The organism is Maridesulfovibrio pacificus (SeqCode), from assembly GCF_048612815.1.
Classification (GTDB): domain Bacteria; phylum Desulfobacterota; class Desulfovibrionia; order Desulfovibrionales; family Desulfovibrionaceae; genus Maridesulfovibrio; species Maridesulfovibrio pacificus.
Window position 1 is genome coordinate 511751 of record NZ_JBLZNE010000001.1, and the last position, 230686, is coordinate 742436.

A 230686-nucleotide genomic window follows, 5' to 3' on the forward strand; every position below is an offset into this window, starting at 1 on the left:
GTCATGGCTTCGTAGGCAGATAGGAGTTGTTCTTCAGGAGAGCATTTTGTTTAACCGATCAATTAGGGATAATATAGCACTGACAGATCCTTCATTATCCATTGAGAAGGTTGAATATGCTGCTAGGCTTGCTGGAGCTGATGAGTTTATTCGTGCGCTGCCCCAAGCTTATGATACTATTGTGGGGGAACGTGGCGCCACTCTATCCGCCGGGCAACGGCAACGTATTGCCCTAGCGCGCGCTTTGGTAGGTAATCCTCGCATTCTTATCTTTGACGAGGCGACCAGTGCTTTGGATTATGAATCCGAACGTATTATTCAACATAATATGCGGAAAATATGTCAAGGCAGGACTGTTTTTATAGTTGCTCACCGTTTGAGCACTGTACGAATCGCGGATCGAATTCTTACGGTAGAAAAAGGTCGAATAGTTGAAGACGGACCTCATAAAGTGTTGCTTGCTTCCAATGGGCGTTTTGCCCAGCTTCATGCGATGCAGGAGGGGCAGGTTTGATGAACGAATCTAATAAAGAGATCATGCCGTTGCCTCAGCGTATAAAAAAAATGATTCAATTCACTAAAGCCGGTTTGAACCAATGTTTTGGTTTTATGAGGTTGGCTCCGAAATCAGTTTGTGATGGAATTCACTGTTATAAAAATAGGTACAGATCTAAGGAGGCTGAATACCTTTCCGGCATTGATGCTGTTGTGAATGCGCCGCTTCCTACGATTGCCTGGCTTCTTCCTGTAGCCATTATGGGACTTATTTCAGTAGCTATATTATGGGCCACGTTTTCTCAAATTGACATTATTTCTCCAGCAACAGGGAAAACAATTCCTTCCGGGCGGGTCAAAGTGATCCAGGCCCCAGAGCTTTGTGTAATCAAAGAGGTTTTGGTTCAAGAGGGGCAATCAGTAGAGGCCGGACAGACTCTTATTGCATTTGATCAGACTGAGGTTGAGGGAGATGCTCTCGATATTAGTAATCAGCTTGACCGTCAGTATGCAAGGCGCGCTAGGCTTGCGGTTCTTTCCGAGTCTGATGATAGCGTCGGTGATTTTATGGAACCAGCAGGGGTGCCGCAGTTTTTAGTCGAAGCAGAAAGGCGGATCATGTATTCTCAATGGGATTCATTTTGCGCCGAGATGGCTACTCTGGATCAGGAGATTGCAGGAAAGGAAGCAGAGTATGAAGAGACTCTTGCTCAGTTGGAAAAGATTAGAAGTATGGTCGGATTTGCTGAGAGGCGGGTTGAACGTCTTGAAAAGCTTTTTCAAGAAAAGGCGGTATCAAGATCTGGTCTTGAAGAGATGGAAGAACAATTGGTTGAGAGGAGACAGTCTGAGTCGGTCCTGACACAGACGGCGAAGAAGATCGAGACTGAGATTGGTTACGCAGTTGAACAACGCAGGACAGCTGCTGAAAAATTTCATCATTCAATACTTACGGAACTTTCAGAATGTGAACAGCAGATAGTGACTCTGGAGCAGGATCTTCACGCAGTACAGCGCCGTCTAGCAATGAGGACATTGAAATCTCCCATTAAAGGTACAGTTCTCGACCTTGCCGTCCATACCAAGGAAGGCGTAGTTGAGCCAGCATCTGTACTCATGCGTATTGTACCTAATGAGAGTCACCTTGAGGTTGAAGCTAAGATTTTAAACCGCGATATTGGCTTTGTGAGTCCTGGACAAAAAGTTAAGGTAAAGGTCGAAACTTTTGAGTTTACAAAATATGGAGCCATTAATGGTATAATCCGTAAAATTGCTAACGACGTAACAATGGATGAGCAATTAGGACCGGTATATCGGGCTCTTATTGAGATGGAACGCGATACTATAAAGGTGGGAGATAAACCTATCAGACTTATTCCGGGGATGTCAGTCACAGTTGATGTTAATCTTGGATCAAGACGTTTAATCGAATATCTTTTGACACCTGTTTTGCGGTATAAAAATGAAGCCTTGAGAGAACGCTGATTGGATAAGTCGGAACTAATAAATTTTAATTTTATTTCAAGTGTTTATGTGATGTTTTCGATTCCTGCCGGGGTCACCATATAGTACGAAAATAGTACAATATTAAAGGGTTAACTCATTTTCAGAGTTAACCCTTTTTGTTTTTGGGGGAGTGTTAGCCAGAAGTGCGACACTCAATGCCAATGCTATTAGATTTTATTTTATGATTTTTGTTTCGTTTGATGTGGTGAGCTCTGTTTACCGAAGATTTCTGTGGAGTGGTAAACCAAGCAATAGATCCCGTAGGGGAGTACGAGATCTATTGGTGAACTTGGTGAGTGGGGGAGAGCTAAGTTTAAAGAAAATTATATTGTCTTTTTTAGCGCATATTTGTTATAGTTAATGCGTTATTTTGTAAGTGCAGGCAAAAATAAGTCAAATAGTTTAGAATTTTATCACATATAATTGAATGTGGTAGGCTTTAATGGCTAATTCAGGATGTAAGTGTGTGGGGTTTGTCTGTTGCGATAAACGCTTTTATGAATGTGAGGTGGCGGTAATGATATCTTCTGGTAAACTGAGCTTAAAAATCAAATTTTTGGTTTTAACTATTGTAACTATATTTCTTTTTGTAGGACTTGGTTTACTAGGTCATTTAGGTGATAAAAATATCATTTGGCCTGTTGTTCTCGGTGCAAGTGTTATTTCTCTGTTTTTTTATTTTTTGCAGATTAAGATGCTAATTCGTCCGTTGGCTGAAATTGAAGAGGTTGTTAATCTCGTAAAGCAGGGGGATTTTGAAGCCCGTCTTGATGTTGATTCTAGTGATGGGATTGGTGGTCTAGGTGCTAATTTGAACCTTGGTTTGGATAAGGTAATGGACAAGATTTATTGGTACGAAAGTCTGCTTGATGCAATCCCGTGGGCTATTTCGGTTACTGACATGGATATGAATTGGACATTTATAAATAAAGCAGCAGAAGATATAACTTCTTCTACTCGAGAAGAGGTTCTTGGTAAGCAATGCAGTAATTGGGGAGCAGATATTTGCAAGACAGAACGATGCGGAGTTGAATGCTTGAGACGAGGAGAGGATGTATCCTTTTTTACTCAACCTGGACTTAATATGGATTTTCAAGTTAATACCGCATATTTGACTGATAAAGAAGGAAATAACGTAGGTCATATTGAGATTGTTCAGGATATTACTGAAGCAAACGAGATGAAACGTAAAACAGAGCGGGCATTGAAGGATGGTATGCTCATGGCTGCTGATAAATTAGGGACTATTGTCGAAAATATTACTTCTGCCTCTGAAGAACTTTCCAGCCAAGTTGAAGGAGCTAGTCAGGGGGCAGATACTCAGCGAGAACTTGCGGCTGAGACTGCAACAGCAATGGAAGAAATGAATACTACTGTTCTTGAGGTCGCTCGTAATGCCGGTGATGCCGCATCCAATGCTGATACCACACGTTCCAATGCGGAAGAAGGTGCTGACGTAGTTGATAATGTGGTTAAATCTATTGCAGAAATTAGTAGACGTGTGGAAGGGATGCAGCAGATTGTTGATGAGTTAGGAGAACAGGCTCAAGGCATTGGTCAAATTATGAACGTGATTACGGATATTGCAGATCAAACTAATTTACTCGCTTTGAATGCTGCTATTGAAGCTGCTAGAGCTGGAGAAGCCGGCCGCGGGTTTGCTGTTGTCGCTGATGAAGTTCGTAAGTTGGCAGAGAAAACTATGCAGGCTACTACTGAGGTCGGGCAATCCATCTCAGCAATTCAAGGTGGGACTAAGAGTAGTATAGAAAATATGGAGATGGTTGTTGATGTTGTTAATAAGAGTACTGACCTTGCTCAAAAGTCAGGAGTCGCTCTTGAAGGAATACTAAGACTTGCTGAGGGCACCTCAGATCAGGTGAGTGCAATTGCTACCGCTTCTGAAGAGCAGGCTGCCACTGCTGAAGAAATAGCAAGGCACACTGGACAAATAAATCAGATTTCCTCTGAGACAAGTGCTACAATGAGCGAGGCAACAGAGGCAATAACAGATTTGGCAAAGCAAGCGGGTGAGCTACAGAGATTGATAGAAGAATTGCGCAACGCTTAGTTGTAAGAGTTTCGATTTCTGCCGTGGTCACCAATAAAATAAAGGGTTTGCATCGATTTAAGATGTGAACCCCTTTCGTTTTTTCCGCCTATTTTCTGCCTTATTGCCCCATATATTTAGTTGAACAAAGTTTCCAAATAAAAAAGCAGCCAATCCCAATTGAGACTGACTGCTTTGGTTGATTGTTTAGAAGCTCATCAAATGTGTTTTCAACATTTACACAATATTTAGCTTTTCATTTGATTAATAAGGTTTTGTAAAACCTGCGCCTGTCGGGCCATTTCATCAACAGCTTTTGTTGATTCCTGCATTGCTTTTGTTGTTTTAGACGATATGTCAGCTACTTGAGCGAGGGATCTGTTGATTTCCTCACTTGTGGCTGATTGTTCTTCAGATGCTGTTGCTATGCTGTGAACCTGCGCTGATGTTTCATCTACAAATGAAACGATTGAATCTAGTGCCTCACCGGATTCTCCTGAAAGTTCAGCTGTTTCGTTAATTTTGGTGACTGCAGTTTCAACGTGTCCTATGTTTGCCTGTGTTCCCTGCTGGATTTTGCTGATAGCAGCGCCTACTTCCTGAGTGGCAGTCATTGTTTTTTCTGCAAGCTTACGAACTTCATCAGCGACTACAGCGAATCCTCGACCTGCTTCACCCGCTCTTGCAGCTTCAATGGCAGCATTAAGTGCAAGGAGGTTTGTTTGATCAGCAATGTCTGATATTACTTCCATAACTTGGCCGATACTTTTTGCATCTTCACCTAAGTTTGTAACATCTTCCTTAAGTTGTTTTGCGACAGACTGAACTTCTTCCATACTAGCGAGAACCTGAGTGACAATATTTGATCCCGTTTGCGCTTTTTCCTTTGTCTGGTTTGCTGTTTCTGCGGAACTGGAAGCATTTTGAGCGACCTCTAAAACAGTTGCGTTCATTTCTTCCATTGCTGTTGCAGCTTCACTAATTTGAGCATATTGGTCAGTTGTACTTCGTGTTGATTGTTCAATTTGCGCTGAAAGTTGTTCTGAAGCTGATGTTACTATGTTTACAACTTCTTCAAGGTCTCTAGCTGCTTGAAGCTTACCTTCTTTTTCCGCTCTAGCAGCCTGTTCTTTAGCTTCATTTGCTTCTTCAACTGCGACATTTGCACGTGCAGCTTCTGCTTCTGCAGCTTTGCTTTTTTCTTCGGCTTCAAGGATCATTTGTTTAAGGTTTTCGACCATTCTTTTCAAAGCATCAGCCAAAACACCAATTTCATCAGCTTGATTGATGTCTAGTTCCTGATCAAAATTACCATTGGCTACACTTTCTGCAAAGTGCACTGATTTTTTTACTGGTACAACGATTGCCCCTGTCAGAAACCAGAGAGCTACACATGCTAAAACGGCAACTCCAGCACCAGTAAGGATTGCTGTTTGAAAACTGCTGTTTGCATTTTCAGCCATTTCGTTATTAAGTTGAATTGCTTCAGCAAACACGACATTTCTTGGGACTTCTATGAGAACAGCCCAAGGTGTTCCTGTGTTACCTAAGGGAATCGGTGCCATAGCCAAAACAAGACCATCTTCTTTCCCTAAATTGATATAGGATTCTGCCGCCTTGATTTTTTGGCTTATTTTGTCTGCATATTTATTGCCTGTTTGGGATATGGGTTTTCCAACATTTTTTTCATTGGAACTGTCTGCGACAATTATGCCCATATAACTGATTACCTGTACTGTGGACCTGCCTTCATAGAGTCCTTTAGCGACATCTTTCGCAAGGTCCTGAACGAAGTCCAAACGAAGATCAGTTCCTCCGATTCCAACAAATTTGTTGTTAATACGGATGGGGACGGACATTGTGGTTAGCATTTCTTGTTTGCCTTGTACTATATAAGGAAACGGGTCGAGTATATTCTCTTTACCTGTTTCTCTTGGATTCAGATACCATCCTCCTTTACGCACTCCATTGGGATGCAGAGTGGCATCTTCATACCCGACAAGAGCCTGTCTTGCTATATTTCCATTTTTATCCCTGTTCCAGTAAGGAACGAATCGTCCTGACTCATCATATCCATCTGCCTTTTTGCCTTGGTATGCGATATCATTGCCGTCAATTGCATCTGGCTGCCATGCGCTGTATGCCCCTAAAAATTCGGGGTTATCTTTTAGCGTTGTGAGGAGAATATCATTAAAAACCTTTCGTATATCAATGTTGTGTCTGGTTCCATCGTCAGATCGTATGGATTTGAATGCACTGGCAATGGTTCGTGCGGTATCAATATTTTTTTCAAGCTTGGACTGAATCACTCCTGCTTCACCTTTGGCGATTCCTAAAAGTCCTGTAGCTGTAGACTTTTCAATTAGGTTATCAACCTTTGTTCTTACAAATTCACTGGTATTGTTTTGCTCCCAAATTTGTAATGATATGATTGAGATTGCAAGGATTGCGATACAGCATGCAGAACTGAGTACAATTTTTGTTTTGATCGATTTAAAATTCATCTGTCCTCCTATTTCTCAAATATTTTGAGTGTTTTTCTTTATAGGCAGATTGTGTGTTTTTTGAAAGTCTTATTGTTAATTGTTTTGGTCTGCTTCGCTCAAACGAAGAAACCGAAATATCCGTCATAATTTAAACAATCATATTGTAGCAGCCACAACGATTTGGTTAAGTCCTTAATCTGCGTCACAGAACATTCCTTTTGTCCTCCGCATCTGATCTACAGAATCAGCCCGCCCCGGTAACCAAATCAAGACAATCAGAATAACTCCACTTTACAACTACCTCCCCTCCAAACCCGAAAGTCCAGTTTGCCTATTTTACTGTTTTGCGGGATCCATGTTGCATTTGCAACGGACTGGTTTTCAAAACTGCTATAATCCATATTTAGAGTGAGTTTTGGGGCAAATATTCTGACGAGGGTTGGGAGATTCTGGTTAAGAGCTTGTTCCGCGTACAGTATGGTAAGATACTCCCAAGAATGGAGACAATATGAGTTCAGAAAACAGAAAGCCGAGCCTGCTTTGGGCTTTTCTAACCTTCGCGATTCCGGTTGCGATTATTTTGTACGGTACTGTCGTTATCGGGGTACGGCCCCCGGTTCTGCCGCTGCTTGTTGCTGTCGCTGCTGCGGGCATAATGGCCCTGAAGATCGGGTACAGCTGGAATGAGTTGCAGGAGGGCATGCTCTCGGCAGTGGGGCGTATTCAGCTTGCCGTTGCGATTCTCATGCTTGTGGGCATGATCATTTCCTCATGGATGGCTTCCGGTACCATTCCGGCAATTATTTACTGGGGCCTTAAACTGATTGCCCCGGAACATTTCCTTTTATCCACATTTATTTTGTGCTCCGTGGCATCGCTGGCAACAGGTACCTCTTTTGGTACTATGGGTACTATCGGTGTGGCCTTGCTCGGTGTCGGGGGCGCAATGGGTTTTGATCCGGCATGGACAGTGGGTGCGATTGTTTCCGGCGCATATTTCGGTGATAAGATGTCGCCTGTATCCGACTCAACCAACATCACTGCTACTGTTTGTGACGTCCCGCTCTTTACGCATATCGGTTCCATGCTGTGGACTACTGTTCCTGCTGCTTTGATAGCAATTGTCGGCTATATGATTCTCGGTTCCATGCATACCGGGGATGTTACCAGCATGGGCAATATCGATACCATCCTGACTTCCCTTGAGGCCAGCTTCTCGCTTTCCCCCATTGCTTTTGTGCCTCCGGTTCTCATGATTGTACTTGCATATAAGCGTCTGCCTGTTCTGCCGGTCATGGTGATCTGCGTGGTCAGTGCCCTCGGCATTGCAATGCTTGAAGGGGCAACCCTTTCCACATTGGCTAAGCAGCTGACCTCCGGCTACAAGGCCGCGACTCCTTCTCCTGAATTGAACAAACTGCTTTCCCGCGGTGGACTGATGTCCATCATGGTAACCATCCTGCTGCTTACCAGCGGTATGGCTTTCGGCGGTATTCTGGAAAAGGCAAGGGTTCTGGAAGTCCTGATGGACGCGATGCTTCGCGGTGCGCGTTCTGCTGTTTCACTTGTGGGCGCAACCCTTGGTGCTGCCTACATCATTCTTCTGGGTACCGGCAGCCAGATACTGGCAGTTGTTGTTCCCGGGCGGGCGTTCGGTGAGAATTACAAGAAAGCGGGTATAGCACCGCAGGTTCTTTCCCGAACCTGTGAGGATGCTGGCACTTTGGGTTGTCCTTTGGTTCCGTGGTCCGTTCATGCTTTTTATATTCTCGGCGTGCTTGGCGTCAGTGCTGTGGATTACGTTCCATATGCATTCTTTAATGTCATCATTCCTGTTATTTCTATTGCTTGCGCTGCTACCGGAATCGGCATTATCAGAACAGACGACAAGTCGGCCCGTTCTTTGATGACCGCAACTGAGTCCAAATCAGATTAATTATACGAGGTAGACTATGTCACAAGATAAAATTAAAAACGTTCTTTTCATAATGCTGGATACATTGCAGTTCAACTATCTGGGCTGCTACGGCAATAAAGAAGTCAAAACTCCGCATCTGGACAAATTTGCTGAAGAGGGATTTCTCTTTGAAAATGCCTACAGCGAAGGACTCCCGACCATCCCGGTCCGCCGTGCCCTGCTTACCGGGCGCTACACCCTGCCTTATGGCGGATGGCGGCCGCTTACTACCGAAGATACTTCTATTACAGACGTTCTCTGGTGCCGTGAGGTTCAGACTGCACTGGTTTATGATACTCCGCCCATGCGTCTTCCCAAGTACGGATATTCCCGCGGTTTTGACTATGTCCGTTTCTGCAACGGTCATGAGCTGGACCACGAAACCTTCAGCAACGTACCTCTGAAAGAAGAGTTCAAGGGCGAGGACTATCTTTCCCCCAACTGGCTGAAGAAGAATGAAGACGGCGAATACGATGATTCGAGCAAGTCTTTGATCCGTGAAGCTGAATGCTATCTTAAGCAGCGTCAGAACTGGAACTCCGATGCGGACAACTATGCTTCTGTCGTCATTAGCGAAGCCGATAGCTGGTTGAAGGAAAAACGCAATCCTGAACGTCCTTTCTTCCTCTGGCTCGATTCATTTGATCCTCACGAGCCTTGGGATCCGCCGTCTGTATGGGAAAACAAGCCTTGTCCCTACAATCCGGATTACGATGGCAATCCGCTGCTGCTTGCTCCCTGGACCGAGATCGATGGGGTTATGACCGAAGAAGAGTGCGAGCATATCCGTGCCCTGTATGCTGAAAAGGTTACCCTTGTTGATAAATGGCTTGGAAAACTTTTCGATTCTCTCAAGGCTCAGGGCCTTTGGGATAATACTATGGTTATCGTCACTTCCGACCACGGTCAGCCTATGGGCAGCGGTGAACACGGTCATGGACTGATGCGTAAGTGCCGTCCCTGGCCTTATGAAGAACTGGTTCATGTTCCTCTGCTGGTTCACGCTCCGGGTATGGAAGGCGGCAAGCGGGTAGAATCCTTTGTTCAGAACGTGGACATCACCGCCACTGTTCTTGACGGTCTGGGGCTCGGAACAGATGCTGTTGATGAGACCGGACATGAAGGTATCTCCACCTATGATGCCGATGATATGCACGGTATCAGCCTGCTGCCCGTTATGCGAGGCGAAACAGATACTGTCCGTGATTTTGCCATCGCCGGATACTACGGCATGTCATGGTCCATCGTTGATCATGATTACAGCTACATCCATTGGCTGCAAAAGGAGATAGACACCGACTCCATGAACAAGGTATTTTATGACGGTTCGGGGTCTGGCGGTAATGCCGGTGCTCAGTCTGCAAAACTGGAAATGAAGGAAGACATGTGGACTTGTGTACCCGGAGCGGAAGTTTCGGTTCCCCAGTCCGACGAGCTTTACGATCGTCGCAAGGATCCTTTCCAGTTGAATAATATCATTGAAAGTAATCCGGAAAAAGCTAAGGAAATGCTCCAGAAGTTGAAACTCTACATAGGAGAGCTGAGAACTTCCTAACTCTTGATTGATTATAATCCCGGTTCCCTCGCATAGGAGCATATATGTCTACACTTAAGATCGATGAATTCTGGCGAATCAAAGGTAATAGCGATGTCTGGAACAAGGTTATTGACCTTGGTGTCCGTCAGGAATTCAAGAAGGGTGAACATATAATCCTTGCGGGGGAAACGGTTACTGAGCTGCATTATCTTCGATCCGGATCAGTTCGCATGGTGCGTACCTCTCTTGGAGGTAACGAGAAGGTTATAATGCATGTGGAGCATCATTCCCTTTTCTGTGAAGTTCCGTTTTTTACCGAGGAACCGATCACCAGCTCTTTTAGCTGCCATGAAGATGCTGTTGTGTATTCTTTTCCTAAGGATACCGTGGACAAGATGCTGGCGGTGCATCCTTCAATTGCCAAGGATATCATTCGTACACTTTCCATGAAAGTGAGCGTTCTCAGCAACCAGTTGGCATCTCTTGGGCTTGATACCCTTGAGAAGAGGATAGTTAAATTCATTCTGTTGCGTTATAACTCAACTGAATTGGCAGAGAACGATACTATTTCCTTAGGCTCCCTCAGTATGAAGGGAGTCGCTTCGATACTCGGGGTTCATAGAGCCTCGTTATACAAGGCACTAAAGTCCCTTGAGAAAGCCGGATACATTAGAATACTGGCTGAAAACAGGTTGCAACTGCTGAATATCGATGCTCTTGCGGCTATCGCATATCATTGATTTTGATTAGTTAATAACCATATTGATTCAAAGGTGGATACCAATGAGTGAAATTAAAGATATTACCGAACTGGCCTCTGTTGAGCATTTTGGCTCTTTGGGTGAGGCTATTGTTATTTTTTATAAGGAACTTTGCCCTCACTGCAAAAACATGGAGAAGGTGCTCGTTAAATTCGGTGCCAAGGCTCCGCAGGTTGCTCTTTTCAGCGTGGATAGTGAAAAACATGCGAACCTGATGTCCGAATATGATTTTGAGCGCGTTCCTACACTGCTTTTTATTCGGGAAGGTAAAGTGATCAAGACCCATTCCGGGCTTATGAATCCACGTGAGCTGAAAGCCCTTTACGCATCCCTGTAACATCATGAGCAATGCATATGATCTGATAATTCTTGGGGGCGGTGTCGCGGGGATGACCTCGGCCATCTATGCGGCCCGGGCCAACCTGAAAGTCCTCTTGCTGGATGAGAACGCTTGTGGCGGGCTGGTCAACTGGACCAAGGTGGTTGAAAATATGCCATCTTATAAATCCATTGGCGGTATGGAGCTGGTTGAGCGTGTTCAGGAACAGGTAGAGGCTCTCGGGGTTACTGTCGAAGAGGCAGCCTGCATTGATTCAATGGATCTTTCCGGAGCAATCAAAACCATTGAGGCTGATGACGAAGTGTACACTGCCAAGGCTGTAATTGTCGCCACAGGACGAAAACCGGCCCCGTTGGAAGTTGCTGGTGATTGCGAGCAGGTGCATTATTGTGCCGTTTGTGATGGCTCGGCGTATATCGGCAAGCGGGTTCTCATTGTAGGGGGGGGCAATAGCGGTTTTGACGAAGCTCTTTCTTTGCTTGATCTGGGGATCAGCGAACTTACCCTTGTCGAAAAAATGGACCGTTTTTTTGCAGCTTCTTCTACGCAGGCTCAGCTTGCGGAGCGTAGTAACGCTACCATGCATCTCTCAACTGAAGTTGTGTCCGTAAACTATAGTGATAAGCTTGAGTCTGTCACACTTCGCAACGTTGAAACAGGCGAAGAGCATACCCACGAATGTGACGGTATCTTTGTTTTCATGGGTCAGCATCCCGGAACAGAACCTTTTGCTGAGTTTCTTGATCTTGATGCAGATGGTTACATTATTACGGACGAAGACATGGCGACATCCATTCCCGGAGTGTTTGCTGCAGGTGACGTAAGGCCCAAGAAGTACCGTCAGATCACCACAGCCATGTCCGATGGGACCATAGCGGCCCTCGAAGCTGAACGTTTTATCCACAGCATTAAGTAAATGATGTCAGGGCTCAAGATTAATATTCTTGATCCTGACACAAGCAGGGCTGAGCGGGCCGCAAGGCGGCTCCGTTCCCTCCTGAAAAGCGAGAACGTTCCGGCTTGTGTTCAGGTTACGACCTGTTATCTTGAAATTTCAAGGCAGGGCCTCAAGGGTAAAACTCCTGCTATTTCAGTGAACAATATAAAGTACCAATGTAAAAGTCTAAACGACTCCCTTCTTGCCGAATTTTCTGCATGGCTGGCCAGTAATATGGACCGTCATTCATAATTTTTTTGTTTTTAGTGAGGAGTACTGGTACGGATTGGGATTCAACCGTTGTTGCCAGCGCCAGTTCCAGAAATTGTGATCATTTAGTCAGGCTTCCTGTTCTGGTGTCGCAGGGTCGATTCAGCCGGGGGCATCATAGAAATAAAAGCCTTACGAAGAATTTTCTTTGTAAGGCTTTTGGTTTTTTTTGGTTGCTATTGGTAATGGCGTTGATATTTATAGGGGCTCCCCCTTTTAGTGTTCTGCACATTGTTTCTAATTGACCTGAGTCTTTTTATTAGAAAGTAAATTAACGGTATTTTGAAATACGATCTCTAGTTTTTAGCCTTTTTTTTGCCATAAAGTTATGAAAATGATAATATTTCAATATGTAATTGATAATTGTCTATGAGATCAGTGTTTGAAATTTGTATATATGAATAGGTGAGTTATGCGTAAGTTCTATGAAGGTAAATTAATAAGGAAGGCCATTATTATGGTTCTTGCTTTTAGCTTTGTAGGTCTCCTGATCGTTTTTTATTTTTATTTTAAATCCTTGGATGATTTAGCTGCTGAAAATATGCGCCAAAGGGTAATGGTTGCATTAGAGGTTGAAGCAAGTATTCAGCAGGAGATACTTGAAGAGTATACTTTTTGGGATGAAGCATACGAAAATTGCATTGAAAATGTGAATGAAAAATGGATTTCTCTCAATACAGGAGACTATATATTCAGTCAGCTGGGTGTCGCTTTTAGCTTGGCGATAGATCCGAGTGGGACTTTCACTTATGTAGATGCTGCTGATGAGCAAGATGTAAGTATGTATAAGCAGCTGCTTGGTCCAGAGATAGATTTGCTTTTGAAAAAAGTGCCGGAAAGTTCTCTGCCAACAAAGGTGGTTAGCGGGTATATCAATATTAATGATGAGTTATATCTTGTAAGCGTCGGTCCATTTATAAGTGAGAAAACAAAGCAGGTGCGTTCTCCTGCTAGTTATCTAGCCTTCGGAAAGAAAATGAATGCTGATCATATTAAAAAAATAGGCGAAAAGTATAGATTAAACAGTCTCGATTTCAGTCTTGAATCTGAAGATTGTGCGCATAGCCTTCAGATACGTGGCCAGGAAAACAATTTAATTGGATGTGTAGTCTGGGAGAGGGTTTACCCCAGTCGCGAAATCTTGCCGTTTCTTACTTTGGTGGTTTGCTTATTCTATCTCATCGCTAGTGGTATTTGTATGGTCGTCCTGAAGCGGGAAGCCGGGAATATTAAAGAGCAGGAAGAACATTTATATTTCATGGCCACCAAAGATTATCTCACAGGGGTCAGCAACAGAAGACATGTAATGGAACTCGGACAGCAGATGCTTGCCGCTCATCAAAGGAGTTCGTGCAATCTTTCAGTGCTGGTATTGGATATTGACCATTTTAAGACAATAAACGATCAGTTCGGGCATGAAGTTGGCGATCGCGCACTAAGCTCATTTTCTACTCTTTGTTCTAGGGTGCTGCGTTCTTCTGATGTTTTCGGCCGTTTCGGCGGAGAAGAGTTTTTAGCTGTTCTTCACAATACAGGGTTAGATGAGGCCGTTGAGGTGGCTGAAAGGATGCGCAGAACTGTTGAAAAGGGTTCCGTTAATAGTGATGATATTCCGCAGTTAACCGTAAGTATAGGTGTCGCTGTTGATTTTGCCGGAGATGATTTTGAAATGATTATACGCAGAGCTGACGAAGCCTTGTTTGAAGCTAAATCAAAAGGGCGTAACAGAGTCGAAGTTTACGATGGGACTGATGTCGGCTAACTAATGATTGATCCGGGCTTAATTTAGATGCTTTGAGCAATATAAGCTTCATTTAATCGAGAACAGCACCAGCTGTATTAAAATATAATTCTTCGACCACCTACCTATTCCTCGCCAATATCACCGCGCGGGAAAGTAATGGTAAAACATGCTCCGAGGTCTTCCTTGGTGGAAGCGGAGATTGTTCCATTGTAATCCTTGATTATCCCGTAAGAGATGGAAAGGCCGAGTCCTGTCCCTTTGCCTACATCTTTGGTGGTGAAGAAAGGCTCAAAGAGGCGGGTCTGAATGGGGTCCGGGATTCCCGGTCCGGTATCGCAAATCTCGATGACTACATTCTCATCAGTAAAGTCTGTGGTGATGTAGATTTTCTTGTTATCGGCAAGGGGAACACTGTCCTTCCAGCGTTCTTCAATTGCATCGCGGGCATTGATAAGCAGATTGATCACCACCTGTTCAAGGCGGTTGGAATCTGCCTTGATTATGGGAAGGTGGCTGTTTAGATTCCATTCGACATTGATGTTGCGAAGAGTCAGTTGTCTGCTGAAGAAATCAAATCCACGTCTGAGCACATCATTGACCTGTACCGGCATGGTTTTCATGTCGGATTTACGTCCGAATTCTCGCATGTGCTCGATGATCTTGCTGGCACGGTTGACGTGGGTATCCACACCCTCTGCCATTTCCTTGAGAACTTTGGGTTCAACCTGCTGGTTGCGAGTTACCTTACGCATGAGCAGGTTACTGATGGTCTTAAGAATTGCCAGCGGCTGGTTAAGTTCATGGGCAACGCCGGAAGCCATTTCCCCAAGAGTACTCATTTTGCTTGCCTGAATCAGTTGCTGTTCCGCTTCGAGCTTCTGCGTAACATCACTGCAGGTGACAATCAGGGTACGATTGCCGTCAAATTCCGCCGGAGAAATTCTAAGCATGGCGTAAATTGTATTGCCTGACTTAGTAAGGTGTGAGCAAGGACCGATTTCTTTCCTTAATTTGATCAGATGCTCATAGTCATTTTGTTCCTCTTCCCTGAAGAGTTTGAGAAAAGAACTGCCCAGAATCATATCGCGTGAATATCCATAAATTTCTTCAACCGGATCATTACAGTTCAGGATGGTCAGGTCTTCCGCGTCCAGCACGAATACGGCTTGCGGAATGGAATCAAAAATTGCGTGATAGCGCAGCTCGGAGGCTGCAAGGCTTTCTTCAAGTTCCTTGCGGCGGGTAATATCGAGCATCATCTCCATGGCAGCGACAATTTTGCCTTCCCGATCTTTGATAGGGGAGGTGTATACTATCCAGTGGATGGGGTTGCCATCTTTGGAAAGGCCGGATTCTTCACTCATGTGCGGGGTTAGATCAAAAAACGTTCTTTCGACCGGACATTCTTCGCACTTGCGGTCCCGGTCCTTGTTGATCTGGTAACACTGCCTGCCGCGCGGCTTACCGAAATGTTTTTCATAAGCCTTGTTGTGGCGGATAACCTTGAAATTCAGGTCGACCACAGAGACCAGACAGGGAACGTTGTCGAACAGATCGCGGTATTCTTCTTTCTGCTCAAGAAGGGCGCGATGTTTTTCCTGAACCTGCCTGCCCATCATGTTAAAGGCATCGGCAAGTGTTCCTATCTCATCTGTCTGGGCTAGCTGGATTTCAACAAAATCCTGAGCAGATCCGAATTTTCGTGTGGCGGTAATCAGTTTCCTGATCGGTTTAAAAATGAAATTGTAGGCAAAAACAAACAGGGCTCCGAAAGTGGCGATAAATACAACCAGTGCAATGAAAAAGTTAGCCTGTTCAAAGGTGGTGAGTATGGAGTCCTTTTTTTCTGTAGAAATCTCAAGGTCAAGCAGGCCGAGCAGTTGCTCGTCTTTAGCGTGAACATGGCAGGGGCCGGGAGCACAGCCTTCGGAATTGGGGATGGGTGTCATTATACCCATATACTTTTTGCCATTGATAGTTTTCAGCCGGGTGCGCTGCTCAAGGCTCATGGTTGCCGGAGGATTGTCCAACTGGTGACAGTTCCAGCAGGGCGGACTTTTTATGTCGATGACGTTGAGGATTTCATCCGGATCATTTGAATAAATGATCTGGCCTTTTTTGTTAATGACCCGGATGGATTTGATTTCACCTTGTCTGCTGATGTTGTTGATATCGTTCTGGATAAATTCTTTGGAGTCGAGCATCATGGCGTGATGCAGGCTCAGCAGTACTGTGTCGGAAAGCATGGCAATGTCGGATTGGATATTGCCGGTGACATTCTTTTTAAAGAAAACCACATTAAAGCTCGTCCAGAGAATCACGCTTAAAAGTAGGGTGACTCCACCGGAGAGGAGCATTTTCATGATCAGGGTGTGGCGGTATTTTTTAAACACTCAACATCCTGCGTATTATGATCTTTTATTACTCGGGCCTGTCCATGGGACAAAGGCGGGCATCTTTAATCAGATCGGCCAGTGTGTACGAATCAAGCATTTTGTACATGGCCTGATTTGCGTCATCCCATATAGAGCGGCGCAAACAGACTGCTGCTCTGGTGCAGGTAGTCATATCACCATCACAGTCCAGGATTTTGTCTTCGCCCTCAAGGGCCTCGGTGAGTTTTCCAAGTGATATTTCTTCCGGTGCCATAGTCAGTACATTACCGCCGTTGGGACCGCGCTTGCCCTTAATGTAACCGGACTCTTTAAGAATTTTGAGTATCTTTTCCAAATATTTCAGTGAAATATTTTCTCTGCGAGCTGAATCTTTACTGGGAACCGGGCCATTTTCCGAGTGAAGGGCAATGTCGAGCAGCAGACGTGCTCCGTATCTTGAACGGGTGGTAAGTTTCATTAAATTAATTGTCGTTGTTTAAAATTATTAGAATATTCTATAGCTTCTAAAGCTCTTATAGCAGGATGCCGTCAAGATTGAAAGTAGCAGCAATCATTACACTATACACAAGGGCAAGGTCTGGGCTGTTTTTTGATCTCAGCCTTTCGGGGCAGTATGATTGTAAATGTTGTTCCCTGGCTGAGTTCTGATTCAACGCTTATCTTGCCGCCGTGCTGCTCAATTGTCTGGTTGGAAATGAACAGACCTATTCCAGTTCCCCTTTTGCCTTTGGATGAGAAGAAAAGGGTGAATATTTTTTCACGGGTTTCCTGATCCATGCCCGAGCCGTTGTCACTGATTTTGATTTCGATCTGATCTGCTACTTCTCTTGCAGATATGTTTATAGAATATTCCTTGTTTGGAAGTGGCGGCTCACAGGCATCGACGGCATTTTCCAGAAAGTTTACTAATGCGGCAGACATGGAGCTGGTGTCTATTTCAATATTACCGAGCTCTTCGGGAATGTCGATATTATAGGAAACATTGGCAGCTGCGGCTTTGCTAACAATCAGGGCTGCGGTATCGCGCAGGAAGTTTCCGGCGCAAATGGTCTCGGTCTCAATCTCACGGGATTTTGCATAGTAAAGGATATCCAGTACCATCTTTTTAACCCGGCCGACTACATCCTTCAAAGTTTTGGTAGCATCCTCAACTCTGGTGGAATCGTTTTTACGCAGGCCGGACTCAAGACGATATAAACCGCCATCCAGAGCAGTAAGCATTCCCTTTACTCCATGAGACATGGAACCGAGCATGAAACCAAGAGAGGTCAGGTGATCCTGGAGCCGGCGAATCTCGGTAATGTCAGTAGACATTTCCATTACCTGCTTGATCTCCCCATAAGCGTTACGCAGAGGGGCAGACCAGACCAGCATATTTTTCTGTTCGCCGTTCTTGGTTGTTACTACTGTCTCCATCTGATGGGATTCACCGTCTTTAAAAGTGCGCTGAACCGGACATTCATCACAGGGAGTGTCGCGGTGTTTGTAGGAAGAGTAGCAGGTGCCTCCGATCGGCTCCAGAAAGTCGTCCTTGAAACGCCTGTTAACTTCCGCAATGGTGTAGTCCTTATTCTGGACAGAGATGTAGCAGGGAGCTTCGTCAAAAAGTCGCTGAAATTTAGATTGCGTTTCAAGCAGTTCATCACGCAAACGCTGCAGTTCGGTCATGTCCACGGAAATGTCGAGAACAAGTTCGATTTCACCGTTTTTAGCCGGGATGGGGGCAGTGTAGACGGTTACAGGAATCTCCTCGCCGTCTTCTGTGATGAAAGTTTCCTTGCTGCGTTGACCTTTACCGGTCTGGAATGTGAGTTGTACCGGACAGGCGTTACCAGCGGAATTGCGGTCGGAGTATATGTCAAAACTGTTTTTACCGACCACGTCACCGAGACGTTCTTTGAGAAGTTTGTTTGTGGCTACAATTTCGAGATAGCGGTTATGGATAGAGACCAGACAGGGAAGTTCGTTGAACATACTGCTTTCTGATTCCACTTCATGGGCAGCATTTGAAAGAGCATTGCTCAAGCCTTCCACAACCTGACAGGCTGCGTTCTGGCGTTCCAGCTCGACAATGCGACTGGTCTTTTCTTCGACCATCTTTTCGAGATTTTCTGTGTATTCCTGAACCTGTCGCTTAAGATGAATTTTTTCCATTACCCGCTCAAGCGAGAGTTCAAGCACATCGTCATCAACGGGTTTGGTAATAAAGTCTGCAGCATCGTTTTTGAGAGATTCAATGGCCAGATCGAGGTCTCCATGCCCGGTAAGCATGATCACTTCGATGTGGGGATGGTCTTCTTTGATTGCTTTCAGTAAATCAATACCATCCATTCGCGGCATTTTGATGTCGGTGACAATTATATCGGGGTGGAAATTTTCAAGCAGCTTAAGTGCCTCAACCCCGTTTTCCGCAGTTTCAACCGTATAACCGAAATCCATAAGAGTGAGTCCGAGGAACTTCTAAGGCCTTCCTCATCGTCAACAAGCATAATTTTATTGCCGCTCATCACTGCACCCCGCAAAGTCATGACACAAGTCTCCAGCCAAAAGGCCGAACAAAAATTCAAGTTAGAAAGGCCCCCCCGTCGACAAGCAGTCTAGTCGTCGGTCTCGCCCAGAGCCTTCCTAACTATTTCAATAACTTCAGTGGGATCAAAAGGCTTTTTAATTGTTGCCACAGCCCGTTTGATCGCCATATGAATTCCCGGAAGACCGCTGATAACGATAACCGGGATATTGGAAAATTCTTCTTCGAGGGTCAGGCGCCGGTAAAAACGCGGCCCCCATTCATGGGGCATTTCCAGATCAAGAGTAATCAGGTCCGGTTTTTCGGCCATGGCCACATCGAAGGCAGATACGCCGTCGGACGCCCGACAAGTAAGGTAACCGTGGTCCTCAAATACCGTTACGAGGTAATCCACGATATACGGGTCATCATCCACAACCATTATTTTTTTGGGCATTATTTCCACCTGTGCAATGATTTTAAGGGGTTATGTTTCCCTGTGGGATGAAGCCTACACCTAGCCCGCATAATCTTTCAAGTTAAAAAAATGGCCGGCCGGTGTATGAACACCGACCGGCCCGATATGGATTCCAGTGGATTAGCCGATTGTGTCCTTCACAATCCTGATTAGCTCTTCGGCATCGAAGGGCTTGGTCAGAGTAGCTACCGCTTTAGGAATTGCGTACTTATTAGCGTTGAGACCGCTGATAACGATAACCGGAGTTCTTTTGAACTCATCGTTCTGGGAAAGCTTGCGGTAGAAACGGGGACCCCACTCACCGGGCATTTCCAGATCAAGAGTGATAAGGTCAGGTTTCTCGGTTTCCACAGCTTCCATAGCAACTGAGCCGTCTTCGGCCATGGCGGTTTCGTAACCGTTATCGGTGAACAGTTCGCTCAGGTAAGAACGAATATCCTGGTCGTCATCTATAATTAAGATCTTCTTAGACATAATAACTCCTCCTGTTGAATCTTTCCCCTTCGTTATTTCCCGGCAGCTTGAAGGTGTTAGGCTGCCGGAACTAGCGATAAATAAGATTCAGTTATGCTTACAGCCTAAACTTTATCGGGCTTGCTGACGCTGACCACCGGGCAGTTTGCCCTTAAAATGACCTGCTCAACAGTAGAACCGATACGTGCTCTTTCCGGATCAAGCTCATTGGTGTGATGGGCGAGGCAGATAAGATCCACGCTCTTTTCACGGGCAAGCTTGACGATTTCGACGTAGGGAGTTCCTTCCCATACTTCGATGTCGTAGTTTTTGAAATCGCCCATGAGCGGGACGTAGGTTTCTCTGATCCGCTTGCGGGCGATGATCAGGTTTTCCTCGATTTCATTCTGGTCCAGAACCTTGCCGCTGATGTCCAGGGCATGGAAGATAGTCAGGTCGCAGTCGAGTTCGCGGGCTGTGGACAGAGCGAATTTGAAAGCACTCTCAGCCTGCTTGGAGAAGTCGGTACCAAAAAGGATGTTAGAGAACCCGCCCCAGTATGACGCGGATTCACGGTGCACGGAAAGGACCGGGCAGCGAGCAGCTTTAGCCACTTTCTGCATGGTGCTTCCGGGGTAACCCTTGTGGAAGGATGCGTTTTCGCCGGAGCTTGCAGCCATAACAACAAGATCGCTGTCAGCTTTGCGGGCTTCACGCAGGATTTCACGGGAAGGTACACCGGTTGTCAGAACGATCTTGGCGTTGTCAGCTCCTTCGAACTGTTTGGCGAAGGTTGTCTTGAGTTCTTCTTCAACCCAAGCGAGGTATTCTTCATCAACCTCAACCTCTTCACCGGTGCGAACGTCGTTGACAACGTGGGAAAAAGCCTTGGTAGGCACACCCACAACATGGAAGATCGTAACTTCGGAACCGTAGCGTTTCGCCATGTCGAAGGCTACGCGGGCGGCTCCGAAGCTCGCAGGAGAGCCGGTAGTCGCCAAAAGGATTTTCTTAAACATGTGACACCTCGTTCGTTGCGGACAATATCAGATAATCATCGGCCCCGAAGGGCCGATGGCTACTACCATTCGACTCGCATGCCTTCGGGAACGTCCAGCATACCAATGATCAGGGGCTTAAGGAAGGACCAGCGGATACCGATCTCATATTCTTCCTCAAGATCTCGGATCGCATCCCAGCAGTTGTGGCAGGGAGCAATAACCAGCTTACAGCCGGTGTCGAGAATCTGATCCATCTTTTTACGCAGGGCTACGTTACGCTGTTCGCGGTACATGCCGATTCCGTTGAATCCGCCACCGCCGCCGCAGCAGTAGTTATGTTCCTTGTTAGGTGCCATTTCCACGAAGTATCCGGGCTCAACAATGTAGCTGATAATTTCGCGGGTAACATCTTTAAGACCTTGGTTACGCACGTAGTTACAAGAATCCTGCAGTGTTACAGGTTCTTTGATGCGTTTTGCGGGATCAATTTTAAGCTTGCCTTCGCGCAGTGCTTCTGCCAGCCATTCAACGTAGTGAATGTAGGGCTTGGGCGGAAGACCGTCTTCACGACCGGCCCAGTAGGGGCCTTCGATAACGGTTGCGCGGTGAGCGTGACCGCACTCGGTACCGGTTACGCGTGCAGGGTTCAAACGTTCAATCGCGTCGTAGACGTGGGTGACGTTGTCCTTGCAGCATTCCCAGTCACCGGCAAACATGGACAGGGAGGTCTGTTCCCAGCCTTCGGAAGGCACGGTCCAGTTTTCTCCAGCCACGTGGAAGAGAATCGCTGCTTCAGCGAGGTCTTCCGGGTAGTGCTTGGGCTCACGGGCGTTACATGTGTACATGATATCGGCGTCCTGCTTGTCCACAGGGATGGTCAGACCTGGCCATTCTTCCTCGGTCTCTTCAGCCATCCACTCACAGGTTTCAACCCAGTCTTCAGTGGTGACGTCCATCTGTGCGCGGTAAACGCGGTGCATGCCGGAACCGATTTTCAGTTCCCAGGGAACAAAGCCCTGAGAGTAAAGGAGTCCACGCAGGTAAGAGAACATAACACCCATGTCGATGCCGTGGGGGCAGTACATACCGCAGCGGTTGCAGCAGGTGCACTGGGACCAGGCAACTTTCATGCAGTGGCGCATGAAGGCGTTGTCTACCTGTCCTTTTTTCTTGACGATGTGGCCAAGAGTGGACTGAATTTTATATGAAGGTACCTGTTCGGGTACACAGTCGTTAACCTGATAAAGGAAACAGCTGTCGGCGCAGAGGCCGCAGTGGGCGCAGATTTCAAGCCAGGTTTTGGTTCTGGACTTCATGGTCTTCTGGATAGTGGCCCACAATGCATTGCCGTCCACGTCCAGCTGTTCCATTTCAGCGTAGTATTGCTTGCCGCTCTTATCCGCGAGAGTCAGCTTAAGCTGCTCGTCGGTTTTGATCGGCTGTCTGTTACAAAGCTTACCTTGAGGCATTTTCTTTCTCCTGTTCGGCTGTGATTCTTCCTGTTACCAGGAGAAGGTGGAGCCTTTCATACCGCCGCGTTTGATGCCGTAGTCCATTCCGAGCTGTGCACGGGAACAGAAGAAGAGCACGCAGTGGCTGAGTTTGGTGAAAGGCAGGCACAGCAACCAGATTTCGCCGGTAATAATGTGGGTCAGCAGCCAGAAGTTGTAGTCACCCATGTGGTAACGGGCGATAAGGCCGGTTACGAAAGGAGCTACGGTGATGATCAGCAGCAGGTAATCATATGCTGTTGTCAGGATTCTTACTTCCGGGAGCGCAAAGCGGCGGGCGATGATAGCAACGCAGGCCACGATTACGGTCCATGACAGCAGGTCCGCAAGGAATGCGGGCATCTGCGGCAGGCTGAAGCCCAGGTTTTCCTGCAGCATGATGTTATGAGCTGCGAGGAAAATGGGGGTTACAAGCAGTCCGATGTGGAATGCAAAGAATATGAAAGTAAAGCCGGGTTTTTTTCTCCATCCGCGTGCACCCACGGGATTGAGCCAGCTAATTATCGAATTGAATGCACCTTTAAGTCCGTATGCAAGATGGGGCTTATATGCCACACGGTCGAGCTGCTGGCTGAGGCCCTTGAAGTAGAGCACGATGCGAACCAGCAGGCCGCCGAAGCTGATCGCGAAGACCAGCCAGAGCAGGGGCCCTGTCAGAAGTTCATACATTATAGTTTCTCCTCGAATCTCGGCTTAATGGTGGTCGCCGTAGTTCTTCTTGTTTTCGTCACGGTAGGCCTTTCCACCCATGAGGAACTGCCAGAACATAGTGACGCCGACCAGTGCTCCACCCATCAGAAGGTACATGATACCTTTGGTGAATGTGTAGTATTCCTGAAGGTTATGTGCTTCCATTTTACTATCTCCTTAAGGTCGGCCTAGTGGTCGCCTTTGTAGTCAGGATGCTCAAAGAAGATGGGCATTCTGGTGGTGATGAAACGGAAAATCACAACACCGAGAGTTACGATGAATACGGAGATTCCGATTTCAGTCATGCTGGGGAAGTACCTGTCAGCTGCGGGCAGGTGGTAGTTGAACGCGATCATGGAAACGTTGAACCTGTTGAACACGATACCGAGAACGGTAATGATCGATGCTTTTTTAATCAGGCCGAGGTTTCTATCACGTACACCCACAGCATAGAGGAAGCAGGGCAGGGCTACGAAGCCGAGCATTTCAGTCAGGAACACAAGTCCGTAACCGGATGCGAGGTAGTGCCAGTTGTTATCGTAAGCTACACCCATGGTTTTGATGAAGAAGTAGCCGAAGAGAACAAGTGACGCAGCCTTACCGAAGCCGAATACAACACTGTCGTGGTGCTTGAGGTATTCCTCGTCCATCATGCGGTGCAGCTTCTTGTGGGACATGGTGCCCTCGAAGATGACCATGGACATACCTGCTGCAATACTTGAAACAAAGAAGTAGAGCGGCATGTAAGGTGAATACCAGAGCGGATGCAGCTTGGACGGTGCGATGGTATACAGCGCGCCGAGAGAAGACTGGTGCAGGGTGGAGAGTACTACGCCGAAGATAGTCAGCACGAGGGTCATTTTAACGACCACTTTGCGGATTTTCTTCCAGCCCAGCCACTCAAACATGGCCGGAGTGAACTCAATAAAGAGCACAGTCAGGTAGAGCATAACGCACAGACCCACTTCGAAGAGCAGGGAGGTGGTTCCCTGAGATACGAAGATGGGGTAAGGCAGTCTCCACGGGCGACCGAGGTCATACTGCAGTGCGAATACAACCAGCGCGTAGCCGAGGAAAGCGGTCAGAATTGCCGGACGCACAGCGGAATGAAAGCGCTTGAGTCCGAAGATATAGCAGGCTGCGGAAGTAGTGTATCCGCCGGCTGCAAGAGCAACACCGCAGAGCAGGTCGAATCCGATCCAGATTCCCCACGGGTTGTTGTCATCGAGGTTGGTCACGGGACCGATCCCCTGAGTAAATCTGAGTACGGAAAGTATCAGACCTATTACGAGGATGGCGCCAGCCACCAAATTAAAGGTATTGAAGGCCGATTTAGGGCCGTTGTTCGCGGGAGTGGACATTAGGATTCCTCCTTCTCGCTGTTTTCATCCTGCTCTTCTTCTTTGGGAGCAAGTGCTTCTTCCACAGCTTTCTTGACTTCGACTTCGATCTTGCGCTTGTTGGCAACATCAGCCTTTTCAAGAGCTTCGGAGAGAGTTTTTTCAGCTTCCGCGCTTGCCTTGGCAAGTGCGTTATCCACGGCTTCCTTGCGTTCTTCGTCGGCAATTTTGCTGTTGCGTTTGCTTACAGCGTAGATGCCGCCAAGAAGTACGGGCCAGAGACCTGCAACCATGGGAACTGCTGCCAGCGCGCCGGCGGTGAGTTCAGGTGCGGACTTGGTACCGAGGTCTTCGCGCATGCCGATTTCTTTGAAAGGCACACCGGAGATGTACAGCCAGCTGGTTCCGCCCATTTCGTCTTCACCGTAGATGTGATCGACGTAACGGTCGGAGTTGCGGCGGATACGCTCGCGGGCGATTTTGATAAGTTCGTCCCTTTCGCCGAAAACAAGTGCTTCCTTGGGGCAGTCCTCTACGCAGCCGGGCAGTTTGCCTTCTGCGAGACGGGGTGCGCACATGGTGCACTTCATGACTCTGGGAGTCAGGGGCTCATCATATTCGTAAGTCGGGATTTCGAAGGGGCACGCCACCATGCAGTAGCGGCAACCTACACAAACCGACTCATCGTAAACAACTGCGCCGTTGGGCAGTTTCTTGAATGCTTTTACAAAGCATGCGGATGCACAGGCGGGCTCAAGACAGTGGTTGCACTGGGACTTACGGAACACGGGGTTCTTGGGTCCACCGTACTTGTTGACCACGGTAAAGGTCTTGGCGTCGGTTCTGCGTTTGTTATCCAGCACGGACAGGTCGTCGAATTTTTTCTCGGGCTCGGGAAGCTTGTTGACCTTGTTACAGGCCGCTTCACATTTGCGGCAGCCGATACAGCGGGTCGCGTCGAAGAGTACACCCTTGCTTCCGGGATAACCCTTGAACTCCTTGCCAGCGGCCTCGGCTCCTGCGGGGAGGCTTGCTCCCACGCAGGCTGCGCCAAGCATTCCGAGGAATGTTCTGCGTTGCATTTATCTGTTCTCCTTCAGGCTATCCGTTACTATTTCTTCGCGTGACATGCGGTGCAGTCAGTTGAAGCAGGCTTCTCAATGTTCATAGCGTCATGACAGGTCATGCACTGAACATGGTAAGCAGCCTTGAGGGCCGGACGTCCGTCCTGAACTTTACCGCCGTGACAGCTTGCGCAGCTCGGCGGAGTCGCGCTTGCGGGGCTGTTGTGGTGGCAGCTTCCGCACACGGTAAGCGGTGTGCTGTGGAAAGCGTTAGCCATGTTGTCAGCCTTCATCTTGTCGACCATGCTCATGATGATCTTACGGTGGGGCAGCTTGCTGGCTTTGTATTCATTTTCGAGGACGTTGATGGTCACGAATTCGGGAATGTCCTTTTCAGCAACCAGTACCGGGGAGGTAGGACGCTCCACAATCAGCTTGGACGCAATGGCTGCCTTGGCGGAGGCATCCATCTCGACGGGATCGCTGGAGGTAGAAGCGGGGCCGTTATGACAAACGGCACAGGTTTCCTTGGACTGGATTACGTTCTTAGGCATGAGTTCATGACAACCTGCACAATTCGGGTCTTTTTGCTTAACGGCGTGACAGCCCACACAGGATCTGGTGCTGTCGGCCTTGTGCATGGCCTTGTCAAGAGTAACGAATCCGCCATCCTTGGAACCACGAACGGTGTGACATGAGGAGCATGACTTATTCATGGTTTCGTGGTGGCAGGAGCTACAGGAGTCAGTGTAACCTTCGTGAGCTTTATGATTAAAAGCTACGCCAGCCATAGTTGCTTTTACAGCAACGTTGTCCTGTACCGGAGCGGTAAGCAGAACAGCATCAGGCTGGTTTCTGGGCAGGCGAGGAAGTTTGCCGCCCATTTTCTGCAGAACAGCAGCGTTGTCTTCCTTGAGGTCAGCAGCCTGATTCAGGCCGTGACAACCGACACAGTCGACAGGACCGGTCTTTTCAGCCTTAGCAGCTTTCATTTCAAGGTGACAGGATACACACTGGCCGTGGTAAGCTTCAGAAGTATTGAGCTTAACATCGCCGGTGGGCTTGGCGGTATGACATACGCCACAATTCTCTTCCTGTCCTTTTACGTATTCAAGCTTCTTATCAAGCTTGTTGTATACGTGGTGACAGGCTCCACAGTTGGTGTCCTGACCTGCATCTTTAGCGATGAGCTTGGAATCCCAGTGGCGGTAGTGGAGAATGTTCTCCATGCCGGCGGGAGCACGCTCTGCTGTGATTTCAGGTTCAGCAACGTGACAGCTGCGACATTCACCAACCTGAGGTCCGGTTTTCTTTCCGGCCTTGGCGTCGGCAGCATGACAGCTGATACAACCGTTGTGGTAAATTTCTTTAAGCTGTTCAGGAGTTCCGTTCTCAAGTCTTTTGAACTTGTAGGATACGGTTTCCTCGTTTTTCTGGTGGCAGGCAGTACAGTCTTTGCCTTGCTCGGCCACCGCCTTAGCGTGTGTTTCATGGAGAAACGCAACGGCAGGCAGTTCCAGTTCTTCCTGAGCGGCAATAGTGTCGATCATGATCAGATCAGGACGCTTGTTGCCGTTTTCCTGCGGGGTTCCGACCATGCTCAGTGCTTCCATATGGAAGCCGAGCACCCCGGCCAGGACGATCAGGATACCGGACAATCGCAATAGTTTCTTTCCGTTTGCCATGATATGGATCCCCTCTCAATGCAATTGGTCCTGGAGCCTCTTACTCCAGACCTTTGTTGCTCCGGCCGGTTTTTTATAACTATTCACAGCTTTTATTCCTCCGTGGAAAGCCGTTTTGCAGAATAATTTGTCTAACCGTTCCGGTGCGCCTCATTTCCCATCCATCGGGTTGGTATTAATACCTCCTCAATAGATAGGTTTTTATACCTGCTCGATAGGTATGTTATTAATCTACCTTCCGTCAAGGGGTGTTTGCAAAAAGTTGGGGTTGGTAATTCTTCACTTTTATGGTCTGAAATTACGAAAATCATTAACTTTTAATGGCGTAATGATTTTGCCAAAATGATCGGATTTCTTGCCGGTCAAAATTTGAAAATCCTTGACACAAAATCAATTTGCCCCGAAAAAGCAGCGGAGAAAAACGGCATAAATGCCGGGGAGCGTTTGAATTTAGAATGAAATATTATTTTGAACTACTTAAAAAGTTTAATGATTTTAATGGTAGTGCCAGCCGCAGGGATTTTATACATTTTGTCCTCTGTCATTGTGGCGTAATTGCAGTTCTGCTCTTTTTGGGCTTCGCTATTGAGCATCCTTTTGCGCTCAAGGTTGTCAACACTTTGAGTGGGCTTTTTGTTATCGGAACTTCGTTGTCTTGCGTGGCTCTTTTTGTCCGCAGGATGAATGCTTTGGGCCGTAGTCCGAAACTGTTGCTGTTGGCCTTGATTCCCGTGTTAGGATGGATTTATCTGTTGTTTATTTGTCTTAAAAAAGACTGAGCAGGGCTATACGTTTCTGCAAGTCTAAGTGCTGGTAAATTTGACAGAAAAAGGGCCTGAAACTTAACGTTTCAGGCCCTTTTTCTGTTGATCAGATTGTTTTCCATAAAGGGTAGGGTGAAAAACTAAATTTTAACCCTCGCTATGTTTTCCGCAAATTTGCATAACATACCCAGAAGCAGAAAAGAATCACATGTCATCACTCCCTTGATGAAAATGCCCCATGGAAAGGGCGGCTACCCTCCTAGCCGTCCTTTTCTCCTTCTGTCAGCATTTGAAATTCATCGCTGCCTATGGCTTCCTCGGCTAAATCTTTTTTTATGGAGCGTTTGGGCTTTACTCCCAATTCTTTCAGCATTTCCGCCTGCCGAATGAGGTTGCCGGAACCGTTGCAAAGTTTGGTGCGGGCTTTCTCGTACGAATCCTGAGTCTGACGAATTCGCTCACCCACTTTTTCCAGATCGTCTACGAAATTTCTGAATTTATCGTAAAGAATTGCACCGCGGTCGGCGATCTCCTGTGCATTTTGATTCTGGCGTTCTTGACGCCAAATATGGGCTACAGTTCTGATTACAAAAAGCAGGGTGCTGGGGCTGACGATAAGCACGTTCTTATTCCAAGCTTCCTGCCATAGGGCTACGTCACTTGAAATTGCCAGTGCAAAGGCCGGTTCGATTGGGATAAACATGATCACGAAATCCGGCGATTTGATGCCGTATAAATCCTGATAGTTTTTAGCAGACAGTCCTTTCAGGTGGGCTTTGATGGAATTGATGTGGCCTTTCAAAGCGATCTCGCGTTTTGTTTCGTCTTCAGCCTCAGTATATTTCAGGTAGTCTGTCAGCGAAACCTTGGAATCAACCACCAGATGCTTTTCTTCCGGAAGATGTATAACCACATCCGGTTGAATTCTGGTTCCGTCCTGACGGGTATGGCTGACCTGCACCGTATACTCATGATCTTTGCGCAATCCCGATGCTTCAAGGACACGTTCAAGAATAAGTTCGCCCCAATCACCACGAGTCTTGGACTGTCCTTTTAACGCCTTGGTTAGGTTGTGGGCATCATCAGAAAGCTGACGGTTGAGATTCATAAGCTGTTTAACCTGCGCAGCCAGTTCTGACCTGTCCTTGCCTTCCTGAAAATATGCTTTTTCAACCTGTTCTTGAAATTCGTGGATTTTCACGCCCAGAGGAGCAAGTATCTGTTTGATATTTGTGGCGTTCTGGTCCGTGAATTTTTTGGACTTTTCTTCTAGAATCTCTCCGGCAAGAGTCTTGAATTTATCGGAGAGTTCTTCCTTGGCTTCTTGAAGTAAAGTCAGTTTTTCCTGTCCCTGTCTTTTTTCATTATCAAGATTGGCTTTGGTTGCCTTGTATTTGCCGTACAGGTTGGAATAAGCCGTGGTCAGCTTATGCATTTGCGCTCGTTGTTGTGCCAGTTCCTTTTTTAGTTCCGGTAACTGCGTAGCCTGTTCTTCCAGTCTGGCACCAAGCTGGAGCTGCTCTTGAAGGTGGTCCTGCAGCTCTGCTACTTTCTCCTTCTTTTCCTTCAGCCGTCTCTTGCCGAAAACGGCGGAGATAATCATTCCAAGCACAAGTCCGGCAAAAGAACTGCCCAGCATAACATATTCATTTCCAATCATTTCAAGGGATGGCAGAGAGAACACGGGAACCTCACATTTCAGAATTAGTAGTCGAGTTTAAATCCGTGTGCTCGATAGCATATGTCTATTCATTAATATAGTGCGTGCGGAGGGGGGATTTAGTCTGTCAAAATTTAAAAGCCCCAGAACATGCTGTTCCGGGGCTTTCGAGTTTAAGTCTTTTACCAGTTGATTTGATAAAAGTTCATCAAGCCGCCTACAACTAGATAGATACCTATCGCAACTGCGCTGAGTCCGATTACATACGATAGAACTCTTCGGACTGCGGGTACGTCTTCGTAGGTCATGCTTTCAAGCTTTCCGCTGACCACTAAACGAGATATCCAAGCGGGGCGTTCCTCTACTGTTAATTTGAGATTTGCATCACCAGCAAACATTGACTGGTCCATAGGGAAATTATGCCGCCGCAAATGGGCAACGGCAAAATGGATGATGAATACATGCAGCATGGCAAGTCCTGCCTCAATACGATGTATCCACAGGGCGACATTGAGAGTCCAGCCTTTGAAGAACGCAGTAGTGTCAAGGGGGGAATAAAGCATAAGGCCGGTTATTCCCAGTATTGTCATGCCCCAAAACACTGCCCAGTAGTCAAATTTCTCCCAATATCCCCAGCGTTCAAACCGCGGGGCTTTACCGCCGAACATCCAGCCTAAATGACTGAAGAACTGTTTCAAATCCCTGCCTTGCGGCCAGAGAGTGTCTCCGGCGTGCAGATTATTAGTAAAGGAGATAAACAGTGCATACGCGATATGGCACACAAAAAGGAAAAGCATGAATAGTCCCACGTACTTGTGTACCATAAGGCATCCTTCATAGCCTCCCAATGGTTTCGCAAGCATCTTTCCCCATGCTGTTTCAATGTACATTCTGGCTGTACCGGTGAAGGCCTGCACCAGAAAGGAACACATCAGCAGGATGTGGAACAGCTTTTGTGTCGGGGTGAATCTTATAATCCTCATTTGTCACCCCCTTTGTGTTTACGGGTGAATAGTTCGCGCAGCATCCAAAGTCCGGTATGGGGCAGGAATATTGCGAACGTTCCAACAGCAATTGCCAGCATGATCCATACAGCCCAGAACAGAGCGGGGAAACTTTCAGCGGTTCCGGCCATAATAGGTGATGGTTCGTGCACAACGAACATTGCAAAAGAAGCGCTTGCTCCCTCGTGACACTTGGCGCAGACATAAGCATGCCTGCGAATGGGGTTCAGAGGTGAGTAATAATAATTAACCCCCGCAATTGGTTCGCCGGCGTGACATTGACGGCAACTGATGTTGTTCCGGGTGGTATGGCGATTATTACGCGCTTCAACCTTATGGCAATTTTCGCACGACTGGTGTGCATAATTTTTTATCAAAGCATGAGCGTCTGCTTGATAGGATGCGTCGGAACCGCGCCCTCCAGTGCTGATCACCCCGGAAGGAGAATTCCACTGCTTGAACGGGCTGCCCCGGCCGGGTTTAACTTCATATTGCTGATAATAGCCCGTGCTTGCTTCCCGAAGCTTGTATCGGTTAGCTCCAGCAAGTTCTTCTTGCGCCGTACACGGCTGTGCAAGGAAGAGTCCCGCAATAAGCAGGGCCATATAGAGTGCAAATCTTTGCATGAGTGCCCCTATTTATATACATTTACCGGCTGTATAACCTTGCCCTGCGGCGCAGGCATGGAGGCTAACTCTTCAAACCTTTTTTGTAACTCGACCAGATTGTCATCCTTATGTCGGTGGCAGGTCTGACAGGAGTTAGGATTCTCAGGATTTTTGATTGTTTCTGAAGGTAATAATGTCTTAAAGACATGACTGTGAATATCTGCTGATTCCGCACTTTTGGCGATGCGCGGCATATGACAGCCGACACAATTGGCAAAGGAATGAATGGAGTGTGCCATATTGCTGTTTTGCTGTTTATGGCAAGTCAGGCATGATGCAGAACCGGCGGCCTTGGTCTGAAAGCGTGTTGCAGGCATCCCCAGTTCATGTACAGAGTGACAGGACGTACAGGTTACGCCTTCTCTGCGGTGTTCAGACTTGAGCCAGTCAATATACTGTTGGTGGTGAGCTTTTGAAAACTCATTGGGATAGACATGTTTCTTATCGCCGCTGGCGTAAGAGGTTGAAACATAGAATGGTTCAAGAGCCTTTCCGGGAGTATATCCGACTGCCCATCCAGCACCCTTTTGCATCGTCGATTTTCCCCTGTTGTGACAACTTCCGCAAATCTGAACAGCCGTCCCACGGGGCAGTTTGGCAGGGTTGATGATAGTTTCACGTTTTTCAAAGAGGGCAGTTTTAGGGAGCGCGGCATGCCAGGAACCAGCCCCGTGACACGCTTCACAGCCTACTCCTGGCTCAGAGAATGTTCCTTTAGAAGGATCATTCTCATCAAGTTTTGCGCCGGTGGTATGGCAGCCACCACACTTGAGCAGCCAAGGACGCTTGTCCCAATCGTTGTCATGATAATTTACCCAGCGTCCCGTTTCGGTATTGAACTGGATCGGTGAGATGTAAAGAACGCCGTCTTTTTCAACGACGTAGCGCTGCTTCCATTCATTACCGAGTGTGTACTTGATTTCATCTTTCTTCGGAAAATATATTTTGTCCAAGGGGGTTTTAAGTTTGCCGTTTTCTTCGAGCTTTTTGAAATCAGCCATAATAACTTTAAGGTTGATATCTACAATGAAGGCATCTGCATTTTTGGTTACATCTTGAGCCATTCGGCTGTGATTGGTGATTTTCCATGAATCGTAGTGCTCAAGATGGCAGGTTTTACAGTTTTCCGAACCTACAAAAGTTTTGGGTTGAGAGGTGATTTTAGCAACATTGACCGATTCACCTGAAGAGCATCCGCTTACAAGCAGGGCTAGCAGGGCAGCACAAACATGAATAATACTCGTTCTACTCATACTCATCTCCTTGGTTGAAACAAATTTAAAAGTTATCTCTTCAATCCAACGTACTATTGAGCAAAGATGCTATTCTGGTATTTTGGGTAATACATTAACATGAATATGGAGATAAACACAGAGATAGGTAGATTTAATGCAGGAATATTGGGTAGAGCAGGTGATGGATTTGTCAGAAGCGTCTAACTAACTGTGTTCACAGTGATTTATGTGTGTTTAAGATAAAAAAGGGTTAGCTCCAACAGGAGCTAACCCTTTTCAATTCTAAAAACTTCAACCAACTATGCAAACTTATTCCTTATTAACATCCATTGCATACTTGTCCATGTGTACTTATGTAGCTTGATGAACCCTTTTGTTTTTCAAAAAGGGTAAAAATGATGCGGTTAATATTGTTGAATTTTATATAATAATATATGCAGGACTTTAATTATGAATGAATCTTGAGGGTGAGCATGATTATGAAAAGGGTCTTGTATTTAGGGGTGTTCGCATTTTTTATGAGTATAGTCTCAGCTTCTGCGGGTGATCGGCTGACTGTGTTAACCGAAGATTGGCCCCCTTATAGTTATGAATCAGATGGTAGGGTTGAAGGTCTAAGTACTGACCTTGTGGTGCAGACTCTTTCACGTGCCGGTCTCGAATATTCTCTTCGTATTAAGCCTTGGAAACGCGCGTATAAAGAAACATTACGCAAAAAATCGACCCTTTTATATACAACCAGTCGTACGGAGCAGCGTGAAAAAATGTTCAAGTGGGTGGGGCCGCTGTTTCCTAGAAAAATAGTTTTATATCGCTTGAAGAAAAACAAACATATCGTGGTTAATTCGTTTGATGATTTACGTAAGTATAAGATTGGGGTTTTGCGCGGCGGGTCGGTTGAAGAGATTTTGAAAGCGCGTGGATTTGAGCTGGGGTGTAATTATGATGAGGCCACAACGAACAAGCAGAATATCCTTAAATTGTTTTTAAATCGTATTGATCTCATCCCCGGATCGGAAGTGACTATGGCGCATAGGATGAAGTCGACATCACATAGATTTAGTGATTTGGAAAAGGCTTTTGTTTTAGTTGATCAGGGTGGTTATTATATAGCGATCAATAAAGAGACGCCTGATGATGTTGTGAAAAGAATTCAGGGAGCTTTCGACTCTTTGGTGGCTGAAGGGGGTAGGGAGAGAGTTATCAAAACATATTTAGGAGATTTAGAGCATTAGGAATCAATAGATTGTTTTGATTTATTAGATTGTTATTCTTCTCCGCCGGTCTTTTTATTAATACTGAAGAGAGTTGCGTTTATGTAGGATATTCCATGTGGAATGTCCTTTTTTATGGGCTGAACGAAGTGTTTTTTAGATTGTTGTACAATTATGTAAAATAGCCTCGGAATTATTTTGTTGTTTTGCGACTTAAAACGTATAAAATTTAAAAAAATGATAAAATTTTAGAATTAAATTTAACAAATAACGTTTTTGTTGAACGTAACCTCTGGTAAAACTCCTGACTGGACAATTTTATGCATTTGCGGGTGTTAAAATCCTGCGTTTTTTAGAGGGATTTGGTTTTGTGGTTTTTAACTTGCTTATATTCTGAGGTGTTATCTTGTTTAAGCAGGATATGGCATGCAAATTGTTTTACTGCATAACCAAATAAAAAACATATGATAAAGGGGTAGTACTAATGTTTGAAGCACCATATTTACTTTTTCTCGGAGACGCTCCGGATGCTCTGGCTGCGAAAATGGCTCAGGGCATCTATGACTGGAGGCCTGAAGCTGTTGCCGGACAGTTTCGTATGGAAGAGTGTGGAGCAGATCTCGGAATCAAGGATCTTTCTATTAAAGAAGCAGCTGAGGCAGGAGTTAAGACTCTTGTCATCGGCGTTGTAAACCGTGGCGGAATTATTTCAGAAGGTTGGAAATCCATCCTTGTGGAAGCTCTTGAAGCCGGAATGGATATCGCATCCGGATTGCATACCCTTCTGCGTGACCAGCCTGAGCTTGTTGAAGCTGCTGAGAAGAACGGCTGTTCTTTGCACGATGTACGTATTCCTACTGTTAAGTATCCTATTGCAAATGGTAAGAACCGCAGTGGTAAGCGTTGTCTTGCTGTCGGCACCGATTGCTCTGTTGGTAAAATGTACACCACACTCGCTATGGATCGCGAAATGAAAAAGCAGGGCCGTAAGTCCACTTTCCGTGCTACCGGACAGACTGGTATTCTGATCGAAGGCAACGGTGTGCCGCTTGATGCTGTTATTGCGGATTTTATGGCCGGTTCTGTGGAATATCTTACTCCTGAAAATGATGCAGATCACTGGGATTTCATCGAAGGTCAGGGTAGTCTTTTTCATGCCTCATATTCCGGAGTAACCATGGCTCTGATTCACGGCGGTCAGCCTGATGCTCTGATTCTCTGCCACGAGCCCACTCGTGAGCATATGCGCGGTCTGCCTGATTATACCCTGCCTTCTCTTGAACAGCTTCGTGAACTGGCTCTGCCGATTGCTAAAGTTGTTAATCCTGATTGCAAGGCTGTGGCCTGCTCCATCAATACCCAGCACCTGTCTGAGGATGAGGCTCTCACCTATCTTGCTGAAGTTGAAAAACAGATGGGTATTCCCGCTGTTGATCCTTTCCGTCAGGGTGCAGAACGTCTGGTTGAGGCTCTGGGTTAATGAAAATCTCGGTAACAAAAGACGTTTTCCCGCTGGCGCAGGTTTTCACTATTGCGCGCGGATCTCGGACCGAAGCTGTTGTGCTGCGGGTCGAGATTGAAGAAGACGGTTTTACCGGGCGTGGGGAATGCGTTCCCTACGCCCGTTACAACGAAACCGTTGATTCTGTATCCGCCCAGATTGAAGGGCTGAAGACTCCTATTACCCGTGAAGAGTTGCAGTCTGCACTTCCTGCCGGGGCGGCGCGTAATGCCGTGGATTGCGCTCTTTGGGATCTGGAAGCTAAGAAGGCCGGAGTTCCGGTATGGAAACTGGCTGGAATCAGCGAACCTACCCCGGAAGTTACTGCTTATACACTTTCCCTTGGAACCCCTGAGAAGATGGAAGCTCAGGCTGCGGAAAATGCGAGCCGTCCATTGCTTAAAACCAAGCTTGGCGGCGGGATTGAAGATATTGCCCGTATTGAAGCTGTGCGCAGGGGAGCTCCTGATGCCCGCATCATTGTGGATGCAAATGAAGGCTGGACTGCCGACATTTATCGTGAGATGGCTCCCGTGCTGGTTCGGCTTGGTGTGGAAATGGTGGAACAGCCCCTTCCCGCTTCAGATGATGAAGCCCTGCTGGATATTGAAAGGGTTCTGCCTGTCTGTGCGGATGAATCCTGTCATGACCGTGAATCCCTGCCTGCGTTGAAAGGCAAATATGATATGATTAATATCAAGCTGGATAAGACCGGAGGGTTGACCGAAGCGATCAAACTGCGTGAAGCAGCTCTTGCTGAGGGGTATAAGGTTATGGTCGGTTGCATGGTCGGGTCGTCTTTGGCAATGGCACCTGCTGTACTGGTTGCCAGCGGTGCTGATGTTGTAGACCTTGACGGGCCTTTACTTTTGGCAGAAGACAGGGAATCCCCTTTGGAATACGATGACAAATTTGTCTTTCCCCCGCAGAGTTCTTTGTGGGGCTAGTAGTTAATCTCTCATATTGGAATAAGTGAAAAAAATGAGTCGTATTGTATACGTAAATGGTGCTTACGTACCTGAAGAAGAGGCAATGGTTTCTGTTTTTGACCGTGGTTTTCTGTTTGCTGACGGTATTTACGAAGTTACCGCTGTAGTGGATGGAAAAATCTGTGAATGGGAAGGTCATATCGGTCGTCTTGAGCGTTCTCTCGGCGAAATCGGCATGGCAATGCCCATGAGCGCTGATGAACTTCTCGAAGTTCACCGCGAAATTGTTAAGCGTAACAACCTTGAAGAAGGTGCGATTTACCTGCAGGTTACCCGTGGGGCCACTGATCGTGATTTCGTTATGCCCGAAGGTCTTGAGCAGACTGTTGTTCTCTTTACTCAAGCCAAGAAACTCACTGGTGAAAAATCCGGTCTGCGTGTGATTTCTGTTCCCGATATCCGTTGGGGCCGCCGCGATATCAAGACCGTCCAGCTTCTGGCTGCTTCTCTGGTTAAAACCGAAGCCAAGAAGAAAGGTAAGGATGATGCATGGATGGTTGAGGACGGCTTCGTAACAGAAGGTTCTTCCAACAATACCTACATTGTTACCAAAGAAGGAAAGATTATTACCCGTAACCTTTCCAACTCTATTCTGCCCGGTATTACCCGTAAATCCGTACTTCGTCTTGTTGAAGAACTGGATATGGAAATTGAAGAGCGTCCTTTCACTATTGAGGAAGCCCAGAATGCTGCCGAAGCTTTTATGACCGCTGCTACTTCTTTTGTTACTCCGGTTATTGAAGTGGATGGAGTTGAGCTTAACGGTGGTACCCCCGGACCCGTCAGCAAGCGTCTTGGTGAAGTTTATATCGAGGAAAGCCGCAAAGCTTCCTGTTAAGAATATTTGCGTAACTTGGGGAAGTTAACGCTCCTGAACAGACAGCAGTCTGTGTTTACTGACTGAAAGGCGGTCCGTTTCTTTTGAAACGGACCGCCTGTTTTGTTTTTATGGTGCAGTTGGATTTGTTGTAATAGTTTTACATGAAATGATGGTGGCTTGTAATATTGGTTAAAGCTATGCTACATTTGATGTAATGCTGGTACGAAATAAATATAATATTTTTTCAGGGTTTAAGTTAGTTCTTAAGCTTTTGGTCTGTTTTATTTTATTGTTATTTCTTGCTTTGTCTTATGATTTGGCCGTTGCTGCAAATAAGACTGTTGTTGTGGTCAATAGTTATAACCGTGATTTCAAATGGGTAAAAGAGCATAACGGTATTTTAAAAAGAGGCCTTTCGGGTGTGGCCGATGTGTTTTGCCATTATCTTGATTTCAAGAGACTCAGCAAAGAACAGGCTGAGCGAAATGTTGAGGCTGTCAAAAATATTCTGGTTGAACAAAAGCCCACGGTCGTGGTTCTGACTGATGATTATGCCTTGAAATATTTAGGCCAATTCCTTGTAGACCGTGATATTCCGGTGGTTTTTTTAGGTATTAACGGTAATGCGCGTGGGTATGTGAAGAACATTCGTAAGATTACTGGAGTCTTTGAAAGGCCACTTGTTAAACGTTCTGTGGCCTATTTAACGGAGATTGTCGGACCGGGTAAGTATCTTGTCCTCATGGATGACAGTCTGAGTTCAAGGGTTTTTGTGCAGGAATCTCTCAGGGGAGATCAGAGCTTTAACGTATCCGGAACCCATGCGGATATTTTGCTTATTCAGAATTTTCGAGGTTGGCAGGAACAGGTCAAAGCCGCTTCGGATGCTGGATACTCCTGCATAATAATCGGTACTTATCATATTTTTAAAGATAAGCAGGGGAATCATATCCCCAGCACAGAGGTCATAAAGTGGACCTCAAAACATGCTCCGGTTCCTGTTTTTGCTCTTTGGGATTTTTCTGTGGGTCAGGGTAAGGCTGTTGGGGGGTATGTCCTTTCTGGAATTGCTCAGGGCCGTGAAGCCCTGAGAATGGTTAAAAGAATTTTAGCAGGCGAAAAGACAGAAAGTATTCAACCTGTTATAGGTAAAAGAGGGCAATTGCTCTTCAGCGGTCCTGAAATGACACGTTGGAATATAACTATACCGGAATCGCTGAGTTCGAAGGGATTTCAAATCAAGATAATCCGTTGATTTCGAGTGGCTAGCTTATTATTCGTGCTGCGGCCTGCGCACATTTCTCTCCATCCAGAGCAGCGGAAATTATTCCGCCTGCATATCCTGCACCTTCTCCACAAGGGAAGAGTCCCTTAATCTGTACATGTTCCAATGTTTCCCGGTCACGCGGGATACGTACCGGGGAACTGGTGCGAGATTCCACCGCCAGTACTTTGGCTTCGTTAGAGTCGAATCCTTTAAATTTTTTACCCAATTCTTTTAGTCCGTTGCGCAATGCTTCAGATTGGATAAATGGCAGTAACTCATGCACCGGAGCTGAATACGTGCCGGGGATGTATGATGTCTTGGGGATTGATTTTGATACACGCCCATCGATGAAGTCGTTTACCCGTTGAGCCGGGGCTTGCTGGGTGACTCCATCTCCGGCGGCGAACATGTTTTTCTCCGCAGCCGCCTGATATTTTAAAGCGCAGAAAGGATCGCCGGGGTTTTCCAGATCTTCGATTTTTACTTCAGCCACCAAACCTGCGTTAGCAAAAGGAGCATTGCGTGCGGCAAGGCTCATACCGTTCAGGACCAGTTCTCCCGGAGCTGTTGATGCCGGGACAATGTAGCCGCCCGGACACATGCAGAAAGAGAATACACCGCGCCCCATAGCTTGAGTTGAAATGCGGTAGCTTGCTGCGGGAAGGTTTTCGTGGCGCGGGGATTGGTGGTAAAAAATTTTATCGATCAATGGTTGGGGGTGTTCAATACGCACGCCTAAAGCAAAAGGCTTCGCTTCAATTTTTATATACTGATCGGCAAGGGCATAAAAAATGTCACGTGCTGAATGTCCGGTTGCTAAGATTACAGCATCGGCGCTGATCTCATTACCTCCGGCAATTACTCCGGCCATACGGTCCCCTTCAAGAATAAATGAATCCACACGGGTGTTGAAGTGGACTTCGCCGCCACAGGATATGATGTCATCACGCATTTTGCTTACGATGCGAGGCAGTACGTTTGAACCGAGGTGCGGGTGCGCATCGATACGTATGTCTCCGGGGGCACCGTTTGCAATGAGCAGATCAAGGATGCGACCTACATTGCCTCGTTTGGTTGCTCGTGTGTAGAGCTTGCCGTCGGAATAGGTTCCGGCACCACCTTCCCCGAAGCAATAGTTTGAGTCCGGGTTGACCAGCCCTTCAGTGTAGATCTTTTTCAGGTCCTTACGGCGGTCATTTACAGTGCGTCCGCGTTCAATAATGATGGGCTTTATTCCGTGTTCCAGCAGAGTCAGTGCTGCGAAATAGCCGGCAGGTCCGGCCCCGGCAATGACAACCTGCTTGCCGTTTAAGGGCAGGGGAGTGAATACAGATTTTTGCGGTTCCACGGTTTCAGGGTCGCCGATTGCAACTTGCAGGATAAAGTGCGGTTTGCGGGAGCGCGCATCGATTGAGCGGCGCAGAACACGTGTGGAAATATCTTTATTGTCCGGCAGCCCGGCAGCCTTAAGAGCTTTTTTGCGGATGGCACCGGGAAGATTGATTTGCTCGGGATTGATTTTGATCTGTACTTTTACCTGTTTCATGGCAGCAGCCCTCTTTAATTATTGAATTCCGCCTACCTCTACCGACTGATCTGCTAAAGTCAATGTAAATTATGCAGGGCATGGTTTTCAGCTATTTGGCTGATTGTCTTTCCTGATAACTAAGTTACCACTTTTACATGGAGTTCGGTCTTAAATTGAAATTAAATTGTATGAAGACATGTAAATGTTAGTATGAGGAGTAAACAGATGAAAGTAACAGTAGTCAATGGAAGTGCCAGAGTAAAAGGTAATTCACATGCTATTGTGGATGCATTGTGTGAAGGGTTTGCTGAAGATGCGGAAATAAAGTCGTATGAATTGTCTAAAATGAAAAACAGTGGCTGTCTCGGTTGCATGTCCTGCAAAGGAAAAACCGAACGTTGCATCATACAGGATGATCTTACCTCTGTTTATGAAGAGATACATGAAAGCGACGTACTCGTTCTGGCTAGTCCGGTCTATTTCGGAGATGTTAGCGGGCAGGCTAAAATCTTCATTGACCGGCTTTATCATTTATTTACCCCTGATTTTCATGATGGGTTCGATCCTGAAGGCGGAGTAATTGAAGAGAAGATGCACCTCTACAGTAGGCTTAAGAGAGGAGTTAAATTTGTGTTTATCACTTCGCAGGGGGCTGTGAGGGAAGATATGTACGCTGATATTCAGGCACGTTATCCGTTGTTTTTTAAATATCTTGGGTTTGATGAAGTGTATTCAATCCGGGGGCTCGGTGATTCTGTTGCCTTTCCGGATGGTAATCGTATAGAAGAGGCACTTGAGCAGGCAAAAGAGCTTGGTAAGCGTTTAAGTATTTAGAATATCGATAAGTACGCAGCCTTCGGGCATAGTCACTGCCTTTGTTAAAAATAGAACAATTGTAGGCATATTTTAAGAAAATAATAAGCCGTCACCATTCAGGTGGCGGCTTTTTTTGTTTAAAAATTACAGAATTATTATTTTGGAATGTAAAATAAATAGAGATTGTGAAAATTGGCGTAAAGTTTATTTAAATGTGAAAAAAAGAATTAATAAAAAACAGTTGACGAGGGCACTTTTAGGCGTATGTTTTCGTCAACGTCTTTTCAAAAGGAGCTAAGAAATGGCACTTGAATTGTATTTTGCGCTTACTTTATTATTTTTTGTTTCTGTTAGCGCAGTAGTTGAAGCAGAACAGTATGTTGAGGATAATGTTTTATTTAAATCAAAAAGAATTAATGGTGTTTTTCAGATGTTGAAGGATAAAATTGCAAAGTTTTATCAACATGATGATGAATTTTACTGTTTTTTCAAAAAAGATGCATTTGATTTGAATTAATTGAGATAGTTCTCATTCAAATTAAATACAAAAACCCCGTTCTGGTAACAGAGCGGGGTTTTTGTATTTCTGCTGAAAATTAGTTTGCGGAGCAATGATAAGAGGTGTAATTGTTGTGCTTATTGACTGATAGCGCCTCCGGCAGAGAAGGAAATGCTGATGAATAGTCTTCTGAAAATACAGCTTGCGGTTTTTGCCCTTGTTTCAGCTTCTTTTACCAATATCTATCTTCCTCAACCTGTTCTGCCTATTCTGCAGTCCGAATTTCAAATCACCCCTGTGCAGGCCTCTTTTGCGGTCTCATTTGTAATTCTTGGGATAGTGCTGTCCAATCTTTTTTTCGGCTACCTTTCGGATAGGTATCCGGTCAAACCGATAATTTTTGCCGGTGGTGTTTTCGTTGCTGCCGGTGGTTTTGTTTGTTCTCTGACCAATAATTATACGGTTCTTGTTGGTTCGAGGCTGCTGCAAGGTCTTTTTATCCCTGCTTTGACCACCAGCATTGCCGCATGGCTGGCCCGCACTCTTCCAGCAAAACGCTTAAGCGTTGTCATGGGTTCATATGTATCGGCAACGATTCTGGGCGGGTTGGGGGGGAGACTGTTGGGAGGTTGGATTCATCCTCCTCTCCATTGGCGGTATGCATTTGCCACAGCTTCAGTGCTTATTCTGGTCACGACTTTGATGGCTGTGCTGATCCTGCCCGCCAGCGGAGAAAAAGAGATTGAAGATGTTCGTACCAGCAACGGCAAGGAAACATATTTTTCACTACTTAAGCGCAAAGAGCTTCTTCTGATCTATGCATGCGGGGCCGGTAGTCTTTTGATTTTTTCCCCGGTTTTCAACTACCTGCCATATAGGCTTTCGCATCCGCCGTTCGATCTTTCCACTGAGACCATTACTCTTGTTTATCTGGTATACATTCTCGGTATTTTTCTTGGTCCCCTTGCCGGAAGACTCAGCAGCCAGTTTGGCGGAGGGGTGATGCTGCTTTCCAGTTCGGTTCTTCTGGGAACTTCGCTTTTGCTGCTTTTGCTCCCTTCAATCACAGCTGTTGTTTTTGGCTTGCTGGGAGTCTGTGCGGGCTTTTTTACTATTCACACAGTGGCGGTAGTTCTTTTGAATCGTAAACTGACCTGCAGTCATGGCAAAGCCAATGCTCTGTATGTTTTGTTTTATTATAGTGGAGGCTGGTTAGGTATTACAGGTGCTGGCTTTGCGTATGAATATGCGGGCTGGCAAGGTGTGATCATATTTTTAGCATTCTTTTTGATTATTCCGATCAGTGCAGGGTTGCTTGAGCGAAGGATAGAAAATAGACCATAGTCGGGTGATCTTTAATATAGTGGTGTTGTTTAGGTCGTTAATTAGATGGGTTTTTATTAGGCAGAAATGCCTGTTTTGTTTGGGACTGAATTTCTGTTCAGTTTGCTTCGTGTAGTTAATCCAGTAGCTTGATAGCATGCAATGAATGTGAATATAAAATGTGAAAAAAAGAATTAAGTGAATCTCATTGACGAGGGGTTTTTTCTGCGTACACTAAAAGTAAGTTCTTAGAAAAAAGAAATTTTAAAAGAAATTTTTGATTGTACTTTTAGTTGTAGGAGCGTTTTTTATGTTTATGTGCTGGTTATGCGGAATTGCAAGAATTGTAGAAGATGTCTTTTTTGCTAATGCTGAGAAGGCTTGCGTTGTTGTTGAAAGAACCAGTCGTGAAAATAAACTAAGAAATCGTTACAACGGTAAATATTAAAACATATCGATAGTCATTCCTCCTGAGAGATGCAGGCCGTAGTTCTTTTTTGAACTACGGCCTGTCTTTTTTTGTACTGTTTAATCGCAACCATGGGCCAAGCGTATTGCGTCAGCGCGCATACGGGCTTTTGAGTATAGGGCTATTGCGGCTACAGCTCGGTCGCAGACTGGAAAGACCGGAACCCCGTTTTCAAGCAGTTTATCTCTTAAGGGGTCATAAAGCCTGCCGCCGTCTACAATTGCAAGTATCGGCTTATCGCTTTTTTTGACGATTTGAATGAGCAGGTTGCCCAGGGAATTTTCTTCTTCCATTGAAAAAGCCGGAATTGTCGGCTCAGCCAAGGTGTGCATGGACGGGGAAAGCGGGTCCAGACCGATTACAATGGAATCAACCGCTGGATCTTTAGCAAGTATTTCAGCCATACTGGCGTGGATTACGTCATTTGATCCCGGAGTGAGATCGAGAGGATTCTGGATGGTTACCAGAGCTTTCAGTCTGTTTTTTTCGAGAATATCATCTATGGTATTGATAGATTCTTCACTGAACCGGGCCAATTCAATATCATAGTCATCGGATTGAATGGAATCAGCCATTCCCACTGCTTCGAATCCGGCGCCGCTGACAGCAGCAAGCCTATCGCCGCAAATGGTTTTGTTGCTCAGCTTTTCCGCCAGCATGAAAAGGTCCTGAAATTCCTGAAAGGTGCGGGCTACGATCGCTCCGGCTTGTCGCACGCAGCTTTCGCAGACCATGTAATCGCCAGCCAGAGAAGCGGTGTGTCCGCTGGTGGCGGTTTTGCCTTCCGGAGTCCTTCCGGCTTTGTAAAAGACTACTTCCTTGCCGTTCATTACTGCCTGCCGCACGGCTGTGCAGAATTCCAATCCGTCAAGATCGTTGAATCCTTCTGCATAAACTGCAATGACGTCTACTTCCTCTGAATCTTTAAAGTAATGGATCATGTCACCAAGGGTCAGGTCCGTCTGATTGCCCATGGAAATCATGTATGCCGGATTAAGTTCCGGGCATTGGCTGTAGCGAAAAACCATAAAGGCTCCGCTTTGGCTGATCAGAGCAGAACGCTGGTATGGCGCGTTGCGGTCTTTGGGTAGCTTTTCGTCTGGAATGAACCATGTGTCATACCCGCCGGGGCGTGAAACTACTCCCATGCAGTTCGCTCCGATAAAGACCGGTCCGCCGTCAGCTTCAGCATGTTTTTCATTGATGCTGGCAATGACCTGTTCCGCCCGCTCTTTACTGTCCTCGGTTTCACCCATGCCTCCCGGAATGAGCATTACGCTCTTGGCGCAGTCCAGTTCAATCACCTTGTCAACGAGATCGGGAACATGCTGGGCAGCAATGGCGACCACTAAGAGATCAAGCTGATGATCCAATGCATCAAAGCTCGGGACACAACGCACACCGTCAACATCATTACAACCTTCACGAATAACAACTACGTCTTCTTTTGCGTATCCTTCAGCCAGAACATTATCGAGGATGATACGTCCGAAGTTTCTTCTGGTGGAGGAAACCCCGATTATGCCGATTTTTTGCGGATGAAGCAGGTTGTGGATCTTTTCTACAGGACGGGCCAGAGGCATTTGATCCGGTCTGGAAAAACGACACAAACCGTCCAGAGGCACCATCAGATACTCGGTAAAAGCGAAGGGGTTGATTTCCAGTTCTTCAATGACGAATTCAGCTTTGGGGTTGGATGGAGAAAAGTATTTACCCATTTCAATGAAAGAATCAAAGCATTCAATAAGCTGTTCATCGGTAACAATCCGGCGCTGCCCGCGAGTTAGTCCTGCCAGCTTTTTATATGAGATGGTGTTCTTGAAGAGCTGAAAAAATGATTGTCCATCCACCATTTTTACTGATGCGGCAACAATGGCTTGTCCTTTACGGAAGCGTTCAGCGTAAAGTTCGGTGTCGGTTCCCCCGAGTCCGGCACTGATGATGGTTCCGAATTCTCTGGTCCGGCGCAGGCCTACAATGAGTTCGTTGCCGAAAGAATCAGAATCCGGGGGCATGAACTGGACCTGAAGAACTCCTCTGAGGTCACGGCTGATGGCCTTGATCAGTGCTTCTCCGTGCAGATCTTTGTACTCTTCGGGTGCGTGGTCAGGGTCTCTTTCTATATATGATGCGAAGTTTTCCGGTACTTCATACATCATGCCGCGTACAGCGGAACGGATCTTTGACGGTTCTTTTTTTACAATGCGCACTCCTCCAACTTCCGTTTTATGGACGATAGTAGGGGATACTATTTTCAGCACTGCTTTTTCGCCCGGTATGGAGGTCAGTTCTTCATCTGAAAAACGTGCACCGCGCGGCAGCAGGTTTGCGGCAGGCGGTGTTTCAGCACCGGAGTTCGCCAGCAGGTTGTATACTTCATATTCAAAAAGATAATCACGGCCTTCATTGTCAGCATTGCCGAACAGGTCGTTGATAGCTTCAAAGCTGATTTCATTTTCGATAAACATGTGTACTCACTTTGCATGAATTTAAGTTCTGAGCATTGTATGCCATATCTTCTTTAAAGGGTACAAGACGGATTTTGACGTATTTAGGGCATTTTATCAGAAATCAGTACAGGGCGGACCCGAGTCTTCTGACTCGGGTCCGCCCTGCTGCATATTATGTATTTCGAAGGGGGCGAATGAGGGCGCTGAACGACCGCATACTTCGTTGAATCGTAGATATCGGACTTTTTCATGAACCGAGTTCTCTCCGGAAAATTGTTTTGTACCCATATAGCAAGGAGGCAGTATTAATGACAACGGACTCCGGTTTTCTGGAGGATGAGCAACTCGAAGCAGAAAAGGTTCGTGAAGAACAGCGTAGGATAAACGAACAGTTTCTTTCAGATGTACGGGCTACATTTAATACCCCGCACGGCAAGAGGATCTTCACCTTTTTGTTGGAGCAGGGCGGGGTGAATGCGGTTTTATTCGCAAAGAAAAACGATATCTTCCGCAATGTGGCTGTGCATGATTTTGTTGTTGAAAATGTCCTCGGCCCGGTTATCAGTGCCGATGAGGAAATTTACCTTTCCATTATCCGTGAACGGGCTGAACAAATTAGAAAAGAAGAGGAGGAAGATAAATGATGGATTTTCCGGTCGGTAATGATCCGCAACCGGATCATTACTCTCCGCAGGCAAAGGTGAAAGACGATCTACCAGAGCCGGTACTTGGCGGTGAAGGCTTGCTGGAAGATGAGTTTGCCGAGGATCAGGATGGCCCCATTGTAGAGGAAGCCGAGATGCTGTTGGATAATCCGGTTCCAAATGCGCCGGAAGCGTACGAGCTTGACTATGGCATGCCGGACGGGATTGATCCTTATGTGGATCGTCAGTTCCGGCAGTTTGCTCACGAAAACGGGGTCAGCGGAGAAATGGCTCAAAAACTGGTGGATTTTCATAACTCGCTTGAATCGGCTCGTTATCAGGACCACCAGACTCAGGCTGGCGAGTGGGAGAGACAAACCCGTGCGCTTCCCGGCTGGCACGGTAATAATTACCGCAAGAATATGGGGGTAGCCAATAAGGGCCTGCAGGCTTTTGCCTCTCCGGTTCTTGCTAAAATGATCAGGGAATCCGGGTATTCCTGTCATCCTGAGGTTGTTAAAGCCTTTTACAATGTAGGCAGGCGTCTCACTGAAGACTCATACGTGGATAGTAATAGAAATACTCCCCGTAAGAAGACAATCGGGGAAATTCTTTATCCCAACCAGCCGATCTAATAATAGCGCGAAGCGCACCGAAATATAGAACGCTTGAAGCGTCACACAATTAAGAGCTCCCAAGAGGGCCGAATCTCGTAAGGAGAATTAATTATGGCAACTCTTGGTATGAATGCACTTACCCTTTCCGACTGGAGCGGACGTCTTGATCCTAACGGTAAAGTATCCGAGATCACGGAAGTTCTGGCCCACACCAACGAAATTCTTGATGACGCAGCATGGGTGGAAGGCAACCTGCCTACCGGACACCGTACTACCGTACGTACTGACCTGCCTACTGTAAGCTGGCGTAAACTTAACTACGGTATCAAGCCCAGTAAGTCCCGCACCAAGCAGATTGATGACACCTGCGGCATGCTTGAATCCTATGCGGAAATGGACAAAGCCCTTTCCGATCTCAACGGTCATTCTTCCAATTTCCGTACTTCTGAGGAGCGCGCTTTCCTTGAAGCCATGAACAAGGAATTTGCAGACACCTTTGTCTACGGTGATACCGCGCTGGAGCCTGAAAAATTCCTCGGCCTTGCACCGCGCTTCAATTCCCTTGAGGATAAGAACGTCATCGACTTCGGTGGTACCGGTAACAATTGCACTTCTATTTGGATTGTGTGCTGGTCGGATCAGACCGTCCATTTCACCTTTCCTAAAGGCAGTTCCAACGGTCTGAGTCATAAGGATCTCGGCGAAGTGACTCTCGAAGACACCAACGGCGGTAAGTATCAGGGACTGCGAACCCATTACAAATGGACTCCCGGACTTGTTGTTCGCGACTGGCGTTATGTGGTGCGTATTGCTTCCATTGATCCCAAAAACATCGGTTCCAATTCTCTGCGCCATGCGTTGATTGAAGGCTTGAATTTGATCCCCAATACCAACATGGGCAGAACCGCCATTTACTGCAACCAGACTGTGAAAACACTGCTTGATATTGAAGCGTCTGACAAAAACAACGTCATGCTCAAGACCGAGAACTGGGAAGGCAAACCCGTAACCACCTTCTGGGGTTGTCCGGTACGCCGCGTGGATTCCATTCTCAACACCGAAGCAGCTCTCAGTGCGTAATTAAAAGGAGTAAAGAATATGTATCTTGATAAAGAACTTTGTTTTTGTGAAGAGCAGGCCGTTACTGCCAGCGCGGTTTCCCAGAATGTTATCAATGTAGGTGAAGATTGCGGTTCCGGTGGTAATGTCAGACTCAAGGTAATGGTTGATGGTGAAGATTTTGCTACTTTGACCAGCTTGCGTGTGGGCGTACAGGCTTCCGGGACTGATGATTTCTCTCTTTTTGACACTCTTTTCGAATCCGGTTCCATCCCTGTGGCGGAGCTTAAGCAGGGGTATAGCTTTCCACTGCCTTCCCTGCCTGTGACTCATAAAGGATTCTTGCGACTCTCTTTTACTGTAACAGGAAGTAACGCTACCGCCGGTAAGGTCAGCGGCTATCTGATCATGGATGATCAGACCAACGTTTAAGGTGGTTTTTTAAGTGAAATACGTCTGTAAAAAAGATTGTTACGTGAGGAATCCGCAAGGTAAATTGCAGCATTTCAAAGCTGGAATGAGTGTTGATTATGCTGACGGTGTTGATGTTGCGGAGCACTTCGAACCTGTGGGCGGGGCAAAAGCCAAACCTGCTTCCAAAAGAATAATGCCTAGAATGAAAAAGGAGAGCACTAAATAGTTTGGTTTTAGCATTTTGAATCAATACAATATTAAACTCCCCGGTCTTTATGGATCGGGGAGTTTTTTTGTAAGTAGATAGTTATGTTACAGGAGATACAAAGCCTGCAGGTTTGATGGCCAGCAATGATTCTGTAAGGGCTCCTGCTACTTTCTCCGCAGTATTGCCGATGAGCAGGCCGGCTATACCGGAACGAGCCACACTTCCCATAACAACTATGTCCATTTTCTTCTCAAGTGCATATTCCGGTATCAATATTCCGGGGTCGCCATGCATGATTACTTTGCGTGGTTCTTCAGGGAAAGAAGTGGCCTCAATTAAGCTGTTAAAAGCTGTTTCGCTGCTGTTTTTTTCATAATCCAGATATTTTTCCACTTCTGATTCTGAGAAATACGGGTTGGCGGTGACACCTTCCAGATAGCCTTTCCAGCAGTGCATTACATGCAGTTTGCCGCCAAGGACACGGTTCAGTTCTGCTGCATGTTTGAGGATGTCTCTGTTCAAAGACTCATTTCCTGGCGAGTTGTCGAACGGTCCTACTGCGGCAAGAATTCTTACCGCTCCACGCCATAGGTGACCATGATGAATCCAGACCGGACAAGGGCATTTTCTTAGCAGGTGCATGACAGTGCTGTCCGGAGTTTTATCGTGAGCAGTTTGCGGGCTAATTACCAGATCATATTTGTTTTCGTTAACCGCTTTAATGCACTCAATGAAACCTTTGCCCCAGCGAAGTGAAAATTTTATGCGGCTTTGTTCTATGTTTTCTTCGTCCAAGGCAGATTGCAAGTTGGCGTTGTGTCCATCGAGGATATATTTTTTTAAATCCTTTCCCTGAGTGTTGAAATAGTCGAGTGCAGATGTTTTGGGGTTTTTGAAAACATGCAGGACGGTAAGAGAAGCCTCGCTTTTGTCCGCGAAATCAAGAGCGTGTTTTATCAGGGGAGTTTCTATTTCAGTACCAAGGTAAAGTAAGATCTGTTTTGTCATATAACCCTCTTTTGATTTAAACCTGTTCCTTTTCACTCTCGCAACTGTCAGTAGAGCCGTTCAGAAATACTTTTGGAGCATCGGCGTCCTTGTCACATACCATCCAGTAACATCCTCCTAAGGCGAGGATTATTAGTCCTAGGGAGATGGCTTGCATGTAGCCGATTTCCTTGAAATCAAGCACAATTACTTTTCGGGCAGCGGCCATCAATGCTGTGGCTATAACAAGTTTTAGATGAATCATCTTGTATTCAAGATATATTATTATGTTTGCAAATATTTCGATGGCAATCAGCACAGCCATGAAAGCTCCGAAGGTTGCCAAGATATCATTTATATTTAACAGGTAGATTGGGGGTGTTTTTATTCGCTGGTAAAGGACCCAGATCACATCAAGTATTCCCCAGATTATGACAAGAGTCATCAGTATTGCCAGAATGCGCACAGAAAAGCGTATCATTGCCCATAATCTTCCTATCATAGGATCAGAGCATGGGTTTGCGGAAGTTTTTTTGTCGAAGAAGAACATAAGTTAACCTCGTTCGGTCTGTGGAGAATATTGCCAATCTACTTTAGCAGTTAATATTTATAAAAAACAGTGGGGCGGATAATAATTTTTCAAATTGTAAAGTTGCGCAGAATTTGTTGGCCCATTTTGTCTTGCGTAGATTTAGCCCGTAAACTGTGCTAGTTATATTCTATGACGAAAGTAATATGCGAACATATTCGTGGTGAATTATTGCGGCTATGCTGGCTTGCCGTTTTTTTTCTTTTTATGGTTTTTCCTGCCCGAGCTGAGGACGTCCGCCATGTTTTGGTTCTTCATTCTTACCACTCGGGGATGTCTTGGGTTGCTAATATTGAAAAAGGGATTCGTGATACCTTACTGGTCCCGCCTTATAATGATCTGGTTCTGCATATCGAATATATGGATACCAAACGGCATTATTCGGCTAAACATTATGCTAGAATCAAAAATCTGCTCGAAGCAAAATTTAAAAGTATAAATCTGTCCTTAATTCTGTCTTCCGACAACAATGCTTTTGATTTCCTATTGGAAAATCGTAATGAGCTGTTTCCCGGTGTGCCGATGGTCTTTTGCGGAGTGAATAATTTTTCAGATGATCAAATCAAAGGAGTAAAAGGAATCACGGGGGTGGCGGAAGTTATGTCATCGCGTGAGACCGTGGAATGTATTCTGAAGCAGTTACCGGAAACGAAATCCATCTATGTTGTTAATGATTATCTCAAAACCGGTAGGGCTTGGGAGGCCACAATAAAGAGGAATCTGGCCCCTTTCAAAGATCGTGTCAGTATTGAATATAATGATAACCTCACCATTGCAGGCTTGCGGGAAAAAATTCAGTCTATGAAATCGGGCAGTGTTGTATTGCTTGGTGTTTATTATTCAGATCGGGATGGTAAATATGTAACATATGAGAAACTGGGCAGCATACTTACACAGAATAGTCCGGTTCCAGTATATTGTCTTCTGCGCTTTAACCTTCGTGACGGTGTAATAGGCGGTAAAGTCATTAGTGGTTATCATCAAGGCGTGATGATGAGCGAAGTTGCCCACAAGGTTCTTGACGGGGAGAAAACAGATGACATCCCGGTCATTAAGATCGGAGCCAATGCGTTTATTTTTGATTGGCAATCTCTAAATAAATACGGAATCCCTATTGAGTCACTCCCTGAAGAAAGCGTTGTCCTTAACGAGCCTTTTTCCTTTTATGAAGAATATTTTTATCTCGTGTGGAGTACTGTCTTTGTTTTCGCATTCATGATTGTTCTCGTTATTGTTTTAATTAAGAATGTTATAGCTCTGCACAAAGCCCGTAAGGATCTTGAGCATTCGGAGATTAAATATCGTTCCATATTTGACAATGCTCAGGAGGGGATTTTCCAGACCAGTGTTGAAGGAAGAGTTTTGGCTGCTAACGCTGCGTTTGCTGCAATATTTGGTTACGACTCCCCGGAAGAAGTTATTGAAGTTGTAGATAACGTTGGGAAGAAACTTTACCTGAATGAAGTCGACCGCAATGCTTTGCTTGCAGCAATGCAGGAAACAGGAACTCTTTCTGGTTTTGAAGTGAAAATGAAGTGTAAGGGCGGTGAGATCGTTTGGATTACTATGAATGCCCGTAAGACGACAGACTTAAATGGAAAGGTTATCTTTGAAGGTTCCATCGTGGATATATCAGAAAGGAAGCTTAATGAGCAGCGTATAATCCAGTCCGAGAAGATGATGTCTGTCGGCGGCCTTGCTGCGGGAATGGCGCACGAAATTAATAATCCTTTGGCAGCCATCGTTGGTGCAGTTCAGAATCTGCAAAAGCGTTTGGCGAGTGAAAGTAAAAAAAATATCATGATTGCAGAAGAGTGCGGAATATCGTTTTCAGCAATTACAGAATATCTGGAACGAAGAGATTGTTTAAAATTTCTGGATGGTATTTATGAATCAGGACTCAGGGCTGCAACAATTGTGCGCGGAATGCTTAGTTTCAGTCGCAAAAGTGGTAGTGATTTTGCCTCACACAATTTGAGTTCAATTGTTGAGAATGCTTTAAGTTTGATTATGAAGGATTATGATTACAATAGAAATTATGATTTCAGGAAAATAAAAATAATTAAGGAATTTGATTCTCCAAATTCATTGATAAAATGTGATGAAGTTGAAATTCAGCAGGTTGTATTGAATTTATTGAAAAACGGTGCTGAAGCCATGGGCGAGAAGTCCTATGTAGAGGACGGGCCGTGTTTTGTCCTGCGTATTCGTGAATATATGGCCATGGCTGTGCTGGAGATAGAAGACAATGGTCCCGGCATGGACGAGGAGGTTCGTAAACGGATACTTGAACCGTTCTACACAACAAAGTCAGTGGGGAAGGGGACCGGTCTGGGGCTTTCGATCTCATATTTCATTATAACCAGACGTCATAACGGTTCCATGGAGGTTTTTTCCGAGCCCGGTAAAGGCACACGTTTTGTCGTCCGACTGCCTCTTTATAAAGGATAAATTTCCGCAAAATATTTCAATTACAGAAAGCAGTTTGGGCGGACTTGAGTTGAGTTACTCAGGTCCGCCTTCGATTTTATCCTGACTATGAAAAGGAGATCGTAATAAAGCGTATTTCCGAAACATATCAGGAAAAATATGGCTGTTTCAGAAGTTAAAATTTGTAATCTTGCCCTACGTAAACTTGGGGCAAGACTTATTGAATCGTTAAGCGACAGTTCGCAGGAGGCTGTTACTTGCAATCTTTTTTATGATCAGGTTCGCGATGCGGTCCTCCGTGAGCATCCATGGAATTTTGCCGCTTCACGCATAAGACTGGCTAAGCTTGCAGACAATCCGGCTTTCGGTTTTGTCCATCAGTACCAGCTCCCTTCAGATTGCCTGCATCTCAGACAGCTTAATTCCCCGGATGATGAGTTTGTGGTTGAAGGAGATAAAATCCTAACTGACCGTGATGGTGCTTCTGCTGTTTACACTATGAAAGTGACTAATCCGGTTCTTTTTGATCCTTCATTTGTGATGGCTTTTGCCGCGCGGCTGGCTGCGGAAATGGCTGATGACATTACCGGCTCAACGACCAAGGCACGAGAGATGTGGACCCTCTATCTTAATGCCATGCAGTCTGCGCGCTTGGCGGATTCGGCGGAAGGTCGGGAGGACAATATTCCCAGCGATCCGTGGCTGGAAGCACGGGGAATTCACGGCATGGATTCACCCGTCTGGAGGGCTTAGTTATGTCAGTGTCCCTCATTATGACTAATTTCAGTGCCGGGGAGCTTTCCCCTCGGCTTGGCGGAAGGGTTGATCTTGCTAAGTATTCCAATGGTCTTGCCGAGCTTGAAAATATGCTTACCCATCCCCACGGCGGGGCTTCGCGCAGGACCGGTTTTCGTTTTATCCGTGAGGTTCTGGGGCGTAACCGGCTTCTCGCTACAAGTCTTGATTCCGCAATAGACTGGACTGTAGGCAGCGGCTGGACTGTGTCTTCGGCAAAAGCAACCTGTGATGGCACACAAACAGCTGAATCAACACTTAGCAGAAATTTAGAGCTCGTCGCGGACCGTGTTTATGAGATCAGCTTCAAGGTGACCGGATATAACTCCGGCGCGGTTTGTGTAAGTGCCGGAAGTGGCAGTCTGAGTGAGTCTGTTGCCGCTGACGGAAGCTATGCTTTCCGGTCCAAGGCGGATGCTGATGGATATCTTTCAATTATTGCAGATGCTGATTTTTCCGGTGCTGTCGAGACTGTTCAGGTTCGGGAAACCAATCCTTCGACCCGCCTAATTCCTTTTGAATTTTCCACTGAGCAGGCTTACGTGTTGGAATTTACAGACCGTAACATTCGTATTTTCAAGAATGGCGGGATTGTGGTGGATGAGCAGGGGAGTCCTGTCGAAATAACATCTCCCTATACGGAAAATGATCTGCCGGGAATCCGTTTCACCCAGTCAGCTGATGTAATGTATATCGTTCATCCGGAAGTTCAGCCTTACAAGCTTTCGCGCACATCCCATGTTGATTGGAAGATGGAACTTGTCGCATTCAGTTCTCCGCCGCAAGAGTGGAATAGTGAAAAAGGATTTCCTTCCTGCGTAACCTTCTTTGAGGAGCGGCTCTGTTTTGCTGCCAATCCTTCCAATCCCCAGACGATCTGGATGAGTAAAGCCGGATCGTATGAGGATTTCGCGGTTTCTTCTCCTGTGGTGGATGATGATGCGTGTACCTATACTCTTTCCGCTGATCAGGTGAATGCCATCCGTTGGATGGTTAGTGCCAAGAAATTGATCATGGGCACTTCCGGCGGTGAATGGTGGCTTTCCGGTGGGAGCAGCTTGGATTCAGTTACACCCAACTCGGTTATGGTTCGCCGTGAAACTACCCACGGTTCGGCGGCGATTCCTCCGGTGGTTGTCGGTGGAGTGATGTTATTTTTGCAGCGTGAAGGCAGGACCATCCGTGAGCTTTCCTATTCATTCGAGGCTGATGGTTATACTGCCCCCGATCTGACCATTCTTGCCGAACATTTGACTCGCTCCAACTCCATCACAGAGTGGGCATACCAGCAGTCGCCGGATTCCGTAATCTGGATGACTCGTGATGACGGGGTTATGATTGGCCTGACCTATCAGCGCGAACATGAAGTCGTGGGCTTTCATCGTCATACCACAGACGGTAAATTTCGATCCGTTTGCACCGTCCCCGGACCGACACAGGAGGAAGTGTGGGTTGTTGTTGAAAGGGAAGTCGGCGGCATTTCCCGTAAATATGTTGAGCGCATGGAGAACCAGTTTGTCGGCGAAGGTTCGGTCGATGCTTTCTTTGTGGATTCCGGCCTGACCTATGATCAGGGAGTAGCGGATACAGTTTTCAGCGGACTCGAACATCTGGAAGGTAAAACTGTTTCCGTTCTTGCAGACGGTGCCGTGCGACCTGATGTGGTGGTCAAGGAGGGTGCCATTACCCTTGCTTCCCCTGCCAAGGTAGTCCATGCCGGACTTCCATATATATCCAATATGAAAACGTTGCGTATTGAAGGCGGATCAATGTCCGGTGGAACTGCTCAGGGCCGCAAGAAGAGAGTCTCCCATGTCATTGTGCGATTGTTTCAGTCTCTTGGGTTGCAGGTCGGGTACGACGGGGAACATCTGGAGCGTGCACCGTTCCGTACATCGGCTGATAAGGTTGGTGGTGCTCCGGCTCTGTATACAGGAGACTACGAAGTTAAGTTTAACCGTGGTTATGATCGTGACGGGCAGATTTATATCCGTCAGGATCAACCCTTACCTCTCTCAGTATTGGCTCTTATACCGGAAGTTTCGGTGTATTCGTGAGCCGGATGAAAAAGGCCGCACCGCTTAAGCTTGGGGTTCCTTCCTTGGAAGATGTGGATCTTGTTGCCGCAAATATTCGTGAAAGTGATAGTCATGACATGGAAGGGTTGCATCCCGGAAAATCCATACGCGCAATCATCATGGGTGATGTGGAGTATTCAAAGCTGGTTTACGGCTTGTATCGCAACGGTTCAGTTCAAGCTATTTTCGGAGTTGTACCCATTGCAGACGGAGTAGGGTGCCCGTGGGTTGTAGGCAGTGTTGCTATGGATGAAAATCCGCTCCCGTTTGCTAGGGCTTCACGGCGGCTTTTGGATATGCTCCAGCGTTCATTTCCTTTGTTGGATACATGGGTTTGCAGTCGGAACAGCAGAAGTGTGCACTGGCACAAGTGGTGTGGTTTTGAGTTTGAAAATGAAAAAGTACGGCTGGGCAGGGATGAATATTTCCATGCAGTGCGCCGGTTAGCAAAAAATAAAATGGAGACGAGTTGATATGGCGATGGGAGTTGCTTTTAATTATGGCTCGCAGATGCTCATGGGTGCTGTGAGTAATATGGCAATGGACTCTGCCTCTACTGAAAGTTCCGGGCAGGGAATGCCTTGGAATGTTGGCGGAGGTGGTCTTGATGGTTTTTCCAGTCTAATGGGCAGCGCCGGAGGCGTTTTTGGTGGAAGTAGCGCACCATCTAGTGGTTCATCCGGTTTTGGAGGAAGTTTGCTCGGTGGAGGAGGCGGTTCAAGTTATCTGGGAATGATGACCCAGTTTGGGCAGTCTATTTTGGGTGGAAGTCAGGAACGAAACGCAGTGCAGTATAATTCCCAGATGACTGAGGTGAATAATTATCATCTCATGGAACAGGGTGTTTACAATCGAAGCGTTAGTTACAAAGAAGCTCAGCTTATCAATCAGGATGCAGAAATTAAATTAGCAACCCTGCGCCGTGAATTATACCGCCGTAACCACTCGATTTCGGGCCATAAGGGCGTGCGACTTGATTCCGGTTCTGTTGTGGATGTGCGGGAAGACACTATCCGTCAGGCTGCTTATGATGCTGAAATCGTAAAATACCAGGCGGAGGTGAATTCAAACAGGATGATTGAGCATGGTGACTTGTCGGTCTGGTCAGCGCAAAGCAAGTCCGTGCTAAACTCTAATATGGTGCAAGAGGACACAAATAAAAGCGATTCAGCAATTAACGGTGGACTTTTGAGTCAGGGGATGAGTTTGGCCGGGAGTATGCTGGGTTCAAATCTCGGTGGATAATTAACTTTCGTACAAACGCTATTCAAGGCGGACCTGAGATGGATTACTCAGGTCCGCCTTTCTTTTTAAGCTACAAATATAAGGTTGGTTTTTAAATGATTTAGTAATGTTAACAGGAGAAATTTATGACTGTGGTTTCTAGCGGGAGCACCATTACTTTTGCAGGGGATGGTGTTCAAAATTCTTTTGATTTCAACTTCCGTATCTACAGGGCCGAGGACCTTTGTGCAGTCTTGCGCAATAGCGAGGGTACTGAAGAGCGGCTCATCTTGGGTAACGATTTTAAGATTCTTTCCGGTCTGGGTAGCGATTCAGGGGGGCGGGTACAGTATCCAATCAACGGCACGCCGCTTCCGGCAGGGCAAAGCATTACCCTCTACCGTGAAATTGCCTACACACAGGAATTGGAATTAGTGGATAATGATCCATTTTCCGCACAGCTTTTAAATGAAGCCTTTGATCGAGGTGTGATGCGCGACCAGCAGTTGCAGGAACAGGTTGATCGTGCTTTGAAATACGACATTTCAACTCCTGATGCAGAACGTATTACTCCACAGGAAATGGTGCAGACTATTTCCAATGCAAGGGATGAAGCTGTCTCCGCCCATAGCGGCGCAATTGAGGCGGAGGAGAATGCCCGGGGGATGCTCGGTGATGCCTTGGCGGCACAAACCGGTTCTGAAGCAGCTCGCGACCGGGCTTTGCTGGCTCAATCCGCAGCTGAGGAAGCGAGGGATTCGGCCATTGAGATTTCCTTGGGTGATTTAAGTTCCTTGCGCAGTTCTTCCCCCGTACTTTCAGCCCCTGTTGAGGCCCCGGAAGGAACAACTGTTTCAATTGTAATTACTGATCATTCCGATGACGGAATCTCTTCATATGAAATCAACACATTCGGATTTGGATCAGCTTCAATAACCGGGGGTACCATTAGCTGGGTGCTGGAAACCAGTGCTGTGGATGTGACTAAAGCTATTGAAGTCACCAGAAGAAGACGCGGTGAACTCTATTCAGACCCGGCAGTGCACCAATTGTTGATAAAACATGTTTTCGTTCAGGATGGACCGACCATTGCTTTTGCCGATTCCATTGATGGTTACCCCGGCGCAAGTGTGGACTCTGAAGGTGTTCATGCTCCTGCTTACTCGGTTCCAGCAGAGAATGCTTCACAGATTGCTTCAGCTAAGCCGGAAATTGTGGTTGTTAACGGGAAGCTGATAGTATTGGACGGTACAACAGAATCCGTCCTCAAGCTGGCAATGCTGGTTGCTGCTGGTGATGTTCTCATTACAGATCAAGGTGAGGTCTTTGTTGCCAGTGTTGAAACTACATCGCAGGTGGGCTCCACTATTCTTCCGCAAATGACTGCAAATACACAAGATGGGTTTACCATAGTTGCATCTTCGGAGCAGTCGGGGTTTCCTGCATATTACTTGACTGATCCTGATTTAACAAAGACATTTGCAACATCTTCTTCCAACTCCCTCCCAGCAGTAATTACTTTTAGCTCTCCTGAGGCAAAGCAGCTTACACAACTTAGTATGTCTGCGAGTAACCAAGGTGGACATGTATCTTATTCTCCTAAGGCTTTCTCTATGCGAGCTAGATTGGGGAGTGGGGGGTGGGTTTCTTTAGGCTCCTTTACCGCTAACTATACCACTGATGGACAGAATCTTACGTTTGATCTGCCAAGAGGTACGTATGATCAATGGGAGATAATTGTAAGTAGTTTGATGGGCGCACAAACCCAATGTATTATTGGTTATATTGGCTTGCTTGATGGTTCCATTTCGTGTTCTGCAACCTGCGTACACCCCCTCCCCGGAGTACCGACAAAGGCTTTTCATACACCTTTGAAGACCAAGCTTAATTGGAACATTTCAGGAAGCACGGCTTCTGTTTTGAAGCTTAAAGAGAACTATATTGGCAAGATTTTTACCAACGTAGGAGAGTCTGAGATCGTAAGCAATAGCGGCGAAGTAAGCCCCCCAGAAAGTTTGCTCCCTCGTTACATGACTCAGGCCGCAAATGGTGTAACCATTACCACAACCAACGCTGGTAATTGTCAAACCGTCTACTGCATTACTGATGATGGAGATAATCTTTCTTATTGTTTTCCTAAAAGTACAAGTCCCACGGTTACAATTACTTTTGCCGAGGCAAAACAGATTGATCGTTTTTCTGTTTGGCTGAAAGAGTGTGGTCTAGGTGTGATTAATGGAGGACATGAACTGGTCAACGCCAGAGACATTACTATTATGGGCAGGCTTAACAGTGGTGCATGGCAGACCTTGTATGATGTGGCTGATTATGATTGGTATGCTGCTGCAACTATTGATGAAGACGCATTGGTTCCGGGCCTTTATAACGAAATACAAATAACTATGGGAGATAACGCACATGCTACATATACTTATGTTATATCTCCAAGATTTCAGTTTTATACAGCAGGAGTAGAGATTGACGGAGTTCTTGCCGAAGCTCTGCCCGGTATCCCTAGTTGGGTGTACAAGCCCAGTGATTTTGCTCTTAAAGTCGGTGCCGGGGTAATCGGAGAGTATATTGGGCCTCAAGAGGCATTGAAACTTGATGGAGGCATTGTACAACTCCATGAAGACATTGCTACATTTCCCAATGGTTCGGCAACTAGAACACTTGTAGACTTATCAAGGAAAATTCCTAACGGAGTAACTGTAAGTAAATTTCTCTGGAACTCCGGCAATTCTGCTGGCGGTGGTTATAACCAAACAATTAAAATGAAGATTGTTAAGCAAACAGCCGCAAACACCTTTGATGTTGTAGTTGATCAAACTATTGATTGTGCAGGCAGAGAAGGGAACGTGTATTACTCAGATGATCTTGTGACACCCTACACAATTCCAGAAACTGGTGATTATTACGTTGCAATATATGTGCAGGGCACAACTCCATATTTTAGCTTCTGGTCAATGACTGCTGGAGAGAACGCGAATCTTGAGGCTGCAGACATGACTGGCACAGGAAATACAACAACGTCCAGTGCATATGTCTTTGCTATAGGCTGGGAGGAGCTTGGATCATCTTCAACCGCCTCTATTGTGACGAAAGGCGGCAGCTCAGTTAAAGATAAGATTCTAAAAGCTGGCGGGCTGCATAAAACTTTGCTGTTTGATGGAGTGGAAAAAGAAGTAAGTGCGGTTAGTGAGGTTGTCTCACAAGGTGGACCTGAAATTATTGCTGATCAGGGAACTTTTATACATAGCACCACCACTCCCGGCTATGAGGATATTAATCCTTTGGTTAATCCTGTTGATACCAATCTGTATTGGGGCGGGAATGACGTTGGTCCGGCGGCTGTGGATACTGTCTATGTAGGATCTCAATTTGCGGAAGACACAACTGTGCACGGTTTCTACCTGCGGCAAGCTGGCAACGCGACCACTGGCGCAAACTCAATGACTTCTGTCATGGTGCAAGAGAGTACAGATGGAATTAAATGGACTGACGTAGAACAGATAACCATTACTGAGTTCGGACTTAACTTAGGTCAATATACGTTGACAACTCCTCGCACAGGCAAGTTTATGCGTTTACTTGCTAAATCAAACACTCTTTGTGCTGCATGCGGTTGGGCGATCAGTTATCTACGCTGGTTTGGTCTTGCTGATGTTTGCATAACCACAATTCTTCCCACAGTTGAACTCCCGCAGGTTCCTAGCTCTGTGGCGATTCCAGACCGCTGCACGCTGACCCCGGCGAACTATGCGTATGCACTGGATGGCGAAGACCTAAAGATCACTGGGGCTGAAATAGTCTTGGAGGACAATCCGGAGCTGAAGCGGTTGGCTATGGCTGTGAGCGGGGAGGGGGGTACTTTTAAAGGCGGTAAGATTTACATCAAGGAGAAACCATAATGGCTGAAATAATCCATAAAGTTGAGGAACAGTCCGGAGTTTCCATTCATCGCGAAATTCCGGCAAAGCGTAGCCATGAAGATTTTGATATCAGCCTGATGAGTCAAGAGACCCGGGCTGCTTTTATCAGGGTTTGTAAAGATGGCTCAGCATCACCGGATGACTACAGGCATGTTTTCGAGTCCATATTAGGGCGGAGCGTAGTTAGCGGGATTTTGCAGTAAAAGATAAGGGGCTGGTGAGAATTCTCACCAGCCCCTTTATACTACTTATGTTCCTTTAAATAGGCAGCGCAACGTTGTTTCACGTTTTCCTGCACATTGTAGAAAAAGAAATCATAGTCGTAGCGGTGGTACACTTCTTTTCCCAGCGACATATTCAGTTGACTTAATACCGCTGGTTTTGGAGTGGGGACTTCCAATGCTCCGTCTTCATTTATGCGTGCTGCTGTGAAATTTTCAATAAGCAGCTTCTTTCCGGGGCTGAGGAATATTTTAGCTTTTATGTTCATGGATGCCGGAAATTCTTTTGTGGCAGTACTCCATGAAAGAGGATTCACACAGCGAGCTCCTTTCTTAACCGTCGGAGATTCTCCACCGGGCCCGACTGTATTCCAAGTTATCAGGCAGCCGGTCTGATCCGGTTTTTCACTCAGTTTGAGGTCAAGATCGTGAAGGTCCTTATCAGTGAACGTCCATCCCGGCATGTATGCTGCCACCAGTTTGCTTTTGTCCAGAAGTTCAGGATTATTGCGCAGCAGTGTCTGTAGAACAAAAGATCCCTGACTATGGCTGGCAAGAATGAACGGGCGGCCGTTGTTTATGTTGCTCAGGTAGTATTTGAAAGCGGCTTTAATATCCGAAACCGGTGTTTTCAAGTATTCCTGCAGATGCTGGTCATCCTTCTGGAGTACTTCAATGTTCATCTGGCGGTACCGGGGGGCGAAAACATTGCAGGAGTCAGCAAAGGCTCCGGTGATCCATTGTATAGTGTCACGGTCAGTTATCCGGTTGAGTTTCTGATCGTTTAAGTCTGCTATTAAGTGTCCGTTTGCCGGTGGACCGTATGTTGTTGGATGTACAAAGAAAACATCAATCTTATGCCTAATATTTTCATCTTTTATGGACCAGAATCTCTCCTCAGTGTAATCGGGAGCATCTGGTAATGGGGCGGTTCTTTTGATGTTGCAGGCAGAAACAGTAACGACCACGATTGTTAAAATTAAATATGTAATAACTTTCTTAAATGCCATATCTTATCTCCGTTCTCGTTTGTGAGTAAATATAGTTGTTATATATTGAATCTGTATGCTGTCAACGCTCTTGGAGGATTTAATGATTTGTTGTGTGTAAATACAACTGTATAAGTGGAGTTTAACTTAAATTTTGCTTCTCCTAAAAAACATGGTTGCTATTCTGGGCCATGAGTCTTATTTTTCCTGTTCAGCATTTGAAACTACCTTTTATTTTTTACTGCCGGATTTTGTTTTTATGACTCCAAAGAGTTTTTATCGCCGTATTGAGGGCGAATTGACTGAACTTGAAAAAAGTTCCCTGCTCAGGACGGTTCCTGAGGTGGATTGCGGTGCGGATAAGGAACTTGTTTTCAAGGGCAGAAGACTGCTAAACCTTGCCTCCAATGATTATCTCGGACTTGCTAATGATCAAGGCCTAGTAAAGGCCGCAATAAAAGCAGTGGAGCAGTATGGTTGCGGTTCTGCTGCCTCCCGTCTGGTAACCGGTAATTTTCGCCTCTATGATGAATTGGAACGTGAACTTGCTGCTTTTAAAGAGCAGGAAGATTCAATGTTTTTCACATCCGGCTATGCAGCCAATCTCGCTATTATGGATAGCTTTGCCGGGCGGCGCACGGTTGTTTTTTCAGATAAGCTTAACCATGCCAGCATATTGGATGGGATAAGGATGTCCGGTGCGCGTCAGGTTCGTTACCGGCATAATGATATTGACCATTTGAAGAAGCGCATGGAAGCGTCAAAGGACGCTGAAGAGAAGCTGCTGGTTACAGATACTATTTTCAGCATGGACGGCGACCTTGCCTATCTGGAAGAGATTGCCGATCTTTGCGATTTTTACGATATCATGTTGGTGATTGATGAAGCTCATGCTGAAGGCGTCTTCGGTTCAGGGAGAGGAATAGCTCATGAACGGGGACTGGCCCGGCGTGTGGATTTACACATGGGAGCTTTTTCCAAAGGTTTCGGCTCACTTGGCGGAGCTGTTTCCGGGCGAAAGGATTTAATTTCTTATTTACGTAACAAAGGGCGTTCCTTTGTTTTCAGCACTGCCTTGTCGCCTGCTGTCATCGGTGCAAACCTCGCTGCCTTACGAATAGTTGCCGAGGACCCGTCTCGAGGAGATAAGCTTCTGCATATGAGTCGGGGGCTGAAAAACTATCTTGAATCATGCGGATTTGATTGCGGTCAATCGGAAAGTCAGATCATTCCGGTAATACTTGGGGATAATAAGACCGCGCTTGCAGCCCGAGACATACTTATTGAAGCTGGAATTTATGCTGCTGCCATCCGTCCTCCGACTGTTCCTGAAGGAACGGCCCGTTTGCGCCTTTCCTTGCGCGCAGATTTAACTGAAGAGGATATGCAGAAGATTAAGGCAGCGTTTGGCGGTTTGAAAGCAGAGTTGGAAAAATGAGTATAGTTTTTGTCGGCGGCTGGGCTACATCTCCACAGCAGTATCCATTATTGTCCGAGTCTGCGCGTTTTTTGATTCCATTTACGGGATTCGATCCGGATGAATTACCGGATTTGCTAGGCGAAGGCGGCGATGTTCTGGTGGGCTGGTCTACCGGGGCACATATGCTTTTGAAGGATTGCCGTCATTTATTCGAATTATATGAAAAGGTCCTCTTGATTGCTCCCTTTTTATCGTTTACCGACTCTTTTCCCGCACGGTTGGTTCGAGTGATGATAGCCGGAATGGAGAGTGATCCTGCGGCGGTTGTAAGTTCTTTCCATGAGAATTGCGGTGAAACAAATCCGCCTGCTTACGACTCGAAAGATCGTGATTTCCTGATTGCCGGACTTGAATACCTTATTACTTCCAAGATTGAGCCGGAAGGTGTTTTCAATTTGTCTAATTGTACCTTGGTTCATGGCTCAAAGGATCGCATTGTCAGGCCCAAAGCTTTTGAAAAAATAGCAGGAGTCATTAAGGGGGCGGAGATCCTTAAAGTAGAAGGCGGCCATAAAATTTCTGAAACAAAATTAATGAGCATCATCAAGGGATAGAATTTACGTGAAACAAAGGATTCGCCAATGTTTCGGCAAAGCTGCTTCCAGCTATAGCAAGGCCGCTTCCGTACAGCGCGTGGTCGCGCGCAATTGTGCAGCCATGTGTCCAGAAAAGGATTTTCGCAATGTTCTGGATATAGGGTCGGGAGTCGGTTTTCTTCATAATGATCTAAAGGAACGCATTTCCTGCAGTAATTATATTTCATTGGATTTGGTAAGGCCTATGCTTTTGGAGCAGAGGGATTCCGGCGCATGCCTTGTTGCTGCGGATGGCGAAGAATTGCCTTTTGCTGCTGAGAGTTTTGATCTGCTGGTAAGTTCATCTGCCATGCAATGGTATGGTGCACCGGAAATAACTATACCGCGGAGTTTTGAAGTCCTCAAATCCGGTGGAAGGTTCGCTATAGCGATTTTTACACACGGAACACTTGCTGAACTGTCTGATGTCAGCGCAAGGACCGGATTCGGGTCGGTAAAGGAGCTTAAGCCGAACTCATTTTACAAGGAACTTTTCGACAGTATGTCAGGTTTAAAGGTGGATTACGCAAGTGAGGAGCATATTGAGTTCTTCCCTTCCGTAAAACACTTCCTGAAACAGCATAAGATGACCGGGGCAGTTGCTTCCAGTGAGAAGATCTCATGGGGTCGAGAAAAATACCGCCGGTTCGTTGAAGAGTACGAAAATTTATACAGGGGAGAATCAGGTATAAAAGCCAGTTACAAGGTCTTTCTTGCTTCCGGGCGGAAATTGTAGCTGCCTCTATGGAGGATGGCAGTTAACCTTTGACTTTTTTCCTGATCAATACGAACTTCTTCGTAAGATTAATGATGAGATTCAGGAGTTAGATATGTTAGTTGGGGATTGGATGACAGAAGAGGTGCTGACCCTTATGCCGGGCGCACCCATAATCAACGCCATGGAAATGATGCGTGATGCCGGAATCAGGCAGATCCCGGTAACTGAGGCTTCCGGCCTTGTTGTAGGTATTGTTTCCGATAGGGATGTGCGTGATGCAATGCCTTCCAAGTTTTTGCCGGGAGATAACGCCGCAGGAAAAGGTGACGGGTTGATGGGGCTTAAGATCAAAGATATTATGACCCATGATCCGTATATAGTTTCTCCGGATACCTGCATGGAGGTCGCGGCCGAAATTCTTCTTGAAAAGAAAATCGGTGGCTTGCCCGTTGTTGATGAGTTCGGTCTGGTCGGTATTATTACCGAGGTTGATATTTACCGGTTTCTGACCACTGTAACAGGGGTAAGTAAAGGGAGTTCCCAGTTTGCATTTGTGCTCGAAGATACTGCCAGTGCCCTTGAAGATCTGCTGAGTGACATGTGGGCTAGGGGATTAAGGCTTTCTACAGTTTTTACTTCTTATGAAGGTGTTGAGCAGGGTTCTCGCCGAGTATTTATCTGGGTCCAGAAGCTCGATGATGATATTGTGGAATCTTTAGTTGTACACCTGAAAAAAACGTATAACTTTAAGTACCACGTTCACCGGGGCGAGACGTATAAGAATGAATTTTAATGGTTACCGCTAATGAAAAAACCGCACTGGATTTCCGGTGCGGTTTTTTTATTTCTTAAAGAAGTTTCATTTTTTTAGCTTCTTCGTACTTTTCAATTGTAATCATATTCAGAGTCAAAAGAGCAGCGATTACATTTAAATTTTTTTCTGTGGCATAAATCTCAGCCGAAAGGAATTGAACTTCCGTCAGTGCACCACTTTGTACTAGCCAACTCTTGAGGTCCGAGGGCTTTTCGTCTGTCGTCTTTGCCGCTGCCTCTGTTTTTATTCCGGCCTTTAGAAGTGTTTTTAAGTCGTCCAGCCTGCGCGAAAGTTCTTTGCGTCTGGCTTGCAACTCCTTCTGCGTTTCGACCAGATTCTTTTCTTTTCTTGCCAACGCATCATGCTTAAGCTCAAAATTGCCGTTGATTGTTTTGCAGGCAACTATAGTGGCTATAGTTCCAAATAAGACAAATATAATAGAAAATGTCATTTTTTTGATGTCTTACAGTGCGTTATGAGCAGTTAAGAATCCTTTGAATTAACATCCGCTTCGACTAAGTCGATATCCAGCTCATCAATTTTTTCTTGAGTCTCGACGACTTCTTTTTCAATCAAGTTGATTTCAGAGCGGATTTTTTCCATGGTTTTTTCCATATGCTGCTCCTTCAACTCGAAAGCCTTCTTCCTCTGAGCATATTTTGCATTTTGTGCAGAGTATGAGGAGTAAATAATGAAGGCAAAAATGATGAGTGCAATTGATGCGACAAGTAATTCTGTCATTCCAATTAATCCCCGTGTGTGTATATTCTCGAAACCTTAGTTTATATGGACTTTATGTTCAAGGAAAAATAGCTATCTGCTTAAAATAATGTATAATGTGTGTTGCATAATGGAGAAATAGCCTTTTAAGTTCATAATACAGTTTAAATTTTTTTTTATATGAGATAATCTATCGGTAAGATTCTTCAATTACTGTTGGTTATTCCGTGAGGATTTGCATGCATACTGATAATCTGTTCGCAGAGGATGAACTCCTTTTTTCCGGTGAAGAAGCTGATGAGTCTCCGGTTCATGTGCTTGAACCGTGGATGGTTCTAATCGTTGACGATGAACCGGATGTCCATTCTATGACCAAAATGGTTCTAGGTGATTTTGCGTTTGAAGATCGTTCTCTTGAGTTTGTGAGTGCTCATTCAGGTAAGGAGTCATTAGAGATACTTAAAGATGATCCGAGTTTTGCTGTGGTTCTGCTTGATGTTGTAATGGAGACAAACACAGCAGGTCTGGATGTTGCGCACAGGATCAGGAATGAACTGAATAACCAGTTTATCAGGATCATTTTGCGAACAGGTCAGCCCGGTTTTGCGCCGGAACATCAGGTAATTACCGAGTTAGACATCAACGATTATTGGCAGAAGGCGGAACTGACTTCCAGAAGGCTGACCACTTCTATGACCACGGCCTTGCGTTCTTATCGTGACTTGCGCAAGATCGAACTTAATCGTGAAAGTCTGGCTCAGATGGCCAAGTCCGTGGCTCACCAGATACGTAATAGGACCATGACCATCAATGGCTTCACTAATCTTGCTTCCCGTAAACTGGGGCCGCACTCAGAGGCTACGGAATATCTTGAAACCATCTCCCATGAGACTGCAAGGCTGGAAAACATAGTTAACAGTGTTTCTGAGTTTGCAGCTATAGATCGCTGCGATCATTGCAGTGCTGATATTAAGGAGGTTGGGGAAAAGGCGATTGAATTATGCAGGGGAGTGGCAAATGAGCTCGGTAAGGATGTTCATTTTGATATAGATTTTGTTGCGCAGAATATAGATTCACGCCCGGATTTGCTGTCAAAGGTTATATTTGAGCTTGTCTCTAATGCTATTGTCTTTGCGGATGATAAAGAGCCGCGAGTCAGCATTAAGGTGAGGGTTGAGGGTGATGTCTGCATGCTTGTAGTATCTGATAATGGAAAGTGTATCTCAAATGAAGACTTACCTTATATTTTCGATCCCTTTTTTACTACTCGGCCAGAAGCAGTCGGAATGGGATTAAGTATTGTAAATAGAATTGCCAGTGGTTATAACTGGGATATAGATGTTTCCTGTTCGGACGAAGGGGGGGCTGTTTTTTCATTGCAAATCCCCCTATGATGTTCAAGTGAGGTCTGTTTATGGTAGATGGTTCTAGCCCCTTTGATAATGATGAGCTTCTCTTTGCTGATGAGACCCCTGAAGAAATAGGGGGAGTGAAAGGTAAGCTTTGGAAAGTTCTTATTGTGGATGACGAAGATGACGTACACAGCACAACCCGTCTTGTTCTAGATGATTTTTCCTTTGAAGGATCCGGACTTGAATTTTTGAGTGCGTACTCGGCTGAAGAAGCTGTGTCCGTATTGAATGAGAATCCTGATGTAGCTGTAATTCTTCTTGATGTGGTTATGGAGACTAACCATGCGGGGTTGGAATTGGTTAAGACCATCCGCGAAGAAATGAAGAATACTATGGTCCGCATCATCTTACGTACCGGACAGCCTGGTCAGGCTCCTGAACGGCAGGTTATCGTTGAATATGATATCAATGACTACAAACATAAGGCCGAACTTACTGCTCAGCGTTTATTTACCTCACTGTTCTCAGCTCTCCGCTCATACAGGGATATTCAGGTCATTGAGCAGAACCGTAAGGGGTTGAAGCATATTATTGAAGCCTCCGGAAGTCTTTTCAAACAACAGTCAGTAGGACGGCTTGCGCAAGGAGTGCTGACTCAGGTTATCTCGTTAATTGGTTTACGGGATTCGGTTTATGTTGAAGGGGACGGTGTTGCTGTTTCCAGTCCGGATAAAGAAAACATGAGGATTATTGCTTCAACCGGAAAGTATTCCGTATGTAATTCATCCATTGATGAATGCAGCGTTATTTCTGAGCGGACCAAGGAGCAATTGGAGAGAGTCCGTGAACAAGGGTGCGGGTGTTTTGCGAATAATGATTACATTGGTTACCTGCCTACCCATCAAAAAGGTTCTCACATGCTCTATGTGGAAAATTGTGGGAATGCGTTTAGTGAGCAGGACGAAGATTTGCTCAAAATTTTTTCAGATAACGTAGGTGTTGCTTTTGATAACATTTATTTGAATCAGGAGATTTTGGATACACAAAAGGAAATCGTTCGTATGCTGGGCGAAGTTGTGGAATTCCGTTCCAAGGAAACAGCCTTCCATGTCATTCGCGTTTCCGAGATAGCCAGAATTTTAGGTATAGCGGTAGGTCTTGATGCAATGCAGGTAGATGAACTTTACTATGCATCTCCCATGCATGATGTCGGGAAGATCGGTATTCCTGATTCCATTCTGCTCAAGCCCGGAAAGCTTACCCCGGAAGAAATGAATATTATGCGCACCCACACCGAAATAGGATACAATATTCTACGGGCCAGTAATCGGAAATTGTTGAAGGCGGCAGCTACCATTGCACACGAACATCATGAATACTGGGATGGAACCGGGTATCCTCAGGGCTTGAAAGGCGAGGAGATAAGTATTGCCGGACGCATCATCTGTATTACAGACGTTTTTGATGCTCTGTGCAGTGACCGCATATACAAGCAGTCATGGGAAGTAGATCGTGCCTTGGAGTTTCTCAAGTCTCACCGGGAAACGATGTTCGACCCGGGACTTGTGGATATATTCTTTGAAAATCTGGATAAGATTATGCAGATAAGGGAAAAGTATAAGGACGATTTTTAAGCCAAAAAAAAGGAGCCGATCGGCTCCTTTTTTTTGATTTTATCTATTTTTTCTTCTTCCAGGAATTTTCCTGGCCTTTGGCAAGGCGTCTGATGTTTTCCCGGTGAGTCCAGAACAGGAGCACTGTCATACCGCAAGCAAGCGGGACCATGCTGATGGAACCGGTTACCAGAGTAAAGAAAGGCAGGGCAACTGCAAAAGTAAGTGATCCCATGGATACAAATCCGGAAAGGACGATCACTGCCAGCAGGAAGACGATAGAGTAAATTGTTGCTACGGGAGCCAGCGCCAGAAATACGCCGATAGTAGTAGCAACAGCTTTGCCGCCTTTCATGTCCATGAAAATAGAGAATACATGCCCGATTACGGCTGCAGCAGCTACCAGCGAGATGAAAATCCAGTTGTGGCTGTACTGATAGGCCATGAGTACGGGAACAAAGCCCTTGGCAACGTCAAGAATAAGTGCTGCCACGCCGTACTTGAATCCACAGAGGCGGGCAACGTTGGTCGCGCCGGTACTTTTACTGCCTTCGGTGCGGATGTCGCAGTTGCAGCAAATTTTACCGATGAAAAGTCCGAAGGGGATTGATCCCAGAAAATAGGCGAAAACCAGCCAGAATATCCAGAGCATGCGCTAACTCCTTTAAGTCTTTTTCCGTTTCAGGCCTACCGGTGTCCCCTCCCGTTGCTTTCCGCCATTGCGGGATAGGGCCGATTGCCTGTAAGTTTCCGTTTGATGTCGGTATTAAAGGTTAATAACCTTAAAAACCGAAAATACATATATGCTAATTCCAGCTGGAATAACAGCCGGAAATAAGCGCTTCCTTCCCTTTATAACTATTCTTCCATAGCCTCAACAACACGCAGTTCGTTAGTCAACGGGTCAATTTTGTTGAAGCGTATCTGGAATCCTTGTCCGGGATACAGTTTGTCCCCTAGCATGGGCCGGGGAACCCTGACATTTATCTGAATTTCAGGCATGGCCAGTGTGGCAAGGGGGCCGTTGTCGTCTACAACAACCGCATGATGCCAGCCTTTCCTGTTCTGGGCTAGATACAGTAATTTCCAATAACGCGGCCTGAATCGTTGGATTTTAATAACCGATTGCAAGCGAAGCTGAAGATTTTCGGCGAGAGATTTCAGTTCGTCAGTATCCCATTTCGGCTGCTCTTCAACAAGGTAGTGGCAAAGTTGAGCCATGTTGATGAAGTCTGCGTATCTACGCAGAGGGGACGTAATGGGACTGTAGCCGCTTACTGCAAGTGTTGCGTGTTTTTTAGGAGTTGTATCCATCTGCGGGGGGACCATCTGGCGTACCCGCATGTAAATTTCGTGAGGCTCAGTGATGATGCCGCTCAGATCGGAAGGCAGGGCAATATCCTGAGTGCGGTATAGCAGGGGAAAACCTTTCTCTTCTGCGAATTTGCCCAGGCCGGAGTTGGCGAGGATCATAAATTCACTGATGATCTGGTCCGCACGGGTAGTCTTGTCCTTGGCGGACATGAGTACTTTGGTTTGCTGCGGCCATCCTTCAAGGGACAGTTCCGGCTCAGGCCTGCGTATGACAATCGCCCCGTGCTTGATGCGTTCCTGCAATAATTTTTCAGAAAGCTCAAAAGCAAGGGCCATTTCATCATCACTGCCTTCTTCAAGCATCTGTTCCACTGCGAGATATGTGGAGTTGTCGGTGATTTTTACCCAGCTGATGTGAGGTTCCGCCGACTGAAGAATTCCATGCTCATCAAGCTCAAAAGTGGTTATCAGTGCCGGGCGAACTTCTCCGGCAAAAAGACTGAATGCACCGATGCCTAGTGCTTCGGGCATCATGTGGCTGGTGCCTTCGGGCAGGTATACGCTGGTTCCGCGGTTCATGACCGCCTGATCAAGATCGGAGCCGAAATCCCAGTCCATGCAGGGCCGGGCAAGGGCAATGGTCAGGGTGTAACCGCCGTCTTCACGTTTTTTGAGATTGAAGGCGTCGTCAATATCCTTGGTGGTTGCAGAGTCAATGCTGCGCATGGGTAGCGGACAGGGATTGCCTGCTTTTGTCTCCACAGCTTTGACCAGTCTGTCTATTTCATCTTTGTGTACATCCGACCAGCTGTCATCAAAAACATATTCGGCTTCATTGAGAAGGTAGTTGTGATGAGGATGGACTATCCCCCACCCTTGGGCCAGCAATAGCGGTAAGTGAGGGTGGTCGGGCAGCCCTTTGCGCAGAGCAGACCACATCTTATTAGATTTATCTTCGTTAAGGCCGGCAATTCTGTCCATAAGAAAGGATTTCAGGCCTTCTGCTATTTCATCGGACATATCCGGAATCTGGTCCGGTCTGATTTTTCCTCCGGATTCACGGGCAGTCCAGATCTTCTTGAAGAGATCCTGTCCGACACTCATGATTTCTTCATGAGCCTTTTCTTCTGCCTGCTGCTGAAGGCGGAGTTCGACCTTTTCTTGAGTGTAGATGATAAATTCGGGCGGCTGAAATTTGAAATGTGTTTTAGCCGCGATCATGGCCCTGCCGAGGGCGGAAACCTGATCTGCATCCGGTTCTTCCCAGAGAAGCCCAGCAAACCAGTTCAGAGGAGCTTTTTCAAGTTCTCCCTGAGCCAGATCCCAAATTTCCATGGTATCAAGTCCGGCTTGAAGTTCGCCTCGTTTTTCCTGATGGGCGACCATGTAGTCGAGCATTTCCTGCCGGGAGGCTGAAGCGGAATATTGCGGTCCTACCCAAGGGAGTACCCGTGCTGCGGGCATCTTGGTTTCGCGCTTGTTAATGGTATAGAGCTTGAGCTTTCCGGATTGCTCTTCCATGACAAATGCCAGCTGCGGCTGGTTGCCATGCATGAATTCTACAATATTTCCGGGCGCTACGTAACGTCCTTCCTTGAATAGGGACATGTAAATCCTTCCGGGAACTGCTGTGTTTGCCGATACAGTAAACGTTTCCCGCTTTCCGCCTGCTCACTATCAGGCGGAAGTAATGTTCTAACTTGCTAAGTCGTAAAAAAAATAAACCCCGAATGTCTCACCAAGACATCCGGGCATTCTTAACATAAATGTTTAATTATTGAAATGGCAGGTCTGCGCTAAAAACAATTTCAGATTCGAAGCGTTTAAGCCTATTGAAAAGTTTTGATTCGCCACGTCCTGTGCCTCACCCCTGCGGGGTGTTGCCTTTCAGGCAACGGCCAAATTTGCTTTCCTGCATATTTGTGAAAGGATGGGGTCTGGGGAAGGAGAACTTTTTCAAAAAGTTTTCCTTCCCCAGTCGCCGGAGGAATAAAATTAATGCTTAAAAGAACGCTGACCGGTGAAAACCATGGCAACCTGAGGTGAGGCTTCATTGGTAGCCTGAATCACTTCGTGGTCGCGGATGGAGCCGCCGGGCTGTGCGATAGCGGTGATACCCTGAGCCATGCACAGGTCAACGCCGTCGCGGAAGGGGAAGAAACCGTCGGAAACCAGAACGGAACCTTTGAGTCCGCCTTTGGCTTCAACAGCGGCCTGTTCGATTTCAGCGAGATCTTTGGCTGCCTGCTCGTCGTTGAGAGCCTTGAGCTTCAGTTCGAAAAGGGACATCTGGAATTTTTCAAAGCAGAGTCCGTCAGCGTACTTGATACGGGCTTTGGTGACGGCAAGTTCTACGCAACCTACGCGGTCCTGCTCACCGGTACCGATGGCAGTGGTCACGCCGTCTTTGGCAAAAATTACAGAGTTGGAGGTTACACCTGCTTCAACTGCCCATGCGAAGAGCATGTCGTCCATTTCCTGCTTGGAAGGAGCGCGGGAAGAGAAGGTGGAGCCGTCTTTTTCTGCTGTTGCGGGGATGAAATCTTCTGCATCGAGAATACGGTTGCGGAAAGAAAACTGCACAACCATGCCGCCGTCCATAAGGGATTTTACATCGAGAAAAGGCTGGCCGAGCATTTTTTCCAGATCGGCAATGCCTGGAATCTGGAGAATACGCAGATTCTTGCGTTTCTTGAGAACTTCGAGGGTTCCTTCTTCAAAAGAGGGAGCTGCAACAACTTCAAAGTATGCACTGTCGACAACTTCAGCCGCTTCCATTGTGAAGGGACGGTTGACTACGATGGCGCCGCCGAATGCTGCAATTCTGTCAGCCTGAAAAGCATTGTGCAGTGCTACGCCAACGCCTTCTTCGGACCATGCTGCACCGCAGGGGTTGTTGTGCTTGAGGATAACAGCTGCAGGTTTAGCGGTAAGGTACTGCAGGATGTTCAGGGCATTGTCCACATCGGTAAGGTTGGTCTTACCGGGATGTTTGCCTGCCTGAATCATGTGTTCTTCGGTGAGAGCGGAAACAAGTCCCTGTCCTTCGCCGCGAAATTTGATGCCGTCGTACTCAAGTCCGCCGGAAACAAGTTCGTAAAGAGCTGCGGGCTGGTCGGGGTTTTCGCCGTAACGAAGACCTTTGGTTTCACCGTCGATTTCCCAGGTCCTTTTTTTAAAGGTCAGTTTCTGGTCGCCGAGAGTAACGGTCATATCAGCGGGAAACGGGTCCTGCTGCAGGGTTTTGTACATTTTTTTAAGATCACTCATAGTTGTTCTCCGTGAGTTGTTGCCTTGTGGTACGCCGCTCATAGCACACCCTTTTCCGGTGGGCAATTTTGAATTGCGGTACCAGCGATCTTTTTGTAGGTTGATTTTGATCAAGTGCGCGGGAAAATCACATTTTTTTCTGAGTCCCGTCGCCAGCAGTATTTTGGGAGAATATATGTCAGAAGGTTATATGGAAAAGGCCCTGTTGAAATTGGCAAAGCAGCTCAATGCCTACGATGAGGCTTCTCTTACTGAATTATGGAACAAGTACGAAGCTGAAGTGGCCAATTTCGAACCTACCCGAAAGTGGGAGGAAGCCGCAGTTGTATTCGGAATGATACAGGCTGTAAGGCTTAAAAACCAGCTTTTTAATTATCATTGGGCACAGACTGCCGGTCCGGAGTCCATGTCTCCTCGTCCGGATTTTATTCCCGGAAAGGGCGAGGATGAACTGTTCGGTTCAAAACCTAAAGGGTCAGGTGGCAGCTCAGCGGGCAGTAGTAAGGGGAATAAGGTAATTCGCCTCCAGCCCCGGAAGGACAGCTAGTCCATTCATAATGTAATAGTAGTAGCGGACGCTATCGACATAATCCACGGCTTCATACCCACGTGTGTAGCCGTATTTTGTTTTTGAATGGTACTTCGGTCTGGTCAGCAAAGGAAATACCTGCTTGAGTGAGCGCCATGTGCCCGGATGCTTGCTGGTGTACTTGGCGATTTCAATGGCATCATAAACGTGTCCTAAGCCTTGATTGTAGGCCGCAAGGGTGAACAGCCAACGGTCCCAGCCGTCCACATCTCGGCTGTCCAGTTTGTCCCAAAGAAATCTTAAATAGCGCGCACCGCCGTTAATTGCCTGCTGCGGATCCAGTCTGCTTGTTAATCCTAAAAGCTGGGCTGTGTCGTTAGTCAGCTGCATCAGTCCGCGAACCCCTGTCTTGCTGCGTGCAAGGGGATCAAATCGCGATTCCTGATACATTACAGCGGTAAGGAGCAGCGGGTCTATTTTGTATTTCTTGGCGGCCTTCAGGATATATTTGTGATAGCGGGGCAGCTTATCACGGATGTCCTTGCGCAGAGAGTATAGATCATAAAAATCGGTCTCTTCCGGTATGAATCCAAAATATTTTTCCTGTAAATCGTCAAGAGTGCCGTTCGTTGTAACTAGGTCCCAGTAGTCCCCTGCTGTCTGTCCGAGACCATGAACGTCGCCTCGCAGATACCATCTGTACTCTTGGTCATCACCGAAATAGTCCGTGATTCTGAGTTTATGGATAAACGGTCTGATAGGCTTGAAAGCACCGGATTCTACAAGATGAAAACGGACATTCTTGTTCTCGTTGAATTTCAGCAGCGGTTCAAGATGTGTTGAGTTGTTTCCTTGGATCATGGTCGGTGAACAGTCTAACTGCTCGCTGAGTTCGTTGAAGGTCTCAACCAGTCCTGAGTGGGCGGGTACAAAGACTTCCTGATCGCAAAGCTCAAAAGGTGTGCGAAGTTCAAATCTGAGAATGTGGTGCAGCATTGCCGCAGGGCTTTTTTCGTATACCGGACCTTTGACAAGTGGGGTAGTTGTCGAACTCAAATCCGGATTGTATCCGGTAGCCAGCAGAATGTCAGCTTTACCCTTTATAAGTGCTTCAAAGGCTTTGTCGTGGGTCGGATAGGCTTTAATATCAAGTTCTGTCCCTGCGAACTCAGTGAATTCATCCACTAGTTCTCGTTCAAATCCCGGACCCCACGGCGAAAGTTTTGGAAAAACGCGTTCTATGTCCACTGCGGCAACCCGGATTGTGTTGGGCAGGGGAATCTCATATTTTACTGAATAAATGTAGTAAAAAAAGGAGAATAGCGCCAAGTACACAACAATATTGAATATATGTTGTGAAAAAAGTATCAAAATGCCCATTCTAGGGTCATTTAATTTACTCTGATGTATTGACATATCCCCGAAAGATTTTTTACGCATTAAAACCCGTCTGCCGTGCTTAGTGCTGGCGTACCCATTTTAAAGAGGGTATCAAAAGCAGGTAAGCGGATCTTCTTGAGCGGCCTTAACGGATTTATTTGTTGTGAACGACTGGTTCGTTCCTGTTAATATACGTCAGACGCAGTGCCGCTATCAAGTAATCAAATTACAGCAAAAATTCCATGTCTTAAGTCAAGAACATGCGGAAATACTGTAGAAGGAGCACATTAGTAATGGCTAATACCGTAATCGTGGGAACCCAGTGGGGGGACGAAGGCAAGGGCAAAATCGTTGATATGCTCGCCGAACAAGCAGGTGCGATTGTACGTTTCCAAGGTGGAAACAACGCAGGTCACACCCTTGTTGTGGAAGGAGAGCAGTGTATCCTGCATCTCATCCCGTCCGGGGTTCTCCATCAGGGTAAAAAGTGCCTCATCGGTAACGGTGTAGTACTCGACCCCGAGGTTTTTCTCAAGGAGATTGACGGACTTGCCGAAAAAGGCGTTGACGTTTCTCCCGAGCGCTTGATGATCAGCAAGAAAACCCAGATCATCATGCCGTACCACAAGCTGATGGACAATTGCCGCGAATCCCTTAAATCCGCTGATAACAAGATCGGTACCACCGGTCGAGGAATCGGCCCTTGCTACGAAGATAAAATGAACCGTTGCGGCATTCGTGCTGCTGATCTTGCTGATCCCGAACTGCTGCGTGAAAAAATCGTCGCCGGGCTTCAGGAAAAGAACGTTCTTTTTGAAAAACTTTTCAACGTTGAAGCTCTCGATGCTGAAAAGGTATATCAGGAAATGCTGCCCATCGCAGAAAGGGTTAAACCCTATCTTGCCGATGTGTCTTCTATAATTCAGGATGTTAATAAAGAAGGTAAGGACGTGCTTTTCGAAGGCGCACAGGGCGTGCACCTCGATATTGACCACGGAACATATCCGTTCGTTACGTCTTCCAATGTTGTAGCAGGTAACGCTGCTGCCGGCGCTGGATGCGGTCCTCGTCAGCTGGAACGTATTATCGGTATCTGTAAGGCCTACACCACTCGTGTTGGTGCCGGTCCTTTCCCTACCGAATTGTTTGACGAAACCGGCGATACCCTGCAGAAAAACGGTCACGAGTTCGGTGCAACCACCGGCCGTAAGCGTCGCTGCGGTTGGCTGGATATGGTAGTCCTGCGCGAAACCGCAAGACTCTGCGATCTCACTGAGTTCGCCCTGACCAAGCTGGATGTCCTTTCCGGTCTTAAAGAAATCAAAATCTGCGTTGCTTACGAGTACCGCGGTGAAAAAGTCGATTATCCCCCGCAGGAACAGAACGGTATGGCTCATGTTCAGCCCGTTTACGAATCCATGCCCGGTTGGGATGAAGACATCACCAAGGCTTCTTCTTATGACGAACTGCCTGAAGCCGCACGTAACTACATTGCACGTATTGAAGAACTTTCCGGCGTAAAAGTCGGCATAGTCTCCGTAGGTCCTGACCGCGCTCAGACTATTGTAAGATAATATTGATAATTTAGTGTCTGGGAAAGGTGGCCTCAGTATGGGGTTACCTTTCCCGGACATATTTTTTTTTAAGAACCTTTTATTAAGCTTCGTTGCTGGCACATCATGTTCACATCTATTCAAGAAACTGCTTCGAGGCAGAGTTTGGTATTGCCTCGTTTTGCGAAGCTCGCTCAAAAGCCTCCGCAATGCCTGCTGATTGAGGGCGGCAGTGCGGAAGAGCGTATGGACATGGCTCGTTACTGGGCCTGTGTGTTGAACTGTGAGAACGGACAGGACCCGTGCGGTTTATGTCAGTCCTGTCAGCAGATTGCAGATAATGCCTTCAATGATTTCCTGCTCATTGACCGTGAAGAAAATGAGAGCGGTACCGGATTGAAGCAGGATATTTCCGTGGATTCAATCCGTGAATTACTTCCGGTGTGGGGCCAACCTCCTAATGGTGGCGGAACCCGTGTTACCGTGGTTCGTGAAGCTCAGCATCTCAACGGCAATTCAGCCAATGCGCTTCTGAAGACTCTTGAAGAACCCCGTCCGGGAAATGTTTTTGTTCTCACCGCACCGCAGCGTGAACGTTTGCTCGAAACTCTCGTCTCCCGTAGCTGGGTCATCACCCTTGCGTGGCCTACGGATCAGCAGAATTCCCCTGAAGTCGCTGACTGGGTTAATGCCATGCTCCGTTTCTGGCGTTCCGGTCAGGGCTGGTTTGCCCGTACTTCCGCAAAGGGAGCCTTGGATAAAGAAATGGGCTTGCAGGTGGTCATGGGCTGCCAGCGGGAGCTTAAAAACGCACTTTTAAATCCCCAATCCACCTCCGCAGCCAATGCGCTCTCCGGGATGTTCGATCCGAAAGGTTTGCGTAGACTCGACCTTGTGCTTGGAAAAGCTCAGGAATCACTTAATTACAACGTTAATCCAGCATTAGTACTGGATTGGGTTTGCACTGCTGCCATGCCGAAGAAGCGGCGGTAGAATCCCGTTGTAATTTTGCTGCGATGTATTCGGATGTATGTGCAACTGATTCGGATGCTGTGGCTATCTAATTTTACCTATCATATAAAGCTTTTCGTTTTTATTTCCCTCTGATATGTACGGTTATTCAAACTGTTAGTCAGAAGGATCTGAAAATGAAATCTTCAATTCTTTATGATCACTTGGAGCCTGTTGAAGAAGACCGTGCTTCAGAGTTGATATTCAAAGTTTTCGATGAAAATGTTGCTCCGGGCTTTACTGCACAGGACTCAAAGCAGCTTAAGAATGTCATTAGATTTGTGCCGATGAAGTATTAGCTGTGAGCATCTATTAATCAGCATACCTGCTGAGCTCGGTCTCATATTTGATTTCAGTAATTGCTGCATTGATTTTGCTGATGGTGTCGTTTGAAACATCTTTCGAAAATATCAGGTGACGGGTATTCCCTTTTATGATGTCTGACATTGACATGAGGTAAAAATCATCTTCTTTGTAAGGTGATTGCCTGATTATTTTAGCGATTTCAACGGGAGCCAGCAGGCAAAAATCAATCCGTTTGTCATGGAGCATTCTGACAAGCTGCTCAGTTGTTCCGGATAGGGCATGGAATGATTTAGGATGTTTCTGAAGTAAATAGTCTATATATCCTCCCATTGAATGGCCCGCAATAAGTCCCGTTTTGTATCTACTTTTTTTAAGTAGCTCTTCTAGGGTTTTGTATTTTGAGAACTGCTCACGATTTTCACGTCTTAAAAGTACAAGAATTGGTTTATTTTCGTAAATTGGTAACGAAAAATTTGCATATTCTTCGCGATCTGGTGTTTTAAACCAACCTATCGAAGCAAATAAGCCTCCTTTTTTTATGGTATGCAATATTCTTTTAGATGGCATACTCATGTATTTGCATTTGCATCCTGCTCTCTCCATAATTTTTTTTGTCAGATGAAGTAAGATGCCTTCAGGTTTTTGCTGGTCATTCGTATAGTAGTAGGGTGGAAGTTCGATATAACCGACTGTTATTTGTTCCGCATAGATGATTTTATTCGATAGAGATAGAATGGTAAATACTAGAGTAGTGTATGTGAATATGAGATAAAGATTTTTTTTCATATCTCTTTTTGTTTTTTTTATTGTGATCGTTATTGGTAATTAAGTGTAATTTCTAAAATTAATTCATTTATAATAGGCGCAATAATAACAGGTATAACTGAGTCTGTCCATTAAGCTACTGGAAAAAGAGCAAAAGAAAACCCCGGGCAGAACATCAGTTCTGCCCGGGGGCTTTAAATACATGTTTTACAGATTACTAAGTAACGTGTCCTAACCAGTTGTTAACGGTTTGCTTTTAGTGTTAACTAAATTACGCGTATCAACCATGATTAGCGGTTGTTTTGAAGTTATTCTTAAACGCGTCTAAACCGATTTAATGGTTTGTTACGAAGTTACAATAAATCCGTTTGCCGTTGAAGAGGGGATCCATTTTCGCATTTGCCGGGATAACCGGCTATTTCCAATCTCTCCGTGGGCCCGTTGGAGGTCTTAAAAGAACTCTCGCGGTAGGCTCCCCTCGAATTGAGCCTCTACTTGAGACTCTTCTTTAGAAAGTGACATCAAATTGATTTCACTCCCGTCTGAGGGTTGGTAACGAGTTGCCTTGGTACAACTACCTCTGCCTTTGATTAAAAGATAACTCCGCTTATGCCACGCGTCAATACCTAAAAAATATTTTTATTGTTAGTCGAAAGAAGGCCTGCAAATACAGGTTTGTATACAGGTAAAAAAAAAGAGGCAAAACTCCGCAAGAAGTTTTGCCTCGTAGATTGTCAGGATATTAGCGATACAAAGCTCTGATATCTACAAAACTGGCCTTTTCGGTCCCTGTGAGAACCATAGCCGCGGTGAGTTCCGCTTTAAGCTGGTCGATGTATTTTTCAACTCCTTCTTGCAGTCCGCCTACGGTGGCAATTGAGAAGGGGCGTCCGATCATTACTGCATCTGCGCCGAGAGCCAGCATTTTTAGTACGTCAATGCCGGTTCTTACTCCGCCATCAACCATTACAGCACACTGTCCGGAAACCGCACGGGAGATTTCAAAGAGAACTTCCGCAGTGCCGGGGCATGAGTCGAGCACGCGACCGCCATGGTTTGAAACAACAATACCTTTAGCTCCGGCATCGATAGCCATGCGTGCTTCGTCAGGAGTCATGATGCCTTTGAGAATGAAGTCGGCATTAACGGATGCGATGATTTCGCGCAGTTTACGCATGCATTTCGGAGTAACCGGACGGCCCATTTTCTTCAGGGTGATCAGTCCGGCTGCATCGATATCCATACCGATGATTTTACATCCGGTTTCTTCTGCTTTTTGGAGCTTCTCGTTGAGTTCTTTATCTTCCCAAGGTTTGATGAACGGGATGCCGTGTCCGTCTGCTTCTTTGATCGCTGTAAAGCCGCTTTCATGGATAAAAGGCGGTACTCCGTCACCGGTACAGCCTATGATCCCTTTATTCTTGCAACCTTTGAGCTTGTTGGTGACATAGTCGAGTTCAGTAACCTTGCCGCCCATATTGAATTCCACACCGCCGATGGGGGCGGCAATGACCGGAATATCAAGATCGATGCCCATTACATTTACAGAAGTGTCCGGCTCGCTGAATTCATGGATGGTCCGCATGTTCAGCTTAAGGTTTTCAAGGGCTTTTACGTTGTTTTTGAAGCTGGAAGCAGTACCAAGTCCTCCCATACCGGGAACTTCGCCTACACAGGCTTTACCGTTACATACAGGGCATACTTTGCAGTAACCTTTCATTAATTCTCTGGCGTTATCGCGTACTTCTTTCATGGGTTTTCTCCTATATTAAAAAATAGAAATCAACATTCTGGTTGCTACAATTATGAGCAGGATTGCAAAAATTTTCTTAAGTTTATCCACTGGCAGGCTGTGCGCCAATCGAACACCAATGGGAGCTGTCAGCATACTAGCTGAAACGATACCGATCAAGGCGGGCAGGTAAACATATCCGAAGCAGTAGGGGGGAAGTCCTTCCGCGCCGATCCCGGTCCAGACATATCCGGCAGTTCCGGCGATGGCGATGGGCAGGCCGATTGCCGCAGCAGTACCGATGGCGGTGTGGATAACAATATTACACATGGTCAGGAATGGAACGCAAAGTGTTCCTCCGCCGATGCCGACGAGGCTGGAAAAGATTCCGATTACGTTACCGGCCACGAAAAGTCCCTGAAAGCCCGGTACCTGCCGGGAAGCCTTGGGCTTGAGTCCAAAAAGCATCTGTGAGGCTACGTAGTAGAGGAAAACTACGAAGATACCTTTTAGAAAATTGGTATTCATGAATGATGTCGACAGGGCGCCGAGAAATGTACCGAGAATGATGCCCGGAGTAATTGTTTTGAAAATATCCCAGCGCACTGCTCCGCGTTTATTGTGGGAACGCATGCTGGATATGGAAGTAAAGATGATGCTTGCGAGAGAGGTTCCCAGTGCAATGTGCATCAAGTGTTCTTCCGGGATGCCCAGAGGGGGGAGGGTGAAAACAAGGATGGGTACAATAACCAATCCTCCACCGATGCCGAGCAGCCCGGCCAGTATGCCGGCGAAAATACCAAGTACAACAAAAATAAGTAAGGTAGAGAGCATTCGTTCCTCCGCTACTTCTGTTACAGATTATTCTGATGAACCACGGCCTGTCGCCGTTTCTTCGACTTCAGCAATATGCTTGCGCATGGTTTCCCGGGCCAGAGCCGGATCACGATTCTCAAAAGCTTCAAGGATTTTGAAATGCGCTGTGATTGATGCCTGCTGGCGTTTTGGCGGTTGCAGGATCTCACTGCGGCTTTCATCCATGATCCTATCTAATGCCTGCATCATTTCCGGAAAAATGGAGTTTCCGGTAGCTTTGGCAATTTCAAGATGTAACTTGGTGTCAAGATCACTGGTGTTTTTGCCGCTTTGGGCTTTCATCTGTTGATCGCAGACGATTATCTTTAAACGGTTAAGTGTCTCCGCATCCATGGAAGTAGCGGCAAGGGCCGCAATCTCCGGTTCAATAACTTTCCTAAACTGGAAAATGTCACTGATCCTCTTCTTCTGGTCGCTGAAGGCTGTGGTGAAGGCATCGAAGATGTCTGCATCCATATCCGCAAGAATGTAGGTGCCATCTCCGCGGCGGCTTTCAACCAGATTCTTTTGTGCCAGAGATTTGATGGCTTCCCGGATTGAACTTCTGGAAACCTTGAATTTTTCGGCTAAAGCCCTTTCTGCAGGTAGCTTGTCGCCTTTTTTAAAATTGCCCGATTCAATCAGCTCGGCAATCTGCCGGCCCACTGATTGGTGCACTGTTTTTGCTGGATTTTTTGAATCCATGATGGGTCCTACCAATTTTTGATTTTGAACAATTGGTCTGACCAATATCATTGATTGGAAAATCAGGCAATAGAAATTGAAGCAAAAAAAAGCCGTCTACAATACGTAGACGGCCGTTCTGCAAAGGGTTGCAGCTAAATATTATGTGCTCAAGGTCATAAAACGTGCCAGAGTGGCCAGGCCAATGCATATGAAAAATACAGCGAGTCCGGTGGCGAACTTGTTCAGTCTTCCGCGCTGGTAATCCTTAATGAATCCCCATTTGACCGCGATTCTGTAGAGGCCGGCTACCACGTGCATGACCACCAGCGGAGCCAGTACAAGGTAAAAGAAAATCCACGGTCCTGACTGAATACGTTCAGCGGAACGGGCCGCAGTTATGGGCAGGTCGCTGAGTACTGCCCACATATGGATAGCGCCCATAACCAGAATCAGCATGGCGGAAACAACCTGGACAACCCAAAGCCATGTGTCACGGTGTTTGAGCATTTTGGCATGCTTCCAGATGGTTTTCTGTCCTTCAAGTCTGAAGGGAATCTTGCGCGCGGCAAGGTAGAAATGAAAGAGGAATAGCAGGAAAAGGAGCGGCCCGCCGATCTGGGCCATATAGTTTTCCTCGTAGGTGTGGGCGATAGTGTCCATGATGGATGGACTGAAAATTACACTAGAAACAAGGCTCATATGCATAAATACAAAAATGATAAGAGCCACCCCTGAAAACATCTGGAGCCAGTCCAGAATCGCGTCACTCTTGCCTCGTTTGACAGGAGCGACAGTAGAATTGAAAGACATCAGCACCTCCGTATAATAATTGAAATAAAATACCTCGCAACTGGTATTTTCCGCGCCGGTGATAATGTACTTCATATGTTGTTTTGTCAATCAACATAAACATTGTTTATTGTAGGTAAGGGCTTGTAATTACGGACTTGAAAGTCCGTTTTACGTTTTTCGTAATAGTGGGGTCTTTGTTCTGGGGTTTTGTGTCTATTTTCGTCCTTGCATTGACCTTGGCGAAAGCGATGCTTAATTTGTTCTTTGTGTATACGGGATTTTTTCAGTCTCCCTCTATTTTTAAGATAATTTGTACTTCAAACCTGATTGACATACTGGAGTTTAAAAGACATGGTCCCTCAACAAAATGCGAAGGCTGTAGCAGCCGTTAAAGGATTTGATTTTGAAAAATTATGTATTTTTATGCTGCTTTGCGGGGTGCTTCTGATGAGCACCGGATGCAAAGTGGAAAAGATAGATGTTAATAAAAAGGCCGATGTAGCCGCCGGATTAAACGAAAATGAATCTGGAGCTGCCCCTGCGGTTCAGCCAGTTGCTGATATTGTGGCAGAAAATGCCGCTTCCGCTGAACTCAGTGAGGAGATCAAGAAAGCACTTGCTTCAGGCGAAGGTCCGCACGTGATCAAGCTTAAGAACGGCATGTCCATCCTTGTTAAAGAAGATGATCGTTTCCCGCTGGTCAATGTACGTCTCTTCGTGCATGCCGGATCTTCTTATGAGGAGCCGGGGCAGGCTGGGATCAGCCACCTTTTGGAGCATATGGTCTTTAAGGGAACCGAAACCCGTGGTCCCGGTGAAACCGCCCTTGAGATAGAATCCGTGGGCGGTGATATGAATGCCGCAACCAGCTTTGACTACACTGTTTATTACGTGGAAGTCCCTGAGAATGAATGGAAGCTGGGTATGGATATTGTCACTGACATGACCTTCAACGCTAAGATTGATCCTAAGGAACTGAAATCCGAGCGGGAAGTGGTTCTTTCAGAGCTGGAACGGGGAGAAGATAATCCCGGCAGCAGGATTTTTAAGACTTTGCAGTCTATCGTCTGGAAAGATACCAGCTATCAGTGGCCTATCATCGGATACCGCGACACGGTTAAAGGTATTTCAGCTGAAGATATTCACGCTTATATTGACCGTCTGTATCAGCCGCAGTCAATGCTGCTTAGTGTTGTGGGTAAGATTGACCCCGAGGCGGTTGTTAAGGAAGCGGAAAGACTTTGCGGTAACCGTAAGTCCGTCAATCCGGTTGTTCCGCCCACAGCATTTCCTGTTCCCGTTTCCGGTGAGACCACAGTCAAAGTTGTTCCCGGAAAATGGAATAAGGCGTATATCGGAGCAGCTTTTCCCATTCCCGGTCTGAGTTCTTCCCAGATAGCCGGACTTGAAACAATGTGTGAGCTTCTTGGCGGCGGTGAAACTTCTCGCCTTTACCGCAAGTTCAAGTATGAAAAGCGCATGGTGGACAGCATTTCCGTATCATCCCTGACTCTGGAACGAGCCGGGATGCTTTATGTCTTCGCCACACTTGATGCGGATAAAGTCGAAGAGTTCTGGAAAGAACTTATGATTGAACTTTCATCCGTTGATTTCAGTGATTTTACTGATCGCGAAATGGATCGCGTAGTGATCAATCTTGAGGATTCCCTGTTCCTGACCAAGGAGACTCTTTCCGGTCTGGCTTCGAAGTTGGGATATTTCCAGTTTTTTGAAGGCGGGCAGCAGGCTGAGGAAAACTACCTGTACGATCTGCGCAATATAACCCGTGATCAATTGCAGCAGCTTTATGATGAATATTTTGATCCCACAAAGCTGGCTGCTTGCATGCTCATGCCTGAAGGCGTTGAGGCTGACGCTCAGGAATTTGAGAAAGCCGTTGCTGCGAACTGGCCTGCTAAGGCCAAGGCTGAAGCGCAAGCTGAAGCTGCTGGTCCGGGTGATGCTGCAACTATCGAATTGGCTAACGGCAGCAAGCTTGTCTTCATTCCAGATGAGACCCTGCCGTACACCGCCATGTCCATGTACTGGGTGGGCGGAGACGCAGACCTCATTGCTGAAGAGCAGGGGCTTGCAGCGATGGTTTCGCAGAGTTTGACTCGCGGAACTAAAAGTTTGAATGCCACAGAGCTGGAAGATTTTGTCTCTGATCGTGCAGCATCCCTCGGCGCAACTGCCGGGCGTGAAGTCTTTGCTATCAATGCAAAGTTCCCGTCCCGATTTACTGCGGATATGTTGCCGCTCATCAGCGAACTCATCACCAGTCCGCGCTTTGCTGAAGAGGAGCTGGAACGCGCTAAGCAGGATCAGGTTTCTGCAATCAAGCGTAAAGAGGATCGCCCTCTGAGTCTTGCGTTCAGGAATATTTTTCCGTTCCTTTATAAAGACGGCAGCTATTCATATTTCCACCTTGGTATGCCCGAGAATGTGGAAAAATTTTCTCGCGATGAGATTATTGCTTATTGGAAGAAACAATCCTCCCGTCCTTTCGTAATTTCCATTTGCGGTGATTATGACCGAGAAGCTCTTGCGGCTTTTGCAAAGGATTTGGATGGCAAGCTGGTAGTGAAAGATACTGCAGTGGCAGTGCCTGCTCCTCATTGGGGAGTGGAAAAAGACCTGACCATGACCCTGCCGGATCGTAATCAGGCTCATCTGATGGTTATCTTTCCGGTTCCGGGTATGGAAGATGAAGAAGCTACTGCGGGACTTTCCCTGCTCCGGGCTTCTCTTGCAGGGCAGAGCGGATTACTTTTCCGTGATCTGCGTGACAAGCAGGGCCTTGGCTACACCGTCACCGCTTTCCTCTGGCAGGCCCCCAAGACCGGATTCATGGCTTTTTACATCGGAACCAAGCCGGAACAGCTTGATCAGGCCATGGCTGGTTTTGATAAGACTGTGAAGATGCTCAAAGAGAATGATTTACCGGAAGATGAAATCCTGCGCGCCCGCAATATCCTGCGCGGTGAGTACTATCAGGAACATCAGAGTCTGCTTTCCCGAAGCCGGGAAGCGGCCAGCCTGATAGTAAAGGGATTCGAGCCGAATCTTGACCAAAAAATAATCGAGCGGGCTTCCAAGACTGATGCCGCTCAAGTTCGCGAGTTGATTAATAAATACATCGACTGGGACAATAGATATACTCTGACAGTAAAACCGTAAGTCATATTTAAACCCCTCGCTTCATGTGAAGCGAGGGGTTTTTATTTATCTCCAAATATCTTCTTCTTCCACTAACAGTTCTGCTGTCCCGTTGGTGTCTTCCACAATCCTTGCGCAAAAGGCTTCCACCTGATCTGAGGGCATGATCAGAGTAAACATCAGGCTGGCTCCGAAAGATTGTTCTTCTATCTCGGCTCGGTATTCATCGAGCATGCGCCGTAGCATGCCTTCCTGTGCATATGAAATTTCAAGAGTCAGTATACGCATGGGAACTTTCATGACCACTTCAAGGGCTTCCAATCCCTGTTGCACTGCACCGGAATAAGCTCGTACAAGCCCTCCTGTTCCGAGTTTTATCCCTCCAAAATACCTTGTAACCACTGCTGCAATGTCCCCAATGCCGCTGCCTTGCAGAACTTGCAGCATGGGCTTACCTGCGGTCCCTTGTGGTTCTCCATCATCACTCATGCCCATGTCTCCGGTTTGAGGCGGTCCGGCTATGAAAGCAGAGCAGTGATGGCGGGCATCAGGAAACTCACTTTTGATGGAGGCGATAAACTCTTTTGCCTCTTCTCTTGTTGTTACTGGCCTAATATCACAGATAAAACGGCTTTTTTTTATGGTTTCTTCGGTCCGGATATTTTTTAAAGGAACTGGATATGCTTGATTCGCCATGATTGCTTAATGTTTAATATTATTGGGTTTGTTTGTTTTCTATCGGGCTTGGTTAATTCATATAGTACAGAAATTCAAATTTAATGAAATTTATCTCTTGACTCACTAATAGTAATTGTTATTATTTAATCAAGGTTGATGGGAAACCGATTAGTTAAAATATTTTTTAGAGTAAGGAGATAACTATGGGAAGCCTTAGAGATTATAAGAACTGGGACATCGATTGGGAAATGACTCCTGAAGATGCTGTAACCCTTTACCTTGAGTGGGGGAACCATCCTTGGGATTCCAAGTTTGCACCGGTAACATCCAAGAATGACTATACAAACTATTTCACCGTTTATCTGTGGGACGACAAGCCGAGAGTGCTTTTCGTACGCAGGAACTCGGAAGAGGCTCGTGAACTGATGAGCATTGAACTGCCTAAGGACATTGCTGAAAGGTTCAGGAAGTCGGTCGGCGGTCTCAAGGGAAATTATCCCATAAACGCCGAAGTAAGAGAATGGATCGAATCACAGATGAATAATTAGTTCCCATCTCCTTATCATCTAACCCGCAGGGGGACAGGTAAATACCTGTCCCCCTCTCTTTTTTATGTGCTTATTTGTCCTGTTGTGATATGTTCTTTAATAAGGATTAATGGCGGTAATTTGAGCTTTTTGGATGGGAAGAATCTTATGTCTGAAATGAATAATCACCAAGAACTCGGTGAGTTGTTGCCGGCTATGATTTGTGAGTTTTTACCGGATAGTACTCTTACGTATGTAAATAAGGCATATTGCGATTACTTCGGTAAAAATGAAGAAGAGCTTGTGGGCTACAAATTTCTAGAGTTCCTACCTGAAGATTCAGTGGATACTGTCAAAGGCAGGTATCTAAATCTTACCCCTGAAAATCCGGTCCTTACTCATGTTCATGAGGTTGTCAGGGATGGAGAGATTTGTTGGCATGAATGGACGAATCGCGCTTTTTTTAATGAAAACGGGCAAGCTGTTCGTTTTCAGGCTGTTGGGCAGGATACAACAGAACGTAAGCTCATGGAGCAATTGCTGAAATCACGGCTGATGCTTCGAGAATATTCCATTGAGCACAGCGTGGATGTAATTATCGGACGTGCTCTTGAAGAGGTGGAGAGGCTTACATGTAGTGAATATGTTTTTTTTCGTTTCATAGAGTCCGAAGATTTTCTCATTGATGTTGATGAACAGGCTAAGCTGAATTTTTCCTTACGTAACAAATATGAAAGGAATATTCTGGACGCTCCAATGTTTGATGATTGGTGTTCAGAATGCTATCGTAAGTGTTGCTCAATTTATAATATCGCGATTAAGGAAAATGAATTGCATGAAGGATTTCAGCATGAACGCATGAAATATATTTTAGTCACCCCTGTGTTATATCAAGGTAAAGTTTTTGCCGTTTTGGGTTTATGCAAAAAGGGTCGAAAGTTTTCTAAGAAAGATACGGAAGTTGTTAATCAACTGGCAACCACAGCAATTGATGCTGTTGTTCATAAAATTATGAGCGATGCCTTGTTGAAAAGTAAAGAACAGGCAGAGGCTGCAAGTAAGGTAAAATCTGAATTTCTCGCAAATATGAGCCATGAAATACGTACGCCTATCAATGGGATAATGGGCATGCTTCAACTTTTGAAAACAACTGAACTCGATGCTGAACAGTTAGAGTATGTTGACTATGCTTTGAAATCCAGCAGCAGATTGAGTTCTTTGCTTACAGATATCCTTGATCTTACAATGGTTGAAGCAGGGCACATCGAATTGCAGATAGCTCCTTTCGAAATATCAGAGATCATAGATTCGGTTAGACAGTTGTTCGGGCAGGAGGCACGAGCGAAAGGTATTGTTTTAAATTTTGATGTCAGTCCTGAAGTACCGGAGACAGTTGATGGCGATGCTCTGCGTTTGCAGCAAGTGCTGGTTAATCTTGTCGGTAATGCCTTAAAGTTCACCGAACACGGCAGAGTGGATGTAGAGGTCATTCTGGATGAGAAACGGCCCAAAACTCTTTTGTTTAAAGTGCAGGATACTGGAATAGGGATTGCCGACAGTATGCAGAATAAGCTCTTTGAACCTTTTATTCAGGGTGACGGTAGTTATAAGCGCAGTTTTCAAGGGGCGGGCTTGGGATTATCCATCTGCAAGCGGGTTTTAAAAGTGATGGGCGGTGAAATCTCTGTTGCAAGTGTTCTGGGAGAAGGGACGGTCTTTGCGTTTACGATGCCCCTTATGACTGTGGAAAATGATAGCGCTGTTGAAAAGGGGCAGGCCTTGAAGATTCTGATAGCTGATGATGATATGATCAGCAGGTTCGCTATTCAAAAGCAGCTCGAAAAGATGGGGTATGAAATTCATATTGCTGAAAATGGGGGGAGAGCGCTGGATATGCTTGCCGGGGATCAATATGATTTAGCTTTAATCGATATTCAGATGCCTGTAGTGGATGGGGTAGAAATGATAAGCCGGATCCGTTCCGGTGCAATAGGAGAAGAAGTGCGCCATATACCCATTATTGCTATTTCTGCATACGCTATGTCCGGTGATGCTGAAAAATTTACGGAATCAGGTGCAGATGACTATATTGCCAAGCCTTTACTTTTTGTGGATTTAGAGAAATCCATACTGAATATTCTAGCTTAAGAGTTATTTTTTCTGTACTGCTGTAAAAAAACTGTTTTGCTACTTGTGTTCTAAATGAAAATCAGTATGCTTTCTTTCATTCCAACGTTCGCATCCCTTTATTTTATCCGAAAATAAGCAACGAACTGCCGAAATTCCACTGCTGTATTTTGTAGTGGCATAATATCTTATGCCTTTTTTTCGGCATCACATATTCTCAAGGAGGCTCAAATGCCCGTTAAATTTGCAGACCGTATGTCCACAGTACACAGGTCTTTTATCCGCGAAATTTTGAAAGTAACTGAAGATGCTTCAATTATTTCTTTTGCCGGAGGTTTGCCTAATCCTGAACTTTTTCCTGTAGCCGACCTTGAAGCAGCTGCAGTTAAAGTTATGCGTGAAAGCGGTCCGCAGTCCATGCAGTATTCTACAACAGAAGGTTTTCAGCCTTTGCGTCAGTATATTGCTGATCGCTACATGGAGAAGAAAGGCATTAAGGTCGATGCGGATGAAATTTTGATTACTTCCGGTTCACAGCAGTGTCTGGACTTGCTGGGCAAGGTTTTTCTCAATGCCGGTGATAATGTTGTTATTGAACGTCCCGGTTATCTTGGTGCTATCCAGTCCTTTTCGGTTTTTGAGTCAAACTTCCTTACCGTAGGCCTTGAGGAAGATGGTCCTGACCTTGCCGAGTTGGAAAGAGTGCTGGACGAGAACGAAGCTAAGATGTTCTACGCTGTAACCAATTTCCAGAATCCTTCGGGTCTGACCTACAGTGCGGCAAAACGGCAGGGTGTGGCAGATCTTCTCAAAGGTCGCGATATTCTTTTCGTAGAGGATGATCCCTACGGTGAACTCCGGTTTATGGGTGATTTTGAAAAGCCTGTTGTACGCGGCTACCTCGAAGAGAATGGAATTCTCCTTGGTTCTTTTTCCAAGGTTGCAGCTCCGGGCTTCCGTCTCGGCTGGATGGTCTGCGGCGGGGAAATGCGCGATAAGCTGATTATCGCCAAGCAGGCTTCTGACTTGCATACCAGCACATTCGCACAGCGGGTTATGCATCAGTATGTTACTGATAATCCTCTTGATAACCATATTGAGAAAATTCGTGAACGGTACGGTAACCAGCGTGCGGCTATGGTGCAGGCCATTGAGGAATATTTTCCGGCTGAGGCTAAAGTCACCCGTCCTGAAGGCGGCATGTTTCTTTGGGTTACCTTGCCGGAAGGAATGTCTTCCATGGATCTTTTTGATGAGGCTATCAAGAACAAGGTTGCCTTTGTTCCCGGTCGTCCTTTCTATGTGGACGGTAGCGGCGAGAATACTTTCCGTCTCAACTTCTCAAACTCTGATGAAGAGCATATAGTTGAAGGCATTAAGCGTCTTGGTGCTGGAATTAAGGATTTTTTGAGTAAAGCATAACTTTTATTTACATCAAAAATTAGAGGCCCTGAAACATATGTTTCAGGGCCTCTTTTTGTACTTTGTATTAGTTAAGTCTAATCATATCCATGTTCATGCATGAAGTCGGTATACTTGGCATCCACAACCATGATGTGCTTGATGAGCCAGTCTTTAAGAAAGCGGATAATATCGGTTGAGGCAGTAACTTTGCCTCTTTCAACATCGTCTTTAAAATCAGCGATTTTATCGATGAAGATTTTATGCAGTTTTTTGTGCGGCTCTTTTTCGGGGTATCCATGTTTGTCGAAAATCTTCTCTTCGTATCCGAAGTGGTAGATAGTGTATTCAAGCAGTCTTTCTGCAACTTCACCAATAACGGTGTCAGCCTTACGCTGGCGCATGGCCCCGTAGAGTTCGTTGATCAGGTCAAGCAGTTTCATGTGATGTTCATCAATAATGCGCACATCAACTGAAAGGTCGTCCGACCATTCAACGATTTTACCGGAACTGGTATCAACAATTCTGCCGGATGAGATTCCCTGTACAATTGAGTCCAGCTCTTCAACCACGCTGGCGATTTCGGTGAGAGCATGGGCCGATGCTGCCATGCCTTCCGAGGTTTCGGAAGCAACTCTTGCTACGTCGCTGATAGCCATGTTGATTTCTTCAGATGCTGCGGACTGTTCTTCACTTGCTGCGGCAATGGATTCAACTTGAGTGTTGGTCTCGTCAACGATTCCCACAATTGCTTCCATGAGTTCACCGGATTTAGCTGCGGACTCGGTTGAGTTCACAATATCTTCAGCTGCAGATTCAACAGCGGCGATGTTTTCACGGGCATTTTCCTGAATTTTGGAGACAGCCTCTCCAACACCTTTGGTTGCGTCCATTGTTTTTTCAGCAAGTTTACGGACTTCGTCAGCAACGACTGCGAATCCGCGTCCGGCTTCACCTGCCCGGGCAGCCTCAATTGCGGCGTTCAAGGCCAGCAGGTTGGTCTGGTCGGCAATATCGGTAATAACGGTCATGATCTGACCAATGTTATCTGCCTGTTCGCCCAAGGTACCCATGGTTTCCTTAAGGTTAAGGATGGTGTCCTTGATTTGCTCAAAAGATTGGATTGCTTCTGCAACACCCTCAGCGCCGTGAACAGCGTTGTCTTTGGATTGAGAAGCGCTGTTGGCTGCAAGACCTGCGTTCTGGGCAACTTCCAGAACAGTGCTGTTCATTTCTTCCATTGCTGTTGCTGTTTCGGTTATCCGGTCACGTTGCAGTTCCATACCTGCGTTAACCTGATTAACCTGTGCACTGAGCTCTTCAATTCCTTCGAAAAGTTTTCCTGATATGCCACCGGCATTTGCAGCGGACTTGCTGATGGAGTCTAAGACTTCTTTTTGATCTGCAAGTTCTTTGCGGGCCTTTTCAATATCTGATTTAGCTTTGCCTAACTCGTTGCGCAGGTCTTCAGCTTCTTCTTTTGTTTTATTGAAGTTTTCAGCTAATTCATGGATTACTTTACCTGCTTTTTGAGCTGTCTGAGTAATATTGTCATCAAGACTGGCAGGAATAGAGGCTTTAGTTTTGCCCTTGCTTAGGTCTATGAGGTAGTTGCACAGAGTCTCTTGCTGACCGTTCAGCCCGGAGTTAAGGGAAATAAATGCAAGTATTGTAGCTGCAACGGCAATACATAAAACGATTATTTGATAGAGGGATATCCCAGATTCAGCAGTCGGGAAAAAAGCAGCCATGACAACTGAGGCAACGGCCGTCAGGAAAATCACAGCTATGGATAAGGTTAATTTCAGTTTTTCTGGCATGTTTTCTCCTTTTTCGGGAAATTCTCATTCTGGGGTGTTAATTATAAAATAAAAAAAATTATTTACGCAAATATTGTACTGATAAAGACTGTTTTAGCTGGGTAAAAAAATATCATCTTTTTTGCAGTGTTGTAAACTAATTGCCAGTTATAAACTCACTTTTTACCCAGTGGAGGCAGTGTTGACGCAACCTCCTTAATCACTGAGCGTATCCATTGTTGCGCAGGATCACTATCATTTAGAGAATGCCAATGCTGGGATACGTCGAATTCAGTGCTTTCAAGGGGCATATGGACAATGCGTAAATGTCCTTTTGATGTATACATTTCCGCCAGACGTTGGGCTATACTGCCTACAAGGTCCGAATTTTCCACAAGTGAAGGAATCACTGTTTCCTGCTGCAATACTATTTTTATTTTTCGTTGCACACCCTTACGGTACAGGTAATCCTCAAGAAATCCCAACCCAGACTCGGAAAGTGAAAGGGCTGCAAATTCATTGGCGGCCATTTCTTCTTCATTCATAAAATTGCCTTTTATCGGGTGGTCATTGCGGACAACACACACCTCTCTATCTTCAAACAGTTTCTCCTTGAGTACTCCGGCTCCGTAATTTCTGGGGCAACCAAGAAATACATCCAATTTACCGTTTTGAAGCATTTCCTCACGTTTTTCATATGTTGTCTGCATTATGCGGATTGAGATTCCGGGGGCTTTGGTATCAATCATTCGTAATATATCAGGAAGAAGCAGCTTGCATAGATAGTCACTGAGCCCGAGGCTGAATGTTCTTTTGGACGTAGCCGGGTCGAATTCGCCTCTATCCGCAAGTGACTGGTTAATTGCTTTCAGGCTGGGAGCAATATTCTGGTGTATTGTTTTACAGAGCGGGGTCGGTTCCATGATATTGCCACGGCGTACAAATAGACGGTCATCAAAGTGATGACGCAGTTTGGAAAGGGCGTGGCTGACAGCGGATTGGGTCATAAACAATTTGTTTCCGGCAAGGGTCAGGTTACGCTCGGTAAAAATCGTGTCGAGTATGACCAGCAAATTCAGATCAAGATTGGAAGGATTAGTTTTGCTCATACAGGGAATGAATAGTTTTCAGTGGTAAAAGTTAATAAGCAGGAGTAGTTATCCTCCCATACTAAATCACTACTTCATTTCAGGGGAAATTTAAATGTTTGCTTTATACGGTTCAATTGCGGTTGTTGTAGCTTCTTCCGTAATTTATCACCTTGCCCAAAAAAGTATTGCCGGTGGCGGCTCTTTCTTCGGTTCTCTTGCTTTTGCATATGCCATAGCCATGATTTTCAGTCTGGCGGGAATGTATTTCCAGACCGGAAAAATAGAAATGCTGGACATTGTAAACTTTAAAAACTGGCCGGTTCTGCTGTTAGGTCTGGCTGTTTTCGGGATCGAGATAGGTGTTTTGCTTACATACAAAGCCGGGGCGAATGTGAATACCTTACCGATTTTGGTTAACGGTGTGGTTATGGCTTGCCTTACCCCCTTGGGGGCCCTGATTTACCGGGAACACATATCACTTACGTCCGTATTTGGCATATTGCTGATCGGTTCCGGAGTATGGGTTTTGTGTTCATCCAGCCATGCCTAATTGATGCTGCAATACTATTTGCACGGTGAGGGCATTTCTTTATTAATACCGGCTTGTTTCATAATTTCTTCACATTCTTTTGATTTTTTGAATTCTTTCAAAATGATTGAGAATTCCTGACTTATTTTCCCATTACCCGGTTTGCGTGTGAATCCTATGTAGAGTGGGGTTGTATGAATCGCAATAGGGCAGGCTACAATCTTATCCTCCAGATTCATGCTTTTTAAAATATGATTGCCCACCGTAAGGTAGCCGGCAACCAGATCAACTCGTCCGGCCATAAGTTTTAGGAAATTGTGACGTAAGTCTTTTACCTCATCCCTATGAAACAGAGTGCTGTTGTCGAATTTTATCCCGTATGTATATCCCTTTGTTGTCCCGATCTGTTTACCTTCAAGCGAAGGTATCCCGGTATATACAAAGGGGTCCTCAATTCGTTTGAATATTGATGTTGTTATGAGCATCAACGGTTCTTCGGGGTAGATCAACCATCGTTGTCTTTCCTTTGTTTTTCGCAAACCGAAAATACCGTCCACTTTGCCGGATTCAGCCATGAGCAGTGCTCTTTTCCACGGAAGGAATTTGATGTCGAATCGGGTGTGCATCTTTCCAAAAACTGCTTTAGCTAATTCGACCTGTAGTCCTTTATCTACGCCGGCATCTTTGTAGTAGTAAGGAGGGAAGGGGTCTGTAGCAAAGGTCAGCTGTCTTGCTGCAAAAGAGTATGCAGGAAGTAACAACATTGCTGTCAGAGATATTGTGATGATTTTTAAATAGTATCTCATAGCCCCTCTTTACGGTAAGTCATAGTAACAGGCTTCCTCTTCAAATGTTAAAGTATGTCGCTGTATAAAATGATTACATCCCCGAAAGGTAACAGGCCAATGCAATGGAATGGAATTTAGAACTGTCGGAGTCTCCTCTTGATGAAACAACAATGGGAACTTCACTGCCGACAACTACACTGGCCATGGTTTTTCCAGCAATGGTAGCCAGAGCCTTGTAGAGGATATTTCCGCTTTCAATTTCAGGAGTGAGCAGTATATCAGCTCGACCGGCCACAGGGTTTTCGATTCCCTTACAGGTTGCCGCTGCAGTTGAAATGGCAAGATCCAAGGCCAGCGGGCCAGCTACGTAGGCATCTCCGAAAGCGTCTTCCGAGGCCATTTTGGCTAGGATATCCGCATCGAGTGTTGCCGGCATGGCCGGGTAGTTAACTTTTTCAGTTGCAGCAAGTATCGCCGCTTTGGGCTTTTCCATTCCAAGTTTACGCGCAACATCGATCGCGTTGCGCAGTATGTCGGCTTTGCGCTGCAGATTAGGTTTGATGTTAACGCCAGCATCTGTCAGCAGAATCAGTCTTTTCGAAGAGGATGCCTCAAACACACTTACGTGGCTGATTATTCCTTTAGTTGGCACTCCTGTTTGTTTGTTCAGGATGGCTTTTAGCACCGTACTGGTGCTGACCAGCCCCTTCATTATCAGGTCTGCTTTGCCATTTTTAAAGTAGGAGACAGCTGTTGCCACCGCTTCTACATCGTCATGTTCATCATGGAATTCAAATCCGTCCATGTTTAATCCGTGCTTTTCCGCTACAGCAAGGGACTTTTCCCTGTTGCCGATGAATATCGGTTCGGCAATTCCTTCTTTATGTGCAGTGAGGGCGGACCGGATTACAAACTCTTCAGCGCATGGGGCAATTGCCACGCGCGCAGGTCGATCATGATTGCGAACTGCTGTAATAATTTCATCTAGTGATGTTAGGGTCATCTGCGCACCTTTTTTACGGTCTGGAAGTTCCGTCTGGATTATGATCAATTCCGCGTTGGTTAAGCGTTATTCATCTCCGCGTTTGAGTGCGATCATACCGGTACGACAAAGGCTTTTGATCCCGAAAGGCTGGAGGATTTTGATAAGCCCTTCAACTCGTTCCTGATCTCCGCTAAGTTCTACGGTAATGGTTTTCTGGCCCATTCCAACAACATCAGCCCGGAAAACTTCGAAAATCTGCATGATTTGCGACATGGTGTCTTTGTTTACTTCAACTTTTATAAGCACGAGTTCACGGTCCACAAATTCTTTGCGGGCGAGATCGTCAAGCTGAATGACAAAGTCCATGGCTTTGAGCTGCTCGGTGACTTTGGTTATTTCTTCTTTGCTGCCCTCGGCGCATATGACCATTCGTGAAACATCCATATTTTCGGTTTCACCGCATGAAATGGAAGTGATGTTGATTTTATTGTCTTGAAAGGCGGCAGAAGATTCGGCCAGAACCCCGGTTTTGTTTTTTACTAGTGCGGATATGGTGTGTTTCATCTTTACTCCTGAAAATGACAGTTCTTTTTCTTGGAGCATACACGCAAACCCGGTCGTGAACAAGCAGGGACGGTAAAAGAGAAGGAGGGGGTAAGGGTGTTAGATTGTGGTTAATCCAGGGGGGCAGAAACCTTCGGAACGCATCTTGACCAGTTTTTCCGCATCTTCATTTGTCTGGGGTTTATCAAAGTAGTAGCCCTGAACGTAGTCGCAGCCGATATCTTTAAGAAGAACAAGCTGTTCTCTTGTCTCAACACCTTCCGCAATGACGTCCATGCTCAGACTGTGCCCCAAAGCATTAACTGCGCGAACAATCTCAAGGGATTCGTGATCGCTGGCCATATGGCTGACAAAAGAACGGTCAATTTTAACGGTAGAAGCCGGAAAGCGTTGCAGCTGTGCCAGCGAAGAATAGCCGGTTCCGAAGTCATCAACTGCCAGTCTGATGCCCATTTCACCTATTTTTTTCAAGTTCAGGGAGGATGCAGCATTGCGCTCCATGATCGCGGATTCGGTTATCTCCAGCTTAAGATTGTCTGCCGGAATCTGGGTCTCCCGCACAATTGTTTCAATGGCTTCAGCCAGATCAGGCTTGGAAAGCTGACTGGGGGAGAGGTTGACCGTCAGGAATAGATCTTTGGCATTGGGATAACGCCTGATCCATAAGGACATGAATCTGCATGCTTCAAAAAGTATGATTCGGTCTAGTTCAACGATCAATCCTGTTTCTTCGGCAACGGGGATAATTTGATCCGGGGTCAGAAATCCGCGCTCCGGATGGTTCCAGCGAACAAGAGCTTCGAAACCGGCCAGATTGCGGTTTTGCATGCTGTAAACAGGTTGAAAGTAAGGAAAAAATTCATTTTCAGGAATTCCATGTCTTATTTCAGTCTCAATCAGCAGGCTTTGCAGGGCTTTTTCGTGCATGGTTTTGTTGAAAACCTTGAACTTATTAACCCCTTGTTCCTTGGCTTTGTACATGCTGATGTCCGCATCACGGATAATGTGCTCAGGATGCTCGTAACTTGAAGTCTTGAAAACAATGCCGATGCTGGAACTGATAACAACTTCCCGCGAAGAGATGCTCATCGGCTTGCGGATTTCATTACGAATATCCCGGATTATCTGGATGACCCTCTGAGGAGTAGAGAAATCTTCAATCAGCACCGCAAATTCATCTCCGCCCATTCTTGCTACTGTATCAACCGGGCGCAGGCAGCATTTAATTCTGTTGCCGACTTCAATGAGCAGTTCATCCCCTGCCTGATGCCCAAGACTGTCGTTGATGCGTTTGAACATATCGATATCAAGCATCAGGACAGCGAAAGTCCTTTCCGGAATATTACGGGACATATCCAGCGTTTCTTCCAGGCGTTCAAGAAAAAAAGTGCGGTTCGGCAACCCGGTCAGGGAGTCGTGCAGAGACTGGTAAGAAAGTCTTCGTTCATATTCTTTACGCTGAGAAATATCATCGTAAATTATGAATGTTCCGGAAATTTCATCATTGTAAAGAAAAGGGTACCCAAGGATGGAAACCGGGATAAGCCTGCCGTTTTTATGACGGCGCATATCTTCTGTCCGGTAAGTTTCGCCGCCGAGTATTTTTTTTAGGTTTGCTCTGATTTTACCTGTGTTGGTCGGAGAAAGGTTTTCGCAGCAGGGCGCCATTTCTTCGGTGGAATAGCCGAAAAGTTTGTTGAAGGCTCTGTTTGTGTCAACCACATTCCCTTTGGAATCAGTTAATGCAATGGCCTGCGGGGAGCTTTCAAAAAGCTGCATGAACCGGGATTTGTGTCTGAAAATCTTACGTTCGGCTACAATTTCCAGAGTGGAGTCGAAAGCTGTGCCTGTGTAAAGAACGGGGTTGCCTCTGGAGTCATAGGAGGTGCGGGCGTTAACAGTAACCCATTTCTCTTTTCCGTGGCGATGGTTCACTCGTAGCAGCATTCCATTGACCGCACCATCGGTAAGCAGTCTTTTCAGAAATTTATGACGGCCTTCATGATTATAGAGAAATCTTGAAGCCTGATTGTTTTCCGCCAGCATTTCATCAACATTGTCGTAGCCCATGATTGCCGCCAATGCAGGGTTGGCTACAGTAACTCTGCCCGCAGCAGAGATCTGAAAAATAGCAACGGTAGCGTTTTCAAAAATTGAACGGAACTTCTTTTCACTTTCCAGTAGTGCGTCTTCAGCCTGCCTGCGTAAAAGGGCTGCAGCTACTTGTTCGGATATTGCCACCATGAGATCAATATCCTGAGAGTTGTAGACTCCGGATCGTTCGTAAGACTGAATTGCCATCCGCCCATTACTTTTTCCCCGTGTTTCAGAGGGATGCCCATCCATGACTTAGCAGGAGAACCAATGTGATGAATGTTATTGGTTCTTTGGTCGCGGAAATCATTTTCATCAAGCAATAACGGATGTTCGGCCTTTATTACCTCCACACTTAGACTTTTGCCATCAGTCATTGGCAAAATTGTATATGGCGCCATGAAATCTTTTTCGTCAGCGTAATATGGGAATGTTAAGGTCTTCTGTTCTTCGTTATACAACCCGACAAAGAAGTTTTCTGCTTCAATGAATGGTTTGAGGCTTTCGTGAACCTGCTTGAGAAATATAGGGGTGTCTGCTGTTGAGTTCAGTGCAGAGGATATCTTGTAGAGAATTAAGTTAATATTCTCGGTTTGTTTTCGTGCCGAAATATCGCGAAGGGATTCGATAGCCCCGATAGTGTTGCCTTTTGAATCCAGTATTGGGGCTGACTGTACCCAGAGGTTGGTGCTCTTTCTGTTCCCGAGGTCCTGAATGCAGATTTCAGCTGCAAGGGCTCTGCCCCTGCGGCTGATGGCTCCGTATGCAATCTCGCCAATTTCGTCACACCCATTTACAAGATCAATCAGGCCGGGAGTTCTTTTGCCGTGTATGAGGTTTATGTGTTCAAAGTTACCCTTACCTATGACATCCTTAGCTTTTGTAGCTGTAAGTTGCTCAAGGGCGGGGTTCCACGCAACAACGATCCCTTCTTTGTTAATTATAAATGCGGGATCAGGTATGAAATGTAAAATGCTTACGGCAGGGGAGTTTGGTACAAGAGTAGAATCATCAAGGCCGGAGTATGTTTTTTCGACCAAGTCAATAAAATCGTTCAGCTCATCGGCGAGTTCTAGAGACTGGTCTCCGATGGTGTCTTTCAGTTGTTTTTCCAGCAATTCGTGCATCGTAGTAAGTGGATACTTTAATAATTGTTGAGTTGCAAGTCAGCTTGTCTCATTATTGAAATAGCATAATATTTTGCTATATTAACCTTATCTACCTATTTTATGGACAGAAATAGTCGGTTCATTTTGTTGATTTCGTTGAACGCTGATTAAATAGTATTCTCCGCGTGGAGTTCTTACTTCCCATGTTTTATCTTCGGAATTCATTTTTCCTTGAATTGTCTTTTCAATTATTTGAAATCTATTCTTGTCTATTAATTTAGAAACGGAAAAATCTTTAAAGTATTGAGGATTACGTTTGTTGTTTTTAAAAGAAGGCAGGTTGAATTTTATGGTCTGCCAATTTGAGTAGAAGGCCTGACTGGATGCTGTCGCATTCACATTTCCTGTCTGGTTCTTTATTTGCGGGTAAAATGGTTTCCATTTTTCGCCGTCATAGAATTCTATCCAGCCCAATTCGTCAAGAAAACGTGCAGGAATACCAGCGCTGCGCAGTATTGCTGCGTTTAATATGCAAATTTCAGTAATCGAAGATGCCTTGCGGGTGTCCAATATTTGGATAGGTGAGAGGGGATTTCCCAGCACACCTCTTTTCACTGAAGATATTTCAGTGTTAAATATCTCTAATCGTTTTAGCAGTTTCTTCACTCCACCGACTTTGGTAAGATTGAATCTTTGATGCAGATATTCTCGCCAACTGCTTTGCTGTTCGTACATGATGCGCGGGTTGAGGACATATTGTTCGAAAATGTTGTCGGGATATTTCAAGCCGTTTATTTCAGCTTCTTTTCTTGCCATGTCAGAAAATTCAGCATTCTCAATCAATTCAATTGCATTGACCGTCAGTAGATCTGCCGCGGGCAGGCTGGAAATAGACTTGAGCAGTGAATCCCGGTTGGAGGCTGGGCAGTTGTCTATTGCCAGTAGTATTTGCGGGGTGTTCAGCCCCGATTTTGCAATAGCTGAAGCGTTGTCAGGCAATGCTGTCTCAGCACTGGTTTTCATGCCTGCCAGTTTTTGCAACCGTCTATTTTTTATGAAATCAAATTCCGCCTTTTTTGCCCCTTCTGAGTTCTTGGGCGGGGTGGGAATTTTTAAAGTGTCCTGATAGGCAAATTTAAAACTGATAGTGCCTTCCGGTTTATTGTTCGGCTGCATCCTGAGTATGACCGGAGAGCGTACCGCTTGTTCTCCGGGAATCCAGATTGATCCTGAATATGCAGAGCGCTCCCCGTTTGCAGCAGATAGAAGTACTGAACCCGGACCTAAAGTTATTTTTACCTTTCCCTCTGCGTTAGTGGTCTTGCTGGCGACAGGGCGGAAGGACGCATAATTCAAAACTGAAAAGAATATTCTTGTTCCGGGCAGAGGTTTGCCCTTGGAATCAACAACCAGCACTTCGGTTCTGCTTGCCGGGGCATAACGCGCTGTAGTGTTGATCAGTGTACAGCCGAAAGAACGGCCCATAATCGGGTAATCTGCTGAAGTGGCATTGCCGTAAGCATAGGAAATTACCAGCGGTGCCTTGCGGACTGAGCCGCTGAACCATGCATGGTCGAGTCCGTAGTCGGGATTGGCGGATTCAATGTAATGCCATTTGCCGTCTACCTGAACCTCGGTCCAAGTGTGGTTATCGTTTGAGTGCTGCCATGCCGGGACCATTGCCTGTCTTGCGGGGATACCCACGCTGCGCAGAGCGCAGACTGTAAGGATTACAGCTTCTTCACATCTTCCCCAGCCCCGGTTGATAGTCATGAGCGGGTTTTGGTCCCAACGCTGGGTGGACTTGAATCCTGTTTTGGAAAAACACCAGCGGTTTACGGCAAGCACAGCTTCTTCCATTGATTCGCATTCAGCAACAAGTGGTAGAAGTTCGTTGAAAAATTGTTTTCGCCAACTAGCGGCTTTTTCCTGACTAACACGGTGCGGCAGCACATAGTGCAGGAAGTCGTTCCATGAAATGTTTTTTCCCCACTTGGTTGATTCGCGGGCAAGGAAGGCATAGTCGATGTTTTCAGCCAATTCCTTTGCCGAGAGTCCGGCCCGGTCCGATGGCGGAAGGTTGGCAATCAGAAATTGTGCTGCCTGATGTTTTTCCGGTCTTTTGCCATATCTGGAAATTAAATTCTGTAATTCAGAGCGGTTGCTGCCTGAAGTCTCAAGTATTGTCTGTATTGATGCGGAGTATGGTGAAGATTGATCTTGATAATTTTTAGTTGAACAGGCGCATAGGGACGCGCAGAAACAAATGGCAGTGAAAATATAGGATATGTTTTTGAGTGGAATCATGAAGATTGGTCTAGCATATAGTCCGTCTTATGTAAAAAAAGACCGGAACCATAAAGGTCCCGGTCTTAGTGGTGTATAGTCTCATTTTTCTCGATTTGGTTAGCCGCAACCGCAGCCGCTGCAGCCTCCGCCACAACCATTTTCTTCTTCGAATACGAGAGATGAGGAGATTTCAATTCCCATAGGGGAAAGGTCAATCACCATGGGTTTGGCCTGCTCTAAAAGTTCCTGATCAACTACAAAGTCGTAGCCTTCAAGATTGATGGTTTCATCGCCTTCTTTTGCGGAATCAATTCCAAGCGCCAGGCGGGTTCCACTGCATGCGGAAGCGATGTATATACGAATCGGCTCTTTGTCTTTGTCTTCAAAGTGCTGATCGAGTACTTCTTTTGCTTTCTCTGTGATTTTAAGCATTATTTTCTCCTTTTGAGGTTTGTTTTTCTAACAGAATAGCCTTCATGCAAGGTAAGTCAACCTGATTAGAGCAAAAAAACGTTTACTATTTGTTTTACTCGTGAATGTGTTTGTTTTGCATTTAAAAATCCTATTCGCAGGTAGGATATTAGCTATCTGTTCTCCCTGACGAAACGTCCGGGTGAAAGACCTATTACCTTTTTGAAGTGGCGGGAAAAATGACTTTGGTCAGAAAAACCGGAATTAAGTGCTGCTTCGATAAGTGTTTCTCCGGATTGAATACGGGCTTTAGCCTCATATATGCGGCAGGAAGTGAGGTGTTCCTGCGGAGATAGGCCGAATTTTTTTACAAACAGCTTTTGTAAATGAAACTGACTGAGACATGCTGTCTCTGCCAGATCGTTTAAAGTGATTTTGTCTTTGAAATTTTTATCAATAAATCCTTTTACCCTGCTTAAAGCTTCCTGTTGGGGACCGGTTATAGCCGGGACGATTTGCTTGGTGCTGAAATTTTCCAGTGCATGGTATAAAAAATTGTTCAAGGCTGTTTGTTTTTCCAGAGCTGTTTCGGTTGTTTTTAAGAGCGAGAATAGTTCATCAAAAGAAATACGGTCAAAATCTTTGTAAGCAATGGCAGGATTAAAATGCGGCGCAGAACATGCCTTGCCGCTTATCTCCGCTGCAAGATTGCGCAGATAGGAGGTATTGACACATAAGGCGCGATACGAGTGGGGACCAAATGCATCTTTGTAAATGGATTCGCAACTATGCGAAGTGCCGGGGGGAAGTATGCACATCTCCCCGGCACAATATGAATAAGTTTGTGAATTGATACAGACCTTGCGTTCACCCTGATCTATCAGGCTGAAAATGTAGCTGGAATGAACGTGGCGCGGGAAGCGGTTAGCGATTTCGCATGCTTCAACAAGTACCGCCTCAGGCAGCTCCTCCAGCTCATGGAAGGTCAGTTTTTCATTTTGTTTTGTCATTTGTCCCGATTCATATCAAAGCCGGGAAAAACTTGGCAAGCAGAGTCAGCCCTTCCGGTCCTGCTTTTACGCTATGCTCTTTTCCTTTAGGGATAACGGCGGATTTTCCGGGATGGTAGGGTGTGGATTTGTCTGCAAGGCTGGCATTTCCGCTCCCCCCTATGATTTCATGCAGTTCCCATTGGTTTTCATGGATATGTGTTTCAAGGGTGCAGCCGGGATCAATCCTGACAATGTGGCAGCTCAGCTGACCTGCGGTCTTATCTCCGGTGATAAGGTGTTTGAGGTAAACCCCTTCAAATGCTGGATGTGGATTCCACTCAAGGTTTGAGCATTGGATAGAGCCTGCTGTTGTTTCAATTGTGCCGTTTGCGGCGAGTATGGGGAATTCTTCAGTTGTCATATTATCCTCCTGTTTTTTGTTGGTGTTCTCGCCTTATAGACGGGGTCAGGAGGTGCGGTATTGTACGATCTTGTGAATTTAGATCTCGCCAATAAAAAAGCGGATAAGTAGTAATACTTATCCGCTTTAAGCTGAACCAGTGTTGCAGCAAAATTATTTATACAATTTCAAGCTGAAAAGCCGGAGGGCTCATGAGCAGCTTTTTGATGGGACAAAGGTCCAGCGCACGGAGCAGGGCCGCTTTGTATTTTTCAGGAAAACCTTCAGGGATAGTTAGTTCGTAAGTGAACTTGGCTATCTGGTTTCCCTCTTCATTATACTGGTATCTTACCTTTAGCCCCAGACCTTCCATAGGGAGTGATCTCGCTTCACAGAACTTGCGGGCGTAATGAGCCGCGCAGGTTGCCAGTGAAGCCAGAAAAAGATGTGTAGGTTCCGGGGCAGACCCTTCGCCTCCTTCGCTTACAGGCATATCAACATCGATACAGTAATCATCACTGACTGCTGAAAGCTTCTGGCCTGTGCCGAATTCAATTTTGATTTCATTATTCATCATGACTCCAATTCGCCATAAATGTTGATAAAAATCACAGTGCTGCGGTTGCGATGTAAAGTATCCCTTTACGCAGGGAAAAAGCAATGCTTTTTGTGTAGGGAAAACGGGGAAATACGTCTTTTTTTCTATTTTCTTTCGGGGATATGTCCTGATTTGATTTTGCCGTCGTCACGCATTGCATCTTGCAGTATTTTCTCGAAGTCGGTTTCAGTGGACATGCGGAATCCACATCCAGCAGGAAGTTCTCCAAACTGCATGAAAATAGATGGGTTTGGGAAGTTTCGACAGAGCTGAGGGCGATTTTCATAGTCGCTGCACGTACCGTTGTCGGTCAGGCTGGTGCAGGAAAATTTAAGATAACCTTCTTCGGTTTTTCCGCATATTTCAAAACGTGACAAAAGATCGTCTTCGTCTATAGCCTTTAAAAACTGCTTTTTATTTTTCAGCCATTTACCGCCTACATGAAGGCATATTGAACGGCAGCAGCTCCCGCACAGTTTGCAGGAACCGCGAATGATCACCGTTTGCCGTTTTCTTTTTAAACGCCATTTTCGGAATTTAAATTCCAGATATTCAAAAAGATTCATCTGTGGAAAATAGACCTCTATGTTACGGAATGCAAGGTGCTTAGAGCAAAGGCTTACCCGCAACCCGGAAATTTACATAGAGGTTTAATATATAATTCCATAATCCGGTAATAAGTGAGATCAGGATTCGGCAAATGAAGTATTGCCCGTGCAGAATGTCGACCATCAGGAACATCCCCCCGGTTACGATAATCAGTCCGGTTCCGGCTATAAGCAGGAAGCCGAAATAGCCTTGCCTGAATTCTCGGGCGGTTCCTTTGAAAACGAGCCTGCGGCTGATAAGGTAGTTTACGGAAACCGCTATCAGAAAAGCCAGTCCGGCTGCAAAAGCAGGGGGCCAGTTGAAGCCGTCTGTTAATATGTAGAGCAGGGCCAGATCAAACAGAAAGGTCCCGCCGCCAACGCAGGTATAGCGTAGAAAGCGTATGGTTCCTTTGATGTCCCATGTTGAAAATATCTTGCCTGTTTTGTTTTGGCTGCTTGCCTGCTCTGTCATATACGGCAGGAAGCCAGTGGTTAGGTTGAAAGTCAAGGTGTATCGGCAAAGGTGACCGATTTGTAATATGGTAGTAACAAAAGAAAGGCCCCGCTGAATGAGGGGGTGAAATCCTCGTCAGCGGGGCTTGCGGCGTTCGGGTCAGGTTGCGCCAAACCTCCCTTGTGCCGTCTGGAAGAAAGGGTGTTTGTCCGGTGATGAACAAAGAGTGAAAGTAAAAAAAATTCTGCAGCAGTAATTCTTTTTCTGCTTCGTTGTTCTGTTTATATGGAACGGCTTTTCATATGTCTAATATATAATTTGTGTCTATCTGATATCTTTTAGGTCTTGATCGACCGAAGCATGGGCTTTGCTGAGGATAATTATTTTTGAAAAGACAATTTCAGAATTAAATTTGTTGAATTATAAGATTAGGCCTGAAGCGTTCAGTGCTTTGTTCTGATATTTATTTTTTAGATCTTATGGGTTTTATTAAATTTGATTTTATATTAATTGGTGGAATCATGGAGAATAGCCTGAAAATACTGCTTGTGGATGATAATGCCGTAAATTTGACTCTTCTTGAGCGATTGCTCAAAGACGAAGGGGCTGAGTTACACAAGGCTATGGAAGGGGAGGAGGCCATCGGACTATGTCGGGAGAATGATTTTGCATTGATTCTGCTTGATGTGCAGATGCCCGGGATGGATGGTTATGAAACTGCGCGCAAGATTAAAGATATTGAGTCTTGTCGTCTTGTTCCGATAATCTTTTTGACTGCTATTTATAAAGATCCGGCATATGCCCGTATGGGGTATGAAGCCGGGGCAGTTGATTTTCTTACACAGCCAATTGATCCGCCTACTTTAAGGGGAAAGGTCGGGGTTTTTTTGGAGCTGAAAAGACAAAAAGATCGATTGGAACGGGAAATAACGCAGCGTATTAAAACTGAAAAAGCTTTGCGGGCTGCCGAGGAAAAGTACCGCAACATATTTGAACGTGCTGTGGAAGGTATCTTCAGGTCTACCCTTGATGGTAATTTTGAAGAAATCAACCCGGCTTTGGCTCGTATTCTGGGCTATGATACCCCGGAAGAAGCTGTGAAAAAGGCCCATACGGATATTCTTTATAAGAATCCGGCTGACAGGAAAGTTTTTCTAAAAAAATTAATGCAGGAAAAGTCGCTAAGTGATTATGAGCTTCGTTTCCGGCGTAAGGACGGTTCAGTTATCTGGGTTTCGGAAAGTTGCCGATTGTTTGAAGAAGGTGGCGAATTCTACATTGAAGGTGTTGTGGAAGATATCACTAACCGCAAAATGTGCGAGCTAGAGCTTCAGGAGAAGGCCACTCTTGATGCACTTACCGGAATACCCAATCGCTACCTTTTCTTCGACCGGCTGGAAAAATCCGTTGCCAACGCAGGTAGATATGGTGAAAAACTGGCTCTTTTGTTCATTGATTTGAACGATTTTAAGCGAGTTAATGACATGTATGGTCACCATGCCGGGGATACTGTTCTCGCCAAAGTTGCCGCAAGACTACAATCGCGTTTACGCTCTGCAGACACTTTCGCGCGGCTTGGCGGTGATGAATTCTGTGTCTTGCTTGAACGTCCTGCTGACAGGGATAGTATTGCGCGTGTAGCGGATGATTTTATCAATTGTCTTACAGAACCATTTGAATTTGATGATGTCCGGTGTTCTATCGGTGCTTCGATCGGTATAAGTATATATCCCGAAAACGGGGTTGAGGCTGAGGGATTGGTCAAAAAGGCAGATGAGGCCATGTACAGGGTTAAAGAACATAAAGATTGTAAATACTGTTTTTACAGCTGAGGAATGAATCAGCCGGATTTAATACTGTAGCTTTTTCTACACATATAGATTTTTGCAGGTAGGTGTTTTCGCTCGCGTTGGGCGGAAACACCTTCTTTTTTGTCAGGCGTTTATGTCTAGTTTTTAACCGATAATTTATTATGTGTCATTCTGATACTATATCTGAACTGTTTAAGCCTTGTGAAATATATTTGTTTCTCTCATTCCTTATGTTCTGTGCTTTAAAGTATCTCGCTGATTAGTGTGTCGAAATATTTTGCAAAAACAGTATTGAATCTATTGTTGAATGTGCTATTACTAAGCGGAAATTTTGTTTTGCATCATCGTTTATCTTTCAACTCTCTGGAATTAAAGTTGATTATTTTGTGATTAATTTAACTATCTGATGTTTTACAGTCGTCTTAGCCTGTAAAACGCGCAGCCATCCTTGACACAGGAATGGTCGAGTGAGATAGATTTAATTAAAATTTAACTTCAGAATTTTTTTAGACTTTTTCCAATGTTCTCTTTGCAATTTAACAAAAAAACAATTAGTGTCCGCTTCGTGTTACTAATTTTAAAAACGTAAGAGAGGTGCGAGAATGGTTTTTACCTGGCTTCAGTTCGCCATCTTCATGTTTTTGATCGGTGGGCTTCTTTTTGCCGGTGGTCCGCTTATCTTGTCTGCTCTGGTTCATCCACGTGCAAAAGGCGGGGATATGGGCATTCCTTATGAGTGTGGGATGAAACCACACGGCAGGGCATGGAATCAGTTCGGCATCAGTTATTATGTTTACGCCTTGTTGTTTCTAGCCTTTGACGTAGACGTTCTCTATCTCTTCCCGGTTTCAGTCTGGTATCCCCATACTGATGGAATGTTTTATTTTATTGAAGTTGCCGGGTTCCTGTCTGTTCTTGCTATCGCGATTATTTATTTCTGGAAGAAAGGAGTGTTCACATGGCCGAGAAAAATCTCCTGACCCCTGGCGGGCATGTTATCGAGGATGGGCTTGTCCGCCTCGAACTTGCCGAAGACGCCATGAATATCTGCCGATCCATGTCACTATGGCCTATGACCTTCGGGCTGGCCTGCTGCGCAATTGAAATGATGGCTGTGGGTATGGCCCGTTTCGATATGGCCCGCTTCGGTGCCGAGGTCTTTCGTCCTTCAGCGCGTCAGGCTGACCTGATGATTGTGGCGGGAACGGTGACCAAGAAAATGGCTCCTGCTGTTGTCCGTCTTTACGAGCAGATGCCTGCCCCTAAATGGGTGCTTGCTCTTGGTAACTGCGCAATCTCCGGTGGCCCTTTCAAGTTTAAAGGTCAGTACGGAATTGTTGAAGGAGTGGATAATCTAATTCCGGTAGATGTTTACGTTCCCGGATGTCCGCCGCGCCCGGAAGCATTGCTCGAAGGGTTGTTCCAGATTCAGGAAAAGGTAACCGGAAAACGCTGGTGGCCTGTACCTGAGGACTTAGAGAAGGAGCGTGCCTTATGATGGGTGATAATCTCAGTCTCCCGGTTACCCCGCTTATGATTGGCAAAGGAAGTGTTCAAACATCCGGGGTGACCATGAATGTCTTTCTGACATCCGACGATATCATGCAGGCGGCAGAGGCTATGCTCAAGCAAGCCTACCATCTGGAAAACATAGATGCCCTTGATGTCGCCGAAGGTTTCCTTATCTCCTACCATTATGCCCATTTCACCAAACCGGGACGCATTGCCCATAGGGTGTTGGTCTGTCGTGATGAAGCTGAATTGCCGTCAATTGCTTCCATCTTTCAGGGAGCGGACTGGCATGAGCGTGAGTGTTACGATTTTCACGGTGTAAAGTTTGCCGGACACCCCAATCTGCTGCCCCTGTTGCTTGATCCTGAAACTCCCAACGGAGTGTTGCTCAAAGATGATAAGAGCCGCAAACCGTTGCGCGAGATTCTTAATCCCGGTGAAATTGTCTTCAAAGGTGAAGGTTTCACTCTCTTTGATGAAAAGCAACCGGAGCCGGAAGAGGGGGCGGAATCATGAATACATTTGCTGAAGGTGATTACTACACCAATCATTTTGAGAAGGGTGCAGATGACCATACCATGATTCTGAACATGGGTCCGCAGCATCCTTCCACCCACGGTGTTCTGCGGGTTATCCTTGAGCTGGACGGTGAATATATCGTTCGAGCCGAGCCGGTTCTTGGTTATTTGCACCGTATGCATGAAAAAATGGCCGAGGTTAAGACCTGGGTCCAGTTCATTCCCAATATGGGCCGTGTTGATTACCTGCATCCGCTGGCATGGAACCATGCTTATGTGGGTGCGGTGGAAAAACTGGCCGGGATCGAGGTCCCTGAACGGGCCGAATACATTAGGGTCATTCTTACCGAACTTAACCGTATTTCTTCGCACCTGCTCTGGTGGGGCGCATATCTTTTGGACCTAGGCGCATTTACTCCGATCATGTACGGCTTTGATGACCGTGAAATTCTCATGGACATTATGCAGAAGGTAACCGGGGCACGGTTGACCTATAGTAACTTCCGCTTCGGCGGGGTGGTTCATGATCTAGATGACGGTTTCGCGGACAAGTGTACCGAGTTCATCAAACGTCTGCGCGACCGTTTGCCCATGTACAAGGATCTGGTCACCGATAATATCATCCTGCGTAAACGCATTGAAGAAATCGGTTACATGGATGCGGACATGTGTAATCGCTACGGCGCGACCGGTCCTCTGATTCGCGGTGCGGGCGTTGAGCATGACACCCGCAGGGCTGAACCCTATTCTATTTATGATCGTTTCGACTGGAAGGTTCCGGTTTATTACGAGGCTGATGCCATGGCCCGTTACATGGTGCGCATGGAAGAAATCGAGCAGAGCCTGAACATTGTGGAACAGGCCCTTGAGCAGATTCCTGAAGGTGAGCACATCATCAAGAAAGCTCCCAAGCCAACTTGGAAGGCTCCGGCAGGTGAAGCTTACTTCTGTACTGAAGGCGCTCGCGGAAAGATCGGAATCCATATCGTCAGTGACGGCAGCAAGACCCCGTACCGGATCAAGCTCCGTGCACCGGGATTCTCCAACCTGTCCCTGTTTGCTGAATGTGCACAGGGAACAATGCTGGCAGATGCGGTTGCTATTTTAGGCAGCTTGGACATGGTAATCCCGGAAATCGACAGGTAGTCAGGAGCTTTATATGTCTCAAATTCCTGTAGAACTCGTGAAATTAATCATCGCACTGGTGGCGATAGCTGCTTTTGTGGGATTGAACGGGCTGGTGCTGGTTTACCTTGAACGTAAGGTGGCCGGATTCGTACAGCGCAGGCCCGGACCTTATGAAGTCGGCCCGCAGGGGCTGCTGCAGCCTCTGGCCGATGCCGTAAAGCTTATCGGTAAACAGCTTTTCACCCCGAGCGGTGCAGACAAGCTGTTGTTCTGGATGGCTCCCATTTTATCCTTTTTGCCCGTACTTTTACTCTTTCTGCCTATTCCTTTCGGTCCTGTTGCTACCGGAATGGAAATGGACCTCGGTCTGTTGCTCATTCTGGCTTTTGCAGGGCTGAATGTGCTGGCAATTTGTCTGGCAGGTTGGGGATCAAATAACAAATGGGGCATTCTCGGTGCAGCTAGGGCTGTGGCCCAGTCCGTGGCTTATGAAATCCCGTTGTTACTTTCGGTACTGTCAATTGCCTTCATGACCGGAAGCCTGAACCTGACTACCGTAGTCGAAGGGCAGGGCGGCTGGCCATGGCAGTGGAATGCAGTAGTGCAGCCTCTGGCATTCATTATTTATTTTGTCAGTGCGCTTGGCGAAACCAACCGCGCTCCCTTTGACCTTCCGGAAGCGGAAAGTGAACTGACCGCCGGATTCCATACCGAATATTCAGGCATGGGTTTCGGTATGTTCTTTCTCGCTGAATATGCCAACATGATCGTGGTCTGCTCCGTAGCTGCGGCCTTGTTTCTCGGCGGCTGGCAGGGACCTTTCTTTGACGGCGCATGGTGGTTCCTCGCCAAAGTTTACACGCTGCTGCTGGTCATGATCTGGCTGCGCTGGACTTACCCCCGCGTACGTTTTGATCAGCTTCTGAATATCAACTGGAAATGGCTCATGCCCTTAGCTCTGTTGAACCTGTTTATCACCGCTTTTGTGATGAAGTTGTAGGAGGGCGTTTTTAATGAGTGTAATAAAAAAAATTTGGGACGACGTGACTTCGCTTTGGTCCTTGATCGTAGGACTGAAGGTCACGGGTAAAAACTTTGTCGATAAAAACGTCACTCTCCATTACCCGCGTGAAACGGTTACTTCCGGGCAGTTGGAAGGATTTCGAGGGCCGCTGGAACTCATAGGTAAACCTAAGGACCCAGCCAAGCCCAAATGTATAGCCTGCATGATGTGCGTCACCGCCTGTCCCAGCAAATGCATTACCGTGGTCAAAGCCAAGGCTCCCAAGCCTACCGAAGCTGAACTTCAGGCCATGAAGGAAGCGGAAGAGCGGGGCGAAAAGGTCAATAAGCCTAAGGCCCCCAAAGAGCCTGCAAAATTTTTGTATGACTTCTCGCTCTGTTCGCTGTGCGGATCATGCGTGGAAAACTGCCCCGCAAATGCTCTGCGTTACTCCTCAAATGTGTACCTGACTGTTACCGACCGAAAGGAACTTAAAATGGATCTTCTGGCACGGCTCGGCGCACAGGCTGAGGCTGCTGTAGCAGCAAAAGCGGTAGAGTCCCCCAAGGATGTTGAAGCTGCAACTACTGAAAAAGAGGCAGGGACAGAATCATGATGGAAACGCTCGCTAAAATAGCTTTTGTCGTCTACACGCTGTTGATTCTCGGTGGCGGGTGTATAGCCGTGGGCGCACATAGTTTGGTTCGGGCCATGGTGGGGCTGATATCATCTCTGCTGGGCGTGGCTGGAATGTACATGCTCATGGCAGCGCCGTTCATGGCTTTCATGCAGATACTCATCTACGTGGGGGCGGTCTGTGTGCTTATCTTTTTCGCTATCATGCTTACTCAGGCTGATGCCCATGGGGTGGAAGCAGGAAGCCGCAGGCCGGGTAAATCTGCATTGGCGGCTCTTACATTCATCACTCCGGTATTTTTGATCGGGTTCATTCTTATCAAATTCCAGCCCGCTTCAATTCATATTCCGGTTGAGGTCCCGCTGATCCAGATAGGTAAAGGGCTGCTGGAAGATTATCCGGTTGCATTTGAGTTGATCTCGGTTGTCCTGCTGGCTGCTATGGCCGGGGCCGTGCTGTTAGCTTTTGAAAAGAAAGGGAGGAAAGCATAATGAGTCCTCTTTTAATGTATCAACTGGTGGCGCTCCTGCTGCTGGCTATCGGGTTGTACGGCATTGTCTGGCGTAAATCGCTGGTGGGCATGCTTATTTCCGTGGAGCTGATGCTCAACGGCGCGGGGCTGTCCATTGTTTCCGCCTCCCAGCTTACCGAGGCCGGAAGCGCAGTGGGGCAGATCGCCGCACTTTTTGTTATGGGACTGGCCGCTGCTGAAGCGACCCTTGTGCTGGCAATAATCATTGTGGTGGCAAAACGGTTTAAGTCCGTTGAGACCGACGCAATAACAAGGCTGAAAGGGTAAACGTATGACAGTTAGCACTGAATTCATCACCAGCGCGCGAATCCTGATCCCGCTCGGCATCACCCTTGTGGCACCGTTCTTCATCTGGTTTTTCCGGGAGAACATAAACCGCCGCGAGGCCGTATCCATCTGGGCCGGTATCCTGACCTTCCTTTCCGTGGCTTCCATGGTTCCTGATGTAATGGAAGGCAAAATTGTAGAGTACACACTATTCACTCTTTTTCCGGGTGTGAACGTCTCTTTCGCTGCGGATGGGCTGGCCTTTATATTTGCCCTTATCGCATCACTCCTGTGGATATTCGCCACCAGTTATAACATCGGCTACATGCGCACCCTTAACGAGCATGCCCAGACCAGATATTACTTTTGTTTTGCGGTTGCCATTTTCGGTGCGGTGGGAGTTGCCTTTTCGGCGAATATTTTCACTCTCTATCTATTTTATGAAATCATTTCCGTATTCACTTACCCGCTGGTTGCCCACCATCAGGATGATGAAGCTTTCAGCGGCGCGCGGAAATATATGGTCTACCTGATGGGTACCTCCAAGCTGTTTCTGCTTCCGGCCATGGTCATGACCTATGTGCTCTGCGGAACTTTGGACTTTCATCTCGGCGATGTGGCTCAGGGAATTTTCCCTCCGGATGCCGACCCCACAATGGTGACCATCACCTACGTTCTTTACATTGCAGGTCTGGCAAAAGCAGCCCTTATGCCGTTTCACAACTGGCTTCCTTCAGCAATGGTCGCGCCGACTCCGGTCTCCGCGCTGCTGCATGCGGTGGCTGTTGTTAAGGCCGGGGTTTTCTCAGTCTCCCGTGTAATCCTTTCCGGCTTCGGTGTGGATCTCATGGATAAACTGGGTTTGGGATTGCCGACAGCATATCTTGCGGCATTCACCATTGTTACTGCCTCGCTCATCGCCCTGACCAAGGACGACATCAAGGCTAGGCTTGCATACTCCACGGTAAGTCAGCTTTCTTACATTATCATCGGTGTTGCCATGCTGACCCCGGAAGCTGTGCAGGGTGGCTTGATGCACATCGCCCACCACGCCTTTTCCAAGATCACATTGTTCTTCGGTGCCGGTGCCATTTATGTGGCAACCCATCTTAAGAAAATCAGCCTCATGGACGGCTTGGGCAGGCGAATGCCTTGGACCTTCGGGGCCTTCGCCATTGCTTCGCTGTCCATGATCGGGGTGCCTCCGGTCTGCGGATTCGCCACCAAATGGTATCTGGTCAAAGGTGCGGTAGGTATCGGTCAATGGGGATTGCTGGTGGCATTGCTGGCAAGTACTTTGCTTAATGCCGGTTATTTCGGACCCATCGTCTACCGGGCATTTTTCAAGGCTCCGGCTGAGGGTGCCAATATTGAGCAGTACAAAGAGGCCCCGCTGTGTATGGTCATTCCGCTTTTTACCACAGCTCTGATCTCAGTCTGGCTGGGACTTTATCCCCAGACTTTCCTGAACTTCATCAACGTGTTCGGTAAATTCTAAGGAGAACCGCCATGATCGAAAAACTTGGAAACTGGTTCGAAACCCAGCGCACGCAGAAAATGAAGTTCTGGAAGCTCCTGTTTGCAGGCTTTCTTGTGCTGCTGGTGGGCCTTAATATGTTCATCCATCCGCACCATGCTGAATATCATTACGATATTTATCCCGGTTTTTGGGAGCTGTTTGCCTTGGCTGCATCGGTAGGCATGGTCTTCCTGATGAAAGTTCTCATTCAACCTTTTCTTGTAGGACCGGAGGAAGATGATGACGCTTAACGGTTTTCTCCATCCGGCACTGGCTTTTATCGCCTTGGCAATGGCCTTGCCATTCTTCCGGGGCAAACAGTGGAAATGGTTTCTGCTCGTTCCGCCAGTTATTGCCATTGGGGTGGTTTTTACTGCTACACTTGGTAATTTCGGGGTAATTCCATATCTCGGTAATGTGCTGGTGCTGGGTAGGGTGGATAAGCTTTCGCTGGTCTTTGCCAACGTATTCGCCATCCAGTCGCTCATCGGCATGATCTACGCTCTGCATACTGATGATAAAGCGCACCACGCTGCGGCGGCCCTCTATGTTGCCGGATCATTCGGTTGTGTCTTTGCCGGAGACTATTTGTCCCTGTTTATCTTCTGGGAACTAATGGCGGTGGCCTCCACCTTTCTGGTCTGGCTGCACCGCACCAAGACCTCCAGCGCTGCCGGTTTCAGGTACTTCCTGTTCCACATGCTCGGTGGTCTGTTCCTGCTTGGCGGATTGCTGCTCCGTTACTCCGAGATCGGAACTTTCGCCTTCCTGCCAGTAGACCCGCAGGGCATGGAATATTACGACTGGCTGATTCTGACCGGATTTTGCGTCAACGCAGCTGTCGTACCTTTGCATGCATGGCTGCCTGATGCCTACCCCGAAGCAACTGTTCCGGGTGCGGTTTTCATGTGTGCCTTCACCACCAAGACTGCGGTTTACGTATTAGCTCGCGGATTCTCAGGAGTTTACGCGCTGGCAGTGGCCGGAACAATCATGGCTGTCTATGGAGTGCTTTACGCGTCCATGGAGAACAATGCGCGCAGGATTCTTTCCTACCACATCGTCTCACAGGTCGGTTACATGGTCGCCGGTATCGGTATCGGTACAGCCATGTGCATCAACGGTGCTGTTGCTCACGCTTACGCTCATATTTTATATAAGGGTTTGCTTTTCATGAGTGTAGGTACCGTACTTTATGCAGTAGGTACTGCCGATCTTGATCGCCTCGGCGGTTTGGTCGGGAAAATGCCTGTGGTCATGCTCCTGTACATGGTCGGGGCGGTTTCCATTTCCGGTATGCCGCTTTTCAACGGATTTGTATCAAAGACCATGACCATTACCGGGGCTGCGGAAGCACATCACACTCTGCTTGCCGTAGGTCTTGAAATCGCCGCCGTAGGTACGTTCCTTTCGGTTGGTATCAAGCTTCCATACTTCGCTTTCTGGCATAAACCTGCGAAGACGGACATCAAACTCAATCCCATTCCCAAAAATATGTACGTGGCAATGGGTATCGCGGCTTTCCTCTGTTTCGCACAGGGCGTTTATCCGCAGATGCTCTATAAGCTGCTGCCGTTCCCGGTGGAATATGATCCTTACACCCCGTGGCACCTGTTGCAGGCTTCCATGCTGCTGGCATTTACCGGAGCAGGTTTCTGGATCATGCGTAAGGTCATTGTACCGCACCACGGACGTAACCTCGATTTTGACAAGTTGTACCGTTTTATCGGTAACATGGGCTTGCTTCTGGTCTGCCGCCCCATTGCTTGGGCGGATTCCGTCTGGACCACAGTGTACAGGGTAATCGGTCTCAAGTGGCTGATGGATTCTGCTGCCGGATCATCATGGTTTGACCGTAAGGGTATTGATACCGTTGTGGATGGCACTGCCTACACCGTACGTAATATCGGTAAGACCGGGGCCAAGATACAAACCGGACGTTTGCAGGATTACCTCGGAATGGCTGTGTTCATCGCGCTCTGCGTCTACGGTTTAGTCTGGTACTTCGGATAAAGGGGAGAGAATACAATGCAAGAATTCGCTTATCCTGTTCTGACTGTCCTCGTGTTCTTCCCGTTACTGGCGGCTGTCGGTCTTTTTTTTCTGAAAGGCGACAATACCATCAGGATGTTCACACTGGGCGTGTCAATAATTGAACTCGCACTCTCATTTCCGCTTTTTGCCGGATTCAAGCTTGAGTCAGCAGCCTTCCAGTTTGTGGAACGCATGGACTGGGTTAAGCAGTGGGGGGTAGAGTATTACCTCGGTACCGATGGCATCAGCTTTCTTATGGTTGTGCTGACCATCGCAGTACTGCCGCTCTGCGTGCTTTGCTCTTGGACTTACATCCAGACGAGAGTCAAGGAATTCCACTTCTGCCTGCTGTTCATGACCGCAGCCTGTGTGGGAGTTTTCACCGCTCTTGATCTGGTACTTTTCTATGTGTTCTGGGAAGCAATGCTGATACCCATGTACCTGCTTATTGCTGTATGGGGCGGACCTGAGAAGCGTTACGCATCGCTCAAGTTCTTTCTCTACACCTTGGCTGGATCAGCACTTTTGTTGGTGGCTATCGTTGCCTTCAGAATTGCTGGCGGAACCTTTGCCATACCGGAACTTATGGAGCAGAACTTTGCTTTCAGCTTCCAGTTCTGGGCATTTCTGGCCCTTGCTCTGGCCTTCGCCATCAAGGTCCCGATGTTCCCGTTCCACACATGGCTTCCTGCCGCACACGTACAGGCGCCCACTGCCGGATCAGTAATTCTGGCTTCCGTGCTCTTGAAAATGGGAACCTACGGATTTTTACGCTTCAACCTGCCGCTTACCCCGGCAGCCAGTGAATACTTTGCTCCGTTTATGATTGCCATATCCATTGCCGGAATTCTTTATGGCGGGATCGTGGCTCTCGGTCAAAACGATATCAAAAAAGTTATTGCCTATTCATCAGTAGGCCATATGGGATTTGTCACTCTCGGCATCTTCCTTTTCAACCAGCGCGGATTGGAAGGGGCACTCTTCCAGATGCTCAACCACGGTATCACCACCGGCGGTCTGTTTATGATGATCGGGGCCGTCTATGAACGCAGCCACAGCCGCGAACTTGATGACAACCTCGGACTTGGTAAATACATGCCAGCCTATATGTTCTTCTGGGGGCTGTTCGCACTGTCCTCATTCGGATTCCCCGGAACCAACAGCTTTGTAGGTGAGATTCTGGTATTCGTCGGAGCATTTGAGCAGAATCCCTGGATCGGCGCACTGATGGTGCCCGGAGCCATGGTTGCTGCCGCCTACATGCTGCGTGTTTCACTTAAGCTGGCCTGGGGTCGTCCCACTTCGTGGAAGGAGTGGCCTGATCTCAACCTGCGTGAATGGACCTATCTGGTTATTCCGGCGGTTTTTGTCCTTTACATCGGTCTTGCTCCGGGGCTTTGCTTCAAGGTTATGGATGCCTCGCTGATCAAGTTGGAGAAGGATGTGAAGGAAGGCGCTAAGATTGTTGCCTTGGAAAAAGAACATCCAGCTGAAATGGCCCTTAATTCCCTTAAGGGAATCATTAAGTAAGCAACAGGAGATATTGAAATGAATGTGAATCCATATCCTTTCATGCCGGAACTTTCCATGTTCCTGATCATCGCCCTGTTGTTCGTACAGGCGGTGGGCAGTGAACGTATGCGCCACAAGGTCGGGGTCTGGTTACCCATTGCGTCTTTGTTGCCAATAGCAGTATCGCTGTTGTCACTAGGGCAGGAAGGCTTGTTCTTTCATGGGGCTTATCAGATCGATCCGCTTTCGCAGTTTTTCAAGGTCGCCATTGCAATTGGTTTCAGCGTGACCGTGTTCAATGCTAGCCGTCAGCCGACTCTGCTGAATGACAAACGATCCGACTATTTCCTATTCCTCGCCATAAGCGGTTGGGGATTGATGATGTTGGCTTCATCAGTTGAACTGATCACCATGTACCTTGCTTTGGAACTTTCCTCCTACGCCCTTTATGCCATCATCGCTTTGCGGGCCAAGGACAAGGGAGCAGCAGAAGCGGCAATCAAGTACATAATGTTCGGTGCGGTTTCTACTGCCGTGGCATTGTACGGATTTTCTTACATCCTTGCCGGTATGCATACTACCTACCTCGCGGAATTGGTCCAGAAGACATGGTCCTTCGAGGCCGCACCCATGGCTGTTACAGGCATGGCTTTGTTTCTGCTGGGCATGTTCTACAAGCTGGCTCTGTTTCCGTTCCACTTCTGGTGCCCGGATGTTTATGAAGGTGCCAGCAACGAAACTGCAGCTTTTGTGGCAACCCTGCCCAAGCTCGGAGCGGTCGTAATCCTGATTCGCCTCGCAGCTATGTTCAAGCCCGGTTACGATATCACCACTATTCTTGCCGTACTCGGTGCTCTGTCCATGACTTTCGGTAACCTTGCCGCGCTGGTCCAGCGGGATGTAAAGCGTATTCTCGGTTACTCCTCTGTTGCCCATGCGGGTTACATCATGATCGGCCTTATTTCCGGTACTGCGGAAGGTCTTGCCGCTGCATCATTTTATGCACTGGCTTACGTTGCCATGAACCTGACCTGCTTCTGGGTTGTCAGCCGCGTGTCCGTGGATGGTCGCAACCTGCAATTGGATGACCTTAACGGGCTGCATAAGCGTGCCCCGGCCTTGGCTTTTGCTTTGGCTGTTGGGGCTTTCGCGCTGGTCGGCCTGCCGCCCATGGCCGGATTCATGGGTAAGCTGTTCCTGTTCTCCTCCGGTTGGAACCATGGCTACAACTGGCTGATCATAATTGCCGGGATCAACACTGCCATTTCCATCTACTACTATCTGGGAATGGTTCGCCATGCATACACCAAGGATGAAGTTGAAGGTACTCCTTTACCGGATACTTCCGCGTTCAGTTATGCGGGTGCAGCTCTGCTTTCCTTGCTGGTACTCGGTTTGGGAATGATGCCTGCCGGAGTGTTTGATTTCGCTTTGAAGGTGGGAAGTGTAATGCCGTAGGGTGATCGATAAATAATTATGAATTTGAAAAGCCCCGTCTGATTTTTCAGGCGGGGCTTTTACGTCTTTGCTGAGTTAATTCTATTTGTGCAGATGCGGTCGGAAGTAAAATTTCAAAGGTTGTGCCTTCCGAAGAGGTTTTTGCCACAGAGATTGTGCCCCCATGATTTTTTATGATGCCGTAGGCCATGGAAAGCCCCAGCCCAGTCCCTGGTTCCAGTCCTTTTGTTGTAAAGAAAGGATCAAACACACGTGGAACATCTTTTTTCAGGATGCCGGAACCGTTATCACTGAAGAGAATGCGTACCATGGTTATTTCTTCCTTGAATTCGGTAGTTACATTGATTCTATTCTGTGATGAATCTGTGCGGTAATATAACGCGTCCCGGGCATTTGTCAGAATATTGATAAAGACCTGCTCCAATTCACTGTTGTTGCCCATAACTGAAGGCAGGCGCGAGTGGAATTCTGTGATAAAATTGATATTCAAAGTTTTAAATTGATGAGTCAGCAGTGTGAACGATGAATTAATGACATCATTTACATTCAGAGGCCGCTTCAATGTGTCAGACTGACGGGAAAATTGTCCGAGATGGTCGATTACTTCCGATATTTTTTGGGTATTTTGGTCTATAATTTTAATGGACTCGTTTAAGCCGTAATCAGTTTCCAGAACAGTTATCTCTCTACGCATCATGTAGAGGTTCTTGTTTATGATTGTAAGCGGATGATGTATTTCCTGAGTAATTCCAGCTGCCATTTGGCCAATAGATGCCATTTTTGCTGATTGTACCAGCTGGGCTTGGGTTTCAGCCAGATCTTGGGCCATTGTTTTTAAGCTATCAGCGAGTATTCCGATTTCTCCCTCACTTCTATGAATTTCTGCTGTATAATCCCCGTGTCCGATTTTAGTTACGGCCCGTACAAGGGTATGAATCGGGGAAAAGATGGAACTGAATGTAATAATTGAAGCAAACAATATTGTGCAAACAAGTACTATCAGTAGGATGATATTTATTGTTTGGAAATTCTTGAAAGTAATACGTAATAGGTCATGCGCTTCATCCATTTCTTTTTGTTCATCTTGAATTTGATTGTCTACGATAGTTCGTAGTTCATTGTCGTAGGCAGAGTGGATGCTTTTTTGAAATAGAATTAGAGACTCGCTGGTCCTATTTGCTCGAATGGCTTTAAGTATATTGTCAGATTCATGTATTATGCGGTACGATATTTCGTGGATTTTATTTATAGTATCAATTTCATTTTGTTCAGTATTTAGTTTGTCATCATTGTTGGCAGATACATGCTTGATTTCATCTAGTGTTGTTGTTTTCAGATTTTGAAGATCTTCTTCGAGATTTTTTTTTGCTGTGTTGAATTCTTCTAATTCAAAATTATTTTTTAATATTATACAGTCTGCCACTTCTTTTAACATAAGACTTGATGATGACTTAATACTTTTTAAAAGCCGTAGTTGCTGCTGGGAGTATGCAGCCCTTTCATTTTCAGCTTGCAGTGAATTAGCTGTTAAAATTGTTGTGAATCCCATAAGAACACTGGCAACGAAAATAGAACCGAAGGCAAAAAAGAAATATTTTTTGAGACTCATTTTAGCACTGGGTATATTTGATTGTGATTAAAGAGACATTTATAGTGGAGTAGTGTGAGTTCTGTCCGTAAGAAGTATGAATTTAGTATCTCGTAATTTTGAAAATGAAAATAAAAAAGTCGTTGCCGAAAACTATTTAAAAAAAACGGGCGGAGAATCTTTGAGATTCTCCGCCCGTTTTTAATGATAATTTGAAACGTCAGTTTTACAGATTCAAAGGCTGCAATCCATCCAGCTTATCTGATTCCTTGTTGCCCAGATATTTGAGAGTCGCGTAAATCCCAGCGAGGATGGCGATGGCGATTCCGGCGTAAACAGGGTTTCTGCCTTCTGCGATCTGGTAGAACAGGGTCGCTACGGACCAGCCCAGAGCGGTGCAGTACATCGCCATAACACCGGAGTAGAATCCGCCCATTTCCTGTCTGGTTGCCCCGATTACCGCAAGGCAGGGGAAGTACATGAGTACGAAGAGCAGGTATGCAAATGCGGAGTAGACGGTGAAGTTTGCTGCAAGGTGCTTGTATACAGAAGCATCTGCGCCGATTTCTTCGGATACGGTTGCGCTGTCTTCGCTGATCAGCCCGATTCCGAGCAGGTCAACCGAAGTAACAACACCTACAAGACCGTCAACTACAGTGCCGAAAGCTTCGTTAACTGTTCCGCCGATATCGAGTCCGCCTTCTTCTTCTCCACCCTCAGCAGCAGGGTCAGCAGTAGCCGCAGCGTCATCAAGAGATGCGTACAGGGAGTTAACGGTACCTACGATTGCTTCTTTGGCGAAAAGTCCGGTGAACAGTGCAACGGATGCAGGCCAGTTGTCTTCTTCAATGCCCATAGGTTTGAATACAGGGGAGATGGATTTTCCGGCAATGGACAGTACGGAATTCTGGGAATCTTCGTTGCCGAAGGTCAGCTTGCCGTTATCGATACCTACTGAGTTCAGCATGGAGAGTACGAATACAGCGGTTACAACGATAACACCTGCACGCTTAACAAAACCCTTCATACGCAGCCATGCACTTTTGAAAACTGCACTGATTCTGGGAATGTGGTAAAGGGGCAGGTCCATTACAAAGTGGGACGAAGAGCCTTTGAAAAGAGTGTTTTTCAGCAGGAACCCGGTGAAAATTGCCATTGCCAGACCTGAGAGATAGATCAGGAATACGGCCAGACCGGAATATGCACCGAAGAGAGCCACGCAGAAGAGCGCGTATACAGGCAGGCGCGCACCGCAGGACATGAACGGAGCCATGAAAATGGTCATGAAACGGTCACGCTTGGAAGTAAGTGTTCTGGTGGCCATAACCGCAGGAACAGTGCAACCGAAGCCTACAACCATGGGAATGAATGCAGAGCCGGGCAGGCCTATCTTGCGCATGAAGCGGTCAGCTACAACTGCAACGCGGGCCATGTAGCCGAAGTCTTCAAGGATTGCCAGCGCGAGGAACATGAAAAATACAACCGGAATAAAGGTAGCAACTGTCTGGATACCTGCGCCGATACCGCCAAGGGTTACAGTTACCCATTCCGGTGCGCCGATATTACTCAGCAGGTCCGCAGGGATGTCGATAAAAAGGAGTCCGGCCATGATGTCGAAGAAGTCGATAAATACGGAACCGAGACCGATTGCAAACCAGAAGGTCAGGAACATGGAAATAAGAAACACGGGAATAGCCGCGAACTTGTTCATGACAATGTTATCGACCTTGTTGGTGAAATTCTGACTGCGGTCTTTTTTTTCCTTGAGTACTTTGCTGTAAATGTTGTCGATATGGTTGTACTTTTCAACCGTATCCATCACTTCCTGACGGGTGGGGTGTGAATCGTGCTCCGGGAGTTTTTGTGCTTCTACTGCAAGAGCTGCGACAGCTCTTTCAACAGAATTCCTGTCAACGGCAATTACCGGAATTACTGCGATACCAAGCTCTTTGCTGAGTTTTCTTACATCAATATCAATGCCTTCGTTTTCTGCAACGTCGAGCATATTCAGCAGGATAACGATATGGTCAGTGCGTTCCTTAAGATCCATGGTCAGGAACAGGTTTCGGGAAAGGTTTGTTGCGTCCACAACGTTTACGATCATATCGTATTCACCGCTGCGGATTACACGTTCGGCAACTTTCTGGTCTTCGGTATCAGGGCTCAGGTTGTAGGTCCCGGGGAGGTCTACAAGCTCAACCTTGGTACCGGAAAGGGAAAAAGTTCCTTCGATTTTTTCTACTGTAACTCCGGGCCAGTTACCGACTTTCTGGCGTGCTCCGGTGAGGGCGTTGAAAAGTGTGGTTTTACCGCTGTTGGGTACGCCTGCAATGGCTATTCTTTCTATCTTATGCATGACTAGAGTTCCTCCACCTTGATCTGGTCTGCTTCATTTTTACGTAAGGCCACGCGGCTGCCGCGAATTTCAAAAATCATGGGATCTGAAATTTTAATCGGGGCGAGGGTGATCTGGGTGCCTTCGACAAAACCCATTTTGCGCAGTTTCTTGGCATAATCAGAAGTCTCTGTTTCAAAACCGAGAACAGCGTAAGTACGGCTTTCAAGAATCTTGGAAAGATTTATGTTTTTAGTCATTTGGTGTCTCCGTTTGTGAATGACTGTTATATTGATGCGTGATTTAGAGGTTGAAAATCAATGTCAACTGAAATTCTAACTATACAAGTATGAAATATGCGTCAAGAAGAAAATGAAATTAATTTTCAATTGAAGGTGGAGGGAGGTCAGTGGAGTTCAGGATTAACCATTTTATATGGTGAGATGATGATGAATGGTCTGATTGTTTCAGATAGAGCCCGGCTGATTCAATCCGGTGATTCTCTGTTGGGTATGCGGCAGCGATGTGAAGCAAGGAGCTGCTGTTGTCGGCTTCCTTGATTTCATCAGTTGGAAGAACAGTGTCCAGGAAATGAAAATGAAAAGTATTGCCGCCGCAATGCCAAACTTTATGAGGCACCTCTGTTTCTGCGGATTCTATCGGCCCGTTATGTTTGTGATGAAAATGCTGATCATGATGTTCGGCATTGTGCGGATAGTTGGTAGGGGTGTTAATCCCGCTACCATCATTAATATGGGCTACGAAAATGCTCTGGTGGTTGTTTACGAAGCCATCGGTCCATGCACCACGGCAGTGGTCACAGCTCTCAGTATACGGTGTTATTAAGACCGTAATTATGAGAACCAGAATAGAGGTTCGTATGATGGTATTCATTTTCGTCATATTGTCTAATTGAAATAAAGATTGATAATCAAAGTCGATTAATTTCTATGATTAGAAGCAGTGGAGGTCAAGTAGAAAATGAAAATTGTTTTCAATTAGAGGTTGTTCGAGCGTTAAAGTTACAAATGATTTGGAAGGTGTTTCAAAAAGGAATATTCTTAAGCTTGCGAAAGGCGTTTAAAGTTTTTATTATATAGTAGTTGCAGGGCTCATAGGGAGTTTTGCTTCAAGGATAGAGAAGGGTGGGCGACCTGATCGGCAGGTCGTCCTCCCTTCTTTTGTTTTAAGCACTTGCACAACAACCCGGCATGCTTATATAATTAAGTAATAAATTAACAAGCCAATGACGATGCTCTTTTGGAAAAGGGTTAAGTCGCCGGAGGCGATATCAATTTAATCGAAAGCGCGAAGCGCATCAAAATAAGACCCGCAGGGCCGCCGGAGGCAGAAGATGCATGAAGTAAGTATGGGTGGAACATTACGTGATTACTTGAGTGGCGAAGAGATAGAAGAGACCACTTATGAGGAATTTCGTCAGGCTTTGGCAAAGCTGCTGGTGGAAGAACTTGGTTATCCCAAGGATGCCCTGAAATCCAAAATCGATATTTGTTTCGAAATAGATGGCGAGGAAATGTGCCGCACTATGGATCTCGTTATTTATGACAAAGAGAGCCTCCCGATTCTTCTGGTTATGTTTTGCGCCGGTGATGTTGGCAGCTATGAACGTGAAGCTGTTTGCGCTGGTAAACTCTTTCAGGGGGGACCTGTTCCTTACGTAGTTATTACCGATTCCATGGACGCGTTTCTGTTGGATGCTGTTTCCGGTAAAACATTGGCGCATGGCATGAAGTCCGTGCCCAGTTACGAAGAACTGCTCAAAATGACCGCTGATTACAAACGCGAACCGCTCCCGGCTGAGAAACGTGAAAAGATTGAGCGTATCTTTTATACCTATACCGGATTTCTGCAGGGAACTTGTTGCAGTGAGTCCTGCTCATTGCCTCCTAAAAAGTAGGATGACTGACGTAAATTGGAAATTGAAACAGGCCGCAGCGTGGGACGTTGCGGCCTGTTTTTTAAGATGATGTGCTGATGTCTATATAAATATTTTTACTAACACTTCAAGTACCTTGGCTGCGGCTTCCAGTGCTTTTGCGGTGGCTTTAACCTTTTTCTCTACATCATCGATATCCTGTTTAGCTTGATTTGCAATTTTGGTTGCCTTACCAAGTTTTTTCATACTGTTTTCATAAACGGTTGTCCCTGCGTTAATATTATCCAGACGTATTTTTCTTTTGCGATACTTGATGATTTTAATAAGTCTTCTCAGGTCATCCTTTGCTTCGGAATCAGTTACTCTTTCTCTTACGTATTTAAGCGTTTCAATTGTTTCTTCCAAGAGGGAAATCATTTGTTCTTTAGTGACATTTCCAGAGTGGTTAATTGCTATATCGACTATGGTTTGCATTTCAGATGTTAAGCTCATTCTTTTTTCTCCTTGTTATTTCTTATCTTTCAATAAATCGTCATATGTCTCTTTGATGGACTGGCCCGTGGCAACCAGTTCTTCAATAGTAGCTCTTGCATTTGTGAAATCTGGTTTTGTATTGTTGAGTTCTTTTTGGATTTTGGCGTGGGCGGAGGCAAATAGCTTTGCTGCTTTGTCAACATCATTAGCAAATTCTTTTGTTTTAGGTGATGCTTGACATACTGGCTTGATTCTTTGCAGTAAGGCGATTTTTTGGGCCATATCCAATTTTGGTTTCATTGCGTTGTAGTGCCTTATATGTGCTTCACAAATGTCATTGAGCATATCAACGGCAAGGCTGGAAAAGTCGTTGGTGTCTAGCTGTATCTGCGCACTGATCTCCTTAACAGGTCCTTCTGCCGTGTCTACGGCACTCTTCAGAGCTTTAAATCTTATTTTTTCGGTAATAATTGTTCCTGCAGCATACACAGTTGTTCCTATCGCTGCCGAAAAGGAAGCGTTAGAGTCTTTTGAGATTAAATTTTGCATGTCCTTAACTGAATCATTTACGCTCCGAGCTGCTTTCGAGTAGCTTTCCGTGTTGTCCGCTTCAACTAGGCTTTTAATTCCTGCAGCATATTTTTTGATCGCTGAAAAAGCCTTGAGTCTTTTCTCAATGTCTGCGGCAAGTCTTTTGCTACCTTCTACGGATTCATTATCATTGGGGTTTAATGGATTGGCGGTGATCATTTTGTAAGGATCGGTGAACATACTTTGGGTTGCGTCCAACTCATTGTCTACTGTCATATAAAGATTATATTTCGCGGATAAGTTTTTGAATTCGTTGAGTGCCTTACTTGAAGTATCAAAAACCGATTCCGAAGCTGTAGCAAAATTATTGATCTCGTTTACAGGTTTCGGGCATCCGGTCATAAATGACAGTAGCGTTAGTAGAAGAATGGTCTTTACGGTGTTTATTGTGGTGGGTTGGAAAGACATTTTTTCCTCCATATTGCTGGGTGTTAATTAGATAGATCATTAATAGTGAGCTGTATTATACTAAATCTAATTTAGGGGTCAATATAAGCATACAAAAACCCCTGCATCTTAATATTAAGATGCAGGGGGTATATGTACGCTTGCCTTATGCCGCTAACTTTATTTGATGCTACCATTCAGTGCTAATATTTAACATTCTCACCAACTACCAAAGGATTGCTATCCTTTTCGTAAAATACCTCGGGAGTCCATGTTACATTTTTCTTGATAATCTTTGCGGGATTGCCCGCAGCAAGACTCTGCGGCGGAATTTCTTTGCTGAGAACTGTACGGGCTCCGAGTATTGAATCGTGGCCAACGGTTGCACCTTTCAATAGCACGGCCTCATAGCCGATCCATACATGGTTGCCGATGGTTATATCCCGTCCATGGTTGATGCGCTTACCTGTTGTGGCGTCAACAATTGAGTGGGCATCGCCGGTCCAGGCGTGCACGCCATAGCTTATGAGGCAATCCTCTCCGATTACAATTTTGGTTCCGACCTCAAATGAGATTATCTCTGCCTCGACGATTGTGGTTCCTACTCCTATCGCTATCAGACCTGCTCCATGGATAAGACGTAAAAGACCTGCGCTCATTTTAACATCCCTGCCCACAAAAAGGCGATGACGATCTCCACGTAGAACAATTCTCACTGATCCCAGTTGAGCGCTGGGGTGGATTTTAATTACGTTGTCATTTCCAATAATGTCTATGCTCGCGTTAGATATGCTTGAGCTCTCGTACTCAAGAGAATTTCTATCTCCAAGGATATTGATATTGTCAGTGTTTTTCATTTGGTCGCCAGTTTGACTTGTTATGAGCGGTACCATCAGGGATTGAAGGTCGGTTCCGTGGAATAATTAATTTTGTTATTTATAAATGCTCTTTAGCAATTTTAAGATTAATACGTCAAACTATTCGTTTTTTTTATCCATTTATTTGAACTGAGAATCTTATGAAGACTGTTATCATCAACTTGAACATAGAATGAGATGCAAGACTATAAACCGATTAAACCAATACAACCTAAAAAGAGAAAAGGGTGTAACCAATTTATGTTACGCCCTTTGTTTAGAAACCATATATTTTAATGGCCCCCGTAGTGGAAGCATACATTTGGCTTCACATGTCCGATTCCGTGGATTAGGATTAGTCGATTGTACAGCCGTTCTTATTTTGTGTTGTGATCAAGAACTATCTGTTTATTCAGGTCGCATTTTTCAAAAACTTTAAATAGTCCTTGAATACCTAAATCTTCGTATCCCAAATCAATTGCAAAAGAGTACACACGATCAGCCAGAGCTAATCCTGGTAAAGAAATATTCATGCGTTTTGCTTCATTTAAAGCTATCCCCATATCTTTGATAAAGTGCTTTATGTAAAACCCCGGATTATAGTCTCCACTTGCGATGCGACGACCCAACCCATTGACGCAGACGGAAGCCGCTGCACCAGATCCTATTACGTCAATAACCTCATCAAGGTCCATTCCTGCCTTGTACGCATAAAATAGAGATTCAACTGTCCCTACTATAGTCCCGGCAATTAAAATTTGATTACACATTTTAGTGTGCTGGCCTGCTCCAGAAGGTCCTCTATACTGGATATTTTCGCCCATTACCTTAAATAAATCTTTGACTTTATCGAAGGTTGTTTCAGCTCCACCGACCATAATGGCCAAAGTCGCATCGCGGGCTCCGACATCACCACCTGATACCGGGGCATCTAACGATTCCACTCCCTTGGCACTTGCTTTCATGGCAATCCGTTCTGCGAGTGCAGGTTCAGAAGTTGTCATATCAACTATGATTTTGCCTTTATCCGCATTCGCGAGAACACCATTCTGTCCCAAAATGGTTTCTTCCACATCACGGGGGTAACCAACAATAGTAAAAATGATATCAGCTTGTTGTGCAACTTCAGCCGGTGATTTACACCAGACAGCTCCTTCAGCGATAAGGTCTTTTGCTTTCGACTTTGTGCGATTGTAAATAAACGCTTTATTCCCTGCTTTTAGAAGATGCATACACATTGAAGTACCCATAACGCCCGTTCCAATCCAACCAATCTTTTTACTCATGTCCCGGCTCCGTTTTTAGCGGTCAAATATTTATAGGTGAACTTAAAACAGAATTTCAGCTTTACTTAGCTGAGTTTCCATTGCGCGGCGCATTTATTTTACGTCTTCGCATTGGTTCGCCTTTTGATATTCAGAACATCAGAACGTCAGATGTTCTGAATATCAGATATTGATTGTTTAAAAAAATGTCAATATGGTGAAAACTCACTTTGAGAGTTAGCAATTCAACTTTATCTAGCTACCAGATTTTAACTAAAAGCAGGAATAATGAAACTTAACCAGCCGAAACTTCAGCGCAAACGCCTTTCAGACCAGATTATTGATGAATTGGTTGATCGTATTTCCAAAGGAGAACTCCGCCCCGGAGACAGGTTGCCTCCTGAACCTCAACTTATGGAGCGATTCGGAGTGGGAAGAAGCTCAATTCGTGAAGCAATTGGAGCACTTGAACTATTGGGAGTACTCTCAGTTCGTCCCGGGCAAGGAACGCGTATAACCGAAGCAACGGAAACATCGAAATCAATAGGGTTGTCCCTTATCACTATGGGACGGGGAAAGATTAGAGAACTGGTTGAGGCTAGATCTGAGATTGAGCAAACAATTGTCGGACTAGCAGCTGAAAGGGCAACTGAAGATGATATTGCCCAAATTAAAGGCGAGCATAAAAAGCTTATTCATGCGCAACAGAATGGTCACGATCTTATACAGGTCGATCTTGAATTTCATATGGCAATTGCAACATCATGCCACAACTCGATACTTATAAGGTTCTTTTCTGAACTTCATCGTCCAATGCGTCACTGGATGGAACAAAAAGCGAAATATGACTGGGGTTTTGCAAATGTAGTAGCAGAACATAAGGTAATTATTAATGCAATAGAGTCGGGTGATCCTAAAGCAGCGCAAACAGCAATGAGAGAGCATATTGAGATTGCTGGGAAGAATTTGATCTCTGCCATGCTCAATGACATTGAAGTCGAGAAAGAAGCATAAATATACAATTAAATCTCGAATCGAATAGAAAAAGGGTGTAACCGATATCGGTTACACCCTTTGTTTTGATTATTTGCAGAAGTCTTAGATATTAGCCCAGCAAAGTTTCAGATGTTCTTTGTTCATCTTCGGCGTGATCAGTGCTACCCCGATAGCCAGTGCCATTGAAACGGGCAGGGCGACTACGTTGGGGTCAACCCATTGCAGCAGCCAGATCCATGAGCCCTTGGCAGCGGATGACACAAGGGTGTCCAGTCCGGTCAGGGCCTTGCAAAGCCCGATGGCTTTGGCTTCCTTGACGTGCACGAACAGCAGCCAGAACATGGAAGCGCTGAACCCGCCTACCATAGACACTTTTGCGGCTTTCTTGGTCATGCCTTTCCAGTAAAGACCCAGCAGATAGATGGGCAGGAACGATGCGGCGCAGAGTCCGAAGAAAAAGGCTGTTGCGCGGGCAATGATGGACGGAGGCAGGACCCATGCCCAGAGGATTGCTGCCAGCAGGGTAATGCCAACACCGATCCTGGTGATTTTTACAGATTTTTCCTGCGGAACATTTACAAATCTTTCAAAGAAGTCACGGCCCAGTGCAGTCCCGCCTACGTGATACTGTGAGGAAAGGGTGGACATCCCTGCGGCAAGCATTGCCAGTAGAAATAGAGCGGAGAACCATGAGGGCATCATCTGCTCGATATACATGGGAATGATTTTATCCATGTTACCGCCAGCCACGGCAATGGATATTTTACCTACCGCTTTATAGAAAATCGCGTTGGAAAGAGCCCCGGTAAGGAAGGCAACCCCGGTCATGAGCGGAATGAATATTCCACCGTACAGAACTGCGCGGTTAAGCTCGCGGTCGGATGGTACGGTCATGAAACGCACTGCCAATTGCGGCTGGGCCAGTACGCCGATGCCTACGCCGTAAACAATGGTAGTGTAAATAACCAGCCAGAGCGGTGTTCCGAATTTTGCCCCTTGTGTCCAGCCGATCATGCCTCCTTTTTGGAGTTTGGCAGGCATGAGGTTGACCATGTCAGTCAGGGCCTGATGCGCTTCAGTTACGCCTCCGAGCATAGAATAGGTGGAGACAATGAGGATGATCATCATAGCGGCCATGATCAGCCCCTGAAAAGCATCAGTGTACATGACCGCCTTCATGCCACCGGAAATTACGTAACCCGCAAGAATGACACTGATTAAAATCAAGGCTGTGTCATAGGGGATACCGAAGGAGATTTCCATCATGCGTGAAATACCGATAAGTACCGCTGCAGCGTATACCGGGATAAACAGAAAAATTACTCCGCCGGCAAATCCTTGAATGAACTTGGAATCGTATCGCCGTCCGAGCAGTTCCGGGAAGGTGTGGCTTTCAAGAGCCAGGCCCATTCTACGGGTCCGCTTACCGAAAAAGACCATGGCGATAAGTACACCGACCACGATGGTGGCAAGAGTCAACCAGAGCAGGGGGAATCCGAAAAGACCTGCAGCCCCGCCAAAGCCGATGATGGCGGAAGTGGAAACAAACGTCGCACCGTAGGACATGGCCATGATGAAAGGGTTCATCTGCCGTCCGGCGAGCATGTAGTCAGTGGATTTTTTGGTGGATTGCCAGCCCTTGAAGCCGAGATAGAAAATTACGGAAAGATAAATGCAGGTAATGACGATCTTGGTAACCATTATTTATCCCCTTTACCTTTAACATCTACATTCAGTGCAGTGGCATCGGGTTTGCCTCTTTTATTCCAGTTCAGGATTCCATAAGCCACACATCCTAGCGACGAGAGAATACAGAGCCAGAAGACTGCTGCAATCTCTACGCTTCCAAGTCCTAACATCATTTGAAGCCTCCTGATTTCAAAATTGGTTAAATTTGTAAAAATGCAGTGGTTAGCTCAAATTGCAGAGTTTTTTGGAGGGGCAGGCGGTTTGTGGAAACCCGGGGCAGGAAATAAAAAAGGCCGCGGGCTGGTTGCCTGCGGCCTGGGAGAAAACTCTTTCAACTATCGCTTACGCGAGTGAACACCTCCAGACCACAGGGCTGGTAAAGCTAAAAAAGTTAAAAAAGAAAAATAGAGCTTTGTTGGTGTTCATGATTGCATGTCTACAGTAAGCGTTTACTCACTGTCAACCTGTTTATATTACAATTTGATTCTAATTTATTTGATTGTTTGATCAAAAAGCACAAAATTAGCAAAAAAAAGATGAAAAAATCTTGTGATTTTGTAAAAAGATGTGTGGACTTAGTTGGTTAGTGGTGGAATAAAGGAATTGAAAATTTATTTGGATGTTAATTTCATATCAACTGCTTAAGGCCGATTAGGAGGCTGTGCATGGAAATTTTGGAACTGGTCAAAAACAGGGACCCCAATGAACGTGAATTCCATCAGGCTGTGAGTGAGGTTGTAGAATCCATCAAGCCTGTTCTTGACCGCAATCCCGAATACCGCAGTGCCGGGATTATGGAACGGATTGTCGAGCCGGAACGGGTTATCATGTTTCGCGTGCCGTGGGCTGATGATGACGGCGATGTGCACGTCAACCGCGGGTTCCGCATTGAAATGAACAGTGCCATCGGTCCTTACAAGGGCGGTTTACGTTTTCACCCCTCGGTAAACCTCGGTATTCTCAAATTTCTGGCTTTCGAACAGGTCTTCAAGAACGCTCTGACCTCCTTGCCCATGGGCGGCGGTAAGGGCGGTTCCGACTTTGATCCCAAGGGTAAGTCGGATATGGAAGTGATGCGTTTCTGCCAGAGCTTTATGCTTGAGCTTTCCCGTCATATAGGTCCGGATACTGATATCCCTGCCGGTGATATCGGGGTTGGTGCCCGTGAGATCGGTTACCTTTTCGGGATGTACAAAAAGATCCGTAACGAATTCACAGGTGTGTTGACCGGTAAGGGCCTCAACTGGGGCGGCAGCCTGATCAGGCCTGAAGCTACCGGTTACGGTTCTGTCTATTTCGCAGCTGAAATGCTGAACGCGCAGGGGCAGACTTTCGAAGGTAAGACAGCCCTTGTCTCCGGTTCCGGTAACGTGGCTCAGTTTACCATGGAAAAGCTTCTTGAACTCGGCTGTACTCCGGTCACGTTCTCTGATTCCTCCGGTTACATCTATGATGAAAAGGGTGTTGACCGTGATAAGCTCGATTATATCATGCAGCTCAAGAATGTGCGTCGCGGCAGAGTTAAGGAATACGCTGAAAAGTATTCCGAAGCAGTCTACATTCCGGTTGATCCTGATCTGGGTTACAATCCGCTCTGGAATCATAAGGCCGACTGCGCATTTCCATCTGCCACACAGAACGAAATTAACGGCAAGGATGCTTCAAACCTCGTAGCCAATGGCGTGCGTGTGGTATCCGAAGGCGCGAATATGCCTACCATGCCTGATGGAGTCGACATTTTCCTTGATGCCGGACTTCTCTATGGTCCGGGTAAGGCTGCAAACGCTGGCGGTGTGTCTGTTTCCGGTCTTGAAATGAGTCAGAACAGCATGCGCCTCAACTGGCCCCGCGAGGAAGTTGATCAACGCCTCAAGCATATCATGCATAATATCCACAAGTCCTGCATGGATACTGCCGAGCATTACGGAACTCCGTTAAACTACGTGAACGGTGCGAACATCGCAGGTTTCGTAAAGGTCGCTCAGGCCATGTTAGATCAGGGTGTTGTATAAAACAGTTTCATATTATATTGTTATATAACGAATCTGACCAAAAAGGCGGACTGCGATGATTTCGCTGTCCGCCTTTTTTTGAATTTATCCAATTGCGGGGCATCATATGGAAGACAAAATGAGGTTTTTGGGCGGGCAGAGCCGCAAGTTCAGTCTTTACCATGACCTGATGCAGGTTAAGGTACGGGACATTTTGTTGATTTCCAGCCCCTATGATGCCTGGGTCATGGAAGAAGACAGTCGCATTTCCGAACGCATTGTCAGCGAATACCGTGGCTTGAATTTGAGCCGTCCCCCGCGTCTTACATGGGTTTCCAATATTGACGAAGCTCTTGAAATTCTTGATGTGCGTTTTTTTGACCTTGTTATCATCATGCCTCATCTGACCAATATGGATTGCTGCGATATGGGGCGGCGCATCAAGGATAAAATTCCGGGTATTCCGGTGGCAATGCTGGCTCATAAGCAACTGGCCGTTAACGATGAAACTTTCTGTGACGGCACGGACCGTCAGTTTGTCTGGTCCGGTGATGCCGAACTGCTGGTGGCTATGGTCAAGAACTTGGAGGACTTGCTTAATGTTGAGCATGATACTTCCGAGGTCGGGATCAGGGTCATTATTGTTGTGGAAGATTCTCCGCGCTATCTGGCTTCTTTTTTGCCTATCCTCTACAAAGAATTGGTCCGCCAGACTCAGGCAGTGCTTGAAGAAGGTCTGAATTCCGAACACCGTCTGTTGACCATGAGGGCTCGCCCCAAGATACTGACCGCCCGCACCTACGAAGAGGCTATGGTTCTTTTTGAGAAATATGAGCCATATATTCTGGGTGTGATTTCTGATGTCCGCTTCCCGCGTATGGGCATACTGGACGGTAATTCCGGCATAGAACTGCTTAAGAGTATCAAAGAACGTCGTGATGATATCCCGTTGCTCCTGACCAGTAATGAACCGGAAAACAAGGAACGTGCCGAGGCTGTCCCGGCCTGTTTTGTGGATAAGAACTCACCGGATTTGATGTCCGAGGTGCGTAAGTTTGTCATGGAGCATCTTGGCTTCGGCGATTTCATTTTTCGCGATCTTGAAGGTAATGAGGTTGCGCGGGCTTCCAGTCTGTATTCTCTGGAGAAAACTCTACGTAAGATTCCGCAGGATATTTTCATGCGCCATTGCCAGCTTAATGATTTTTCACGTTGGTTTTATGCTCGTACGGAAATAGCTCTTGCCAATACAATTCGGCCCATTCGTGAAAATGATTTCCCTGATGTGGAAACCCATCGTGAACATATGCGTACTCTGATCAGGGAAAGGCGTTTGCAGCGGCAGCAGGGGGTCATTGTTTCCTTTAACCCGAAAGATTTTGACCCTGATACTGATTTTTTGAAGATCGGTGCCGGTTCGCTGGGCGGGAAGGCTCGCGGAATGGCCTTTATCTGTTCTATGCTGGCCCGTAATTCATGGCTGCATGAAAAATATGAAGATGTGGTCATCACCGCACCGCGAACTCTTACCATCGGAACTTCCGGCTTTGATGACTTTATGGAGATGAATGACCTTTCCTATCTCGCCACCACCGACCTTGAAGATGATAAGGTGGCTGAGATTTTCAGAGAGGCTTTCTTTCCCGGCTGGATTGAGGCTCAGCTGTGGGCATATTTGAAGGAAGTGAAATATCCGCTTTCCGTCCGTTCATCCAGTTTGTTGGAAGATGCACAGTATCAGGCATACGCAGGTTTATATCAAACCTACATGATTCCCAATGATCATTCGGATATTGAGCAACGTTTGAAGCAACTCGTTGATGCAGTAAAGCTGGTCTGGGCGTCTACTTATTACAAGGCTCCGAAATCCTTTTCTCAGCGGGTGAATCAGCGCACAGATGAAGAAAAGATGGGGGTGATTATTCAGGAGGTAGCCGGACAGCAATATGGCGATTACTATTTCCCGGCTATTTCCGGAGTAGGGCAGTCTTACAACTATTACCCTTTTGGAAAGATGAAACCGGAACACGGGGTAGCAACCATTGCCCTTGGTATCGGTAAGTCGGTGGTAGATGGTGAACAATGTATTCGCTTTTCGCCTAAATATCCGAAGATTCTGCCTCAATGTCCGACCTTGCAGGATTCGCTTAAGAATGCCCAGACGTCCTTTTACGGGCTTCGCTTGGGGAATGGCGAGGTTTATGACATCCACGGAGATGCCAATCTTGAGAAGCTGGATATTGCTGATTTTGAGGATTCAGTTCCGGTTCGCAAACTGGCTTCCACTTATCTGGCTGATGAGGGCAGAATCAGGGATACGGCGGCACTTCCCGGGCCCAAGGTTGTTCTTTTCGCTCCGGTATTAAAGCATAAGTTGCTTCCGCTTCCTGGTGTACTGATCGATGTGCTTAACCTTGCTGAAAATGGTATGGGCGGTCCGGTGGAGATGGAATTCTGCATCAATATGTTTGAGGATGGCCGTAAACCAGAATTCAACCTCTTGCAGCTTCGGCCTATGAGTGCCCGCGCAGACCTTAACCGCATTGATATCTCCGATCTGGAATTGAAGGAAGCGGTCTGTGTTTCCAGTCATGCTTTAGGCAATTCCGAAAAGGATGACATTGTTGATCTGCTTATTGTCCGGCCCGACTCCTTTGATGTCGCTAAGACCCGACAGATCGCAATGGAAATTTCAGCTATAAACAGCCGCCTTATCAAACAGAATCGCAAATATCTGTTGGCTGGTCCGGGACGTTGGGGTTCTGCGGACCATTGGCTGGGCATTCCGGTAGAGTGGCCCGATATTTCAAATGTTTCTGCAATCATTGAAACTTCCTGTGATGAACTTAAAGTTGAACCGTCACAGGGCTCTCATTTTTTTCATAACATTACGACCTTGGGCATTAACTATCTGATGGTACTTGATAAGCCCGGTGATTTTATGAACTGGGAATGGTTTCAAAACCAGCCGACCGTTGAAAAAGGTGAGTTCATAAGTCATTTGCGGTTGCCAGCTCCGGTCATACTGAAAGTTGATGGGCGTAGTTCTCAGGGAGTAATCCTTCCGGCTAAGGGAAGTGAAGATTATTGCCTGTTACGTGAGTGCATTGCGGAATAAATTTCCTTTATACTGAATATCTTTGTTCGAGAGTCCTTTAGGGTCTTAGAGTGTTTTCCAATTTTTTTGAATGTTTTTTTATCCTTTCTTTGTGGTTCCTTCTTGTGTATAAACAACGCATGAGTGGTTACTAATATATTATTGATTTGTAAAAAATTATGCAGAAAAATTCTTTATTTCGTGCTGCTTAATAGTTTTTTTTACTTATATTTTAATTGGTTTATGTTTTTTAAAATATTCTAATGCAGGTTTATAATGCGCAATTTCAGTAGCGTAACTGACGATTATGTTTCTAAACAGGCCGGTAAGGAGCCTGTTAATTTCGATTTTACGGAAAATTGGATTGAGGACATTGTGGTTTTAAATCCTAAAGGGAGTCTTAATACAGCAACCGTATCGTTGTTTAGAGATCAGTTATACAATTTGAGTCGTGATGAAGGTTGTAAAATTGTTATGTCTTGCAGCGATGTGGAATCCATAGACAGCGTTGGATTAGGAGTCATGATCGCTGCCCATAAAAAGGCGGATGACTATGGCGGGAAGATAGTTTTTTGTGATCTTTCAGATTTTATTTTTAAAAATATGAAGATGTTGCATATGGATAAGTATTTGAATTTTAGTACCAATGTTGATTCTGCATTAGGTGACTTTAACTGGTAGTTTTTAATGCATATGTTTTTTTGAAGCGAATCTGTTTTCAGGTTCGCTTTTTTATTTGCTAAATTTATAACACGTTAGCTTGAGTATTGGCATCTATGATGCATCATCCTGAGTATGACTAACATAAATGACAGTGTGAAGCGCAGCGGCCTCGGGTCCAATGCCTTGAAGTTAAAGGAAAAGGTAGAGGGGCAAAATTCTGACACTATGCAGAGTCTCGACTCTGTGGTTAATCAGGCTTTTGATGCTCAGTTTGATTTTATTGAGCGCCAGAAAGGGGAGTTCACCATTTTTGCACCCAAGGGACGGATCAGTAATTCCACTGTGAAGTTCTTCAAGAATAGAATTTATAGCGCAGCTGCTGAGCAGGGCTGCAAAATTATCATCAACCTCAGGTACGCAAGTTTGATTGATAGTGTCGGTCTTGGAATGCTCATCAACACCCACAAGACAGCGGATCGAAACGGGGGAATGGTTGTTTTTACCGATGTCCCTGAAAGGATCATGAAGAACCTTGAGATGTTGTACATGGATCGTTTCCTTAAATTTGCTCCAGATATGAAGCATGCAGTAGGGATGATGAACTGGTAGATAACTATCATACGTATTGAGAAACCCCGACTCTAGTTGTTTAGAGTCGGGGTTTCTTTTTGGCGTTTAATCCTGTTCATGTGGAATGCCGAGTAAATCACGTTTGGCTCGACCACGTTCATAGGACCACTTCTGGTACGAATCCATATAGGTGTAGAAGACGGGGGTCAGGTAAAGGGTTACTACCTGTGAGAGAATCAGACCGCCCACAATTGCAAGACCCATGGGCTGACGGGCCTGTGCACCGGCACCGAGTCCCAGAGCGATGGGCATGGCTCCGGCAATGGCAGCGATGGTGGTCATCATGATCGGGCGGAATCTTTCCAGCGATCCTTTCATTGCCGCTTCTGACGGGGAAAGGTTCTCTTTTTCTTCAGCTTCAAGAGCAAAGTCTACCACCATAATGGCATTTTTCTTTACGATACCGATAAGCATAATGACCCCGACAATGCCAAATAAATCTAGGTCCTTGCCGAAAATGGTCAGGGTCAAAAGTCCGCCGATTGCCGCAGATGGCAACCCGGAGATGATGGTGATGGGATGGATGTAGCTTTCATAAAGAATCCCCAGAATCATGAAGATGACAAATATCGCGATGGCAAGCAGGAAATAAACGCTGGCCATGGATTTCTGGAATTCATCAGCAGTACCTTCAAAGTTGGAGACCACGGTATCCGGTAGATTGTTGAGGGCCAGATCGTTAATGGCCGCAGTTGCATCACTCAGGGAATAGCCCGGAGCAATGTTGAAGGAATAAGTCACTGAGGGCAGCATGCCGGTATGGTTGACCTGCATGGGGCCGGGTTTCTCTTCAAAGCTGGCAAGGTTGTCCAGCCTGATCAGGTCGCCGTTCTTGTTGGCGACATGGAGTTTCATCAGGTCGCGGGGATCGCGCTGGTTGTATGGCAGCACCTGCAGGATTACCCAGTACTGGTCCGTATCTCCGTAAATGGTTGAAACTTTGCGTTCTGAGTATGCGGAATTAAGTGTGTTCTCGATATCGTGAGCGGTGACTCCATAGTAGGAGGCCTTGTCACGGTCTATCTTGACCCAGAGTTCAGGATTCTGATCCAGCAGGTCCGAGGTCAGTCCGGTCAGGAACGGAATCTGGCGCATCTGCATTTCAAATTTGGGAGCAATTGAAAAGAGTTCCTGTTGATCAGGGGCCTGCACTGTGTACTGGTAAAGGTTTTTAGTTGATTTCGCAGTCAGCCTGATCATGGGCGGATTTTGAATCCAGACCATGATGCCCGGTTCATTGTTCAACTTATACATGAGCTGGCGGGCTACCTGATCCGCAGTCATATCGCGATCACCCGGAGGTGTGAGCATGGGGAAAACATATCCTTGGTTCTGGATAGGTGCTCCGGCCACGGTAATGACACTTTTAATATTCGGATCGTCCATGAGGATCGGTTCAAGCTTTTTGATATGATCTTTCATGGCATTGTAGGAAATTCCCTGCTTGGCCTGTGCGAATCCCTGACAATAGCTCATATCATCGGTGGGCAGGAATCCCTTGGGGATGACCATGAAAAAGTGAATGGTCGCCAGCAGAATCAGCGCGGCTGCACCCATAGTCCACGCCCGATGACGCATGACAAAATGAAGAGAGCGGTCATACATGCGTAGCAGGAAATCAAATATGGGATCGGATTCGGAAAGCTTGCTTCCGGGTTTAAGAATGCGGCTGGCAAGCATGGGGGTCATGGTTAAGGAAACCACGCCCGAGGCAAGAATTGCTACGGTGATGGTCATAGCAAATTCATGAAGGATACGCCCGATGATCCCCGACATGTACATGAGCGGAATAAAGACGACCGCCAGCGACAGGGTCATGGATATAATGGTAAAGGTGATCTGCTTCGCTCCGTCCAACGCTGCCTGATAAGGCTTCTTGCCTGTTTCCAAATGGCGGACAATATTTTCGATCATGACCACTGCATCATCGACAACAAATCCTACGGAAAGGGTTAAGGCCAGCAATGATAGGGTATCCAGAGAATAGCCCAGCACATACATGATGGCGAAAGTGAAGACTATGGACACCGGGACTGCCACGGAAGCAATGATTGTGGCAGATATGTTTTTCAGGAAAAAGAAGATAACGCAGATAACGAAAAAAATCGCCAGCAGCAGGGTTACCTGCACATCATCGACAGCTTCTTTGATGGGCTCGGAACGGTCATAGAGTACCTTCATTTGTATCCCGGCAGGGATCTGGTTGCGGATGGTTGGCAGCATTTCCCGGATGGTTTCGCATACCTGAATAGTATTTGACCCGGGCTGTTTTTTGATGGCGATAACGATACCGCGTTTACCGTCAATCCATGATCCTGATTTATCCGATTGCACAGAGTTGATAACCTCACCCACTTCGGAGAGGCGCACTGTCCTGCCGCCTTCCGACTCAAAAATCATCGGCATGAATTCGTCGGCATTCTTCAGCTGTCCGGTGGATTCTATGGTTACGGACTGCTCCTTGTTATCCAATGTACCGACCGGTTCTTTAACGTTCTGGTCGGCAATGGCCTGACGGATGTCATCTATATTCATGCCTCGTGCGGCCAGTTTCTCCGGGTTTACGCGTACACGTACCGCCAGTTTTGATTCCCCATAGACATCGACCTTCGAGACGCCGTTGACCATGGAAATGGTGTCGGTCAGGAAGGTGGTGGTGTACTCGTTTACCTTATATAAAGGGAGAGATTCCGACCAGATTGCCATATACAAAACCGGATCGTCAGCAGGGTTGAATTTTTCATAGTAGGGCTGCTGCGGAAGGTCGGTGGGCAGATTGCCGCTGGCACGTGAAATAGCGGCCTGTGTGTCCGAGGCTGCTCCGTCAATGTTGCGGTCTAGGTCGAACTGTAGGGTAATCAGGGTTTGACCTTGCGAGTTCACAGAACTCATGGAGCGTAGTCCCGGGGTGGAGGTGAATTCTTTTTCCAGCGGTGTTGCTACTGACGAAGCCATTGTCGAGGCACTGGCTCCGGGCAGGGTGGCTGTAACCTGCAGGGTCGGGAATTCAACCGCAGGCAGGTAACTTACCGGGAGTCGCAGATACCCGACGATTCCGAAAAAGACCATGCCGATGACCACGAGAGAGGTCATGACCGGGCGTTTGATGAAAAGTTCGGTGATATTCATGGTTATTCACCGTTCTGTGCGTGAGCTGCAGGTGTCGTTGAATTTGTGGCTTTTCCTTTAATAGTAACGGCTGCACCGGGGTAAAGACGTAATTGACCATCAGTAATTATGGTCTCTTTATCCTTAAGGCCTTCAGTAATTATATCCATTTTCCCGGCTCTGCGATCGACTGCAACCGGGCGCATATCAACTGTATTATTGCTGTGTGCTATCCAGATAAATTTTCCATTCGGTCCGGTGCAGGTTGCCTCCATAGGGATATTGATTACATTTTCATCGTAAAGTTTAAGACGTATTTCTACATAGTTACCGGGCCAAAGAGCTTTGTCCGTGTTGGCAAAGCGTCCCTGCATCCAGATTGTTCCTGTTTTGGTGTCCACATTATTATCAATAAAGGTCAGCTCGCCGCTCTCAGGTTTGCCCCGCCCCTCGGTGATGGCGAGCACTTCAAGGGTCTTGTTCGCTGAATATTTTTGAACTTCCGCCAGATATTTTTGCGGCAGGTAGAAATTCACAGCAATGGGTGAAATTTTGTTGATGACGACCAGTTCGTCTTTGTTTTCTTCAATCAGGTTGCCCTCTGTGGGCGTTACGTAACCTGCAAGACCGTTGATGGGGGAGCGGATGAAGCAGTAGTTGAGGTCATTTTGGGCATCAGTAAGTTTGGCTCTGGTCACGGCGATTGCATCACTGGCAGTTTTCATGTCCAGACGCTTCTCTTCATAATTTTCTTCGCTGACAACCTTACGCCGCACAAGATCCCGGTAGCGGTTGTAATCTTTTTTGGCTTGTTCATACTTGGTAATGTCGGAAGCAAGCTCTGCTTTGAGCTGTCCTATGGAAGCTTCATAGGGAGATGGGTCCATGGTGAAAAGCTGCTGCCCTTTATTCACATACTGTCCGTTCTCAATGAAAATTTTGCTTAGATATCCGGTAACCCTTGAGCGTACGGTGATAGTGTCCACAGCTTTCACTGTTCCGATAGCAGTTAGGTAGTACGGTGTATTTTTCAGTTCAGCTTTTGCTACAGTGACTGGGGCGGGTGGGTAGCCACCAGTAGCCTTTTTATCATCCTTGCATCCTGAAAGCAGGATGCAAAACAACAGGGAGAGTAATAGAAGCTTCAAGCGTTGGACATAATGTACTGAGGTGGATGCTTTAATCCGAGGCATGGGCAAAATCTCCTTACTGCTAAAATATAATTGTTATATAGCCTAATTTATAGCTCCTTAAAAGGCGGTTGATGTTTATTTCTGAATGTTTGAAAAAAACACAGATGCATTTATTTGTATAATAACTTGATTTTTGTTCATATTACATGCAGGAAGAGGCTGCTTTTTGTGACGATCGTTACAACGTTTATTTTGCCACATTAAAAAAAATATTTAGCTCTTTTTATATATGACTACAGCAAATACTGTGAAAATTGACTATGTTGACGGTGTCCGCTTCAGGAGGGGAGTTGTGGCCGCCGCAAGCAAACTGATAGCCAATTCCCCGCATTTGGATGCTATCAACGTGTTTCCGGTTCCCGATGGTGATACCGGGGCCAATATGGCCGGTACAATGCGCAGCATAGTAAGTTCCACCGGTAAATCTGTGGAGCGCTCGATTGAGAAAATGACCGCCATGATTGCGGAATCCGCCCTTGACGGGGCCAAAGGTAATTCCGGTGCTATTCTGGCGCAGTTCCTTTGCGGATTCGCAGAGGGCGTGAAGGATATGCCTAAACTTTCTCCCGCAGATTTCGCTCAGGCGGCTTCCTTGGCTGCCAAGCGTTCCTGCGAGGCCATTTCTGACCCCAAAGACGGAACCATTCTTAGTGTTATCCGTGATTGGGCTGCTCATCTGCATGCTAACGGTGAGAGCTATCGTGATTTCCATCACCTGCTTTCCGATTCTCTTGAATACGCGCGGAACTCCGCAAAGTGTACTACTGAAAAGTTAGCCGAACTTAAGGCCGCCGGTGTTGTTGATGCTGGAGCGCAAGGTTTTGTCTATCTTCTGGAAGGTATTGTAGACTTGCTGGAGAACGGCAAAATAGAAAGAAGTTTTCTGCCTGATGCTCGTAACTCCAAATCCTTTGCAAATGTTCAGGACAAGGTCGCGGTTGAATCTCTTGATTTCCGCTTTTGCACTGAATTTCTCATCAAAGGACAGGATGTTGACCGCGTTGCTATTCGGGGTGCCATCAGTGAAATGGGTGACAGCTTGATCGTTGCGGGAACTCCTGCATCGGTTAAAATTCATATTCATACTAATGATCCTGATGCAGTAGAAAAGATCGTAAGCAATTACGGTGAAGTGGTTAAACGCAAAGTTGACGATATGCTGGTTCAGCATAAACGCCTCCTCGCCGATGATCGCACAGTTGGTATTCTCACTGACAGTACCTGCGACCTTCCTGATGAAGTTCTGGAAGAGTATGATATTCGCGTAGTTCCTATGCGCTTATCTATCGATGAAAATGAATACATCGATCGGGTGACTCTCAGTTCCAGTGAATTCTATAAAATTCTTCCTTCTGCAAAGAGAGCGCTTTCTTCCCAGCCGACTCCCGGCGATATGAAGCGTGCCTACGCCAAGGTTTCTTCTGATTATGAAGATGTTGTCTCTCTGCATGTTGCTAAAGTGCTTAGCGGGACATTCCAGAATGCCCTGACTGTAAGCAATCCTTTTGATAATGTTTCCGCTATTGATAGCAAAATGTTGACTATTGGTCTCGGTCTGCCAGTGCTTGAAGCTGCTCGTGCAGCTAAGAAGGGTGCTACTGCTGCTGAGGTCCGCAGGGTTGCTGATAGAGCTGTGGAGAACGTTAAGATTTTCGTTACTATTGACTGTCTTGATTATGCCGTACGTGGCGGCCGTTTGAGCAAAGGACAGGGCTTAATTGCTAAGGCTTTGAATATTAAGCCTATTCTGCAGTTTGCCGGAGAAGGTCATCCTAAGGTTGTTGCTAAGTCTTTCGGCGTTAAGCGTCAGGAAGACGCATTGATCAAGCTGGTTAAAGATAATGCATATGGACGTGGCAATCTCAGGTATGCCATTTCACACGCAGATGCTCCAGAGACAGCAGAGAAGTTTAGCTGCGTGCTGAAAGCTGAGTTTGGCGCAGAGCCTGAATTTGTTGTTGAGGCTTCTCCTGTGCTGGGACTCCATTCCGGTCCCGGAGCATGCGCGGTGGCTTTCATTACTGACGAATAATTTCGATATTCCATACAAGCTGACTCAGCGGGAACAGGTTCAACCTGTTCCCGCTTTTTTTTGATTGTTTATTCCCGCAGATGTCGGCTGATGTGTTGTGTTTATCCCTAGTTACAGGTGTAGATTGTTTGATCAATCAAAAAAATTACAACTATGGCAATTGTGGTTTTGTTGTGTGAATATGATGGGTTGAGGTCTTTAGGGCTTGTTTTAAAAGGACGCGTGAGTCTGTCTGAAGATTTATTGTAAGTGAATAAAGATATGCGGGGGTAGGTTTTCCGTCAAAATTTATAAAAAAAGAATAAAATTATTCAAATTTCATTTTTCCGTAAAAAAACATTTGTCTTTTTTGTATATTGATTTCACTTGTGCTAATAAAGGTGTTATGTGTTGTCTAAGTTTCTGGGAGCCCGTGGTTGCGCCAAAATGAAGTTTCTAGGTGAGAGTGAGACGAGGTCAGAATTAATGCCGTTTTGCATCTTCGGCAAATTATTTTTACGATTATACATAAATGGAAAAAAGGGGTTAATTCCTTGACTTTTCATCGTTTTAAGCTATAAAAGTCTCTCATTCTTGAATTCTGAGCGATATCAATACTAGCTTGGAGAATGGCGGCCGTAATTATCAATACACGCTTTTATTTACTGTCACGGCCGGTCCTGAACTTAATAAACAGTACGGGAGTTGGAGTTAAGCATTATGGCAATGATTGAAATTAAGAATCTCCACAAGTGGTACGGGGATTTTCATGTTTTAAAAGGTATCAATGACCATGTTGATAAAGGTGAAGTACTTGTAATCTGTGGCCCCAGTGGTTCAGGTAAGAGTACTTTCATCCGCTGTATCAACAGACTCGAAGATTACCAGAAAGGGACAATCACATTTGATGATAAGGACATTCTTGACAAGAGTGTAAATATCAATGAGCTGCGTGCAGAAATCGGTATTGTTTTCCAGCAGTTCAACCTTTATCCCCACCTGACCGTATTGGATAATGTAACCCTTGCGCCTCTGAAAGTGCGAAATGTTCCCAAGGCTGAAGCTGAGGAAACAGCACTTTACCTTCTTGAAAGGGTTGGAATTCACGATCAGGCCCATAAATATCCCGCAGAACTTTCCGGTGGACAGCAGCAGCGTGTTGCTATCGCAAGGGCTCTGGCCATGAAGCCCAAGGCTATGCTTTTTGACGAGCCTACTTCCGCGCTGGACCCGGAAATGATCAACGAAGTTCTCAATGTAATGAAAGACCTTGCCCGCGAAGGCATGACTATGCTTTGCGTTACCCATGAAATGGGTTTTGCCCGTGAAGTGGCAGACCGCGTAATTTTCATGGATGGCGGTGAGGTTATCGAACAGGCTCCCCCGGAGGAGTTCTTTCGCAATCCCAAGCATGAAAGAGCAAAAATGTTCTTGAAGGAGATATTGTAAGTATCGCACTTGCCGGCGATATTGGTAGGTAACCTTAAATTTTTCAGGAGGACCCTGATGAGAAGACTCTCAATTATTGTTGCTATGGTTTTGGCGATGGCTCTTTGCGCATCTGTCGCAATGGCTGACAAACTGCAGGAAGTAAAAGCCCGCGGTGTTCTGATGTGCGGTGTTAAAGATGCCGTTGTTCCCTTCGGTTACATCGATGAAGACACCAAGAAGCTCGTCGGTCTGGATATCGACATCTGTAATTACATCGCTAAGGAACTGGGTGTGAAGGCTGAGTTCAAACCCGTAACTTCCGCCACCCGTATCCCCATGGTTGTTCAGGGCTCCATTGACCTTGCTGCTGCTACCATGACTCACAAGATTGCGCGTGACGACACCATCGACTTTTCCATCACTTACTTTATGGACGGTCAGAAGCTGCTCGTTAAAAAAGGTGCCGGCATCAACTCTGTTGCTGACCTGAAAGGAAAAAAAGTAGGTACCGCTAAAGGTTCCACTTCCGAGCAGAACATCATGGCTGCACAGCCTGACTGTAAGGTTCTCTCCTTTGAAGGTTATCCTCAGGCAATGCTTGCTCTCAAGCAGGGTAAAGTTAAAGCTGTAACCACTGACTCCACCATCCTTCTCGGTCTCAAAAACTCCGATCCCAACCCCGAAAAATGGGAAATCGTAGGAGAGTTCATCTCCCCCGAGCCTTACGGTATCGGTCTTCCTGAGAACGAATCCAACTTCCGCGATGCTGTAAACCAGGCTCTCATTAAAATGTGGAAGTCCGGCGACTACAAAAAAGCATACAACAAATGGTTTGGTCCTGACACCAAATACTACCTGCCCCTCACCTGGAACATGGAAGTTTGGCCCTAAGCCGACGGTCATATAGTGCCGTGTCCATCCAATATACATTTGAAATGGATTTATTCTGAGGGCGTGGCTCTAGGTTTTAGTTATGTAAGATAACGGGGAGGCCGTGTTCGCGCGGTCTTCCCGAAAACAACGGATAGATGTTTTGAATTATCAGTTTGATTGGAATCTGGTTCTTAGCGGACAATACGGGCAGTGGATTATTGACGGGGTTAAAGTTACCCTTCAAATATCTGCTGTATCTATCGTATTCACTTTGCTTCTTGGAACTGTTGTCGCAGTTATGCGTATGTCCAAGTTCAAGCCCTTTGAATGGTTCAGCTTTGCTTTTGTTGAGTTTTTTAGAAACACTCCTTTGCTGATTCAGATATTTTTCTGGTATTTCGGTTCCTATTCCATTCTGCCAGATTCGGTAAACGAATGGCTATATGATCATGATTTCGAATTTGCGGCCGGGGTAATCTCTCTGACCGTTTATACCGCTGCCTTTGTGGCAGAGGAAATCAGGGCCGGAATCAACTCCATCCCCAAGAACCAGCTGGAAGCCTCGCGTGCAACCGGGCTTTCCTTTCTGCAGGCCTACCGCTACGTTATTCTGCCGCAGGCTTTCAGAATCATTATACCTCCACTTATTTCACAGTCGCTGAACCTTATTAAAAACTCGTCACTGGTCATGACTATCGGGGTTATGGACCTCACTTACATGGCCCGCCAGATTGAATCCTATACTTTCCACGGATTCGAAGCTTTTACTGTGGCGACCCTTATCTATCTGTGTATCTCTTTGGTCGTGTCACTCATGATCAATATGTATAACAAGCATTTCCTGCTGCAAATTAAATACTAGGAGTGGCGTCTCGTGCAATGGGATGTAGTTTGGAACAACTTTGATTATTTTTTATGGGGCGCCTTTCCTGATGGACCTATCGGCGGCTTGGCAGCCAGTATTATTCTGGCGATGCTTGGTATTTTCGGTGCCTTCTGGATCGGTCTTGCTGCAGGTCTGATGCGTCTTTCTCGCAATAGGGCGGTTAAAACCGTTTCTGTAATCTATATTGAGGTCATCCGCGGTGTGCCGCTGTTGATGCTTATATTCTGGTTCTATTTCCTTGCACCGGTTGTGCTTGGTAGATCTCTTCCGGAGTTTCACTGTGCCTTGATCGCTTTTATCGTTTTCACCGGAGCGTACATTGGTGAAATTGTTAAGGCGGGGGTTATCGCACTACCCAGAGGACAGATGGAAGCTGCGCGCGGGACAGGGCTTTCACATGTTCAGGCCATGCGTTACGTTATTCTGCCGCAGGCCTTGCGAAATATGATTCCTTCTTTTGTTAACCAGTTCGTATCCCTGACCAAGGATACATCACTTGCGTATATCATCGGGGTAAACGAGCTGACCCGTACTGCAACACAGGTTAACAACAGGACCTTGTCCGCACCTACTGAAATCTTTATTACCATTGCGATTCTTTACTTTATTGTCTGCTACGTACTCACTTGGGCCAGCCGCCGGATGGAAGCGCATATGGCTAAGTACCAGGCTAGGGATCGTTAGTTATCTTGAAGGATTAAAGCAGATTTGCCCCTGTTTCATATGAAGCAGGGGTTTTCTTTTGCGCTTGTGTAACTTTATTTTGACCGAAATTTCTAATTCGATTAATGTCGTTCTAATGGGAAGTATGGTCTAGTTTCAGGGATGGCATTATCTGTCGGCCGCTGAATCGTGTTTTTCAATTTTTAAAGCCGGGAGGCGGACATGGACAAAATAGAGAAACTTGCTTCGTACATTGACCACACCTTGTTGAACGTAACAGCGGTTCCAGCAGATATTGAACAGCTGTGCCGGGAGGCCGTGCAGTACGATTTTGCCTCTGTTTGTGTCCATCCTTCTCATATAGCCCGCGCGGCTGAGTTGTTGTCCGGTGAAAAGCCTATCGTTTGTTCCGTAATCGGTTTTCCTTCAGGATCGACCTTGTCGGAAGTGAAAATGTTAGAAGCCATGCGTGCTGTGGAAAAAGGTGCACGCGAATTGGATATGGTGGTCAATATTGGGGCTTTAAAAGCTGATGACCGTAAAGCTTTTTTGAATGATATTTTTATGACCGTGGAAGGTGCAGGCGGAGTGCCGGTAAAGGCGATTATCGAAACCGGACTTCTTGATGATGAACAGAAAAAGATTGCTTGTGATCTTGCGGTGACAGCGGGTGCCTCTTTTGTTAAGACATGCACCGGATTTGCTCCCGGCTGCGCTTGTGTAGAAGATATCAAGCTTATGCGTTCTGTTGTTGGCGATGATATCGGCGTAAAGGCCAGCGGGGGAATTAAAACATATGAACAGGCTCAAGAACTGTTGCAGGCAGGAGCCAGCAGGATAGGTACTTCCTCTTCCCTTGCTATAATAAGGAGATAATTTTTGTCCGGGAAAGTAGAACTTATGGCCGTGGCAAAGCCCGGTGATATTGAAAAAAAGTCTTTTGAAATTATTGATTCCGAAGTCCCGGAACCACGCAGGTTTGACGGTCTTGAATGGCAGATAGCTAGGCGCATGGTCCATACTACTGCTGATTTCGAGCTGATTGATCTAGTGCGTTTTCATCCGGAAGCTGTTGCTTCCGGTCTTGCAGCATTGCGGGCTGGGTGTGTAATTGTTACCGATACCGAAATGGCCCGTTGCGGGATTCCGATGCGCCGGATGACTCCTTTGGGATGTGAGGTCCGCTGTTTGATGAATGACCCGCAAGTTATTGCATCCGCCAAGAAGAATTCTACAACCCGTGCTCATGCGGCTCTCGAACTGGCAGCTTCTTCTTTGAAACCCGCAATCCACGTTATAGGCAATGCTCCCACAGCACTCATCAGACTGGTTAATCTTGTGGAAGAAGGGAAAATGGCACCTCCGGCGTTGGTGGTCGGTATGCCTGTCGGTTTTGTGAATGCTGCAGAATCCAAAGCATTGTTGATGAATTGTGAATCAATTCCTTATATTGCCATTGAGGGCAGAAAAGGAGGGTCAGCTCTTGCGGCATGCGTAATTAACGCTCTTGCAGAAGTTGTTCTTGCTGAGAAGAATCTTTCCGGTGAAATATGATCTTTTTCGCAGCGACAGATTATTAATTATAGACTTTGAAAGTTAAGTGTGAAAACAATACTGTAGTTTATTCTATTGGTTTTCCAAGTGTTAATGCTATTTCCGGTGCAATAAGGTATGTCTGAGAATACGACCGCTTCAAAAAGATCATTACTGAAATTCAAAAAGGGCGAAAGATCAATATCCCGTGATCTGGCTGCCTGCCTTGTTTTTGCGCTTGCCATTATTATCGGTTTGGTAACGGCGTATGAATATTTCGGCCGGTCAAAAATGTTGCGTCAGGAATATGAAGATAAAGCTGATAATTATGTTGAACAGCTAGCCAAGTCAGTTACTTTTCCTATCTGGAACTTTGATATGGGCTCGCTTAAGCATGTCTGCAGTGCTTATACCCAGAATGAACAGTTCGCTAAGCTTAAAATTGTCGATATGAACGGTGAGGTGTTGTTCAATTTTGTGCGTCCCGGCGACAAAGATGACAACCCCATCGTCCGTGTACGTGATCTGTATATTTCCAAGGAAAAAATCGGGTCCATCCGTATGGAACTCAGCAGCAGGATCTACCGCCGCAATCTCGACTGGATTCTGTTTGTATCCAGTTTGACTTTTCTTGCCTCAGTTGCGGTTATCTACATAATCACCGGTTTTCTCATGGATTATTTTATCCGAAATCCAATAGCACGCTTGCGTAAAGGGATGGATAAGGTCGCCATGGGGGATTTCTCATATCGCTTTGATGAATTTCAGTACATAGAATTGCTGGAGATCGGTTCCCGGTTCAACCGCATGACCGAAGAAATCGCCAGTCGTGAAAGCAGGCTTGAGGAAGTGAATAAGGTCTTGCAGGGTGAAATTCTTATGCGTGAGAAAGCCGCTCGTTCACTTGTTAAAAGTGAAAAACGCTACCGTGCGTTGGTGGAAACTACCGCTGAAGGTTTTTTCATGATTGATGAATCCTTGATTCTGCTTGATGTGAACCCTGCTTTCTGCACCATGATAGGACTTTCCCGCGAAGAAGTTCTTGGTGGAGATGTCGGGGCAATTCTAGGAGAGTCTGCTGCGGAAAGGTTTCGGAACAACGAAGGTCATTCCCACAAATTTGAACTCAGCTTTGTTAATAGCACGGGGCGTGAAGTTGACATTTTTATCAACGCTACCAATCTTTTTGAAAGCGATAATGTAAAACTGACTTTTGCATTTGTTACTGATGTTTCCGGCTACAAAATGATGGAAAAGGCTTTGCGTGCTTCTGAAGAGGAGTACAGGACCATTGCTGAATATACATTTGACTGGGAAATGTGGATCGGGCCTACCGGGGCGGTCAAATATGTGAGTCCTTCATGTGAACGTATTTCCGGTTATCCCAAAGCGTATTTCATGGAAGGTCCGGTCAGGGTAGAGCATATTCTGCACAAGAATGACCGGGAGTTCTGGCAGAAGGCCTTACGCGGGACTTTCCCCTCTGCCGATGGTACGGATATGCGTCTTTTTCGTAGGGATGGGCTCTTGCGCTGGGTTTCTCTTACCGGGCATCAGGTTTTTGCAGATGACGGAACCTCGCTCGGCTTAAGAATTTCCTTGCGCGATATTACAAAACGCAAGTTTATGGAAAAGCAGCTTCAATATGAAGCTCTGCATGATCCGCTTACAGGACTCGCCAACCGCACCCTATGTTGTGATCGAATACTTCAGGCTGTGGAGCGCTCCCGCCGCCGTGAGAATTACTATTTTGCGGTTGTGTTCATGGATTTGGACCGTTTCAAAATCATTAATGACAGCCTTGGTCACAATATCGGCGATAAACTGCTGGTGGAAGTTTCTAAACGATTACTCCAAACTATTCGTGAGCTGGATACGGTGTCCCGGTTCGGTGGCGATGAGTTTATTGTGGTGCTCGAAGAGCTTGCTTCTCCGCGGGAAGGTATCCGCATTGTTCGTCGCATAAGGGATTGCTTGAATGATCCCATTATGATCGAAGGGCATAAAATCAATATAGCTGCCAGCTACGGTGTTTTGCTTAGTCCTACTGAGTATGACAAGCCGGAAGAAATTATCCAGAATGCCAACGTTGCCATGCATCAGGCTAAAGAGTCCGGCAGGGACAGGATCAAGGTCTTCAATAAAAGGATGCTGGAAGAGGCTGTACAGGCTATGCAGCTTGAGAGTGATCTCCGGGCGGCAATGCTTTCAGGAGATGAGCTCTATCTGGATTACCAGCCTATATATTCTCTGCAAAGCCAAAGCGTTGTGGGCTTCGAGGCTTTAATACGCTGGGATCATCCTCGTCGCGGTCTGGTTATGCCCGGCGAATTTATTCCTATGGCTGAAGAGTCTGGGCTTATTTTTGAACTTGGCAGTTGGGTTGTCAGTGAAGCTTGCCGCCAGATGAAAAGTTGGCAGGTTAATTACGAATCTGCTTCCGAAATGATGATGTCCATTAATATTTCTCCTCGGCAGTTCTCACAGCCTGCACTTGTAGATAATATTCTTTCGAAGCTAAGTGAATTTGATCTTCCAGCCCGAAATTTGAAAATTGAAATTACTGAAACGGCAATTATGGAGCGGGCCAAGCAGTCTGTGGACATGCTCAATAGACTTAAGTCCGCAGGAGTTCTGGTTTCCATCGATGATTTCGGAACAGGATACTCTTCCATGAGTAATCTGCAGGAATTTCCGCTTGATCAGCTGAAGATTGACCTTAGTTTTGTGCGTAAAATGAATGAGTCTACTGAGAACTTTGAGATTGTCCGTGCAATCGTTAATCTTGCTCACAATCTCGGATTGAACGTTGTTGCCGAAGGTGTGGAAGAGATTGAACAGCAGGATTCATTGCGCGATCTAGGTTGTGAATTCGGTCAGGGTTACTTGTTTTCAAAGCCTATCAGCCGCAGCAAGGTTGAATCCTTTTTCAAGAATGAAATTAAGCTGAACTAATTGTTGGTAATATGTTTAATTGAATCTTGAAAATATGTGTTGCATGTTTTTCTGCAAGTAATATTCAGAAAATGTTTGTTCTGGTGATGCAATAGCGAGTAGAATTTTGAGAGTCGGCATTTAGCCGACTCTTTTTTTGGGCAGATTTTATGATTGTATAATCAATCAAAAACCATTTGCTACACAATTGTCCATCCTCTCATAATCTATGTACAAAGCATATTCATGTCAATTAAGTAATGCTTATTTTATAATATTGCCATAAAAGTTCTGTTTCCTGTTGCATGTGCGGAATTACCATGCTAGGGCCGAATTTAGGCCTAGTAAAAATAAAAGTTTACGAGGCTGTCGGCAAGGTTGGTCCGTTCAAGGGGAGAAGAGGAACGGATTATTAGAGTCACCCTCAACCTGGATCAGGTTATGAGTGTCAAACGCAAGGGAAATAGCACGGTTACGATTTTTCCGGACTGGTGCAAGGGGTGCGGTATTTGCGCAGCCTTTTGTCCGGCAAAGGTCATGGAGTTGAACGATCAGGGTAAGGCGGTCGTTATCCGGGAGGAAGAATGTATTAATTGTGGATTCTGTGAGCTGCATTGCCCGGATTTCGCGATTATGGTTCGTCCTAAAGTTGATGACGAGATTCCTGCAGTATGCAGGGCTGTCCTTGAAAAGGCCGCCCGGAAAGCCGATGAGCCTGCCGCTTCCGGCGGAGCTGCGGAAAAAACCGGTTCCGGTAAAAAAAAGGGATAAGGTGAATTTCCATGGCCAGACCTAGAAAAAAAAGAAACAAAGAGATTTTCGCTCTGGGCAACGAGGCTGTTGTTGAAGGTGCGCTTCTGGCAGGCTGTACTTTTTACGGCGGGTATCCCATTACTCCTTCATCGGAAATTATGGAGATAATGGCTCAGAGATTACCGCTCATTCCTAATGGTTCATTTATCCAGATGGAAGATGAGATCGGTGGACTCGGATCGGTTATCGGTGCGTCGCTGGCAGGCAGGAAAGCTATGACTGCTACTTCCGGTCCCGGTTTTTCCCTTATGCAGGAGCATTTGGGATATGGATGCATTACCGAGACTCCGCTGGTAATTGTTAACGTCATGCGCGGCGGTCCCAGTACCGGTCTTCCCACTTCCCCGGCTCAGGGTGATGTGCAGCAGGCCCGTTGGGGGACACATGGCGATCATTCCATCATAGTACTTTCTGCTTCTAATGTTCAGGAATGTCTCGATAATACCATCGAGGCTTTTAACCTTGCAGAGAAATATCGCACCCCGGTAATCCTGCTTATTGACGAGATTACCGCTCATACCCGTGAGAAGATCATCATTCCCAATGAAGATGAATATGAGGTCTTCAACCGTATTGTACCGACGATGCCTCCGGAATGGTATAAGCCTTACGAAGAGACCGTGCGCGGTGTACCGCCTATGCCAGCCATTGGTTCAGGGTACCGTTTTCATGTTACCGGGTTGACTCATGATACAAATGGTTTTCCCACATCCCGTCCTGATGAAGTTCGTGAACTGAACGAACGGTTGTTCCGCAAAATTGATCAGTTCCTGCATGATGTGCAGCTGGTTGATGAAGTGAATACTGAGGATGCGGATGTTGTTGTCATTGCTTACGGCACAGTGGCGCGTTCAGCTGAGCTTGCTGTTAAACAGGCTCGCGATCTGGGTGTTAAGGCCGGATTGCTCAAGCTTTCAACTCTGTTCCCTTATCCAAGGAAAGCAACAGAGAAGGTTATGACCAAGGCCAGCACTCTTGTTGTTCCCGAAATGAATATGGGGCAGATTTCAAGAGAAGTTAAAAGGGTCAATAACGGTCAGGTAAGCGTGCGGACAATCAATAAGGTCGATGGGCAGATCATTACCCCGGCTGAAATCCTCAAAGTCTTAACACGGGTGTAGTCATGGTTGATATGAAAGGTACACAGCTCATTCATGAGTACTTAAGGCATAATAAGAAGTTTCCGCACGTTTTCTGTGCAGGCTGCGGGCATGGCATTGTGCTCGGTTCACTTATCAGATCTATCCACGGTCTCGGCCTCAAGAAAGATGAAGTTTGCGTGGTGGCCGGTATCGGCTGTTCCGGCAGGCTGGCGGCTTACGTTGATTTTAATACCGTCCATACCACCCATGGCCGTGCATTGACTTTCGCTACCGGAATCAAGATGGCTAAACCCAATATGCACGTGATCGTGGTTATGGGTGATGGTGACTCCATGGCTATCGGTGGTAACCACCTGATCCATGCAGCGCGCAGGAATATTGGTGTTACTGCCCTTATCCTCAATAATAACATTTACGGTATGACCGGCGGACAGTGTTCACCTACAACTCCATCCGGTTCTTTCTCCATGACGACCCCTCTTGGTCAGATGGAGCAGAGTTTTGATTGCGTGGAGCTTTGCTCTGCTGCTAAGGCCAACTATGTGGCTCGCGGAACTGTTTTTCACGTAAAAAAGCTGGATCAGATGATCATGGACGGCATCAGCAATCCCGGTTTCGGCGTTGTAGAGATTCTTACTCCCTGCCATACACAGTACGGACGTAAGAACAAGTTTAAGACTCCGGTGGACATGTACAAAATGCTCAAGAAGGATGTTGTCGATATTGAGCGTTATGAAAAGCTGAGCGAGGCGGAAAAAGCCAACAAGGTTCCTTCCGGCGTATTCGTACAGAAGGATGAGCCCGGCCTGGAAGAGAAATTCTATGAAATGGCTGCTAGATGTCAGGGAGGTGCGTAATGAAAAATCAATCTTTGGATAGATTTGAAATACGCCTTTCCGGTCTCGGTGGTCAGGGTATTCTCACTTTGGGTAAGGTTATGGGGTCCGGTCTTGCTCTGGGACATGGCTATTTTGTGACCCAGACCCAGAGTTACGGCCCGGAAGCCCGCGGTGGTGCCAGCCGTTCCGATCTGGTGATTTCATCCAGTGTGATCAGCTATCCAAAAGCTGAATCCCTTGATTTGCTTATCGCCCTGAGTCAGGAAGCGTGTAACATGTATTATCGTAACCTGAAGTCCGGCGGCCTGCTTATGATTGAAACCGATCTGGTCAAGCAGCCTCCGGTTAACCAGTTTATCGGCCTGCCTTTTACGAAGCTTGCCAAAGAGAAGCTGGGGTTGCCTCAGGCTATGAATACCATTGTTTTGGGTGCTGCAACTTACTTGCTGCCATTTGCACAGCAACGCACCATGCGTAAGAACCTTGAAGAAGTCCTGCCTGCAAAGATCAGAGACATCAACGTCAAGGCCTTTAACATGGGATTCCGTGAAGCCAAGAAGAATTTTGGCGATCCTGAAAAGCTCTGGAAGGATAATTCTGTTATCGTTTCTGACGAAGAGTATGAATACGATTCCATTTAGTTCTGACTTGAAATAATATTGATAAAAAAACTCCGGCCTTTGGTCGGAGTTTTTTTTATTTAAAGTTAAACAGGGAGTCAGAACTTTGGTTGAAAGTATTTACTTCTTCCTTTTGGTCGGGGCTGAGATTTAGCGGGTCCCATTGTTCGCAGAGTTCTTGCGGCTCACGGGCGCGATTACGCACTCTGATAACCGTTAGGCTGCGTTTCCCGGTAGGAATGAAGGTCATACGTACCAAATGGCAGTCTATGTGTGCTGTGTAGCATTTAACACCTTGGTCATCGCTTAAACAGCTGCCTACAGATACGGTCGACCAGTCTCCTATTTCTGGCATGTCCACAGTGGCCTTGCGGTTCAGGAGCAGTCTTACTTCTGCTGTGCAGTTTTTACTTTCAAAGTAGTAGTGCTGTTGGGTGATAGTTTTAAAATCCCGTTCTGAGCTGCCATCGGGCGATAGTGAGGTAGATACGGAAAGAGTCTTTTGGGTGGTTATATGAGAGGAGTCAAATGGAATGACAAAGGGTTGCCCCGGTGCTTTTTTCGCACCGGAACAACCCGTAATAATTAAAACCAGCAGACTTAAAGCTGCGCAAAGGATAGGCTTGAGATCGCCTTTTCCGGCAAGCTTTACTGTTTGCATATTCTATTTTTTCTTTTTAGCGCCTGCGTATTTCTTAACGTCAATATTGTACTTCTTAACCTTATAGTTGACGATACGGTAACTGACTCGCAGGTCTCTGGCGGCTTGCAGCATGTTGCCGCGTGCCTTTTTAAGGGAATCGACCAGCAATTCCTGTTCGAACTTGGCCACAGCCTCGCCAAACGAAAGAGAGGTGTCGGTGGCTGTTGATTCGGCGGTCTGCAGGGTCGGCGGCAGGTGGTAAGTTCTGATTACCTCTTCCTCGCAGATGAGCACAGCGCGCTCAATGCAGTTCTTCAGCTCACGGACGTTCCCCGGCCAGTGGTACTGGGTGAAAAGATCGATTGCAGGGCTGGATATACGCTTGATTTCCTTGCTGTATTCTCCGGAGAATAAGTCGAGGAATTTTTCAGCCAACGGAAGGATGTCTTCGCGGCGTTCACGCAAAGGCGGAATAAATACAGGGAAAACGTTGATGCGGTAAAAAAGGTCTTCTCTGAATTTGCCGTCACGCAGCAGTTGTTCCAAGGGCTGGTGGGTTGCGCAGATCAAGCGGACATCAACAGCGATGGGCTGTTCAGAACCGACCCGCTGGATTTCTTTTTCCTGAATTGCGCGCAGTACCTTGGCCTGCGCATCAAGGGAAAGTTCCCCTATTTCATCAAGGAAGAGAGTTCCGTTGTTGGCTATTTCAAAGAGACCGCGTTTGTTCTGATAAGCTCCGGTGAATGCACCTTTCTGGTGTCCGAAAAGTTCACTTTCAACCAGTTCCGCAGGCAGGGCCGCGCAGTTGAGTTTAACCAGCGGTTTGTCTCTTCTGGGGCTGCAAGAATGAATCGCTTCAGCAAGAAGTTCCTTACCTGTGCCGGATTCACCGCGAAGCAGGGCGGTAGCGCGGCTGGGGCCGACCTGTCGGGCCTGCCGGAGAACCTGTTTCATGCTTTTGGAAGTGGCCACAAAGTCAGCCGGAGGAGGAACATCTACTGCTCCTGGCATCATTCCTTGCGAAAGCATCTGTGCCTGCAAGGACATTTCTTCTTGTAAGCGGGAAACCTGATTGGAAATAAGGGCTGCTACAACTTCGAGGAAATGTTTATGCTCATGCAGGTTATCCATGGGCAGGATAGGAGAGTCAACGCTCAGCGCGCCGATAACTTCCTGATTTCCGTCTGAATCAGTCCTTATTACAGGAACGCATATGAAGGAAAGGGCCTTCTGTTCTTCTTCAGATCTGTTGAATGCCTTATTGAGCATCTGATCATCGTCAGACATTCTGGGGATGATTACAGATTCACCCGTTTCGTATACTTTACCCACAACTCCTTTGCCCGGTGCGTAAGTGGCGGTGTAGTCTTTTGCTGGGCTGTGGGTAATAGAAAGCTTCAGCTTTTCCGATTCCGGGTCCATAATGGCCAGGAATGCACGCGGGAAGTGGAGATCTTTGGACAGAACTTCAAGAATCGCATTGAGGCTGGGTTCCAAATCATGATGGGGAGCTACAGAGTCAAGAATTTCACTCAAAGTTGAAAGATAAATATTGTCCACTCGTTCCGTCAGTCCGTTTCTAGTCATTTCTTTACTCATGCCGTCCAGGCTGTTTTTAGATTGCAGCTTTGTCGGAGCGATGGTGCTCCGTGGTTCCGGCCTAAAATTTTAGTTGGCGCGTCGGGAGTATCCTCCCGATATAGTATAGAGTTTTTTAAAATCGACAGCCGCATGATAACATGCGGCTGTCAATTTATTTACTTATGATACTGCCTTCACTCCAAGTTCCAGAGCCTTCAGGTTGATATCCGCAATTTTCGGTTTCATGGCTGATTTGATTGTTTCAGCCAATTGTTCCGGTTTAAGCGGAATGCATCCTGTGGCACAGAGTGCTCCGAGCAGGGCAATGTTACCACTCTGCACAGCACCGGCTTCAAGGCCGAGAGACTGGCAGGGGAGGTAGTATGCTTTTCCGGCGCAGGTCGCAACCTTTTCCTTGATAATTTCAAGGGGGGTGTTTTCTGCTTTTCCGGTGCATACGGAAAGGGGCGGAACGTATTCGGTGCTGGAAAGCACTGTGCCGCCGGGTTTGAGGTAAGGCAGGGCACGCAGTGTTTCCAGAGGCTCAAAGCCGAGGATTACGTCTGCTTCTCCGTGTCCGATCTTAGGGGAGGCCAGTCCGATGAGCAGTGCGGATTCAACAACACCGCCGCGCTGGGCCATTCCGTGGATTTCGCCGGCAGTGACATCGATACCGCAGTCAAGAACCGCCTGAGCGAGGAGGTTGGTGGCTGTCAGGGTTCCCTGTCCGCCGACCCCGGTCATGAATATACGCAACCTATTACTCATTAGCTGCTCCTTTTCCGGGCTTTAATATCTTTACTCAGCTGCAGGCAGAGCATACAGCCGGAACAAAGGATTTCATTGATTTCAACGCCTTCCGCAGTCTTTTCAAATGCGGGGCAGGCCAGTTCTTCCATTACCTTGAGCACATCTTCGGTCTGATTAACTACATAAGCAGTCTGTCCAGGTGCTTTTTTAAGGGTTCTGCGGGCGAAGAGAGGACAGGGTGCCTTAGCGATAAGGACACGAACGCCTTTCATAGCCTTCAGATCTTCAAGGTCCTTGGTGAGGGCTTTTTGGTTCAGCGGATTCACGGTGCGAACTTCGCTTACACCACAACCTTTGACGATGGCTTCCATATCAATCCGGGCAGGGTTGGAACCGAGCATAGTTGTATCAACACCGGGGTTGGGCTGGTGTCCGGTCATGGCAGTAGTCGCGTTGTCAAGAATCACCAGCAGAATGTCGTGCTGGTTGAAAACCGCGTTAACCAGACCGGTGATGCCGGAATGGAAGAAGGTGGAGTCTCCGATGAATCCAACTACGGTCTGACCTGCGGCTCTTGCTGCTCCTGAGCCTGCGGAGATGGAGGAACCCATGCAGAGCAGGAAGTCGGCAGCATTTAGCGGGGGCAGAATACCGAGGGTGTAGCAACCTATATCGGAAGAACAGACTGCATCGGGACCGAATACTTTTTTCACTGCATAGTAAGCGGCACGGTGAGTACAGCCTGCACAGAGGTTCGGCGGACGCATGGGCAGCCCTTCTTCTGCGGGACAGCTTTCGATCTTTTCGGCTTCCATACCCAGAACTTCGCGGATAATAGCAGTGATGTTCAGGGTGGAGTATTCGTCGTTCAGCGGCAGCAATGCGTTATCTTTACCGATTACTTCTACTGCAATGGAGTTTTTCTGTGCCAGAATCCTGATTTCATTTTCGAGGAAAGGCTCAAGCTCTTCGAGAACAACAACTTTTTCTACAGAAGAGATAAAGTCGGTAATCATCTTGGTGGGCAGTGGATAGGTGAAGCCCAGTTCAAGAAGCTTAAATTTGTCGGCAAGGCCGGTATCAGCCAGTGCATCTGCGAGATATGCCCTACAGATACCGGAAGCTACAATACCGATTTTCCCGTTTCCGGAAATTTTGTTGTACTTGGAGGTTTCCGCCATTTCACGCAGTTTTTCGAGCTTTTCAAGAAGATCTACATGCATTCTGCGGGCGAAAGCCGGGATTGGTACGAACTGAGCGGGATTTTTTTTGAATCCTTCAGCAGGAGCAAGCTTGGCGATATCTCCGTATTCAACCGGACCGCGAAGGTGGTTGACTCGGGTGGTAGTGCGAAGCAGGAACGGAGCAGACATTTCGCGGGATATGTTCAGTGCATCGCGGGTCATGTCCTTGGCTTCCTGAGCGGTGGAAGGCTCAAGGCAGGGCATGCCGGCAAGGCGAGCATAGTAACGGTTGTCCTGTTCGTTCTGGCTTGAGTGGCATCCGGGATCGTCCGCGGAAAGCAGTACCATACCGCCGGGAGTACCGGTATAGGCCAAAGTCATGAGCGGGTCGGCAGCAACGTTTACACCGACATGTTTCATGGTAGTCAGGGTCATTGCACCTGCGAGAGTGGCGCCACCGCCAACTTCAAGTGCTACCTTTTCATTGACCGAGTATTCAAAAGTGAAGTCGCCTTCAGGGGAAAGGCGGAAGAAAGTGTCCGGAACTTCGGAGGAGGGGGTGCCGGGGTAGCAGGTCACTACCTGGATACCGGCTTCAATTGCGCCTCTGACAATGGCTTCATTGCCGAGAAGCAGCTTTTTCATACCCGGACTGTCCTTAAGAAGTGGGTGAGCCATTAATGTGCTCCTTAGGTCATGGGGTTAACAGAATGTTCACAAACGCACGACTGTTTAGTCTCAGCGGGGATCCGGCCCCTATGGTTAATGCCGGAGCCCCGTTCTGCGGCTTATCGTGTACCGTCGTACACTTATGATCAGCCTGTGTTAAATTTAGAGTTTTGCCTTAAGTTCTTTGATTTTGAACTCAAAGAAAGAAGCTTCCTGAGGAGAACTGGTCAGCAATGCCTGATAAGCCTGAATTGCAACCTGAGTGTTGCCGGCTTTCTCTGCTGCTTCACCAAGCAGTCTGTTAATGGATGCTGCGTAAGCTTCGCCTGCGCTCTCTTTCAGTTTCTGAAGAACTGTAACGGCTTCGCCTGCTTTGTTTTCAAGCATCAGACATTTAGCCTGGCCGAGAGCTGCAACGGGTGCCATCTCGGGAGAAGTTTTGGCAATCGCGGCCCATACTGCTTTAGCGTCAGTATAGCGTCCTGCGTCCATCCATGCCTTGGTGAGGGCGAGCTGCACTGCGGGCTTCATGGATGCGGGAGCGTCTTTTTCAAAAGCAGAAAGTGCTTCAGCCTGTTTTGCTCCGCTGTACTTGATCAGGATAGTTCCCATTTCACTCTGGGCTTTGAGCAGTTTCTTCTGGTTCATGTATTTGAACCCGGAGGTGCCACCAGCTATGAGAATAATTGCCGCAATCCCGGCTGCAATCATCTTCCCATTTTTAATAATGTAGTCGAGGATAGGATGCAGGGTGTCGGGGGTGGATTCGTGAACCTGATTCAGAATGTCCTGTGTGTTGTTTTGTTCTTCCATTTTAAAGGAAAGCCTCCATGAAAATTTTATACAAAGTTGAAGTGCGCTATATAATGCAGTCTGACAAAAAGGTCAAAAGCGAAAACTTAAAATAACGTCCCGTAAAATTTGACTTATTGCTAAAGTGCTTGAAAAAGATGACAAAAAAAGAAAAAATAATTTTACATATTTTACGTCAAAACCCCCTGCCGATGGCTATCATTGGTAAATGGTAGTTGACTTTTTTGCAATATCCTTAGTAGCCAAAAAGAATCAATCGGCGGAAAAAATAATATTTCAGTCAATATAAATGTTTTTGAGGTGGAATAATGAGCCATTCTGAAGCAATGAAAGCTGTGGCCGCAAAGGCCAAGGAAGCTTCCCGAAAAATAGCCTGTGCCGACGGCACCGCAAGGAATGCGGCCATCATCGAGCTGGCTGCTTTGCTGGAGCAGGAAAAAGAATTTATTTTTGCAGAGAATAAAAAGGATCTCGATGCAGCAAAAGAACGTGGTCTGGATCAGGCCCGCTTGCAGCGTCTGGAAATTACCCCATCTGTTCTGGAGTATATGATTCAGGGCTGCAATGAAGTTGCCGGACAGGCTGACCCTGTTGGTGAAATCGAGAAGATGGAACGTCGCCCCAATGGCATTATGGTTGGTAAAATGCGCATCCCTCTGGGCGTGATTATGATGATTTTCGAATCTCGTCCCAATGTTACTGTTGATGCTGCCGTGCTTTGTCTCAAGGCTGGTAACTCTGTCATTCTGCGTGGCGGATCCGAGGCTATTCACTCCAACCTCGCACTGGCTTCCCTGTTGCAGAAGGCTCTCGGTAAGGCCGATCTTCCTGCTGAGGCTGTTCAGGTTGTCGAAGTGACAGACCGCGAAGCAGTTGGTGAACTGCTCAAATTGGATGAGTACATTGACGTAGTCATTCCCCGCGGCGGTGAAGGGCTGATTCGTGCAGTTGTCTCTCAGGCAACCATGCCTGTGCTCAAGCACTATAAAGGTGTTTGTCATATTTACGTAGACAGTGATTGTGAAATTCCTGAGGCCATGGACATCATCAAGAATGCCAAGACTCAGAAGCCTGCAGCCTGTAACTCTCTTGAGTGTCTGCTTGTTCATGAAGATATTGCCAAGGAAATTCTGCCTTCCCTTGGTGTTCTGCTTGGAGCATGCGGTGTGACTATGAAAGGTTGTCCTCGCGCTATGCCTCTGCTCGGGCCTAAGGCTATTGCCGCTGATTTTGATGATTGGGGTATGGAATATCTGGACCTTATCCTCTGCGTTAAGGTTGTCAGCACTCAGGATGAAGCTCAGGATCACATTTCCCGCTACGGTTCCAACCATAGTGAGGTTATCCTGACCAAGAACCATGATCATGCCATGCGATTCATCCGCGAAGTTGATGCTTCCATGGTCGGTGTTAACGCCTCAACTAGGTTCAATGATGGCGGGCAGCTCGGACTTGGTGCGGAAATCGGTATTTCCACCTCCAAGCTTCACTCTTACGGTCCTATGGGAGCGACTGAACTTACCTCAACTAAGTTCGTACTCCTTGGTAATTGGGATGTTCGTAATTAGTTTTTAATTGATCAAATTAGTCCCGGTAAAAGAGTTATTCTTTTGCCGGGAATTTTTTTAGGTTTGAAATATGAAAATTGGTCTTTTCGGTGGAAGTTTTAATCCTGTTCATCTGACGCACATTGATGTTGCTGAAGGGGTACGTACACGTCTTGGGCTTGATAAGGTCCTTTTTGTTCCGGCGGGTAATCCCTATCATAAGGAACAGGGCGAAATGCTTCCTGCTGCATTGCGGTATGAGCTGGTTGAAAAGGCAGTGCAGGGCTGCTCCGATTTGGATATCAGCGATATAGATATTTCGGCAAACGGTCCCACTTATACTATAGATACCCTGCGCGAGGCAGCGCGCCGCTATCCAGATGCTGATCTCTATTTTATTATGGGGCAGGATTCGCTGGAGACTTTCACTACTTGGAAGGGTTGGCAGAGTATTCCCGAGTTAGCTAATGTTGTAGCTGTAAGCAGGGCAGAAGCCGATCATGGTGCTATGTCTCACGAGCTTATGCGTATTTTTCCTGATGTGGTCGAAAGCGGTCAAGATGTCTGGCAAATGAAGGGTGGAAAGTCGATTTACATTATCGGAGATTTTGATTTTGTAATCAGTTCTACTCTTGTACGTGAGGAGTGGAAGAAGGGTGCAGATATATCCGCACTGGTCCCGAAGGCTGTTGCCGAGTGCATGGATGAATATGCCGTTGAGATAGGCAAATTTTGGAAATAGCAGCGGCGAAGCCCTAATAAAATGTTTTGGGAGTCTTGAACCCTTTTGCAGAAGGGTTCGAGCCGCCGGAGGCGAAATCTATTTATTCCTAAAGCGCGTTAGCGCATCAAGTCTAAAATCTTTTCAAACACATCTTCCGGGGTGATATTTCGAAGGCATTCCCGGTCTTTTTTGCAGTTGCTTTTCCCGTGCAGGGAACAGGGGCGACAATCCATTTCAGATTCCAGAACTACATCACGCGGTCCGGCGGGGTAGAATCCCCAAGCCTTAGAAGTGGGGCCGAACATGGCGATTACCGGGGTTCCCACCGCAGCGGAAAGATGCATGGGGCCGGAGTCTCCGGTGATCAGCAGTGCTGATCTTTCCAGCAGGGCACATGTTTCGCGCAGCTGTAACTGACTGGTAAAGTTGCAGCCGTCTGACTGCGGTTCAAAAGCATTGTCGTCACGTCCAATAATCGTCCACTTTATGTCAGCCTCATCCAGTTTGTTGATAAGTGTAAGCCAGTTTTCTTCTGGCCACGCTTTGTCTGGGTGGGTGGCATATGGATGCAGGGAAATGAAGTCCTGTCCCAAGTCGTGCTCATCAATTAGTGTGCGGGCTAGTTCCCTTTCATCATCAGTAAGATATATCCGGGGTATAAGTTCAGATGTATCCGGGATGTTGTCTTCAAGGGCTGAGGCATAACGCTGGGTAACCCTGAGCTCCGAAAGCTTGGAATTCAGCTTGGCAGAGCGGGTCATCTTGAACATACGGCGTTCAAGGGAAAATTTGTTGTAGCGGGATACCTTTCCTTTCCAACGTGCGGCAAGGATTCTGGAACGCAGAGTGGAGTGCAGGTCAATGAGTTCACAGCCTTCATACTCGGCGGCAATCTGTCCGGCTTTTTTTACCCAAGCCAGATCACCAAGGTCTTTTTTCTCAAGGCTGATGACATTTTTTATATGAGGATTATTTTCTAATACAGGGCTGCTGGAACTTTTGGTAATAACTGTGAAGGTGCAGTTGTACTTTTGTGCCCAATACTCAATTACGCCAGTTGTCAGCACTACGTCCCCTAGGGCGCTTAGCCTGAATACTACTTTGTGATTTGTGTTTGTCATCGCGCGCATATTTTAATGGCGAAACTCAAAAGGTCAATGTCTTTTTATCTTGTTCGGAATGGGGAGTAATGATTATTTTTTTCACTCTAACCGTTTGAACTCTTGCTAATTTTAACTTATAAATTTATTTTGTAGCAAAACCGTAGGGATTAAGGCTTCAGGTCTCCCTATTTCTATTGCGCCACTATCTGCCTTCTGATACTGATGCCAGTATCAAATAGATGCCGGATGGCGTCATTCAATAACTTTAACTCAAAAATTAATGCTGGAATTAATACTTTCCGTCAGTGTAGCTACACTTATTTCTGCTTACTGTTCCGTCAGTGAAGCCGTTTTTTATTCCTTCCCGTGGAGCAGGATTGAAACCCTGCGTAAGGAAGGACATAAGTCCGGAGCGATCCTGCATAGACTGCGCTCTAATGTAGATCGTCCCATCACTGCAATTCTGACTCTTAATACCGTTGCCCATACTGCCGGAGCCGCTTTTGCCGGGGCTGCGTGGGCTTCTGTTTACGGTGTTGAAACCCTGCCTTGGTTCACGCTCGGTTTCACAATTATTATCCTTGTTCTTTCCGAAATTCTGCCAAAGACCATCGGTGTGGTTTATTGTGAACCTCTGGGACGGGTTTTAGCCCGACCCATGGAAATTTTAATTTGGATTTTTCTTCCGGTTATTTGGATCTGTAGTATCTTCTCCCGCCTTGTTAACAGGAAGGGGGAAGGACCGCAGGCCACGGAAGAGGATATAAGAGCTATGGTCAGCCTGACCAGGAGATCCGGGGCGATTAAACCTTATGAAGCCCTCTCAATTGCTAACATTTTGTCGTTGGACGACAAGATTGTTGAGCAAATTATGACCCCCCGGACTGTTGTGTTCTCTCTTCCTGCTGAGATGACCGTAGCTGAGGCGCATGCCAAATACAGTGCATGGCCTCACAGCCGTATTCCCGTCTATGAAGGGGAAGATTCCGAAGATATTGTCGGGGTTATCTACAGGCGTTCCGTTTTTGAAGCGCTTGCGGATGACCATGACGATGTGAAGCTTTCCGAGTTGATGAAGCCGGTGCGTTTTGCTCTGGAAAACATCACTTTGGATAAGCTTTTGGTGAAATTCCTTGAAAGCCGCATGCATCTGTTTGTGGTTCTGGATGAATACGGTGGAATGTCAGGGGTTGTGACCCTTGAAGATGTTATGGAAGAGATCCTCGGTAGCGAGATTGTGGACGAGACTGATCAGGTCGTAGACATGCGCGAACTTGCCCGTAGGAGAAGAAAAGAACTGGTCGTCAGCAAGGAAGATGCTTCCGCTGACGTTTCGAAATAAAACGGAGTACGAGATGGCCAAGAAAGGTGGAAAAGGCGTTTATATTGCCGCCTTGATCCTTTTTCTCGGTGGACTGGGGTATCTGATTTATTCAGGTGTTTCTCAGGACAGCGTGTATTTTCTTAATGTTTCAGAGGCCCTTGCTATGGATGAAGCCGAGCTTGGACAGGCAAGGCTGTTTGGTAAGGTTGCGCCTCAGAATATTGAGACTAAGGCTGGAGGACTCGGTGTTGCCTTTGATCTTAAGGATCAGAAGGAAGATACCGGGACTATCCGCGTTGATTACAAGGGGGCCGTCCCTGATACCTTTAAGGAAGGGGTTGAGGTTATTATAGAGGGATCATTTGTCGGCGGTAATAAGCTGTTCAAAGCCACTTCCCTGATTACCAAGTGTCCTTCCAAGTACGAAAAGGAAAACCGCGAGGGGTGATCCCTGTGGTTATACTTCAAGGTTCTTGCCTTGAAGTTGCCGTTTTTATAAAGATTTTATCCGTAATGGAGTAAATATAATATGCAGCTATTTGCTAACCTTTTGCTCCTCATCGCCCTGCTTGCGGCGTTGGGGGCGGGTGCTTATGCATGCTTGGCCCTGCTTACGGGCAAGAGAAGTGTGCTGGACCTTATCGACAAGGCGAATATGGCTATTGCCGGTTTGGTTACTGGTGCCAGTGTCATTTTGACCATAGCACTTGTTAACAGAGATTATTCATTTAAATACATTTACGAATACGTAGATAATACACTTCCCATTTTTTATACGCTTACAGCATTCTGGGCAGGAGCTGACGGTTCCCTGCTTTTCTGGATGCTTTCCATTGCAATTATGGGCGTAATCTTTTCGAGGCTCCCTCTTTTTAAGGAATTTTCCGAAAAAACAAGGCTTTACTACTGGCTGTTTTTCATGGTGGTGCAGGCCTTCTTCCTGCTTCTGCTGACCAGCTGGTCTAATCCTTTTATGGAACTTGTTCCCACTCCTGCAGATGGACGCGGTTTGAACCCGTTGCTCCGTAACCCCGGTATGATTTTTCATCCGCCGCTGCTGTTCCTCGGTTATGCAGGCTTTACAAGCCCTGCGGCTCTGGCTCTTGCGGCGTACCTTTCCGGCGAGCTTAAGTCCTGGGTTTCCTTTTGTCGTAACTGGAACATTCTGGCCTGGATTTTCCTTACTGCCGGAATCGTTCTTGGTTGCTGGTGGTCTTATATGGAACTCGGCTGGGGTGGATACTGGGCATGGGACCCCGTTGAAAACGCATCCCTCATTCCTTGGCTAAGTGCTTCCGCTTTTATGCATACAGCCATTATCCAGATTAAGCGTAAGGCGCTTCAGCGGACTAATGTCTTTTTGATGGCGTTGACCTTGCTGCTTTGTATTTTTGCTACCTATCTGGTGCGCTCCGGTGTCGTGCAGTCCCTGCATGCATATGGTGAGAACGGAGTCGGGCTGCCGTTGCTGCTGTTTCAGCTTTCTTTCCTCGGTATTATGCTGGCAGTTCTTTTTGCCGGTCCACGTCCTGAGTTCAGAACCCTTTCCGGCTTGAATAGCAGACAGGGTATGTTGGTTGTAGCAGCATGGGCTTTCCTCGGCCTCGGCCTCGTGGTCGGACTTGGTACCATGTGGCCTGTGATCAGCAAGATGTGGAGTGCTAACCCCATCGGCCTTGATGCCCGTTTCTACAACCGGGTCTGTCTGCCATTGTTCAGCTTGATCATTCTCATTTTTACGGTTTGCCCTTGGTATAACTGGAAAGAAGGTATCTTTGACAAGCGTGGACTGTATCTGGTCGGCGGAGCTTTCATCGGTGGCGGTGCTATCAGTTATGCATGCGGCCTCCACAATCCCCTCGGATTGATTACCAGTGCTGCGGCTATTGCATCTTTGGTGGGAATCATTGGCGTTTTCGTCTTTATCCCGCAGTTGCGTAAAGTCCGTTCCATGATCGGTGTTTACGGTCTGCATTTCGGTGTAGCGCTTGTATTCCTCGGCGTGGCTTGGTCCGGCCCCAACAAAATCGAGCATCAGTATGTGATCAAGGAAGGCCAAAGCGTCCAGCTTGGAACATACACAATGACTTATAAAAAACTGACCGAAGGCCAGACTCCTGAAATGGCGAAGATTTCCGCGATTGTGGAAGTCTCCGAGAACGGAAAGTTTATCGGTCTGCTCGCTCCTGAGCGCAGGCTTTACCGTAACTTTGAGCAGCCTTTTGCTGAAGTTTCAGTTATTCCCAGCCTCGGCAGCGAAATATACGCTACTTTGTTGAGTGTGGATGCTGAAGGCAATGCCACATTCAAGATGAGCCTTAATCCGCTTATTAACTGGCTTTGGATCGGCGGTACTTTAATGTGCCTGTTCGGGTTCATGGCTTTTAGAAAACCGAAACTGACTTAGGCGGGTTAAAGTGGTTGAGAAGGAAAGTATAGCTCTTAAGGTTAGAAAGGCGGCCAAGTTCTTTGGAACAAGGTTGATTTTCAAGGATGTCAGTTGCGATGTGCTGCGCGGGGAAATTCTTCTCGTAGTAGGGCGTAACGGTGCGGGTAAAACAACTCTGCTCAAGATCATGTCCGGGCTTTCAAGGCCTTCGGCCGGGGCTGCGGAGATTTTGACTGAGCCGGAAAAGACCGCTTATCTCGGGCATTCCACCTTTATTTATCCGCGTCTTAGCGGTGTGGCGAACCTTTCATTCTGGGCTTCTATGTACGGCCTTTCACCTTCCCGTGATGAGCTGATGGCTCTGCTGAAAAGGGTTGGGCTGGAACGTGCAGCCGAAGAGCAAGCCGGTTCCTATTCACGGGGTATGGCCCAGCGTTTGAATCTGGCTCGTGTATTCCTCGTAAATCCGGATCTTCTTTTTCTGGATGAGCCGGGAACAGGGCTTGATCAGGCTTCACTCACTTTACTTCGTGATGAAGTTGTAGCCATGCGTGACCGTGGGACTGCCATTGTCTGGATCAGTCATGATGTGAACCATGATACTGCACTGGCTGACCGGGTTCTTGGACTGGCCGGACGTAAAATGGCTTACCTTGGAGCTGCTTCTGAATTCGTCCCTGAAACCGTATTGGGAGGGGAGAATGCTTAAGCGTGGATTGACAATCGCAGCCAAAGACCTGCGCCTATCCATAGGCGGAGGACAGGGGCTGACTCAGGCTGTTCTTCTCGGACTTTTGCTGATCTTTGTTTTCAGCTTATCGCGTCCGGCTGGGCAGTTGGTTGAGCCGCAGGCTGCTTCGGCCATCTTCTGGCTGGCATCTTCCTTCGGACTGGTTTTGGTTTTTAACACTTTGTTTTCAATGGAAGAATCAAACGAAGCGCGTTTGGGACTGCTTTCATCGCCTGTCCCGCTTCACGCTGTCTGGTTCGGAAAAGGTCTTGCCGGATTCGGGCTGTTGCTTTGCTCTCAGCTTGTATTCCTTCCGGCTACAATTGTGTTTCTTGGTCAGGATATGAAGGGATCATTTGCAGTTTTTGCTGTAACCCTTCTGGCTGCTGACTGGGGATTGGTTTCGCTCGGGGCATTGCTTGGTGCAATCTCCCAGGGGCAGGCCGCTAGGGAATCACTGCTTTCAGTGATCCTTTTTCCCCTGCTGCTGCCTATCCTCCTCGGAGCGATACAATTGATGACTTCGGTATTTTCCGGAGTTAACCTTATGGACGAAAGTTCGTGGATGGGCATCATTTTTGCCGCCTCGGCTTTGTTCAGTGGTGCGGGCCTGATCCTGTTTCCTTTTGTATACAGCGGCGAGCAGTAGGCTGGCCGGTTAATATAGCTTACGGAGTTTATAAATGAACCTTGCAATCGCAGCACTGCTGGCTGGTGTAGCACTCTGTGCCGGGCAGTATCTTATCTGGATGTATGCACCCATTGAAATGACTATGGGGCTTGTTCAGAAGATTTTCTATGTCCACATGCCAATGGCGGCGTGGGCCATGATCAGTTTTTTCGTGGTTTTCCTCGCCAGTGCGGCGTATTTGCTGAAACGTGATATAAAGTTTGATTACATTGCCGGAGCTGCTGCCGAGATCGGAGTAATCTTCAGCGGTCTTGCTCTTGTAACCGGTTCCATTTGGGGCAGGGCGGCATGGAACGTCTGGTGGACATGGGATCCGCGGCTGACCACTACATTAATTATGTGGTTTGTCTATGCTGCTTATCTTGTGCTCAGGACTTCCCCCATGTCGGCTGAACGTCGTTCCCTTGTTTGTGCGGTTCTTGGAGTTGTCGCATTTGTAGATGTCCCTCTCGTTTTTTACTCTGCGCGGCTCTGGAGAAGTGTGCATCCCAACGTAATCGGTGCAAAGGGCGGCGGAATGGAGCCTGAAATGTTGACTACTCTCATTGTCAACATTGCTGCATTCGGTCTGTTCTGGCTGGTCCTGTTGGCAGTGCGTTATCGTCAGGTAAGGCTTTCCGGTCAACTGGATGCAAAAATGGTCTGGGACCAAGATTAATATTAAATGACTAAACTGCCATACGAAGCGGCAAGCCTTTACTGAAAAAGTTTGGGATTCTTAAACCCTTTTTGAGTGGTTTGAGCCGCCGGAGGCGAGGAGTACATATATAATGAACAGTGAAACATATCTTCTGATTGCTAATGTTGCTGTTTGGGTCGTTATTGCCGGCTATCTGGCATTTATCGCGGCCAAGGGTGCATCCATGGACCGCCGTATCAGGCAGATGGAGATGCTCGATAATGACAAGTAAATCACTCAAAGACTTTACCCTCAGCGGAGGACAGAAAGCTGTTGTCTGGCTACTGGGCTTAGCTCTTGTTGCGTTGTTTGTTTCATCTCTTACTTACCGTATGAGTCATCCCGGCAATAAGGTTGAATTCCAGCAGCGCAGCAGCGGTGGCGGAATGCCCGGAGGCATGGGTGAGGGAATGAGCGAAGATGCCATGAAGCATGTTCGTGAACTCATGGAACGTATGGGCAAGGATCCTGAGAACATGGAAATTCAGCTTGAACTTGCTAATTCATTCATGATGATCAGGGCTTATGGACGCGCACAGACTTTCTTTGAAAAAGTAGTCAGCGTAGAGCCGAAAAATGTACAGGCTTTGATGGGGCTGGGTATGTGCTTCTATCAGGCTGAACAGTTTGAAAAAGCTGCCGAGGTTTTTGACAAGATAGTGGCTATTACCCCTGATGACTCTATGGCCCTGTTTAATGCTGCTATCGTGAAAAAATACTATCTGCATAAGCACGAAGAAGCTGATGCACAGCTGAAGCAGATTGTAGACAATCCCAAATCTTCGCCTGAAATGAAAAAACGCGCTGAAGAAGAACTGAAACGGGACGCTCACGCAGAGCAATAGTTTTAGTAAATAAGAATTAGAAAAAGGGAATCCGTAAAAACGGGTTCCCTTTTTTTGTTTTTGCGTTTTGTTCGGTTGTAATTTTGCTTAAAAAGTATTCGGTGAGTGTTTGCTCCGAATATTATATTTTTGGGAGGGTAAAAAAAGCACCAAAACAGACTATTTTTTTACGAGTAAGTTAATTTGGTTTACTTTATTCGTGATTTTCAGGCAAACGTTGACAAGTTTGCTCAATGCTGGGTAATTAATACTGCAAGACAAGTTGATATTCTCGCAATTTGATATGTCCGTCTTGCCGGATCTGGACATTCGCAGGGATTAATCAATGAATTGTCGTAGTCAGTTGTTTTCAACAGCTGTATTAACATGATAGGGTTATTCACGTTTTCTTCTTGTGGCGATTCACGAGTTGTTACGCAGGTGAATAAGGTAACCGGGCTCGAACGGCCCAAATCAACGCAGTCAAGGAGTGTTATGATGAAACGTTCATTGCTGGTTCTGCTGGTCGCAGCTATGATGACCATCGGTAGTTTCGGTTCTGCATCAGCAGGCAAAATTGTTCTCGGTGTTCCCGGTGCCCATAGTGGCGACCTCGCTTCCTACGGCCTTCCCACTGTTGAAGCTGCCAAGCTCGTAGTTAAGTCTATTAACGAGTCCGGTGGTGTGAATGGTGAGCAGGTTGTTCTTTCTCTTCAGGATGACCAGTGCAAACCTGAATTCGCCACCAACGCGGCTATGAAGCTTCTTTCCGATCAGGTAAACGTTGTTCTCGGTCATATTTGTTCCGGTCCGACCAAGGCCGCTCTTCCCATTTATAAAGATTCCGGTCTGGTCTGCATGTCTCCCTCCGCAACCAGCCCCTCGCTGACCTTAAGCGGCGACTATCCCAACTTTTTCAGAACCATCGCTTCAGATGACGCTCAGGGTGCATTGGCAGCTATGTTTGCTATTGAAAAACTCGGTCTCAAAAAGCCTGCTATCATCCATGATAAAGGTGACTACGGTAAGGGCTTTGCTGAGTACACTATGAAGTACATCAAGGAAAAAGGTGTTGAGCCTGTTCTTTTCGAAGGCGTAACCCCCGGTGCTGTGGATTATTCCGCTGTAGTACAGAAAGTTAAGGCTTCCGGCGCTGACGGCGTTATCTTCGGTGGTTACCATCCTGAAGCATCCAAGGTTGTTTCCCAGATGCGTAAAAAGAAAATGACCATCCCCTTCCTTTCCGACGACGGTGTTAAGGCTCAGACCTTTATCGACATCGCAGGCGATGCATCTGAGGGTGTATACGCAACCGGTCCTCAGGATATTACCGGTAACCCCATGTATAAGGTTGCCCTCAAGCAGTACAAAGATTCCCATTACGGCGCTGAGCCCGGTGCTTTCTACTTTGAAGCATACTCCGCAGCTCTGGCCCTGCTCAAGGCTATTGAAAACGCCAAGTCCACTGATTACGACAAAATCGTTGAAGCTCTGCGCACCAACGAAGTTGAAACTCCTGTCGGTAAGATTAAGTTCGATGCCAAAGGGGATGCAATCGGTGTAGGTTTCGCTGTTTATCAGGTGAAAAATGGTGAGTACGTAGAAGTTGACTAGGCTTCTTTTTTAGCAATTCCGGTTCAGGGGACAGGTGTATCGCCTGTCCCCTGAGTCTTGATTCAGCAGGGTCCAAATGGAATATTTTCTGGAATTATTCTTCAGTGGTCTGACCAGAGGGAGCATTTATGCGCTTATCGCCCTCGGCTACACCATGGTTTACGGCATTATTGAACTGATCAACTTTGCCCACGGCGAAATTTATATGATCGGGGCATTTGTGGGGCTCGTTGTCGCAGGTATTCTGACCAGCTTCGGATTCCCGGCGGCTTCCATCATTGTTCTGGCTTCCATTGCGGCGATTGTTTATGCCGCTGCATATGGTTATACCATCGAGAAAATAGCTTACCGTCCGTTGCGTGGGGCGCCGAGACTTTCTCCGCTGATTTCAGCAATCGGTATGTCCATTTTTCTCCAGAACTATGTGATGCTTTCCCAGACTTCCGATTTTCTTTCCTTCCCCAACCTTATCCCCGAATTTCACTTTCTCGGGAAGTTTGAATCCATGGTCGGCTCATCTGACTTTGTCATCATCGTCGTTGCAGCTGTGGTCATGGTTGCCCTCAACCTTTTTATCAAATTTACCAGAATGGGTAAGGCCATGCGCGCCACGGCTCAAAACCGTAAAATGGCCATGCTCGTCGGTATCAACGTTGATCAGGTTATTTCAGCCACCTTTGTTATCGGTTCCGCCCTTGCGGCTGTCGGTGGTGTTCTTATTGCCTCGCATATCGGGCAGATCAACTTTTTTATTGGATTTATCGCTGGTATCAAGGCTTTCACAGCCGCTGTTCTTGGCGGAATCGGTTCTATTCCCGGCGCTATGCTGGGCGGCCTTATTCTCGGCTGGACCGAAAGTTTCTGCACCGGATATGTTTCCAGTGACTACGAAGACGTTTTTGCCTTCGCACTGCTGGTTCTTATCCTCATCTTCAGGCCTTCCGGGCTGCTTGGCAAGGCTAAGACCCAGAAGGTGTAACAGTCAGGCTGATGGTGCGGGAAACGCTTCCCGCTGATTGAAAATGATAAAAATGGATATCTTTTAATATGGAAGGCTTGAAAAAATCTATACTGGCTTCATTGTGGTTCATGTTTTTGACCCTGCCCATTATGGGGGTCTTCGTGAACACAATTGATAAGTCTGTTACCTGGCATTTGGACCGGGTTTTATATGTGGGTGCGGCGGCCTTTGTTCTTTCATTTCTCTGGCGCTATATGCTTGAGCGCAAAGAGAAGGGCAAGAAGGCGGAAGAACAATCCAGTGTTGAGAAGATTACGCTTTTTAACAAGCTACTGGCTAATCCGAAATTCTTCTGGCCCGCAGTGATCGCAGTGACTGGTTTTGCAATCGCATTTCCCAAACTGTTTTCAATGTATCAGGTCAACGTCATGACTTCGGCACTCATCTATGTAGTGCTTGGTCTGGGATTAAATATTGTTGTCGGTCTGGCCGGACTGTTGGACCTCGGTTTTGTGGCCTTCTATGCTGTGGGCGCGTATTCCTACGCTCTTATGAATATGTATTGGGGAATCAGTTTCTGGGTGGCATTGCCTCTTGGAGCATTGTTGGGAGCCTTCTGCGGTATCCTGCTTGGTTTTCCGGTGCTGCGTTTGCGTGGTGACTATCTGGCTATCGTAACCCTTGGTTTCGGTGAGATTATCCGCCTTGTCCTGGAAAACTGGGGAACTTTCACTCATGGACCGGCCGGTATCTCCAATATTGCCCGCCCTGAATTCTTCGGCCTTGCCAAAGGGTTTATGGCCCAGATCAACTTCATGTATTATTTGATGCTGGTGCTGGTGGTTTTTACCATTTTCGTGGTTAACAGGCTTAAGAATTCCCGTATCGGGCGTGCATGGCAGGCCCTGCGTGAGGATGAGATTGCCTGTCAGGCTATGGGGATTGATAAGATGAAAACCAAGCTCATGGCCTTCTCGCTGGGTGCTACATGGGCTGGCATGGTCGGGGTCGTCTTCGCTGCCAAGACCACTTTCATCAACCCTGCGTCATTCACATTCCTTGAATCGGCAATCATTCTTTCCATCGTTGTCCTCGGCGGTATGGGCTCCATCCTCGGGGTTATTCTCGGAGCGTTGGTGCTGATTCTGTTACCCGAATATATGAGGGACTTTTCTGAATACCGTATGCTCATTTTCGGTGCGACCATGGTTCTGGTTATGGTTTTCAGACCTCAGGGATTGGTTCGTGATGTTCGGAAGAAAATTGATATCAGCGCAGTGAAAAAGGCTTTAGGTGGCGCCCATGAGTAATGAAAGAAGAACAGTTCTCCAAGTTAAGGGCGTCAGCAAGGATTTTGGTGGATTGCGCGCACTTGATGATGTTGATCTTGATGTGAAGGAAGGGGAAATTGTCGCGCTTATCGGACCCAACGGGGCAGGCAAGACAACTTTCTTTAACTGCATCACAGGAATTTACAACCCGACAGAGGGTGACGTTAATATCGATCCCAAGGGTGACGGCTTTAAACGCATCAATGGTATGAAGCCAAACCATGTAACTGAATTGGGAATGGCTCGTACTTTTCAGAATATCAGACTGTTTCCGTCCATGTCGGTTATTGAAAATGTTATGATCGGTTGTCATTGCCGGACTAAGGCGACTTTCCTCGGTGCGGTTTTTCGTGACCCTCGGACCCGCAGGGAAGAGCAGGAGACTATTCTCAAAAGCTATGAACTTCTGCAGGAACTCGGTCTTGATCAGTTTGCGGACGAACTGGCCCGTAACCTTCCGTATGGTGCACAGCGTAGACTTGAAATTGCCCGCGCTTTAGCAACTGATCCTTTTATTTTACTTCTGGATGAACCTGCGGCAGGTATGAACCCGCAGGAAACTTCAGAACTTGAAGAGTTGATCGTTTCCATCAAGGATAAGCATAACATCTCAGTTCTGCTCATTGAGCATGATATGAAAATGGTCATGTCATTGTCGGATCGCTTGTTCGTACTTGAATACGGACGAGAGATCGCTCACGGCACACCGCAGGAAGTCAGCGAGAACCCCGCTGTAATCAAGGCTTATCTCGGGGAGGAACTTGTCGATGCTTAAACTTAAGAACGTAAATACCTTTTATGGTAATATTCAGGCCCTTCGTAATATCAATATCGAAGTAAAGCAGGGAGAAATTATCACCCTTATCGGGGCCAATGGTGCAGGGAAGACCACCACTCTCATGACTATCAGCGGTGTTGTGCCGCCGAGAACCGGCGAAGTGCTCTACAACGGAGAGCCGATTCATAAGACCAAGCCGGATAAGATTGTGAAAATGGGTATTTCTCAGGTTCCGGAAGGACGTCTGATTTTCCCGGACCTGACCATTACTGAGAACCTTGATATGGGAGCGTTCCTGCGTGACGACAAAAGCGGCGTCAAAGCTGACATGGATCATGTCTTCGAGCTTTTCCCTATTCTTTATGAACGCCGCAAGCAGCTTGGGGGTAACCTTTCCGGCGGTGAGCAGCAGATGCTGGCAATTTCCCGCGCGCTTATGGCCCGTCCAAAGCTTTTACTTCTGGACGAACCATCCCTTGGTCTTGCTCCGCTGATTATCCGCCAGATCTTTGAGATCGTGAAAAAGATTAACGAGGAAAGCGGTACCACAGTTTTTCTGGTAGAGCAGAACGCAAACCTTGCTTTGAAAACTGCTCATCGTGGATATGTAATGGAAAATGGAGAAATCATTCTTTCCGATAGTAGCGACAAACTTCTCGCCAACGAAGATATCAAGAAGGCATATCTTGGCTTGTAGTTTAGTTGATTAAATTGAAACGGCGAAGCCTTGATAAATGTTTTATGAGAGTCTGAGAACCCTTACCCAAAAGGGTTCTCTGCTTTCTGGAGGGCCGTCGGAGACAAATTAATTATTGACAAAATTCGGCCCTGCACATATGCGGGGCCGAACACTTTTAATAACTTTTCTGTTACGGCCTTGAGTCCGGTGCAAAAAAGTATATAATCAGTTTATCAAAGATTGAAATTCCCGGCAGGGAAGAACCTGCCAAAACCCCTGAGAAACTGATGGTGTCGCTGTCCGGTAGATCGCCAATAATGACCGGAGCGCGCCTTTGAGAGGAATCATATGTAATGATTTCTCTTTTCTTTTAGCTAATATTTCAAATCATTTTGCGAGGGCAATATGGAAAAGGTAGTAGGTCAGGCTCTGACTTTTGACGATGTTCTGCTTTTGCCCGCCTATTCGGAAGTTCTTCCCGATAGTGTGGACGTATCCGCCAAACTCACCGAAGAGATCACTCTTGGAATCCCACTGGTCAGTGCCGCAATGGATACTGTCACCGAGTCCAAGATGGCGATCCAGATGGCCCGTCACGGCGGTGTCGGCGTTGTTCATAAAAATATGAGCGTACGTGATCAGGTTCGTGAAGTTGAGAGGGTTAAAAAATCCGAGTCCGGTATGGTTACCGATCCCATTGTGGTTCATCCCGATGACACCGTGGGCAAAGCTCTCGACCTCATGGCTGAATTCAAAATTTCCGGTTTCCCGGTTGTTAAAGGTGAGCACCTTGTAGGTATCATCACCAACCGTGATGTCCGTTTCATCTCTGACCGCAATGTGCCCGTCTCTGAAGTGATGACCAGCCGTAACCTCGTTACCGTGCAGAAGGGAACTTCTTCCGAAGAGGCTAAACGTCACCTGCACACCAACCGCATTGAAAAACTGCTGGTTGTTGACGAGGAAAACAAGCTGACCGGTCTGATCACCATTAAGGATATTGATAAGGTCAAGAAGTATCCCAACGCAGCTAAAGACTCCGCAGGCCGTCTCCGTGTAGGTGCCGCTGTAGGTGTCGGCCGTGATCTCATGGAGCGCAGCTCTGCGTTGATTACTGCCGGTGTTGACTTCCTGACTCTTGATTCCGCACACGGTCACTCCAAGGGTATTCTTGAAGCAATCAAGGAACTCCGTTCCTGCTACCCCGATGCACAGATTATCGGTGGTAACATTGCTACCTACGATGGCGCTATGGCTCTTATTGATGCCGGTGTAAACGCTGTTAAAGTTGGTATCGGTCCCGGTTCCATCTGCACCACCCGCGTTGTTGCCGGTGTTGGTGTTCCGCAGATCACCGCGATTATGGAAGCAGCCCGTGCCTGTCAGGAACGCGGAGTCTGCGTAATCGGTGACGGTGGCATCAAATTCTCCGGCGATGTTGTGAAAGCTCTGGTTGCGGGTGCAAATACCGTAATGATGGGCTCCATGTTCGCTGGAACTGATGAAAGCCCCGGTGAAAAAGTTCTCTATCAGGGTCGTAGCTACAAACTCTACCGCGGCATGGGTTCCATTGACGCGATGAAGAAGGGTAGCTCTGACCGTTACTTCCAGAAGGATACCAACAAGCTGGTTCCCGAAGGAATCGTTGGACGCGTTCCTTACAAAGGACCCGTATCCGACAGCATCTATCAGATGATCGGCGGTCTCCGTTCCGGTATGGGTTATGTGGGTTGTGCTAATATTGCTGAAATGGCAGAGAAAGCTCAGTTCATCCGCATGTCTGCCGCCGGTTTCAAAGAAAGCCACGTTCACGATGTAATTATTACCAAGGAAGCACCCAACTATCGGGTTGATTCCTATTAATCAGGAGTCGTCATGCAGCACGATAATAAAGTAATTATTCTGGATTTCGGGTCTCAGTTTACTCAGCTGATTGCTCGTAGAATCCGTGAAGCGGGTGTGTATTCCGAAATTCACCCCTGTAATGTTGATCCCCAGAAGATTAAGGATCTTAATCCCGGTGCGCTGATTCTTTCCGGCGGACCTTCCTCCGTTCTGGAAGATGAATCTCCGCAGCTTGATCCTTCCCTGCTGGAACTGGGCGTACCCGTGCTTGGCATCTGCTACGGCATGCAGCTCATGACCAACGATCTTGGTGGTCGCGTTGTTTCTTCCGAAGACCGTGAATACGGCCGTGCGGAATTCAAAGGCGATTCCAGCTGCACTCTTTTCGAAGGAATCGAAGACATCGAAAAGCTCACTGTATGGATGAGCCACGGTGACCGCGTTGAAGCAATCCCCGAGGGATTCAAGGTTTGCGGTACCACTGAGTCTATCCCCTTCGCAGCCATGGCTAACGAAGAAAAGAAAATGTACGCCCTCCAGTTCCACCCCGAAGTGGCACACACCGAGAGCGGTACCACCATCATCAACAACTTTGTTTTCAAAGTTGCAGGGCTCAAAGCTGATTGGACCATGTCCTCTTTCGTAGAGAACTGCATCGAGGAAATGCGCGAAAAAATCGGTGACAACCAGGTTGTACTCGGTCTTTCCGGCGGTATTGACTCTACTGTTGTTGCTGTTCTTCTGCACAAAGCCATCGGCAAACGTCTGCACTGCATCTTTGTAGATAACGGCCTGCTGCGTATGCACGAGCGTGAAGAAGTTATCGGCTTCCTCGAAGAACACTTCGAACTCAACGTCAAATGCGTTGATTCAGCCGACCTTTTCCTCGACAAACTCAAAGGTGTTGAAGATCCTGAGAAGAAGCGCAAGCTCATCGGTTACACCTTCATTGATGTTTTCAATGAAGAAGCTAGCGCATTAAAGGATGTAAAATTCCTCGCACAGGGTACTCTTTACCCCGATGTAATCGAGTCCGAATCCTTCAAAGGCCCCTCTGCGGTCATCAAGTCCCACCACAACGTTGGCGGACTGCCTGAAGATATGGATCTCGATCTGGTTGAACCTCTGCGTGAACTCTTCAAAGATGAAGTCCGCAAGGTTGCTTACGAGCTTGGTCTGCCCGAGTTCATTATCTGGCGCCAGCCTTTCCCCGGTCCGGGTCTCGCTATCCGTGTTTTGGGTGAAATAACTGAAGAGCGTCTTGAAATCCTGCGTCAGGCTGACAAGATCGTACAGAACGAAATGCATGCTTCCGGCTGGTACCGCAAGGTATGGCAGGGCTTCGCTGTTCTGCTGCCTCTCAAAACTGTCGGCGTAATGGGCGATGACCGTACTTACGAGCACGTCATTGCACTTCGTATCGTAGACAGCATCGATGCTATGACCGCTGACTGGTCCCGCATCCCCAACGATATCCTCGCACGTATGTCCAACAGGATCATCAACGAGGTTAAAGGTGTTAACCGCGTGGTTCTGGATATTTCTTCCAAGCCGCCGGCAACCATCGAATGGGAATAATTATTCCCTTGGAATTGAATTAATTAAATGTCTCCGACAATATGTTGGAGGCATTTTTTTTTGAAATTCAGTGTTGATGGTTTTAGTTTTAAATCCATCAAACGCGCTTAATGGTGCGATGTAGAACAAAAGATAAGAAGGAAGTCCTATTAAATTAAGTTGGTAGTGAGCTATGGGTATTAGGGCATTAATTGGTAAATAGTTAAAAGCTAACCGATTACTCTGAATTTCTATGGAGATAAGACGTAGATAAAGTTTTAGAAATCGGTTACAAGACGTCAGCAAATTTTGAAAAAGCCTACGCTGGGTATAAATTAGGTCAGTGTCGGCTTTCCGCGCATTAGCGTGTTTTTTATTGTCGCAACGAAGAAGGAATTAATATGTTCGGTATCGGTTCTACAGAACTTATCGTAATTTTGGTTGTAGCCCTTATTCTCATTGGACCCCAGAAACTCCCGGAACTTATCAAGAACCTTGGTAAAGGTCTTTCCGAAGTTAAGAAGATGTCTAATGATGTAAAAAACACTCTTGATGCTGAAATTTCTGCTGCCGACGAAGAAAGGTCACAGAAAGAAGAGGCAGAGCGCGAGGCTGCACGCAAGAAAGCTGAAGCAGAAGCTATGGAAAAAGCACGTCAGGCTGAAGCTGAAAAACAGCAGGCCGCTGACGAGACTGAAAAGGTCGCTGCAGCACCTAAGACCGAGAGCGAGAAAGCATGAGTTCAGCGGAGAAAGATTCGCGTGAAGTAGGGCAGGAGAGTCCTGAAGAAAAAAAGCAGTCTGAAGAGACTGCTGCGGAATCTCTGAATCCTGAAGAGGAAACCGCCGAAAGCACTGACTCCGAAGCCGGACTGCCTGCTGTAAAGGATGCGGACGGTCTTGCTGTATCTGAAGATGATTCAGATGCAGACGAAGATGCGGAAGATGATGACGAGCTTGATGAAGAGGAAGCTCCCATGACTTTCCTTGAGCATCTCGAAGAATTGCGCCGCCGTTTTGTCAGGATTATGATTGCTTGCGGTATTGGGTTTCTGGCTTGCTATTCATTTGCAAAACCGCTTTTTTCCCTGCTCATGGCACCGCTGGTTGCAGTTCTGCCGCCTGATTCAACATTGATTTTTACTTCCCTGCCCGAAGGTTTTGTCACCTACTTGAAGGTTGCTTTTGTGGCCGGGATTTTCACTGTATCTCCCTATATTTTTGCCCAGGTCTGGGGCTTTATTGCGCCCGGACTTTATGAACATGAACGCAAGTGGATGATTCCGCTGGCTTTCCTGTCCGCATTTTTCTTTGTGGGCGGTGCATTGTTCGGGTATTACGTGGTATTTCCGTTCGGCTGTGAATTTTTCATGGGCTTTGCTGATGAATTCATCAAACCCATGCCGACCCTGCGGGAATATTTGGCCTTTTCACTTAAGCTGCTCTTTGCTTTTGGCCTTATTTTCGAGCTGCCGTTGTTCATTTTCTTCCTCGCCAGACTGGGCGTGGTCACTGCCGAAGGTCTGCGGGCCAAACGTAAGTACGCCATTCTGGTCTGCTTTATCTGCTCCGCAATATTGACTCCTCCGGATGTTATGACCCAGACCTTGATGGCTGGACCGCTGATCATTCTTTATGAACTCGGTATCTGGGTGGCCTACTTCTTTGGTAAGCGTGGTGGCAGGAAGCTGAAGAATGCTGATCCTGAAAATGACGGTCCGGATGATTCCGGTCCTGACGGCGGAGATTCCGTTGCATCAGCTGAAGACAGCTCTTCTGAAACAGAAGCTGAATCCCCGGCTGAAAAAAAGCCTGAAGCAGAAGATTCTGGCGCAGAAAAGAAAAAGAAGTCTAAAGCGGCAGATTCAGGCTACGATGAAGATTTGATTGAAATGTAATGGCCGCAACAGGCCGCACCATAAGAGAGGTTGGTTTTGTCACAGAGATCCGCAGCAATTACCCGTACCACTAAGGAAACTGATATTTCCCTGAAGCTTAATATTGACGGTGAAGGTAGTACTAATATCGATACCGGAGTTGGGTTTGCAGACCATATGCTGACTTTGATGAGCTTTTGGGCCGGGTTTGATCTTGATCTCAAATGCAAAGGCGACCTCGAAATTGATTCGCACCATACCCTTGAAGATATCGCGCTTGTTCTTGGGCAGGCTCTTTCAGAGGCCATGGGCGATAAGAAAGGCATCAACCGTATCGGTTTTGCCAAGGTGCCTATGGATGAAGCGCTCGTTGAGGTTGTAATTGACCTTTCAGGACGGGCCTATCTTGTGTATGATGATGACATCCTGCCCCCGATCATTGCCGGGGACGAAAGAGATGTCTGGCGTGAATTTTTCAAGTCACTGGCTTTCAAGGCCGGTATGAACCTGCACATCAAGTTTGAATACGGACGTAACGGCCACCACCTGCTCGAAGGTGCGTTTAAGGCACTTGGGCTTGCTTTTCGTAATGCTCTGTCCGTTGAAAGACAAGGTGTTTCCAGTACAAAAGGGAGTCTCGATTAATGAAACGGCTTTTCCCTCTGCTCATTCTCTGTGTTTTCGCACTTGGAGCACTCAGTGGTTGTGCTTCCAAGAGTGACCTTGTCAAACTCCCGCGCCCTAGCGGAAAAATTGCCGTAGCCGGGTTCACCAACCCTGTGTTCAACTGGGAGCTGCTGGCCGGCTATCTGCCGCACGAAGGCAAGCCCATTAATAAAGACATTTTGCAGCAGCTTGATGCCAAGATGGTGGGTGTGCTTTCAAAGCATGGTGTTACCGCTTTTGCGCGTCCGGCAATTACACGCCAGTGCCAGGAAATCGAAGTTTTTGAAAATTTGGGCGGTCGTCGCGAAGCCGCTTTTGCTTATTGGGTTAAGGTCGGTCAGTGCATGAGCGCCGACTACATTCTGGTCCCCCAGATTATTTTCTGGCAGGATCTGCGCGGCATGCAGAAGGCTGATTTCAACATCCAGCCCGCTTCTGTAATTATTGATCTGTATCTTATTGATGTTAACAACAGGCGCATCATCAGAAGGTTTCATTATGACGAAACCCAGCAGCCTCTGACTGAGAATATGCTGGAAGCCGGTACTTTCTTCAAACGTGGAGGCAAATGGGTTACCGCAATGCAACTTGCTGATGAAGCTCTTGAGACAGGACTTATGGAGCTTGGTTTATGATCGTTTTCCCCGCTGTAGATATCAAGGACGGCGTTTGCGTACGCCTCTCACAGGGACAGGCTGATGCTGTTACCGTATTTTCCAGTGATCCCGTTGCCCAGGCAAAATACTGGGAAAATCAGGGCGCAAGATATCTGCATGTAGTTGATCTGGACGGCGCATTCAGCGGAATGCCCAAGAACTTTGAACTTATCAGGGATATCTGCAGCCAGCTCAGCATTCCGGTGCAGCTCGGCGGTGGTATTCGTGACATTGAAACTGCATCCAAATATCTTGAAGCAGGCGTAAGACGATTGATCATCGGCACCATGGCCCTTGAAGATGAGGAAACTTTCGCTGAGCTTTGCGCCAAGTACCCAAGTCAGATCGGGGTCTCACTTGATGCTGTTAATGGACAACTTAAGTCTCGCGGCTGGGTTGAAGATGCAGGAATTACTGTGTTTGACATTATTCCCCGCATTGAAGCAGCCGGGGCTGCATTTATCATCTACACTGACATCAGCCGTGACGGCATGCAGACCGGTGTGAATGTTATGGCTCTTTCCGAACTGTGTTCCAAGACTAAGTTGCCGGTTATCGCTGCCGGAGGTGTTGCTACCCTTGAGGATGTCATTAATCTCCAGCCTCTGGTTTCAAAAGGCCTCGAAGGTGCAGTCTCCGGTCAGGCCATCTATACCGGGACTCTCAATTTTGCAGAAGCCATGGAATGGATTGAGAATAATTAGCAGGGCTTGATGCCGACACGACTACATGATACGTGTTCTCAACTAGAGGGTTGAGTAGCTAATGCTGCCATACTCCCGAATAGCTAAAGCATTCAGAAGAGAATAAGGAGACTAGTCATGAAAAAAGTAGAAATAAAAGGCATGAGTTGCATGCATTGCGTTGGTTCAGTTGAGAAGGCTCTCAGTGCAATTGAGGGTGTTACTGATGTCAAGGTCAGCCTTGAAGACGCATGCGCTACCTACGAAGAAGCTACCCCTGTCGATGAAGCCAAGGTCAAAGAGACCATTACTAAAATCGGTTTTGAGGCTGGCGAAGTTAAGTAGTTTCGCTTTGATATGGAAATTGAAAGCCCCGTGTTCTTATGAGCGCGGGGCTTTTTTGCGTTCAGCTGTGGAAGGGAAGTCTCAAAAATGAATCATTTGGAAAGAGGTTGCTACTAAATTTAAACTAAGTTAGTCGGTTGTTAGTTAGATAAAAAATAAGAGAGGCTTTTGGATGAAAAATACTTTTGCTTTTCCCGGTCGAGAATTGTTGGTTCCGGAGATTGTAAAATCAAATAACTGCACTCTTATTGATGCCGATGGCAACCAGTACATTGATCTGGAAGCAGGGATATGGTGCACCAGTATTGGCCATTCTAATCGGGCAGTGAGGGAAGCCGTTATTGCGCAGATGGATAATATCTCGCATGTGGGTTTTTGTTATAGTTCAGATGTTGTTGAGCGTGCTGCCGGAGCGGTTCTTGGTTTGCTCGGTCATGCCGGGGGAAGATGTTCTTTCCTCTGTTCAGGCAGTGAATCGGTAGAATATGGAGTGCGTGTATTACGCACGGTGCTGAAGTCGAAACGCATCATGACCATGTCTGATTCATATTTCGGTGCCTATGGGGATGCCTCGGCGAAAGATTCCGACAAATGGTTCCTCTTTGATTGGAACGAATGTGAGCGTTGCACTCAGGAGGTTTGCACCAAGGATTGTTCCGTTTATTCCGATATTCCGTTTGATGAAGTTGGTGCCTTCTTATTTGAGCCCGGTAGTTCGTCCGGGATGGTCCGCTTTCCGCCTCCAAAATTGATCAGCAACATTGTTCAGGACATGTCCGCCGCAGATGGGTTGGTGATGGTCAATGAAGTCACTACAGGCGTTGGCAGGACTGGAAAATGGTTCGGATTTCAGCACTATGACATGCAGCCGGACATTGTCGCTATGGGGAAAGGTATCGGAAATGGTTACCCAGTAAGCGCTGTTTCGCTCAACAGTCGTGTTGTAGAGCTGCTTGGTCCTGATGCCGTTGCCTACGGTCAATCCCATCTCAATGATCCTTTGGGCGCTGCTGTAGTAGAGGCCGTGATTGCCGAAATTAATGAGCATAACCTGATCCAGCATGCAGAATTGCTATCTGATGTTCTCATGGATGGTTTACAGCGAGTCGCTGCCGAGTCAGATTTGATAGAATGCGCACGCGGCAGGGGGCTGATGGCGATTCTGATTATGGCCGATCACGTAGATGTTTCACAAGTGGCAGAGCTGCATAGGCGATTGGTTTCGCGGGGATTCATAGTAGATCATCGTCTTGGGACCAACGCTTTACGGATGCATCCAGCTCTTACAATCGGTGTGGAAAAAATCTACAATTTTATTGCCGTGCTTGAGGAAGTTGTGGGGGCCATGGAGATTGAATTGGGTTGATGGATTTAGAATAAATTTATTGGGTAGTTGAAAGCCCCGCGCTCATCTGAGTGCGGGGCTTTTTTTGCGTTCTATTAGCGGCGTAGCTTGTTTCGCAGGGCGAAACCGAAGAGGGCTGCGTGGAGGGTTATGGCGGTTACTGAGATGCCTTTTAGGAGGTACTGAAGGCCCGTGAAGTTTATTGTGTCTGGGAATTTAATTTGGATTAGTGGCATGTACCACATGGCTTGTTTGATCCAGTCTGTTTGAGGCAATGTTTCGAGACTTACCAAGAAATTAAGCAGAAATGGCAGAGCGGCGAGTCCAAAAAGGACCATAAATGCGCGCACAGGTTCTTCACCATATCCACTAATAAATCGATAAATATTTAAGTATATTTTTGAACCGAGTTTTGCTGTTTTTGATCTATCGCAAATTTCTTCGCGTATTAAAGAAGCAGGCAAAGCAAGGAATATTAATGCAGGAAGTATTGCATAGTATGGTGGGTGCATGTGTTGCAACAACCATCCAGAAAGCAGAATCATTAGTATTGCGATGATTAGCGTAAACCAGAATTGAAAAAGTGAAATGCAACTTAAGTTGCGTCTGGTCATCTCTTTTTCACGATAATGCCAGTGGGAAGTCTGTTCTTCATCTGCACTTTCACGAGCAATTTTCTTTAGGCGGCGGTAGATTTCGGCTAAGGTCGTGTCTTTACAATTTTTCGGATCGTTTTTCTCATCGTAAATTTTGGCAAATCTTTCTTCACCCCAGTTACAGTCTATGAATTTGAAGGATTCGATGTTGGTCTCTGCAAGTTTTACATGGGATAAGTCCAGTGATTCCAAGAGGATCGTTTCTTTAGATATTGCGCCGGAAAAGGTTGTTTCTTTGGCGAATTTTGTGTTGCGGAAATATGCCCACTCTTTGAAAAAAGCTCGCTTGAAGTTTGCTCCTCTATTGAATTCGGTTTGTTCAAAGTTGGAGTAGTCATGAAAGATTGTATTCTTGAAAGATGCTAAATTCATAAATTTAGCAGCATCAAAATATACAGGCCCCTTGAATCTCATTTCGTTGAAGAGGGATTTATAAAAAAAACAAATTTTGAAATTTGCTTGTTTGCGGACTTCAGCTAGTGAAAATGTAGTCTTTCCTAAGGTTGCATTGTAAAAAATTACATTTTCTCTAAATTCAGCTCCATCAAAATAAGAATTGCGTTTTATTTTGAAATTTGAATAACTGGTATCTTTTCTAAATTGTGCATAACTAAAAGCTGCATTATCGTATTCAGAATCGCTAAATAACGAAAAATGTCTAAACTGAACATTTGTAAAATCAATGTCTCCTTTAGATATTATATTGCTGAAGTTTGCAGCTCCCCGAAACTGTGCGTTCGGAAAATACATAAAAAATGATTTACTATGTGAAAAATCAACATTATCTCTGAATTGTGTGTTAGCAAAATATGCATAGTCTTTAATTGTAGTGTTTTTGAAACTAACTTGATCAATAAATTTGACACTGTCAAAAGTGCTTTTTTGATGAAATTCAGCTTGCTGAAAAGAAGTGTGGTTATGAAATACAGAAAAATCAAATTCAGTTTTTTCTTTAAAGATTACTGATTCAAAGGATACCATACTTTTAAAGATGCTGCGGTAAAAAAAAGAATCTTTGTTAAATGTAACTTCCTTAAAGTTTATATCGTTGTAAAAAATAATATTATAAAAAAAAGCATCATGTGTAAAAATTGACTTATGGAAATTAATAGCGGGTAGCTTGTTGCTTACTTTGCTGTTGTTAAATCGAATAGGGTATGGAAAAATTGTGCTTGTGAAATTACATCTAGGATTCCAGTTAAAATAATCCCATCTATCACGTTCCTCATCCTCCCCAGCCTCAATAACCCCATCAATCCGCGCAAAAACCAACCCATTAAACTGCTTAGCCTCCATCAAAGCAGGCTTCTCACCACCATCCCTTTCATCATAAAGCTCAACAAACTTACACTCAGCAGGAGCATGAAAAATACAATACTCTTTCCCCTCATCATCAATATAAACGATGTCGTAATCTTCACACCAATTACTATGATCAGCCCCAACGCAGCAGCCCATGTGTACCTCTTTTGAATGACGAATTTCAGTAAGTAGAAGTCTTATATCTTATAAGGTTACGTTTAATCCAGCGCAAAAGAGCGGGCTGGAAGGATTCCCGTAAAACTGAATGCGTACCAAACAAAAAAACGCCCGATTCTCAAAAGAGAACCGGGCGCTAAAAAGTCTTTTACGACTTACTGAAACAGACTACCAGCGGGGGCGTTCTGCTCTAGGCTTGGCTTCGTTAACCTTGAGGTTACGACCACCGAAGTCTTTACCGTCGAGTGCTTCGATAGCATCGAGAGCGCCGTTGTCATCCATTTCTACGAAACCGAAACCACGGGGGCGACCGGTTTCACGATCTTCGATGAGTTTAACGGAAACAACTTCACCGTAAGCTTCAAAGGAAGCACGGATATCTTCTTCAGTAGCGGACCAAGGCAGATTACCAACATAGATATTCTTAGACATTCAAAATTCTCCAAAAAAGTAAAAAAGTATATTAGCGCCCGTGCACCAAAAAAAAAGGGCCGTGTACAAGATGCGTACTCGGCTCCTCGATAGACATGTTCAATTTAAACCAGCGCTAGTCACAGTCTGACCGTGCCTTCACGGGTACGGCTGGTGTTTGATGAAGAGACTCTCCATTATTCTTCAGGTAAAGTCAAGCATTACTCTGCTAAGAAAATGCAATAAATGCATAAAAAATCGTTATTTTTAGTTAAACACCTGAAAAAACATAATAAGTTTTTTAGAGAAAAAATAATTAAAAAGCTTTGTAGTCAATAATTGCAGCGTTATTTTGCGATAACTACATGCCTAAGCATAAAAATGCCCCGCACTCAGGAGAGCGCGGGGCTTGATCTTTGTAATAAAATTACCTGCTGCCGATGGGCTAAAAATAAACAGGTATTTATTTTGAGGGTTTGACCTAGAGCTTAACTTTTGGCAGCTCGGGGAGGTTCTTTTCAAGTACGTTAGCAGCCTGCAGCATGGTCTTTTCGTCGAAGGCTGGTGCCATGAACTGGAGACCTACGGGCATGTTGGTTTCCTTGCCGAATGCTACGGGCAGGGACATGCCGGGCATTCCCACGAGGTTAAGGGAAATGGTGAAGATATCCTGCAGGTACATCTGCAGGGGATCGGAAGTCAGCTCACCTACGGGAAAGGCTGTGGTGGGGCATGCGGGGCTTGCGATTAGATCGCAGGACTCGAAGGCCTTGTTGAAGTCTTCGCGCAGCAGGCGGCGAATCTGAGCGGCCTTGCGGTAGTATGCATCGTAGTAACCTGCGGAAAGAACGTAGGTACCGATGATGATACGGCGCTGAACCTCGTCACCGAAAGCTTCGGTGCGGGATTTGGTGTAAAGCTCTGCCAATTCCTTGGGATCTTCGGTGCGGTGGCCGTAGCGTACGCCGTCGAAGCGGGACAGGTTGGAGCTCGCTTCAGCCATTGCGATGATGTAGTAGGTGGCAATGGCGTATTCGGTCATGGAAAGTTTAACCGGAACGGTCTTGGCCCCCAGTTCTTCGGCCTTGGCGATTGCAGCGCGGCAGGCTTCGGAAACTTCTTCGGAAAGACCTTCGCCCCAGTATTCTTCGGGAAGGCCGATGGTCAGGCCGGAAAGGTCCTTGCGCTCTTCAAGGGCGGCTACGAAATCTTCCATGGGCTGATCAGCGGAAGTGGAATCGCGCTGGTCGTACCCGCCGATAACGTTGAGCACGCGGGCGGCGTCTTCTACGGTTCTGGTCATGGGACCGATCTGGTCGAGGGAAGAACCGTAGGCGATCATGCCGTAACGGGATACGCGGCCATAGGTGGGCTTAACACCTACACAGCCGCAGAAAGATGCGGGAAGACGGATAGAACCACCGGTATCGGTACCAAGTGCAGCGTAGCACTGTCCGGCTGCGATAGTTGCTCCGGAACCACCGGAAGAACCGCCGGGTACGCGGCTGGCGTCCCAAGGGTTGGTGGTGGTCTGGTAAGCGGAGTTCTCAGTGGTGGAACCCATGGCGAATTCGTCCATGTTGGCCTTACCTATGATGATGGCACCAGCTTCCTTGAGCTTGGCAACTGCAGTGGAATCGTAGAAGGGGGTGAATCCTTCAAGGATTTTGGAACCTGCAGTGGTGGGGATTCCATTAGTTGCCAGTGCGTCTTTGATGACTACCGGTACACCCCAAAGCGGCTTGGATGCGTCAGGACCTGCGGCGTCCATTTCTTCGGCCTGCTTGAGTGCTTCATCATTGCAGGTATGCAGCAGGGCCTTGGTTTCGGGTTCGCTTTTGGCGATCTGTTCAAGGCAGGCTTTGACAGCTTCAGTTGCGGTCACTTCCTTAGCCATGAGCATGGCGTGGATTTCCGTGAGTGATTTTTCTATGAGTGCGGACATTTTATATCTCTGCGTATTAGATTGAATTTATACGATGCGGGGAACAACGAAGTACTTGCCGTCAGAGTCAGGTGCATTGGAAAGAACTTCTTCTCTTGTGTGTTCCTTCTTGACCTCATCCTTGCGCAGTCTGGTGGTGTGTTCCACCGGGCTGAACATGGGTTCCACTTCGCTGGTGTCGATTTCGTTCAACTTGTCCATGTATGTGAGGATGTTATTGAGCTGTCCTGCAAAAAGTTCAGTTTTTTCTTCTGAAAGATCAAGACGGGCCAGTCGCGCAACTCGCGCTACTTCCTCAAGATTGAGTTTCTCATCACTCATTGAATATCTCCTGATAACATTATTTTAATGACAGTGGCGAAGCCATAGCAAAAGGTTTTGGGAGAGTCCAGAGAACCCTTTTGCTAAAGGGTTTTTTGGTCCGCCCGAAGGGCTCGCCGAAGGCTGTTTTATTCTTCAATTTTGTCAGCTTCTTTCTTTGCTTCCAGCTCAGCCTGCTTCTCTTTCCAAGCGTTTACACGTGCCTCGCGTCTGGCTTTGGCCTTAGCGAGGGTGTTGCTGACCAGATCTGCATCGATGCGGGTCTTGCCGTTTTGTTCTGGACGGAACAGGTAAAGCTTCTGGCTGGCCTGACCGTCAGCGTTCCAGCTGATGGGGGCAAGGCTGAAATCCATGTGCTGGGCATCACTGATACGGGCGTTAACGGTTTCAGCGGTCCAGCCTTCAGAAAAAGTTCCCAGTTTGCCTGCGAACTTGATGAAGTCGTATCCCAGCGCAACCCAGAAGTCGGGGGTGCCGAGACCTTCACGGTCCATTACTTCTTTGAGGCGTGAAGCTCCGTCGCTGGCGGGCCACCATGCTCCGGGGGCAACAGTCAGGCGCAGGTTGCGCGCTTCAACGTCGCGGGCGGAGTTCAGTGCCTGACTCCAGAGTTCAGGGCCGAGGAAGACAAGGGTGTCTGCCTCATGAAAAAAGAAGTGCGGGATCAGCAATTGTGCCTGATGCCATGTATCCGGGATGAACACCGCACCGAAATCGGTTTCCGGCAGGGGAGCGTCTTCGCCCAGACCATTGGCTTCATTCTGAGCCTGTTTCTGAGGAGCGCGGACCAGATTGCCGACCACTTTGCCCCATTTAGGGAAGTCACGGGGCGGGTAGGATGCCATGCCGGTGATTTTCGCGCCGCGCATGGAAGCCATATTAAAGAATTTTTTGGACATCTGGCGGCCGAATTTTTCCTGCGGATAAAGCACGGCCAGCTTGGTGATACCCAGATCATTGACTGCGAGGTCGAGGGTAGAGCGGATCTGGTCTTCAGGGCTGGAGAAAAATCTCCAAGCCTGCTTGCCTTCTTCAAGGTTGCCGGGCTTGGCAAGGAAGGAGAAGGTCACTTTGTCCGCATAAGTTCCGGCCTGTTCCATCTGCTTGAAAGCTTTAACGCTGAGAGGTCCGCCGATAGTGGAGTACCATGGGGGCAGATTCTGGAGTCTTTCCAGCCAGTCAGGAGCTTCGGTGTTGATGACCTGTACATCCACGTCGAGTCCTGCCTTGGTCATTTCCCACTGGGCAGCTCCCGCACCGCGTACGATTTTCCAGCCGTATTCCTGAAAACGTCCGGAGATGGGCAGTACAAGTGCGATACCTACGCGCGGGATGCCGTATTCTCCTTGGAGCTTATTCAGAATTTCGGTGAAGTAAGTTTTATCCGCGATCTGACCGTTCTGGATGATGCCGGACATGGTGCGCCACGACATGGGCCAGTACTCAATGTCTTCAGACTGGCGGACCGCTTTTTCGAAAACCAGCAGTTCGTAGGGAAATTTCAAATTGCTGTCGCTGGGAACGAGTTCGTTCATGACATCTATTTCAGCCTTACTTTTTTCTTCAAGGCCTTTCATGAACCACTGTTCCAGTTCCTGTTTGTTATTGTCAGCAGGTGCAATGGCGTAGAGCCTTTCGAGTGCTTCAAGAGACCCGGCATCCTGTTCCATGCTGGAAAGTCTTTTGCCTGCAGCGGAACGGATATCCCAAGACAGGAAAGGGTCTTCCATGGTCTGGGAAAGATGGGTTCTCAGCTTGGAGAAATCCTTAATAGCAGCAAGGGTCTCGAAATAGTAACTCTGCCAGACCGGGGAGCTTCTCGCTTCTTCGGAAAGCTTCTGCCACTGCTCAAGACGTGCTTCGGCTTCATGATAATGGCCGGATTTAAAGGAGCTGACAGCCAATCTTTCCGTTGCCGGGAGGATTACCCGTTCAGGAATATCGGTGCGTTCCAGCAGTCTGGTGTAGTAAAGTTCGCTGGAGATGTAGTCCTTTAACCGCCAGGCTTTATCAGCTTCACTGGCAAGGTCTGTAGTGCTTAGCATTTCAGTGGAAATGGTAGGCATTTTAACCGGCTGTTTCTGGAGAGAAACACAGCCGGATACGGCAAAGATAAAAGCCGCCAGCATGACTAAGGTAAAAATATGGTTTGAAAGGCGCACGGCCTTGTCTCTATTCATTGATTTTTCCATGCAAAGTTTGTGGCCCATGAAAGTAAATTCGTCAAGGGAAGGTAAAAAAAATCCGGCCTTCCTAACTTTAGGAAGGCCGGATTAAATTATACTTTACTAATCAGCTATGCAAGCTTGCACGGGAATTATTTTTTCTCGTCTTTAACTTCGGTGAAGTCTGCGTCGACTACATCTTCGTCTGCGCCTGCAGCTCCGGCATTGGCAGCACCTTCAGGGCCTGCGGCGCCTTCTGCTCCGGTATTCTGCTGTGCGTAGAGCTGCTCAGCCAGCTTGTGAGAAGCCTGAGCAAGAGCGTCGGTAGCCTGCTTGATGGTTTCAGGATCATCAGAATCCTGAACCTTTTTGAGATCTTCAATTTTGGCTTCGATGTCGGACTTGAGAGCTGCATCCACATTTTCTCCTACTTCACGCAGGGATTTTTCAGTGGTGTAGATCAGGGAGTCAGCCTGGTTGCGAGCTTCGATGAGAGCCTGCTTTTTCTTGTCGTCTTCAGCGTGGGACTCAGCATCCTTAACCATCTTCTCAATGTCTTCTTCGGAGAGACCGGAAGAAGCGGTGATCTGGATGGACTGTTCTTTACCGGTTCCCATATCCTTAGCGGATACATTTACGATACCGTTAGCATCGATATCGAAGGTAACTTCGATCTGGGGTACGCCGCGGGGAGCTGCGGGAATTCCGGTCAGCTCAAAACGACCGAGGGTCATGTTGTCGGCAGCCATGGGACGCTCACCCTGCAGAACGTGGATGGACACGGAGGGCTGGTTGTCAGCCGCAGTTGTGAACACCTGGCTCTTACGGGTAGGAATGGTGGTGTTTCTTTCGATCAGGTTAGTGAAAACACCGCCCATGGTTTCGATACCGAGGGACAGGGGAGTAACGTCGAGCAGGAGAACGTCTTTGACGTCACCGGCGAGGATACCACCCTGAATGGATGCACCCATTGCAACAACTTCGTCCGGGTTAACGGAACGGTTGGGTTCTTTGCCGAAGAATTCCTGAACCTTCTGCTGTACCAGAGGCATACGGGTCATACCACCGACGAGGATGACTTCGTCAATGTCAGCTGCGGTCAGGCCTGCGTCTTTCAGTGCTTTCTGGCAGGGAATCTTGGTGCGTTCAACAAGATCTTCAACCAGTTTTTCCAGCTTGGCGCGGGAAATTTTGACCATGAGGTGCTTAGGACCGTTCTGGTCAGCGGTGATGAAGGGCAGGTTTACTTCGGTTTCCACAGAAGTGGAAAGTTCTTTCTTCGCTTTTTCTCCAGCTTCTTTCAAACGCTGCAGAGCCATGCGGTCAGCGGAAAGGTCGATGCCGTTTTCACGCTTGAATTCTTCAACGAGGTACTGAATTACAGCGTTGTCAAAGTCTTCACCGCCGAGGAAAGTGTCACCGTTGGTAGCGCGAACTTCAACAACGTTGTCGCCTACTTCAAGGATGGAAATATCAAAGGTACCGCCACCGAGGTCAAATACCGCAATCTTTTCGTTGGCTTTTTTGTCGAAGCCGTAAGCCAGAGAAGCTGCAGTAGGTTCGTTGATGATACGTTTTACTTCAAGACCTGCAATGCGGCCTGCATCTTTGGTTGCCTGACGCTGGGAATCGTTGAAGTATGCGGGTACGGTGATAACTGCTTCGGTAACAGGTTCGCCGAGGTAAGTTTCAGCATCTTTTTTGAGCTGCTGCAGGATGATGGCGGAAACTTCGGACGGGCTGTATTTTTTGCCTTCGATTTCAACCCATGCATCTCCGCCTTTACCGTCAACGATGGGGTAAGGGCAGTGCTCAGACCATTTTTTTACTTCAGGGGTGCTTACCTGACGACCCATGAGACGCTTGATAGCGAAAACGGTCTTTTCAGGGTTGGTAACAGCCTGACGTTTAGCAATTTCACCAACGAGGCGTTCTTTGTCAGTGAAGCCTACGATGGAGGGGGTGGTGCGGCCACCTTCTGCGTTGGTAACACATTTGGGGTCTTTACCTTCCATAACGTAAACGCAGGAGTTGGTAGTACCGAGGTCGATTCCGATAATTTTAGACATATATAAATTCCTCCAGATGAATGTTCAAATTTATTGCATTATGATTTAAGGCCTGATTTCTGCTTGTAAAGAGGTCAGGCTATAAAAATCAGGATAATTTGTTCACCATTACTTTTGCAGGACGGATTACCCGCTCTTTAAGTACGTATCCGCGCTGCATGATCTGGGCGATGGAGTTGTCAGGAAGATCCGCAACCTGTGCCATGCCCATGGCTTCGTGAAAATTGGGGTCGAACTCATCGCCGATTTTGCCTACAGCTTTTAGGCCGTGTTTGGCGAGGGTATCCAGAAACATTTTTCTGGTCATATCCACGCCGATTACGAAGTCCTTGCAAGCATCGAGGTTCTGGGCGTGGTCAAGGGCGAGATCAAGGTTGTCGAGCACGGGCAGCAGGTCGGAAAGGATGGAGTCTGCCGCGAACTTTTTCAGTTCTTCAGTCTCGCGGGCAAGTCTCTTTTTGATATTTTCCGTTTCGGCCAGTGCGCGGAGCCTTTCTTCCTTGGCTTCTCCCATCACATCGCATGCGGGGCATACGTGTTCCCGGCAGAGGGCTTTGAGCTCATCTTCGCTTAAAGTCACTTCATTCTCAGCTTCCGCAGTTTCTTCTGTTTCAGTTGCTGCGGTTTCCTGTTCGTTCATTTCTTTATTATCTTCTTTTCCAGACATGGACTCTCCGGTGTCATGAATTAGCGGCCTGAGTACCTTGAAAAAGGACAGTCAGACCGCACAATTAGACAAATAAGCATCCCGCATATCTTGTCAACACATGAAAGGGGATCAAAGGGAACTTTTTTTAAATTCATGCATTTTTAAGGCATTTTGAACCGTCCGCCCTCGTAAATAGTCACTTTTTTGCCATCGGCAAGGCTTGCGGTAACAATTTTTTCTTCAGTGTTCACAAGATCCCAATGAATGGAAGAAGTATTGAAGCCCAGCGAATCCATCATCATTTTATCGAGAATTTCAGGAGGACCTGCAAATGTTTCGCTTAAGGACTGACCCAACGCGATGTGGCAGCTGCCTTGCTCTCCACCAAAATTTTCATCAAGAATGGTCTGGGCCATGAAATGATCGACCCGTGAGATGGATGCATCGGTCAAAGAGAATTCACCGACCCTGCGTGCTCCGCCGTCTGCCCGGAGCTGATCAAGGATGAATTTTTCCCCGCCCATGGCCTTTACGTGCATTGCAATACCATCCATGAATTCGATCTGCACGCCATAGGTGGCTTTATCCATATATAAAGAAGGGAGGTCGGCGTAGTATATGCCGTTCACGGTCCGGCAGTCAGGAGACACGTAGATCTCATATCCGGGAATGTTCTCTCCGGCGGCTCCCTGCCAGCGTCTGTTTTCTCCGGGTGAGAAAAATAGGTCGCAAAGCTCCGATTGCATATGGATCGTTTTGATATTCAGCGAAGTAAGCCACTTGGCTATCTCGTTGGTACGATCAGAAATTTTCTGCCATTCGCGGGCTGGATCTGGCATATTCAGGTAACAGGCCCGCATGAGTCGGGTGGTGTAATCCTCAAGTGAAAGACCGGATTTTGCCGCCAAAGCTGCGGTGGGGTAGGCACACTCAGTCCAAGCCAGCTTGCCGTGCAGTTTGCGTTTCTCAATTGATTGGCGGAAGGAACGCGAACCATTCCGGTTTTCCATTATCGAACGAGGGTCAACCTCGGTCATGGCTTCCACTTCTTCCGGGGCGTGAATGCGGATAACGCCTGATGCGCTCGAGTAAAGATCCTCTTTGCCCGGAGGATGAAAAGTAAGCTGACCATAGCTGGAATTGATGTACAATTCAGCTTTCATGGCCGGAGTCAGTCCGGTTTCCATGACTGGATGTAAATGTTTTTCAATGAGCAGCGCAAAAAGTGCTTCAGCAAGAGGCGTTGCCAGATAGTCATATTTAATAATGATGATATCTTTGTTTTTTAAGCCATCTGATTTTTGGCTGTCTAAAGCCCAGAGCAGGACTTTGGCGTATTGGCGCAGATCTTCGTAGGAGAGTAATTTTTTCATGTAGAAGTATGAATGGTTAGAGTGGTAGTTTATTTTGGCAGTGTAAATGTTCCGTCCAATCTTTTCTACAATTAAAAATGATTATAGCTGATTGACTTACTGTGTTGCATACTTAATTGGTGTGAAATTAAACATGTCAAACTTTTCACATTAAAATTGTAGGGTTTGAGATTGACTTTCAATCATCTGCGTGCCTATGAAACTCATTTCTCGCAGTACTCCAATAGACTGCGTGTTGTTGAAAATGCTATTCATATTCATGTACATCGATATATAGTAGAGGGGAGTTATGTCCGTATCACTTAGAACAATGAGAAAAGACCAGAAAGGTGTTGTCGTTGCAGTCAATGCCAGTGGTGAACTTGGCCGCCGTATTCGTGATATGGGGCTTGTTCCCGGTACTGAATTCATGGTCGTGGGCCGTGCGCCTCTCAAAGATCCTGTTGCTCTGCGCATGAAAGGGTTTACTTTGACCCTGCGCAACAATGAAGCTGATTTCATAGTGGTTCAGCCGGAGGATTAGTTCATGGGTAAGGAATATTTTGTAGCTGTTTCAGGCCAGCCAAACTGTGGAAAGAGTACTATGTTCAATGCCCTGACCGGAGCAACGGCTCGGGTGGGGAACTATCCGGGAATTACCGTTGATCGTACTGAAGGGCGTTATTGTACTCCGGAATTCTGTGCTAATCTGGTTGATTTGCCCGGTACATACTCGCTTACTTCTTACTCCATGGAAGAGGTTGTTGCCCGTGATGTGATTGTTGATGAAAAGCCCGATGTGGTCATCAACATGCTCGACGCGACCTCTCTCGAACGTTCTCTTTATCTTGCTGTTCAGTTTATGGAAATCGGTGTGCCTGTTGTTCTCGGACTGAACATGATGGACGAGGTTCGTAAGAAAGGCATCCGCATCGACACTGAAAAGCTTTCCGAACTCATGGGTGTTCCTGTCATCGAGTGCATTGCCCGCAGGGGAGTGGGTAAAGACGAGCTCATGGCGTCTGTCCAGAAGGTCGTTGAAAAAACTCAGGGAAAGTGGAGTCCGGTAAATATTTCATATGGTCACGACCTTGATCCGGTTATTGAAGAGATGACTGCTTTGATCAAGGAAAATGAATTCATGACAGACCGCTATGATCCGCATTGGCTGGCGGTCAAATATCTGGAAGAAGATGAAATTGTCATGAAGAATGGTAGTAAGGCCGGACCGCTAGCCGAACAGCTGGAAGAAAAGGTTAAGACTGTCTCCGAACATATCCAGAAAACCCTGAACACCTATCCCGAGGCAGTGCTTGCCGACTATCGTTACGGTTTCATTAACTCCATCCTTAAGCAGGGTGTTATCAGCCGTGAAGATGACCTTCGTTTTGATTTTTCAGACAAGATCGACCTTGTGCTGACTCATAAATTTCTTGGTCCGGTAATCATGCTTCTGATCATGTACGGCATGTTCTACATTACTTTTAATGTAGGTGCTGTGCCGCAAGGCTGGGTTGAAGACGCTTTCGCGTGGTTCTCCAGTACCGTAGGATCGTTTTTGCCGGATGGACTGCTCAAGTCCATGATCACTTCCGGCGTTATTGATGGCGTTGGCGCGGTCATGGGGTTTACGCCGCTGATTTTGATCATGTTCGCCATGCTCGTTTTTCTGGAAGATCTTGGTTATATGGCCCGTGTTTCATACATGGTTGACCGTGTGTTCCGTTCCTTCGGGCTGCACGGTATGTCGATTATGCCCTTCATTATGTCCGGCGGTCTTCCGGGCGGTTGTGCTGTTCCCGGGGTAATGACCTGCCGAACTTTGCGCAGTCCCAAGGAACGTATCGCCACCATCCTGACCGCTCCGTTCATGATCTGCGGTGCGAAGACCACCGCATACCTTATGCTTGTCCGTGCATTTTACCCGGACAATGCGACTACGGTCATGTTTTGTCTGGTGTTGGTTTCTTGGCTGCTGGCCCTTTGTTTCGGGCGGCTGTTGCGTTGGACCGCTCTCAGGGGTGAGTCCACTCCTTTTGTTATGGAATTACCGCCATACCGTATTCCGACTTTGCACGGGATTGCCATTCACACTTGGGATCGTGTCTGGGAATACGTGAAGAAAGCTGGTACCGTAATTCTTGCCATTTCCGTTCTTATGTGGGCCTTGATGACCTTTCCGCAGCTTCCTGCTGAACGTGTTGCAGCTTTCGAAGCTCAGCGTGTTCAGGTTGCAGAGCAGAGTGCTGCATGGACCGGCACTGCTGAGGAAAAAGAAACCAAGGCAGCGCAGGCTCTTGCTGAAATCAGCTACAATGAAGGTGAGGCAGCCCTTAAATATTCCTATGCAGGCCGTCTCAGTGAGGCTATATCTCCGGTGACAGACGTAGCCGGATTTCCGTGGCAGGCTAATATCGCTTTCATAGGCGCATTTGCAGCCAAGGAAGTCTTTGTTTCCACCATGTCCACAGCTTACTCTCTTGGAGAGGAAGATCCGGAAGAGCCTCTTTCTCTTACTGAGAAAATTGCTGCGGATAAGGCATGGACCACTCCGGTCATCTGGTCGGTGTTTATCTTCTTGATGGTTTATGTGCCGTGCATGGTTACTGTGGCGGTTATCGCCCGTGAAACCAACTGGAAATGGGCGACATTCTCAGTTTTCGGGTCGCTGGCTTTCGGTTACACGCTGTCCGTGATTATTTATCAGGTTGGGAATTTGTTGATTTAGAGAGTGCCTCCGGGCGTTACCAAAAATTAAGGCCGCAATATCATATAAGATATTGCGGCTTTTTTGTGTGCTATGAATAGCAAAAGGCGGACTGTTCGGGTGGGATCGAACATTCCGCCTTTTTACTTGGGGTGTGAGTGGTATAATGAGGCTATTTAAATATCTTAAAGAGGTTCGTAGTAGCAGCGTTTGGGGCTGTGAACTTTTCCTGCTTCTCTGAGAGCCTTAATGGCTTTAGAAACTTCTTTGGATTCTTCGCCGATGGCTTTTGCGACATCACCGGGACGAACGGGCTTACCTGCATCTTTCATTGCTTCGAGAACTTTATCTTGCATTTATTAATCTCCTTAATTGCTGTTGATAATTATTACTAAATAATAAGTAAGCTCTTGTCAACAAACTTTAATATTTTTGCTTTTAACCAATTCTAGGATAGCTGGTTATTAGAAAAGGGCCTGATGCGTACATGCAGGCCCTTGAGTCTGTTAATCGTTTAGTTCTTCTAAAATTCTTTCCGCTGCCAACCTTCCAGAATCACATGCTGATTCAAATGTAGGGTAGAGTGTCCAGTCTCCGGCAAAGAACAAGCTTCCATTTCCTTGCGAATTCAGTTTAGCGAGGTTCATAAGTGTTCCCGGTTCCATTACCGGGTATGCATGGGTAAAGCGATGAATGTCGTATCCGGTCATCTTGGCTTTGCTTCCCGGGAATACTTTTTCAAGGTCTTTGAAAACCCGGTCGACAATTTCAGTGTCGCTTAACTTGAGGATGGAATTATCTTTAAAGCTTTTGGGCGCGATGTAAGCGGAGTTGATATAGATATTTTTGGGTGCCTTGGGGTCCTTATGCCTTTGCACCCAAGTGGAATCATAAAAATCAGTGAAGAAAAAATCCGGTGGCATTGCGAGATCAAAACTCTTGGTAAAAATTGGTTCTGAGAAGAATAATGCACACGTAACATAAGGAGCGTATTTAATATTATTAACTACTTTGGATTGTTCTTCCGGGATAACCTTACTCGCGATCTTTGCTGCAATTGGAGCAGGTACGGCGATAACAACTATATCGGCTTCAACTATTATTTCATTTCCACCGGAAAGGTAATGCACGGTGTAGCCACCTTCAGCGTTACGTTCAATCGAAGTTACGGTACTGCTAGTCCGCACTGCGGGGCCAAGGTGCTTGGCAATGCTTTTACTGACTTCCGCAATTCCTGTGCGGAAGGAGAAGGCAGATTCATCGCCGTTTCGTATTGGAAGTCCTTCCTCATCTTCAAGTTCAGACGGGTCAAAACCTTCAAAATCAAAAGCGACTTCTTCAAATAAGCTCAGGGCTGAAATTTCATCGAGATTAGCGCCGAACAGTCCCATGGCAGTCACATTGTATTTATCCTTATACGATTGCGGAATTTCATTTTTATCCATCCACTGCGCTGCTGTCATAGCATCAAGGTTTTGAAGGTCTTTGTTTTTTGAAAAAATACCTTCCTGTCTAGATTCCTGAAACTCTTCAAATAGCGCATATTGATTCATTATCAGTCGGTGGAAACGTTTTAAACCTCTTAATCCTCCTTTCCGTGTCAGGAGTTTAAGCATCCCGGAGAAACCGTAATGGATTTTACCGTCCGTCCATATTGCATCCATTGGAGGAACTATGGGCAGCAACGTCATATTCAAGCCATCAACTATGTTTTTTAATGCTCCATAAGGAACTCCTACGTATTCAGTCCCTTTAGCGTACCAATAGCCATCCCGGTATCCCGAAATAGACCTACCGCCCACTTCCGGTTGTTTTTCCAGAACCAGAACATCTCGCCCCGGCAGGTGATAGGCTGTACTGAGTCCAGCTATGCCGCCGCCGACAATTACGATTTCATGATATTCAGGTTCATCGTCCTCGGCATAGGCACAAGGAGCGGGCTGTATGCTTATCATCGCAGCAAATAGTATCAGAATGACTATTAGGAGTTTAGGATACACAATGTTGCTAAAGTCTTTTGATTGCATTTTCTGGCCTCGTTATGAAAGTCACTTGTTGTCTTTTTGCCCGCTTGTACGTTCTATGCTCGTGATAGAGGTGGCCTCGATTTTATGAAATTAAGTTAAATCTATGTCAGTACGCAACAAAAAAAGAGCCGCAAGCAATTATGCTTGCGGCTCTTTGAACTTGTCGTTTTATTTAAATTAATCAGTCATAAATTCCAAACCATCATCTCCGGCATCAATATTGATAGTCTGTTCCTCACGAAGATCGCCACTGATGATCTTTTTGGCCAGTGGAGTTTCCACATGGGATTGCAGGTATCTGCGCAGCGGTCTTGCCCCATAGATAGGATCGTAGGACGCATGGGCGATGAATGCCTTGGCTTTGTCTGTGACTTCCATAGACATTTTCTGTTCTTCCAGTCGCGCACGCAGTCCTGCAAGTTGCAGGTCTACGATCTTGACAAGGTCTTTTTCAAGCAGCGGCTTGAAGAGCACTGTTTCGTCAACGCGGTTCAGGAATTCGGGCCTGAAATGTCCGCGTAGAACGTTCATTACACCGTCCTGAACACCATCCTTGAATTCTCCGTTTGCTTCGATTCCTTCAAGCATGAGCTGAGAACCGAGGTTTGAGGTCATGATGATGATGGTGTTCTTGCAATCCACGGTGCGGCCTTGTGAATCGGTGATCCGGCCGTCATCGAGGATTTGCAGCAAAACGTTGAACACATCGCTGTGCGCTTTTTCGATTTCATCAAAGAGCACTACGGAATAGGGCTTACGGCGGATGGCTTCGGTAAGCTGACCGCCTTCGTCGTAGCCAATGTAGCCCGGAGGGGCTCCGATGAGCCGTGCGACCGCATGTTTTTCCATGTATTCGGACATGTCCATGCGCACGATGTTTTCTTCACTGTCAAAGAGCGCTTCAGCAAGAGCCTTGCAAAGCTCGGTTTTACCGACCCCGGTGGGTCCGAGGAAGATAAATGAGCCGATGGGCCGCGAAGGATCTTTCAATCCGGCACGGGCGCGCAGGACCGCTTCGGATACCGCACGGACCGCATCATCCTGACCGATTACCCGGTCATGAAGGATTTCTTCGAGGCGGAGCAGTTTTTCTCGCTCACCTTCCACAAGTCGGGTGACCGGTATTCCGGTCCAGCGGGAGATGATCCCTGCAATATCATCCGGGCCGACAAATTCTTTAAGCAGACGTTTGCTGTCCGCAGTTACTTTGTCATCTTCTCCTTCGATGTCGTTGGAGATAGCTGCCAGCTGACTTTCCAGACCGGGCAGCACTGAGTAAGTCAACTCAGATGCGCGGCCGAGGTCGCCTTTACGCTGGGCTTCTTCAATATCTATTCTGGTCTTTTCGATCTGCGCCTTGAGGTCGCGTACAGTATCAATTGACCCTTTTTCTTTTTCCCATTGTTCAACCAGCTCGGACTGTTTGATCTTCATCTCGGTGAGGCTGTCTTCCAGTTTGGAAAGACGTTCACGGGATGCGGCATCGTCTTCTTTACGCAGTGCTTCGCGTTCAATTTCAGCCTGCATGATCTGGCGGTTGACCTTATCCAGTTCGTATGGCTGGGAGTCAATTTCCGTCCTGATCATGGCGGCTGCTTCATCAATTAAGTCGATGGCTTTATCAGGCAGCTGGCGGTCAGTGATATATCTGGCGGAGAGACTCGCAGCTTCCACCAGCGCGCTGTCACTGATACGCACACCGTGGTGCACTTCAAAGCGCTCTTTTAACCCGCGCAGGATTGAGATGGTGTCCTCAATTGTCGGTTCCTCAACCAGAATAGTCTGGAAACGGCGTTCGAGGGCCGGGTCTTTCTCAATGTATTTGCGGTATTCGTCAGTGGTGGTCGCGCCGATGCAGTGCAGCTCACCACGGGCCAGCATAGGCTTGAGAAGGTTTCCGGCATCCATTGCGCCGTCAGTCTTACCTGCGCCGACAATGGTGTGAATTTCATCAATAAAGATGATGATCCGGCCTTCGGATTCCTGAACTTCCTTGAGTACGGCCTTGAGGCGTTCCTCAAATTCTCCGCGATATTTGGCACCGGCAATGAGCGCACCCATATCGAGCATGAACACGGTTTTGTCTTTTAACCCTTCGGGCACGTCTTGTTTGACGATGCGTTGGGCCAGACCTTCGATGATGGCGGTTTTACCGACCCCGGCCTCACCAATGAGGATGGGGTTGTTCTTAGTTCTACGGGACAGGATGCGGATAACGCGCCGGATTTCGGAATCTCGGCCGATGACCGGATCAAGCTTGCCTTTGCGTGCTTCTTCCACCAGATCGCGTCCGTATTTCTTGAGCGCATCGTAGGTGGCTTCGGGGTTATCGGTGGTCACGCGCTGGTTGCCGCGGATGGAGGTCATTGCTTCCAGCACTTTGTCTTTGGTCAGACCGAAAGCTTTGTTTACCTTACCCGCTCCGGTGGAGCCGTGTTCATCCATGATGGCGAGGAAAAGGTGTTCCACGCTGATGAATTCGTCCTGCATACGCTGGGCGATTTCTTCAGAGGCCACAATAATTCTGTTCAGCCGCTGGGTAACAAATACCTGACCGGGCTGAGCGCCGGGACCGCTGACCCTAGGCAGTTTGCGGATCTCATCCTCTACAGCCTTTTTATAGTCTGCGGGATCAATAGATGATTTTTCGAGAATTTTGGAAACAATCCCTTTCTCCTGCTCAATGAGAGCGAGGAGGAGGTGTTCCACTTCTATCTGCTGCTGACCGTTTTTAACAGCCAGAGATTGTGCCGCAGCAATTGCGTCGTTGGTTTTCTGTGTGAATTTGTTCGGATCCATATATAGTCTCCTTTGCTTTATCTTAATTGACTTGCATTCAGATTCACAACTCTTTTCAACCCGCTTGGGTGAACTTTGGACGCACCTTTACTGTCCTTCAGGGAGAGAGGGGAGCCCTCCCCCTGAAGTAATCCGGCGTATTAGGCAGGAGTTTGAATCTATTTTTAAACTCGCAAGTCATTGCGGTTTTAAATTAACTTTTTCATTTCTTCGATTTGCGACTCAAGTTTTTCGACCCTTTCGAGCAGGTCTACGATGATAGAGCCGCCTGTGGGGGTTACATCAAGGTCCTTGCAGAGCCTTGATAGCTTGGTCATGCGATAGAGATCGCGTGTTTCAAAGAGATAATGTCCGTCCCCGGTAGTTCCGGGGCGCACCCATTCCATGCTGATCAGTTCCATTACCACGGTTTCTTTCAGCCCGGTCATTTCCATGACCTGAGTGATAACCAGCCGTTTGGAACTGGAAGGAGGCTGCGCTTCGGTCCTTTCTTTAATGTTCATTGCGGGCCTCCTTTAGAATGAGCGGGGTGAGAAGTCGGACTTTGCAGCCAGTTCTTCCCAGAGTTTTTTAATTTCGTCTGTTTCGGCTTTGGGCACTTGAATCATGATGCGCACAAACTGGTCGCCTTTCTTGGCTCCTGTGCCAAGTCCGCGTCCCTTGATGCGCAGCTTTTTACCGCTTCCAAGCCCTGCGGGAATGTTCATTTCAACCATTCCGTCAAGGGTGGGCAGCTTGAATTTCCCGCCAAGCGCCGCTTCCCAGGGGGCGAGATGCAGGTCGAGGATGACGTTGCTTTCTTCGACCTTGAAATCCTTGTGCGCTGCAAGCTTGACCTTAAGGTACAGGTCGCCGCGCGGTCCGTCATGCGGGCCGGGTGATCCCTGACCGGAAAGGCGGATTTTCTGACCTTCCTTAATCCCAGCGGGAATCTTAACATCCAGAGTCTTGGACTGCACCATGGGATGCCCGCCCGGGCCAGTTGCTCTTTCCTGTACTGTTACGGATTTAGGTCCGCCTTTGTAAGCTTCCTCAAGGGTCAGCAGCAGGGTGGTTTCGGAATTTTCGCCTTTGCGAGGACGCTGCTGATGGAATCCTCCACCGCCAAAGCCCTGCGAGCCGCCGAATCCGCTACCGCTGAAGCTTGCGCCTCCGCCGCCAAAAATTGTTTCAAAAAAATCGCTGAAATCACCGCCGCCAGCACCGCCGAATCCTCCGAATCCGCCACCGCCGCCGAAGTTCATGTTCTCATAGCCCGGAGGCGGACGGAAATTCTGCCCGTGCTCCCAGTCCGCGCCGAACTGGTCGTACATTTTCCGCTTTTCGGGGTCCTTAAGAACTTCGTAAGCTTCGTTGATTTCCTTAAACTTCGTTTCAGCTTCCGCATTGTCCGGGTTCAAGTCCGGGTGGTATTGCCGTGCCAGCTTTTTGAAAGCCTTGGCAATCTCATCCTTGCTTGCGGACCGGGAAACTCCCAGAAGTTTGTAGTAGTCCTTATATTTCACGCTCATCTTGTAATTACTCCTTGAGTGGTTGGGCGATCAGTCTCTGTCCGCCACTCTACCAGAATAAATCAGAGTTTGAGCAAGTCAAGCGTAATAATTGAAATTTAGGTGAGAGTGATGGGTAAAACGTTTGAAATGGTTAACGCTAATGCATCGAGCAGCCTTATCGAGAGAATTCTGCGTGTCATGATAATTTTCAATGTGGATGTTGTTTTGAAGTATGTTGTGAGAAACATACGAGAATGCTATCCTAAATAATATGTGTCTAAGCGGTTTGCCGGGGCCTTTGGTCCGGGCTTTAATTTCTGGGGTACGAACTTGTGCCGGTAGTTATAATTTTCGGGGAGATGGATGTGGATAATCAGTCGGAAGTTTCAGTAGATCTCAGACAGATGGTGCTGGCTATTGAGAATACAGTAAGTCTGGTGGGGATGAATGATACCGCTCATGGCAAGCGGGTCGGTTATATTGCAATGCAGATCGCCAATCGGCTGGGTTTTTCTGATAAGGAAAAACAGTATGTTTTTGATCTTGGATTATTGCATGATTGCGGTGTGTCCTCAGATACCGTGCATGGATATCTCGCTAATCAGTTCGATTGGGAGAATTCCGGTGAACACTGTGTTATAGGGCATAGGTTGTTGAAGGGGTTTAAGCCTCTTTCGAAAATGGCGACACATATTTTGTGTCATCACACTCCATGGCCGGAATTACGAGACATCGATATTCCTGAGAATGACAAGCTACTTGCAAACCTTATTTTTCTTGCAGATCGTGTGGACGTAACAGCCGCCTCGTCTTATGGACCGAATATTCTTTTTCATACTGATAATATTGTTAGCAGTATTGTCTCCAAGCAGGATACTTATTTTGATCCGAGACTTGTTGAAGCCTTTATTCATATCTCTAAGCCGGAAGCATTTTGGCTTTCGTTGGAAAATCGTCACATTGACAGATTTGCTTGGGATATGGGGACGCATGGCGAGTATGAACGGTTATGCATTTCTGATTTGAAAAAACTGGCCCAGATATTTTCGTATATTGTCGATCAGAAAAGCCCGTTTACAGTGCAGCATTCAGATGGGGTTGCTGCTCTGGCTCGCCATATAGCGCAATTGCTTCATCTTCCTGATGATGTAGTCGATAAAATTGAAGTTGCCGCTTACCTGCATGATATAGGTAAGCTCCATATCCCGGATCATATTCTTGAAAAACCAGGCCCCTTGTCTGCGAAGGAAAGATCAATCATAAATCAGCATAGTTATGAGACTTATGAAATATTGAGAGCAATAGATGGTCTTGGTGATATTGCGAAATGGGCTGCCTATCATCATGAAAACTGTGAAGGAACCGGATATCCCTTTCATCCTTCTGAAGAGGATTTATCTGTTCCTGCCAGAATTATAGCGGTCTCAGACGTATTTCAGGCATTGGTTCAGGATAGGCCTTATCGTAAAGGCATGACGTTGGAGAATGTAGCAAGAATTTTAAGTGAAATGCGCGATTCAGGAAAGCTGGATAAGGAAATCGTAGCCGTGGCTCTTGCAGATGCCGAAAGGTGTTTTGATGTCGCACGTATGCCACGATCTGCCTTACCTAATTAGTCGAGGAGTTGTGCTCAATAGAGTTGTAATTTTTAATTTTGATTAAAAATCCTCCGGCAACTCATAATCTTTTTTCTCCGGCACATAACAATAAACACAACGATCCTTCTTCACAAAGAATCGAATCAAGATCACTCCGGCGATAAATCCGCCGATGTGGGCGGCCCATGCGACTTTTTGTGTACCTTCGGCAAAATGTTCGGATACACCGGAAAATACTTGAATCAGGAACCAGATTCCCAAGAATAATGATGCCGGAATTTTAAAGAAAAACGGGATGATGATTACAGGAAATAAAGTCAAAACCTGTCCGTGAGGATAGAGCAGCATATATGCTCCCATGATTCCGGCTACCGCGCCGGAGGCACCGATTACGGGCGCACTGGCAGAGGGGTTTATTATCATCTGTACTGCGATGGCTATGATCCCGCAGACCAGATAAAACAAGATGAACCGTCCATGCCCCATGGCATCTTCGATGTTGTCGGCGAAAATCCAGAGCATCCATAAATTTAAAATGATGTGCAGCCATCCGCTGTGCAGGAACATATAAGTGAATAACGGCAGTATCCCGGAATCAGGATATCCGGCGGCTACTGCCCATTCTGGATTGAAAAATCTTGCCGGAACGACGCCCAGCAGGTGGAAAAGTGCCAGCCGTCCCTGCGGGGTCAGCATCTGTTCAAACACAAAAACAATGACATTTACGATCATGATTCCGCGCAGCACGTACGGCGTGATCAGGCAGGGGACGTTGTCGCGGATTGGGATCATGGGGTTAGCCTTTGTTGGAGCTTGAGATTTATGAATTTAAATTAAAGCTTAACAGAAAAGTATTTTGATCTCTATGGGGATAATCCCACAAAAAAACGACCCCCGCTACATAAATGCAGCGGGGGCGTGACGAGATTGAGTTGGTAGGTAAACTAGGGGTACTCACTCCCTAAACACTAAACCTGATGCCGAAAGCGGGGTTGGACCTTGCGTAGAATTCTTTTATGTATAATGGACTTGCATCCTAACAATTACGTTGTGTTCATTCTTCCGACTACGGCCCTGACCACACGCCTCAAGTCTTACTTATAAAATAACACATAGAGCGGGTAAGTCAATACTCACAAGTTCGAAAACCTAGCTTTCATCAGGCATGAACAGCTTTTTGAGGTGGTTTTCGAATGATGTTTCCTTGTCCTTGCGCAGGCCAGCCAGAATTTCGAGAATCCGGTTTGTTTCCGAATCAAGTTTAGCCAGATCGGCATCATTTTCTATGATAGCGGTGCAGCAATCCATTTTGGATTTTTCATCCCACTGCCACGAATCGAAAACTGCAAGTATTTCAGGGTCAATTTTACGTTTCTCACGTAATTCACCTGTACGCTTAGCTTCAGGAGTGCGCACTCCGATTACAGCATCAACCAGCTTTTGGGTATGCCAGCCGCCTTCCAGCAGCAGAGGAACCTCCGCTACAGCCAGCGGCTCATTGGTGTTGGCTTTGAAAAATTCACTTACATCGTGCTGCACAATGGGATGCACTATATTCATGACTTCCCGGCGCAGGTCGTCATTTTCGCGCATGGCGGTGAAGAGTTCTGTCTTGTCAATGTTGCCGGTTTCGTTGTCTATGAAACGGTTGCCGAATCTTTGGCGCATCAGTTCCCATCCCGCTCCGTCCTTTTCATAGGAACGGGCTACGGATTCATCCGCGCTGAAGGTGGGAATGTTCTTGTCAGCAAGGACCTTAAGTACTGCGGATTTGCCACCGCAGGGCATGCCGATCAAACCGACACGTTGTACTGATTTATCAAGAGCCTTGAGCATGGTGATGAAATCTTCGGGCGGTGCTTGGGTGAAACTCAGCTCTTCTTCGGAATCAGGGTGAGTGAATGAGAGAGAGTAGGCATGCAGCATCTGACGTTTAGCAAGTTTGGCCAGCTGGGGCTCTTCCTGCTCCCATATGGAGTGCGGCATAGAACCGTATACCAGATCGCCTACCAGCGGATGGCCGATGTGGGCCATGTGGACCCTGATCTGGTGGGTGCGTCCGGTGAAAATTTTTACCTTAACAAGACTGGCTCGTCCGGCTGGATCGGACCAGAGTACTTTATATTCGGAGCGGGCATCGCGTCCTCCTTTGAGGACTACCGCCATTTTGGTTTTATGCACCGGATGCCTGCCCATGGGCTGGTCAATTTCACCGAACTCCCGTGCAGGGACGCCATGCACGATTGCAAGATAGGCCTTGTTAACCTCACGATCTGCAAAGGAGGTGGACATGGCAAGACGGTCATGTTCGTTCAAGGCTACGGTAATGAGGCCGGATGTAAACTTGTCCAGACGGTGCACAATCCCGGGCCGCCATTCGTCCATATCCCGGATTTCAGGAAAGTGGTGAATCATGCGGTGAACGAGTGTCCCGGTAGGGCAGCTGGGTGCTGGGTGAGTGGTCAGTCCTGCCGGTTTGTTGATTACTGCGATCTTTCCATCATTATATATAATTTCAAGTGGCAGGTCTTCGGGGACCAGCGAAGTCAGTTCAGCTTCCCCTTTGAGGGTAAGCTCTTCGTTTCCCATCAATTTCTGGTTCGGCTTTTTGCAGACCTTGCCGTTTATTTCAGCAAATCCGGCCTTGATCCAGTCTTTTACCTTACCGCGCGAAATTCCTTCTTCTTCCAGAGCGGTTCCCCAGAATTTGTCCAACCGGGTATTACTGTCGGAGAATTCTGCAGTTTTTGTCCAGAGAAGCTGGGACTCATTTTCTTGAAAATCTTCGTTATTGCACATGTAATTTATTCCATATTGGGTTATATTCGTATTCAGTACTTGGATGCTTATTAGTAATTTTCAGTTATGCCAAGTGGATAAGGCTTAACCGGAGAATAATTCAAAATCTGCTTGACTGTCAAAGCTGTGTCTTATAGAAACACGAAGTTTTGACTTTTCGGATTTTATAACAAATAACATGGGATCAAGGAGGCACCGTGGCGGTACATGTGGTAGACCATCCTTTGGTAAGACACAAGCTCGGCATTCTCCGTGAAGACGGCATCAGCACAAGTCGTTTTCGCGCACTGGCTCAGGAAATTTCCAGACTGCTTACTTATGAAGCAACCAAAGACCTCGCAACCGAAGCTAAAACCATTACTGGTTGGGCTGGTGAAGTTGAGGTTGAGGAAATCAAGGGTAAAAAAATCACCGTAGTTCCTATTCTTAGGGCCGGCCTCGGTATGATGGACGGCGTTCTGGACATGGTTCCCGGTGCCCGTGTCAGTGTTGTCGGCTTTTACCGTGACGAAGAGACTTTGCAGCCTGTCGAATATTACGTCAAGCTTGCAAGTAACATTGATGAGCGTATCGCTCTTATTCTTGACCCCATGCTCGCGACCGGCGGAACCCTGATGGCAACAATCGATCTTCTCAAGAAGTCCGGTTGCACCAATATTAAAGGTTTGTTCCTCGTAGCTGCTCCCGAAGGGATTGAGAAAATTGTTAAAGCTCATCCGGACGTGGATATTTACACGGCGTCCATCGATGAAAAACTCAACGATGCAGGATACATTCTCCCCGGTCTCGGAGACGCGGGCGATAAGATATTCGGCACTAAGTAAATGTTTTTAAAGGCACCAAATACGGTGCCTTTTTTTTGGAATAATTTTACGGAGATTACTAATGAGCATATCCAGTACTGACTATAATTTCAGGGCAAAAGACGTTGTCCTTGGCGCACAGATGCTTTTCGTCGCATTCGGTGCACTCGTCCTTGTCCCCCTGCTGACCGGGCTTGATCCCAACGTGGCCCTTTTTACCGCCGGCGCTGGTACACTGGTTTTTCAGGTTGTTACCAAGGGTAAAATTCCCGTATTTCTGGCATCCTCATTTGCTTTCATTGCGCCCATCATCTACGGCGTACAGACCTGGGGTATACCTTCCACCCTCTGTGGACTTGCCGCAGCAGGTTTTTTCTATGTAATACTCAGTTTTCTTATCCGTTGGCGCGGTACCGATATCCTGAAGCGTGTTCTGCCTCCGATCGTAACCGGTCCGGTCATCATGGTTATCGGGCTGATCCTTGCTCCGGTCGCAGTTTTCATGGCTGTGGGTAAAACAGGTGATGGCTCTGTTGTGCTGGTTCCCGAAAAGACTGCACTGATTGTCTCCATGGTTTCTCTCTCTGTTACCGTTGTCGTGTCCTTGTTCGGTAAGGGCTGGCTCAAGCTGATTCCCATTCTTTGCGGTATCGCAGCAGGTTATGCTGTTTCACTTTTTCTCGGTCTGGTTAACTTTGACGCTGTTGCAGCTGCTCCCTGGCTTGCAATTCCCAACTTTACCGCACCTGAATGGAACCTTGAAGCCGTGCTTTTCATCGTTCCGGTGGCAATCGCTCCGGCAATTGAACACTTCGGTGATGTTCTTGCCATCAGTTCCGTTGCCAACAAGGATTACGTGAAAGAACCCGGTATACAGAACACCATGCTTGGTGACGGTCTGGCTACCTCTCTTGCTGCTTTCCTCGGCGGACCTCCGAACACCACTTATTCTGAGGTTACCGGCGCAGTTGCTCTGATCAAGGTTTTCAACCCCGCAATCATGACTTGGGCTGCAATTGTTGCCATGGCCCTCGCTTTCTGCGGTAAGGTCGGTGCCTTCCTTTCCACCATTCCCGTTCCGGTAATGGGTGGTATTATGGTCCTGCTCTTCGGTGCGATTATGGTTGTCGGTATGAATACTCTTGTTCGTGCCGGCGATGATCTTATGGAAGCACGCAACCTCGCTATCGTTGCTCTGATTGTAATTTTCGGTGTGGGTGGCATGTCTCTGCCTACTCCTTTCAGCGATGAGTTCAGACTCGGCGGAATCGGCCTTGCCGGTATTCTCGGTGTCTTTTTGAACCTTGTCCTGCCGCAACCGAAAAAAGTAGAATAGCAATAAGCCGGAGTGGTCCGGCATTGTATAGGTTTGACTTGTGAGAGACTTGTCCGGAGACCCATCGGGGGTGTCCGGGCATTTCTCATTTTTTACTTGCTGGGATAAGAGCTGCTCTGTAGTTTGTAACCGGAACGAAATTTCACGGTTGATATACTGTTACAAACAATAAGTAATTTGTGGAGAATGTAATGGATACAGGGTTTAAATATCCTGAACTTAAAGATCTGGCAGCGGGGCGGAAGGTCGCCATGGCTGTCAGCGGTGGCGCGGACAGTCTATTGTCTACCGTTCTGCTTAAAGAGAGCGGAGCGGATATTGTGGCAGTCCACGGTTGTTTTCTGGGTAAGAAAAAGGCCGAAGTCGCTGTTGCCGGATTGGAGAAGAGATGTGCAGAGCTGGATGTGCCACTGCATGTTTTTGATCTCACTGCGGAGTTTGACCGTTTGGTGGTCGAGCCTTTTGTTCAGGAATATCTTAGGGGAAACACCCCAAATCCATGCGCTCTCTGCAACCCTGAAATCAAGTTTGGCGTACTTTATAAAGCTGCACAGGAACTTGGTTGCGATCTGCTCGGAACTGGGCATTACGTACGTATTGCCGAAGACGCGCGCTATGGTCGCGTGTTGGCCCGTGGTGCTGATATGGGCAAAGACCAGAGTTATTTTCTTTCCCTTGTACCGCGTGATTCAGTTTTGAATGCGATTTTCCCTCTTGGCGGTCACAGCAAGGATCAAACTTATGCCGAGCTGGAAAAGCGCGGTGTGGAGATTCCGCTGCCCTCAGAGAGTCAGGAGATTTGTTTTGTTCCTGATGATGATTACCGCCAGTTCTTGATTGATCGCAAGGTAAAGCTTCCCGGACCGGGGATAGCGGTTCTTTCTGATGGAACTAAGGTCGGTAAGCACAATGGGCTCTGGCGCTACACTCAAGGCCAGCGACGAGGATTGGGTATTTCATGGAAGGCTCCGCTTTATGTTCTGGATAAGGATATGAAACGTAATCTGCTTATCGTGGGGACCCGTGATGAGCTTGAAGCCGGGGGCTGTGTTGCTGACAGTTTCAACTTTCTGATTGATTTTGAACGCTGGCCGGAAACCGTCTACATCCAGACTCGCTACCGTCAGCGATCCAAGCCCGCAAGGGCCGTGCAGGTTGGCAGCAGCATAAAATTTGATTTCATTGAGCCGCATTCCCGGCCTACGCCGGGACAGATTGTGGCAGTATATACAGAAGAGGGCGCTGTGCTCGGAGGTGGTATCATCCGGGAATAGGCCCGGGAGATACGCGCCGTGTTTATCGAGACGCAGAGACTTATTTTAAGGCCCCTTAAGTTGGATGATGCCGGATTTCTTTCCGATATGATGAAAAATCCCGATGTTTATCGCTACATCCTAAAGCAGGAACCGTGGTCTGACGGCAAGATATGTTCTTTGCTGCAAAAACAGGAAGAATTATTCGCACGGCAGAGGTATTGCCTGTTTGGGGTTGCAATGAAGGGTAGTAGAGCATTAGCAGGTTATTGCGGAGTGCAACCCTTGGAAGGTTTTTCAGAATCGCTGCTCGGGCAGGTCGGTATCAGCTGGGTGTTTCAAAAAAATTACTGGGGAGCAGGACTTGCTACGGAATCAGCCTCAGCCTTTTTAGATTATGCTTACCGCAAAACAAATCTTCAGGGTATAAAAGCCCTCATTCACCCGGCTAATCGTGGCTCCATGCGTGTGGCTTCCAAGCTGGGGTTTGAGTTTGATGATCTGGTCTTTCGTAACGGGAGGTTGCGGATAATGTATTCACTTTTGAAAGAAAAGTATTCTAGCGAATCATTTGTTTTCAGTGGGCACAGCGTGGGCTGCCTACAGCCCGTATTGGCTTAATTCTCTTGGGCGGGTGTTCAGTTTTTAAGGGGCTTGTTTAGGTCTGGTAAGGACTAAGCTTGTTTTGCGGTCTGATACTGATATATAAATAATTTACAAATATCGGGTTGACCTTTGTCTGACAGGGGAGTATTAACTGTTTCCAGAAAGCGGTTACAGGCATGTTGCCAACCGAACATTTTGACCCTAACGGGTTAGGTAAAGTTAAAAACTAATACGATTCTACTGGAATTTATTTTTAAATCAGTTTAAGTGTTACTCATGGCAAAGGAAAAAAGAATACCGAAGCACAAGGGCGTATACATTCTGCCCAACCTCCTCACCGTGGCGAGCCTGTTTTGTGGGTTCCTCGCGATGAACTGGGTTGTGGAAGGTGCATACGAGATGAGTGCTGTAGCCATTCTGGTGAGCTGTCTCTTTGACGGTCTCGACGGAAAGGTTGCTCGGTTGACCGGAACCAGCAGTGAATTCGGCGTACAGCTCGATTCTCTCGCTGATGCGGTCGCTTTCGGTGTTACTCCTGCGTTCATGGTATATCACTGGCAACTTCACCAGTTCGGAAGACTGGGTATGCTGGCAGCTTTCTTATTGATGGCTTGCGGTGTGCTCAGACTCGCTCGTTTCAATGTTCAGGCTGGAACAACCTCCAAAGCCCATTTTATTGGTCTGCCCATTCCTGCGGCAGGCTGTACCTTGTCGACTCTGATCCTGTTCACCCCTTATCTCCCTGAGACTCTTGCTCAGAGTGTACTGCCTATGTTCACTCTGGTGCTTGTATATTGCCTCGCATTTCTGATGGTGAGTACCGTCCGCTATAATTCTTTCAAAGAATTTGGTGTATTCAAAGCTCACCCCTTCAGCTCCATGGTTACCGTTATTGCGCTCTTTACCATGGTCGCATCTCAGCCCAAATTTCTGGGTTTCGTGATCTTTGCCGGTTATATTATTTCCGGTCCTATTTATACTATTTTTATTCTATCCCGCAGAAGCAATAAGCTACTAGGAAAGTCCTCCAAAGAATTGTCATAAGCTTTTCCCAAGGTAGTTCTACAACTACACCCAGAACAAGCTTATACGGTACCAAAATTCTTTCGGGGACGGTAAATTACTCAGTAGTTTAACCTGTTTCACTGTTTTATTCCCCCTTTTTATTATACACTGCAAATATTCTGTACTTGCAGCTTCATTCTGGAGATAGATAAATGTCTGATAAAGTATACATTTTCGATACTACATTGCGTGATGGCGAGCAGTCCCCCGGTGCAACCATGAACATGGGTGAAAAAATCACCATGGCGCGGCAGCTGGAAAAGCTCGGCGTAGACATCATTGAAGCCGGTTTCCCTGCAGCAAGTCAGGGTGACTTTGAAGCCGTAACCGCGATCGCTAAATCCGTAGGCGATATTCAGGTTGCAGGGCTCTGCCGGGCGCTGAAAGCAGATATTGACCGCGCTTTTGATGCGGTCAAACATGCTAAAAACCCCAGAATTCATACCTTTGTTGCTACTTCCGATATCCACATGAAGCACAAGTTCAACAAGGAACCGGATGAGATTCTGGAAATGGCTCGCAAGGCTGTACGTCATGCTGTATCGCTGACTCCCAATGTTGAATTTTCTGCTGAAGATGCTTCCCGCTCACGCTGGGATTTTCTCGCACAGGTTGTAGAGGTCGCCATTGCAGAGGGGGCAACCACCATCAACATCCCTGATACTGTTGGTTATGCCCAGCCCGAAGAGTTCGGTAAATTGATCGAGTACCTGATCAAAGAAGTGCCGAACAGCGACAAGGCTATCTTCAGCGTTCATTGCCACAACGATCTCGGTCTGGCCTGTGCCAACACTTTGGCTGCTATCAAGGCCGGTGCCCGTCAGGCAGAGGTTACGCTCTCCGGTATCGGTGAGCGTGCTGGTAATGCTGCTTTGGAAGAAGTGATTATGGCCCTGCATACCCGCAAGGACTACTATGATGTAGAAACTTCGATTCTCACCGAACAATTGTTCCCCTCCTGCCGTAGATTGGCGACAACCATCGGTCAGCCCATCTCCCCGTATAAGGCTATTGTAGGTGCTAACGCATTTGCTCACGAGTCCGGCATTCATCAGGACGGCATGCTCAAGAATCGCCAGACCTATGAGATCATGACTCCTGAATCCATAGGCAAGAAGGGCACTTCCATTGTTATTGGTAAACATTCAGGTCGTAACGCTCTGGGGTCAAAGCTCAACGAAATGGGCTACCAACTGGATGATAAGCAGATCGGACGTGTATTTGCGGCGGTTAAGGCGCTGGCTGATAAGAAAGAAGAAATTTTTGATGAGGACGTTGAAGCACTCGTTCTGGAAGAGGCATATCGTATCCATGATTTGTACCGGGTAAAGGAACTCTCTGTGTTCTCCGGTACTGCAGGAGTTTCCCCGCACGCAGCAATCGTACTGGAAGATTTCAGCAAGGATAAGGAAAATCCTGTGGTAATTCAGGAAGTCGGCTTCGGTGACGGTCCTATCAACGCGGTGTTCTCAACCATCAACAAGATGGTGAATAGATCACCTAAACTGGAACTTTATTCCGTAAACGCAGTTACCGGCGGTACTGATGCGCAGGGTGCGGTTACGGTCCATATTACTGACAACGGTTTTAAATCAATCGGGCGCGGTTCTGACGAAGACATCATCGTCGCCAGTGCCAAGGCGTACATCAACGCAATTAACAGGGCTGAACGCATGAAACAGGAGAAAAATAATGCCTAAAACTTTAGCTGAGAAAATTTTACAGGCTCATACCGACGAAACAGTGAAAGAGCCGGGCCAGATTGTCCGCTGCAATGTTTCCATGGTGCTGGCCAACGACATTACCGCCCCTCTTGCCATTAAATCTTTCAGGGCCATGGGCGCGGATCAGGTCTTTGACAAGGATAAGGTTGCTCTTGTTTGTGACCACTTCACGCCCAACAAAGACATTGATTCTGCTGAGCAGGTTAAGGTTGTTCGCGAGTTCGCCCATGAGAAAAACATTACTCATTACTATGAGGGCGGCGAAGTAGGTGTTGAACACGCACTGCTGCCCGAACTGGGCCTTGTCGGTCCTTCCGATATCGTAATCGGTGCCGACTCCCACACCTGTACTTATGGCGGCCTCGGCGCATTTGCTACCGGAATGGGCTCCACCGACATCGCAGGTGGTATGGCTCTGGGTGAAACCTGGTTCAAGGTTCCTCCGACTATTAAAGTTGAGATCGAAGGTACTCCCGGTAAGTACTTGGGTGCCAAGGATTACATCCTTAATCTCATCGGTACCATCGGCGTATCCGGTGCTCTCTATAAGGCTCTCGAATTCAGCGGTTCCGTTGTAGATAATCTCTCTATCGAAGGCCGCATGACCATCGCCAACATGGCAATTGAAGCTGGCGGTAAAGTCGGCCTGTTCCCGGTTGACGCTAAGACCCTCGAATACTGCAAGGCTGCAGGCCGTACCGGCGATGTGGAAATGCGTGCAGACGAAGGTGCTAACTACGAGCGCGTGGTCAAGATTGATGTAACCGGCATGAAACCTCAGGTTGCCTGCCCGCATCTTCCTGATAATGTTAAGCCTGTTGACGAAGTCAAGGACATGAGAATTCATCAGGCCGTAATTGGTTCCTGCACCAACGGTCGCATCGAAGACCTGCGTGAAGCCGCAGCGATCCTTAAAGGTCGCAAGGCAGATAAGAACGTGCGTCTGATCGTGCTGCCCGCTACTCCGAACATCTGGAAGCAGGCACTGCGTGAAGGTCTGATCGAAACCTTTATGGAATCCGGCGCAATCGTTGGTCCCGCAACCTGCGGTCCCTGTCTCGGCGGTCACATGGGTATTCTTGCTGGCGGTGAAAGAGCAATTGCCACCACCAACCGTAACTTCAAAGGTCGTATGGGCAGCCTCGAGAGTGAAGTTTTCCTCTCCAGTCCCGCAGTAGCAGCAGCGTCTGCAATCACTGGTATCATCACTGACCCCGAAGCCTTATAAGAATAGGAGAATTTAAATATGTCTATCAAAGGAACAGCACATAGAGTCGGGGCACATATCGATACAGATGCTATCATCCCGGCCCGTTTTCTGGTTACCACCGATCCTGATGAACTCGGTGCTAACTGCATGGAAGGGCTTGAAGCAGGTTGGATTAAGCGCGTTAAAAAGAATGACATCATGGTTGCCGACGAAAACTTCGGCTGCGGTTCTTCTCGTGAGCACGCTCCTATCTCCATTCTTGGTGCCGGTATTCCGGTCGTAGTTGCTAAAAGCTTCGCCCGTATTTTTTACCGCAATGGCTTCAACATGGGCCTCATTCTCCTCGAAGTTGGTGATGATTTTGAAAAGCTCGGCGATGGCGATCAGCTCGAAGTTGATGCCGAAAACGGCAAAATCAAGAACGTGACCACTGGTGAAACTATCACCTGTGCTCCGGTACCCCCGTTCATGAAGGGCATCCTCGACTGCGGTGGGCTGGTAGAATACGTCAAAGATCGTCTCTCTAAATAGATTTTGATGCTAGACAGGTCGTAAAATGAGCGACTTCGGCCCCCGGCAGCGAAGCTTATTACAAGTTTTTGAAGAGTCCAGAGAAACTTTTTCCAAAAAGTTTCTTTGGCCGCCGGAGGCGAAATCAATATAAATAGCGCGTAGCGCATCACATAGGAATTTCAAAATGAAAATATGCATAATGCCCGGTGATGGTATCGGGCCGGAAATCATGGAACAGGGCGTTAAGGTTCTGAACGTAATCGGCGAAAAATTCGGTCACAAATTTGAAACCACCGAAGCTCTTATCGGCGGCGCAGCCATCGACGCAACCGGTGTACCTCTTCCTGACGAGACCGTTAAGGCCTGTAAAGAGTCTGACGCAGTTCTTCTCGGCGCAGTAGGCGGTCCGAAATGGGATACCATTGATCCCGCAATCCGTCCTGAAAGAGGTCTTCTCGGTATCCGTAAGGAGCTCTCCCTGTTTGCCAACCTGCGTCCTGCAGCATTATTCCCGCAGCTTAAAGATGCATGTTTTCTGCGTCCCGATATCGTTGAAAAGGGCATTGACATCATGGTTGTGCGCGAACTGACCGGTGGTATTTACTTCGGTGAACCTCGTGGTACAAAGGTAGAGAACGGCGAACGCATGGGCTACAACACCATGGTTTATTACGAGCACGAAGTAAAACGTATTGCCAAGGTTGCTTTCGAAGCTGCCCAGAAGCGTAACAAGAAACTTTGCTCCGTAGATAAAGCTAACGTTCTGGATGTTTCCCGTGTATGGCGTGAAATCGTCATTGAAGTTTCCAAGGATTACCCCGATGTTGAGCTGACTCACATGTATGTTGATAACGCTGCAATGCAGCTGGTGCGTGATCCTTCCCAGTTCGATGTTATCGTGACCGGTAACCTGTTCGGCGATATCCTTTCCGACGAAGCTTCCGTTATCACCGGTTCCATCGGTATGCTGCCTTCAGCATCCCTCGGCGCGTCCAATCCCGGCCTGTACGAGCCTATTCACGGTTCCGCACCGGATATCGCAGGTGAGAACAAAGCCAACCCGCTGGCTACCATCCTCTCCATCGCTATGATGCTGCGCTACTCCTTCAATATGGCTGAAGAAGCTGATTGCATCGAAGCCGCAGTTGAAAAGACCCTTTCCGAAGGACTGCGTACTGGTGATATCATGGATGTGGGCGGTAAGCTCGTAGGCTGCACCGAAATGGGTGAAGCCGTAATTAAGAATTTGTAAGATTGCCTCCGGCGTCTGGGGAAGGGGAAACTCTTGCAAGAGTTTCCCCTTCCCCAGACCCCATCCCCTTCAGAACCTTTTAACAAGCTTCGCATATATTTTTTAACGGCTGTCTTCGATTGAAGGGCAGCTCATCATTTGGCAGACTGGTCTTGTTGGGACTGGGCTGCTTTTTTGTTTGCATTGAGTAAAATTTACATATTGTTTAATTCTATTGTATCCTTTTTATTATGATTAAGTTTAAAACTGAACGGCTTATTTTACGTGGCTGGAAATCTAGCGATTATGCTCCCTTTGCTCGTATTAATGCGGATCAGGAAGTTATGAAATACTTTCCGGCACCGCTTTCGAAAGTGGAAAGTAATGGCAATGCTGACGTGATAAGTGGCTTGATAGATAAGCGAGGCTGGGGATTTTGGGCGGTTGAAATACCGGATGTTTGTCCGTTTATCGGTTTTGTCGGCTTACATATTCCAATTGCAGAATTGCCTTTCTCGCCGTGTGTTGAGATTGGTTGGCGACTTGATAAAGAGTTTTGGGGTTACGGTTATGCCACTGAGGCAGCAAGGTTTGCCTTGGAATACGGATTCACAAAGCTTGGTCTGGATGAGATTGTATCCTTCACTTCCACGCAAAATAAAGCGTCGCAAGCAGTCATGGAAAGACTCGGTATGCGCCGGGAAAGTGAAACGTTTGAACATCCTTCAATTCCTGTGGGCAATTATTTGCGCGAGCACTTCCTTTATCGGTTACAGCGGAATACTTGGAACGAAATTCAGCGCTCAGAATGATCCTAAAATAGGTGTTTGGGCTTGTTTTGCGCCAAGTATGTTGAGCTTTATTTGCCAAGTCGCGGGTAATTAGTTGTATTAATTGTACTGATGTTGTTGGCCTCCTTTATGCAGAATTAAATGAAAAGAGTATTTAATTTCAGAACAGGAGGCATTATGCTTATCGCTGTAAGTGCAAATAATTCTAATTTGGATGGCCCGTTTGAACCTCGTTTTGGCAGGGCTGCTGGTTTTGTCATTTTTAATAGCGAAACAGGTGAAAGTCGGTTTGTAGATAATTCCGTAAATGCGCAGGTCGCTGGCGGAGCAGGATTACAGACCGCTCAGCTGTTGGCTGATCAAGGGGTGAATACCGTGATTTCGGGAACTTTTGGTCCTAAGGCTGAGCAGGCTTTGCAGGCAGGACATATTGAAATGGTTACTGTTCAGTCCGGTACGGTGCGTGAACTGGCCGATAAGTATGTGGCTGAATTTTCGGGCAGTGCGCAGCCAGTTGCAGATTTAAAGCGTTCTCCAAATGACTTGAGCCGTTTTGGTGGTGGGTGCCGCCGCATGGGCGGAACCGGACGCGGAATGGGGATGGCTGGAGGAGGTCGCGGTATGGGCGGCGGAGGCCGTGGCATGGGAGGCAGCGGGATGGGCCGAAGATAATAATTTGGATCATTTTATATTGCGACACGTAAAAAAATCCCCGCACGGAAAACCGTGCGGGGATTTTAAATTGTATTGCTGAAAGCAGCCTAGATCAGGCCGCTTGCTTTGAGCTGTGCTTCAAGCTTTGCTTTGCTTTGTTCCATGAGCGGAACCAGCGGCAATCTGAAGGATGTCTCAAATTTACCCATCATGCCCAGTGCAGTTTTCACTGGAATGGGGTTGGTCTCAACGAACATTACCCGGTTCAGGGGCTGCATCTTGAAGTGCAGTTCCTGAGCCTTCTTCATGTCTCCGGCCCTGTATGCTGCGCACATACCGGACATCAAGTCAGGCACGATGTTTGAGACAACGGAGATTACGCCGTGTCCGCCAAGAGCAAGCAGAGGCAGAACAGTGAAGTCATCACCGGAAAGAACGGTGAATCCTTCCGGGCACTGCTCGATTACATCAGAAACCTGACCGAGATTGGCAGTTGCTTCCTTTACACCAACGACATCGGGAACTTCATTCGCGATCATAGCGATGGTTTCGGGCAGGGCATTAAGTCCTGTGCGCCCGGGGACGTTGTAAAGGATGAAGGGCATGGAAGCCTCTTCTGAGAGGGCTTTGAAATGCGCCAGCAAGCCCGCCGGAGTCGGTTTATTGTAATATGGTGTAATCTGGAGGGTGGCGTCTGCGCCTGCCTGTTTAGCAAGCTTAGTCAGGTTTACGGCTTCCTTGGTATTGTTGGAACCCGCGCCAGCAATGACCGGGACACGTCCCTTGGCCTGCTCGACACAGATTCTAATAACCTCACCTTGTTCATCATGGGTCATTGTTGCCGCTTCGCCGGTAGTACCGCAAGGTACAAGACCGTCGATCCCCTGTTCGATCTGCCACTCGATCAGTTCGCGGTATGCGTCCTGATCAATCTCTCCGTTCTTGAACGGAGTGACCAGAGCAGTGAATGCTCCTTGGAATGTCATGCTTTAAGCCTCCAAATTTAATTTACTTATCATCCGAAATACCACTGAGCAGCTTTACTACTTCCGGCTCCTCACGGAGCTTTTCAGTCAAGGTTTGCAGAAACCATTTTACGTTTTGGCCGGAAGACCACTTAAAGTCTTCATCTCTAGAAGGCCAGCCGTAGATATCGATTCTGTTAACCGCTTTTCCGGTAGGGTAGCTGCGCACCCACACGGTCTTACCGTTTACGGTAAGACTGCCGGAAAGTCCCGGTCCGTCACCGCTCCCAAGGAGAATGTCCGGAGGAGCCTCGCCAATGACCGGATTGGCGAGAAATTTTTTCTCCCTGAAGTAACCCCATGAACTCATGGCAATTACCAGATCCGCTTCCTCCCTGCTTTCCTTGATCAGTGTGGCGCATTCATCAATGAGATCGTCAGGAAGGTCGTCGGAGCCTTTTTCAAGGTATGGAAGAATGATTATTGAGGCCTTCTTACCATTGGCAAGAGGCTTATTGATAACCTGTGCTTCCATGTTGCCGAACCAGTTTTGCGGAATTCCTTTAGGGGAATTTTGCAGAAAACTCATTTCGGCAGGACTAAGAATTCCTAAATCATAATTAATGATTTGGAAAGCTTCAGTCAGCGCATTTCGTTTTTTATCGGAAACTTTTTTGCCGGAAGTCGGCAGAAATTCAAATGCACCGCCCAGTATCAGGACGTCGTGTTTCTGTGCGACCCGCAGATCCATAAGATAACCGGCCCGCCGGGCCAGTCCCCCAAGGGTTTTGTTCCCTCAGGTGGGGCAGGGGTTTACAGTCCCGAATGTGTTGGCGGTGTCTGCAATAGACAATAGTACATCCTTGTCAGCATAGGACATCGAAGGTCCCATGCTGACAAGGAGAAAAAAAGCAAATATGAGAAGTCGCATTAAGCGTTCAAATATTCCTTCAGCTCTTTACCGGGACGGAAAAAAGGCAGTTTTTTAGGGGTAACGTCTACGACATCACCAGTTTTAGGGTTACGCCCGGTGTACCCTTTGTATTCTTTCATTTTAAAGCTGCCGAATCCTCTGATTTCAACTCTGTCGCCGCGAACAAGCGCCTCTTTGATGGCATCTACAAATGCATCAACAATTTCGGCTGATTCATCCACGTGGAGACCTTTTTCTTCCGCAAGACTCTTGATCAGTTCGCTTTTGTTCATGTCCTCTCCCACATCGTGTTGAGTGTGACAAGCTAGTGTTATTACCATTTCTAATACAACTATGCCGAAAAGTTACCCTTTTCGTCAAGCATAATTAGTCGTCCAGTGTAGGAAATTTTTTCATGACAGGTCTTTCACCGAGTCTGCCCATATTTTCCATTCTGATCTTTTGAATTTTAACAGCAATATTCAGGATATCGCGGCTTGCATCAGATTTAGGAGCATACTTAATAAAAGGAATCTGCCGTCTTACAGCTTCTGTTACTGCAGGATCATAGCGCACATAGCCCATATTTTTCAACTTAATATTAAGAAATTTTTCGCAGGCCATATTTAAACGGTTAAAAGTCTCCCGGGCTTCTTTTTCATTAGTAGCCTGATTTACTACTATGTTGAAATCGCTGACATTGTGCTGAGAGTGCAGAACCTTGATCAGTGCGTAGCTGTCTGTCAGTGAGGTCGGTTCCGGGGTAATGACCACAATTCGCATTTGCGTCATGGCCGCGAAAGAGAGCACTGTTCCACTGATTCCGGCACCGAGGTCGAGCACCAGATACTGGTATCCGCCGACAAGTTCAGTTATTTTGCTGAACAGCAGATCCTGCATGTCTTCGTCCATTTCGACAAGTTCCGGCACTCCGGAAGCTGCTGGCAGGATGTCGAATTTCTTTCCCTTCTCAATGGGGATTACAATATCAGAAGGCTTGGCACCGCTGGTCAGCAGATCCTGCATGTTTGATTCCGGGGAAATTCCCAGCAGAACGTCCAGGTTTGCCAGTCCGAGGTCGCAGTCCATGAGCAGCAGGCTGTTGCCTCCGATATTCAAGGCATAGGAAAGATTAAGGGATAGGTTGGTTTTACCGACTCCGCCCTTACCGCTCATGATAGCAAGGCTTAATGTTTTATTGGCGTTGATCATGTCTTATATGTTCCTTCATTAGGGTAACAATAAAATTTATCGGGATTCAAAATAACTGATTTTGAGAGTGCGGCGTCAACTTCCCGTGAATAAAAATTTTTTTTCATTGGCATGCACAAGGGTTTCCTTGGTCACTGTTTCAAAATCAAGAATATCAGCTGAGCAAACCTGATCCTTACCTGATTCCTTGGCTTCATACAGAGCCTTGTCTGCTTTGCTGACCAGCTCTTGCATTTCAATTTCCACCATGCCTTTAAAGCAGGAAATTCCGGCGGAGCAGGTTATTGAAAAAGTTTCATTGCTTCCCGGTTTGGTGAAAGTCAGTGCCCGCACTTTATCCAGCAATCTTTCGAGCAGTTGTTTGGCTTTTACAAGACCCACTCCCGAAAGGATTATTGCGAATTCTTCTCCACCGATTCGAGCTACAAGGTCATAGCGGCGCGAGTTCTGTGAAAGGAGATCTGCAAAATCAATTAAAACTTCGTCGCCTTTCAGGTGTCCCCACGTATCGTTAATTTTTTTGAAATTATCCAGATCAAGTATAGCCAGAGTCAGAGGAGTCTTGTTCCTTCTGGTCCTCTCTATTTCCTGATCAAGGGTTCTTTCAAAGACCCGTCGGTTGGAGAGGCCAGTAAGAGGATCGTGCTCAGTCTTGTAGGAAAGTTCCTGAAGAACAGATTGCACATGGTTAAGGTGCGGGGCCATGTTCCGGTCGAGAGGAACGGTCATCCAGTCGTTTAAACCGTGCCTTTCCGCAAGAATTTCCCAAGCCTTAAGGGTCATCCCCGGACAAAGCCGTAAAACGGCAAGTCCTTCCGGGCATTCATGGGTGTGACAGACTTCTTTTTCATTACAGAATCTGTCCCGCACGGAAAGCAATTCTTCGAGGAGACTTGCTTCATTTTCAGCGATGTACTCAGCGCTCATTTTCTCCGCCGTATGCGTCAAGCATGAATTTCCTGATCAGACCATCGAGTTCACCGTCCAGAACCGCTTCGACATTTCCGTCTTCGGCTCCGCAGCGATGGTCTTTGACCAGTCGGTAAGGTTGCAGAGTGTATGTCCTGATCTGACTGCCGAATCCGATAGAATCCTTGGTGGCATAGTCAGCTCTTTTGCTTTCTTCCTGCCTCTTCAGTTCCTGCTCGTAGAGTCGGGACTTGAGGACTTTCATAGCGGTTTCTTTGTTTTTCAGCTGTGACTTTTCATTCTGGCACTGAACAACAATATTTGTGGGCAGATGGGTAATGCGTACCGCAGAGTTGGTCTTGTTGACGTGCTGCCCGCCGGGACCGCTGGCCCTGAAAACGTCAAGCCGGATATCTTCGTCTTTTACTTCGATTTCGATGTCCTGTGAAATTTCAGGATAAACGTCTACCGAAGCAAAGGAGGTATGCCTTCTGCCGGAAGCATCAAAGGGCGAAATGCGGATCAACCGGTGGATGCCCGCTTCACCCTTGAGAAAACCGTAGGCGTAAAGTCCTTCAATGCGAAGGGTTACACTTTTGATACCTGCTTCATCGTCTGGCTGGTAGTCAAGATAGCTGGTTTTCCAGTTACGTTTGTCTGCCCAGCGAAGATACATGCGCAGGAGCATTTCGGCCCAATCCTGTGACTCAATTCCACCGGCACCGGGGTGAATCTCAAGAATGGCTGTACTTTTATCTTCCGGCCCGGAAAGCAGGGCGGCAAGCTCAGTCTGTTCCACAAGCTGGGCAAGCTTTTCAACGTTCTCTGAAAGGGCTTCGAGGATTTCCTGATCCTGATCCTCAGAGGCCATCATCAGCCATTCTTCAACATCGTCTTTGCTGGAAGAAAGGTTGTCGTATGAAGTGACTTTTTCTTCCAGCATGGATTTTTCGCGCAGGACCGGAGTGAGTGCGTCCGGTTTATCCCATGCACCGGGTTTGCTCAGGTCGTGTTCTATCTCTTCGAGTCTTTCCTTGCTTTGAGCGTGGTCAAAGACGCCCCCAGAGGGATTCGTATTTTTGTATGCAGTTTAAGGCCTTGGATTTGAGGTCTGAAAATTGAAGCATATTTTGAAATAATTCCTTTATATTTTAATTCCCGTCTGTTTTTTGCGACGGTTTATAATTATCCATACTACACCAAGCATGGTCAGCACCAACGGGGTGGTGGTTACTGCTTGGTAATTGGCGTGGTAAAAAGTAGTACCGCTCATCAGTTCGGCTTCTGCAGCTACTGCCGCATCTACAAAGAGTCCGGTTGCTTGACTGATTCGTCCCAGAGGATCAATGCAGGCGGATATTCCGGTGTTGGTTCCCCGGAGCATATAGCGTCCCTGTTCAACAGACCTCATGGTTACCAGGTTAAGGTGTTGCCGTGGAGCGGATGTGTTTCCGTACCATGCATCATTGCTGATATTTATCAGTATGTTGGCACCTTTCTCTACTCTTTCCTGTGCCAGTTCCGGGAAGATACCTTCATAGCAAATGAGCATACCCATAGCAAGGTCGCCGCTTTTAAGCGGAGATGCGTCGGAGCCGGGGATAAAATCCCCTGCACCCTGCACCAGTTTGCCTAGCGGCAGGTACTCTTTGAAGGGTATGTATTCTCCGAAAGGCACCAGATGTGATTTGTCGTACCAGTCCATGTATTTTTTGTCAGGTGAAATAAGGTATGCCCTGTTGTAAAGAGAGAAATCGCCTTTGCTGTGCAGGATGTAACCGGGAGCTCCGGTAAGGATTGGGGTTTTGGTCTCGGATGCGAAATTCATGATTTCCGCACGCATTATGCCGCCGTCTTGAAGATAAAAGGGCATGGCGGTTTCAGGCCAGAGCACAAGATCGGTTTTATGGATTACCTGCCTGCTTAGGCGGAGGTATTTTTCGAAAGTTGTTTTTTTATACTCTGCATCCCATTTTTTTGCCTGGTCAATATTACCCTGAATCAGGCCGATGGAAGTGTCTCCGGTTTTTACCAGATTAGAAAACTGCTCCGGAGCTGTACGCATGCCGCCGAGGATAATGATCAACGCGACAACGGTAATAGTCCATATTTTTGCAGGGAGGGAGTTTTTGCAGCACAAGATTGCCGTTGCCACAGATACCAGCAGTCCTGAAAGGCCGTATGATCCGATAAAAGCTGCTCCTTGAATCCATTCCGGCCTGAAAGCCAAAGCGGAGGATAATGTCATCCACGGGAACCCTGAAAACAGGAAGCCTTGCGCGGTTTCCATGCTGGTCCAGAGTGCTCCGCTGAAAATACAGAGCGCAAAGGGAGATAAACACCGGGCTGCATAGTTGAGGATGTATGTGTAGATGCCGTAGTATACTCCTATCAGCATGGCTATCAATATGGGGCATGGAATTGCCAGTGCCCAGGAAAGCCCACCATAAACCCCCACAGGATAGGCAATCCAGTACATACAGGCCAAAGCTGCCAGTGAACCGGCAATCCAGCCTTGCTTCATGGCTTTGCGTGGAGAGATTGTCGAGAAGGCAATCATGCCCAGAGCCAGCGGAAAGGCAAGGATAGCAGCAGGGAGATGGAGGAGGGGATTGGCATAGCCAAGCCCCGCAGAGATCATTGCAATAAGAATAGGAACAGTTGGGTGCATTCTAGTTACCGGTTGGCGGGTCTATCAGGATTGAAATAATCTGCTTGGCATCACCTTCATGTACGGTAAATTTATAGCCGGAAATATTGATGAATTCTCCTACGTGGGGAATTCTTCCCGTCAATTCAGAGATGTATCCACCAATTGATTCAACATGTTCTGAGTCCAGGCTCAACTCGAGTCTTTCAGATACTTCGGTCAGGGGAACCCTGCCGGAGATGAGGAATTTGCCGTCCTCCAATTCATTGAAGTCAGAGGGACGGTCAGCATCGTGCTCATCGGAAATGTCACCGACGATTTCTTCAAGAACATCTTCCATGGTGATTAGACCGGAGGTTCCACCATACTCATCCTGCAGGATAGCCAGGTGTATGCGCCCGGTTTGAAATTCCGTAAGCAGTGTTTTCACTTTTATGTGTTCAGATGCAAAGAAAGGCTTCCGCATTATCTCTTCAAGCGGTGTATCAGTCTTCCCTCTAAGTAGGGGGGCGATGATGTCTTTGGCGTGGATGATTCCCACGATGCGGTCTTTGGTCTCTTGAAATACAGGAATTCGTGAATGCCCGTGTTCAATGATTTCTTCGGCTACATCAGCCAGACAGCTGCCTACTTCAACACCGACCATATCTGTGCGGGGAATCATTATTTCATGGGCTTCGGTGTCCTTGAGTTCAAGAACATTTAGCAGCATGGAAACGACTTCATCTTTGATTTCGCCGTCTTCGCTTGCTTCGAGGATGTGCTCTTCAAGGGGTGAGTCTGATTTTTTGAAAATATTGACCATTTTGGCCCACAATCGGCCTTCAGAACCGTCGTCCAATTCAATTCTCCTTTTTGCGGTTGATCCAATTTAATAAGCAAATATAAATCAGGTTTATAGTTATATCTACTTATTATGTGCTATCCGTGTCAACAAGCTTAATTACTCGTTACCTTCACGGTAAAGCTCAAGATAAAGATTATAGGTCCAGTCATCCATTTCCGGGCAACCGTTTTGATCTACTTTTTCCCATTTGGGTTTTTTGGTCTCCTCGTCAAAACCCATGAATTTTGACTCAAAGGAAAGACCAAGTTGCGCCCGCCCTTGAGTAGGGTCGATGAATACTCGCCTGACTTTAGTAACAAAAAGGTGGCGGACAATTCCTCTGTCTCCGAAATCCACAAGGCTGAGCAGGACAAGAAAATTATGCCCCTTGTTCAAGTTGAAGCGTGCAGCTCGCTTGTTTGTCATATGGGTCAGTTCAAGCGAAAGTCCACCGCCTGAAATATCCGAAAGAAAGACGCTGGAATCTTTCCCTCCCATGCGCCCAGGAGTGTATTCACCGTTTGTGGCGATGAATTTAAGACCTGCGTTCAGTCCCTGCGTTGTATCAGGGATTATGTTTGCATAGTCATAGTGCCGTGAAGGAGGGGAGACTCTCAGGAATTCGCGTTTCTGGGTCTGCTCAATATGGTCAGGCAAAGCAACGTACAGATTGAAGTATTGCGATCCCTTGGGCTTTACTTCGGTAATGATTGAAGTAAAATTATAAAAAATCACCATGCCCGCCTGTTTAGCCGGGACATGGAAGAATCCTGTTACTTCACGGCCTACCCATGATTTAGCAATGTCTCCATCAGCCGGCATTTCGAGGACAAGGTCCTCATTTATGTCTTCAATGGAGCAGGCAACTGATCGGCGTTTTTCAGATTTGGAATGAAAACTGAGATCAATTTTTGAGCGGTAGACAAGCGCCGTTTCAAATATTGTATCAAGTTGTTCCTTGTCCGTTATCCAACTGGTTGGAACTACTTTGAGCTTTTTTTTCAATTCCCTGTTGTTGTACCAAAGCACTGCAGCAACAATGGCAATAAGACAGAACCCCACCACAATCAGCATATTTACTGTCTGGGGAGGGAGCCCCGTCTCTCCGAATCCTCGCAGGGTCTTGTATAAGAATTCCTGATCTACTGCCATCTCTCAGCCTTGTATAAATGTTAAAGCTTTTTGTTTACTTATACTTATTTTTTATTATTTTGAAAAGTAAATGCTTTAACTAACAGGTCTGATAATTAAATGGCGCCGATTTTTTTTAGATGAATCTCAATTGAAGAGACCGCGGCCGGAGTAATTCCGGAAATCCTGCTGGCTTGTCCAAGGGTCAGGGGGCGAACCTCTGTTAGTTTCTCAACTGCTTCCCGGGTAAGTCCTGCTACTGCGGAGTAATCAATATCTTCAGGCAGTGATACAGATTCCATTTTGCGGAATTTGTCCACCAGCTCCTGCTGGCGAACAAGGTAACCCTCATATTTAATTTGGGTTTCCGCTTCTGCTATGATG

206 protein-coding genes and 1 pseudogene (2 of these 207 cut by a window edge) are annotated in these 230686 nt (G+C 46.8%); 117 read left to right on the plus strand and 90 right to left on the minus strand.

All coding sequences use genetic code 11. From position 1 onward, the window contains the following. The 3 genes from ACNI23_RS02580 to ACNI23_RS02590 form a co-directional block, all read left to right on the plus strand. Window positions 1-514: the end of a peptidase domain-containing ABC transporter gene (locus ACNI23_RS02580; protein WP_420246551.1), read on the plus strand. The gene continues 1673 nt to the left of window position 1, outside the view; the window shows 514 of its 2187 coding nt (coding positions 1674-2187); its start codon lies beyond the left edge, outside the window; it ends in the stop codon at window positions 512-514. Further along, window positions 514-1980 (plus strand): HlyD family type I secretion periplasmic adaptor subunit, encoded by a 1467-nt coding sequence (locus ACNI23_RS02585; RefSeq protein ID WP_420246553.1) that lies wholly within the window; start codon window positions 514-516, stop codon window positions 1978-1980. The genes ACNI23_RS02580 and ACNI23_RS02585 overlap by 1 nt, the downstream gene beginning before the upstream one ends. A gap of 463 nt (window positions 1981-2443) precedes the next feature. Next, the gene (locus ACNI23_RS02590) at window positions 2444-4072 is read left to right on the plus strand and encodes a methyl-accepting chemotaxis protein (RefSeq protein ID WP_420246555.1); all 1629 of its coding nucleotides are present in this window, start codon (window positions 2444-2446) and stop codon (window positions 4070-4072) included. A gap of 227 nt (window positions 4073-4299) precedes the next feature. On the opposite strand, the gene ACNI23_RS02595 is transcribed toward ACNI23_RS02590, so the two are convergent. Then, the gene (locus tag ACNI23_RS02595) at window positions 4300-6555 is read right to left on the minus strand and encodes a methyl-accepting chemotaxis protein (protein WP_420246556.1); all 2256 of its coding nucleotides are present in this window, start codon (window positions 6553-6555) and stop codon (window positions 4300-4302) included. A 490-nt stretch (window positions 6556-7045) separates the two neighbouring features. Here ACNI23_RS02595 and nhaC point away from each other — a divergent pair, with 490 nt between their 5' ends. The 7 genes from nhaC (at window position 7046) to ACNI23_RS02630 (ending at window position 14101) form a co-directional block, all read left to right on the plus strand. Continuing rightward, window positions 7046-8473, plus strand: coding sequence for a Na+/H+ antiporter NhaC (nhaC, locus tag ACNI23_RS02600; protein ID WP_420246558.1), 1428 nt, complete (start codon window positions 7046-7048; stop codon window positions 8471-8473). Between the two features lie 16 nt (window positions 8474-8489). Beyond that, window positions 8490-10049, plus strand: a complete 1560-nt coding sequence (locus ACNI23_RS02605) for a sulfatase (RefSeq protein ID WP_420246560.1) — start codon at window positions 8490-8492, stop codon at window positions 10047-10049. A 44-nt stretch (window positions 10050-10093) separates the two neighbouring features. Further along, a complete protein-coding gene (locus tag ACNI23_RS02610; RefSeq protein WP_420246562.1) occupies window positions 10094-10771 on the plus strand; it encodes a Crp/Fnr family transcriptional regulator in 678 nt (225 codons plus the stop codon). A 43-nt stretch (window positions 10772-10814) separates the two neighbouring features. Further along, window positions 10815-11129, plus strand: coding sequence for a thioredoxin family protein (locus ACNI23_RS02615; protein ID WP_420246564.1), 315 nt, complete (start codon window positions 10815-10817; stop codon window positions 11127-11129). A 4-nt stretch (window positions 11130-11133) separates the two neighbouring features. Further along, complete coding sequence (locus ACNI23_RS02620; RefSeq protein WP_420246566.1) at window positions 11134-12048, plus strand: NAD(P)/FAD-dependent oxidoreductase; 915 nt, start codon at window positions 11134-11136, stop codon at window positions 12046-12048. Then, window positions 12049-12321 carry a hypothetical protein gene (locus ACNI23_RS02625; protein ID WP_420246567.1) on the plus strand — a complete coding sequence of 91 codons (273 nt, stop codon included), beginning with the start codon at window positions 12049-12051 and terminating at the stop codon, window positions 12319-12321. 430 nt (window positions 12322-12751) lie between these two features. Beyond that, window positions 12752-14101 (plus strand): sensor domain-containing diguanylate cyclase, encoded by a 1350-nt coding sequence (locus ACNI23_RS02630; protein WP_420246568.1) that lies wholly within the window; start codon window positions 12752-12754, stop codon window positions 14099-14101. A gap of 104 nt (window positions 14102-14205) precedes the next feature. Here ACNI23_RS02630 and ACNI23_RS02635 read toward each other — a convergent pair whose 3' ends face one another. The 12 genes from ACNI23_RS02635 to hmcA form a co-directional block, all read right to left on the minus strand. Further along, window positions 14206-16476, minus strand: a complete 2271-nt coding sequence (locus ACNI23_RS02635; RefSeq protein WP_420246569.1) for a PAS domain S-box protein — start codon at window positions 16474-16476, stop codon at window positions 14206-14208. A 28-nt stretch (window positions 16477-16504) separates the two neighbouring features. Further along, window positions 16505-16936: an RrF2 family transcriptional regulator gene (locus ACNI23_RS02640; RefSeq protein WP_015851248.1), complete on the minus strand. Its 432-nt coding sequence runs from the start codon at window positions 16934-16936 to the stop codon at window positions 16505-16507. A gap of 101 nt (window positions 16937-17037) precedes the next feature. Next, on the minus strand, window positions 17038-18918 hold the full coding sequence (locus tag ACNI23_RS02645) for a response regulator (protein WP_420246570.1): 1881 nt from the start codon (window positions 18916-18918) through the stop codon (window positions 17038-17040). Window positions 18919-19076: 158 nt separating this feature from the next. Further along, a complete protein-coding gene (gene divK / locus ACNI23_RS02650; protein WP_320176105.1) occupies window positions 19077-19442 on the minus strand; it encodes a DVU0259 family response regulator domain-containing protein in 366 nt (121 codons plus the stop codon). 141 nt (window positions 19443-19583) lie between these two features. Beyond that, window positions 19584-19937 (minus strand): DVU0259 family response regulator domain-containing protein, encoded by a 354-nt coding sequence (gene divK, locus ACNI23_RS02655; RefSeq protein ID WP_015851251.1) that lies wholly within the window; start codon window positions 19935-19937, stop codon window positions 19584-19586. A gap of 104 nt (window positions 19938-20041) precedes the next feature. After that, window positions 20042-20935 (minus strand): universal stress protein, encoded by an 894-nt coding sequence (locus tag ACNI23_RS02660; protein ID WP_420246571.1) that lies wholly within the window; start codon window positions 20933-20935, stop codon window positions 20042-20044. A gap of 62 nt (window positions 20936-20997) precedes the next feature. Then, on the minus strand, window positions 20998-22386 hold the full coding sequence (gene hmcF, locus ACNI23_RS02665; protein ID WP_420246572.1) for a sulfate respiration complex iron-sulfur protein HmcF: 1389 nt from the start codon (window positions 22384-22386) through the stop codon (window positions 20998-21000). A 33-nt stretch (window positions 22387-22419) separates the two neighbouring features. Then, entirely contained in the window at window positions 22420-23097 is a 678-nt protein-coding gene (hmcE, locus tag ACNI23_RS02670; protein ID WP_420246573.1) for a sulfate respiration complex protein HmcE, read from the minus strand. 24 nt (window positions 23098-23121) lie between these two features. Further along, window positions 23122-23283: a sulfate respiration complex protein HmcD gene (gene hmcD, locus ACNI23_RS02675; RefSeq protein WP_015851255.1), complete on the minus strand. Its 162-nt coding sequence runs from the start codon at window positions 23281-23283 to the stop codon at window positions 23122-23124. A 23-nt stretch (window positions 23284-23306) separates the two neighbouring features. Next, a complete protein-coding gene (gene hmcC / locus ACNI23_RS02680) occupies window positions 23307-24479 on the minus strand; it encodes a sulfate respiration complex protein HmcC (RefSeq protein ID WP_420246575.1) in 1173 nt (390 codons plus the stop codon). Beyond that, window positions 24479-25540 (minus strand): sulfate respiration complex iron-sulfur protein HmcB, encoded by a 1062-nt coding sequence (gene hmcB, locus ACNI23_RS02685; RefSeq protein ID WP_420246577.1) that lies wholly within the window; start codon window positions 25538-25540, stop codon window positions 24479-24481. The genes hmcC and hmcB overlap by 1 nt, the downstream gene beginning before the upstream one ends. Window positions 25541-25569: 29 nt before the next feature. Next, on the minus strand, window positions 25570-27207 hold the full coding sequence (gene hmcA, locus ACNI23_RS02690; RefSeq protein WP_420246578.1) for a sulfate respiration complex hexadecaheme cytochrome HmcA: 1638 nt from the start codon (window positions 27205-27207) through the stop codon (window positions 25570-25572). A gap of 455 nt (window positions 27208-27662) precedes the next feature. Between hmcA and ACNI23_RS02695 the strand changes: the two genes are divergently transcribed. Beyond that, window positions 27663-27986 (plus strand): DUF805 domain-containing protein, encoded by a 324-nt coding sequence (locus ACNI23_RS02695; RefSeq protein ID WP_420246579.1) that lies wholly within the window; start codon window positions 27663-27665, stop codon window positions 27984-27986. Window positions 27987-28230: 244 nt separating this feature from the next. Here ACNI23_RS02695 and ACNI23_RS02700 read toward each other — a convergent pair whose 3' ends face one another. The 4 genes from ACNI23_RS02700 to ACNI23_RS02715 all read right to left on the minus strand — a co-directional run bounded on the left by ACNI23_RS02700 (window position 28231) and on the right by ACNI23_RS02715 (window position 32556). Then, the gene (locus tag ACNI23_RS02700) at window positions 28231-29655 is read right to left on the minus strand and encodes a DNA recombination protein RmuC (RefSeq protein WP_420246580.1); all 1425 of its coding nucleotides are present in this window, start codon (window positions 29653-29655) and stop codon (window positions 28231-28233) included. Window positions 29656-29813: 158 nt separating this feature from the next. Next, window positions 29814-30614 (minus strand): formate dehydrogenase subunit gamma, encoded by an 801-nt coding sequence (locus ACNI23_RS02705; RefSeq protein WP_420246581.1) that lies wholly within the window; start codon window positions 30612-30614, stop codon window positions 29814-29816. Beyond that, complete coding sequence (locus ACNI23_RS02710; protein WP_420246582.1) at window positions 30611-31261, minus strand: cytochrome c3 family protein; 651 nt, start codon at window positions 31259-31261, stop codon at window positions 30611-30613. Before ACNI23_RS02710 ends, ACNI23_RS02705 begins: the two co-directional genes overlap by 4 nt. 8 nt (window positions 31262-31269) lie before the next feature. Beyond that, the gene (locus ACNI23_RS02715) at window positions 31270-32556 is read right to left on the minus strand and encodes a multiheme c-type cytochrome (protein WP_420246584.1); all 1287 of its coding nucleotides are present in this window, start codon (window positions 32554-32556) and stop codon (window positions 31270-31272) included. 500 nt (window positions 32557-33056) lie between these two features. Between ACNI23_RS02715 and ACNI23_RS02720 the strand changes: the two genes are divergently transcribed. From ACNI23_RS02720 to ACNI23_RS02740, 5 genes are all read left to right on the plus strand, one after another. Beyond that, on the plus strand, window positions 33057-33773 hold the full coding sequence (locus ACNI23_RS02720; RefSeq protein WP_420246586.1) for a substrate-binding periplasmic protein: 717 nt from the start codon (window positions 33057-33059) through the stop codon (window positions 33771-33773). Window positions 33774-34236: 463 nt separating this feature from the next. Continuing rightward, complete coding sequence (gene dgcN / locus ACNI23_RS02725) at window positions 34237-35232, plus strand: N-acetyltransferase DgcN (RefSeq protein WP_420246587.1); 996 nt, start codon at window positions 34237-34239, stop codon at window positions 35230-35232. Next, on the plus strand, window positions 35232-36200 hold the full coding sequence (gene dgcA, locus ACNI23_RS02730; RefSeq protein ID WP_420246588.1) for an N-acetyl-D-Glu racemase DgcA: 969 nt from the start codon (window positions 35232-35234) through the stop codon (window positions 36198-36200). Before dgcN ends, dgcA begins: the two co-directional genes overlap by 1 nt. A 34-nt stretch (window positions 36201-36234) precedes the next feature. Continuing rightward, the gene (locus tag ACNI23_RS02735; protein WP_420246589.1) at window positions 36235-37080 is read left to right on the plus strand and encodes a D-amino-acid transaminase; all 846 of its coding nucleotides are present in this window, start codon (window positions 36235-36237) and stop codon (window positions 37078-37080) included. A 403-nt stretch (window positions 37081-37483) separates the two neighbouring features. Next, window positions 37484-38317 (plus strand): ABC transporter substrate-binding protein, encoded by an 834-nt coding sequence (locus ACNI23_RS02740; protein WP_420246591.1) that lies wholly within the window; start codon window positions 37484-37486, stop codon window positions 38315-38317. A 10-nt stretch (window positions 38318-38327) separates the two neighbouring features. Here ACNI23_RS02740 and ACNI23_RS02745 read toward each other — a convergent pair whose 3' ends face one another. Then, entirely contained in the window at window positions 38328-39875 is a 1548-nt protein-coding gene (locus tag ACNI23_RS02745) for an NAD(P)/FAD-dependent oxidoreductase (RefSeq protein WP_420246592.1), read from the minus strand. 207 nt (window positions 39876-40082) lie between these two features. Between ACNI23_RS02745 and ACNI23_RS02750 the strand changes: the two genes are divergently transcribed. The 3 genes from ACNI23_RS02750 (at window position 40083) to ACNI23_RS02760 (ending at window position 42516) form a co-directional block, all read left to right on the plus strand. Beyond that, window positions 40083-40691, plus strand: coding sequence for a flavodoxin family protein (locus ACNI23_RS02750; protein WP_420246594.1), 609 nt, complete (start codon window positions 40083-40085; stop codon window positions 40689-40691). A gap of 283 nt (window positions 40692-40974) precedes the next feature. After that, window positions 40975-41190: a hypothetical protein gene (locus ACNI23_RS02755; protein WP_420246595.1), complete on the plus strand. Its 216-nt coding sequence runs from the start codon at window positions 40975-40977 to the stop codon at window positions 41188-41190. A 159-nt stretch (window positions 41191-41349) separates the two neighbouring features. Beyond that, window positions 41350-42516 (plus strand): MFS transporter, encoded by a 1167-nt coding sequence (locus tag ACNI23_RS02760; RefSeq protein WP_420246597.1) that lies wholly within the window; start codon window positions 41350-41352, stop codon window positions 42514-42516. Window positions 42517-43023: 507 nt separating this feature from the next. Here ACNI23_RS02760 and ACNI23_RS02765 read toward each other — a convergent pair. Next, window positions 43024-45432 (minus strand): acetate--CoA ligase family protein, encoded by a 2409-nt coding sequence (locus ACNI23_RS02765; protein WP_420246599.1) that lies wholly within the window; start codon window positions 45430-45432, stop codon window positions 43024-43026. 290 nt (window positions 45433-45722) lie between these two features. On the opposite strand from ACNI23_RS02765, the gene ACNI23_RS02770 reads away from it, so the two are divergent. The 5 genes from ACNI23_RS02770 (at window position 45723) to ACNI23_RS02790 (ending at window position 48374) form a co-directional block, all read left to right on the plus strand. After that, the gene (locus ACNI23_RS02770) at window positions 45723-46058 is read left to right on the plus strand and encodes a hypothetical protein (RefSeq protein ID WP_420246600.1); all 336 of its coding nucleotides are present in this window, start codon (window positions 45723-45725) and stop codon (window positions 46056-46058) included. After that, window positions 46055-46693, plus strand: a complete 639-nt coding sequence (locus tag ACNI23_RS02775; RefSeq protein WP_420246601.1) for an endoprotease — start codon at window positions 46055-46057, stop codon at window positions 46691-46693. Before ACNI23_RS02770 ends, ACNI23_RS02775 begins: the two co-directional genes overlap by 4 nt. A gap of 93 nt (window positions 46694-46786) precedes the next feature. Continuing rightward, the gene (locus tag ACNI23_RS02780) at window positions 46787-47755 is read left to right on the plus strand and encodes a major capsid protein (protein ID WP_420246603.1); all 969 of its coding nucleotides are present in this window, start codon (window positions 46787-46789) and stop codon (window positions 47753-47755) included. Window positions 47756-47773: 18 nt separating this feature from the next. Further along, the gene (locus ACNI23_RS02785; protein WP_420246604.1) at window positions 47774-48166 is read left to right on the plus strand and encodes a Bbp16 family capsid cement protein; all 393 of its coding nucleotides are present in this window, start codon (window positions 47774-47776) and stop codon (window positions 48164-48166) included. A gap of 13 nt (window positions 48167-48179) precedes the next feature. Next, on the plus strand, window positions 48180-48374 hold the full coding sequence (locus ACNI23_RS02790) for a hypothetical protein (RefSeq protein ID WP_420246606.1): 195 nt from the start codon (window positions 48180-48182) through the stop codon (window positions 48372-48374). Between the two features lie 81 nt (window positions 48375-48455). On the opposite strand, the gene ACNI23_RS02795 is transcribed toward ACNI23_RS02790, so the two are convergent. Both ACNI23_RS02795 and ACNI23_RS02800 read right to left on the minus strand, forming a co-directional pair. Continuing rightward, a complete protein-coding gene (locus ACNI23_RS02795; RefSeq protein ID WP_420246608.1) occupies window positions 48456-49364 on the minus strand; it encodes a universal stress protein in 909 nt (302 codons plus the stop codon). Window positions 49365-49380: 16 nt separating this feature from the next. Beyond that, window positions 49381-49824 (minus strand): phosphate-starvation-inducible PsiE family protein, encoded by a 444-nt coding sequence (locus ACNI23_RS02800; protein ID WP_420246609.1) that lies wholly within the window; start codon window positions 49822-49824, stop codon window positions 49381-49383. 240 nt (window positions 49825-50064) lie between these two features. Between ACNI23_RS02800 and ACNI23_RS02805 the strand changes: the two genes are divergently transcribed. The 7 genes from ACNI23_RS02805 to ACNI23_RS02835 all read left to right on the plus strand — a co-directional run bounded on the left by ACNI23_RS02805 (window position 50065) and on the right by ACNI23_RS02835 (window position 60594). Continuing rightward, a complete protein-coding gene (locus ACNI23_RS02805) occupies window positions 50065-52383 on the plus strand; it encodes an ABC transporter substrate binding protein (RefSeq protein ID WP_420246611.1) in 2319 nt (772 codons plus the stop codon). Window positions 52384-52521: 138 nt separating this feature from the next. Then, complete coding sequence (locus ACNI23_RS02810) at window positions 52522-53115, plus strand: phage connector family protein (protein WP_015851320.1); 594 nt, start codon at window positions 52522-52524, stop codon at window positions 53113-53115. Between the two features lie 2 nt (window positions 53116-53117). After that, entirely contained in the window at window positions 53118-55214 is a 2097-nt protein-coding gene (locus tag ACNI23_RS02815) for a phage tail protein (RefSeq protein WP_420246612.1), read from the plus strand. 5 nt (window positions 55215-55219) lie between these two features. Then, on the plus strand, window positions 55220-55708 hold the full coding sequence (locus tag ACNI23_RS02820; RefSeq protein WP_420250551.1) for a hypothetical protein: 489 nt from the start codon (window positions 55220-55222) through the stop codon (window positions 55706-55708). A gap of 1 nt (window position 55709) precedes the next feature. Next, complete coding sequence (locus ACNI23_RS02825) at window positions 55710-56480, plus strand: hypothetical protein (protein WP_420246613.1); 771 nt, start codon at window positions 55710-55712, stop codon at window positions 56478-56480. A 125-nt stretch (window positions 56481-56605) separates the two neighbouring features. Continuing rightward, entirely contained in the window at window positions 56606-60370 is a 3765-nt protein-coding gene (locus tag ACNI23_RS02830) for a hypothetical protein (protein WP_420246614.1), read from the plus strand. Further along, the gene (locus tag ACNI23_RS02835; protein WP_420246615.1) at window positions 60370-60594 is read left to right on the plus strand and encodes a hypothetical protein; all 225 of its coding nucleotides are present in this window, start codon (window positions 60370-60372) and stop codon (window positions 60592-60594) included. The genes ACNI23_RS02830 and ACNI23_RS02835 overlap by 1 nt, the downstream gene beginning before the upstream one ends. A gap of 41 nt (window positions 60595-60635) precedes the next feature. Here ACNI23_RS02835 and ACNI23_RS02840 read toward each other — a convergent pair whose 3' ends face one another. Further along, window positions 60636-61622, minus strand: a complete 987-nt coding sequence (locus ACNI23_RS02840; protein ID WP_420246616.1) for a DUF3089 domain-containing protein — start codon at window positions 61620-61622, stop codon at window positions 60636-60638. Window positions 61623-61860: 238 nt separating this feature from the next. Here ACNI23_RS02840 and bioF point away from each other — a divergent pair, with 238 nt between their 5' ends. From bioF to ACNI23_RS02860, 4 genes are all read left to right on the plus strand, one after another. Then, window positions 61861-63039 (plus strand): 8-amino-7-oxononanoate synthase, encoded by a 1179-nt coding sequence (gene bioF / locus ACNI23_RS02845; protein WP_420246618.1) that lies wholly within the window; start codon window positions 61861-61863, stop codon window positions 63037-63039. Beyond that, window positions 63036-63635, plus strand: a complete 600-nt coding sequence (locus ACNI23_RS02850) for an alpha/beta hydrolase (protein WP_420246620.1) — start codon at window positions 63036-63038, stop codon at window positions 63633-63635. The genes bioF and ACNI23_RS02850 overlap by 4 nt, the downstream gene beginning before the upstream one ends. Before the next feature lie 7 nt (window positions 63636-63642). After that, window positions 63643-64392, plus strand: coding sequence for a methyltransferase domain-containing protein (locus ACNI23_RS02855; protein ID WP_420246622.1), 750 nt, complete (start codon window positions 63643-63645; stop codon window positions 64390-64392). A 94-nt stretch (window positions 64393-64486) separates the two neighbouring features. Continuing rightward, on the plus strand, window positions 64487-65167 hold the full coding sequence (locus ACNI23_RS02860; protein ID WP_420246624.1) for a CBS domain-containing protein: 681 nt from the start codon (window positions 64487-64489) through the stop codon (window positions 65165-65167). A gap of 55 nt (window positions 65168-65222) precedes the next feature. Here the strand turns inward: ACNI23_RS02860 and ACNI23_RS02865 are convergent, their stop codons facing one another. Both ACNI23_RS02865 and ACNI23_RS02870 read right to left on the minus strand, forming a co-directional pair. Continuing rightward, a complete protein-coding gene (locus ACNI23_RS02865; protein ID WP_420246626.1) occupies window positions 65223-65639 on the minus strand; it encodes a hypothetical protein in 417 nt (138 codons plus the stop codon). A 32-nt stretch (window positions 65640-65671) separates the two neighbouring features. Continuing rightward, the gene (locus tag ACNI23_RS02870) at window positions 65672-65929 is read right to left on the minus strand and encodes a hypothetical protein (protein WP_420246628.1); all 258 of its coding nucleotides are present in this window, start codon (window positions 65927-65929) and stop codon (window positions 65672-65674) included. A 218-nt stretch (window positions 65930-66147) separates the two neighbouring features. Here ACNI23_RS02870 and ACNI23_RS02875 point away from each other — a divergent pair, with 218 nt between their 5' ends. Together ACNI23_RS02875 and ACNI23_RS02880 are read left to right on the plus strand one after the other, a co-directional pair. Beyond that, window positions 66148-67302, plus strand: a complete 1155-nt coding sequence (locus ACNI23_RS02875) for a sensor histidine kinase (RefSeq protein ID WP_420246630.1) — start codon at window positions 66148-66150, stop codon at window positions 67300-67302. 20 nt (window positions 67303-67322) lie between these two features. Further along, on the plus strand, window positions 67323-68894 hold the full coding sequence (locus ACNI23_RS02880; RefSeq protein WP_420246632.1) for a DUF3369 domain-containing protein: 1572 nt from the start codon (window positions 67323-67325) through the stop codon (window positions 68892-68894). Between the two features lie 43 nt (window positions 68895-68937). Here ACNI23_RS02880 and plsY read toward each other — a convergent pair whose 3' ends face one another. From plsY to ACNI23_RS02895, 3 genes are all read right to left on the minus strand, one after another. Next, window positions 68938-69525, minus strand: coding sequence for a glycerol-3-phosphate 1-O-acyltransferase PlsY (gene plsY / locus ACNI23_RS02885; RefSeq protein ID WP_420246633.1), 588 nt, complete (start codon window positions 69523-69525; stop codon window positions 68938-68940). Window positions 69526-69731: 206 nt separating this feature from the next. Then, window positions 69732-71795, minus strand: coding sequence for a ribonuclease catalytic domain-containing protein (locus ACNI23_RS02890; RefSeq protein ID WP_420246636.1), 2064 nt, complete (start codon window positions 71793-71795; stop codon window positions 69732-69734). Between the two features lie 387 nt (window positions 71796-72182). Then, window positions 72183-73457, minus strand: a complete 1275-nt coding sequence (locus ACNI23_RS02895) for an IMP cyclohydrolase (RefSeq protein ID WP_420246637.1) — start codon at window positions 73455-73457, stop codon at window positions 72183-72185. 175 nt (window positions 73458-73632) lie between these two features. Between ACNI23_RS02895 and ACNI23_RS02900 the strand changes: the two genes are divergently transcribed. Next, window positions 73633-74004 (plus strand): hypothetical protein, encoded by a 372-nt coding sequence (locus tag ACNI23_RS02900; protein WP_420246638.1) that lies wholly within the window; start codon window positions 73633-73635, stop codon window positions 74002-74004. On the opposite strand, the gene ACNI23_RS02905 is transcribed toward ACNI23_RS02900, so the two are convergent. Next, window positions 73945-75171 (minus strand): MltF family protein, encoded by a 1227-nt coding sequence (locus tag ACNI23_RS02905; RefSeq protein WP_420246639.1) that lies wholly within the window; start codon window positions 75169-75171, stop codon window positions 73945-73947. The two genes, ACNI23_RS02900 and ACNI23_RS02905, sit on opposite strands and share 60 nt — an antisense overlap. Before the next feature lie 488 nt (window positions 75172-75659). On the opposite strand from ACNI23_RS02905, the gene ACNI23_RS02910 reads away from it, so the two are divergent. The 3 genes from ACNI23_RS02910 (at window position 75660) to ACNI23_RS02920 (ending at window position 78229) form a co-directional block, all read left to right on the plus strand. Next, window positions 75660-76940 carry an adenylosuccinate synthase gene (locus ACNI23_RS02910; protein ID WP_420246640.1) on the plus strand — a complete coding sequence of 427 codons (1281 nt, stop codon included), beginning with the start codon at window positions 75660-75662 and terminating at the stop codon, window positions 76938-76940. Window positions 76941-77045: 105 nt separating this feature from the next. Beyond that, window positions 77046-77912 carry a DNA polymerase III delta subunit-related protein gene (locus tag ACNI23_RS02915; RefSeq protein WP_420246641.1) on the plus strand — a complete coding sequence of 289 codons (867 nt, stop codon included), beginning with the start codon at window positions 77046-77048 and terminating at the stop codon, window positions 77910-77912. A 155-nt stretch (window positions 77913-78067) separates the two neighbouring features. Then, entirely contained in the window at window positions 78068-78229 is a 162-nt protein-coding gene (locus ACNI23_RS02920; protein WP_420246642.1) for a hypothetical protein, read from the plus strand. Between the two features lie 13 nt (window positions 78230-78242). Here the strand turns inward: ACNI23_RS02920 and ACNI23_RS02925 are convergent, their stop codons facing one another. The 5 genes from ACNI23_RS02925 to ACNI23_RS02945 form a co-directional block, all read right to left on the minus strand. Then, the gene (locus ACNI23_RS02925) at window positions 78243-79022 is read right to left on the minus strand and encodes a substrate-binding periplasmic protein (protein ID WP_420246643.1); all 780 of its coding nucleotides are present in this window, start codon (window positions 79020-79022) and stop codon (window positions 78243-78245) included. A gap of 721 nt (window positions 79023-79743) precedes the next feature. Beyond that, entirely contained in the window at window positions 79744-80754 is a 1011-nt protein-coding gene (locus ACNI23_RS02930) for an alpha-hydroxy-acid oxidizing protein (RefSeq protein ID WP_420246644.1), read from the minus strand. Between the two features lie 15 nt (window positions 80755-80769). Further along, the gene (locus tag ACNI23_RS02935) at window positions 80770-81567 is read right to left on the minus strand and encodes a sulfite exporter TauE/SafE family protein (RefSeq protein WP_420246645.1); all 798 of its coding nucleotides are present in this window, start codon (window positions 81565-81567) and stop codon (window positions 80770-80772) included. A gap of 27 nt (window positions 81568-81594) precedes the next feature. Next, entirely contained in the window at window positions 81595-82293 is a 699-nt protein-coding gene (locus tag ACNI23_RS02940; protein WP_420246646.1) for a FadR/GntR family transcriptional regulator, read from the minus strand. A gap of 141 nt (window positions 82294-82434) precedes the next feature. Next, a complete protein-coding gene (locus ACNI23_RS02945; RefSeq protein ID WP_015851348.1) occupies window positions 82435-83085 on the minus strand; it encodes a succinate dehydrogenase/fumarate reductase transmembrane subunit in 651 nt (216 codons plus the stop codon). Window positions 83086-83418: 333 nt separating this feature from the next. Here ACNI23_RS02945 and ACNI23_RS02950 point away from each other — a divergent pair, with 333 nt between their 5' ends. Continuing rightward, window positions 83419-86247, plus strand: coding sequence for a M16 family metallopeptidase (locus ACNI23_RS02950; RefSeq protein WP_420246647.1), 2829 nt, complete (start codon window positions 83419-83421; stop codon window positions 86245-86247). A 45-nt stretch (window positions 86248-86292) separates the two neighbouring features. On the opposite strand, the gene ACNI23_RS02955 is transcribed toward ACNI23_RS02950, so the two are convergent. Continuing rightward, window positions 86293-86922 (minus strand): YigZ family protein, encoded by a 630-nt coding sequence (locus tag ACNI23_RS02955; RefSeq protein ID WP_420246648.1) that lies wholly within the window; start codon window positions 86920-86922, stop codon window positions 86293-86295. Window positions 86923-87107: 185 nt separating this feature from the next. Between ACNI23_RS02955 and ACNI23_RS02960 the strand changes: the two genes are divergently transcribed. From ACNI23_RS02960 to ACNI23_RS02970, 3 genes are all read left to right on the plus strand, one after another. Beyond that, entirely contained in the window at window positions 87108-87452 is a 345-nt protein-coding gene (locus ACNI23_RS02960; RefSeq protein ID WP_420246649.1) for a DVU0772 family protein, read from the plus strand. Window positions 87453-87599: 147 nt separating this feature from the next. Then, window positions 87600-89579: an ATP-binding protein gene (locus ACNI23_RS02965; RefSeq protein ID WP_420246650.1), complete on the plus strand. Its 1980-nt coding sequence runs from the start codon at window positions 87600-87602 to the stop codon at window positions 89577-89579. 210 nt (window positions 89580-89789) lie between these two features. Beyond that, complete coding sequence (locus tag ACNI23_RS02970) at window positions 89790-90980, plus strand: aminotransferase-like domain-containing protein (protein ID WP_420246651.1); 1191 nt, start codon at window positions 89790-89792, stop codon at window positions 90978-90980. Window positions 90981-91057: 77 nt separating this feature from the next. Here the strand turns inward: ACNI23_RS02970 and ACNI23_RS02975 are convergent, their stop codons facing one another. Further along, entirely contained in the window at window positions 91058-92779 is a 1722-nt protein-coding gene (locus ACNI23_RS02975) for a bacteriohemerythrin (RefSeq protein ID WP_420246652.1), read from the minus strand. 155 nt (window positions 92780-92934) lie between these two features. Next, the gene (locus ACNI23_RS02980) at window positions 92935-93867 is read right to left on the minus strand and encodes a LysR family transcriptional regulator (RefSeq protein WP_420246654.1); all 933 of its coding nucleotides are present in this window, start codon (window positions 93865-93867) and stop codon (window positions 92935-92937) included. A 94-nt stretch (window positions 93868-93961) separates the two neighbouring features. Here ACNI23_RS02980 and ACNI23_RS02985 point away from each other — a divergent pair, with 94 nt between their 5' ends. After that, complete coding sequence (locus ACNI23_RS02985; RefSeq protein ID WP_420246656.1) at window positions 93962-94399, plus strand: hypothetical protein; 438 nt, start codon at window positions 93962-93964, stop codon at window positions 94397-94399. Window positions 94400-94413: 14 nt separating this feature from the next. Here the strand turns inward: ACNI23_RS02985 and ACNI23_RS02990 are convergent, their stop codons facing one another. The 12 genes from ACNI23_RS02990 to ACNI23_RS03045 all read right to left on the minus strand — a co-directional run bounded on the left by ACNI23_RS02990 (window position 94414) and on the right by ACNI23_RS03045 (window position 105706). After that, the gene (locus tag ACNI23_RS02990; RefSeq protein WP_420246657.1) at window positions 94414-95184 is read right to left on the minus strand and encodes a substrate-binding periplasmic protein; all 771 of its coding nucleotides are present in this window, start codon (window positions 95182-95184) and stop codon (window positions 94414-94416) included. A 73-nt stretch (window positions 95185-95257) separates the two neighbouring features. Then, entirely contained in the window at window positions 95258-96169 is a 912-nt protein-coding gene (locus ACNI23_RS02995) for a bifunctional enoyl-CoA hydratase/phosphate acetyltransferase (RefSeq protein ID WP_420246658.1), read from the minus strand. 66 nt (window positions 96170-96235) lie between these two features. Next, on the minus strand, window positions 96236-96715 hold the full coding sequence (gene ilvN, locus ACNI23_RS03000) for an acetolactate synthase small subunit (RefSeq protein ID WP_420246659.1): 480 nt from the start codon (window positions 96713-96715) through the stop codon (window positions 96236-96238). A 99-nt stretch (window positions 96716-96814) separates the two neighbouring features. Then, window positions 96815-99016 (minus strand): sensor domain-containing protein, encoded by a 2202-nt coding sequence (locus tag ACNI23_RS03005; protein WP_420246661.1) that lies wholly within the window; start codon window positions 99014-99016, stop codon window positions 96815-96817. Continuing rightward, window positions 98935-99927: a GAF domain-containing protein gene (locus ACNI23_RS03010; RefSeq protein ID WP_420246663.1), complete on the minus strand. Its 993-nt coding sequence runs from the start codon at window positions 99925-99927 to the stop codon at window positions 98935-98937. The genes ACNI23_RS03005 and ACNI23_RS03010 overlap by 82 nt, the downstream gene beginning before the upstream one ends. 96 nt (window positions 99928-100023) lie before the next feature. Further along, window positions 100024-102225 (minus strand): transglutaminase domain-containing protein, encoded by a 2202-nt coding sequence (locus ACNI23_RS03015; RefSeq protein ID WP_420246665.1) that lies wholly within the window; start codon window positions 102223-102225, stop codon window positions 100024-100026. 99 nt (window positions 102226-102324) lie between these two features. Then, on the minus strand, window positions 102325-102639 hold the full coding sequence (locus ACNI23_RS03020; protein ID WP_420246666.1) for an iron-sulfur cluster biosynthesis family protein: 315 nt from the start codon (window positions 102637-102639) through the stop codon (window positions 102325-102327). A 152-nt stretch (window positions 102640-102791) separates the two neighbouring features. Then, window positions 102792-103628, minus strand: a complete 837-nt coding sequence (locus tag ACNI23_RS03025) for an AraC family transcriptional regulator (RefSeq protein WP_420246667.1) — start codon at window positions 103626-103628, stop codon at window positions 102792-102794. Between the two features lie 10 nt (window positions 103629-103638). After that, entirely contained in the window at window positions 103639-104031 is a 393-nt protein-coding gene (locus tag ACNI23_RS03030; protein ID WP_420246669.1) for a cupin domain-containing protein, read from the minus strand. Window positions 104032-104188: 157 nt separating this feature from the next. Then, the gene (locus tag ACNI23_RS03035; RefSeq protein WP_420246671.1) at window positions 104189-104584 is read right to left on the minus strand and encodes an OsmC family protein; all 396 of its coding nucleotides are present in this window, start codon (window positions 104582-104584) and stop codon (window positions 104189-104191) included. A gap of 128 nt (window positions 104585-104712) precedes the next feature. Further along, a complete protein-coding gene (locus tag ACNI23_RS03040; protein WP_420246672.1) occupies window positions 104713-105174 on the minus strand; it encodes a YkgJ family cysteine cluster protein in 462 nt (153 codons plus the stop codon). 40 nt (window positions 105175-105214) lie between these two features. After that, window positions 105215-105706, minus strand: coding sequence for a GtrA family protein (locus tag ACNI23_RS03045; RefSeq protein ID WP_420246673.1), 492 nt, complete (start codon window positions 105704-105706; stop codon window positions 105215-105217). A 467-nt stretch (window positions 105707-106173) separates the two neighbouring features. On the opposite strand from ACNI23_RS03045, the gene ACNI23_RS03050 reads away from it, so the two are divergent. From ACNI23_RS03050 to ACNI23_RS03115, 14 genes are all read left to right on the plus strand, one after another. Next, window positions 106174-107484 carry a two-component system response regulator gene (locus tag ACNI23_RS03050; RefSeq protein WP_420246675.1) on the plus strand — a complete coding sequence of 437 codons (1311 nt, stop codon included), beginning with the start codon at window positions 106174-106176 and terminating at the stop codon, window positions 107482-107484. Between the two features lie 581 nt (window positions 107485-108065). Further along, complete coding sequence (locus ACNI23_RS03055; RefSeq protein ID WP_420246677.1) at window positions 108066-108443, plus strand: NADH-quinone oxidoreductase subunit A; 378 nt, start codon at window positions 108066-108068, stop codon at window positions 108441-108443. Then, entirely contained in the window at window positions 108422-108961 is a 540-nt protein-coding gene (locus tag ACNI23_RS03060) for an NADH-quinone oxidoreductase subunit B (protein ID WP_420246678.1), read from the plus strand. The genes ACNI23_RS03055 and ACNI23_RS03060 overlap by 22 nt, the downstream gene beginning before the upstream one ends. Beyond that, window positions 108958-109491: an NADH-quinone oxidoreductase subunit C gene (locus ACNI23_RS03065; RefSeq protein WP_420246680.1), complete on the plus strand. Its 534-nt coding sequence runs from the start codon at window positions 108958-108960 to the stop codon at window positions 109489-109491. The genes ACNI23_RS03060 and ACNI23_RS03065 overlap by 4 nt, the downstream gene beginning before the upstream one ends. Next, window positions 109488-110639, plus strand: coding sequence for an NADH-quinone oxidoreductase subunit D (locus tag ACNI23_RS03070; protein WP_420246681.1), 1152 nt, complete (start codon window positions 109488-109490; stop codon window positions 110637-110639). Before ACNI23_RS03065 ends, ACNI23_RS03070 begins: the two co-directional genes overlap by 4 nt. A gap of 13 nt (window positions 110640-110652) precedes the next feature. Then, window positions 110653-111621 (plus strand): NADH-quinone oxidoreductase subunit NuoH, encoded by a 969-nt coding sequence (nuoH, locus tag ACNI23_RS03075; protein ID WP_420246683.1) that lies wholly within the window; start codon window positions 110653-110655, stop codon window positions 111619-111621. 13 nt (window positions 111622-111634) lie between these two features. After that, the gene (locus ACNI23_RS03080; RefSeq protein ID WP_420246684.1) at window positions 111635-112240 is read left to right on the plus strand and encodes a 4Fe-4S binding protein; all 606 of its coding nucleotides are present in this window, start codon (window positions 111635-111637) and stop codon (window positions 112238-112240) included. After that, entirely contained in the window at window positions 112237-112752 is a 516-nt protein-coding gene (locus ACNI23_RS03085) for an NADH-quinone oxidoreductase subunit J family protein (RefSeq protein WP_420246686.1), read from the plus strand. Before ACNI23_RS03080 ends, ACNI23_RS03085 begins: the two co-directional genes overlap by 4 nt. After that, window positions 112752-113060 (plus strand): NADH-quinone oxidoreductase subunit NuoK, encoded by a 309-nt coding sequence (gene nuoK / locus ACNI23_RS03090; protein WP_015851376.1) that lies wholly within the window; start codon window positions 112752-112754, stop codon window positions 113058-113060. The genes ACNI23_RS03085 and nuoK overlap by 1 nt, the downstream gene beginning before the upstream one ends. A 4-nt stretch (window positions 113061-113064) precedes the next feature. Further along, the gene (locus ACNI23_RS03095; RefSeq protein WP_420246687.1) at window positions 113065-114558 is read left to right on the plus strand and encodes a monovalent cation/H+ antiporter subunit D family protein; all 1494 of its coding nucleotides are present in this window, start codon (window positions 113065-113067) and stop codon (window positions 114556-114558) included. Between the two features lie 11 nt (window positions 114559-114569). Beyond that, a complete protein-coding gene (locus ACNI23_RS03100) occupies window positions 114570-114830 on the plus strand; it encodes a PIN domain-containing protein (protein ID WP_420246688.1) in 261 nt (86 codons plus the stop codon). Then, window positions 114820-116592, plus strand: coding sequence for a Na(+)/H(+) antiporter subunit D (locus ACNI23_RS03105; RefSeq protein WP_420250552.1), 1773 nt, complete (start codon window positions 114820-114822; stop codon window positions 116590-116592). Before ACNI23_RS03100 ends, ACNI23_RS03105 begins: the two co-directional genes overlap by 11 nt. 15 nt (window positions 116593-116607) lie before the next feature. Further along, window positions 116608-118143, plus strand: a complete 1536-nt coding sequence (locus ACNI23_RS03110; protein WP_420246689.1) for a complex I subunit 4 family protein — start codon at window positions 116608-116610, stop codon at window positions 118141-118143. A gap of 18 nt (window positions 118144-118161) precedes the next feature. Then, window positions 118162-119583, plus strand: coding sequence for an NADH-quinone oxidoreductase subunit N (locus ACNI23_RS03115; protein WP_420246691.1), 1422 nt, complete (start codon window positions 118162-118164; stop codon window positions 119581-119583). Between the two features lie 46 nt (window positions 119584-119629). Here the strand turns inward: ACNI23_RS03115 and ACNI23_RS03120 are convergent, their stop codons facing one another. From ACNI23_RS03120 to ACNI23_RS03130, 3 genes are all read right to left on the minus strand, one after another. Next, window positions 119630-121192 carry a sensor histidine kinase gene (locus ACNI23_RS03120; RefSeq protein ID WP_420246693.1) on the minus strand — a complete coding sequence of 521 codons (1563 nt, stop codon included), beginning with the start codon at window positions 121190-121192 and terminating at the stop codon, window positions 119630-119632. Between the two features lie 205 nt (window positions 121193-121397). After that, entirely contained in the window at window positions 121398-123527 is a 2130-nt protein-coding gene (gene feoB / locus ACNI23_RS03125; RefSeq protein ID WP_420246694.1) for a ferrous iron transport protein B, read from the minus strand. A 2-nt stretch (window positions 123528-123529) separates the two neighbouring features. After that, window positions 123530-123766, minus strand: a complete 237-nt coding sequence (locus tag ACNI23_RS03130; RefSeq protein WP_420246696.1) for a FeoA family protein — start codon at window positions 123764-123766, stop codon at window positions 123530-123532. Between the two features lie 265 nt (window positions 123767-124031). On the opposite strand from ACNI23_RS03130, the gene ACNI23_RS03135 reads away from it, so the two are divergent. Continuing rightward, complete coding sequence (locus ACNI23_RS03135; protein WP_420246698.1) at window positions 124032-124352, plus strand: hypothetical protein; 321 nt, start codon at window positions 124032-124034, stop codon at window positions 124350-124352. 508 nt (window positions 124353-124860) lie between these two features. Further along, a complete protein-coding gene (locus tag ACNI23_RS03140; protein WP_420246700.1) occupies window positions 124861-125424 on the plus strand; it encodes a type I restriction enzyme HsdR N-terminal domain-containing protein in 564 nt (187 codons plus the stop codon). A gap of 81 nt (window positions 125425-125505) precedes the next feature. Here the strand turns inward: ACNI23_RS03140 and ACNI23_RS03145 are convergent, their stop codons facing one another. The 4 genes from ACNI23_RS03145 to ACNI23_RS03160 all read right to left on the minus strand — a co-directional run bounded on the left by ACNI23_RS03145 (window position 125506) and on the right by ACNI23_RS03160 (window position 128998). After that, window positions 125506-125895: a hypothetical protein gene (locus ACNI23_RS03145; RefSeq protein ID WP_420246702.1), complete on the minus strand. Its 390-nt coding sequence runs from the start codon at window positions 125893-125895 to the stop codon at window positions 125506-125508. Between the two features lie 15 nt (window positions 125896-125910). Continuing rightward, window positions 125911-126876, minus strand: coding sequence for a hypothetical protein (locus ACNI23_RS03150; protein WP_420246703.1), 966 nt, complete (start codon window positions 126874-126876; stop codon window positions 125911-125913). 182 nt (window positions 126877-127058) lie between these two features. Beyond that, on the minus strand, window positions 127059-127514 hold the full coding sequence (locus ACNI23_RS03155) for an acyltransferase (RefSeq protein ID WP_420246705.1): 456 nt from the start codon (window positions 127512-127514) through the stop codon (window positions 127059-127061). A gap of 575 nt (window positions 127515-128089) precedes the next feature. Beyond that, entirely contained in the window at window positions 128090-128998 is a 909-nt protein-coding gene (locus ACNI23_RS03160) for an NAD(P)-dependent oxidoreductase (protein WP_420246707.1), read from the minus strand. 267 nt (window positions 128999-129265) lie between these two features. Between ACNI23_RS03160 and ACNI23_RS03165 the strand changes: the two genes are divergently transcribed. Continuing rightward, window positions 129266-129991 (plus strand): FadR/GntR family transcriptional regulator, encoded by a 726-nt coding sequence (locus tag ACNI23_RS03165; protein ID WP_420246708.1) that lies wholly within the window; start codon window positions 129266-129268, stop codon window positions 129989-129991. Window positions 129992-130075: 84 nt separating this feature from the next. Here the strand turns inward: ACNI23_RS03165 and ACNI23_RS03170 are convergent, their stop codons facing one another. Further along, window positions 130076-131674: a sodium:solute symporter family protein gene (locus ACNI23_RS03170; RefSeq protein WP_420246709.1), complete on the minus strand. Its 1599-nt coding sequence runs from the start codon at window positions 131672-131674 to the stop codon at window positions 130076-130078. After that, window positions 131674-131835, minus strand: a complete 162-nt coding sequence (locus ACNI23_RS03175; RefSeq protein ID WP_320176003.1) for a symporter small accessory protein — start codon at window positions 131833-131835, stop codon at window positions 131674-131676. The genes ACNI23_RS03170 and ACNI23_RS03175 overlap by 1 nt, the downstream gene beginning before the upstream one ends. A gap of 492 nt (window positions 131836-132327) precedes the next feature. Between ACNI23_RS03175 and gdhA the strand changes: the two genes are divergently transcribed. The 4 genes from gdhA (at window position 132328) to ACNI23_RS03195 (ending at window position 138022) form a co-directional block, all read left to right on the plus strand. Then, entirely contained in the window at window positions 132328-133674 is a 1347-nt protein-coding gene (gdhA, locus tag ACNI23_RS03180; RefSeq protein ID WP_420246711.1) for an NADP-specific glutamate dehydrogenase, read from the plus strand. Window positions 133675-133780: 106 nt separating this feature from the next. Then, entirely contained in the window at window positions 133781-136771 is a 2991-nt protein-coding gene (locus ACNI23_RS03185; RefSeq protein ID WP_420246712.1) for a PEP/pyruvate-binding domain-containing protein, read from the plus strand. A 255-nt stretch (window positions 136772-137026) separates the two neighbouring features. After that, the gene (locus ACNI23_RS03190; protein ID WP_420246714.1) at window positions 137027-137431 is read left to right on the plus strand and encodes an STAS domain-containing protein; all 405 of its coding nucleotides are present in this window, start codon (window positions 137027-137029) and stop codon (window positions 137429-137431) included. A 114-nt stretch (window positions 137432-137545) separates the two neighbouring features. Further along, window positions 137546-138022 (plus strand): STAS domain-containing protein, encoded by a 477-nt coding sequence (locus ACNI23_RS03195; protein WP_420246715.1) that lies wholly within the window; start codon window positions 137546-137548, stop codon window positions 138020-138022. Window positions 138023-138088: 66 nt separating this feature from the next. Here the strand turns inward: ACNI23_RS03195 and ACNI23_RS03200 are convergent, their stop codons facing one another. Together ACNI23_RS03200 and ACNI23_RS03205 are read right to left on the minus strand one after the other, a co-directional pair. Next, window positions 138089-141172 carry an efflux RND transporter permease subunit gene (locus ACNI23_RS03200; RefSeq protein ID WP_420246716.1) on the minus strand — a complete coding sequence of 1028 codons (3084 nt, stop codon included), beginning with the start codon at window positions 141170-141172 and terminating at the stop codon, window positions 138089-138091. 2 nt (window positions 141173-141174) lie between these two features. Continuing rightward, entirely contained in the window at window positions 141175-142344 is a 1170-nt protein-coding gene (locus tag ACNI23_RS03205) for an efflux RND transporter periplasmic adaptor subunit (RefSeq protein WP_420246717.1), read from the minus strand. A 292-nt stretch (window positions 142345-142636) separates the two neighbouring features. On the opposite strand from ACNI23_RS03205, the gene ACNI23_RS03210 reads away from it, so the two are divergent. The 12 genes from ACNI23_RS03210 to ACNI23_RS03265 all read left to right on the plus strand — a co-directional run bounded on the left by ACNI23_RS03210 (window position 142637) and on the right by ACNI23_RS03265 (window position 156071). After that, window positions 142637-144376 carry a DegV family protein gene (locus tag ACNI23_RS03210; protein ID WP_420246719.1) on the plus strand — a complete coding sequence of 580 codons (1740 nt, stop codon included), beginning with the start codon at window positions 142637-142639 and terminating at the stop codon, window positions 144374-144376. A gap of 699 nt (window positions 144377-145075) precedes the next feature. Beyond that, entirely contained in the window at window positions 145076-145804 is a 729-nt protein-coding gene (locus tag ACNI23_RS03215) for an amino acid ABC transporter ATP-binding protein (protein ID WP_420246721.1), read from the plus strand. A gap of 57 nt (window positions 145805-145861) precedes the next feature. Further along, complete coding sequence (locus tag ACNI23_RS03220) at window positions 145862-146677, plus strand: ABC transporter substrate-binding protein (protein ID WP_015851400.1); 816 nt, start codon at window positions 145862-145864, stop codon at window positions 146675-146677. A gap of 142 nt (window positions 146678-146819) precedes the next feature. Continuing rightward, the gene (locus tag ACNI23_RS03225; protein ID WP_420246723.1) at window positions 146820-147521 is read left to right on the plus strand and encodes an amino acid ABC transporter permease; all 702 of its coding nucleotides are present in this window, start codon (window positions 146820-146822) and stop codon (window positions 147519-147521) included. Window positions 147522-147533: 12 nt separating this feature from the next. Next, window positions 147534-148229 (plus strand): amino acid ABC transporter permease, encoded by a 696-nt coding sequence (locus ACNI23_RS03230; RefSeq protein ID WP_420246724.1) that lies wholly within the window; start codon window positions 147534-147536, stop codon window positions 148227-148229. A 201-nt stretch (window positions 148230-148430) separates the two neighbouring features. Then, a complete protein-coding gene (deoC, locus tag ACNI23_RS03235) occupies window positions 148431-149084 on the plus strand; it encodes a deoxyribose-phosphate aldolase (RefSeq protein WP_420246726.1) in 654 nt (217 codons plus the stop codon). A gap of 3 nt (window positions 149085-149087) precedes the next feature. Beyond that, window positions 149088-149762 (plus strand): precorrin-8X methylmutase, encoded by a 675-nt coding sequence (locus ACNI23_RS03240; protein ID WP_420246728.1) that lies wholly within the window; start codon window positions 149088-149090, stop codon window positions 149760-149762. Between the two features lie 117 nt (window positions 149763-149879). Continuing rightward, a complete protein-coding gene (locus ACNI23_RS03245) occupies window positions 149880-152696 on the plus strand; it encodes an EAL domain-containing protein (protein WP_420246730.1) in 2817 nt (938 codons plus the stop codon). Between the two features lie 420 nt (window positions 152697-153116). Beyond that, on the plus strand, window positions 153117-153446 hold the full coding sequence (locus ACNI23_RS03250; RefSeq protein WP_420246732.1) for a 4Fe-4S dicluster domain-containing protein: 330 nt from the start codon (window positions 153117-153119) through the stop codon (window positions 153444-153446). A gap of 11 nt (window positions 153447-153457) precedes the next feature. Further along, window positions 153458-154609 carry a 2-oxoacid:acceptor oxidoreductase subunit alpha gene (locus ACNI23_RS03255; protein ID WP_420246734.1) on the plus strand — a complete coding sequence of 384 codons (1152 nt, stop codon included), beginning with the start codon at window positions 153458-153460 and terminating at the stop codon, window positions 154607-154609. A gap of 2 nt (window positions 154610-154611) precedes the next feature. After that, window positions 154612-155448 carry a 2-oxoacid:ferredoxin oxidoreductase subunit beta gene (locus ACNI23_RS03260; protein ID WP_420246736.1) on the plus strand — a complete coding sequence of 279 codons (837 nt, stop codon included), beginning with the start codon at window positions 154612-154614 and terminating at the stop codon, window positions 155446-155448. Then, window positions 155448-156071, plus strand: coding sequence for a 2-oxoacid:acceptor oxidoreductase family protein (locus tag ACNI23_RS03265; RefSeq protein WP_420246738.1), 624 nt, complete (start codon window positions 155448-155450; stop codon window positions 156069-156071). Before ACNI23_RS03260 ends, ACNI23_RS03265 begins: the two co-directional genes overlap by 1 nt. Before the next feature lie 55 nt (window positions 156072-156126). On the opposite strand, the gene ACNI23_RS03270 is transcribed toward ACNI23_RS03265, so the two are convergent. The 5 genes from ACNI23_RS03270 to ACNI23_RS03290 all read right to left on the minus strand — a co-directional run bounded on the left by ACNI23_RS03270 (window position 156127) and on the right by ACNI23_RS03290 (window position 161693). Further along, on the minus strand, window positions 156127-156711 hold the full coding sequence (locus ACNI23_RS03270) for a hypothetical protein (protein WP_420246739.1): 585 nt from the start codon (window positions 156709-156711) through the stop codon (window positions 156127-156129). A 3-nt stretch (window positions 156712-156714) separates the two neighbouring features. Then, entirely contained in the window at window positions 156715-158283 is a 1569-nt protein-coding gene (locus ACNI23_RS03275; RefSeq protein ID WP_420246741.1) for a sigma-54-dependent Fis family transcriptional regulator, read from the minus strand. A 174-nt stretch (window positions 158284-158457) separates the two neighbouring features. Continuing rightward, a complete protein-coding gene (locus ACNI23_RS03280) occupies window positions 158458-159045 on the minus strand; it encodes an indolepyruvate oxidoreductase subunit beta (RefSeq protein WP_420246743.1) in 588 nt (195 codons plus the stop codon). Next, window positions 159045-160889, minus strand: a complete 1845-nt coding sequence (gene iorA, locus ACNI23_RS03285; RefSeq protein WP_420246745.1) for an indolepyruvate ferredoxin oxidoreductase subunit alpha — start codon at window positions 160887-160889, stop codon at window positions 159045-159047. The genes ACNI23_RS03280 and iorA overlap by 1 nt, the downstream gene beginning before the upstream one ends. Window positions 160890-161042: 153 nt before the next feature. Further along, a complete protein-coding gene (locus ACNI23_RS03290; RefSeq protein WP_420246747.1) occupies window positions 161043-161693 on the minus strand; it encodes a tetratricopeptide repeat protein in 651 nt (216 codons plus the stop codon). Between the two features lie 308 nt (window positions 161694-162001). Here ACNI23_RS03290 and ACNI23_RS03295 point away from each other — a divergent pair, with 308 nt between their 5' ends. Next, window positions 162002-163261 (plus strand): glutamate-5-semialdehyde dehydrogenase, encoded by a 1260-nt coding sequence (locus tag ACNI23_RS03295; protein WP_420246749.1) that lies wholly within the window; start codon window positions 162002-162004, stop codon window positions 163259-163261. A gap of 70 nt (window positions 163262-163331) precedes the next feature. After that, window positions 163332-163982, plus strand: coding sequence for a nicotinate-nucleotide adenylyltransferase (gene nadD, locus ACNI23_RS03300; RefSeq protein ID WP_420246751.1), 651 nt, complete (start codon window positions 163332-163334; stop codon window positions 163980-163982). Between the two features lie 98 nt (window positions 163983-164080). Here nadD and ACNI23_RS03305 read toward each other — a convergent pair whose 3' ends face one another. Continuing rightward, a complete protein-coding gene (locus ACNI23_RS03305) occupies window positions 164081-165031 on the minus strand; it encodes a glycosyltransferase family 9 protein (RefSeq protein ID WP_420246753.1) in 951 nt (316 codons plus the stop codon). Window positions 165032-165347: 316 nt separating this feature from the next. On the opposite strand from ACNI23_RS03305, the gene ACNI23_RS03310 reads away from it, so the two are divergent. The 22 genes and pseudogenes from ACNI23_RS03310 (at window position 165348) to ACNI23_RS03415 (ending at window position 186061) form a co-directional block, all read left to right on the plus strand. After that, window positions 165348-166409 carry a hemolysin family protein gene (locus tag ACNI23_RS03310; RefSeq protein ID WP_420246755.1) on the plus strand — a complete coding sequence of 354 codons (1062 nt, stop codon included), beginning with the start codon at window positions 165348-165350 and terminating at the stop codon, window positions 166407-166409. Between the two features lie 13 nt (window positions 166410-166422). Beyond that, a complete protein-coding gene (locus ACNI23_RS03315) occupies window positions 166423-166839 on the plus strand; it encodes a cytochrome c maturation protein CcmE (RefSeq protein WP_420246756.1) in 417 nt (138 codons plus the stop codon). Window positions 166840-166920: 81 nt separating this feature from the next. After that, complete coding sequence (locus ACNI23_RS03320) at window positions 166921-168798, plus strand: heme lyase CcmF/NrfE family subunit (protein WP_420246757.1); 1878 nt, start codon at window positions 166921-166923, stop codon at window positions 168796-168798. A gap of 10 nt (window positions 168799-168808) precedes the next feature. Further along, the gene (locus ACNI23_RS03325) at window positions 168809-169489 is read left to right on the plus strand and encodes an ABC transporter ATP-binding protein (protein WP_420246759.1); all 681 of its coding nucleotides are present in this window, start codon (window positions 168809-168811) and stop codon (window positions 169487-169489) included. Next, window positions 169482-170159: a heme exporter protein CcmB gene (locus tag ACNI23_RS03330; protein WP_420246761.1), complete on the plus strand. Its 678-nt coding sequence runs from the start codon at window positions 169482-169484 to the stop codon at window positions 170157-170159. The genes ACNI23_RS03325 and ACNI23_RS03330 overlap by 8 nt, the downstream gene beginning before the upstream one ends. A 34-nt stretch (window positions 170160-170193) precedes the next feature. Beyond that, window positions 170194-170859 (plus strand): cytochrome c biogenesis protein CcsA, encoded by a 666-nt coding sequence (gene ccsA, locus ACNI23_RS03335; protein ID WP_420246763.1) that lies wholly within the window; start codon window positions 170194-170196, stop codon window positions 170857-170859. Window positions 170860-170971: 112 nt separating this feature from the next. Beyond that, window positions 170972-171112: a CcmD family protein gene (locus ACNI23_RS03340; RefSeq protein WP_015851424.1), complete on the plus strand. Its 141-nt coding sequence runs from the start codon at window positions 170972-170974 to the stop codon at window positions 171110-171112. Continuing rightward, the gene (locus ACNI23_RS03345) at window positions 171102-171725 is read left to right on the plus strand and encodes a tetratricopeptide repeat protein (protein WP_420246765.1); all 624 of its coding nucleotides are present in this window, start codon (window positions 171102-171104) and stop codon (window positions 171723-171725) included. Before ACNI23_RS03340 ends, ACNI23_RS03345 begins: the two co-directional genes overlap by 11 nt. Window positions 171726-172202: 477 nt before the next feature. Next, window positions 172203-173318 carry a branched-chain amino acid ABC transporter substrate-binding protein gene (locus tag ACNI23_RS03350; RefSeq protein WP_420246767.1) on the plus strand — a complete coding sequence of 372 codons (1116 nt, stop codon included), beginning with the start codon at window positions 172203-172205 and terminating at the stop codon, window positions 173316-173318. 76 nt (window positions 173319-173394) lie between these two features. Continuing rightward, window positions 173395-174297, plus strand: coding sequence for a branched-chain amino acid ABC transporter permease (locus tag ACNI23_RS03355; RefSeq protein ID WP_420246769.1), 903 nt, complete (start codon window positions 173395-173397; stop codon window positions 174295-174297). 68 nt (window positions 174298-174365) lie between these two features. Continuing rightward, the gene (locus ACNI23_RS03360) at window positions 174366-175589 is read left to right on the plus strand and encodes an ABC transporter permease subunit (protein ID WP_420246771.1); all 1224 of its coding nucleotides are present in this window, start codon (window positions 174366-174368) and stop codon (window positions 175587-175589) included. Then, window positions 175582-176385 (plus strand): ABC transporter ATP-binding protein, encoded by an 804-nt coding sequence (locus ACNI23_RS03365; RefSeq protein WP_420246773.1) that lies wholly within the window; start codon window positions 175582-175584, stop codon window positions 176383-176385. Before ACNI23_RS03360 ends, ACNI23_RS03365 begins: the two co-directional genes overlap by 8 nt. Further along, window positions 176378-177085 (plus strand): ABC transporter ATP-binding protein, encoded by a 708-nt coding sequence (locus tag ACNI23_RS03370; RefSeq protein WP_420246775.1) that lies wholly within the window; start codon window positions 176378-176380, stop codon window positions 177083-177085. The genes ACNI23_RS03365 and ACNI23_RS03370 overlap by 8 nt, the downstream gene beginning before the upstream one ends. A gap of 387 nt (window positions 177086-177472) precedes the next feature. Then, window positions 177473-178930, plus strand: a complete 1458-nt coding sequence (guaB, locus tag ACNI23_RS03375) for an IMP dehydrogenase (protein ID WP_420246777.1) — start codon at window positions 177473-177475, stop codon at window positions 178928-178930. 12 nt (window positions 178931-178942) lie between these two features. Next, window positions 178943-180490: a glutamine-hydrolyzing GMP synthase gene (gene guaA, locus ACNI23_RS03380; protein WP_420246779.1), complete on the plus strand. Its 1548-nt coding sequence runs from the start codon at window positions 178943-178945 to the stop codon at window positions 180488-180490. 380 nt (window positions 180491-180870) lie between these two features. Beyond that, a complete protein-coding gene (gene tatB / locus ACNI23_RS03385) occupies window positions 180871-181209 on the plus strand; it encodes a Sec-independent protein translocase protein TatB (RefSeq protein ID WP_420246781.1) in 339 nt (112 codons plus the stop codon). Between the two features lie 236 nt (window positions 181210-181445). Next, window positions 181446-182207 (plus strand): annotated as a pseudogene (tatC, locus tag ACNI23_RS03390) (twin-arginine translocase subunit TatC); the annotation flags it as partial. 195 nt (window positions 182208-182402) lie between these two features. Next, window positions 182403-182990: an imidazoleglycerol-phosphate dehydratase HisB gene (hisB, locus tag ACNI23_RS03395; RefSeq protein ID WP_420246784.1), complete on the plus strand. Its 588-nt coding sequence runs from the start codon at window positions 182403-182405 to the stop codon at window positions 182988-182990. Next, the gene (locus tag ACNI23_RS03400) at window positions 182990-183646 is read left to right on the plus strand and encodes a hypothetical protein (protein WP_420246785.1); all 657 of its coding nucleotides are present in this window, start codon (window positions 182990-182992) and stop codon (window positions 183644-183646) included. Before hisB ends, ACNI23_RS03400 begins: the two co-directional genes overlap by 1 nt. Then, window positions 183643-184371, plus strand: a complete 729-nt coding sequence (gene hisA / locus ACNI23_RS03405) for a 1-(5-phosphoribosyl)-5-[(5-phosphoribosylamino)methylideneamino]imidazole-4-carboxamide isomerase (protein ID WP_420246788.1) — start codon at window positions 183643-183645, stop codon at window positions 184369-184371. Before ACNI23_RS03400 ends, hisA begins: the two co-directional genes overlap by 4 nt. 117 nt (window positions 184372-184488) lie before the next feature. After that, on the plus strand, window positions 184489-184695 hold the full coding sequence (locus ACNI23_RS03410; protein WP_420246790.1) for a heavy-metal-associated domain-containing protein: 207 nt from the start codon (window positions 184489-184491) through the stop codon (window positions 184693-184695). A 172-nt stretch (window positions 184696-184867) separates the two neighbouring features. Further along, a complete protein-coding gene (locus tag ACNI23_RS03415) occupies window positions 184868-186061 on the plus strand; it encodes an aminotransferase class III-fold pyridoxal phosphate-dependent enzyme (protein WP_420246792.1) in 1194 nt (397 codons plus the stop codon). A 74-nt stretch (window positions 186062-186135) separates the two neighbouring features. Here ACNI23_RS03415 and ACNI23_RS03420 read toward each other — a convergent pair whose 3' ends face one another. The 8 genes from ACNI23_RS03420 to ACNI23_RS03455 all read right to left on the minus strand — a co-directional run bounded on the left by ACNI23_RS03420 (window position 186136) and on the right by ACNI23_RS03455 (window position 197108). Continuing rightward, on the minus strand, window positions 186136-188154 hold the full coding sequence (locus ACNI23_RS03420; RefSeq protein ID WP_420246794.1) for a pentapeptide repeat-containing protein: 2019 nt from the start codon (window positions 188152-188154) through the stop codon (window positions 186136-186138). 189 nt (window positions 188155-188343) lie between these two features. Then, window positions 188344-188607, minus strand: coding sequence for an RNA-binding regulator (gene rbp, locus ACNI23_RS03425; protein ID WP_419780070.1), 264 nt, complete (start codon window positions 188605-188607; stop codon window positions 188344-188346). A 460-nt stretch (window positions 188608-189067) separates the two neighbouring features. Continuing rightward, a complete protein-coding gene (gene gatA, locus ACNI23_RS03430) occupies window positions 189068-190531 on the minus strand; it encodes an Asp-tRNA(Asn)/Glu-tRNA(Gln) amidotransferase subunit GatA (protein WP_420246795.1) in 1464 nt (487 codons plus the stop codon). Window positions 190532-190558: 27 nt separating this feature from the next. Beyond that, window positions 190559-190852, minus strand: a complete 294-nt coding sequence (gatC, locus tag ACNI23_RS03435) for an Asp-tRNA(Asn)/Glu-tRNA(Gln) amidotransferase subunit GatC (RefSeq protein ID WP_015851444.1) — start codon at window positions 190850-190852, stop codon at window positions 190559-190561. Between the two features lie 128 nt (window positions 190853-190980). After that, window positions 190981-193032, minus strand: coding sequence for a penicillin-binding protein activator (locus ACNI23_RS03440; protein WP_420246796.1), 2052 nt, complete (start codon window positions 193030-193032; stop codon window positions 190981-190983). Window positions 193033-193169: 137 nt separating this feature from the next. Next, complete coding sequence (gene dnaK / locus ACNI23_RS03445) at window positions 193170-195086, minus strand: molecular chaperone DnaK (protein WP_420246797.1); 1917 nt, start codon at window positions 195084-195086, stop codon at window positions 193170-193172. An 88-nt stretch (window positions 195087-195174) separates the two neighbouring features. Then, window positions 195175-195753: a nucleotide exchange factor GrpE gene (gene grpE / locus ACNI23_RS03450; RefSeq protein WP_420246799.1), complete on the minus strand. Its 579-nt coding sequence runs from the start codon at window positions 195751-195753 to the stop codon at window positions 195175-195177. A gap of 143 nt (window positions 195754-195896) precedes the next feature. Then, window positions 195897-197108, minus strand: a complete 1212-nt coding sequence (locus tag ACNI23_RS03455; RefSeq protein ID WP_420246800.1) for an aminopeptidase — start codon at window positions 197106-197108, stop codon at window positions 195897-195899. A 289-nt stretch (window positions 197109-197397) separates the two neighbouring features. Between ACNI23_RS03455 and ACNI23_RS03460 the strand changes: the two genes are divergently transcribed. Together ACNI23_RS03460 and feoB (ACNI23_RS03465) are read left to right on the plus strand one after the other, a co-directional pair. Next, entirely contained in the window at window positions 197398-197631 is a 234-nt protein-coding gene (locus tag ACNI23_RS03460; RefSeq protein ID WP_420246802.1) for a FeoA family protein, read from the plus strand. Between the two features lie 3 nt (window positions 197632-197634). After that, the gene (gene feoB / locus ACNI23_RS03465; RefSeq protein ID WP_420246804.1) at window positions 197635-199815 is read left to right on the plus strand and encodes a ferrous iron transport protein B; all 2181 of its coding nucleotides are present in this window, start codon (window positions 197635-197637) and stop codon (window positions 199813-199815) included. 164 nt (window positions 199816-199979) lie between these two features. Here feoB (ACNI23_RS03465) and ACNI23_RS03470 read toward each other — a convergent pair whose 3' ends face one another. The 5 genes from ACNI23_RS03470 to ACNI23_RS03490 all read right to left on the minus strand — a co-directional run bounded on the left by ACNI23_RS03470 (window position 199980) and on the right by ACNI23_RS03490 (window position 206131). After that, window positions 199980-200150, minus strand: a complete 171-nt coding sequence (locus ACNI23_RS03470) for a transcriptional regulator (RefSeq protein ID WP_420246805.1) — start codon at window positions 200148-200150, stop codon at window positions 199980-199982. A gap of 150 nt (window positions 200151-200300) precedes the next feature. Then, window positions 200301-201749, minus strand: a complete 1449-nt coding sequence (locus ACNI23_RS03475; RefSeq protein WP_420246807.1) for a flavin monoamine oxidase family protein — start codon at window positions 201747-201749, stop codon at window positions 200301-200303. 249 nt (window positions 201750-201998) lie between these two features. After that, window positions 201999-204620 carry an ATP-dependent chaperone ClpB gene (gene clpB, locus ACNI23_RS03480; protein ID WP_420246809.1) on the minus strand — a complete coding sequence of 874 codons (2622 nt, stop codon included), beginning with the start codon at window positions 204618-204620 and terminating at the stop codon, window positions 201999-202001. A gap of 188 nt (window positions 204621-204808) precedes the next feature. After that, window positions 204809-205123, minus strand: a complete 315-nt coding sequence (locus ACNI23_RS03485; RefSeq protein ID WP_420246810.1) for a chaperone modulator CbpM — start codon at window positions 205121-205123, stop codon at window positions 204809-204811. Between the two features lie 12 nt (window positions 205124-205135). Then, window positions 205136-206131, minus strand: coding sequence for a DnaJ C-terminal domain-containing protein (locus ACNI23_RS03490; RefSeq protein ID WP_420246811.1), 996 nt, complete (start codon window positions 206129-206131; stop codon window positions 205136-205138). Between the two features lie 347 nt (window positions 206132-206478). Here ACNI23_RS03490 and ACNI23_RS03495 point away from each other — a divergent pair, with 347 nt between their 5' ends. After that, window positions 206479-207729: an HD-GYP domain-containing protein gene (locus tag ACNI23_RS03495; protein ID WP_420246813.1), complete on the plus strand. Its 1251-nt coding sequence runs from the start codon at window positions 206479-206481 to the stop codon at window positions 207727-207729. Window positions 207730-207771: 42 nt separating this feature from the next. On the opposite strand, the gene ACNI23_RS03500 is transcribed toward ACNI23_RS03495, so the two are convergent. After that, window positions 207772-208503: a rhomboid family intramembrane serine protease gene (locus tag ACNI23_RS03500; RefSeq protein WP_420246815.1), complete on the minus strand. Its 732-nt coding sequence runs from the start codon at window positions 208501-208503 to the stop codon at window positions 207772-207774. A 357-nt stretch (window positions 208504-208860) separates the two neighbouring features. Beyond that, entirely contained in the window at window positions 208861-210510 is a 1650-nt protein-coding gene (gene coaE / locus ACNI23_RS03505; RefSeq protein WP_420246817.1) for a dephospho-CoA kinase, read from the minus strand. Between the two features lie 197 nt (window positions 210511-210707). On the opposite strand from coaE, the gene upp reads away from it, so the two are divergent. From upp to ACNI23_RS03560, 11 genes are all read left to right on the plus strand, one after another. Beyond that, entirely contained in the window at window positions 210708-211334 is a 627-nt protein-coding gene (gene upp, locus ACNI23_RS03510) for a uracil phosphoribosyltransferase (protein ID WP_015851457.1), read from the plus strand. A 61-nt stretch (window positions 211335-211395) separates the two neighbouring features. Next, window positions 211396-212649, plus strand: coding sequence for a uracil-xanthine permease family protein (locus ACNI23_RS03515; RefSeq protein ID WP_420246819.1), 1254 nt, complete (start codon window positions 211396-211398; stop codon window positions 212647-212649). A gap of 191 nt (window positions 212650-212840) precedes the next feature. Then, window positions 212841-213923, plus strand: coding sequence for a tRNA 2-thiouridine(34) synthase MnmA (mnmA, locus tag ACNI23_RS03520; protein ID WP_420246821.1), 1083 nt, complete (start codon window positions 212841-212843; stop codon window positions 213921-213923). An 18-nt stretch (window positions 213924-213941) separates the two neighbouring features. Continuing rightward, a complete protein-coding gene (locus ACNI23_RS03525; protein WP_420246823.1) occupies window positions 213942-214523 on the plus strand; it encodes a GNAT family N-acetyltransferase in 582 nt (193 codons plus the stop codon). A gap of 261 nt (window positions 214524-214784) precedes the next feature. After that, window positions 214785-215552: a CDP-diacylglycerol--serine O-phosphatidyltransferase gene (gene pssA, locus ACNI23_RS03530; RefSeq protein WP_420246825.1), complete on the plus strand. Its 768-nt coding sequence runs from the start codon at window positions 214785-214787 to the stop codon at window positions 215550-215552. 173 nt (window positions 215553-215725) lie between these two features. Beyond that, window positions 215726-217273, plus strand: coding sequence for a 2-isopropylmalate synthase (locus tag ACNI23_RS03535; RefSeq protein WP_420246827.1), 1548 nt, complete (start codon window positions 215726-215728; stop codon window positions 217271-217273). Next, window positions 217266-218525 (plus strand): 3-isopropylmalate dehydratase large subunit, encoded by a 1260-nt coding sequence (gene leuC, locus ACNI23_RS03540; RefSeq protein WP_420246829.1) that lies wholly within the window; start codon window positions 217266-217268, stop codon window positions 218523-218525. The genes ACNI23_RS03535 and leuC overlap by 8 nt, the downstream gene beginning before the upstream one ends. Before the next feature lie 18 nt (window positions 218526-218543). Beyond that, the gene (locus tag ACNI23_RS03545) at window positions 218544-219038 is read left to right on the plus strand and encodes a 3-isopropylmalate dehydratase small subunit (protein ID WP_420246830.1); all 495 of its coding nucleotides are present in this window, start codon (window positions 218544-218546) and stop codon (window positions 219036-219038) included. 166 nt (window positions 219039-219204) lie between these two features. Beyond that, window positions 219205-220272 carry a 3-isopropylmalate dehydrogenase gene (gene leuB / locus ACNI23_RS03550; protein WP_420246831.1) on the plus strand — a complete coding sequence of 356 codons (1068 nt, stop codon included), beginning with the start codon at window positions 219205-219207 and terminating at the stop codon, window positions 220270-220272. Window positions 220273-220502: 230 nt separating this feature from the next. Continuing rightward, on the plus strand, window positions 220503-221063 hold the full coding sequence (locus ACNI23_RS03555; RefSeq protein ID WP_420246833.1) for a GNAT family N-acetyltransferase: 561 nt from the start codon (window positions 220503-220505) through the stop codon (window positions 221061-221063). A 156-nt stretch (window positions 221064-221219) separates the two neighbouring features. Beyond that, window positions 221220-221714, plus strand: a complete 495-nt coding sequence (locus tag ACNI23_RS03560) for a NifB/NifX family molybdenum-iron cluster-binding protein (protein ID WP_420246834.1) — start codon at window positions 221220-221222, stop codon at window positions 221712-221714. A gap of 89 nt (window positions 221715-221803) precedes the next feature. On the opposite strand, the gene dapA is transcribed toward ACNI23_RS03560, so the two are convergent. From dapA to mnmG, 10 genes are all read right to left on the minus strand, one after another. Beyond that, the gene (gene dapA, locus ACNI23_RS03565) at window positions 221804-222682 is read right to left on the minus strand and encodes a 4-hydroxy-tetrahydrodipicolinate synthase (RefSeq protein WP_420246835.1); all 879 of its coding nucleotides are present in this window, start codon (window positions 222680-222682) and stop codon (window positions 221804-221806) included. Window positions 222683-222704: 22 nt separating this feature from the next. Further along, on the minus strand, window positions 222705-223592 hold the full coding sequence (locus ACNI23_RS03570) for a UshA-like (seleno)protein family 2 (protein WP_420705238.1): 888 nt from the start codon (window positions 223590-223592) through the stop codon (window positions 222705-222707). Beyond that, window positions 223592-223915 carry an HU family DNA-binding protein gene (locus ACNI23_RS03575; protein WP_197528797.1) on the minus strand — a complete coding sequence of 108 codons (324 nt, stop codon included), beginning with the start codon at window positions 223913-223915 and terminating at the stop codon, window positions 223592-223594. Before ACNI23_RS03575 ends, ACNI23_RS03570 begins: the two co-directional genes overlap by 1 nt. Before the next feature lie 46 nt (window positions 223916-223961). Continuing rightward, window positions 223962-224786 (minus strand): MinD/ParA family protein, encoded by an 825-nt coding sequence (locus ACNI23_RS03580; RefSeq protein ID WP_420246838.1) that lies wholly within the window; start codon window positions 224784-224786, stop codon window positions 223962-223964. A 75-nt stretch (window positions 224787-224861) separates the two neighbouring features. Further along, on the minus strand, window positions 224862-225713 hold the full coding sequence (locus ACNI23_RS03585) for a GGDEF domain-containing protein (RefSeq protein ID WP_420246839.1): 852 nt from the start codon (window positions 225711-225713) through the stop codon (window positions 224862-224864). Then, a protein-coding gene (gene prfB / locus ACNI23_RS03590) for a peptide chain release factor 2 (RefSeq protein WP_420246840.1) occupies window positions 225703-226822 on the minus strand; the annotation gives its coding sequence in 2 pieces (ribosomal slippage) (window positions 225703-226746 and window positions 226748-226822; 1119 coding nt in all). Before prfB ends, ACNI23_RS03585 begins: the two co-directional genes overlap by 11 nt. A gap of 17 nt (window positions 226823-226839) precedes the next feature. Further along, on the minus strand, window positions 226840-228366 hold the full coding sequence (gene lnt / locus ACNI23_RS03595; RefSeq protein WP_420246841.1) for an apolipoprotein N-acyltransferase: 1527 nt from the start codon (window positions 228364-228366) through the stop codon (window positions 226840-226842). 1 nt (window position 228367) lies between these two features. Continuing rightward, window positions 228368-229186: a hemolysin family protein gene (locus ACNI23_RS03600; protein ID WP_420246842.1), complete on the minus strand. Its 819-nt coding sequence runs from the start codon at window positions 229184-229186 to the stop codon at window positions 228368-228370. Window positions 229187-229288: 102 nt separating this feature from the next. After that, the gene (locus tag ACNI23_RS03605; RefSeq protein WP_420246843.1) at window positions 229289-230323 is read right to left on the minus strand and encodes a PilZ domain-containing protein; all 1035 of its coding nucleotides are present in this window, start codon (window positions 230321-230323) and stop codon (window positions 229289-229291) included. Between the two features lie 95 nt (window positions 230324-230418). Beyond that, window positions 230419-230686 carry the final stretch of a tRNA uridine-5-carboxymethylaminomethyl(34) synthesis enzyme MnmG gene (gene mnmG, locus ACNI23_RS03610; protein WP_420246844.1) on the minus strand. 1616 nt of this gene lie beyond the right edge of the window, so only the last 268 of its 1884 coding nucleotides appear in the window; its start codon lies beyond the right edge, outside the window; it ends in the stop codon at window positions 230419-230421.

Excerpts from the sequence above, each read along its gene's own strand:
- ACNI23_RS02585 (WP_420246553.1), top strand. The coding sequence starts at position 514 with ATGAACGAATCTAATAAAGAGATCATGCCGTTGCCTCAGCGTATAAAA.
- ACNI23_RS02590 (WP_420246555.1), top strand. The coding sequence starts at position 2,444 with ATGGCTAATTCAGGATGTAAGTGTGTGGGGTTTGTCTGTTGCGATAAA.
- ACNI23_RS02595 (WP_420246556.1), bottom strand. The coding sequence starts at position 6,555 with ATGAATTTTAAATCGATCAAAACAAAAATTGTACTCAGTTCTGCATGC.
- nhaC (WP_420246558.1), top strand. The coding sequence starts at position 7,046 with ATGAGTTCAGAAAACAGAAAGCCGAGCCTGCTTTGGGCTTTTCTAACC.
- ACNI23_RS02605 (WP_420246560.1), top strand. The coding sequence starts at position 8,490 with ATGTCACAAGATAAAATTAAAAACGTTCTTTTCATAATGCTGGATACA.
- ACNI23_RS02610 (WP_420246562.1), top strand. The coding sequence starts at position 10,094 with ATGTCTACACTTAAGATCGATGAATTCTGGCGAATCAAAGGTAATAGC.
- ACNI23_RS02615 (WP_420246564.1), top strand. The coding sequence starts at position 10,815 with ATGAGTGAAATTAAAGATATTACCGAACTGGCCTCTGTTGAGCATTTT.
- ACNI23_RS02620 (WP_420246566.1), top strand. The coding sequence starts at position 11,134 with ATGAGCAATGCATATGATCTGATAATTCTTGGGGGCGGTGTCGCGGGG.
- ACNI23_RS02625 (WP_420246567.1), top strand. The coding sequence starts at position 12,049 with ATGATGTCAGGGCTCAAGATTAATATTCTTGATCCTGACACAAGCAGG.
- ACNI23_RS02630 (WP_420246568.1), top strand. The coding sequence starts at position 12,752 with ATGCGTAAGTTCTATGAAGGTAAATTAATAAGGAAGGCCATTATTATG.
- ACNI23_RS02640 (WP_015851248.1), bottom strand. The coding sequence starts at position 16,936 with ATGAAACTTACCACCCGTTCAAGATACGGAGCACGTCTGCTGCTCGAC.
- ACNI23_RS02645 (WP_420246570.1), bottom strand. The coding sequence starts at position 18,918 with ATGGATTTCGGTTATACGGTTGAAACTGCGGAAAACGGGGTTGAGGCA.
- divK (WP_320176105.1), bottom strand. The coding sequence starts at position 19,442 with ATGCCCAAAAAAATAATGGTTGTGGATGATGACCCGTATATCGTGGAT.
- divK (WP_015851251.1), bottom strand. The coding sequence starts at position 19,937 with ATGTCTAAGAAGATCTTAATTATAGATGACGACCAGGATATTCGTTCT.
- ACNI23_RS02660 (WP_420246571.1), bottom strand. The coding sequence starts at position 20,935 with ATGTTTAAGAAAATCCTTTTGGCGACTACCGGCTCTCCTGCGAGCTTC.
- hmcF (WP_420246572.1), bottom strand. The coding sequence starts at position 22,386 with ATGCCTCAAGGTAAGCTTTGTAACAGACAGCCGATCAAAACCGACGAG.
- hmcE (WP_420246573.1), bottom strand. The coding sequence starts at position 23,097 with ATGTATGAACTTCTGACAGGGCCCCTGCTCTGGCTGGTCTTCGCGATC.
- hmcD (WP_015851255.1), bottom strand. The coding sequence starts at position 23,283 with ATGGAAGCACATAACCTTCAGGAATACTACACATTCACCAAAGGTATC.
- hmcC (WP_420246575.1), bottom strand. The coding sequence starts at position 24,479 with ATGTCCACTCCCGCGAACAACGGCCCTAAATCGGCCTTCAATACCTTT.
- hmcB (WP_420246577.1), bottom strand. The coding sequence starts at position 25,540 with ATGCAACGCAGAACATTCCTCGGAATGCTTGGCGCAGCCTGCGTGGGA.
- hmcA (WP_420246578.1), bottom strand. The coding sequence starts at position 27,207 with ATGGCAAACGGAAAGAAACTATTGCGATTGTCCGGTATCCTGATCGTC.
- ACNI23_RS02695 (WP_420246579.1), top strand. The coding sequence starts at position 27,663 with ATGAAATATTATTTTGAACTACTTAAAAAGTTTAATGATTTTAATGGT.
- ACNI23_RS02705 (WP_420246581.1), bottom strand. The coding sequence starts at position 30,614 with ATGAGGATTATAAGATTCACCCCGACACAAAAGCTGTTCCACATCCTG.
- ACNI23_RS02710 (WP_420246582.1), bottom strand. The coding sequence starts at position 31,261 with ATGCAAAGATTTGCACTCTATATGGCCCTGCTTATTGCGGGACTCTTC.
- ACNI23_RS02715 (WP_420246584.1), bottom strand. The coding sequence starts at position 32,556 with ATGAGTAGAACGAGTATTATTCATGTTTGTGCTGCCCTGCTAGCCCTG.
- ACNI23_RS02720 (WP_420246586.1), top strand. The coding sequence starts at position 33,057 with ATGAGTATAGTCTCAGCTTCTGCGGGTGATCGGCTGACTGTGTTAACC.
- dgcN (WP_420246587.1), top strand. The coding sequence starts at position 34,237 with ATGTTTGAAGCACCATATTTACTTTTTCTCGGAGACGCTCCGGATGCT.
- dgcA (WP_420246588.1), top strand. The coding sequence starts at position 35,232 with ATGAAAATCTCGGTAACAAAAGACGTTTTCCCGCTGGCGCAGGTTTTC.
- ACNI23_RS02735 (WP_420246589.1), top strand. The coding sequence starts at position 36,235 with ATGAGTCGTATTGTATACGTAAATGGTGCTTACGTACCTGAAGAAGAG.
- ACNI23_RS02745 (WP_420246592.1), bottom strand. The coding sequence starts at position 39,875 with ATGAAACAGGTAAAAGTACAGATCAAAATCAATCCCGAGCAAATCAAT.
- ACNI23_RS02750 (WP_420246594.1), top strand. The coding sequence starts at position 40,083 with ATGAAAGTAACAGTAGTCAATGGAAGTGCCAGAGTAAAAGGTAATTCA.
- ACNI23_RS02755 (WP_420246595.1), top strand. The coding sequence starts at position 40,975 with ATGGCACTTGAATTGTATTTTGCGCTTACTTTATTATTTTTTGTTTCT.
- ACNI23_RS02760 (WP_420246597.1), top strand. The coding sequence starts at position 41,350 with ATGAATAGTCTTCTGAAAATACAGCTTGCGGTTTTTGCCCTTGTTTCA.
- ACNI23_RS02765 (WP_420246599.1), bottom strand. The coding sequence starts at position 45,432 with ATGTTTATCGAAAATGAAATCAGCTTTGAAGCTATCAACGACCTGTTC.
- ACNI23_RS02770 (WP_420246600.1), top strand. The coding sequence starts at position 45,723 with ATGACAACGGACTCCGGTTTTCTGGAGGATGAGCAACTCGAAGCAGAA.
- ACNI23_RS02775 (WP_420246601.1), top strand. The coding sequence starts at position 46,055 with ATGATGGATTTTCCGGTCGGTAATGATCCGCAACCGGATCATTACTCT.
- ACNI23_RS02780 (WP_420246603.1), top strand. The coding sequence starts at position 46,787 with ATGGCAACTCTTGGTATGAATGCACTTACCCTTTCCGACTGGAGCGGA.
- ACNI23_RS02785 (WP_420246604.1), top strand. The coding sequence starts at position 47,774 with ATGTATCTTGATAAAGAACTTTGTTTTTGTGAAGAGCAGGCCGTTACT.
- ACNI23_RS02795 (WP_420246608.1), bottom strand. The coding sequence starts at position 49,364 with ATGACAAAACAGATCTTACTTTACCTTGGTACTGAAATAGAAACTCCC.
- ACNI23_RS02800 (WP_420246609.1), bottom strand. The coding sequence starts at position 49,824 with ATGATACGCTTTTCTGTGCGCATTCTGGCAATACTGATGACTCTTGTC.
- ACNI23_RS02805 (WP_420246611.1), top strand. The coding sequence starts at position 50,065 with ATGACGAAAGTAATATGCGAACATATTCGTGGTGAATTATTGCGGCTA.
- ACNI23_RS02810 (WP_015851320.1), top strand. The coding sequence starts at position 52,522 with ATGGCTGTTTCAGAAGTTAAAATTTGTAATCTTGCCCTACGTAAACTT.
- ACNI23_RS02815 (WP_420246612.1), top strand. The coding sequence starts at position 53,118 with ATGTCAGTGTCCCTCATTATGACTAATTTCAGTGCCGGGGAGCTTTCC.
- ACNI23_RS02820 (WP_420250551.1), top strand. The coding sequence starts at position 55,220 with ATGAAAAAGGCCGCACCGCTTAAGCTTGGGGTTCCTTCCTTGGAAGAT.
- ACNI23_RS02825 (WP_420246613.1), top strand. The coding sequence starts at position 55,710 with ATGGCGATGGGAGTTGCTTTTAATTATGGCTCGCAGATGCTCATGGGT.
- ACNI23_RS02830 (WP_420246614.1), top strand. The coding sequence starts at position 56,606 with ATGACTGTGGTTTCTAGCGGGAGCACCATTACTTTTGCAGGGGATGGT.
- ACNI23_RS02835 (WP_420246615.1), top strand. The coding sequence starts at position 60,370 with ATGGCTGAAATAATCCATAAAGTTGAGGAACAGTCCGGAGTTTCCATT.
- ACNI23_RS02840 (WP_420246616.1), bottom strand. The coding sequence starts at position 61,622 with ATGGCATTTAAGAAAGTTATTACATATTTAATTTTAACAATCGTGGTC.
- bioF (WP_420246618.1), top strand. The coding sequence starts at position 61,861 with ATGACTCCAAAGAGTTTTTATCGCCGTATTGAGGGCGAATTGACTGAA.
- ACNI23_RS02850 (WP_420246620.1), top strand. The coding sequence starts at position 63,036 with ATGAGTATAGTTTTTGTCGGCGGCTGGGCTACATCTCCACAGCAGTAT.
- ACNI23_RS02860 (WP_420246624.1), top strand. The coding sequence starts at position 64,487 with ATGTTAGTTGGGGATTGGATGACAGAAGAGGTGCTGACCCTTATGCCG.
- ACNI23_RS02865 (WP_420246626.1), bottom strand. The coding sequence starts at position 65,639 with ATGACATTTTCTATTATATTTGTCTTATTTGGAACTATAGCCACTATA.
- ACNI23_RS02870 (WP_420246628.1), bottom strand. The coding sequence starts at position 65,929 with ATGACAGAATTACTTGTCGCATCAATTGCACTCATCATTTTTGCCTTC.
- ACNI23_RS02875 (WP_420246630.1), top strand. The coding sequence starts at position 66,148 with ATGCATACTGATAATCTGTTCGCAGAGGATGAACTCCTTTTTTCCGGT.
- ACNI23_RS02880 (WP_420246632.1), top strand. The coding sequence starts at position 67,323 with ATGGTAGATGGTTCTAGCCCCTTTGATAATGATGAGCTTCTCTTTGCT.
- plsY (WP_420246633.1), bottom strand. The coding sequence starts at position 69,525 with ATGCTCTGGATATTCTGGCTGGTTTTCGCCTATTTTCTGGGATCAATC.
- ACNI23_RS02890 (WP_420246636.1), bottom strand. The coding sequence starts at position 71,795 with ATGTCCCTATTCAAGGAAGGACGTTACGTAGCGCCCGGAAATATTGTA.
- ACNI23_RS02895 (WP_420246637.1), bottom strand. The coding sequence starts at position 73,457 with ATGAGTGATCTTAAAAAAATGTACAAAACCCTGCAGCAGGACCCGTTT.
- ACNI23_RS02900 (WP_420246638.1), top strand. The coding sequence starts at position 73,633 with ATGTCAGAAGGTTATATGGAAAAGGCCCTGTTGAAATTGGCAAAGCAG.
- ACNI23_RS02910 (WP_420246640.1), top strand. The coding sequence starts at position 75,660 with ATGGCTAATACCGTAATCGTGGGAACCCAGTGGGGGGACGAAGGCAAG.
- ACNI23_RS02915 (WP_420246641.1), top strand. The coding sequence starts at position 77,046 with ATGTTCACATCTATTCAAGAAACTGCTTCGAGGCAGAGTTTGGTATTG.
- ACNI23_RS02920 (WP_420246642.1), top strand. The coding sequence starts at position 78,068 with ATGAAATCTTCAATTCTTTATGATCACTTGGAGCCTGTTGAAGAAGAC.
- ACNI23_RS02925 (WP_420246643.1), bottom strand. The coding sequence starts at position 79,022 with ATGAAAAAAAATCTTTATCTCATATTCACATACACTACTCTAGTATTT.
- ACNI23_RS02930 (WP_420246644.1), bottom strand. The coding sequence starts at position 80,754 with ATGAAAGAAGTACGCGATAACGCCAGAGAATTAATGAAAGGTTACTGC.
- ACNI23_RS02935 (WP_420246645.1), bottom strand. The coding sequence starts at position 81,567 with ATGCTCTCTACCTTACTTATTTTTGTTGTACTTGGTATTTTCGCCGGC.
- ACNI23_RS02940 (WP_420246646.1), bottom strand. The coding sequence starts at position 82,293 with ATGGATTCAAAAAATCCAGCAAAAACAGTGCACCAATCAGTGGGCCGG.
- ACNI23_RS02945 (WP_015851348.1), bottom strand. The coding sequence starts at position 83,085 with ATGTCTTTCAATTCTACTGTCGCTCCTGTCAAACGAGGCAAGAGTGAC.
- ACNI23_RS02950 (WP_420246647.1), top strand. The coding sequence starts at position 83,419 with ATGGTCCCTCAACAAAATGCGAAGGCTGTAGCAGCCGTTAAAGGATTT.
- ACNI23_RS02955 (WP_420246648.1), bottom strand. The coding sequence starts at position 86,922 with ATGGCGAATCAAGCATATCCAGTTCCTTTAAAAAATATCCGGACCGAA.
- ACNI23_RS02960 (WP_420246649.1), top strand. The coding sequence starts at position 87,108 with ATGGGAAGCCTTAGAGATTATAAGAACTGGGACATCGATTGGGAAATG.
- ACNI23_RS02965 (WP_420246650.1), top strand. The coding sequence starts at position 87,600 with ATGTCTGAAATGAATAATCACCAAGAACTCGGTGAGTTGTTGCCGGCT.
- ACNI23_RS02970 (WP_420246651.1), top strand. The coding sequence starts at position 89,790 with ATGCCCGTTAAATTTGCAGACCGTATGTCCACAGTACACAGGTCTTTT.
- ACNI23_RS02975 (WP_420246652.1), bottom strand. The coding sequence starts at position 92,779 with ATGCCAGAAAAACTGAAATTAACCTTATCCATAGCTGTGATTTTCCTG.
- ACNI23_RS02980 (WP_420246654.1), bottom strand. The coding sequence starts at position 93,867 with ATGAGCAAAACTAATCCTTCCAATCTTGATCTGAATTTGCTGGTCATA.
- ACNI23_RS02985 (WP_420246656.1), top strand. The coding sequence starts at position 93,962 with ATGTTTGCTTTATACGGTTCAATTGCGGTTGTTGTAGCTTCTTCCGTA.
- ACNI23_RS02990 (WP_420246657.1), bottom strand. The coding sequence starts at position 95,184 with ATGAGATACTATTTAAAAATCATCACAATATCTCTGACAGCAATGTTG.
- ACNI23_RS02995 (WP_420246658.1), bottom strand. The coding sequence starts at position 96,169 with ATGACCCTAACATCACTAGATGAAATTATTACAGCAGTTCGCAATCAT.
- ilvN (WP_420246659.1), bottom strand. The coding sequence starts at position 96,715 with ATGAAACACACCATATCCGCACTAGTAAAAAACAAAACCGGGGTTCTG.
- ACNI23_RS03005 (WP_420246661.1), bottom strand. The coding sequence starts at position 99,016 with ATGGCAATTCAGTCTTACGAACGATCCGGAGTCTACAACTCTCAGGAT.
- ACNI23_RS03015 (WP_420246665.1), bottom strand. The coding sequence starts at position 102,225 with ATGATTCCACTCAAAAACATATCCTATATTTTCACTGCCATTTGTTTC.
- ACNI23_RS03020 (WP_420246666.1), bottom strand. The coding sequence starts at position 102,639 with ATGCTTAAAATCACAGAGAAAGCAAAAGAAGTACTCGATCAGCACTTT.
- ACNI23_RS03025 (WP_420246667.1), bottom strand. The coding sequence starts at position 103,628 with ATGACAAAACAAAATGAAAAACTGACCTTCCATGAGCTGGAGGAGCTG.
- ACNI23_RS03030 (WP_420246669.1), bottom strand. The coding sequence starts at position 104,031 with ATGACAACTGAAGAATTCCCCATACTCGCCGCAAACGGCACAATTGAA.
- ACNI23_RS03035 (WP_420246671.1), bottom strand. The coding sequence starts at position 104,584 with ATGAATAATGAAATCAAAATTGAATTCGGCACAGGCCAGAAGCTTTCA.
- ACNI23_RS03040 (WP_420246672.1), bottom strand. The coding sequence starts at position 105,174 with ATGAATCTTTTTGAATATCTGGAATTTAAATTCCGAAAATGGCGTTTA.
- ACNI23_RS03050 (WP_420246675.1), top strand. The coding sequence starts at position 106,174 with ATGGAGAATAGCCTGAAAATACTGCTTGTGGATGATAATGCCGTAAAT.
- ACNI23_RS03055 (WP_420246677.1), top strand. The coding sequence starts at position 108,066 with ATGGTTTTTACCTGGCTTCAGTTCGCCATCTTCATGTTTTTGATCGGT.
- ACNI23_RS03060 (WP_420246678.1), top strand. The coding sequence starts at position 108,422 with ATGGCCGAGAAAAATCTCCTGACCCCTGGCGGGCATGTTATCGAGGAT.
- ACNI23_RS03065 (WP_420246680.1), top strand. The coding sequence starts at position 108,958 with ATGATGGGTGATAATCTCAGTCTCCCGGTTACCCCGCTTATGATTGGC.
- ACNI23_RS03070 (WP_420246681.1), top strand. The coding sequence starts at position 109,488 with ATGAATACATTTGCTGAAGGTGATTACTACACCAATCATTTTGAGAAG.
- nuoH (WP_420246683.1), top strand. The coding sequence starts at position 110,653 with ATGTCTCAAATTCCTGTAGAACTCGTGAAATTAATCATCGCACTGGTG.
- ACNI23_RS03080 (WP_420246684.1), top strand. The coding sequence starts at position 111,635 with ATGAGTGTAATAAAAAAAATTTGGGACGACGTGACTTCGCTTTGGTCC.
- ACNI23_RS03085 (WP_420246686.1), top strand. The coding sequence starts at position 112,237 with ATGATGGAAACGCTCGCTAAAATAGCTTTTGTCGTCTACACGCTGTTG.
- nuoK (WP_015851376.1), top strand. The coding sequence starts at position 112,752 with ATGAGTCCTCTTTTAATGTATCAACTGGTGGCGCTCCTGCTGCTGGCT.
- ACNI23_RS03095 (WP_420246687.1), top strand. The coding sequence starts at position 113,065 with ATGACAGTTAGCACTGAATTCATCACCAGCGCGCGAATCCTGATCCCG.
- ACNI23_RS03100 (WP_420246688.1), top strand. The coding sequence starts at position 114,570 with ATGATCGAAAAACTTGGAAACTGGTTCGAAACCCAGCGCACGCAGAAA.
- ACNI23_RS03105 (WP_420250552.1), top strand. The coding sequence starts at position 114,820 with ATGACGCTTAACGGTTTTCTCCATCCGGCACTGGCTTTTATCGCCTTG.
- ACNI23_RS03110 (WP_420246689.1), top strand. The coding sequence starts at position 116,608 with ATGCAAGAATTCGCTTATCCTGTTCTGACTGTCCTCGTGTTCTTCCCG.
- ACNI23_RS03115 (WP_420246691.1), top strand. The coding sequence starts at position 118,162 with ATGAATGTGAATCCATATCCTTTCATGCCGGAACTTTCCATGTTCCTG.
- ACNI23_RS03120 (WP_420246693.1), bottom strand. The coding sequence starts at position 121,192 with ATGAGTCTCAAAAAATATTTCTTTTTTGCCTTCGGTTCTATTTTCGTT.
- feoB (WP_420246694.1), bottom strand. The coding sequence starts at position 123,527 with ATGCATAAGATAGAAAGAATAGCCATTGCAGGCGTACCCAACAGCGGT.
- ACNI23_RS03130 (WP_420246696.1), bottom strand. The coding sequence starts at position 123,766 with ATGACTAAAAACATAAATCTTTCCAAGATTCTTGAAAGCCGTACTTAC.
- ACNI23_RS03140 (WP_420246700.1), top strand. The coding sequence starts at position 124,861 with ATGCATGAAGTAAGTATGGGTGGAACATTACGTGATTACTTGAGTGGC.
- ACNI23_RS03145 (WP_420246702.1), bottom strand. The coding sequence starts at position 125,895 with ATGAGCTTAACATCTGAAATGCAAACCATAGTCGATATAGCAATTAAC.
- ACNI23_RS03150 (WP_420246703.1), bottom strand. The coding sequence starts at position 126,876 with ATGTCTTTCCAACCCACCACAATAAACACCGTAAAGACCATTCTTCTA.
- ACNI23_RS03155 (WP_420246705.1), bottom strand. The coding sequence starts at position 127,514 with ATGAGCGCAGGTCTTTTACGTCTTATCCATGGAGCAGGTCTGATAGCG.
- ACNI23_RS03160 (WP_420246707.1), bottom strand. The coding sequence starts at position 128,998 with ATGAGTAAAAAGATTGGTTGGATTGGAACGGGCGTTATGGGTACTTCA.
- ACNI23_RS03165 (WP_420246708.1), top strand. The coding sequence starts at position 129,266 with ATGAAACTTAACCAGCCGAAACTTCAGCGCAAACGCCTTTCAGACCAG.
- ACNI23_RS03170 (WP_420246709.1), bottom strand. The coding sequence starts at position 131,674 with ATGGTTACCAAGATCGTCATTACCTGCATTTATCTTTCCGTAATTTTC.
- ACNI23_RS03175 (WP_320176003.1), bottom strand. The coding sequence starts at position 131,835 with ATGATGTTAGGACTTGGAAGCGTAGAGATTGCAGCAGTCTTCTGGCTC.
- gdhA (WP_420246711.1), top strand. The coding sequence starts at position 132,328 with ATGGAAATTTTGGAACTGGTCAAAAACAGGGACCCCAATGAACGTGAA.
- ACNI23_RS03185 (WP_420246712.1), top strand. The coding sequence starts at position 133,781 with ATGGAAGACAAAATGAGGTTTTTGGGCGGGCAGAGCCGCAAGTTCAGT.
- ACNI23_RS03190 (WP_420246714.1), top strand. The coding sequence starts at position 137,027 with ATGCGCAATTTCAGTAGCGTAACTGACGATTATGTTTCTAAACAGGCC.
- ACNI23_RS03195 (WP_420246715.1), top strand. The coding sequence starts at position 137,546 with ATGACTAACATAAATGACAGTGTGAAGCGCAGCGGCCTCGGGTCCAAT.
- ACNI23_RS03200 (WP_420246716.1), bottom strand. The coding sequence starts at position 141,172 with ATGAATATCACCGAACTTTTCATCAAACGCCCGGTCATGACCTCTCTC.
- ACNI23_RS03205 (WP_420246717.1), bottom strand. The coding sequence starts at position 142,344 with ATGCCTCGGATTAAAGCATCCACCTCAGTACATTATGTCCAACGCTTG.
- ACNI23_RS03215 (WP_420246721.1), top strand. The coding sequence starts at position 145,076 with ATGGCAATGATTGAAATTAAGAATCTCCACAAGTGGTACGGGGATTTT.
- ACNI23_RS03220 (WP_015851400.1), top strand. The coding sequence starts at position 145,862 with ATGAGAAGACTCTCAATTATTGTTGCTATGGTTTTGGCGATGGCTCTT.
- deoC (WP_420246726.1), top strand. The coding sequence starts at position 148,431 with ATGGACAAAATAGAGAAACTTGCTTCGTACATTGACCACACCTTGTTG.
- ACNI23_RS03245 (WP_420246730.1), top strand. The coding sequence starts at position 149,880 with ATGTCTGAGAATACGACCGCTTCAAAAAGATCATTACTGAAATTCAAA.
- ACNI23_RS03250 (WP_420246732.1), top strand. The coding sequence starts at position 153,117 with ATGAGTGTCAAACGCAAGGGAAATAGCACGGTTACGATTTTTCCGGAC.
- ACNI23_RS03255 (WP_420246734.1), top strand. The coding sequence starts at position 153,458 with ATGGCCAGACCTAGAAAAAAAAGAAACAAAGAGATTTTCGCTCTGGGC.
- ACNI23_RS03260 (WP_420246736.1), top strand. The coding sequence starts at position 154,612 with ATGGTTGATATGAAAGGTACACAGCTCATTCATGAGTACTTAAGGCAT.
- ACNI23_RS03265 (WP_420246738.1), top strand. The coding sequence starts at position 155,448 with ATGAAAAATCAATCTTTGGATAGATTTGAAATACGCCTTTCCGGTCTC.
- ACNI23_RS03270 (WP_420246739.1), bottom strand. The coding sequence starts at position 156,711 with ATGCAAACAGTAAAGCTTGCCGGAAAAGGCGATCTCAAGCCTATCCTT.
- ACNI23_RS03275 (WP_420246741.1), bottom strand. The coding sequence starts at position 158,283 with ATGACTAGAAACGGACTGACGGAACGAGTGGACAATATTTATCTTTCA.
- ACNI23_RS03280 (WP_420246743.1), bottom strand. The coding sequence starts at position 159,045 with ATGAGTAATAGGTTGCGTATATTCATGACCGGGGTCGGCGGACAGGGA.
- iorA (WP_420246745.1), bottom strand. The coding sequence starts at position 160,889 with ATGGCTCACCCACTTCTTAAGGACAGTCCGGGTATGAAAAAGCTGCTT.
- ACNI23_RS03290 (WP_420246747.1), bottom strand. The coding sequence starts at position 161,693 with ATGGAAGAACAAAACAACACACAGGACATTCTGAATCAGGTTCACGAA.
- ACNI23_RS03295 (WP_420246749.1), top strand. The coding sequence starts at position 162,002 with ATGAGCCATTCTGAAGCAATGAAAGCTGTGGCCGCAAAGGCCAAGGAA.
- nadD (WP_420246751.1), top strand. The coding sequence starts at position 163,332 with ATGAAAATTGGTCTTTTCGGTGGAAGTTTTAATCCTGTTCATCTGACG.
- ACNI23_RS03310 (WP_420246755.1), top strand. The coding sequence starts at position 165,348 with ATGCTGGAATTAATACTTTCCGTCAGTGTAGCTACACTTATTTCTGCT.
- ACNI23_RS03315 (WP_420246756.1), top strand. The coding sequence starts at position 166,423 with ATGGCCAAGAAAGGTGGAAAAGGCGTTTATATTGCCGCCTTGATCCTT.
- ACNI23_RS03320 (WP_420246757.1), top strand. The coding sequence starts at position 166,921 with ATGCAGCTATTTGCTAACCTTTTGCTCCTCATCGCCCTGCTTGCGGCG.
- ACNI23_RS03330 (WP_420246761.1), top strand. The coding sequence starts at position 169,482 with ATGCTTAAGCGTGGATTGACAATCGCAGCCAAAGACCTGCGCCTATCC.
- ccsA (WP_420246763.1), top strand. The coding sequence starts at position 170,194 with ATGAACCTTGCAATCGCAGCACTGCTGGCTGGTGTAGCACTCTGTGCC.
- ACNI23_RS03340 (WP_015851424.1), top strand. The coding sequence starts at position 170,972 with ATGAACAGTGAAACATATCTTCTGATTGCTAATGTTGCTGTTTGGGTC.
- ACNI23_RS03345 (WP_420246765.1), top strand. The coding sequence starts at position 171,102 with ATGACAAGTAAATCACTCAAAGACTTTACCCTCAGCGGAGGACAGAAA.
- ACNI23_RS03350 (WP_420246767.1), top strand. The coding sequence starts at position 172,203 with ATGAAACGTTCATTGCTGGTTCTGCTGGTCGCAGCTATGATGACCATC.
- ACNI23_RS03355 (WP_420246769.1), top strand. The coding sequence starts at position 173,395 with ATGGAATATTTTCTGGAATTATTCTTCAGTGGTCTGACCAGAGGGAGC.
- ACNI23_RS03360 (WP_420246771.1), top strand. The coding sequence starts at position 174,366 with ATGGAAGGCTTGAAAAAATCTATACTGGCTTCATTGTGGTTCATGTTT.
- ACNI23_RS03365 (WP_420246773.1), top strand. The coding sequence starts at position 175,582 with ATGAGTAATGAAAGAAGAACAGTTCTCCAAGTTAAGGGCGTCAGCAAG.
- ACNI23_RS03370 (WP_420246775.1), top strand. The coding sequence starts at position 176,378 with ATGCTTAAACTTAAGAACGTAAATACCTTTTATGGTAATATTCAGGCC.
- guaB (WP_420246777.1), top strand. The coding sequence starts at position 177,473 with ATGGAAAAGGTAGTAGGTCAGGCTCTGACTTTTGACGATGTTCTGCTT.
- guaA (WP_420246779.1), top strand. The coding sequence starts at position 178,943 with ATGCAGCACGATAATAAAGTAATTATTCTGGATTTCGGGTCTCAGTTT.
- tatB (WP_420246781.1), top strand. The coding sequence starts at position 180,871 with ATGTTCGGTATCGGTTCTACAGAACTTATCGTAATTTTGGTTGTAGCC.
- ACNI23_RS03400 (WP_420246785.1), top strand. The coding sequence starts at position 182,990 with ATGAAACGGCTTTTCCCTCTGCTCATTCTCTGTGTTTTCGCACTTGGA.
- hisA (WP_420246788.1), top strand. The coding sequence starts at position 183,643 with ATGATCGTTTTCCCCGCTGTAGATATCAAGGACGGCGTTTGCGTACGC.
- ACNI23_RS03410 (WP_420246790.1), top strand. The coding sequence starts at position 184,489 with ATGAAAAAAGTAGAAATAAAAGGCATGAGTTGCATGCATTGCGTTGGT.
- ACNI23_RS03415 (WP_420246792.1), top strand. The coding sequence starts at position 184,868 with ATGAAAAATACTTTTGCTTTTCCCGGTCGAGAATTGTTGGTTCCGGAG.
- ACNI23_RS03420 (WP_420246794.1), bottom strand. The coding sequence starts at position 188,154 with ATGGGCTGCTGCGTTGGGGCTGATCATAGTAATTGGTGTGAAGATTAC.
- rbp (WP_419780070.1), bottom strand. The coding sequence starts at position 188,607 with ATGTCTAAGAATATCTATGTTGGTAATCTGCCTTGGTCCGCTACTGAA.
- gatA (WP_420246795.1), bottom strand. The coding sequence starts at position 190,531 with ATGTCCGCACTCATAGAAAAATCACTCACGGAAATCCACGCCATGCTC.
- gatC (WP_015851444.1), bottom strand. The coding sequence starts at position 190,852 with ATGAGTGATGAGAAACTCAATCTTGAGGAAGTAGCGCGAGTTGCGCGA.
- ACNI23_RS03440 (WP_420246796.1), bottom strand. The coding sequence starts at position 193,032 with ATGAATAGAGACAAGGCCGTGCGCCTTTCAAACCATATTTTTACCTTA.
- dnaK (WP_420246797.1), bottom strand. The coding sequence starts at position 195,086 with ATGTCTAAAATTATCGGAATCGACCTCGGTACTACCAACTCCTGCGTT.
- grpE (WP_420246799.1), bottom strand. The coding sequence starts at position 195,753 with ATGTCTGGAAAAGAAGATAATAAAGAAATGAACGAACAGGAAACCGCA.
- ACNI23_RS03455 (WP_420246800.1), bottom strand. The coding sequence starts at position 197,108 with ATGAAAAAATTACTCTCCTACGAAGATCTGCGCCAATACGCCAAAGTC.
- ACNI23_RS03460 (WP_420246802.1), top strand. The coding sequence starts at position 197,398 with ATGTCCGTATCACTTAGAACAATGAGAAAAGACCAGAAAGGTGTTGTC.
- feoB (WP_420246804.1), top strand. The coding sequence starts at position 197,635 with ATGGGTAAGGAATATTTTGTAGCTGTTTCAGGCCAGCCAAACTGTGGA.
- ACNI23_RS03470 (WP_420246805.1), bottom strand. The coding sequence starts at position 200,150 with ATGCAAGATAAAGTTCTCGAAGCAATGAAAGATGCAGGTAAGCCCGTT.
- ACNI23_RS03475 (WP_420246807.1), bottom strand. The coding sequence starts at position 201,749 with ATGATAAGCATACAGCCCGCTCCTTGTGCCTATGCCGAGGACGATGAA.
- clpB (WP_420246809.1), bottom strand. The coding sequence starts at position 204,620 with ATGGATCCGAACAAATTCACACAGAAAACCAACGACGCAATTGCTGCG.
- ACNI23_RS03485 (WP_420246810.1), bottom strand. The coding sequence starts at position 205,123 with ATGAACATTAAAGAAAGGACCGAAGCGCAGCCTCCTTCCAGTTCCAAA.
- ACNI23_RS03490 (WP_420246811.1), bottom strand. The coding sequence starts at position 206,131 with ATGAGCGTGAAATATAAGGACTACTACAAACTTCTGGGAGTTTCCCGG.
- ACNI23_RS03500 (WP_420246815.1), bottom strand. The coding sequence starts at position 208,503 with ATGATCCCAATCCGCGACAACGTCCCCTGCCTGATCACGCCGTACGTG.
- coaE (WP_420246817.1), bottom strand. The coding sequence starts at position 210,510 with ATGTGCAATAACGAAGATTTTCAAGAAAATGAGTCCCAGCTTCTCTGG.
- ACNI23_RS03515 (WP_420246819.1), top strand. The coding sequence starts at position 211,396 with ATGAGCATATCCAGTACTGACTATAATTTCAGGGCAAAAGACGTTGTC.
- mnmA (WP_420246821.1), top strand. The coding sequence starts at position 212,841 with ATGGATACAGGGTTTAAATATCCTGAACTTAAAGATCTGGCAGCGGGG.
- pssA (WP_420246825.1), top strand. The coding sequence starts at position 214,785 with ATGGCAAAGGAAAAAAGAATACCGAAGCACAAGGGCGTATACATTCTG.
- ACNI23_RS03535 (WP_420246827.1), top strand. The coding sequence starts at position 215,726 with ATGTCTGATAAAGTATACATTTTCGATACTACATTGCGTGATGGCGAG.
- leuC (WP_420246829.1), top strand. The coding sequence starts at position 217,266 with ATGCCTAAAACTTTAGCTGAGAAAATTTTACAGGCTCATACCGACGAA.
- ACNI23_RS03545 (WP_420246830.1), top strand. The coding sequence starts at position 218,544 with ATGTCTATCAAAGGAACAGCACATAGAGTCGGGGCACATATCGATACA.
- leuB (WP_420246831.1), top strand. The coding sequence starts at position 219,205 with ATGAAAATATGCATAATGCCCGGTGATGGTATCGGGCCGGAAATCATG.
- ACNI23_RS03555 (WP_420246833.1), top strand. The coding sequence starts at position 220,503 with ATGATTAAGTTTAAAACTGAACGGCTTATTTTACGTGGCTGGAAATCT.
- ACNI23_RS03560 (WP_420246834.1), top strand. The coding sequence starts at position 221,220 with ATGCTTATCGCTGTAAGTGCAAATAATTCTAATTTGGATGGCCCGTTT.
- dapA (WP_420246835.1), bottom strand. The coding sequence starts at position 222,682 with ATGACATTCCAAGGAGCATTCACTGCTCTGGTCACTCCGTTCAAGAAC.
- ACNI23_RS03575 (WP_197528797.1), bottom strand. The coding sequence starts at position 223,915 with ATGGTAATAACACTAGCTTGTCACACTCAACACGATGTGGGAGAGGAC.
- ACNI23_RS03580 (WP_420246838.1), bottom strand. The coding sequence starts at position 224,786 with ATGATCAACGCCAATAAAACATTAAGCCTTGCTATCATGAGCGGTAAG.
- ACNI23_RS03585 (WP_420246839.1), bottom strand. The coding sequence starts at position 225,713 with ATGAGCGCTGAGTACATCGCTGAAAATGAAGCAAGTCTCCTCGAAGAA.
- lnt (WP_420246841.1), bottom strand. The coding sequence starts at position 228,366 with ATGCACCCAACTGTTCCTATTCTTATTGCAATGATCTCTGCGGGGCTT.
- ACNI23_RS03605 (WP_420246843.1), bottom strand. The coding sequence starts at position 230,323 with ATGGCAGTAGATCAGGAATTCTTATACAAGACCCTGCGAGGATTCGGA.